Source organism: Aliivibrio thorii (assembly GCF_057368585.1).
Genome location: NZ_CM170654.1, coordinates 1,903,157 through 2,133,842 on the forward strand (window position 1 = coordinate 1,903,157; position 230,686 = coordinate 2,133,842).

General features: G+C 38.9%; 208 protein-coding genes, 2 tRNA genes, 1 other RNA gene and 1 riboswitch (2 of these 212 cut by a window edge). Of the genes, 83 read left to right on the forward strand and 128 right to left on the reverse strand.

What is annotated here, in order from left to right; genetic code table 11:
• Together AC2IP4_RS08540 and AC2IP4_RS08545 are read right to left on the reverse strand one after the other, a co-directional pair.
• On the reverse strand, nt 1–678 hold the 5' end (the start) of the coding sequence (locus AC2IP4_RS08540; protein WP_486310189.1) for a sensor domain-containing diguanylate cyclase. It extends 1,215 nt beyond the left edge of the window; the window shows 678 of its 1,893 coding nt (coding positions 1–678); it begins with the start codon at nt 676–678; the stop codon falls past the left edge of the window.
• Between the two features lie 215 nt (nt 679–893).
• Nucleotides 894–1,646, reverse strand: coding sequence for a DUF481 domain-containing protein (locus AC2IP4_RS08545; RefSeq protein ID WP_375322165.1), 753 nt, complete (start codon nt 1,644–1,646; stop codon nt 894–896).
• 241 nt (nt 1,647–1,887) lie between these two features.
• Between AC2IP4_RS08545 and ffs the strand changes: the two genes are divergently transcribed.
• From ffs to AC2IP4_RS08560, 3 genes are all read left to right on the forward strand, one after another.
• An RNA gene (ffs, locus tag AC2IP4_RS08550) (signal recognition particle sRNA small type) lies at nt 1,888–1,984 on the forward strand.
• Nucleotides 1,985–2,123: 139 nt separating this feature from the next.
• Nucleotides 2,124–2,477, forward strand: coding sequence for a hypothetical protein (locus tag AC2IP4_RS08555; RefSeq protein ID WP_375322164.1), 354 nt, complete (start codon nt 2,124–2,126; stop codon nt 2,475–2,477).
• Between the two features lie 193 nt (nt 2,478–2,670).
• Complete coding sequence (locus tag AC2IP4_RS08560) at nt 2,671–5,838, forward strand: chitinase C-terminal domain-containing protein (protein WP_486310190.1); 3,168 nt, start codon at nt 2,671–2,673, stop codon at nt 5,836–5,838.
• A gap of 76 nt (nt 5,839–5,914) precedes the next feature.
• Here the strand turns inward: AC2IP4_RS08560 and AC2IP4_RS08565 are convergent, their stop codons facing one another.
• The 3 genes from AC2IP4_RS08565 to AC2IP4_RS08575 all read right to left on the reverse strand — a co-directional run bounded on the left by AC2IP4_RS08565 (nt 5,915) and on the right by AC2IP4_RS08575 (nt 8,234).
• A complete protein-coding gene (locus AC2IP4_RS08565) occupies nt 5,915–6,433 on the reverse strand; it encodes an EAL domain-containing protein (RefSeq protein ID WP_486307155.1) in 519 nt (172 codons plus the stop codon).
• Nucleotides 6,434–6,482: 49 nt separating this feature from the next.
• Nucleotides 6,483–7,001: a cache domain-containing protein gene (locus tag AC2IP4_RS08570; protein ID WP_375322161.1), complete on the reverse strand. Its 519-nt coding sequence runs from the start codon at nt 6,999–7,001 to the stop codon at nt 6,483–6,485.
• 132 nt (nt 7,002–7,133) lie between these two features.
• The gene (locus AC2IP4_RS08575; protein WP_486310151.1) at nt 7,134–8,234 is read right to left on the reverse strand and encodes an ISAs1 family transposase; all 1,101 of its coding nucleotides are present in this window, start codon (nt 8,232–8,234) and stop codon (nt 7,134–7,136) included.
• Between the two features lie 250 nt (nt 8,235–8,484).
• Between AC2IP4_RS08575 and AC2IP4_RS08580 the strand changes: the two genes are divergently transcribed.
• From AC2IP4_RS08580 to AC2IP4_RS08605, 6 genes are all read left to right on the forward strand, one after another.
• Complete coding sequence (locus tag AC2IP4_RS08580; protein WP_375322160.1) at nt 8,485–8,877, forward strand: cystatin domain-containing protein; 393 nt, start codon at nt 8,485–8,487, stop codon at nt 8,875–8,877.
• A 31-nt stretch (nt 8,878–8,908) separates the two neighbouring features.
• Nucleotides 8,909–9,271, forward strand: coding sequence for a DUF333 domain-containing protein (locus tag AC2IP4_RS08585; protein WP_375322159.1), 363 nt, complete (start codon nt 8,909–8,911; stop codon nt 9,269–9,271).
• 126 nt (nt 9,272–9,397) lie between these two features.
• Complete coding sequence (locus AC2IP4_RS08590) at nt 9,398–10,270, forward strand: carboxylate/amino acid/amine transporter (RefSeq protein ID WP_486310191.1); 873 nt, start codon at nt 9,398–9,400, stop codon at nt 10,268–10,270.
• Between the two features lie 285 nt (nt 10,271–10,555).
• Entirely contained in the window at nt 10,556–11,716 is a 1,161-nt protein-coding gene (locus AC2IP4_RS08595) for an MFS transporter (RefSeq protein WP_486310192.1), read from the forward strand.
• An 81-nt stretch (nt 11,717–11,797) separates the two neighbouring features.
• Complete coding sequence (locus AC2IP4_RS08600; protein WP_375322157.1) at nt 11,798–12,115, forward strand: hypothetical protein; 318 nt, start codon at nt 11,798–11,800, stop codon at nt 12,113–12,115.
• A gap of 157 nt (nt 12,116–12,272) precedes the next feature.
• Nucleotides 12,273–13,253: a zinc-dependent alcohol dehydrogenase family protein gene (locus AC2IP4_RS08605; RefSeq protein ID WP_375322156.1), complete on the forward strand. Its 981-nt coding sequence runs from the start codon at nt 12,273–12,275 to the stop codon at nt 13,251–13,253.
• 53 nt (nt 13,254–13,306) lie between these two features.
• Here the strand turns inward: AC2IP4_RS08605 and AC2IP4_RS08610 are convergent, their stop codons facing one another.
• From AC2IP4_RS08610 to AC2IP4_RS08640, 7 genes are all read right to left on the reverse strand, one after another.
• Nucleotides 13,307–13,732 (reverse strand): GNAT family N-acetyltransferase, encoded by a 426-nt coding sequence (locus AC2IP4_RS08610; RefSeq protein ID WP_375322155.1) that lies wholly within the window; start codon nt 13,730–13,732, stop codon nt 13,307–13,309.
• 4 nt (nt 13,733–13,736) lie between these two features.
• The gene (gene hflX / locus AC2IP4_RS08615; RefSeq protein WP_375322154.1) at nt 13,737–15,095 is read right to left on the reverse strand and encodes a GTPase HflX; all 1,359 of its coding nucleotides are present in this window, start codon (nt 15,093–15,095) and stop codon (nt 13,737–13,739) included.
• 205 nt (nt 15,096–15,300) lie between these two features.
• On the reverse strand, nt 15,301–16,008 hold the full coding sequence (locus tag AC2IP4_RS08620; protein WP_375322153.1) for an SDR family oxidoreductase: 708 nt from the start codon (nt 16,006–16,008) through the stop codon (nt 15,301–15,303).
• 37 nt (nt 16,009–16,045) lie between these two features.
• Nucleotides 16,046–16,432 (reverse strand): thiol-disulfide oxidoreductase DCC family protein, encoded by a 387-nt coding sequence (locus AC2IP4_RS08625; RefSeq protein ID WP_375322152.1) that lies wholly within the window; start codon nt 16,430–16,432, stop codon nt 16,046–16,048.
• Between the two features lie 259 nt (nt 16,433–16,691).
• Nucleotides 16,692–16,779: transfer RNA gene (locus AC2IP4_RS08630), tRNA-Ser, on the reverse strand.
• A gap of 213 nt (nt 16,780–16,992) precedes the next feature.
• A complete protein-coding gene (locus AC2IP4_RS08635) occupies nt 16,993–17,118 on the reverse strand; it encodes a hypothetical protein (RefSeq protein WP_375322151.1) in 126 nt (41 codons plus the stop codon).
• 125 nt (nt 17,119–17,243) lie between these two features.
• On the reverse strand, nt 17,244–17,696 hold the full coding sequence (locus tag AC2IP4_RS08640) for an L-alanine exporter AlaE (protein WP_375322150.1): 453 nt from the start codon (nt 17,694–17,696) through the stop codon (nt 17,244–17,246).
• 327 nt (nt 17,697–18,023) lie between these two features.
• Here AC2IP4_RS08640 and AC2IP4_RS08645 point away from each other — a divergent pair, with 327 nt between their 5' ends.
• The gene (locus AC2IP4_RS08645) at nt 18,024–18,614 is read left to right on the forward strand and encodes a UPF0149 family protein (RefSeq protein ID WP_486307152.1); all 591 of its coding nucleotides are present in this window, start codon (nt 18,024–18,026) and stop codon (nt 18,612–18,614) included.
• Nucleotides 18,615–18,872: 258 nt separating this feature from the next.
• On the opposite strand, the gene AC2IP4_RS08650 is transcribed toward AC2IP4_RS08645, so the two are convergent.
• Genes AC2IP4_RS08650 through AC2IP4_RS08665 form a run of 4 tightly spaced genes read right to left on the reverse strand, consistent with a single transcriptional unit; the run spans nt 18,873 to nt 22,752 of the window.
• Nucleotides 18,873–19,526 (reverse strand): potassium channel family protein, encoded by a 654-nt coding sequence (locus tag AC2IP4_RS08650; protein WP_130043261.1) that lies wholly within the window; start codon nt 19,524–19,526, stop codon nt 18,873–18,875.
• Between the two features lie 2 nt (nt 19,527–19,528).
• Complete coding sequence (locus tag AC2IP4_RS08655) at nt 19,529–20,590, reverse strand: AI-2E family transporter (RefSeq protein ID WP_486307151.1); 1,062 nt, start codon at nt 20,588–20,590, stop codon at nt 19,529–19,531.
• 25 nt (nt 20,591–20,615) lie between these two features.
• On the reverse strand, nt 20,616–21,635 hold the full coding sequence (locus tag AC2IP4_RS08660; protein WP_486307150.1) for a DUF2955 domain-containing protein: 1,020 nt from the start codon (nt 21,633–21,635) through the stop codon (nt 20,616–20,618).
• Nucleotides 21,625–22,752 carry an HlyD family secretion protein gene (locus tag AC2IP4_RS08665; protein WP_486307149.1) on the reverse strand — a complete coding sequence of 376 codons (1,128 nt, stop codon included), beginning with the start codon at nt 22,750–22,752 and terminating at the stop codon, nt 21,625–21,627. Before AC2IP4_RS08665 ends, AC2IP4_RS08660 begins: the two co-directional genes overlap by 11 nt.
• Nucleotides 22,753–23,024: 272 nt before the next feature.
• Here AC2IP4_RS08665 and AC2IP4_RS08670 point away from each other — a divergent pair, with 272 nt between their 5' ends.
• Complete coding sequence (locus AC2IP4_RS08670; RefSeq protein ID WP_486310193.1) at nt 23,025–24,032, forward strand: helix-turn-helix domain-containing protein; 1,008 nt, start codon at nt 23,025–23,027, stop codon at nt 24,030–24,032.
• Nucleotides 24,033–24,219: 187 nt separating this feature from the next.
• A complete protein-coding gene (locus AC2IP4_RS08675; RefSeq protein ID WP_486307146.1) occupies nt 24,220–24,441 on the forward strand; it encodes a putative ATP-dependent zinc protease in 222 nt (73 codons plus the stop codon).
• A gap of 36 nt (nt 24,442–24,477) precedes the next feature.
• Here AC2IP4_RS08675 and AC2IP4_RS08680 read toward each other — a convergent pair whose 3' ends face one another.
• Nucleotides 24,478–25,257 carry a hypothetical protein gene (locus AC2IP4_RS08680; protein ID WP_375322143.1) on the reverse strand — a complete coding sequence of 260 codons (780 nt, stop codon included), beginning with the start codon at nt 25,255–25,257 and terminating at the stop codon, nt 24,478–24,480.
• Between the two features lie 218 nt (nt 25,258–25,475).
• Here AC2IP4_RS08680 and AC2IP4_RS08685 point away from each other — a divergent pair, with 218 nt between their 5' ends.
• The gene (locus tag AC2IP4_RS08685) at nt 25,476–25,928 is read left to right on the forward strand and encodes a hypothetical protein (protein ID WP_375322142.1); all 453 of its coding nucleotides are present in this window, start codon (nt 25,476–25,478) and stop codon (nt 25,926–25,928) included.
• Between the two features lie 49 nt (nt 25,929–25,977).
• Here AC2IP4_RS08685 and nadA read toward each other — a convergent pair whose 3' ends face one another.
• The 16 genes from nadA to aspS all read right to left on the reverse strand — a co-directional run bounded on the left by nadA (nt 25,978) and on the right by aspS (nt 40,398).
• Nucleotides 25,978–27,027, reverse strand: coding sequence for a quinolinate synthase NadA (gene nadA, locus AC2IP4_RS08690; protein WP_130086687.1), 1,050 nt, complete (start codon nt 27,025–27,027; stop codon nt 25,978–25,980).
• Nucleotides 27,028–27,138: 111 nt separating this feature from the next.
• Nucleotides 27,139–27,909, reverse strand: coding sequence for a tol-pal system protein YbgF (gene ybgF / locus AC2IP4_RS08695; RefSeq protein WP_375322141.1), 771 nt, complete (start codon nt 27,907–27,909; stop codon nt 27,139–27,141).
• Nucleotides 27,910–27,934: 25 nt separating this feature from the next.
• Nucleotides 27,935–28,498: a peptidoglycan-associated lipoprotein Pal gene (gene pal / locus AC2IP4_RS08700; protein WP_122035416.1), complete on the reverse strand. Its 564-nt coding sequence runs from the start codon at nt 28,496–28,498 to the stop codon at nt 27,935–27,937.
• 32 nt (nt 28,499–28,530) lie between these two features.
• Entirely contained in the window at nt 28,531–29,883 is a 1,353-nt protein-coding gene (gene tolB, locus AC2IP4_RS08705) for a Tol-Pal system beta propeller repeat protein TolB (RefSeq protein ID WP_375322140.1), read from the reverse strand.
• 10 nt (nt 29,884–29,893) lie between these two features.
• The gene (tolA, locus tag AC2IP4_RS08710; protein ID WP_375322780.1) at nt 29,894–30,880 is read right to left on the reverse strand and encodes a cell envelope integrity protein TolA; all 987 of its coding nucleotides are present in this window, start codon (nt 30,878–30,880) and stop codon (nt 29,894–29,896) included.
• 15 nt (nt 30,881–30,895) lie between these two features.
• Nucleotides 30,896–31,342, reverse strand: coding sequence for a protein TolR (gene tolR / locus AC2IP4_RS08715; protein ID WP_060990580.1), 447 nt, complete (start codon nt 31,340–31,342; stop codon nt 30,896–30,898).
• On the reverse strand, nt 31,342–32,028 hold the full coding sequence (tolQ, locus tag AC2IP4_RS08720) for a protein TolQ (RefSeq protein ID WP_105054409.1): 687 nt from the start codon (nt 32,026–32,028) through the stop codon (nt 31,342–31,344). Before tolQ ends, tolR begins: the two co-directional genes overlap by 1 nt.
• Nucleotides 32,018–32,428: a tol-pal system-associated acyl-CoA thioesterase gene (gene ybgC / locus AC2IP4_RS08725; protein WP_105054408.1), complete on the reverse strand. Its 411-nt coding sequence runs from the start codon at nt 32,426–32,428 to the stop codon at nt 32,018–32,020. Before ybgC ends, tolQ begins: the two co-directional genes overlap by 11 nt.
• A gap of 179 nt (nt 32,429–32,607) precedes the next feature.
• Entirely contained in the window at nt 32,608–32,910 is a 303-nt protein-coding gene (locus AC2IP4_RS08730) for a cyd operon YbgE family protein (RefSeq protein WP_105054407.1), read from the reverse strand.
• Nucleotides 32,903–33,010 (reverse strand): cytochrome bd-I oxidase subunit CydX, encoded by a 108-nt coding sequence (gene cydX, locus AC2IP4_RS08735; protein ID WP_012550467.1) that lies wholly within the window; start codon nt 33,008–33,010, stop codon nt 32,903–32,905. The genes AC2IP4_RS08730 and cydX overlap by 8 nt, the downstream gene beginning before the upstream one ends.
• Nucleotides 33,011–33,022: 12 nt before the next feature.
• On the reverse strand, nt 33,023–34,159 hold the full coding sequence (gene cydB, locus AC2IP4_RS08740; protein WP_375322139.1) for a cytochrome d ubiquinol oxidase subunit II: 1,137 nt from the start codon (nt 34,157–34,159) through the stop codon (nt 33,023–33,025).
• Nucleotides 34,160–34,176: 17 nt separating this feature from the next.
• Nucleotides 34,177–35,763, reverse strand: a complete 1,587-nt coding sequence (cydA, locus tag AC2IP4_RS08745; protein ID WP_181044610.1) for a cytochrome ubiquinol oxidase subunit I — start codon at nt 35,761–35,763, stop codon at nt 34,177–34,179.
• Nucleotides 35,764–36,139: 376 nt separating this feature from the next.
• Nucleotides 36,140–37,153, reverse strand: coding sequence for a Holliday junction branch migration DNA helicase RuvB (gene ruvB, locus AC2IP4_RS08750; RefSeq protein WP_375322138.1), 1,014 nt, complete (start codon nt 37,151–37,153; stop codon nt 36,140–36,142).
• Nucleotides 37,154–37,225: 72 nt separating this feature from the next.
• On the reverse strand, nt 37,226–37,849 hold the full coding sequence (ruvA, locus tag AC2IP4_RS08755; protein WP_375322137.1) for a Holliday junction branch migration protein RuvA: 624 nt from the start codon (nt 37,847–37,849) through the stop codon (nt 37,226–37,228).
• 100 nt (nt 37,850–37,949) lie between these two features.
• Entirely contained in the window at nt 37,950–38,471 is a 522-nt protein-coding gene (gene ruvC / locus AC2IP4_RS08760) for a crossover junction endodeoxyribonuclease RuvC (RefSeq protein ID WP_105054402.1), read from the reverse strand.
• A gap of 151 nt (nt 38,472–38,622) precedes the next feature.
• On the reverse strand, nt 38,623–40,398 hold the full coding sequence (gene aspS, locus AC2IP4_RS08765; RefSeq protein ID WP_105054401.1) for an aspartate--tRNA ligase: 1,776 nt from the start codon (nt 40,396–40,398) through the stop codon (nt 38,623–38,625).
• Between the two features lie 370 nt (nt 40,399–40,768).
• Here aspS and cmoA point away from each other — a divergent pair, with 370 nt between their 5' ends.
• The 5 genes from cmoA (at nt 40,769) to AC2IP4_RS08790 (ending at nt 45,958) form a co-directional block, all read left to right on the forward strand.
• A complete protein-coding gene (cmoA, locus tag AC2IP4_RS08770; RefSeq protein WP_105054400.1) occupies nt 40,769–41,497 on the forward strand; it encodes a carboxy-S-adenosyl-L-methionine synthase CmoA in 729 nt (242 codons plus the stop codon).
• Nucleotides 41,498–41,553: 56 nt separating this feature from the next.
• On the forward strand, nt 41,554–42,528 hold the full coding sequence (cmoB, locus tag AC2IP4_RS08775) for a tRNA 5-methoxyuridine(34)/uridine 5-oxyacetic acid(34) synthase CmoB (RefSeq protein WP_375322136.1): 975 nt from the start codon (nt 41,554–41,556) through the stop codon (nt 42,526–42,528).
• Nucleotides 42,529–42,607: 79 nt separating this feature from the next.
• Nucleotides 42,608–43,378, forward strand: a complete 771-nt coding sequence (locus AC2IP4_RS08780; protein WP_486307144.1) for an ATP-dependent zinc protease family protein — start codon at nt 42,608–42,610, stop codon at nt 43,376–43,378.
• 102 nt (nt 43,379–43,480) lie between these two features.
• A complete protein-coding gene (locus tag AC2IP4_RS08785; RefSeq protein ID WP_105054397.1) occupies nt 43,481–44,989 on the forward strand; it encodes an inactive transglutaminase family protein in 1,509 nt (502 codons plus the stop codon).
• A 3-nt stretch (nt 44,990–44,992) separates the two neighbouring features.
• Entirely contained in the window at nt 44,993–45,958 is a 966-nt protein-coding gene (locus AC2IP4_RS08790) for an alpha-L-glutamate ligase-like protein (RefSeq protein WP_375322134.1), read from the forward strand.
• 126 nt (nt 45,959–46,084) lie between these two features.
• Here the strand turns inward: AC2IP4_RS08790 and moaE are convergent, their stop codons facing one another.
• The 4 genes from moaE to moaA all read right to left on the reverse strand — a co-directional run bounded on the left by moaE (nt 46,085) and on the right by moaA (nt 48,256).
• Nucleotides 46,085–46,531 carry a molybdopterin synthase catalytic subunit MoaE gene (gene moaE / locus AC2IP4_RS08795; RefSeq protein WP_375322133.1) on the reverse strand — a complete coding sequence of 149 codons (447 nt, stop codon included), beginning with the start codon at nt 46,529–46,531 and terminating at the stop codon, nt 46,085–46,087.
• A gap of 1 nt (nt 46,532) precedes the next feature.
• Nucleotides 46,533–46,778, reverse strand: coding sequence for a molybdopterin synthase sulfur carrier subunit (moaD, locus tag AC2IP4_RS08800; protein ID WP_486307143.1), 246 nt, complete (start codon nt 46,776–46,778; stop codon nt 46,533–46,535).
• Nucleotides 46,775–47,254 (reverse strand): cyclic pyranopterin monophosphate synthase MoaC, encoded by a 480-nt coding sequence (moaC, locus tag AC2IP4_RS08805; protein ID WP_375322131.1) that lies wholly within the window; start codon nt 47,252–47,254, stop codon nt 46,775–46,777. Before moaC ends, moaD begins: the two co-directional genes overlap by 4 nt.
• A gap of 12 nt (nt 47,255–47,266) precedes the next feature.
• Nucleotides 47,267–48,256, reverse strand: a complete 990-nt coding sequence (gene moaA, locus AC2IP4_RS08810; protein WP_375322130.1) for a GTP 3',8-cyclase MoaA — start codon at nt 48,254–48,256, stop codon at nt 47,267–47,269.
• A riboswitch (molybdenum cofactor riboswitch) is annotated at nt 48,245–48,392 on the reverse strand. Its footprint overlaps the gene before it by 12 nt.
• A gap of 240 nt (nt 48,393–48,632) precedes the next feature.
• Here moaA and yvcK point away from each other — a divergent pair.
• Nucleotides 48,633–49,511 carry a uridine diphosphate-N-acetylglucosamine-binding protein YvcK gene (gene yvcK / locus AC2IP4_RS08815; RefSeq protein ID WP_375322129.1) on the forward strand — a complete coding sequence of 293 codons (879 nt, stop codon included), beginning with the start codon at nt 48,633–48,635 and terminating at the stop codon, nt 49,509–49,511.
• Here yvcK and AC2IP4_RS08820 read toward each other — a convergent pair.
• From AC2IP4_RS08820 to uvrB, 3 genes are all read right to left on the reverse strand, one after another.
• A complete protein-coding gene (locus tag AC2IP4_RS08820) occupies nt 49,500–49,835 on the reverse strand; it encodes an Hpt domain-containing protein (protein WP_375322128.1) in 336 nt (111 codons plus the stop codon). The genes yvcK and AC2IP4_RS08820 overlap by 12 nt on opposite strands.
• 14 nt (nt 49,836–49,849) lie before the next feature.
• Nucleotides 49,850–51,256, reverse strand: coding sequence for a quorum-sensing sigma-54 dependent transcriptional regulator LuxO (gene luxO / locus AC2IP4_RS08825; RefSeq protein WP_375322127.1), 1,407 nt, complete (start codon nt 51,254–51,256; stop codon nt 49,850–49,852).
• A gap of 305 nt (nt 51,257–51,561) precedes the next feature.
• The gene (gene uvrB, locus AC2IP4_RS08830; protein ID WP_486310194.1) at nt 51,562–53,592 is read right to left on the reverse strand and encodes an excinuclease ABC subunit UvrB; all 2,031 of its coding nucleotides are present in this window, start codon (nt 53,590–53,592) and stop codon (nt 51,562–51,564) included.
• A 477-nt stretch (nt 53,593–54,069) separates the two neighbouring features.
• On the opposite strand from uvrB, the gene AC2IP4_RS08835 reads away from it, so the two are divergent.
• From AC2IP4_RS08835 to AC2IP4_RS08880, 10 genes are all read left to right on the forward strand, one after another.
• Nucleotides 54,070–54,145: transfer RNA gene (locus tag AC2IP4_RS08835), tRNA-Asn, on the forward strand.
• Between the two features lie 132 nt (nt 54,146–54,277).
• The gene (rsxA, locus tag AC2IP4_RS08840; protein ID WP_065591551.1) at nt 54,278–54,859 is read left to right on the forward strand and encodes an electron transport complex subunit RsxA; all 582 of its coding nucleotides are present in this window, start codon (nt 54,278–54,280) and stop codon (nt 54,857–54,859) included.
• A 2-nt stretch (nt 54,860–54,861) separates the two neighbouring features.
• Nucleotides 54,862–55,443, forward strand: coding sequence for an electron transport complex subunit RsxB (gene rsxB / locus AC2IP4_RS08845; RefSeq protein ID WP_375322125.1), 582 nt, complete (start codon nt 54,862–54,864; stop codon nt 55,441–55,443).
• A gap of 3 nt (nt 55,444–55,446) precedes the next feature.
• On the forward strand, nt 55,447–57,855 hold the full coding sequence (rsxC, locus tag AC2IP4_RS08850; protein WP_486307140.1) for an electron transport complex subunit RsxC: 2,409 nt from the start codon (nt 55,447–55,449) through the stop codon (nt 57,853–57,855).
• 2 nt (nt 57,856–57,857) lie between these two features.
• A complete protein-coding gene (gene rsxD / locus AC2IP4_RS08855) occupies nt 57,858–58,913 on the forward strand; it encodes an electron transport complex subunit RsxD (protein ID WP_375322123.1) in 1,056 nt (351 codons plus the stop codon).
• Between the two features lie 4 nt (nt 58,914–58,917).
• Nucleotides 58,918–59,550, forward strand: coding sequence for an electron transport complex subunit RsxG (rsxG, locus tag AC2IP4_RS08860; RefSeq protein WP_375322122.1), 633 nt, complete (start codon nt 58,918–58,920; stop codon nt 59,548–59,550).
• A complete protein-coding gene (locus AC2IP4_RS08865; protein WP_375322121.1) occupies nt 59,550–60,236 on the forward strand; it encodes an electron transport complex subunit E in 687 nt (228 codons plus the stop codon). Before rsxG ends, AC2IP4_RS08865 begins: the two co-directional genes overlap by 1 nt.
• Before the next feature lie 20 nt (nt 60,237–60,256).
• A complete protein-coding gene (nth, locus tag AC2IP4_RS08870) occupies nt 60,257–60,892 on the forward strand; it encodes an endonuclease III (RefSeq protein ID WP_375322120.1) in 636 nt (211 codons plus the stop codon).
• Between the two features lie 40 nt (nt 60,893–60,932).
• Nucleotides 60,933–61,349, forward strand: a complete 417-nt coding sequence (gene gloA / locus AC2IP4_RS08875) for a lactoylglutathione lyase (RefSeq protein WP_375322119.1) — start codon at nt 60,933–60,935, stop codon at nt 61,347–61,349.
• 140 nt (nt 61,350–61,489) lie between these two features.
• Nucleotides 61,490–61,924: a DUF2753 domain-containing protein gene (locus AC2IP4_RS08880; RefSeq protein WP_105055553.1), complete on the forward strand. Its 435-nt coding sequence runs from the start codon at nt 61,490–61,492 to the stop codon at nt 61,922–61,924.
• 35 nt (nt 61,925–61,959) lie between these two features.
• Here AC2IP4_RS08880 and motY read toward each other — a convergent pair whose 3' ends face one another.
• The gene (gene motY / locus AC2IP4_RS08885; protein WP_375322118.1) at nt 61,960–62,838 is read right to left on the reverse strand and encodes a flagellar protein MotY; all 879 of its coding nucleotides are present in this window, start codon (nt 62,836–62,838) and stop codon (nt 61,960–61,962) included.
• Between the two features lie 200 nt (nt 62,839–63,038).
• Between motY and rnt the strand changes: the two genes are divergently transcribed.
• The 3 genes from rnt (at nt 63,039) to AC2IP4_RS08900 (ending at nt 66,593) form a co-directional block, all read left to right on the forward strand.
• Entirely contained in the window at nt 63,039–63,707 is a 669-nt protein-coding gene (rnt, locus tag AC2IP4_RS08890; RefSeq protein ID WP_060990548.1) for a ribonuclease T, read from the forward strand.
• A 47-nt stretch (nt 63,708–63,754) separates the two neighbouring features.
• Nucleotides 63,755–65,083: a Na+/H+ antiporter family protein gene (locus AC2IP4_RS08895; protein ID WP_375322117.1), complete on the forward strand. Its 1,329-nt coding sequence runs from the start codon at nt 63,755–63,757 to the stop codon at nt 65,081–65,083.
• Between the two features lie 196 nt (nt 65,084–65,279).
• Complete coding sequence (locus AC2IP4_RS08900) at nt 65,280–66,593, forward strand: response regulator (RefSeq protein WP_375322116.1); 1,314 nt, start codon at nt 65,280–65,282, stop codon at nt 66,591–66,593.
• 122 nt (nt 66,594–66,715) lie between these two features.
• Here the strand turns inward: AC2IP4_RS08900 and grxD are convergent, their stop codons facing one another.
• Nucleotides 66,716–67,051: a Grx4 family monothiol glutaredoxin gene (gene grxD / locus AC2IP4_RS08905; protein WP_375322115.1), complete on the reverse strand. Its 336-nt coding sequence runs from the start codon at nt 67,049–67,051 to the stop codon at nt 66,716–66,718.
• A 236-nt stretch (nt 67,052–67,287) separates the two neighbouring features.
• Between grxD and sodB the strand changes: the two genes are divergently transcribed.
• From sodB to AC2IP4_RS08920, 3 genes are all read left to right on the forward strand, one after another.
• Entirely contained in the window at nt 67,288–67,872 is a 585-nt protein-coding gene (sodB, locus tag AC2IP4_RS08910; protein ID WP_375322114.1) for a superoxide dismutase [Fe], read from the forward strand.
• A gap of 207 nt (nt 67,873–68,079) precedes the next feature.
• Nucleotides 68,080–68,586: a VC2046/SO_2500 family protein gene (locus AC2IP4_RS08915; protein WP_375322113.1), complete on the forward strand. Its 507-nt coding sequence runs from the start codon at nt 68,080–68,082 to the stop codon at nt 68,584–68,586.
• A gap of 218 nt (nt 68,587–68,804) precedes the next feature.
• A complete protein-coding gene (locus AC2IP4_RS08920) occupies nt 68,805–69,476 on the forward strand; it encodes an SDR family oxidoreductase (protein WP_375322112.1) in 672 nt (223 codons plus the stop codon).
• Between the two features lie 150 nt (nt 69,477–69,626).
• Here AC2IP4_RS08920 and adhE read toward each other — a convergent pair whose 3' ends face one another.
• The gene (gene adhE / locus AC2IP4_RS08925; protein WP_375322111.1) at nt 69,627–72,278 is read right to left on the reverse strand and encodes a bifunctional acetaldehyde-CoA/alcohol dehydrogenase; all 2,652 of its coding nucleotides are present in this window, start codon (nt 72,276–72,278) and stop codon (nt 69,627–69,629) included.
• Between the two features lie 583 nt (nt 72,279–72,861).
• Between adhE and AC2IP4_RS08930 the strand changes: the two genes are divergently transcribed.
• Nucleotides 72,862–73,707: an ion transporter gene (locus AC2IP4_RS08930; protein WP_375322110.1), complete on the forward strand. Its 846-nt coding sequence runs from the start codon at nt 72,862–72,864 to the stop codon at nt 73,705–73,707.
• Nucleotides 73,708–73,730: 23 nt separating this feature from the next.
• Here AC2IP4_RS08930 and AC2IP4_RS08935 read toward each other — a convergent pair whose 3' ends face one another.
• The gene (locus AC2IP4_RS08935; RefSeq protein WP_181044556.1) at nt 73,731–73,880 is read right to left on the reverse strand and encodes a hypothetical protein; all 150 of its coding nucleotides are present in this window, start codon (nt 73,878–73,880) and stop codon (nt 73,731–73,733) included.
• A gap of 137 nt (nt 73,881–74,017) precedes the next feature.
• Nucleotides 74,018–74,302 carry a YeaC family protein gene (locus AC2IP4_RS08940; protein ID WP_375322109.1) on the reverse strand — a complete coding sequence of 95 codons (285 nt, stop codon included), beginning with the start codon at nt 74,300–74,302 and terminating at the stop codon, nt 74,018–74,020.
• A 118-nt stretch (nt 74,303–74,420) separates the two neighbouring features.
• On the opposite strand from AC2IP4_RS08940, the gene AC2IP4_RS08945 reads away from it, so the two are divergent.
• Nucleotides 74,421–75,263 (forward strand): DUF2989 domain-containing protein, encoded by an 843-nt coding sequence (locus tag AC2IP4_RS08945; protein ID WP_375322108.1) that lies wholly within the window; start codon nt 74,421–74,423, stop codon nt 75,261–75,263.
• Nucleotides 75,264–75,319: 56 nt separating this feature from the next.
• On the opposite strand, the gene msrB is transcribed toward AC2IP4_RS08945, so the two are convergent.
• Nucleotides 75,320–75,730, reverse strand: a complete 411-nt coding sequence (msrB, locus tag AC2IP4_RS08950) for a peptide-methionine (R)-S-oxide reductase MsrB (RefSeq protein WP_486310195.1) — start codon at nt 75,728–75,730, stop codon at nt 75,320–75,322.
• A gap of 335 nt (nt 75,731–76,065) precedes the next feature.
• On the opposite strand from msrB, the gene gap reads away from it, so the two are divergent.
• Nucleotides 76,066–77,058, forward strand: coding sequence for a type I glyceraldehyde-3-phosphate dehydrogenase (gap, locus tag AC2IP4_RS08955; RefSeq protein WP_105054370.1), 993 nt, complete (start codon nt 76,066–76,068; stop codon nt 77,056–77,058).
• A 196-nt stretch (nt 77,059–77,254) separates the two neighbouring features.
• Nucleotides 77,255–78,130: a D-hexose-6-phosphate mutarotase gene (locus AC2IP4_RS08960; protein ID WP_486307137.1), complete on the forward strand. Its 876-nt coding sequence runs from the start codon at nt 77,255–77,257 to the stop codon at nt 78,128–78,130.
• Between the two features lie 83 nt (nt 78,131–78,213).
• Here the strand turns inward: AC2IP4_RS08960 and AC2IP4_RS08965 are convergent, their stop codons facing one another.
• Nucleotides 78,214–79,518 (reverse strand): inosine/guanosine kinase, encoded by a 1,305-nt coding sequence (locus AC2IP4_RS08965; protein ID WP_375322105.1) that lies wholly within the window; start codon nt 79,516–79,518, stop codon nt 78,214–78,216.
• A 183-nt stretch (nt 79,519–79,701) separates the two neighbouring features.
• Here AC2IP4_RS08965 and AC2IP4_RS08970 point away from each other — a divergent pair, with 183 nt between their 5' ends.
• Both AC2IP4_RS08970 and trxC read left to right on the forward strand, forming a co-directional pair.
• Nucleotides 79,702–80,025, forward strand: coding sequence for an HI1450 family dsDNA-mimic protein (locus tag AC2IP4_RS08970; RefSeq protein WP_486307136.1), 324 nt, complete (start codon nt 79,702–79,704; stop codon nt 80,023–80,025).
• 144 nt (nt 80,026–80,169) lie between these two features.
• A complete protein-coding gene (gene trxC / locus AC2IP4_RS08975; protein ID WP_486307135.1) occupies nt 80,170–80,604 on the forward strand; it encodes a thioredoxin TrxC in 435 nt (144 codons plus the stop codon).
• Between the two features lie 266 nt (nt 80,605–80,870).
• Here trxC and serS read toward each other — a convergent pair whose 3' ends face one another.
• The 5 genes from serS to lrp form a co-directional block, all read right to left on the reverse strand.
• Nucleotides 80,871–82,178 carry a serine--tRNA ligase gene (gene serS, locus AC2IP4_RS08980; RefSeq protein WP_486310196.1) on the reverse strand — a complete coding sequence of 436 codons (1,308 nt, stop codon included), beginning with the start codon at nt 82,176–82,178 and terminating at the stop codon, nt 80,871–80,873.
• 121 nt (nt 82,179–82,299) lie between these two features.
• Complete coding sequence (locus AC2IP4_RS08985; RefSeq protein ID WP_130048402.1) at nt 82,300–83,646, reverse strand: replication-associated recombination protein A; 1,347 nt, start codon at nt 83,644–83,646, stop codon at nt 82,300–82,302.
• 19 nt (nt 83,647–83,665) lie between these two features.
• A complete protein-coding gene (gene lolA / locus AC2IP4_RS08990; RefSeq protein WP_130043201.1) occupies nt 83,666–84,277 on the reverse strand; it encodes an outer membrane lipoprotein periplasmic chaperone LolA in 612 nt (203 codons plus the stop codon).
• Nucleotides 84,278–84,318: 41 nt separating this feature from the next.
• Nucleotides 84,319–87,588: a DNA translocase FtsK 4TM domain-containing protein gene (locus AC2IP4_RS08995; RefSeq protein WP_445819222.1), complete on the reverse strand. Its 3,270-nt coding sequence runs from the start codon at nt 87,586–87,588 to the stop codon at nt 84,319–84,321.
• A gap of 277 nt (nt 87,589–87,865) precedes the next feature.
• Complete coding sequence (gene lrp / locus AC2IP4_RS09000; protein WP_045101653.1) at nt 87,866–88,357, reverse strand: leucine-responsive transcriptional regulator Lrp; 492 nt, start codon at nt 88,355–88,357, stop codon at nt 87,866–87,868.
• 156 nt (nt 88,358–88,513) lie between these two features.
• Here lrp and ald point away from each other — a divergent pair, with 156 nt between their 5' ends.
• The 4 genes from ald (at nt 88,514) to cydC (ending at nt 94,399) form a co-directional block, all read left to right on the forward strand.
• Nucleotides 88,514–89,632 carry an alanine dehydrogenase gene (ald, locus tag AC2IP4_RS09005; RefSeq protein ID WP_375322101.1) on the forward strand — a complete coding sequence of 373 codons (1,119 nt, stop codon included), beginning with the start codon at nt 88,514–88,516 and terminating at the stop codon, nt 89,630–89,632.
• Between the two features lie 153 nt (nt 89,633–89,785).
• A complete protein-coding gene (gene trxB / locus AC2IP4_RS09010; RefSeq protein WP_375322100.1) occupies nt 89,786–90,751 on the forward strand; it encodes a thioredoxin-disulfide reductase in 966 nt (321 codons plus the stop codon).
• Nucleotides 90,752–90,903: 152 nt separating this feature from the next.
• Nucleotides 90,904–92,685 carry a heme ABC transporter permease/ATP-binding protein CydD gene (cydD, locus tag AC2IP4_RS09015; protein WP_486307133.1) on the forward strand — a complete coding sequence of 594 codons (1,782 nt, stop codon included), beginning with the start codon at nt 90,904–90,906 and terminating at the stop codon, nt 92,683–92,685.
• Complete coding sequence (gene cydC / locus AC2IP4_RS09020) at nt 92,678–94,399, forward strand: heme ABC transporter ATP-binding protein/permease CydC (RefSeq protein WP_486307132.1); 1,722 nt, start codon at nt 92,678–92,680, stop codon at nt 94,397–94,399. The genes cydD and cydC overlap by 8 nt, the downstream gene beginning before the upstream one ends.
• 166 nt (nt 94,400–94,565) lie before the next feature.
• On the opposite strand, the gene serC is transcribed toward cydC, so the two are convergent.
• Together serC and AC2IP4_RS09030 are read right to left on the reverse strand one after the other, a co-directional pair.
• On the reverse strand, nt 94,566–95,648 hold the full coding sequence (serC, locus tag AC2IP4_RS09025; RefSeq protein WP_486307131.1) for a 3-phosphoserine/phosphohydroxythreonine transaminase: 1,083 nt from the start codon (nt 95,646–95,648) through the stop codon (nt 94,566–94,568).
• 209 nt (nt 95,649–95,857) lie between these two features.
• Nucleotides 95,858–97,159 carry a DUF945 family protein gene (locus AC2IP4_RS09030; RefSeq protein ID WP_486307130.1) on the reverse strand — a complete coding sequence of 434 codons (1,302 nt, stop codon included), beginning with the start codon at nt 97,157–97,159 and terminating at the stop codon, nt 95,858–95,860.
• A 275-nt stretch (nt 97,160–97,434) separates the two neighbouring features.
• Between AC2IP4_RS09030 and AC2IP4_RS09035 the strand changes: the two genes are divergently transcribed.
• A complete protein-coding gene (locus AC2IP4_RS09035) occupies nt 97,435–97,986 on the forward strand; it encodes a hypothetical protein (RefSeq protein ID WP_105054357.1) in 552 nt (183 codons plus the stop codon).
• Between the two features lie 76 nt (nt 97,987–98,062).
• Here AC2IP4_RS09035 and AC2IP4_RS09040 read toward each other — a convergent pair whose 3' ends face one another.
• A complete protein-coding gene (locus AC2IP4_RS09040) occupies nt 98,063–98,647 on the reverse strand; it encodes a TfoX/Sxy family DNA transformation protein (RefSeq protein ID WP_375322095.1) in 585 nt (194 codons plus the stop codon).
• A 427-nt stretch (nt 98,648–99,074) separates the two neighbouring features.
• Here AC2IP4_RS09040 and AC2IP4_RS09045 point away from each other — a divergent pair, with 427 nt between their 5' ends.
• The 7 genes from AC2IP4_RS09045 (at nt 99,075) to AC2IP4_RS09075 (ending at nt 106,933) form a co-directional block, all read left to right on the forward strand.
• The gene (locus AC2IP4_RS09045; protein WP_375322094.1) at nt 99,075–100,001 is read left to right on the forward strand and encodes an HDOD domain-containing protein; all 927 of its coding nucleotides are present in this window, start codon (nt 99,075–99,077) and stop codon (nt 99,999–100,001) included.
• A 90-nt stretch (nt 100,002–100,091) separates the two neighbouring features.
• Nucleotides 100,092–100,991, forward strand: a complete 900-nt coding sequence (locus AC2IP4_RS09050; RefSeq protein WP_375322093.1) for a LysO family transporter — start codon at nt 100,092–100,094, stop codon at nt 100,989–100,991.
• A gap of 104 nt (nt 100,992–101,095) precedes the next feature.
• Complete coding sequence (locus AC2IP4_RS09055) at nt 101,096–101,608, forward strand: hypothetical protein (RefSeq protein WP_105054353.1); 513 nt, start codon at nt 101,096–101,098, stop codon at nt 101,606–101,608.
• 176 nt (nt 101,609–101,784) lie between these two features.
• A complete protein-coding gene (gene panP / locus AC2IP4_RS09060; RefSeq protein ID WP_105054352.1) occupies nt 101,785–103,428 on the forward strand; it encodes a pyridoxal-dependent aspartate 1-decarboxylase PanP in 1,644 nt (547 codons plus the stop codon).
• Nucleotides 103,429–103,756: 328 nt separating this feature from the next.
• Nucleotides 103,757–104,611, forward strand: coding sequence for a MurR/RpiR family transcriptional regulator (locus AC2IP4_RS09065; protein ID WP_105054351.1), 855 nt, complete (start codon nt 103,757–103,759; stop codon nt 104,609–104,611).
• Between the two features lie 230 nt (nt 104,612–104,841).
• The gene (locus tag AC2IP4_RS09070; RefSeq protein WP_060990515.1) at nt 104,842–105,105 is read left to right on the forward strand and encodes a GrxA family glutaredoxin; all 264 of its coding nucleotides are present in this window, start codon (nt 104,842–104,844) and stop codon (nt 105,103–105,105) included.
• A 145-nt stretch (nt 105,106–105,250) separates the two neighbouring features.
• Nucleotides 105,251–106,933: an aspartate:alanine antiporter gene (locus AC2IP4_RS09075; protein ID WP_375322092.1), complete on the forward strand. Its 1,683-nt coding sequence runs from the start codon at nt 105,251–105,253 to the stop codon at nt 106,931–106,933.
• Between the two features lie 123 nt (nt 106,934–107,056).
• Here the strand turns inward: AC2IP4_RS09075 and fabV are convergent, their stop codons facing one another.
• From fabV to AC2IP4_RS09105, 6 genes are all read right to left on the reverse strand, one after another.
• Nucleotides 107,057–108,259 carry an enoyl-ACP reductase FabV gene (gene fabV / locus AC2IP4_RS09080; RefSeq protein WP_375322091.1) on the reverse strand — a complete coding sequence of 401 codons (1,203 nt, stop codon included), beginning with the start codon at nt 108,257–108,259 and terminating at the stop codon, nt 107,057–107,059.
• 538 nt (nt 108,260–108,797) lie between these two features.
• Nucleotides 108,798–109,943 (reverse strand): Na+/H+ antiporter NhaA, encoded by a 1,146-nt coding sequence (gene nhaA / locus AC2IP4_RS09085; protein ID WP_375322089.1) that lies wholly within the window; start codon nt 109,941–109,943, stop codon nt 108,798–108,800.
• Between the two features lie 165 nt (nt 109,944–110,108).
• Nucleotides 110,109–111,230 carry a lipocalin-like domain-containing protein gene (locus AC2IP4_RS09090; RefSeq protein WP_105054346.1) on the reverse strand — a complete coding sequence of 374 codons (1,122 nt, stop codon included), beginning with the start codon at nt 111,228–111,230 and terminating at the stop codon, nt 110,109–110,111.
• Complete coding sequence (locus AC2IP4_RS09095) at nt 111,230–113,683, reverse strand: ABC transporter permease (RefSeq protein WP_375322088.1); 2,454 nt, start codon at nt 113,681–113,683, stop codon at nt 111,230–111,232. The genes AC2IP4_RS09090 and AC2IP4_RS09095 overlap by 1 nt, the downstream gene beginning before the upstream one ends.
• Nucleotides 113,664–114,335: an ABC transporter ATP-binding protein gene (locus AC2IP4_RS09100; RefSeq protein WP_105054344.1), complete on the reverse strand. Its 672-nt coding sequence runs from the start codon at nt 114,333–114,335 to the stop codon at nt 113,664–113,666. The genes AC2IP4_RS09095 and AC2IP4_RS09100 overlap by 20 nt, the downstream gene beginning before the upstream one ends.
• Before the next feature lie 125 nt (nt 114,336–114,460).
• On the reverse strand, nt 114,461–115,840 hold the full coding sequence (locus AC2IP4_RS09105) for an MATE family efflux transporter (protein ID WP_486310197.1): 1,380 nt from the start codon (nt 115,838–115,840) through the stop codon (nt 114,461–114,463).
• 126 nt (nt 115,841–115,966) lie between these two features.
• Here AC2IP4_RS09105 and AC2IP4_RS09110 point away from each other — a divergent pair, with 126 nt between their 5' ends.
• A complete protein-coding gene (locus tag AC2IP4_RS09110; protein WP_486310198.1) occupies nt 115,967–117,409 on the forward strand; it encodes a DUF2867 domain-containing protein in 1,443 nt (480 codons plus the stop codon).
• Nucleotides 117,410–117,497: 88 nt separating this feature from the next.
• Here the strand turns inward: AC2IP4_RS09110 and AC2IP4_RS09115 are convergent, their stop codons facing one another.
• From AC2IP4_RS09115 to AC2IP4_RS09135, 5 genes are all read right to left on the reverse strand, one after another.
• The gene (locus tag AC2IP4_RS09115; protein ID WP_375322084.1) at nt 117,498–118,187 is read right to left on the reverse strand and encodes a DUF2913 family protein; all 690 of its coding nucleotides are present in this window, start codon (nt 118,185–118,187) and stop codon (nt 117,498–117,500) included.
• On the reverse strand, nt 118,188–119,393 hold the full coding sequence (locus tag AC2IP4_RS09120; protein WP_375322083.1) for a Bcr/CflA family multidrug efflux MFS transporter: 1,206 nt from the start codon (nt 119,391–119,393) through the stop codon (nt 118,188–118,190).
• Between the two features lie 210 nt (nt 119,394–119,603).
• Nucleotides 119,604–120,308 carry a 16S rRNA pseudouridine(516) synthase RsuA gene (rsuA, locus tag AC2IP4_RS09125; RefSeq protein WP_486307125.1) on the reverse strand — a complete coding sequence of 235 codons (705 nt, stop codon included), beginning with the start codon at nt 120,306–120,308 and terminating at the stop codon, nt 119,604–119,606.
• Between the two features lie 69 nt (nt 120,309–120,377).
• On the reverse strand, nt 120,378–121,982 hold the full coding sequence (locus tag AC2IP4_RS09130; protein WP_375322081.1) for a DHA2 family efflux MFS transporter permease subunit: 1,605 nt from the start codon (nt 121,980–121,982) through the stop codon (nt 120,378–120,380).
• Between the two features lie 2 nt (nt 121,983–121,984).
• Entirely contained in the window at nt 121,985–123,025 is a 1,041-nt protein-coding gene (locus AC2IP4_RS09135; protein ID WP_375322080.1) for an HlyD family secretion protein, read from the reverse strand.
• Between the two features lie 159 nt (nt 123,026–123,184).
• Between AC2IP4_RS09135 and AC2IP4_RS09140 the strand changes: the two genes are divergently transcribed.
• The 4 genes from AC2IP4_RS09140 (at nt 123,185) to secF (ending at nt 127,558) form a co-directional block, all read left to right on the forward strand.
• Entirely contained in the window at nt 123,185–124,099 is a 915-nt protein-coding gene (locus AC2IP4_RS09140; RefSeq protein WP_375322079.1) for a LysR family transcriptional regulator, read from the forward strand.
• 105 nt (nt 124,100–124,204) lie between these two features.
• Entirely contained in the window at nt 124,205–124,711 is a 507-nt protein-coding gene (locus tag AC2IP4_RS09145) for a hypothetical protein (protein WP_375322078.1), read from the forward strand.
• Nucleotides 124,712–124,831: 120 nt separating this feature from the next.
• Nucleotides 124,832–126,655 carry a protein translocase subunit SecD gene (secD, locus tag AC2IP4_RS09150; RefSeq protein ID WP_375322077.1) on the forward strand — a complete coding sequence of 608 codons (1,824 nt, stop codon included), beginning with the start codon at nt 124,832–124,834 and terminating at the stop codon, nt 126,653–126,655.
• Nucleotides 126,656–126,658: 3 nt separating this feature from the next.
• Nucleotides 126,659–127,558, forward strand: coding sequence for a protein translocase subunit SecF (secF, locus tag AC2IP4_RS09155; RefSeq protein WP_061001895.1), 900 nt, complete (start codon nt 126,659–126,661; stop codon nt 127,556–127,558).
• Nucleotides 127,559–127,681: 123 nt separating this feature from the next.
• On the opposite strand, the gene AC2IP4_RS09160 is transcribed toward secF, so the two are convergent.
• The 4 genes from AC2IP4_RS09160 to AC2IP4_RS09175 form a co-directional block, all read right to left on the reverse strand.
• Nucleotides 127,682–128,461, reverse strand: a complete 780-nt coding sequence (locus AC2IP4_RS09160) for a hypothetical protein (RefSeq protein ID WP_375322076.1) — start codon at nt 128,459–128,461, stop codon at nt 127,682–127,684.
• Nucleotides 128,454–129,566: an AAA family ATPase gene (locus AC2IP4_RS09165; protein WP_486310199.1), complete on the reverse strand. Its 1,113-nt coding sequence runs from the start codon at nt 129,564–129,566 to the stop codon at nt 128,454–128,456. The genes AC2IP4_RS09160 and AC2IP4_RS09165 overlap by 8 nt, the downstream gene beginning before the upstream one ends.
• A gap of 143 nt (nt 129,567–129,709) precedes the next feature.
• Complete coding sequence (locus tag AC2IP4_RS09170) at nt 129,710–132,532, reverse strand: helicase-related protein (RefSeq protein ID WP_155661754.1); 2,823 nt, start codon at nt 132,530–132,532, stop codon at nt 129,710–129,712.
• A gap of 32 nt (nt 132,533–132,564) precedes the next feature.
• On the reverse strand, nt 132,565–134,121 hold the full coding sequence (locus AC2IP4_RS09175) for a hypothetical protein (protein WP_130086640.1): 1,557 nt from the start codon (nt 134,119–134,121) through the stop codon (nt 132,565–132,567).
• A gap of 646 nt (nt 134,122–134,767) precedes the next feature.
• Between AC2IP4_RS09175 and AC2IP4_RS09180 the strand changes: the two genes are divergently transcribed.
• Entirely contained in the window at nt 134,768–135,856 is a 1,089-nt protein-coding gene (locus tag AC2IP4_RS09180) for a methyl-accepting chemotaxis protein (protein WP_486310200.1), read from the forward strand.
• Between the two features lie 120 nt (nt 135,857–135,976).
• On the opposite strand, the gene AC2IP4_RS09185 is transcribed toward AC2IP4_RS09180, so the two are convergent.
• Nucleotides 135,977–136,480 (reverse strand): YcxB family protein, encoded by a 504-nt coding sequence (locus AC2IP4_RS09185; protein ID WP_375322073.1) that lies wholly within the window; start codon nt 136,478–136,480, stop codon nt 135,977–135,979.
• A gap of 168 nt (nt 136,481–136,648) precedes the next feature.
• Between AC2IP4_RS09185 and AC2IP4_RS09190 the strand changes: the two genes are divergently transcribed.
• Nucleotides 136,649–137,302 carry a CatA-like O-acetyltransferase gene (locus AC2IP4_RS09190; RefSeq protein ID WP_375322072.1) on the forward strand — a complete coding sequence of 218 codons (654 nt, stop codon included), beginning with the start codon at nt 136,649–136,651 and terminating at the stop codon, nt 137,300–137,302.
• A 70-nt stretch (nt 137,303–137,372) separates the two neighbouring features.
• On the opposite strand, the gene AC2IP4_RS09195 is transcribed toward AC2IP4_RS09190, so the two are convergent.
• On the reverse strand, nt 137,373–137,879 hold the full coding sequence (locus tag AC2IP4_RS09195) for a GNAT family N-acetyltransferase (RefSeq protein WP_375322071.1): 507 nt from the start codon (nt 137,877–137,879) through the stop codon (nt 137,373–137,375).
• A 380-nt stretch (nt 137,880–138,259) separates the two neighbouring features.
• Between AC2IP4_RS09195 and AC2IP4_RS09200 the strand changes: the two genes are divergently transcribed.
• Both AC2IP4_RS09200 and AC2IP4_RS09205 read left to right on the forward strand, forming a co-directional pair.
• Nucleotides 138,260–138,883: a hypothetical protein gene (locus AC2IP4_RS09200; protein WP_375322070.1), complete on the forward strand. Its 624-nt coding sequence runs from the start codon at nt 138,260–138,262 to the stop codon at nt 138,881–138,883.
• Nucleotides 138,884–138,964: 81 nt separating this feature from the next.
• On the forward strand, nt 138,965–139,609 hold the full coding sequence (locus AC2IP4_RS09205) for a hypothetical protein (RefSeq protein WP_375322069.1): 645 nt from the start codon (nt 138,965–138,967) through the stop codon (nt 139,607–139,609).
• 176 nt (nt 139,610–139,785) lie between these two features.
• Here the strand turns inward: AC2IP4_RS09205 and AC2IP4_RS09210 are convergent, their stop codons facing one another.
• Complete coding sequence (locus AC2IP4_RS09210) at nt 139,786–141,318, reverse strand: phospholipase D family protein (RefSeq protein ID WP_375322068.1); 1,533 nt, start codon at nt 141,316–141,318, stop codon at nt 139,786–139,788.
• A 131-nt stretch (nt 141,319–141,449) separates the two neighbouring features.
• Here AC2IP4_RS09210 and radD point away from each other — a divergent pair, with 131 nt between their 5' ends.
• A complete protein-coding gene (gene radD / locus AC2IP4_RS09215) occupies nt 141,450–143,174 on the forward strand; it encodes a DNA repair helicase RadD (protein ID WP_375322067.1) in 1,725 nt (574 codons plus the stop codon).
• A gap of 30 nt (nt 143,175–143,204) precedes the next feature.
• On the opposite strand, the gene AC2IP4_RS09220 is transcribed toward radD, so the two are convergent.
• A complete protein-coding gene (locus AC2IP4_RS09220) occupies nt 143,205–143,630 on the reverse strand; it encodes a cytochrome c (RefSeq protein WP_486310201.1) in 426 nt (141 codons plus the stop codon).
• A 241-nt stretch (nt 143,631–143,871) separates the two neighbouring features.
• Here AC2IP4_RS09220 and rplY point away from each other — a divergent pair, with 241 nt between their 5' ends.
• Nucleotides 143,872–144,150 (forward strand): 50S ribosomal protein L25, encoded by a 279-nt coding sequence (rplY, locus tag AC2IP4_RS09225; protein ID WP_130048037.1) that lies wholly within the window; start codon nt 143,872–143,874, stop codon nt 144,148–144,150.
• Nucleotides 144,151–144,453: 303 nt separating this feature from the next.
• On the forward strand, nt 144,454–144,900 hold the full coding sequence (locus tag AC2IP4_RS09230; RefSeq protein WP_375322065.1) for an META domain-containing protein: 447 nt from the start codon (nt 144,454–144,456) through the stop codon (nt 144,898–144,900).
• Between the two features lie 140 nt (nt 144,901–145,040).
• Here the strand turns inward: AC2IP4_RS09230 and AC2IP4_RS09235 are convergent, their stop codons facing one another.
• Genes AC2IP4_RS09235 through AC2IP4_RS09315 form a run of 17 tightly spaced genes read right to left on the reverse strand, consistent with a single transcriptional unit; the run spans nt 145,041 to nt 160,279 of the window.
• Nucleotides 145,041–146,276 carry a beta-ketoacyl-ACP synthase gene (locus tag AC2IP4_RS09235; protein ID WP_486310202.1) on the reverse strand — a complete coding sequence of 412 codons (1,236 nt, stop codon included), beginning with the start codon at nt 146,274–146,276 and terminating at the stop codon, nt 145,041–145,043.
• A complete protein-coding gene (locus tag AC2IP4_RS09240) occupies nt 146,273–146,998 on the reverse strand; it encodes a 3-ketoacyl-ACP reductase FabG2 (RefSeq protein WP_105054319.1) in 726 nt (241 codons plus the stop codon). The genes AC2IP4_RS09235 and AC2IP4_RS09240 overlap by 4 nt, the downstream gene beginning before the upstream one ends.
• An 8-nt stretch (nt 146,999–147,006) precedes the next feature.
• Nucleotides 147,007–147,477 (reverse strand): hotdog family protein, encoded by a 471-nt coding sequence (locus tag AC2IP4_RS09245; RefSeq protein ID WP_375322063.1) that lies wholly within the window; start codon nt 147,475–147,477, stop codon nt 147,007–147,009.
• Nucleotides 147,474–148,664, reverse strand: a complete 1,191-nt coding sequence (locus AC2IP4_RS09250) for a beta-ketoacyl-[acyl-carrier-protein] synthase family protein (protein WP_375322062.1) — start codon at nt 148,662–148,664, stop codon at nt 147,474–147,476. Before AC2IP4_RS09250 ends, AC2IP4_RS09245 begins: the two co-directional genes overlap by 4 nt.
• A 33-nt stretch (nt 148,665–148,697) precedes the next feature.
• Nucleotides 148,698–149,297, reverse strand: a complete 600-nt coding sequence (locus tag AC2IP4_RS09255; RefSeq protein WP_375322061.1) for a DUF3261 domain-containing protein — start codon at nt 149,295–149,297, stop codon at nt 148,698–148,700.
• Nucleotides 149,297–151,648: an MMPL family transporter gene (locus tag AC2IP4_RS09260; protein ID WP_375322060.1), complete on the reverse strand. Its 2,352-nt coding sequence runs from the start codon at nt 151,646–151,648 to the stop codon at nt 149,297–149,299. The genes AC2IP4_RS09255 and AC2IP4_RS09260 overlap by 1 nt, the downstream gene beginning before the upstream one ends.
• Nucleotides 151,632–152,252: an outer membrane lipoprotein carrier protein LolA gene (locus tag AC2IP4_RS09265; RefSeq protein WP_375322059.1), complete on the reverse strand. Its 621-nt coding sequence runs from the start codon at nt 152,250–152,252 to the stop codon at nt 151,632–151,634. The genes AC2IP4_RS09260 and AC2IP4_RS09265 overlap by 17 nt, the downstream gene beginning before the upstream one ends.
• Nucleotides 152,245–152,703: an acyl-CoA thioesterase gene (locus tag AC2IP4_RS09270; protein WP_105054314.1), complete on the reverse strand. Its 459-nt coding sequence runs from the start codon at nt 152,701–152,703 to the stop codon at nt 152,245–152,247. The genes AC2IP4_RS09265 and AC2IP4_RS09270 overlap by 8 nt, the downstream gene beginning before the upstream one ends.
• On the reverse strand, nt 152,703–154,238 hold the full coding sequence (locus AC2IP4_RS09275) for an HAL/PAL/TAL family ammonia-lyase (protein ID WP_375322058.1): 1,536 nt from the start codon (nt 154,236–154,238) through the stop codon (nt 152,703–152,705). Before AC2IP4_RS09275 ends, AC2IP4_RS09270 begins: the two co-directional genes overlap by 1 nt.
• Entirely contained in the window at nt 154,228–155,919 is a 1,692-nt protein-coding gene (locus tag AC2IP4_RS09280) for a glycosyltransferase family 2 protein (protein ID WP_375322057.1), read from the reverse strand. The genes AC2IP4_RS09275 and AC2IP4_RS09280 overlap by 11 nt, the downstream gene beginning before the upstream one ends.
• A gap of 1 nt (nt 155,920) precedes the next feature.
• A complete protein-coding gene (locus AC2IP4_RS09285) occupies nt 155,921–156,295 on the reverse strand; it encodes a 3-hydroxyacyl-ACP dehydratase FabZ family protein (protein WP_375322056.1) in 375 nt (124 codons plus the stop codon).
• Nucleotides 156,296–156,306: 11 nt separating this feature from the next.
• On the reverse strand, nt 156,307–157,695 hold the full coding sequence (locus AC2IP4_RS09290) for an AMP-binding protein (protein WP_375322055.1): 1,389 nt from the start codon (nt 157,693–157,695) through the stop codon (nt 156,307–156,309).
• Nucleotides 157,671–158,231, reverse strand: a complete 561-nt coding sequence (locus tag AC2IP4_RS09295) for a COG4648 family protein (RefSeq protein ID WP_375322054.1) — start codon at nt 158,229–158,231, stop codon at nt 157,671–157,673. Before AC2IP4_RS09295 ends, AC2IP4_RS09290 begins: the two co-directional genes overlap by 25 nt.
• Complete coding sequence (locus tag AC2IP4_RS09300; protein ID WP_060990464.1) at nt 158,231–158,482, reverse strand: acyl carrier protein; 252 nt, start codon at nt 158,480–158,482, stop codon at nt 158,231–158,233. The genes AC2IP4_RS09295 and AC2IP4_RS09300 overlap by 1 nt, the downstream gene beginning before the upstream one ends.
• An 11-nt stretch (nt 158,483–158,493) precedes the next feature.
• Entirely contained in the window at nt 158,494–158,751 is a 258-nt protein-coding gene (locus AC2IP4_RS09305) for a phosphopantetheine-binding protein (protein ID WP_060990463.1), read from the reverse strand.
• 7 nt (nt 158,752–158,758) lie between these two features.
• Nucleotides 158,759–159,556 carry a lysophospholipid acyltransferase family protein gene (locus AC2IP4_RS09310; protein ID WP_375322053.1) on the reverse strand — a complete coding sequence of 266 codons (798 nt, stop codon included), beginning with the start codon at nt 159,554–159,556 and terminating at the stop codon, nt 158,759–158,761.
• Entirely contained in the window at nt 159,557–160,279 is a 723-nt protein-coding gene (locus AC2IP4_RS09315) for a beta-ketoacyl synthase chain length factor (protein ID WP_375322052.1), read from the reverse strand.
• Between the two features lie 140 nt (nt 160,280–160,419).
• On the opposite strand from AC2IP4_RS09315, the gene AC2IP4_RS09320 reads away from it, so the two are divergent.
• From AC2IP4_RS09320 to AC2IP4_RS09330, 3 genes are all read left to right on the forward strand, one after another.
• Entirely contained in the window at nt 160,420–160,995 is a 576-nt protein-coding gene (locus tag AC2IP4_RS09320) for a hypothetical protein (RefSeq protein WP_486310203.1), read from the forward strand.
• A gap of 104 nt (nt 160,996–161,099) precedes the next feature.
• Nucleotides 161,100–162,167: a methyltransferase gene (locus AC2IP4_RS09325; protein ID WP_375322050.1), complete on the forward strand. Its 1,068-nt coding sequence runs from the start codon at nt 161,100–161,102 to the stop codon at nt 162,165–162,167.
• Nucleotides 162,168–162,275: 108 nt separating this feature from the next.
• Complete coding sequence (locus AC2IP4_RS09330; protein ID WP_375322049.1) at nt 162,276–163,517, forward strand: NAD(P)/FAD-dependent oxidoreductase; 1,242 nt, start codon at nt 162,276–162,278, stop codon at nt 163,515–163,517.
• A 77-nt stretch (nt 163,518–163,594) separates the two neighbouring features.
• Here the strand turns inward: AC2IP4_RS09330 and AC2IP4_RS09335 are convergent, their stop codons facing one another.
• Nucleotides 163,595–164,191, reverse strand: coding sequence for a VOC family protein (locus AC2IP4_RS09335; protein WP_486307110.1), 597 nt, complete (start codon nt 164,189–164,191; stop codon nt 163,595–163,597).
• 183 nt (nt 164,192–164,374) lie between these two features.
• Here AC2IP4_RS09335 and argS point away from each other — a divergent pair, with 183 nt between their 5' ends.
• The gene (gene argS, locus AC2IP4_RS09340) at nt 164,375–166,108 is read left to right on the forward strand and encodes an arginine--tRNA ligase (protein ID WP_486310204.1); all 1,734 of its coding nucleotides are present in this window, start codon (nt 164,375–164,377) and stop codon (nt 166,106–166,108) included.
• Nucleotides 166,109–166,212: 104 nt separating this feature from the next.
• On the opposite strand, the gene AC2IP4_RS09345 is transcribed toward argS, so the two are convergent.
• Together AC2IP4_RS09345 and yfbV are read right to left on the reverse strand one after the other, a co-directional pair.
• On the reverse strand, nt 166,213–168,081 hold the full coding sequence (locus AC2IP4_RS09345; protein ID WP_486310205.1) for a methyl-accepting chemotaxis protein: 1,869 nt from the start codon (nt 168,079–168,081) through the stop codon (nt 166,213–166,215).
• Between the two features lie 253 nt (nt 168,082–168,334).
• On the reverse strand, nt 168,335–168,784 hold the full coding sequence (gene yfbV / locus AC2IP4_RS09350; protein WP_130043138.1) for a terminus macrodomain insulation protein YfbV: 450 nt from the start codon (nt 168,782–168,784) through the stop codon (nt 168,335–168,337).
• A gap of 320 nt (nt 168,785–169,104) precedes the next feature.
• Between yfbV and AC2IP4_RS09355 the strand changes: the two genes are divergently transcribed.
• Both AC2IP4_RS09355 and pta read left to right on the forward strand, forming a co-directional pair.
• Entirely contained in the window at nt 169,105–170,301 is a 1,197-nt protein-coding gene (locus AC2IP4_RS09355) for an acetate kinase (RefSeq protein ID WP_486310206.1), read from the forward strand.
• A 101-nt stretch (nt 170,302–170,402) separates the two neighbouring features.
• Nucleotides 170,403–172,568, forward strand: coding sequence for a phosphate acetyltransferase (pta, locus tag AC2IP4_RS09360; RefSeq protein WP_486310207.1), 2,166 nt, complete (start codon nt 170,403–170,405; stop codon nt 172,566–172,568).
• Nucleotides 172,569–172,856: 288 nt separating this feature from the next.
• Here the strand turns inward: pta and AC2IP4_RS09365 are convergent, their stop codons facing one another.
• The 6 genes from AC2IP4_RS09365 to znuA all read right to left on the reverse strand — a co-directional run bounded on the left by AC2IP4_RS09365 (nt 172,857) and on the right by znuA (nt 181,901).
• On the reverse strand, nt 172,857–173,099 hold the full coding sequence (locus AC2IP4_RS09365) for a FeoC-like transcriptional regulator (RefSeq protein WP_045101571.1): 243 nt from the start codon (nt 173,097–173,099) through the stop codon (nt 172,857–172,859).
• Nucleotides 173,096–175,372 (reverse strand): Fe(2+) transporter permease subunit FeoB, encoded by a 2,277-nt coding sequence (gene feoB / locus AC2IP4_RS09370; protein ID WP_486310208.1) that lies wholly within the window; start codon nt 175,370–175,372, stop codon nt 173,096–173,098. The genes AC2IP4_RS09365 and feoB overlap by 4 nt, the downstream gene beginning before the upstream one ends.
• Before the next feature lie 2 nt (nt 175,373–175,374).
• The gene (locus AC2IP4_RS09375; RefSeq protein ID WP_105054297.1) at nt 175,375–175,602 is read right to left on the reverse strand and encodes a FeoA family protein; all 228 of its coding nucleotides are present in this window, start codon (nt 175,600–175,602) and stop codon (nt 175,375–175,377) included.
• Between the two features lie 515 nt (nt 175,603–176,117).
• Nucleotides 176,118–179,540: a helix-turn-helix domain-containing protein gene (locus AC2IP4_RS09380; RefSeq protein WP_486310209.1), complete on the reverse strand. Its 3,423-nt coding sequence runs from the start codon at nt 179,538–179,540 to the stop codon at nt 176,118–176,120.
• Between the two features lie 130 nt (nt 179,541–179,670).
• A complete protein-coding gene (gene mepM / locus AC2IP4_RS09385; RefSeq protein ID WP_375322777.1) occupies nt 179,671–181,011 on the reverse strand; it encodes a murein DD-endopeptidase MepM in 1,341 nt (446 codons plus the stop codon).
• Complete coding sequence (znuA, locus tag AC2IP4_RS09390) at nt 181,008–181,901, reverse strand: zinc ABC transporter substrate-binding protein ZnuA (RefSeq protein WP_375322039.1); 894 nt, start codon at nt 181,899–181,901, stop codon at nt 181,008–181,010. The genes mepM and znuA overlap by 4 nt, the downstream gene beginning before the upstream one ends.
• Before the next feature lie 88 nt (nt 181,902–181,989).
• Here znuA and znuC point away from each other — a divergent pair, with 88 nt between their 5' ends.
• Both znuC and znuB read left to right on the forward strand, forming a co-directional pair.
• The gene (znuC, locus tag AC2IP4_RS09395) at nt 181,990–182,760 is read left to right on the forward strand and encodes a zinc ABC transporter ATP-binding protein ZnuC (RefSeq protein WP_486310210.1); all 771 of its coding nucleotides are present in this window, start codon (nt 181,990–181,992) and stop codon (nt 182,758–182,760) included.
• Nucleotides 182,757–183,542 (forward strand): zinc ABC transporter permease subunit ZnuB, encoded by a 786-nt coding sequence (gene znuB / locus AC2IP4_RS09400; RefSeq protein ID WP_105054293.1) that lies wholly within the window; start codon nt 182,757–182,759, stop codon nt 183,540–183,542. Before znuC ends, znuB begins: the two co-directional genes overlap by 4 nt.
• A gap of 54 nt (nt 183,543–183,596) precedes the next feature.
• On the opposite strand, the gene AC2IP4_RS09405 is transcribed toward znuB, so the two are convergent.
• From AC2IP4_RS09405 to sdhC, 9 genes are all read right to left on the reverse strand, one after another.
• The gene (locus tag AC2IP4_RS09405) at nt 183,597–185,207 is read right to left on the reverse strand and encodes a methyl-accepting chemotaxis protein (protein WP_105054292.1); all 1,611 of its coding nucleotides are present in this window, start codon (nt 185,205–185,207) and stop codon (nt 183,597–183,599) included.
• A gap of 231 nt (nt 185,208–185,438) precedes the next feature.
• Complete coding sequence (gene sucD / locus AC2IP4_RS09410) at nt 185,439–186,311, reverse strand: succinate--CoA ligase subunit alpha (RefSeq protein WP_065591447.1); 873 nt, start codon at nt 186,309–186,311, stop codon at nt 185,439–185,441.
• A complete protein-coding gene (gene sucC, locus AC2IP4_RS09415) occupies nt 186,311–187,477 on the reverse strand; it encodes an ADP-forming succinate--CoA ligase subunit beta (RefSeq protein WP_060990446.1) in 1,167 nt (388 codons plus the stop codon). The genes sucD and sucC overlap by 1 nt, the downstream gene beginning before the upstream one ends.
• A gap of 152 nt (nt 187,478–187,629) precedes the next feature.
• Nucleotides 187,630–188,841: a 2-oxoglutarate dehydrogenase complex dihydrolipoyllysine-residue succinyltransferase gene (gene odhB / locus AC2IP4_RS09420; RefSeq protein ID WP_375322036.1), complete on the reverse strand. Its 1,212-nt coding sequence runs from the start codon at nt 188,839–188,841 to the stop codon at nt 187,630–187,632.
• A 19-nt stretch (nt 188,842–188,860) separates the two neighbouring features.
• Nucleotides 188,861–191,677 carry a 2-oxoglutarate dehydrogenase E1 component gene (gene sucA, locus AC2IP4_RS09425; protein WP_375322035.1) on the reverse strand — a complete coding sequence of 939 codons (2,817 nt, stop codon included), beginning with the start codon at nt 191,675–191,677 and terminating at the stop codon, nt 188,861–188,863.
• 107 nt (nt 191,678–191,784) lie between these two features.
• A complete protein-coding gene (locus AC2IP4_RS09430) occupies nt 191,785–192,498 on the reverse strand; it encodes a succinate dehydrogenase iron-sulfur subunit (RefSeq protein WP_105054289.1) in 714 nt (237 codons plus the stop codon).
• 14 nt (nt 192,499–192,512) lie between these two features.
• Complete coding sequence (sdhA, locus tag AC2IP4_RS09435) at nt 192,513–194,279, reverse strand: succinate dehydrogenase flavoprotein subunit (RefSeq protein WP_375322034.1); 1,767 nt, start codon at nt 194,277–194,279, stop codon at nt 192,513–192,515.
• Nucleotides 194,279–194,626: a succinate dehydrogenase, hydrophobic membrane anchor protein gene (gene sdhD, locus AC2IP4_RS09440; RefSeq protein WP_375322033.1), complete on the reverse strand. Its 348-nt coding sequence runs from the start codon at nt 194,624–194,626 to the stop codon at nt 194,279–194,281. The genes sdhA and sdhD overlap by 1 nt, the downstream gene beginning before the upstream one ends.
• The gene (gene sdhC / locus AC2IP4_RS09445; protein WP_300177447.1) at nt 194,620–195,015 is read right to left on the reverse strand and encodes a succinate dehydrogenase cytochrome b556 subunit; all 396 of its coding nucleotides are present in this window, start codon (nt 195,013–195,015) and stop codon (nt 194,620–194,622) included. Before sdhC ends, sdhD begins: the two co-directional genes overlap by 7 nt.
• 392 nt (nt 195,016–195,407) lie before the next feature.
• Between sdhC and AC2IP4_RS09450 the strand changes: the two genes are divergently transcribed.
• Nucleotides 195,408–196,697, forward strand: coding sequence for a citrate synthase (locus AC2IP4_RS09450; protein ID WP_105054285.1), 1,290 nt, complete (start codon nt 195,408–195,410; stop codon nt 196,695–196,697).
• A gap of 99 nt (nt 196,698–196,796) precedes the next feature.
• Here the strand turns inward: AC2IP4_RS09450 and AC2IP4_RS09455 are convergent, their stop codons facing one another.
• The 3 genes from AC2IP4_RS09455 to seqA all read right to left on the reverse strand — a co-directional run bounded on the left by AC2IP4_RS09455 (nt 196,797) and on the right by seqA (nt 199,866).
• On the reverse strand, nt 196,797–197,552 hold the full coding sequence (locus tag AC2IP4_RS09455) for a Nif3-like dinuclear metal center hexameric protein (RefSeq protein WP_375322776.1): 756 nt from the start codon (nt 197,550–197,552) through the stop codon (nt 196,797–196,799).
• 70 nt (nt 197,553–197,622) lie between these two features.
• The gene (pgm, locus tag AC2IP4_RS09460; protein ID WP_375322032.1) at nt 197,623–199,269 is read right to left on the reverse strand and encodes a phosphoglucomutase (alpha-D-glucose-1,6-bisphosphate-dependent); all 1,647 of its coding nucleotides are present in this window, start codon (nt 199,267–199,269) and stop codon (nt 197,623–197,625) included.
• 48 nt (nt 199,270–199,317) lie between these two features.
• A complete protein-coding gene (seqA, locus tag AC2IP4_RS09465) occupies nt 199,318–199,866 on the reverse strand; it encodes a replication initiation negative regulator SeqA (protein ID WP_375322031.1) in 549 nt (182 codons plus the stop codon).
• A gap of 94 nt (nt 199,867–199,960) precedes the next feature.
• On the opposite strand from seqA, the gene AC2IP4_RS09470 reads away from it, so the two are divergent.
• The 3 genes from AC2IP4_RS09470 (at nt 199,961) to fldA (ending at nt 201,632) form a co-directional block, all read left to right on the forward strand.
• A complete protein-coding gene (locus tag AC2IP4_RS09470; protein WP_375322030.1) occupies nt 199,961–200,737 on the forward strand; it encodes an alpha/beta fold hydrolase in 777 nt (258 codons plus the stop codon).
• An 87-nt stretch (nt 200,738–200,824) separates the two neighbouring features.
• Nucleotides 200,825–201,046: a DUF2788 domain-containing protein gene (locus AC2IP4_RS09475; RefSeq protein ID WP_060990435.1), complete on the forward strand. Its 222-nt coding sequence runs from the start codon at nt 200,825–200,827 to the stop codon at nt 201,044–201,046.
• 58 nt (nt 201,047–201,104) lie between these two features.
• Nucleotides 201,105–201,632, forward strand: a complete 528-nt coding sequence (gene fldA / locus AC2IP4_RS09480) for a flavodoxin FldA (RefSeq protein ID WP_486307100.1) — start codon at nt 201,105–201,107, stop codon at nt 201,630–201,632.
• 53 nt (nt 201,633–201,685) lie between these two features.
• Here the strand turns inward: fldA and AC2IP4_RS09485 are convergent, their stop codons facing one another.
• The gene (locus tag AC2IP4_RS09485; RefSeq protein ID WP_105054282.1) at nt 201,686–202,150 is read right to left on the reverse strand and encodes a hotdog fold domain-containing protein; all 465 of its coding nucleotides are present in this window, start codon (nt 202,148–202,150) and stop codon (nt 201,686–201,688) included.
• Between the two features lie 180 nt (nt 202,151–202,330).
• Here AC2IP4_RS09485 and fcrX point away from each other — a divergent pair, with 180 nt between their 5' ends.
• On the forward strand, nt 202,331–202,774 hold the full coding sequence (gene fcrX / locus AC2IP4_RS09490) for a ferric iron uptake transcriptional regulator FcrX (RefSeq protein ID WP_060990432.1): 444 nt from the start codon (nt 202,331–202,333) through the stop codon (nt 202,772–202,774).
• Between the two features lie 85 nt (nt 202,775–202,859).
• Here the strand turns inward: fcrX and glnS are convergent, their stop codons facing one another.
• From glnS to nagE, 3 genes are all read right to left on the reverse strand, one after another.
• A complete protein-coding gene (gene glnS, locus AC2IP4_RS09495; protein WP_486310211.1) occupies nt 202,860–204,518 on the reverse strand; it encodes a glutamine--tRNA ligase in 1,659 nt (552 codons plus the stop codon).
• 149 nt (nt 204,519–204,667) lie between these two features.
• A complete protein-coding gene (locus tag AC2IP4_RS09500; RefSeq protein WP_130088442.1) occupies nt 204,668–205,990 on the reverse strand; it encodes an IS4 family transposase in 1,323 nt (440 codons plus the stop codon).
• Between the two features lie 125 nt (nt 205,991–206,115).
• Nucleotides 206,116–207,606 carry an N-acetylglucosamine-specific PTS transporter subunit IIBC gene (nagE, locus tag AC2IP4_RS09505; RefSeq protein ID WP_375322027.1) on the reverse strand — a complete coding sequence of 497 codons (1,491 nt, stop codon included), beginning with the start codon at nt 207,604–207,606 and terminating at the stop codon, nt 206,116–206,118.
• Nucleotides 207,607–208,005: 399 nt separating this feature from the next.
• On the opposite strand from nagE, the gene nagA reads away from it, so the two are divergent.
• The 4 genes from nagA (at nt 208,006) to asnB (ending at nt 213,997) form a co-directional block, all read left to right on the forward strand.
• On the forward strand, nt 208,006–209,142 hold the full coding sequence (gene nagA, locus AC2IP4_RS09510) for an N-acetylglucosamine-6-phosphate deacetylase (RefSeq protein ID WP_375322026.1): 1,137 nt from the start codon (nt 208,006–208,008) through the stop codon (nt 209,140–209,142).
• Between the two features lies 1 nt (nt 209,143).
• Nucleotides 209,144–210,358 (forward strand): DNA-binding transcriptional regulator NagC, encoded by a 1,215-nt coding sequence (gene nagC / locus AC2IP4_RS09515; protein WP_375322025.1) that lies wholly within the window; start codon nt 209,144–209,146, stop codon nt 210,356–210,358.
• Nucleotides 210,359–210,439: 81 nt separating this feature from the next.
• Complete coding sequence (locus AC2IP4_RS09520) at nt 210,440–212,044, forward strand: cation:proton antiporter domain-containing protein (protein ID WP_486310212.1); 1,605 nt, start codon at nt 210,440–210,442, stop codon at nt 212,042–212,044.
• Between the two features lie 285 nt (nt 212,045–212,329).
• On the forward strand, nt 212,330–213,997 hold the full coding sequence (gene asnB, locus AC2IP4_RS09525) for an asparagine synthase B (RefSeq protein WP_375322023.1): 1,668 nt from the start codon (nt 212,330–212,332) through the stop codon (nt 213,995–213,997).
• A 102-nt stretch (nt 213,998–214,099) separates the two neighbouring features.
• On the opposite strand, the gene ltrA is transcribed toward asnB, so the two are convergent.
• Both ltrA and rfaH read right to left on the reverse strand, forming a co-directional pair.
• On the reverse strand, nt 214,100–215,335 hold the full coding sequence (ltrA, locus tag AC2IP4_RS09530; protein ID WP_375322022.1) for a group II intron reverse transcriptase/maturase: 1,236 nt from the start codon (nt 215,333–215,335) through the stop codon (nt 214,100–214,102).
• An 823-nt stretch (nt 215,336–216,158) separates the two neighbouring features.
• Complete coding sequence (gene rfaH, locus AC2IP4_RS09535) at nt 216,159–216,665, reverse strand: transcription/translation regulatory transformer protein RfaH (protein WP_105054275.1); 507 nt, start codon at nt 216,663–216,665, stop codon at nt 216,159–216,161.
• 380 nt (nt 216,666–217,045) lie between these two features.
• Between rfaH and AC2IP4_RS09540 the strand changes: the two genes are divergently transcribed.
• Nucleotides 217,046–218,395: a peptide MFS transporter gene (locus tag AC2IP4_RS09540; protein ID WP_105054274.1), complete on the forward strand. Its 1,350-nt coding sequence runs from the start codon at nt 217,046–217,048 to the stop codon at nt 218,393–218,395.
• Between the two features lie 65 nt (nt 218,396–218,460).
• Here AC2IP4_RS09540 and AC2IP4_RS09545 read toward each other — a convergent pair whose 3' ends face one another.
• The 10 genes from AC2IP4_RS09545 to htpG all read right to left on the reverse strand — a co-directional run.
• Entirely contained in the window at nt 218,461–218,766 is a 306-nt protein-coding gene (locus tag AC2IP4_RS09545; protein ID WP_105054273.1) for a ComEA family DNA-binding protein, read from the reverse strand.
• Nucleotides 218,767–218,956: 190 nt separating this feature from the next.
• Complete coding sequence (gene ppiD, locus AC2IP4_RS09550) at nt 218,957–220,813, reverse strand: peptidylprolyl isomerase (protein ID WP_105054272.1); 1,857 nt, start codon at nt 220,811–220,813, stop codon at nt 218,957–218,959.
• Nucleotides 220,814–221,017: 204 nt separating this feature from the next.
• Complete coding sequence (locus AC2IP4_RS09555; protein WP_065591422.1) at nt 221,018–221,290, reverse strand: HU family DNA-binding protein; 273 nt, start codon at nt 221,288–221,290, stop codon at nt 221,018–221,020.
• Nucleotides 221,291–221,460: 170 nt separating this feature from the next.
• Entirely contained in the window at nt 221,461–223,815 is a 2,355-nt protein-coding gene (gene lon / locus AC2IP4_RS09560; RefSeq protein ID WP_375322021.1) for an endopeptidase La, read from the reverse strand.
• Nucleotides 223,816–223,948: 133 nt separating this feature from the next.
• Nucleotides 223,949–225,235, reverse strand: coding sequence for an ATP-dependent protease ATP-binding subunit ClpX (gene clpX, locus AC2IP4_RS09565; RefSeq protein ID WP_060990419.1), 1,287 nt, complete (start codon nt 225,233–225,235; stop codon nt 223,949–223,951).
• An 86-nt stretch (nt 225,236–225,321) separates the two neighbouring features.
• The gene (gene clpP / locus AC2IP4_RS09570) at nt 225,322–225,945 is read right to left on the reverse strand and encodes an ATP-dependent Clp endopeptidase proteolytic subunit ClpP (protein ID WP_012549607.1); all 624 of its coding nucleotides are present in this window, start codon (nt 225,943–225,945) and stop codon (nt 225,322–225,324) included.
• 105 nt (nt 225,946–226,050) lie between these two features.
• A complete protein-coding gene (gene tig, locus AC2IP4_RS09575; protein WP_375322020.1) occupies nt 226,051–227,349 on the reverse strand; it encodes a trigger factor in 1,299 nt (432 codons plus the stop codon).
• Nucleotides 227,350–227,701: 352 nt separating this feature from the next.
• A complete protein-coding gene (hemH, locus tag AC2IP4_RS09580; protein ID WP_486310213.1) occupies nt 227,702–228,667 on the reverse strand; it encodes a ferrochelatase in 966 nt (321 codons plus the stop codon).
• A gap of 82 nt (nt 228,668–228,749) precedes the next feature.
• The gene (adk, locus tag AC2IP4_RS09585; RefSeq protein WP_130043098.1) at nt 228,750–229,394 is read right to left on the reverse strand and encodes an adenylate kinase; all 645 of its coding nucleotides are present in this window, start codon (nt 229,392–229,394) and stop codon (nt 228,750–228,752) included.
• 264 nt (nt 229,395–229,658) lie between these two features.
• A protein-coding gene (gene htpG / locus AC2IP4_RS09590; protein WP_486310214.1) for a molecular chaperone HtpG crosses the window boundary here: on the reverse strand, nt 229,659–230,686 show its 3' portion. Its footprint extends 880 nt past the window's final position; the window shows 1,028 of its 1,908 coding nt (coding positions 881–1,908); its start codon lies beyond the right edge, outside the window; the stop codon is at nt 229,659–229,661.

The window sequence follows — 230,686 nt, forward strand, 5'->3', positions numbered from 1 at the left end:
TGCAAGGTAATAGCCCTTCTCATTAACAAATTCAACAAAATCTTTTCCCTCTAAAGAATCCTCTAACTTTGAGATAATCTCATAAAGATCTAAATTGAAAAATAAGTATCCTTTTCGCTCTTCACCGATTTCAACGGGAGTAAAAATCCGTAATGAAGGCCTCGGTGGCATAATAACTTGCCCATGATCGACTTCTAGATCAATACCGAAAAAACCTAACTCATCAGCTTTGAGAGTTTGTGCGTAGAGAAAATAGTCTCGTTGAGACTTATCTTGAAGTTGATGTATCGAAGTTATATTAATTTGAGAATTTTGCTCATCAAGACGGGAGAGCTCTTTTCCATTAATACCAATAAAACGGATCTGAGAAATGTACGCATAATTTGTCGCAGTTAATGACCAAAGAGACTCTAACAGTGCTCTATTTTTTGTAGAGGGATCCTGTATAAATTGCAATAGCATTCTGTTATCGGACAGTAATTTTAAAGAAGTCCCTAACTCAGAAGCAATTGAATAAATCTCTTTTTGGCTAACATTTAATTGATGCTTAGCTGTATTTTGTCTCTGATATTGGATGGCATTTAATTCCGTATGGTACAAGCCCCAAAAATAGAAAACCGGTGTGATGCCAATCAATAAGATAGTAACAAGAAAATATTTTATTTGTTTATAAATCATACAACCATTCAAAATGCCAATTTTTACCCGTCGCATTCTACCAAATTAATATAATTAATTAGTGATCTCGCTCTAATTGTTTATGTGAATATGTTGTTTAATTACGATGTAACATTGACACCGACTATATGAAGAAAAGTCATCAATGGTAATGTATATATATTTAATACTAAACATCATTAATTCTATAAATAAATTTGGTTTTTCTCTGAAATTTAAAAATCGTAATTTAAGCTAATAGTACTGTAAATTTCATCATGAGATTTACCAGTAGCAACAACGCTATTATAAATATATTCAGCATCAAGCATTAAAGATAAGCTTTCCATTAATTTGTTTTTTAAATACCCATGCGTTGTCGTTGTACTATTTGAATCACCATAATCCATACGTATTCCGCCACCTATTTCTAAGCCATCTGCAATTTTACTCTCTCCTTCAATAAAAAGGTTTGCGATCACCTCATCTTCTGAATGATTTGGGAGATCACTATCAAATCGTTGACGTTTCGAATAGCGATAACCAGGACCCGCTCCAATATCTAATGATGTCTTTTCTGAATCAACAAGATTGGCACCAAAGCCACTTACAAGCAAAACTTGCTCTCGATAAGTAGCAAACTGGTCATGTTCATATTTTGCATTACCAAAGATAAAGAAGGTTTCTGACATATCATGTTTCAGATCATAAGTGGTTTTATTTTTATTTGTACCGTCATCACTGTCATTTCCTTTTGTATAATAAGTAGAGAATGCTGCGGTATGGTGCCATAGTTCTTCTTCATATTTTAAAATCATACCCGAGTTAACCGACATGGAAGTTTCGTCTGTTTTTGTATAAATAAAACCGACCTTCGCATCACCGCTAAACTCACCTGAAGCTGTAATATCTTCAGTTTTAGCAATGGTTGAAAAACTCAATAAAATCAATGTAAACAATAAAGACGCTACGGCGGGTAATTTGAACATATGCTTCCTTAACAGAGTAAATAAAATAAGCGGTATTATAACGGAGTATCATAAACAGAATGATAAACCCACTCTAACGTATTACATTTAAGACACGTGAAAATTACGTAATGTTACCTAAATTGAACGTAGCCGTTTGTTTATTAATCACTTAGCATGTTTTTTATTATTTTCCCTTGCAATCTAAATGAGCATGTTCAATAATCCCTCTTGTTCTACGGAACTACAGAATCTATGGAGGCCTTGGTCCTCCCGCAACACTAACTCGTGAACTCGGTCAGGCCTGGAAGGGAGCAGCCGCAGCGGGTGACGTGTGTGCCGGGATGTGGCTGGGGCTTCCACCCTTTTAAAAAACCGCTTTTATTAGCGGTTTTTTATTGCCTGAAATTCCGCTTTGAATTTAACGCTTCCTCTTGTCACATATAGTAATACCAATCGCAGTAAATAACTGATCATCCTAGCTGGTTAAAAGGAGAGATGGTTGGATCTACAAATCAACTTCGCCCTAAAACAATTCTAACCGGAATTGATACTCAAGCCAGTGGCGCTATTGAAGGCGATAGTATCAATACTGTGTGTGACTACCCAAAAGCGGACGCCGCCAAAGCATGGAATCACTTAATGAACCAAACTTTTGTTGATTTTCAATTCCATCCAGAAACCCCATCAGATTGGTATTTTCATAATAACAATAATAGTACGGACTTATCTTATATTCGTTTCATACACAAAAATAAAAAGAAGAGCTCAGATAATTGCTATGTAAAATATATCGAAGCTAAAGACGAAAATACTCTTCCTATTTTTGAATTTGTTAATACAGGGTGTTAATCGCATAGCTACATAATAAACAGACAACCTTGATACAAAAATAAATGTAATTGCGTATATTTAAATTATATTTATTGGGATCTGCCCTGTAATTTATAAATACTTCCTAGCACATATTTATTTCTATTCTAATCTTAATTCACATCAATTAAAAAGTTAGTTGATGTTTTTGAATTACCTTTAAGGATATGAAATGGAACATTCAAAGTTAAAAAGAAAACATAATTATAAATTTGCCCTCTCTACACTCACTCTTTCTTGTTTAATGGCATTTAATGCTCAAGCGGCTGTAGATTGTACCCCTCTTGAAACATGGGATGCTGGCAAAGTTTATAACGGTGGAGAAGAAGTAAAACAAGGCAGTAATGCCTATAAAGCAAAGTATTGGACCCAGAATAATGATCCCGCGACCGCTGGTGAATGGGGCGCATGGCAGGACTTAGGTGTTTGTTCTGGTGAAGCAGTTAATATCGCACCAACCGTTGATTTAACCTCTCCTAGTGCTACGGATAAAATAACAACAGGTGAGGTTGTTACATTAACCGCATCCGCATCTGACAGTGATGGCTCAGTATCTCGCGTTGATTTTTCTGTTGATGGTTCAGTGATAGTATCATCAACGACCTCCCCTTATAGTGCCGCTTGGACTGCAGTTGAAGGCTCTCATACCTTCAGTGCTCAATCTTATGATGATAAAGGCGCTGTCAGCACGACAAGTTCTGTTGTCATTGCGGTAACAAGCACTCCAACTGATAATATTGCACCAACAGCAAGTTTAAGTTTATCTGCATCAAGTGTAGAACTTGGAACAACAGTCACATTAACCGCTAACGCGACAGACTCTGATGGCACTATAGATAAAGTTGATTTCTATATTAACAACGCTCTTGTCGGAACAGCCGCTACCGCGCCTTACACTCTACAATATAAAACAACTGCCGCAGGTTCACTGTCTGTTTATGCAAAAGCAACGGATAACCTAGGTGCATCAACAAATTCAACAGCATCGACATTGACTGTCACTAGCTCACTTCCTGTTGCTGATAACTGTCGTCCTGATGGTTTATATCAAACCGAAGGTGTTACTGTTCCCTACTGTACTACTTACGATAAAGAGGGCCGTGAGTTAATGGGAACTGATCACCCTCGTCGTGTTATTGGTTACTTTACAAGCTGGAGAGATGGTGGCGATGAACAAAATAGCTATCTAGTAAAAGATATCCCTTGGGAGCAATTAACACACATTAACTACGCTTTTGTGAGCATTGGTTCTGATGGTAAAGTCAATGTTGGTGATGTTACCGATCCAAATAATGCGGCAACAGGTAAAGAATGGGCAGGGGTTGAAATTGACCCAACGCTAGGCTTTAAAGGTCATTTTGGTGCTCTCGCTACTGCAAAAGAAAAACATGGAGTTAAAACCTTAATCTCTATTGGCGGTTGGGCTGAAACTGGCGGTCACTTTGGTGCAGATGGTAATCGTGTTGCTGATGGTGGTTTCTATACTATGACAACCAATGCCGATGGCAGCATCAACCATGCAGGTATTGAAAAGTTTGCCGCATCTGCTGTTGAAATGATGCGTAAATACAAATTTGATGGTTTAGATATTGATTACGAATACCCTACTTCTATGGCCGGTGCTGGTAACCCTGACGATAAAGCATTCATGGAACCTCGTCGTCAATATTTATGGGCATCATATCAAGTATTAATGAAAACACTTCGTGAAAAACTGGATGTTATCTCTGCACAAGATGGCCAGCATTATATGCTAACTATCGCAGCGCCATCTTCAGGTTATTTACTACGTGGTATGGAAACGTTTGATGTTACTCAATACTTAGATTATGTAAACATCATGTCTTATGACTTACACGGTGCATGGAATGATCACGTAGGTCACAATGCGGCATTATATGATACAGGTAAAGATTCTGAATTAGCTCAGTGGAACGTTTATGATACTGAAGCTTATGGTGGTATTGGTTATCTAAATACTGACTGGGCTTATCACTACTTCCGCGGCTCAATGCCTGCTGGTCGTATCAATATCGGTGTTCCTTATTATACTCGTGGTTGGCAAGGTGTTACTGGTGGTGAGAATGGTCTATGGGGTCGCGCTCCATTACCAGATCAAGCTCAATGTGATGCAGGAACAGGCGAAGGTGAGAAAAACAATTGTGGTTACGGTGCATTAGGTATCGATAACATGTGGCACGATAAGAACTCATACGGCCAAGAAATGGGGGCTGGTTCTAACCCTATGTGGCATGCTAAAAACCTTCAAGAAGGCATCTTTGGTTCTTACGCAAATATCTACGGTTTAGATCCTGCGAATGACCCTGCCGATCAGTTAGTCGGTACTTATACTCGTCATTACGATAGCGTCGCTGTAGCACCATGGCTATGGAATGCTGAGAAAAAAGTCTTCTTATCTACCGAAGATAAAGATTCTATTAATGTCAAAGCTGACTATGTTATTGACCAAGAAATTGGTGGCATCATGTTCTGGGAACTGGCAGGTGATTACAACTGTTATGTTCTAGATGCGAATGGTAACCGAACGTCTGTAGATGTGACGGAAGCCGCTTGTCAGACGGGTAATGGTGAGTACCACATGGGTAATACCATGACTAAAGCAATTTATGAGAAATTTAAATCTGCAACCCCATATGGTAATACCGTCGCGACTGGAGCAATTCCATCTGAAACTGTTGATATTGCGGTAAGCGTAGGTGGATTTAAAGTGGGTGACCAAAACTACCCAATTAATCCAAAAATCAACTTTACCAATAATACAGGACAAGATATTCCAGGAGGAACAGAGTTCCAATTCGATATCCCAGTATCCGCACCTGATAATGCAAAAGATCAATCAGGTGGTGGTTTACAAGTAGTCGCATCTGGTCATACTCGTGCTAATAACATCGGCGGTTTTGATGGAACTATGCACCGAGTCGCCTTTACCCTTCCTGCATGGAAAGCACTTCCTGCTGGCGGTGTATATGAATTAGATATGGTTTATTATCTACCTATTTCAGGCCCTGCAAACTACACAGTGACAATCAATAATGTTGATTATGCCTTTAAGTTTGAACAACCTGATTTACCTTTAGCTGACCTATCTTCTGGTGGAGATACCGGAGGTGGTGATAATGGCGGAACACCTGACGCTGGTTGTGATGCTACGGGTCTAGTCACTTACCCAGATCTTCCACAAAAAGATTGGGCTGGTAATCCAAGTCATGCAAACACAGGTGATAAAGTGATCAGCAACAATGTAATCTACCAAGCGAATTGGTGGACAGCTGCTGCACCAGGAAGTGATGGAAGTTGGACAAAGGTATGTAACCTTTAACTTTGTTTAATCATTGAAATCAAAAGAGCAGCATAATCGCTGCTCTTTTTTATGCTCACTTATAAATCACGAAGCATTAGCTTTTAAAATATTTAATACAAAGTTCATCAATAGAAAGCGGCTTATCAAAGAAATACCCTTGCGCTAAATCACACTTATATTCTACCAGTGTATCTAGCTGTTCTTTTGTTTCGATACCCTCAGCAACGACCTTCATTTGGCACGAAGCACCTATTGCTATAATCGCTTTAACTAAAGTTTCACTCTGTTCGTTTATAAATAAGCTATTAATGAAGCTACGATCTATCTTAATCTCTGTGATCGGCAAAATATTTAAATAGCTTAATGATGAATATCCTGTACCAAAATCATCCAAAGAAATACCAAAACCTAATTCTTGTAATTGCTTAAGGATAGGAGAAACATCTTCTAAATCACTAATAAGAATATTTTCTGTGATCTCTAGTGTAACCCTAGATACATCAATGCCAGTCAAATTAACAATGGCTTTTATCCTTTGAATAAAATCGTCTTTAATAAGTTGTCTAGGAGAAAGGTTGACCGAGATTGTCGCAGCATTAATACCATTAGGCATAAATTTCAGCATATCTTCACAAGCCCGTTGTAATACAAAATCTAACGTTTTATTGATTGATATAATTTTTTACTGGATATGCCCCACGAACGTCTTGCATATGTAATAAATTCTTCCCTTCTAAATCAGGGAAAATAGGATGCATTAAATTACGTCCATCCATTCCATAAATGAAAAAGTAACCACGACCATCATTAAAACGTGATTGCCTTAACGCATCTGAAATGATCTTCATAATTTCATTTTTTAGCTTATCTTTATTTTTCTGATAAATAAAACTTAGCGTTTTAAATGCATCGTCAACCCGTAATTTAATCGAACGTTTTAATGTTGCTTCTGTTAAATTACGTTGATAACTTATCTGCTGATAAATAGTTTCTACCTGATGCTTAATGCGGTTCTTTTCTTTTTCTACAGACTCACTATGTAAAGAATCGATTAACGTCTCAACCTTCGCTCTATTCTCATGAATAATGATTGCATTTAAAACAAAAGTAAAAATACCAATCAATACAACAGGCATTAATGAAATCAACGTTAATAGCTTTTTATCAGATTGGCGTTGCATACTCTCTCATTCATAAATATAAAATAAGCGGCCAATAATAAATTTACAGTGAAATAACATCTTTATTACTGTTAATATTGTAAATAACAACTATAGGCGTGAACCCCAGGGCGCGAGCATACTTTGATTAATTTATAACCCAAAGAAGATTCGAGCCCGATAATCATCATTCCAACTAGCTTTCTTCAACTTCACTTTTTGGCTTGGTGCCCCACAATCGCATTGCTTCAGCATGTTCATAACAAAGCGTCTAAATAACGCTATATTCTCCACTGCACCATCTAACGTTATTCGCGAGCTATCTTCTTTAAAAACAACATCTAAAACATAATGTTGGCTGTTTTCAATACGCCAATGCTGACGGATATAGTGGCCTAATAATTTGTGATTTGGAGACATAGAGCTTATGTAGTATGAGGTGTCTACGCTGCCTTTACCATTGATCACTCTGTGCCGTTCCACCGCTATGATGCTTCGTACCGTCGGCCATTTATTAGCAAGCTCTTCGGGTAACTTGGCCTTTAACTGGAATACGTATCGTTCTTCGCTGCGACCATGGCGCTTCTCTTTGATTTCGGTAACTATTTTCTCTTTACCTGCATCAAAGACAGCTTGAAATTGGTCAACAACAGCCGCTCTTAATTTGGGCTGATTGTTCTTTACTTGAACAACAACGTGAGCCTTTTTTTCTGCAATTTTCTCCAGTGTATCGCGCTGACAATGCAGAGCGTCAATGGTGATGACACTGTCTTTTACGTTAATAACATCAAGCATTTGGCGTACAACGTTGATCTCGCCATTCTTGCTCTTTGTCGGCTTTTGGCTCAATACAAGACCACGTTCAGTATCGTAGGCTGTGACCAATTGTAACGCGTTTTTTTTGTCATTTCGGTATGAACCACGCAACACTTTTCCATCGAATGCTATAATCGGCTTGTTTTGACTCGTGCGTTGTTCATTAATCCAAAGGGCTAACGCTTCTAGCAAAGATTCAGCAACAATTGAACGTAAAATACGAGCTATTGTATGTCGGCGTGGAATGCCATGTTCGAATGCTCTGTATTGTCTCAACCAATCTAATTTATCTTTTCCAAATAATTCAATATCTTGCCAGCCTTCACACCCCGATGTGATAGCGCTAATTACAAGGAACATAACGTCAATAAGGTCATGCTTCTGATTAATGTCTGATCGGGTATCTTGGACGACTGATAGGTGTTCGATTAAGTTCAAAGTGGCTGCGTGATTATGGATTTGGCACTATTAGATCATATTTTTTAACAAAGTGCGATCCCGCCCTGGCGTGAACCCTGCCAAGGTATGCGGCTTAATGATTAAAAATCAGGAGGAAAAACAAAAAATTCGTATGAGATACCTGCTTTGAATCTGAGAAGAAAAACAAAAAACAATATTTTGATTGGTATCTTTCTTTTTTTCGTACTAAATTAATTACTCATTAGTTGTGATTATTCTGAGGTATTAAATGAAACGATCGACATTATTAGCACTTTCTGCAATTGTACTGTTTACAGCAGGATGCTCTCAGCAAACAGAACAAACTTCAACTCTCTCCTCTGATAACACGAATCCGCTGTGTAACGTAGATAGCGGAATGGCTGGAGGTTGGGTGACATCAACAGTGACTCCAGACGTTGAAAGTGCCTTAGATCATGTATTAGGAATGATGAATACATCAGCTAAATTAAAACAAATCCTAGATGTAAAAACTCAAGTGGTTAATGGCATAAATTATGCAATAGATTTTGAACTAGATGATGGACAAGTCTGGAATACTAAAGTATTCAGAAGTTTAAATGGTGAATTCAAAATGACTCAGCCAGCCCAACAAGGCAGTTTCACTCAAGATTGTCAGTAATTAATAGTATATATTCTAACGAGGATTTTTTATGTTTAAGAAAACAGCAATTACATTTGGCTTACTTATCTCTCTTGCTGCTTGTAGTTCTACCGCACCTAAAGAACCAGAAAAAGCAAATATGGCAAATCCTGCCGCTAAATTTTGTGCTGAGCGCGGAACGTACGATTTAGATTCAGGTAACTGTGCATTAAACAATGGCGATGTGATTAACGCTTGGGAATATTACCGCAGTCAAAAACATACAATGACAAAACCAGTAGGTAAACCAAATCCAGCAGCCGCTTATTGTATTGAGCAAGAAGGCGCTTACAATTTAGACAACAACGATTGTACATTGAAGACCGGTGAAGTGGTTAATGCGTGGGATTTTTATCGTAGCAGCCAAAAATAATATTAATTAATTACTAATCGTTTTATCTGTATACTAAGGCTGTTTTCAGCCTTTTTTCTACCTTTTCTTTTATTGATAGCTAATCTCATTTAGAATGCACCCATTGCTTATATTAATGGATGAATCATGTCATATTTACTTTCTATTACCCTACTCTGGGCCTTTTCTTTTAGCTTGATCGGCGTGTATTTAGCTGGTCAGGTAGATGCTTGGTTCTCTGTTTTAATGCGTATTAGCTTAGCAACTCTTGTTTTTCTTCCTTTCCTGCGCCCAAAACAAGTTCCATTACCTATTGCACTTAAACTCATGCTAATTGGTTCAATACAGCTTGGTTTAATGTATGTATTTTACTACCAATCTTTTCTTTACCTCACGGTACCAGAAGTCTTATTATTTACTGTGATGACCCCTATTTATATCACTTTATTAAATGATGCTTTTGAAGGTAAATTTCATCCAAACTTTATGATAAGCGCCATTATCGCCACGCTTGGAGCCATCGCCATTCGCTATAATGGGATTGATTCTGGATTCCTATTAGGGTTTGCTACTGTTCAGGGAGCCAACCTCTGCTTTGCTATCGGACAAGTGTGTTATAAACGATTAATGAAAGATCAAGACATTGAACAAAAAACTGTCTTTGGTTTCTTTTTCATTGGCGCTCTTATCATTGCCTCAGTTTGCTACGCGCTCTTTGGTAACAGTGAAAAATTACCAACAACAATGACTCAATGGGGAGTATTAGTTTATTTAGGTACCGTCGCTTCTGGTATTGGTTATTTCATGTGGAATAAAGGGGCAACACAAGTAAATGTCGGCGTATTGGCGGTAATGAATAACCTACTTATCCCTGCTGGTATTGTAGTTAACTTATTAATTTGGAATCGAGATGCTGATATCTTACGTTTAAGTTTGGGTGGCGGATTAATTCTTATCGCTTTAATTGTAAACCAGAAATTAGAAAAAAAACGCTCAAACAGTACCCCTTCTAAGCTCTAATGCATTAACGTCATTTATTGTTTTACCTCAAGAATAAATGACGTTAATACTGCTCTTGAATTTCATATTCATACTACCGAAATAACTCTCTACAACGTGACTTATTTTTGCATATTAATTATACAACTATTCGTTACTTTTCATCTAATTCCTTGTGTTTAATTCATCCCCCTATTGATTAGTAAATTTTATCCTTACAAGAAAAATTGCTCGTTTTACTTGCTTTCTTTTTAGCCTCATAGTCGCGGAAAATCTACTTCCTATTCATTATTTTGAGGCACTGCGGTGAACACAACTACATCAACTCAATCACAAGCTGGTCTACTGATCCCTGTGGTTGCTCTTTCTTTATTTGCTATAGCATCTGGATACTTAATGAGTCTTATCCCGTTGATGTTAAGTCAATATGGAATGGAGGCGAAATACGCAAGTTGGTTAGCCAGTGCTTTCTATGCCGGTCTGCTTGTTGGGGCAGGGCTGATCGAACCTTTTGTTGCTCGCCTTGGCCATAAAAATGCATTTGTACTTTTTCTAGGTTTACTTGCTGCAACAATTGTAATTCTTCCTGCTGCTCCTATTGAATGGATATGGATGACAGCACGTTTTATTGCAGGAATTGCTGTAGCTGGTGTTTTTGTTGTTGTTGAATCTTGGCTATTAATTGGTGATGCAGAAAGCCGTCCAAAACGTCTTGGCTTATATATGGGGGCACTCTACGGTGGCTCATCCCTAGGACAATTAGGTATTGGTTTTATTGGTATCGAAGGCTTACTTCCTTACTACATGATCATTGGTTTAATCATGATGGCAATCGCTTGTCTAATATTTGGAAAAGGCGCTCAGCCACAAATTCAACATCACAATGTGCTAAACCTAAAACAAATCTTAAAATTAAACAAAGCCTCTATCATGGGCTGTGTGGTTTCAGGGTTATTACTTGGTGCAGTTTATGGTCTAATGCCTTTAGAACTAAAACACAGAAACATCAATATCACTCAAATTGGCAGCTTAATGGCTCTGATTGTTCTTGGTGGTATGGCGGTACAACCTATTGTGTCTTATTTATCTAAGCACTTAGGCAAAACATTATTAATGGCATTATTTTGTGTGTTGGGTGTATTTGCTATTGGTTTAACCACTCTAAGCGACAGCACTGCGATTCTTGCTACCTCATTAGTACTTCTTGGAATGGCGGCATTTGCCCTTTATCCTATTGCTATCTCTTTAGGCTGCGATACGTTAGATGAGTCATACATTGTGTCTGCAACTCAAGTGATGTTGTTTAGCTACAGTATTGGCTCTGTATGTGGCCCTGTGCTAGCAAATACCTTAATGCATACTGCTGAAGGCTTAATGAGTTATTTATTTGCCATCTTACTAGCAACAGCAATTTACATGCTGCTAGCAAGCTTACGTCAACACCGCCCAATGGTTGCTGGAGAGTAATTATCTCTCTTTGATTAACACTAGGTTCTTAGGGTGCATAACGATACAATACGCCCTAAGAATTCTTTATGAGTAATTACAATGGAAGATGCACAATACGTTGTTGAATGGGACGAAACTATCACCCTTAATTTTGAAGGTGCCCAACTGGTTTCGGCTTACCATACTTGTCCTGAAGAAGGTGATGAAACGGACCTTGAGTTTGGTGAAGGTTGGTTCCAAGGCCCAGATGATGAAGAATACCGTATCGAATTACAAATGGCGCCTTTCCATCCTTACGATGAAGATCCTGTTCGCCTAGCAAACATCACGATTAATGGTGAAATTGTTAAAATATTAGAAATTGCTGAAACGGTTGATGGCGAGTTTTTTATCGAACCAAGCGACAGCGATTACTAAATTACCGTCCATTTAATAAAAAGCGCATTCAACATAATGCGCTTTTTTATTATTATGCCTCCCTCTCATCTATGATAACTTTTGCTTCTAGCCTTTAATTATTCATATTGATATGTTACATAACACCTTTATTCTTTATAATACATGGCAGTAATCAATGAGAGCCATCATTCAACAATTTGGTCCCGCATTAGAATCTATAGCATTAGAACATTACACCCCAGCCTCTCTTTCCTCTTCACAGATTCAATTAAAAATGCGTTTCAGTACTATAAATCCATCGGATCTCATTACTATTTCTGGTGCTTATCGCTCTCGAATTTCTTTGCCTTTTATTCCTGGATTTGAAGGGGTTGGAATTGTCCATCAATGCAATGAGCAAGATTCGGCCTTCTCAATTGGGGATAGGGTTTTACCTATTGGAAGCGCCGGAGCTTGGCAGAGCTATCGAAACATCGATGAACAATGGTGTTTTACAGTTCCTAATCAACTCAGCGATGAGCAAGCCGCTACGTCTTATATAAATCCAATGACAGCTTGGCTGATGCTATCAGAACGCTTACAGATACAACAAAATATGACAGTACTTATTAACGCAGCAAATTCTGCAATAGGACTAATGCTTGTACGTATGTTGAACCATATTGGAATAAAACCGATCGCTATCGTTCGCCGAGATAATACCTTACAAGAGTTCGAAGGTTGTAAACTCCAACGTATTATCAATATTAATAATAGAGATGATTATCACTCATTAATAGAAATGAAACATCACATCAAAGTAGATGCCATCTTAGATTGTATAGGAGGGGGAGAGTCCTTAATGCTTTCTTCTTTGCTTAAAGAGCATGGGCAGTTCATTAACTATGGTTTATTATCCGCACAGCCTATTCCACCTCAATTTTGGCTTGAGCGTCCAGACATCAATTTTTCTTACTTCCATTTAAGACAATGGATCCACTCTGCTGAAAAAATCGATATTCAAAATAAGCTCAATGAAGTAATGCAGTTGGTTTATAAAGGGATTGCCGATACAAAAATTAGTGCTCGCTTCTCTTTAAACGACATCCACAGCGCACTTAATTATATTCAAACGAATGAAGAAACAAAGAAAGGGAAAATCTTACTCACTTTTTAATATTAAGAGTAGATATAATACAACTTGCACATTGTATCTACTCGTAATTTTAATTATTTATTTAATCGCTTTTCCATCGATAAATGTGGAATATCCGCTTCAATAAACTCTTCACCGTATGGTTGAAAACCCAATTTAGTGTAAAAATCAATTGCATGCTTTTGAGAGCCTAAATACACTCGCTCGTACCCTTTCTCTATCGCTTCATCTATTAAAGACAATACAATTTTAGAACCTAAACCTTTTGAGCGAAACGCTTTAACAATAGCAATACGACCAATATGCCCATCATCTAAAATTCGCCCAGTCCCTACAGGTTTACCTTCAAAAGTAACAAGAGCATGAACAGCAACGTCATCTAGGCCATCAAATTCTATTTCAGGGTCAATCTGCTGTTCTTTAATGAAAACCGTATCACGGACCTCACGAATAAAATCTTTACTCTCACCAGAGTATTCCACATTTTTCACTTCAAACATGTTATCACTCACTATCATCGTTCATGGATAAATTCGACATTAATTTCTTTAATCTTGCTAAATCAATCGCACTTGAACGTACAGTTAATTTAATATGATCGTACTCATACTCTTCAGTAACAACACTCATGCTTGAGCGGATCTCTCCCATAATGCCTTTTGCAGTATAAGGTACGATGATCTCTTCTTCGATCATTCCTTGCTCAGAAGCATTTACAATGTACTTATGTAGCTTAGCTACATCAAGGGGATTACGAGTAGACGTCATCATTGCATCTGGAAACTCTTCCATCAATGCATCTTGTTGCTCAGGAGTCAGTTGATCTGATTTATTTAAAACGAGTAGCTTATCAATCCCATCAACACCGACTTCACCAAGAACCTCATGTACCACCTCAAGCTGCGTTCTAAATGTAGGGTCTGAAGCATCGACCACATACAATAATAGTGATGCATCATGAGCTTCAGCTAAAGTAGAATGAAATGAAGCGACTAAATCGTGTGGTAATTTTTTAATAAACCCAACCGTATCAGACACAAGGATACGAGGTTGAGTTACGGGGTATAAGGCACGAACGGTAGTATCTAATGTCGCAAACAGCTTATCTTCAACTAATACTTCACTGCCCGTAAGCGCTCGCATCATTGATGATTTACCCGCATTCGTATAACCAACTAAAGCCACACAGAATAGTTCAGATCGCTGTTTACGGCGACCTTTCAACTCAGCTTGGACACTTTCTAACTCACGTCTTAATTCTGCCAGTTGATCTCGGACTTTACGACGATCTAACTCTAGGTTTGTTTCTCCGGCGCCTTTACCCATTTGGCGTTCATTATCACCAACAGTAGACTCTCTAAGGCGTGGAGCAACATAATTAAGGCGAGCCATTTCAACTTGTAATCGCGCAGTTCTGGTACGAGCATGACGACTGAATATCTCAATGATAATGCCAGTACGGTCATACACCTGAACACCAAGCTGGTTCTCAACATTACGCAGTTGTGATGGGCTTAAATCGCAGTCAAAAACCACCACATCAGCACAACCAAAAGGTAGATTTTCTGAAGGGATATCGTCAAAATCCATCTCATCAAAGAAATCTTCAGTATCGGCATCATCAACCTCACCTTGATTCCCCGTGATATGTGCGATTTCGGCTAGCTTACCGACTCCCAATACATTCACTTTTTGAGTTGATGTTTGCTTTTGAGATTGCGTACCAACAACTTGAAAACCTAGAGTTGTCACTAAGCGGCCAAGCTCTGCAAGAGATGCTTTGGCTTCGTCACCTTTAAACTGTGGTGTACAAATAGAAATAAGTAACGCGTGGTTAAGTGATGGTTTCTCTGTTAATTTCATGATTTTATCTTAGTGAGCCGAAACCCAAACCTAATTTTTATCTAAAGTTGGTCTGATCCTACGCTGTTATAGGTTAGCTTTATAGGAAAATAGAACACTAAATACATATATTATGTTAATTAGTGATAAATCGATGATATTCAATAGCAATTATCATCTATTGACGTGATTTTTATGCGTCGTTTTTTTTATTCATGATTTTCGATTACCAAGATAGATGCTCGCCGCTATAAGTCAAAAATGAGCCGCTTTCTTGTGGTGTACTTGAAGCCACCAAGCCAATAAGATCATAAGCAACTTTTTCTGGCGTAAATAATTTACCTTGGGGGACATTAGCCTGAAATGGTTCAGATAACGCTGTGTCCGTTGTCCCAGGATGAAGTGCTAATACTACGCCATGTTTTAGTACTCTTTGCCACTCAATTGACATCGTTTTTATGAACATATTTAAAGCCGCTTTTGATGCTCTATAGCTATACCACCCACCTGATCTATTGTCTGAAATACTACCTACTTTGGCAGAAATAACAGCAAACTTAGGCTTATCTGTCTTTTTGAGTTTTGGCGTAAAATATTTAGCGAGGAGTAATGTTGGCACTGTATTAGTAGCCATCATTTGTTGAAAAAACACATAATCTAAGGCAGCTAAGTTTTTCTCTGGCCCTTTATCTGAAGTATGTAACAGACCAACACAATTAATTACCCAATCAATATCATCAAACAATTCACTTAATGATTTTACATCTTCATTATTGCTCGCATCTACTTGATGCCAAACAATCCTCTCATGATGCCACTGTGGTTTTTCTCGCCGATAAGTCGCATGAAGTTGAGCGTCTGGATATCGCGTTAAACTCTCCTTTAGCATCGCAAAGCCTATTCCTCCATTACCCCCAACAATAAGTATCTTCATCACACCTCCTTAATATGAGCCAAGTCATCTTAAAAAATCACTTTGAGCAACTATTTTCATTACAGCGTGAGGTACCCGTTAACCAATAGGAAACACGGTAACGATTTTTCGCAAAGCGGAGATAACACCAATCAGCAAGTACTTTAACTCCCGGCCAGCGCAACGGAGCATAAAGCCAACCTTTACCAACTAATTTCCATGCAAAATACATTACATCCAACCCAAGAATAAGATCGCCATTTTGATTTAATGCATGTAAAACTGTATTTGCTGCTTTAGCATCGATATGAGGATATTCTGAAAACGCTTGACTATAAATATCAACGGTCTTGATTACTTGATTTTTATCTTGTTGACTAAGTGCACTCATCTCTTTTTCACATAATGGGCAAGTACCATCATAAAATATCGTTAACTTATGCATATAGCCCCCCTATTTTAACTATTATAGAGTATACGTTACACGCTATTTTTTAGATCAAAATAAAAAATTAGTATGTTTATTTTTGAAATTATATCAACGTAACTATTGAGAGATTTAACCAGTAATAATGATCAGATAGTTAATGTAATTGGTATTAAATCTGAGGGAGGATGAAAAATATGGTAATGGAATAAGGATCTGAGGTTTCCACATGCCTAGATACGAAAAAACCCCAGCATTTCTGCTAGGGTTTCGAATGTGGTGGTGAGTGAGAGATTCGAACTCTCGGTACGTTGCCATACACACACTTTCCAGGCGTGCTCCTTCAGCCACTCGGACAACTCACCAAATCATTGCTCTTTTCGAGACAACGAGCGCTAATTTAATGATTTAGCAGGGTATGGTCAAGGCCTTTCTTCATAATCTTTACTGTTTGCTTTATTTTTACGCGCCTTGGTGAGGATGTAAGCACGTATTTCGAATAATAACGAACGTACAGCAGTCCTCCTTCTCAATAACAATTGATACTTAAATTTATTAATAAAAAAAACAACTTAAGGTTATTGTCCTACTACTTTCACTGGGTTATGTGGTAGTTCTGATTTAACTGTATTTGCAGATACTGCCGACATGCCGATTAAACCAATTAAACTCAGTATCAGCATTGCTAAAAAATGTTTTTTCATTAGTCCATTAATCTTCATAAGTTCATAATGCTAAAAGTAGCATTTTCTCATCCAAAAGTTGAAAGCTTCAACATTAAAAAGCCAGCAATGAATTACCGGCTTTAAAAAGTTCGACAGATAGCTAATTAATGTGCTCGTCGGCTATATCCTGGAACTTTAAATGCTTTACGACACGCATCCAAAAAGTAACCATAAAAAATTCCCATCACACATGACACAGCAGCATTACTTGAAACAGCAGTAATAATTTGCTCTGTACTCGCCCCTACAGCAAATAAAATTGCAGCATAGACTGGTGATTGGAATAATACATAAGCGGTTAAATCTGCGATATTTTTCATGAATGACGCTGGCGACAAGCGTGAACCTTGGCGCAGCATAAAGTCACGGAAAATTCCGTAAGGCCATGCAATGGCAATATTAACCGGAATAGATAACGTTCGAGAAGCCAACGACTGCTCAAATGTCATCCCTGAAACTAAAATTTCAATAAACATGCCCGTAATAAAACAAAAAATCACCATTGCAAATGTATCAGCCGCAGCATTGCGAATACTAAATGGCCCTTTTCTAGACATTTCTTTCCATCTCCAAACAACATAAGGTCAATAACACTAGTTGAAGCATCACTTACAGTCATACAAACTGGAATAGGTTAGCATAGCAGTAATTATCGCTATTAAACCACAACTTAATCAGAATTAGATATCGAAGTTAAAACAATGTAGTAAATTTACAACTACTTTTTGATTTGAAATCAGTTTAATTCGCTATTCGTTACATTTTGTAAGTTATTTTCACAAAATAGCAACTTATTAATACAAGAAGTTAAACGCAAATTTCTATTCAGACAATATTGAAAGTTCTTGATACAATAATGAAAACTTGAATGAAATGAGAACACTATGTCTTTATCACTTACGGCAATTCTTTCAAACCCTGAATTGGAAAATAAACTGCTTACAGAAGCCCAAACACAAGGCTTTGTTGCTGCAATGGCAGCGGCACCAAACCTTATCAGTCCTAATGAATGGTTGGCTTTTTTATGGGGTGGTGAAGAAATATCTCCTTTCACTACAGCAGAAGAATTAGAAGCGTATGCAAATGCGATTGTTAATTTATGGAATGAATATCGTGAAGGTTTCCTTGCTGGCAAATGGCTGTGGCCAGAAACGTGTCAGCTTGATGACGAAGAAATTGTAACAACTCAAACTCGTCAATTTTCTGAAGGCCTATTACAAGGTTGGCAGTTAACTCGTGATGATTGGGAAACTCTGATGCCAGAAGAGAGTGAAAATAATGCTCTTCTCGGCGGTGTACTGTTATCAATCAGCATGCTTTTTGACCCAGAAACGGCACTGAACACATTAAAAGAGCAAGGCATTGAAGGCTTGGATGAATTTGTAGAGATCTACAATGCAGTTCCTATGATGCTTTGTGGTTTAACTATGCGTGGTTATGAGCTTGCTGAAGCGGAAGCAAGCCGCGACGAATAAAAGAAAACCCAATAACAAAAATGGCGACCAACTTGGTCGCCATTTTTATATCAGTCATAAAATTATCGCGTTTTTATTACTTAACTATTTCTCTATTAAACCTCACCGTGGCGCAAAATGGTAAGTATAATTTCTATATTGATGACGAGCTGATATCACAGACTACCATAACTCAATTAGAAGCACTGCAAGAAGAAAGTGTTTAATTAATAACTAATCCCCGTATTTATATTATTAAATACGGGGATTTTTTTCAATTTAACGTGATTGGTTTAGATGACTACTCACCAAACTCGCTACCATTATCGCTAAATAAAAACCACCTAATATAGATTCAATAAAAACAAAAAATCGTGGTATTGGCAATATCGGAGAAATATCCCCATAACCCACCGTTGTTAATGTGATAAAGCTGAAATATATCGCATCAAACAGATTATCAATCCAAGGTTTCGCTTCTATTCCAGTAAATGAATGCGGAAAAAGCTCTATTTGAATAAGATAAATAATGGCCCAAGAAACACCCAACAATAAATACACACAGACAGAACCAACAATTTGGTTTCGACTCACATTATCAGGCAACATTACTTGCTTTAAAGCAGTATAAGTATGAGATAACAAAAAGAACAACAGTGATCCTAATGTAATTAAAGAAAGATCGTACCCTTCTAGAAAAGAGAGTCCTCCAGATATCGAAGCAATGCTCAACAAAAAACCATACCAAGTTCTATACAGCGCCTGCTTTCGATTCACGCCGACAATAGAGATAGCTAAACAAATAATGATCAATGCTAATACCATTTTTTGCCCGCCACTAAAGAGCTGCTGCATGACAGCACTCATAAAGAGCAAGCCTAGTAGTGCAAAAAGCAGAAAGTAAAAATTATCATCACCTGACACTTTTTTCATTGCTATTTACCTGATGATTCATGATCTAACCAAACAACAAACAATTGATAAGTTAAACTTAAAATCACTGCACCAACAAATAAACCAACAATGCCAGACATTGCCATGCCCCCTAATGCACCCAGTAAAATAACCAACATCGGGGTGTCAGAGCCACGACTAAGCAACATAGGTTTTAATACCGCATCACTACCACTCACAACAATACACCATATTAGAAAAAGAACAGCGGTTGTCGTGGTATCAACACTAAAGACATAAAGAATGACAGGTAATAACGCAAGAATAGGAGGAAGTTGGATTATCGCAATAAGCATAACAAGCAACATCCATAAACCAATGGCAGGGACACCAACAAATGCCATCCCTACCCCAGCCATCACCGATTGAATAACAGCGACACCAATAACCCCTTGAACAACACTTCTTACTGTTGTTTTAGATAAGGTTGTTAACGCTTCGCCATGATCTCCCGTTAAACGATTGGCAACTAATACAAAAGCGCGCTCACACTTATCTGCATTCGCCATAAAAGCACCAGCAATGATGGTAGAAATAATAAACTGAATGAATCCACCACCAAGAGAGCCGACAAGAGAGGCTAATTTACTCACTATAGCTTTAACTTCATCGCCATATTTGAATAGAACACTTTCTAAATTTGAAGAAGCTTGAATACCAAAAGCATATGCTTTATCACCAACTAAAGGCCAATCTTTAACGGCTAAATTCGGTTTAGGTATAGAAATGGTGCCATTTTGATAACCCACCACTAATTCAGAGCCACTTGTGTATAGACCCGTTGAAAGCGCGATTAAGGGAATAACTAACAACACTACCCCTATAAAAGCCAAACCAGCACTGACCTTCCCTTTCCCAATACCAAATTTATCATGTCCCCAGGTAACAATTGGGTACAACGCCGTTGCGATTATCCCTCCCCACACCACAAGTAACATAAATGGCTTGAGGATAGAAAAACACCAAAAGACAAGAATAGCGAGCGCTGCAATCTTAATAAATGCATCTATCGCCTTATTCGAAAAATCACTTTCTAATTTCATAAACAGTCCTTGTTCGTAGTAATAATTATGGCTGCATTTTTAAAAACGCCCATTGCCGAGTTTCTAAGAAAAAAGAAACAACAATCATATAAACGCCAATCATAAATAATTGAAATATACGTATCATCATATTGCTATCAATATCTCCAGAACTCATTAACGTACTTCCAAGCAGTACAAGTACCGTACTAAATGCTGTTGCATAAATAGGTGCTTTTGCCGGTTTTGTATAAATCTGAGTTGCCATGATTAGAGCAATGAATGAGATAAATAGCGTATAAAATAGGATATTAGGTGCAAGACTTAATACTGAGAAAACACCAATAGCTAAAGCGCCACCAATACTGTTAGTAATAATTAAAAATGCACTTAGTTTTACTGATTTCTCTCCGGTTATCATTAAAGACAATAACGCTATAAACATCATTGTCAGCAATGCTTCTGATATTTGAAAAATAAAGAAAAAGCACACAACAGGAAATGAGACGATCATCGCTCTAAAAGCGGCATACCATCTTTGTTGCTTAGATAAAGGCGAAGGTTGATACCCTGAAAATGACGATTCAGCTTCAGGGAAATAAATATGAACCAAAGCAAAAATAATCACCGCAACAACACCTGAACTTGCTAGCCCAGTAGCAAGGAATACCGACATACCAGGGTTTGATATCGCCATAAAAGGAAGCATTAATATTGCAATAATCAATATCGTAGCAAACAGATTCCATTTAGGATCGGTAAATAAGTAATACCCCCATAGCATCATTAACCCAACTAAAATAAGTAGTGGTATTGGGTATTGAGTTATACCATTTGATAGCAATAAGCCAAGCCCCATAGTCGCTACCATTGCAACGGTTAGTTCATATAGTGTTTCTTTGTTTAATTCCGGTTTATCAATCAAAAACTTCGCAACAAAAACAGGCGCGACGAACGCTAATGGCCAACTAATCAATGCGGCTAAGAATACGGCAAGACCAACGCCTACCGTATATCTAAGTATCTTCGTTTGAATTTGAGGATCATCGATTAAGTTATCTGACATAAGACATCAAACTCACAAAGCGAATCCACAACTTACCTATCGAGTTAAAAATAACGTTATCACCACTATATACAATCACATCCGCTTGCCCGCCGATACGTAATTGTCCTGTCGTTTGTGAGTGATCAAACTCGATCGCTATTGGCAGCATCTGTGTTTGTCGTAACCACCCAGTTTGATTATTAGCTTGAGCTAACTTACCCGCCTGATTGTTTTGCCCCCAATCAACACCCCAGTCAACACTTGTTACCGTGCCTTGGATCACTTTACCTGGTGCAAAATCGAGTGCCATTTCAACCTTATCGCCAACGTCCACATTGCCTAAGCTGTTTTCACGAAAATAGGCTTCAATCCAAATACTTTCGGTTGATACGAACGTCATTATAGGTTGACCAGCAGAGGCATAGAAACCTTCAGATAGACTAAAATTAGAGACTCCTCCTGCTGTAGGTGCCTTTATCTCTGTTCTTGCTAAGTTAATTTGAGCTTGCTCTAAAGCTAATAATGCAGCTTTTATTTGACTATTATCTTCACCATCTGCGCCTAACTGACTTTTCGATTTTTCAAGATCAGCCTGAGCATTCGTCACACTAGCTCTTGCTGTTGCTATTGTTGCGCGAGCCTGATCGGCATCTGATTGAGACACGACACCTCGTTCAGCCATTTCGAGAATTCGAGCTGATTGTAGTTTTACATTTTCTAACTCAACGTTTGCACTCGTTAACCTTGCTTGTGAAGACGCAATCGCTGCTGTTTGAGCGCCAACATTCTGCCCTGCAATCTCTAAACTTTGTTCCGCCTGTTTTACCGCAATTTGATAATCAGCTGGGTTTAATTTAACTAGTACATCCCCCTGCTTAACCAACTGATTCGGCTGTACTAAGATATCAAAGACCTGACCAGATACTTCAGGTTTAATTGGAACTACATAACCTTTTACTCTCGCATTATCCGTTAATGGAATCACCCGATCTGAAATAATGCTAAACAATAATAAAACAGAGACTGTAATTAATAGATAATTCGTAATTTTCCGAACTTTATTTATCTTTTTAGGCGCTTCGCTAACATATTCTGCTTCATTTTCTTTTTTCGTTGCTTCTTTTTTTTCCGTCATAATTTATGCCTACTACTAATTGATTCCATTCATACATATGTATAGTTGTTTTCTGAGATAAATCGAGTGATGCTTGTCAAAATTCACTTATTATTTAATAGTTTATTTATATAAAAAATAATAATAAGGGGAATACTCTTACACATTGAATTTGAGGCCTCAGTCGCAAAGAGAATAAAAAATAAAATATATCAGACTATATAAGATGAAAACTTACCATTTTACGCCAATAATTAATCTTACAAATAAAGGAGCTAAAGAAAAGGACTCTTATGCGGGAAATAGTATCAAAGCCATTGCCCATGATCCGTACAGGATATACAAAAATTCTTTTAGACGTTTTTTCTAAACATGGAATTCATATACAAGATCTATTGCGAGATTCGGGCTTACCTCCAGATCTTTTTCATACAGACAAAGAATTTTTACCTACTGAGCCCGTTAAACGCTTAATCTATTTACTGTCATCTCAAGTTGGCGTTAATAATTTTAGTGACCTATTAAGACTCGCCTTTCGACAACGAATTATTCCTCAGGTATTAACACAGTTTGATAGTGCTATCACCATTAAAGACGCGCTTGGAAAAGCCACTGAAATATTCAATAGTGATTCTCCTGGCAGTTCAATTTCATTTGAACAAGAGTATGGTAAATATTGGTTTTGTCGCTCTGCACCTTATGAGGACAGTGTTTACTTTTTGTGGGGAGAGGTTTTTGCTGTCTTATACATCATCGAGCTCATTCAGGCCTTAACTAAGACCGATTGGTTCCCTGAACAAGTACGAATTCAGCATAATGATGCCGATGCTTTACTGTCTTCGTTAAACAATAAAACACAGTTGTTTATAGGTCAAAATACAACAGCAGTATTAATTGACGATGACATACTTAATAAAGAAATTCACATATCAAGTTCTGACACAGAAAAGAAACAACCACTCATTGAATGGCATTCTAGCTTTAGTGACAGTGTTTTTACGGCTTTACTTCCTTATGTGAGAGATCATTCATTAACGGTTGATCAAGCAGCAAAGCTTCTTAATATGACCTCAAGGACATTCCAACGACGCTTAAAGGAAGAGCGAACCTCATTTAGACAGATAAAAGAGAGCCTTATGCTATCTGTCTCATGTGAATTAATGGAAGAGGGTTACTCGCTGACCCATATATCAAACCAACTTGGTTACAATAATATCTCGCACTTTTCTCGAGCATTTAAACGGATTAGCGGGTTAACCCCTAAGTTATATAAGAAAACGATTCTTGGTTTACGAACCTAGTCGCTTTCCATATTTAATCATTTTATGAGGTTATAAAGCGTTCTTATACACAACACCGTCTTTCATAATTAATTTTTGCGTTTTAGGGTTTGTTACACATTCAACACCATTTAAAGGATTTCCTTCAATAATAAGTAAAAATGTACTAGCCATCTTAAAGTTAACCGATACTTTAAGAGGTTATAAAATGAAAAAGAAGGTTGTACGAATAGCCAAAATCCGTCAAGCAAGCAGCAATAGTATCAAGACTCGTCCGGTTGTTAATCTAAATGTAGTAATCCAAGGCGAACCTATCTTTGCTGAATTTACATTAAAAGACAGAAGTCACATGACATACCCAGTTCTTATTGGGCGAAATATTCTAGAAAATAGAGCTATTGTTGATGTCTCTATTAATCAACCGTTGTAATCTTAATTACTATCGGTGATTTGAGATGAAAACGAACTAGAATCGATAGGCGTATCCCAGTTGGGGCCCTTTTTCTACTAAGTCGATTTCTATATTCACACCTTCTGCTTTCATCTCATTGGCAATATTCAGATAACGATAGCCAAACCATAGATTATGAGCTTCTGTAAACTGATAAATTCCCATAATATTGAAGCCATGATTAACGTCGTTATCGCCTATAACATTAAAATCAGCGCTTACTGATATACCCCAGCGATCATCAAAATATTTGTTGTATTTAATACCAACAAGCCAATCAAATAGATGCTCTTTCGCTAACAAAGCCGAACCATTTACATGAATAAAACCATCATTTGATAATGCGTTAATATCCAGTTCAACTTGACTGTATGTATGGCGAACACCAGTGAGTATTTCTAGGTTAGGATAGACTTCATACCCAAAAAATAAATCATTAACCGATAAATGCATTCTTGTTGTTATATCGTGTCCAGGAGAGATAACGGTACCCGTTATAGGACCATCTAAGCCTTCTGTTTGCACCGAGTCTTTCATATATAGGTAATTTGCACGAGCCCCAACTAACCACCTCCCTTTTTTAGCATAAAAATCCCCCATTAAACCAAAAGCGAGTCCGTCCCATATATTTTCAAATGGAACATCAACACGAACAATATCCTCACCAGAAGATACACTGCCTTCGATACTAGGTGCCCACATCATTGGGAAAACAAGCAGGAAGTCCCACTCCTCCTGCTCTTTTGCAAAAACTGATGTACTAAAAATCACAAAAAGAAACAATCCATATTTCATACATAATTCCATTAATTACAATCACATAAATAATATAGAGCATTTATTTTGTTTAATGAACCAATTATCACTATATTTAGACTTGAGTCTGTAATTTAATATATATTTTTACCATTTCGCGCCAATTAATTTTAGTGCACTTTTCATATGATAAATAAATAGGCACTATAATAACCAGAAAATGAATAATATATTTAAATAATAATTAGGAATACAATATGAGCTCAACAACTAAAGAATATGGTTTTAACACTCCTCAACGTTTATTTGTCGGCTATACACTAGCAGTTCTTGTTGATTTAACAGTATTAAATTTTTTTGATGAATATTGGGATTTTGTAAACATTGAATCATTTACCATATCATTCGCTGCTGCGATTTTATTGCAGTTATTATTGAAGTTATCGATCAATGCAGAACACCGAATTGCTGATTACTTTAAATCTAAACCAGGAACAGCACCAAAAATATATCGTGGATTAAGTAGCTATACGATTTTGGTTGGTAGTAAATTTATTATGCTAGAAGCCATTAATATTTTATTTGGTGACAAAGTATCATTTGATGGGCCATTAAACGGTGTCGTCGCTTTCTTTGCTGTAGTTTTCACTATATTAATATCTGAAATTATTGTCTCTAAGATTTACTTTGCTTTAAGCGATAAAGAATAAAAAAATGGCGACCAACTTGGTCGCCATTTTTATTTAACTACTTAAAGCATTACTTATTTGCGTTTAATTGCTCGGCAAAATCTAACATACGATTTAGTGGGATAAGTGATTTTAGACGTGTTTCTTCATCAACAAAGATCTCATGCTCGGCACCACCTTCATTAAGAGCCTTCTCAATCGCTACAAGACCGTTCATCGCCATCCACGGGCAGTGAGCACAGCTACGGCATGTTGCACCAGCACCGGCTGTTGGTGCTTCTAATAGCTCTTTTTCTGGCACCATTTGCTGCATCTTGAAAAAGATACCTTTATCAGTTGCCACAATCATTTTCTGCTGTGGTAACTCTTTCGCAGCTTTAATTAACTGACTTGTAGAGCCTACCGCATCTGCCAATTCAACCACACTTGCAGGTGATTCAGGGTGAACCAAAACGGCAGCATCTGGGTGAAGTGCTTTTGCATCTTTTAGTGCTTTTGCTGAGAACTCATCATGAACAATACATTCACCCTGCCATAACAGCATGTCTGCACCTGTTTTGTTCGCAATGTATGAACCTAAATGACGATCTGGCCCCCAGATGATTTTCTTATCTTCATCATCAAGGTGCTCAACAATTTCTAGTGCGATACTTGATGTTACGACCCAATCAGCACGTGCTTTTACTGCTGCTGAGGTATTCGCATAAACAACAACGGTGTGATCAGGATGAGCATCACAGAACTCTGTAAATTTATCAGCAGGACAACCAAGATCAAGCGAACATTCAGCTTCTAGCGTTGGCATTAAGATTGTTTTTTCAGGCGTTAAGATCTTTGCAGATTCACCCATAAAACGAACACCAGCAATGACTAATGTCTTCGCATCATGACGATTACCAAATTTAGCCATTTCAAGTGAATCACCAACAAAGCCGCCTGTCTCTTCTGCTAATGCTTGGATCTCAGGGTCTGTATAATAATGAGCAATTAATACCGCATTTTTATCGCTAAGCAACTGCTTAATTTTCGCGATGTACTGCGTTTTCTCATCGGCGCTTAATTTGATAGGTTTTGGAGGAAAAGGATATACCGTATCGACGTGGTCTAAAATGTGGCCCATTGCTCAGCTCATTAATATCTTAAAATAATCTCGATATTATACGCCTTATGCTATTGGCAGCAAGTTAGAGGCAATAAAAAAGGAGCACTTCAGCTCCTTTTTAGTTTCTATTTATAACGATTTTAACTGATTATCAGCTGTTTTCGCTGTTGTGCTATCTGGATATTCAGAAATCACTTTTTGATAATATTTTTGAGCCGCAGCTTTATTGTTATTTCGTTTAGCAAGTTCACCTAATTTTAATAAAGCATCTGCGCGTTTATTTGAATCAGCATAACTTACTACTTTTGCAAAACTTTTTGTAGCTTCTATGTCATTTTTCTGAGCAAAATAAAGCTGTCCTAACCAATAATGTGCATTTGAGCTATATACCGAATCAGGATAAGCAACGACAAATTCTTGGAATGCCTTTGTTGCTCCAGCGTAGTCTTTTTTCTTTAAAATAAGATCTACCGCATTTTGGTAAGCTTCATTTTCGTTAGTATCAGCCGCATAAGAACCTGAAGTATCAGTATCACCCGCGCCTTCTGTTGGTGTAACGACTGGAACTGGCTTTGCTGTTCTCAGTGTATCGATTTCAATGTATAGCTGGCGCTGACGTTCTAGCATTTGATCAAGCTCGTAGGTATTACGTTCAACCGTACCACGCATTTCAGACAATTCTTCCGATAAGCCATCAAGTTGTTGTTGTAACTGCAGTTGAATTTGATTACGGCTTTTAATTAAGCGTTCTAGACGCTCAATACTTGTAGAAGATGCTGGAGCAGAAGAGGTGGCTGTTGCATTTAAATCGGTGACTGGAGCAGGAGCGGCGACCACAAGGGTCGCCGCACTCGCCAGCAACGTAAGCGGAATAATTCGCTTAAGGTTACTGTATTTCATATAAGTCTGCCTTATAAACTGTCGATTAGTATACTAATACAGCGCGACGGTTTTTAGCATAATCTTCAGCAGTTTGGCCTAGTACTAGTGGCTTCTCTTCACCGTAGCTTACGATAGAGATTTGGTCAGCAGAAACACCTAGAGCTTGTAGGTATTTAGAAACTGCTTTAGCACGACGCTCGCCTAGTGCGATGTTGTACTCAGGAGTACCACGCTCATCCGCGTGACCTTCAACTGTTACTTTGATTGCTGGATCAGCGCTTAAGAAAGCAGCGTGTGCAGCAAGCATGTCTTGGTACTCAGAAGAGATTGTTGAGTTATCAAATGCGAAGTAAACAGTCTGAACTTTACGAAGCTCTTGCTCAGCTTGAGCACGTACTTCAGCTTCAGTCATTACTTCATCAACTTCAACAGAAGTTACAACAGTAGTATCTGTTTGACCTTCAGCGCCAGTTGTTTGAGTTTCTACGCCGTTTGTTGATTCTTGACCAGCAGTACTGTCAGTTGCGCTGTCGCTAGAACTACAAGCAGAAAGAGCAACCACTGGCAGTGCGATTAAAAGACTCTTAAGAAGTTTATTTAGTTGCATTATATTTTCCTTATTTCCTAAATATTTAGTAGCTATAAAAATGGCGACCACGCTGGTGCCCTTACACGTCCGTTTGTCGCTGGTAAGCGAGCTTTAAAACGGCCATCTATAGAAACCATAGAAAGTACATTCTGTTTTCTATACATGGAACTGTAAATCACCATGCCGCCATTTGGCGCAATACTAGGTGACTCATCCAGTAGTGTCTTGGTTAAGACCTGGACGGCACCAGTTTCTAAATCTTGTTTCGCTAGATTGAATCCAGTCTCTGAGCGATTAACCATAACGATAAATTTACCGTCTGGAGTAATCTGCCCACCAAGATTTTGACTGCCTTGCCAGGTTAAACGTTTTGTTGAACCGTCTTGTAAATTTACTCTATAAATCTGAGGTTTACCACCCCGATCTGAAGTAAATATTAAAGACTTGTTATCAGGAGCCCAAAAAGGTTCCGTATTATTTGATCTTCCGCGCGTAATTTGACGCATTTTTTTCGTTTGCAAGTTTACAACGTACACTTGCAAGCTCCCTGTTTTTGACAACACAATAGCTAATTCTTTGCCATCATGTGAAAAACGAGGGGCCCCATTATGACGGGGGTAAGAAGCAATTAATTCTCTCTTACCGGTGTAAATATTCATAATAAAAACTTGTGATTTTCTATTTTCGAAACTTACATAAGCTAATTTCTTACCATCAGGTGACCATGCTGGTGACATGATTGGTTGTTTCGATTTTAAGACTAAACGTTCATTATAGCCATCATAGTCAGCGATACGTAGTTGATACTGATATTGCGCTTTATCATTAACCACAACATAAGCGATTCGAGTAAGAAAAGCCCCTCTTTCACCTGTCAGTTTTTCATAAACCACATCTGAAATACGGTGTGCATACTTACGAAGTTGCTTTGTCGATAAAGTCGCAACTTTGTTAACCAATATATGATCTTTTGTTGAAACTAATTCACCACTGGAATTAAGCGCTTTTGAATTGCCTTTTGTTAATTGACCACGAACGACATCAATTAATTTATAAGTAACTTCATATTTACCTTGAGCATTAAGCTTTACTTCACCAGTAACAATCGCATCAACCCCCATCTTAGTCCAAGATTCGTAATTGATATCCGAATCTTTATATGGAGTTTGTGGCATTTTATTAGTCGCGACTGGACTGAATTTACCACTACGCTGCAAATCAGATGAAATGATAGCAGAAATATCTTGTGGTAACTTGCCTTCTCCGTGCCATTTAAAAGGCACAATGCCTATTGGTCTTGCAGAGTCGACCCCTTCTGTAATAACCAGCTCTAATTCTGCTCTTGCAATCTGACTAAAACTTAAACAGGCAACAAAAAGAGTTAATATCCATCGTTTAAACACTTGCTCTTCCTTATTCTGGCTCTACCGTAAGGTTGATGTTTGTTAATTTAGTCACAACATCACCGTCAGTTGGCATTGGGAATACATTTACTTTTGTTACTGCCGTTTTCGCTGCACGACATACCTGTGCATCACCATTTAATGTGGTCACAGATAAAAGTAACCCTGATGACGCTAATTTAATTTTTACACGACAGCTTTTACCGACATAAGCCTCATCAACCAATAAATTCTGCTGGATCATCTGAGTATAAATAGCACCATATCGATTCACTTCATCATCAATATATTGTTGTTTCGCTGAACTATTTTGAACGGTTTCATCCTCTAAACCAGCAAAAATATCATTCAATGCCGCTTCTTTCTGTTTACGCTCAGCTTCTGCTTTCGCTTTTGCAACTCGCTCGGCTTCCGCTTTTGCTTTCTTATCTTCTTCTGCTTTCACGGCTTTTTCTTTCGCTAATTTTTCTTTAGCCAAACGTTCTTTTTCTGCCTTAGCTGCTCGTTCTTTGTCTATTCTGGCTTTCTCTGCTGACGCTCTCGCCGCTTTTTCTTTATCTGCTTTTACCTTGGCAACTCTGGCCGCTTCAGCCTTTGCTGCCGTCTCAGCTTTACGTTTTCGTTCATTCTCAGCGGCGACCGCTTTTTTTCGATCGTCTTCTGCTTTACGAGCAGCTTTTTTCTCTTTGACTTGCTGCTCTTTAAGCTTACGAATTCGATCTTCTTCTACTTTACGGTTTTTTTCCAATTGAGCAGCTTGCTGTTTTAATCGTTTTAAACGTTCTTTTTCTGCTCGTTCAGCTCTTTCTCTTTCTTGACGAATTTGAGATGCTTGTTTTGCAATAGTATTAGGATCAATAACAACCGCTTGGATCGTATTAGGCTTCGCCTTTTCATCCAAAGAAAAATTACTTCCAAAAAGCAGTGCTGCAACGAGTAGCAAATGCAACACGACAGAAACAATGATGGCGAAGGTGTAATTATTATCCGATTTCATCAATGATTATTCACTCTATTCCTTGAGATCGGTAAGTAATCCAACTTTACTTACCCCTGCACGGCTTAATTCATCAAGAACTAAAACTATCTCTGAATATGGCGTGCTAGCATCACCACCAACCGCAACGGGTGAATTAGGTTTAATACTCAGCTCAGCTTTAACGTTAGTGATCATCTCTTGCATTGACATTGGTCGACGAACCTCTTGGTTATCAACACTTAAACCAAGATTACCGTCTTTATCAACTTCAACAATGATAAACGTAGCATTTGGGTCTTCCCCTGCCATCGCTTGCGCTGATTTAGTATTCGTCATCTCTGGAAGTTCAACATCAACACCCTGAGTAACAAACGGAGCGGTTACCATAAAGATAATTAATAGTACTAACATGACATCAATGTAGGGAACAACATTAATCTCAGCTGTTAATTTTCTCTTCTTAGGTTGATAGCCAGACATTACTTCTCCTGACTTGTCATTGCTTGGCGGTGCAAGATACTTGAGAACTCATCCATAAATGCAGCGTAGTTATGTTCTAGCTTACCTACTTTTACACTTAAACGGTTATATGCGATTACTGCTGGAATTGCCGCAAATAAACCCATAGCCGTAGCCACAAGTGCTTCTGCAATACCAGGAGCTACCATCGCTAACGTTGCTTGCTTTACAGCGCCTAATGCGATAAATGCATGCATAATGCCCCATACCGTACCGAACAAACCAATATATGGAGTAATAGAGCCAACCGTTGCTAAAAACGGTAAATTAGTTTCAAGGCTATCAACTTCACGCGATACTGTTACGCGCATAGCTCGAATTGTGCCATCCATAACCGCATCTGATGACGAACCATTAACACGAGATAAACGTGCGAATTCATTAAAACCAGAATAGAAGATTTTTTCTGTTCCGCTAATTCTTTCTTTACGAACTTTTACTTCATTAAATAATTGCGCAAGATCCATGCCTGACCAAAATTTATCTTCAAAACGTTCGGCATCGGTACGCGCAACAGCTAACACTTTTGAGCGTTTAAAAATCATCGCCCATGACATTACAGATAAGCTCAATAAAATAAGCATCACGATCTTAACTAATAAACTAGCTTGTAAAAATAGATCGAGAATTGATAATTCACCTGTCACAAGATATCTCCGATAATATAAATAGTGGTATCGCTGTTGGTTTCATTTTAGCGTTATCAATACAGGCTACCTTAACTGTAGCTTTGCACAATACTTTCCCTTCAAAATTAACCAATAACTGACAAAAGGTCAGTGATACCCTTTTAATTTCTGTTATGAATGTTTCAACAATAAGCTGCTCATCTAATCGAGCACCTTGAATAAAGTCCATCGTTACGTTTTTAACGACAAATCCGACTGATTTTTCTAAAAGCACTTGTTGGGAGACACCGTGTTGGCGTAATAATTCCGTTCGTGCCCGTTCAAAAAACTTAAGATAATTTGAATGGTAAACAACCCCACCGGCATCGGTATCTTCATAATAAATGGTTATAGGCCATTTAAATGCATTTTTATCCACGACACATTTCTCTTTTTATTGAAAAATCAGATGCTAACTATAACTGATAATTGACTATTTTCACTATATCAAATCTGGATTTTGGAGTTAAATCGTCAAAAAAAAGCGGTTCATTACCCTAAAAAGTAACAAACCGCTTAGTATGATGTTCCAATATACAAATTTATTGGATGCTAAAACTACATAAAATAAAGGTAGCTAAAGTATCCCAAAATTAATATTGAAAAATATGGACTAAATAATAATTTCCAAATCCATTTCTGTGGAACGAATCCAACAGCAAAAATGAATGCCGTACATACCGAATAAATTAAGCTAGGAGCTAATAGCCCATCAAAGCCACCAATTTGTTCTGAATATACCGTTGGCTCCCACATAAGCATTGCCATGTGAAAAATAGCCACCCCAACTAATAATAATCTTACGATAATATTATTAATTGGACGTTGAACATTATCTATTTTGTCAGCGAGATTACTCACTGTCTTTGTCCATCATTTCTGAATGCTCTAACCAAAGTGCATTAATGATTGCAAATGAACATGCTAGCAGCACGCCTAGAATCCATGCGAAATACCACATAATAAATATTCCTTAGTATAGAGACGTCTTGTTCTCTTCGATGAATTTAGCATCAAGACGACCAAACATTTTGTAGTACGTCCAAATAGTATAAGTAAGAATAATTGGAACCATTACAACAGCAACGCCTGTCATAATTTTCAATGTCAGCTCACTTGAAGTTGCATCCCACATAGTTAGACCATGATCTGGATTAAAGCTTGATGGCATTACGAATGGGAATAAAGCAAAACCAGACGTTAAGATAACACCAGCGTTCGTTAAGCTTGAACTTAAGAAAGCTAAACCAGCAATATTTGCACGAGAAGCAATGATTGTAATGATTGGCATTACTACTGCTAGGATTGGAGCAATCCAAAGTAATGGGTATTCATTATAATTATTAAATAATGCGCCTACTTCACGAACAACTTCTTTATTCAATGGATCTGACGGTGCGTTATGATCAAGTACACTTGTAATAACATAACCTTCGATGCTTTGAGCCCAGAAGCCAGCAATAACAAATAGTACGATTACTGCTAAGCTACAGATCATCGCTACATTACGAGAGCGAGAATGAAGTTCATCCGTCGTTTTCATCTGTAGCCATGTTGCACCTTGCGTGATGAACATTGCAGAGCTAACTAAACCACACAATAATGCGAATGGGTTAAGCAATTCAAAGAAACCACCATGATAGCTAAGCATCATTAGGTTGTTAAGCTCAAATGGTACACCTTGAAGTAGGTTACCAAATGCCACACCAAAAATGACAGGAGGAACAAAGCTACCGATAAAGATTGCTGTATCCCACGCTGAACGCCAGCGTTTGTCTTCAATTTTAGAACGGTAATCAAAACCTACAGGGCGGAACCACAATGACGCTAATGTTACGATCATCGCTAGGTAAAAACCTGAGAATGATGCAGCGTAAACGAGTGGCCATGCAGCAAATAGTGCACCACCAGCAGTGATTAACCATACTTGGTTACCATCCCAATGAGGCGCGATTGAGTTAATCATAACTCGACGTTCTGAATCAGTTTTACCGATAACGGGTACTAGTGCACCAACACCCATATCGAAACCATCTGTTACAGCGAAGCCAATCAGTAATACACCGATCAATGCCCACCAAACAAATCGCAATACTTCGTAATCAAACATTGCTCAAATCTCCGTTTTTATGCTTCTACTTGACGAGTTAATTTCGCTTCTGAATCTTGACCATCTTGCTCAAAGTGGTAGCGACCCGTTTTCAGGCTACTTGGACCTTTGCGCGCGAACTTCACCATTAGGTAAACTTCAGCAATCAAGAATATCGTGTATAAGCCAATGATTGCAGCCATTGAGATTAGAATCTCTGTTGCTGTCAATGCTGATGCTGCAACGTTAACTGGTAGAATTTCACCAACAGCCCATGGTTGACGGCCATACTCTGCAACAAACCAACCTGCTTCAATCGCAATCCATGGTAGCGGCATACCAAATAAGGCAGCTTTAAGTAACCACGATTTTTGACCAATTTTCTGACGGCATGTCTGAACAAAAGCAAAACCAAAGATAAGTAGCATTGCTACACCACAAGCAACCATAATACGGAACGAGAAGAACAGAGGCCATACTGTAGGGATTGAGTCATCCGCAGCGGCTTTAATTTGCTCTTCTGTTGCATCAACAACTTTATCGGTATAACGCTTAAGTAATAAGCCATACCCTAAGTCATGCTTAACATCATCAAACGCAGCGATGTTTTCCGGTGTTTTATCACCATTACGTAATTTTTCTAGCAATTCGTAAGCAATCATACCGTTACGGATACGTACTTCGTGCTGTTCTTTTAAATCACGTAAACCTGTTACTTGTTTATCAAATGAACGGGTTGCAATAATACCCATTACATATGGGATCTTAATTGCATAATCAGTTTCCATCGATTCTTGGTTTGGTAAACCAAAAACAGTAAAGGCTGCAGGTGCTTCTTCTGTATGCCACTCAGCTTCAATTGCTGCTAGCTTAACTTGTTGAACTTCACCTAGTTCATAACCAGATTCATCACCAAGTACCATTACAGATAAGATTGATGCCATACCAAAAGAAGCAGCGATAGCAAATGAACGACGAGCAAACGCAACATCACGGCCTTTAAGTAGGTAGTAAGAACTTACACCAAGAACAAACATTGCACCACAAGTGTAACCAGAAGCAACGGTATGAACGAATTTAACTTGAGCAACTGGGTTTAACACCACTTCTGCAAAGCTAACCATTTCCATACGCATTGTTTCAAAGTTAAATTCAGCGCCCACAGGGTTCTGCATCCAACCATTCGCAACTAGAATCCAAAGTGCTGAGAAGTTAGAACCTAAAGCAACTAACCACGTTACCGTAAGGTGCTGACGTTTTGATAAACGATCCCAACCAAAGAAGAATAAACCTACAAAAGTAGATTCAAGGAAGAAAGCCATTAGTGCTTCGATAGCAAGAGGTGCCCCGAAGATATCACCAACATAGTGAGAATAATAAGCCCAGTTAGTACCAAACTGGAACTCCATCGTTAGGCCCGTAGCAACACCTAATGCGAAGTTAATACCAAACAATTTACCCCAGAACTTTGTCATGTCCTTGTAGATTTGTTTGTCTGTCATTACATATAAAGACTCCATGATAGCCAATAAAAAGGCCATACCTAAAGTCAGAGGAACGAATAGGAAGTGATACATCGCTGTCATTGCAAACTGCAATCGCGATAACTCCACTACATCAGTGATCATGAGAACTCCTTTGTGTCAGGCTGAATGACACAGTGCTTTCACTCTATTTGGGTGAATGTGACACTATTTTATGGCTCTAATAGTTATAACGTATTGGTAACCATAAAGTGTTACATAATTATGTAAAAAACGTTAGCTTAATGTTAAGCGTAACCTAATATAGAACTCGCTAATATTAATAGGAAACACGATATCTTTCAAAAGATTTGTCCCTTTTTTTGAAAGTTAATTACAGTTTTTTTTACATAAACACATGTTTTTCACACTTTACACATTTCTCATACGAAAAAACGGATGATTTTGATCACCCGCTTTCACTAAACTTATTATTTTATTAATGTACTATGACAAATTATGAATAGGTAACTTTTTACTATTTCTCTGGTCTATCAATGCCAAAATGCAAATAAGCTCGATCAGAAACTATTCGCCCTCTTGGTGTTCGCTGTAAGTAACCTTGTTGAATTAAGTAAGGTTCGATGACATCTTCAATCGTATCTCTTTCTTCACCAATCGCTGCAGCAATATTATCAAGGCCAACCGGACCACCATCAAATTTTTCCATAATGGCCAATAAAAGCTTTCTATCCATGTAATCAAAACCACGGACATCAACATCAAGCATGTTCAACGCTTTGTCTGCAATCTCAGAAGATATATGACTATCGCTCATTACATCTGCATAATCTCGTACTCGACGTAATAATCGGTTGGCAATACGTGGTGTACCACGAGCGCGACGGGCAACTTCCAATGCGCCTTCAGATTCCATCGATAAATTCAGGCAATCAGCACTACGCTGAACAATATATTGAAGATCATCGACTTTGTAATACTCTAATCGCTGCACAATACCAAAACGATCACGCAATGGAGACGTTAGTGAACCAGCCCTTGTCGTTGCACCGATAAGAGTAAAAGGTGGTAAGTCAATTTTAATAGAACGAGCTGCAGGGCCCTCACCAATCATAATATCTAACTGATAATCTTCCATTGCAGGGTACAGTATTTCTTCAACAACAGGGCTTAATCGATGGATCTCATCAATAAATAAAATGTCGTTTTCTTCTAAGTTAGTCAGAAGCGCCGCCAAATCTCCTGCTTTTTCAAGAACAGGACCAGAAGTCGTACGAATATTTACTTCCATCTCGTTGGCAACGATATTCGCTAATGTCGTTTTACCCAAGCCTGGAGGACCAAAAATCAATAGATGATCGAGGGGTTCATTACGCATTTGCGCTGCTTTAATGAAAATTTCCATCTGGCTGCGAACATGGTCTTGACCTCGATAGTCTTCTAATTTCTTCGGACGTATCGCTCGGTCGATGACTTCTTCTTCACGAAAAACAGGGTTATCAGCAGCAATAAGGCGATCAGCTTCAATCATAAAATGGCACTCAGCGATTCAATAAATAAATAGTAGTAAGTAAAAACAATTAATAGAAAACATTAAATGATATTAGATCATCGATTTTAATGATTCACGGATTAGCGCTTCACTTGTCATATCAGGTTTTGCTACTTGAGAAACAATTTTAGACGCTTGTACTGGCTTATAACCAAGGGATATCAGTGCACTTACAGCTTCATCTTGTGCACTTTGAGGAGAGGAAATTAAATCAGAACTATCATCCATCGGCGCAGCATCAGCTGCCGGTGTAAATAAATCACCAGCTCCCCAGCCTTTAAGACGATCTTTCATTTCAACCACTAAACGCTCTGCTGTCTTCTTTCCAACACCAGGCAATTTTACTAAAGTCGAAATATCTTCACGCTCTACGCTTTGTACAAATTGAGATGCTGTCATGCCAGATAAAATAGCAAGACCAAGTTTAGGACCCACACCATTTGCTTTAATTACTTCACGAAACAAAGCTCGTTCATTTTTAGTATTAAAGCCATATAAAAGCTGAGCATCTTCACGCACAACGTAATGAGTATAAATAATCGCTTCTGAACCCACTTCAGGTAATTCATAAAAACAGCTCATTGGCATTTGAACTTCATAACCAATACCACTGACTTCAATCAATAATTCTGGTGGTTGCTTTTCTAATAAATTTCCGCGAAGACGTCCAATCACAATAGATACTCTTTAAATTAAATAACAGTTCAGATAGTAATAAAGAACTGGATAGATATCCAGTTAAAGAAGTGAGAATTTACTTTAAGGAAGTAAAACCTTAACGATAGCGCCCTCGCCTTGCGCCTGTCGCTTTGCCTGCTAATGCAATTAAGGTTTTATTAGTATTTGCATGACAAATCGCAACCCCTAACCCATCGGCAGCATCGGCTTGTGGTTTTGCCGGAAGTTTCAACATTGTCATAACCATGTGCTGGACTTGTGCTTTATCTGCCCCACCCGTTCCTGTTACTGCTTGTTTAATTAAACGAGCTGCATATTCGTATACTGGCAAATCTGCATTTACTGCAGCAACAATTGCGCTTCCTCTTGCTTGTCCTAACTTTAAGGCTGAATCCGCATTTTTAGACATGAAAACTTGTTCAATGGCGAATACATCCGGTTGGAATTGAGTAATGATTTCAGAAACACCTGCGTATATTTGTTTTAAACGTCCAGGAAGTTCTTTCTCTGACATACGAATACAGCCACTACCCAAATATTGAAGGTGACGGCCATTTTGACGGATAACGCCATACCCTGTGATCCGAGAGCCTGGATCAATTCCTAAAATGATAGACATAGTAAAACCACTGATTATTTATACATGTATATTAGCTAGATACCACTATAAACTCAAGGCATTCGTAATGTACGACTTTCTCATTTTAAATATAACAGATACAAAAATGCCCGCATTACACGGGCATTTTTAAGAATAAAGATAACTTAAATTAAGCGTCTTTTTTCTCAGCAATTTTTACTGCAATCGCTAATTCCTCAAGAGACTCAGGATTAGCAAGACTTGGCGCATTCGTTAGTAGACACGCTGCTGCTGTTGTTTTCGGGAAGGCGATAACATCACGGATGTTTTCAGTGCCACAAAGAAGCATTGCTAAACGGTCAAGACCGAATGCAAGACCTGCGTGTGGCGGCGTACCGTACTTAAGAGCTTCAAGTAAGAAACCAAATTTCTCATGTTGCTCTTTTTCTTCGATACCTAGGATACCAAATACCGCTGTTTGCATTTCTGCATTGTGAATACGAACAGAACCACCACCCACTTCATAGCCATTAATAACCATGTCGTACGCATCAGAGTTTGCTGCTGCTGGGTTTGCTTTAAGCTCTTCAGCGGTAACACCTAAAGGAGATGTGAATGGGTGATGCATCGCGTGCAAGTTACCTTCGCCATCTTCTTCAAACATTGGGAAATCAATAACCCAAAGTGGAGCCCAAGCTTTCTTATCTGTAAGCTCAAGATCATCACCTAATTTAATACGTAAAGCGCCCATTGCTTCTGCAACGATGCCTGCTTTATCTGCACCAAATAAAATGATATCGCCAGTTTCAGCTTCAGTACGCTCTAAAATGCTGTTTACGATATCTTCGCTTAGGAACTTAGCAACAGGAGATTGAACACCTTCGAATCCTGCAGCACGATCGTTCACTTTCATCCAAGCTAGACCTTTCGCGCCGTAGATACCTACGAACTTACCGTATTCATCAATTTGCTTACGAGACAGTGATGCGCCACCAGGAACACGAATAACCGCTACACGGCCTTTTTCATCGTTAGCAGGACCAGCGAATACTTGGAATTCAACTTCTTTAAGAAGATCAGCAACGTCAACTAACTCTAATGGGTTACGTAGATCTGGCTTATCAGAACCAAAACGACGGATCGCTTCTGAGAATGGCATGATTGGGAATTGACCAAGTTCAACATCTAATAGCTCTTTCCACATATCATGAACTAGACGCTCTGTGATTTCACGAACTTGAGTCGATGATAAGAAAGACGTTTCGATATCGATTTGGGTAAATTCAGGTTGACGGTCAGCACGTAAATCTTCATCACGGAAACATTTAACGATTTGATAATAACGGTCAAAACCAGACATCATCAAAAGTTGCTTAAACAACTGTGGTGATTGTGGAAGTGCGTAGAAACTGCCTTTATGAACACGGCTCGGTACTAGGTAATCACGAGCGCCTTCTGGCGTTGCTTTTGTTAGTACTGGAGTTTCAATATCTAAGAATAGATTTTCATCTAAGAAACGACGAACAAAGCTAGATGCGCGAGCACGTAACTTGATGCGATCACTCATTTCTGGACGACGTAAATCAATGTAACGGTACTTGAGGCGTTGCTCTTCTGAATTTGTTTGATTGAAATCCAACGGAAGCGCTTCTGAACGGTTGATGATCTCAAGACCTGTCGCGTAAAGTTCAACTTCACCCGTAGCCATGTCTTTATTTACCTGGCTGTCAGGACGAACACGTACTTCACCAGTAAATTTGATACAGAACTCATTACGCAGTTGGTTAGCGATTGAAAAGATATCTTTCATATCTGGATCAACAACTACCTGAACGATACCTTCACGATCTCGCATATCAATAAAGATAAGACCGCCTAAATCACGGCGGCGGTTTACCCAGCCGCAAAGTTCTACAGTTTGCCCTGCAAGGGACTTGTTCAGGTTACCACAGTAATGGGTGCGCATGATGATTTTCCCAATCTAATATACATATCAATAGTAAATGCAATAAAAAGCCTACTGCACTTCTCATAAACCGATTTACGTTTGCTAAAATGACTAATAAAACAGCTACTTTGCTGTATTAATATACAAAACGTAAAAATATAGCGCCATTATAAAGGAAAAACATTCTAACGACATAGCAAGGAGTAAAAAAAGTTCACTTTCAATTCTCATTGGCCTAAAGACTTTAAGATAAGAATTAACTACAATAGTGTCATCATGTGCAGGAGAGCACTGATGTATGCAATTCTAGGTAAGTAGAACACACCAATATTTACCTAGAATGGATATAAATAAGTACGGATAAACAACGTGCCTTTGTGAGAATACCATGGCTAACCCTGATACTATTTTTTCAACACCTATTGATAAAATCGGCGACTTTACTTTTGATGAACGAGTCGCAGAAGTCTTCCCTGATATGATACAGCGCTCTATTCCGGGTTACAGTAATATAATCTCAGCAATCGGAATGCTAGCAGAACGTTACGCTAAGCCCCATTCAACAGTCTATGATTTAGGCTGTTCTTTAGGTGCAGCAACATTATCTATGCGTCGTCATATCAATCAAGAAGGGTGTCAAATCATTGGTGTCGATAATTCATCAGCAATGGTTGAGCGTTGTCGTCTACTGATTAATGCTTACCGTTCAGATACACCAGTATCAATTATAGAAGCGGACATTCGTGATGTAGATATACAAGATGCCTCGGTGGTGGTGTTAAATTTCACATTACAATTTCTAGCTCCTGTCGATCGACGAGCATTATTAGAAAAAATCTATGCAGGTTTACGCCCTGGCGGTATTCTCATTTTATCTGAAAAATACATTTTTGAAGATGACACTGCAAATGAATTGCTTATTGATTTACACCATGATTTCAAACGTGCTAATGGCTACAGTGAGCTAGAAATAAGCCAAAAACGCAGCGCGATTGAACATGTAATGCTGCCAGATCCAATTGATACCCATAAAGAACGTTTTAAAGACATTGGTTTTAAAAGTGCAGAAGTATGGTTCCAATGCTTCAACTTTGGATCGATGTTTGCGATAAAATAAAAATAACTGTTCTTGTTTTTCTATTTTTTACCTAATTTATTAACTAAAGATATCTCATGTTAAATTTTGCTAATTTTTATACGCTCGTTTCTCAGGATACCATTCTCCAGCCTTGGTTAAACACTTTACCTCAGCAATTAACTGATTGGCAAAATGCTGAACATGGTGACATCGAGCGTTGGACAAAAGCGTTAAAGAAAATTCCTGAAGGCTGTGCGGATAATATCAATTTAAAATCATCAGTGACCCTGTCAAACAACACCCCTTTAATTGATGGGGAGCGTAAAAAGTTAGAAAACTTATTACAAACCTTCCACCCTTGGCGTAAAGGGCCATTTACTGTTCATGATATTCACATTGACACAGAGTGGCGCTCAGACTGGAAATGGGATCGATTACTGCCTCACATTACCCCACTTAAAAACCGCTCAATTTTAGATGTAGGTTGCGGTAATGGCTACCACATGTGGCGTATGCTAGGCGAAGAAGCTCGCTTATGTGTTGGTATTGACCCATCACATTTATTTTTAATTCAATTCGAAGCCATTCGTAAATTAATGGGCAATGACCAACGCGCGCATTTATTACCATTAGGTATTGAACAGCTTCCTGAACTAAATGCATTTGATACTGTATTTAGCATGGGGGTTCTTTATCACCGCCGTTCTCCACTCGACCATTTGATTCAATTGAAAAACCAATTAGTCTCTGGCGGTGAATTAGTGCTAGAAACGCTGGTTATTGATGGTGATGAAAACGCAGTATTAATGCCTGTTGAACGTTATGCTCAAATGCGTAATGTTTTCTTCTTCCCATCTGCGCGAGCATTAAAAGTATGGTTAGAAAGCGTTGGTTTTGTAGATGTTAAAATTGTGGATGAATGCGTTACTACAACAGGAGAACAACGCTCAACGGAATGGATGAAACACAATTCTCTACCAGAATACTTAGACCCAAATGATCCAACAAAAACAATTGAAGGCCACCCTGCTCCTAAGCGTGCGATCTTAATTGCTAAAAAACCTGACTAAACGCTAACATTGTGGGGCTATCCGCCCCTATTTATTATCGTTACTATGCACATGTTAATTTAACTCAACGGAACATAAAATGATCCAACGAATTCTACCACTGGTTGCTATTTTAAGCCTTTCAGGATGCGCACTGACTCAACAAGCAACACCAGTCGCTTCAGATAATACAGAAACAATTGCAGCCATTAAGTCTATGGAAACCAATCTAAATACTCGTTTAGATGGTATGGAAACAAAAATTGAGACTCAAAATGACTATATTTCCACATTAGAAAAAGAGTTATCGAATGTATCAGAAGAGCTATCGATGGTTCGAACTGAACAAACCAAAATTCAAACAAGTATAAAGCAAGCGACCTCTAAAAAGGCTCGCTTAGCACCAGTTCCTGTTTCTATGCAAACGCAATCACTAAAAGACACGCTTATTTTAGGTGCCATTGAAAACGTAGAAATTGCTGATATACAACAAAAATTCAGTGCTCGTATAGACACAGGAGCAACGACTTCTTCTCTTAATGCTGTCGATCTTCAAGAGTTTGAACGCAATGGTACTCAGTGGGTTCGATTCCACTTAGTTAATCAAAACGCAAAAACAGAAGATGGCAAATTAGAGTGGATCACAGCTCCTGTAATCCGTAATGTTAAAATTCGTCAATCAACAACTGAAGAAGCTCAACGTCGCCCTGTTGTTGAATTATGGATCAAACTTGGAGCAATCAATGAAAAAGTGCAGTTTACTCTTGCAGATCGCTCTCACATGACCCATTCTGTTTTATTGGGTAGAGAGTTTATACAAGATATTGCTGTTATCGATGTCAGTAAAGAGTTTGTTCAAAGCAAAAAATAGCTCCTACCTCAAATAAGCGGTAATTTATTCAATATGTTAGTAGCATAAATTACCGCTTGAATTATAATTATCTTCCACTTATGCCATCACAATGAGGACGTTATGCCATCAAGAGTGCCTTTTTATTTTCTTATCTCACTATTAATCGTCGCAGGACTTACATTGAGCTGGTTACGCCATGACTCATACGGAGTACCTTGGACACCAGGAGAAAGAAGTCAAGTTTGGGACGTAGAGGCCCGAATTCAATTTGATGCAGTAAATAAGCCTGTAAAGGTATCTATGGCTGCACCGCAAACTCAAGCCGGTTTTACTATTGTTGATGAAAGTGCATCTTCACCTGGTTACGGTATTGCCTATTTAACGACAGAGCATGGACGTCGCGCTGAATGGACAATCCGTCAAGCTGATGGTCCACAGACTTTATATTACAAAACTCAGATCTTAGTTGACCCACAAGCGCATGCCACAATTGAACCGCCAAAAACTGACAAACCAGAAGCGGTAACATTTGAAGGACCACATGAGGCTGCTGCAATTTCATTACTAGAACAAGCAAGAGCCCGTTCTTCTGATGACATCACCTTAACTCGTGAATTAATTAAACAATTCAACGATCCTGATAATCAAAATGCGTCTTTACTTCTAAATGACTTAACTAAAGTTCAAGCCGTTTCTAAATTACTAAGCTATGAAGCGATTCATAACAAAGTTGTTGGCACGCTTTGGCTAGAAGATGGTCGTCGTCGTCAATCAGTTCAACACATGATTGAAGTATGGAGTGGCGAAAAATGGCAACTATTCAACCCAGAAAGTGGCGAACAAGGCCAACCAGCTAATTTGCTACTTTGGGATGAAACCAATGTCTCTTTACTCGATGTCGTTGGTGGTAAAAATAGCCAAATTAACTTCTCGATGATTGCTCAGGAGATTTCTCCAACAGCCGCAACCGAGAAGAAAGTAGAAGCAGATAATCTATTAAACTTCTCTATTCACAGCCTACCGCTTGAAGAGCAGTCGATGTTTAAAACCATCATGCTTATTCCTATCGGTGCGCTAATGGTTGTTTTCTTACGAGTCATTGTCGGTTTAAAAACGTCTGGTACTTTCATGCCTGTACTTATTGCCGTTGCCTTTGTTCAGACTCAGCTAGTCACAGGGATTGTCGGCTTCTTACTGATTGTAGGTACTGGTTTAGTTATTCGTAGTTATTTATCCAAACTCAACCTACTTCTGGTCGCCAGGATCTCCGCGGTGATCATCACCGTCATCATGATAATTTCAATCTTTACGATTGTTGCCTTTAAGATTGGTTTAACCGCTGGATTAAGTATTACTTTCTTCCCAATGATTATCCTTTCTTGGACCGTAGAACGTATGTCTATCCTATGGGAAGAAGAAGGTTGGAAAGAAGTTGCGACTCAAGGTGGTGGTTCACTGCTAACCGCTGTCCTTATCTACATCGCAATGACAAATCCATTTGTACAACACTTAACCTTTAACTTTATTGGCATTCAGTTAATTATCTTAGCGGTAATTCTAATGCTTGGTAATTATACTGGTTACCGTTTAAGTGAGCTTCGTCGCTTTAAGCCTTTAGCGGAGGACTAACCTATGTTTAGTAGATTTACATCTCCTGCAAAACTAAACGCGAAAGGGATCATGGGAATGAATCAACGTAACGGTGGCTATATTGGCCGTTACAATGACCGAAGTAAGTACCCATTGGTTGATGATAAATTAAAAACAAAGATCATTGCTGAAAAAGCGGGAGCAACTGTTCCTAAGCTTATCGGGGTGATTGATAGCCAAGCTGAAGTAAAAAACATTCATGATATCGTTAAAGATTGGCCTGGTTTTGTAATCAAACCAGCTCAAGGTAGTGGTGGTAAAGGCATTTTAGTTGTCACATCTCATAAAGATGGGGTTTACTACAAACCATCTGGTGCAGAAGCAAACAAACAAGATGTTGAACGCCATATTACTAATACATTAGCTGGTCTTTTCTCCCTTGGTGGGAAAAATGACGTTGCTATGATTGAAAACTTAATCGAATTTGATGATGTGTTTGACGGCTTCAGTTACGAAGGCGTGCCTGATGTTCGTATTATTGTATTTAAGGGCTACCCTGTAATGGCAATGATGCGTTTATCAACCACAGATTCAGATGGTAAGGCTAACTTACACCAAGGTGCTGTTGGGGTTGGTATTGATATCGGTACAGGCAGAGCAGTACGCGCAGTACAATTTGACTTACCTGTTGAAAAACACCCAGATACAGGAAAACTATTAAGTACCTTAGAAGTACCACATTGGCATAAACTGTTAACGCTTGCATCAAGTGCTTGGGAAATGACAGGTCTAGGCTACATGGGCACTGATATGGTTCTAGATAAAAAATATGGCCCTATGGTTCTAGAGCTTAATGCTCGCCCTGGTTTAGCGATTCAAATTGCTAATGGAACAGGCTTGTTACCTCGATTAAAGCATATCGAAAGCTTAGAGGAGACGGTTCCATACCCAACTCCTGAAGCTCGTGTTGCTTATGCGATGGAACAGTTTGGTATTTATAATAAATAACAGACCACCACGAGCACAATCCAAATAAAAAAAGGGAAGAAAGCCTATGCTCTCTTCCCTTTTTATTTATCTTCTATTGCTACTTTCCAAATCGAATACCGATTCTAATAGCCACTATTTAGATAATTACTTTTCCCAGCGTTGCGCCGCTGATTTATCCGTATCTCTTGATTCAACCCAGCGCACTTCTTTGGTTGTTCGTTCTTTTTTCCAAAACGGTGCATTGGTTTTTAAGTAATCCATAATGAATTCGCATGAATCAAATGCAGCACCACGATGCGCACTTGATACACCAACAAACACAATTTGATCACCAAGTTCTAAGTCTCCCACTCGGTGGATTACTTTCACTTTAAGCAGTGGCCAACGCGCTTTTGCTTGTGCAACGATATCATTCAGAGACTTTTCAGTCATCCCAGGGTAATGCTCTAGAGAAAGCCCTGTGACATCATCACCAAGGTTCATGTCTCGAACTTTACCAATAAAAGTTACAATCGCTCCTGCGGAAGTACCTTCTGCTAATAATTGATATTCATCACCGACATTAAAATCATGCTCTTGAACAGAAATCATATTAACCACCCGTTACCGGTGGGAAAAATGCCACTTCGTCACCATCAGAAACCGCTGAATCTAAGCTTGAGATCGTTTGATTAATCGCAACCAGTAATTTGCCCTTCTCTAGCGCTAAATCCCACTTGCCTTCTTTTTGGCTTAACTCTTCACGAATCGCTTCAGCTGTTGCGTAATCACCAATAAGTTCCAGTTTGTCAGTGCCTACTAACTCTTTTGTTTGAGCGAAAAATAATACTGTGATCATGCGTCTACCTTAAAGTGTCCAGATTTACCGCCCGTCTTTTCTAGTAAACGAACTTGCCCAATAACCATGTCTTTTTGAACCGCTTTACACATGTCATAGATGGTTAATGCTGCAACCGATGCCGCTGTCAATGCTTCCATTTCAACGCCAGTTTTGCCCGCTAATTTACATACAGATTCAATACGAACCATGTTTTCAGCTTCAATGGCTTCAAGTTGAACTTCAACTTTGGTTAGCAGTAATGGATGACATAATGGAATAAGATCCCATGTTTTTTTCGCTGCTTGAATGCCCGCAATACGAGCTGTCGCAAACACATCACCTTTGTGGTGAGAACCAGAAACAATCAGATTCAGCGTTTCTGGCGCCATATGAACAAACGCTTCTGCACGCGCTTCACGCACTGTTTCTTGTTTAGCTGATACATCAACCATGTTCGCCTCACCAGAGGCATTAATATGAGTAAAATTTGACATAATTCTTCTTTATTATCCACCAATTGAGGCTAAATGAGGGGTCATTCCAGCATGGCCATCATGTAAAAAATGACCTTCTGCTTTATTATCTAACTGAGTTTGAATGCATTGAATCAACTCATCTTGCTGCGAATCTTCTTGTAACAACTCTCGTAAATCAACACCGTAATCACCAAATAAACACATATGTAATTTGCCTTTTGCTGATACTCGAAGTCGGTTGCAACTCTGACAAAAGTCTTTTTCATAAGGCATAATTAACCCTATTTCACCTATGTAATCTGGGTGGGTAAAGACTTGAGCTGGACCATCGCTTTCACCGCGTTGTTTCAATATCCAATTGTTAGCAATTAAATGATTACGGATCGACACACCAGACTGATGATGATTTTTAAACAAATCGTTCATTTCACCCGTTTGCATCAATTCAATAAAACGAAGTTGAATAGGACGAGTTTGAATCCATTTTAAAAATAAAGGTAATTCGGTACTATTAAGATCTTTAAGTAAAACGGTATTTACTTTTACCTGTTTAAATCCAATTTCAAGTGCTTTATCAATACCAGCCATAACTTCGGCAAATTTATTTTCACCGGTGATCTGATAAAACATATTGGGATTTAAGCTATCAACACTCACATTGATATCAGTAAGGCCAGCTTCTCGCCATTCAGCGACATGCTTCTCCATACGATAACCATTAGTCGTAGTGGCTACTTTAGTGATGCCAGGTTGAGAGGCTACGGTACGAATGATCTCAGTAAAATCTTTGCGCAGGCTTGGTTCTCCGCCTGTAATACGTACTTTTGACGTACCACAACGGGCAAACGCACTCACCGTACGTTTGATTTCATCAAGCTCAAGGAAGGACTCTCGCTTGCCATTTTCTGGTCGATAACCATCAGGTAAGCAATAAGTACATTTAAAATTACAGACGTCTGTAATCGACAACCGTAAGTAATAAAACTTACGATTAAAATTATCTTCGAATTGTTTCGCCACGGAACACCTTTCCAAACACGGGAGGCTTGTTCATTTCCAAACAAACCCTTGTGACCGAATTGTCACTGGCTTACGCTACATATTGAGTGCTTCTTAAAAACAACTTAGTAGCTTAAGCTCGGAGTTATGGCAACCACACTAGACCATTATTAGTTTAGTTGGCGCTCTTATTAAAATACTCAATATTTCTAAGGTTTTCCAATTTTTTTGCCATTTCAGCAGAATTTCTCCATTTTGTTTGATAGATGTTATTTTTATGCTGTTATTCAGTCTATAAACTGTGATTAATTCAACATTTCACTAATCACTGCTTGTCGTCACTTTCGAGATAAACCACACTGCTACTAATTATGTGTGATAAGTAAGTATAAATATTATGAATAAACATCAAATTGTCGCTATTGGTGGTGGACACGGCTTAGGGCGCGTTCTTGCAGCATTAAGTGGTTTTGGTAGTAATGCAACAGGAATTGTCGCTACCACTGATAATGGAGGCTCTACAGGCCGAATTAGAGAATGCCAAGGCGGTATTGCTTGGGGAGACACTCGTAACTGCATAAATCAGCTAATTACAGACCCATCGATCAGCTCAATGATGTTTGAGTATCGATTTAAAGGCCAAGGTGAACTTCATGGACATAATCTTGGGAACTTAATGCTTACCGCGTTAGATAATCTTAGCGTTCGTCCATTAGACGCCATAAATTTAATTCGTAATATGTTAAAAGTTGAAACTCAGATAATTCCAATGTCTGAGCATCCTTCTGACTTAGGGGCATTAACCAAAGACTTACGCAAAATTTCAGGTGAAACCAATGTCGATGATATGGATGAATTGCCTTTACGTTTATTTTTAGATCCGGAAGTACCTGCAACTCTAGAGGCAATTCAAGCTGTTAGGAGTGCGGATTTAATTTTACTCGGCCCAGGAAGCTTTTTAACAAGTATTATGCCTCCTTTACTCCTCCCTGGTTTAGGTAAAGCTATTGGAGCGAATAAAAAAGCCAAAGTAGTTTTTATCGATAACTTATCAAAAGAGTTTGGCCCAGCAGGAAAAATGGACCATAAAATGATGCTGGAATGGTGTGAGCGAGCCTGCTCAGGGAGAAAAGTGGACGTAATTTTAACAGATAAAGAGCTGGTGGAATTACAATCAGAGTATAATTGTAAAACCACAGATCTTGCTTCATTGAATCACGATTGGCGCCATGATAGAGATAAATTGAAGCAAGCAATAATTAATTTACTTAATTAAAAGCTTACGATAAGCAATTTCAGTTCCACGCGCAATATTTACAAACTCGGAGATATTGCGCTCAACCCACTCATCTTGGTGCAGCTTTGCTTTTTCTTCAATATCAACCGCCATACTGGCCAGTTTATCAGCGCCAAAACTACCGGCACTGCTTTTAAGGCAATGACTTATTTCTCTAACCTTTTCAATCTCAGGTTGAGTACTAAGCGTACCAATAAAGTCATCTAGCTCATCACAAAAAATACCAAAAAGAAAAGGGACATTCTCGTCTCCAACTTCTTGAACTAACTGATTCACCGCTTTCTGGTTTATATACTGACTCACAGTAATACCCTCTGCTATTTACCGTCCCACGATTGTAATTTTCTATATAGTGTAGATGGACTTACCTCTAATCGCTTAGCGGCTTGTGGAATATTCCCATCACATAGAGCAATTGCAGTTTCAATAATCTTCTTTTCTGATTCCCAGAGTGGAATAATCGTCTCTTTTGGGAGGTTAACGATATTATTTTTCGATATATGAGAAATACTTACTTCATCTTCTGATGCAATATATGAACCAGAATTTAATTCTAGTGATAATGGTGGAGGTAGCATAGACAGAGTGACTTCTTTACCTCTATTTAATACCACCACATTTCTAATTACATTTTGTAATTGTCGGACATTACCCGGCCAATCATAATCCGCGAATCTTTCAGTCACTTCAGAACTAAATGTTATAAACTCACGTCCTTCTTCATGAGAAAAGTGCCCTAAGATTGAATGCGCAATTTCAATAACATCGTTACCACGATCACGTAATGGCGGAAGGACAAGCGGAATAACATGCAATCGATAATACAAATCTTCACGGAAACGACTCGCTTGAACTTCAAGCCATGGATCACGGTTTGTTGCACATACAAATCTAACATCTACACGACTCATTTTTGAAGAACCGACTTTTTGAAAGGTTCCTGTTTGAATAAATCGTAATAGCTTAGTTTGTAAGTCCAAATCCATTTCACATAATTCATCGAGAAATAAAGTTCCACCATCGGCTTGTTCTGCCGCCCCCTTCCTATCAACAGAAGCGCCAGTAAAAGCCCCTTTCACATGACCAAACAATTCACTTTCTATTAAGTCTTTAGGTATCGCAGCACAGTTAATAGCAATGAACGGCGCGTCACCACGTTTGCTCGCGGCATGAATCGCTTCAGCACATACTTCTTTACCTGTGCCCGACTCCCCTGTAATAAATACAGTTGCTTTACTTGGTGCGGCGGAATCAATAGTGCGATAAACCTTATTCATTTGAGAGCTACTGCCAATGAAACCTTGATACTGTTTATTCGATTTATCTGGGTTTTCTTTTATTTCATCTTGATCTTTTTGAGCTCGGCGAAGCGCATTGTTAACCGTAACTCTTAGCCTATCGGCTTCACAGGGTTTGATTAAGAAATCTTGAGCTCCAAGTTGCATAGCTTCTACCGCTGCATCAATTGAGCCATGCGCGGTCATCAAAACAACAGGAACATCTTTATTCTGTTTTCTAATTTCAGCTAATACATCAAATCCCGTCATATCTGGGAGACGTAAATCAAGCAATACTAAATCTGGTACCCGTAAAGCAACGGCCTCTATTGCTTCACTTCCCTTCGCAACCACGTTAATCTCAACGCCAAGTGGATTAAGATAAGAACGATACAATGCAGCAACCGACGCTGTATCTTCAACCATTAATAAGTATTTCTTCTGCATAATGAAAACGAACTACCTGTAATAAATATAAGAATTCGCATTATGCAACTGCAAAACGCAAAGAACAATTGCAAATTGCAAGCAAACTGTGACTCTACGCATTTTTTAGACGGAATTATCTGAAAATCTTCAATGAAAAAGTTGGCACACTACCTGCTATATGTATATTGACCCTTTAAGCCAAAGGGTCACCTAGCCAACTGACGTTGTTAGTGAAATTTACTTTCACATGAACAATAAAGCCAACCGGGATATTTCGGTTGGCTTCTTTTTTTTCCTAAATTCCATATTTTATAAAATCATCATTAACTATTCGTAATAAATTGACGTCTTAAGTTATCGATTTCATCCCTTACCTGAGCAGCCAATTCAAATTCCAGATCCTTAGCATGTTGATACATTTTAGTTTCTAGTTTATGAACTTCTTTATCTAATTGCTGTGGCGTCATAGATTGATAGCTTGCACCTTCTTCTGCCACTTCTGATAACTTGACCTTTGGAGCCACGACTTTACGTTTATTTTTCGTCATATCACCCAACTCAAGAATATCAGCAACATCTTTTTTCAATGCTGTAGGTACAATACCTAATGCTTTATTATGCAAAATCTGCTTTTCACGGCGTCTTTCTGTTTCACCGATTGCTTTTTCCATTGAGCCTGTGATTCGGTCTGCATATAAAATAGCTTTGCCTTCTAAGTTACGAGCTGCACGACCTATCGTTTGAATTAATGAGCGCTCTGAACGTAAGAAACCCTCTTTATCTGCATCCAGAATCGCAACCAGAGACACCTCTGGCATATCCAAGCCTTCACGCAATAAGTTGATACCGACTAAGACGTCAAACTTACCTAAACGCAAATCACGAATAATCTCGACACGTTCAACCGTATCAATATCCGAATGTAAGTATCGAACCTTAACCTCGTGCTCATCGAGGTATTCAGTTAAATCCTCAGCCATTCGCTTAGTTAACGTGGTTACTAATACACGCTCACCCACTTTAGTTCTTATGCGAATTTCTGATAATAGGTCATCAACTTGAGTTCCAACCGGGCGTACCTCAATAAGAGGGTCAAGCAATCCCGTCGGTCGCACAACTTGCTCTGCTATATCCCCACCCGATTTTTCAATTTCATATTTTCCAGGAGTCGCAGAAACATAAATTGTTTGTGGTGCTAACGCTTCAAACTCATCAAAACGCATTGGTCTATTATCTAACGCTGACGGAAGTCTAAAGCCATACTCAACCAGATTCTCTTTACGAGAACGATCACCTTTATACATTGCACCAATCTGAGAGACCGTTATATGTGATTCATCGATAATCAATAAGCCATCTTTTGGCAAATAATCAAATAAGGTTGGCGGCGCATCACCTTCTGGGCGACCACTCAAATAGCGAGAGTAGTTTTCAATACCTGAACAAAACCCCAACTCATTCATCATTTCTATATCAAACTGAGTACGTTGTGTGATCCGTTGCTCTTCAACTAATTTGTTATTGGCTAATAATTCTTTTTGTCGTAGCGCCAAGTCTATTTTGATTTGCTCAATTGCCTCAAGCACTTTTTCTCTTGGTGTGACGTAATGTGTTTTAGGGTAGATAGTACAACGCGGCATATCTTTCGTAATGATAGAACCAGTAAGAGGATCAAACTTACTGATACACTCCACCTCTTCATCAAACAGTTCAATTCTAATTGCTTCATGTTCTGACTCAGCGGGGAAAACGTCGAGAACTTCCCCACGGACACGAAAAGTACCGCGTTCAAATGCCATGTCATTACGTTTATATTGAAGCTCTGCTAAACGGCGTAAAATATCTCTTTGATTAACAATATCTCCACGGCGTAGATGAAGCATCATACTTAAATAAGCTTGTGGTTCACCAAGACCATAAATGGCTGATACTGAAGCAATAATAATGGCATCTTTACGCTCTAATAATGCTTTTGTTGCCGATAAACGCATTTGTTCAATGTGTTCATTCACAGAGGAATCTTTTTCTATGAAGGTATCTGTTGTTGGTACATACGCTTCTGGCTGGTAATAATCAAAATAAGAGACAAAATACTCCACAGCATTGTTGGGGAAAAATGCTTTCATTTCACCATACAATTGAGCAGCTAATGTTTTGTTATGAGCCATGATCACGGTTGGTCGCCCTGAATGTGCAATTACATTTGCTAATGTAAATGTTTTGCCCGATCCAGTAACCCCAAGAAGCGTTTGGTGAGCAAGACCATTCTCCAAACCTTCATTCAACATTTTAATTGCTTGAGGTTGATCACCTGCTGGCAGATAGTTCGAAATTAATTCATACACATTGGCCATTTATAACACTCCACATGGACTCATATTATTTAGGATATATACACTAACAAATCCACTCTTCTTTTTATAGAAACTCTTAATTATAAAAGTTTTCCCCAACAATGGTTAAAATACACTCTAATTTAGTATTTACTCTAAAGTTTGAATAAAAAATATACATACCGCGCATTCAAACAGCAGTGATGCTATAACACTTTGATTTTATGTATACAAAACCCTCATAGCAATAGTAGCCATACTCTATAGGCCACGTCACAGCTAGCTTTAAGAGAGTTAATATAGTTTCATTAACATACTTATCCACAGTTTTAGTGGATAACTACCCACAAGCATTGATAAATATAGCCTAGCGATGATGTCAATAATTTTTTGCAGAAAATAGTTCCAATTAGTGACTAAATAATCAGGTCACTTTTCTTTATTTTTACGCTTGACAGTTTATTTTAGACTCGTTATTATCGTCGGCCTAAAATCGATTCCCTTTTAGTTCAGTTGGTAGAACGCCGGACTGTTAATCCGTATGTCGCTGGTTCAAGTCCAGCAAAGGGAGCCAAATTTTAAAGCCTTGTCTAACGACGAGGCTTTTTTTTGCCTAAAATATAAAAACCTATTCTTTCTAAGGTTGTTATCAGGCTCTTAAAGTCCGATAATAACCAGATCATCTATTATCATAAAAATCATTGGCATGACTGAGTATCTATTACTACTTGTTGGTACTGTTTTAGTGAACAACTTTGTACTGGTTAAGTTTTTAGGTCTTTGCCCATTCATGGGCGTATCTAAAAAACTAGAAAGTGCAATCGGAATGGGCCTTGCGACAACATTTGTCCTAACGCTAGCTTCGGTATGTTCATATCTTGTTGAAACCTATATTTTAGCCCCTCTTGGCATTGAGTATTTACGAACCATGAGTTTCATTCTTGTGATCGCGGTTGTTGTTCAATTCACAGAGATGGTCGTACATAAAACAAGTCCTACTTTGTATCGTGTGCTTGGTATCTTTTTACCTTTAATCACGACAAACTGTGCTGTTCTCGGGGTTGCATTACTTAATGTTACTGAGAATCATAATTTCATCGAATCCATCATCTATGGCTTTGGTGCTGCCGTTGGTTTTTCATTAGTTCTCATTCTCTTCTCTGCTATGCGTGAACGTATTGCTGCTGCTGATGTTCCTTTACCATTTAAAGGTGCATCTATTGCAATGATTACTGCAGGTTTAATGTCTTTAGCCTTCATGGGCTTTACTGGTTTAGTGAAATTATAAACATGAGTTCAATTCTAATCGCTGTTATTGCTATTGCTGCACTCGCCTTAATCTTTGGATTAATTCTCGGCTTCGCATCAATTAAATTTAAAGTTGAATCAGATCCTATCGTTGAACAGATAGATGCTATCTTGCCGCAAACACAATGCGGCCAATGTGGCTATCCCGGTTGTAAACCTTATGCAGAAGCTATTGCCAATGGCGATGTAATAAACAAGTGTCCTCCTGGTGGCCAAGCAACGATTGAAAAATTAGCCGACCTTATGGGGGTTGATGTACCAACTGCAGATGATGAAGTGATAAACGTAAAGAAAATCGCGTTTATACATGAAGATATGTGTATTGGTTGTACTAAATGTATTCAAGCATGCCCTGTTGATGCCATCGTTGGTGGCACAAAAGCCTTACACACGGTAATTGAGGCCGAATGTACTGGTTGTGATTTATGTGTTGCTCCTTGCCCTACAGATTGTATTGAAATGATACCTGTCAGCACAACGCCTGATAACTGGAAATGGGATTTAAATACGATCCCTGTTATTAATATTCCGGCAGATAAACCCTCTCAAACATCGGAGCTGTAACCCATGTTGTCCATTATCGAACAAATTAAACAAGGTCAACTGTGGGATTTTCACGGCGGTATTCACCCTGCTGAAAATAAGACAATTTCAACTCAAAATACGATTCAATCAGCCGATGTTCCAAATGAACTTATTTTGCCACTAAAACAACATATTGGTGGTAAAGGAGACATTCTAGTTGCTGTCGGTGAGGATATACGAAAAGGTCAACCACTCACACAAGGTAATATTGCCATGTGTGTACCTATTCACGCGCCGACTTCAGGAAAAATAACAGCAATAGAGCCAAGAACCGTTGCTCATCCTTCAGGATTAACCGACCTTTGTATTGTGATTGAGTCTGATCATAAAGATCTCTGGATTGACGATCGAGAGCCTATAGCTGATTTTATAAGCCAAGATCCAATAGATCTGATTGAACGTATTCGTCAATCTGGTATTTCAGGCATGGGTGGTGCTGGTTTTCCAACAAGTAGAAAACTGCAAAGTGGTATAGGCAAAGCTGACATATTGATTATCAATGCTGCAGAGTGTGAACCTTATATCACTGCCGATGATCGTTTAATGCGTGATTATGCAGAAGAAATTGTTACTGGTATTAAGATCCTTCAACATATTCTAACGCCTAAATTGGCAATTATCGGCATTGAAGATAATAAGCCGGAAGCAATAAAGGCATTAAACACTGTTATCTCTGAGCACGATAATATCGTAATCCGAGTGATCCCGACAAAATACCCATCAGGCGGCTCTCGCCAGTTAGTTAAAATTTTAACAGGTAAAGAAGTTCCTGCTAGCGGCCGCTCTACAGATATAGGGGTTATCGTACAAAACGTAGGGACTATTTTTGCGGTTAAGCGTGCAATTTGTAACGCTGAACCATTAATTGAACGGGTAGTGACATTAACCGGAAACAGCCTTGATATTCCGGGTAATTTTTGGGTTCGTTTGGGAACAACTGTTGAACACTTAATGACATTGGCTGGCTATCAAGCCGATAAAAAGCACCCTAGAATTATTATGGGTGGTTCGCTAATGGGATTTACTCTCCCACATAAACAGATCCCTATAACGAAAATTACTAACTGTATTATTACACCAGATAGAAAAGAGCTGCCTCTTTATAATCATGAAATGGCTTGTATTCGTTGTAGTAGCTGTGCTGACGCCTGCCCTGCTGCTTTATTACCTCAACAATTATATTGGTACGCAAAATCAGAAGAGTTCGATAAATGTGAAGAATACCATTTATCTGATTGTATTGAGTGTGGTGCTTGTGCTTATGTTTGCCCAAGTGAGATCCCTCTGGTTCAATATTACCGCCAAGCAAAATCAGAAATTTACGCTCGCAAACAAGATGCGCAAGCTGCTGATCGTGCCAAAGTTCGCTTTGAAGAAAAAAATGCTCGAATGGAGCGTGACAAAGCAGAACGTGAAAACAAATTCAAATTGGCTGCAGAAAATCGACGTAAAGAAATGAAAACAGAAGCGGCTTCTGGTTCAGGCAATGACGCTATTGCCGCTGCAATTGCGAGAGTCAAAGCCCAAAAAGCGGCTGAAGAATCTGGTGTCGCCAATCCTAAACCTGCTGTCGCAGCTGCAATTGCTCGTGCTAAAGCAAAGCAAGCAGAAGCGGCCAAAGCAAACACTGCTGAACCTGATAATTCTGAAATGGCAAAATTACGTGAAGAGCGTAAACAACAAGCTCGCGAACGAAAAGCAAATCTTGCAGAAGCAAATAGTACAGAGTCTGAAAAAAGTACTGATAGCGCTAACAAGAAAGACGCTGTAGCTGCTGCCATCGCTCGTGCAAAAGCACGCAAAGCTGCTCAAGTCGAAAAAGAAACTGAATCAGATCAACCTGCCACTAAAACGACCGTTGAAAATGATGATACCTCTGAAACTGCAGATCCTAAAAAAGCAGCAGTAGCCGCAGCCATCGCTCGTGCAAAAGCACGCAAAGCTGCTCAAATCGAAAAAGAAACTGAATCAGATCAACCTGTCACTAAAACGACCGTTAAAAATGATGATACCTCTAAAACTGCAGATCCTAAAAAAGCAGCGGTAGCCGCAGCCATCGCTCGTGCAAAAGCACGCAAAGCTGCTCAAATCGAAAAAGAAGCAGAATCAGATCAACCTGTCACTAAAACGACCGTTGAAAATGATGATACCTCTGAAACTGCAGATCCTAAAAAAGCAGCGGTAGCCACAGCCATCGCTCGTGCAAAAGCACGCAAAGCTGCTCAAGCTGAAAAAGAAACTAAATCAGATCAACCTGTCACTAAAACGACCGTTGAAAATGATGAAACTTCTGAACCAACAGACCCTAAAAAAGCAGCGGTAGCCGCAGCAATAGCGCGAGCAAAAGCACGCAAAGCTGCTCAACAAATTGAAAAGAATAAGGAAGAGTAACAGTGGCCTTTTTTATCACTAGCTCACCACACGCTCACAGCAAAAAGAGCACACGAACCATAATGAAACTGGTTGCTTTGGCAACAATTCCCGGTTTACTCACTCAAACTTACTTCTTTGGTTGGGGGACATTTCTACAAGTTCTAATTGCGATAGTGACGGCAATATCAGCAGAAGCACTTGTATTAAAGTGTCGAAAAAGACCACTTAAACCTTATCTCAGTGACAATAGTGCCTTACTAACAGGGGTATTACTTGCTCTTGCCATTCCACCACTGTCTCCTTGGTGGATAACGGTAATTGGTGTGATATTTGCCATCGTTATTGCTAAACATTTGTATGGAGGATTAGGACAAAACCTCTTTAATCCAGCAATGGCTGCTTATGTAGTACTATTAATCTCTTTCCCTGTGCAAATGACAACTTGGTTACCAGTAAAAGAACTGCTAACTGAAAGTATCAGCTTTTCTGATTCGATCTGGTTAATACTTAATGGATTAAGCCAAGACGGTTTTTCTGTCCATCAACTCACTATGAATGTTGATGGCATGACAATGGCAACGCCATTAGACACAATAAAGACAGGCCTTAAAGCAGGACTAACAACAAATGAAATTTTAACCGCGCCTATTTTTAATAGTGTTGCTGGTTTAGGATGGTTATGGGTAAATATTGGCTTCTTACTAGGTGGTCTTTTCTTACTGCAACAGCGCCTTATTCATTGGCATATTCCGGTTAGTTTTTTAGCCAGTCTATTTACAATAAGTAGCTTATTTGCTCTTTTCTCACCAGATACAGCGACATCACCGCTGTTTAATCTATTCTCTGGTGCCACTATGCTCGGTGCTTTCTTTATTGCAACCGATCCGGTTTCTGCGGCAACAACACCCAAAGGCCGCTTATACTATGGCGCTCTTATTGGTGCTCTCGTTTATATTATTCGTACTTGGGGAGGCTTCCCAGACGGGGTTGCTTTTGCGGTTCTCTTAACCAATATGTGTGTACCCTTAATTGACTACTACACAAAACCAAGAACCTACGGCCATAAAAAAGGGTAATCCTATGCTACAGACAATGAAAAAAAGCAGCCTTGTTTTGGTCTTATTTGCTATTGCTTCAACCGCATTAGTTACCATTACTTATGCATTAACTAAAGATAAAATTACGTATCAGCAACAACAACAATTATTGTCAGTCTTAAATCAAGTAGTACCAACGAAACAACATGACAATGAATTATTTAAAGCTTGCACCCTAATATCAAATGTAGACGCATTAGGCACAGAAGAAGCTATGCCTGTCTATTTAGCTTCATTAAATGGCAAGCATTCTGGTGCTGCAATTGAAGCTATCGCTCCTGATGGATATAGCGGTGCGATTAAAGTTATTGTCGGCGTTGATGCCAATTCAATGGTAACAGGCGTTCGTGTATTGTCACATCAAGAAACACCAGGATTAGGTGATAAAATAGATACTCGAATTACTCGCTGGGTTGATGAATTTCTAGGAAAAAGCGTAGACTCTGCTGATGATAGTAGCTGGGCGGTTCAAAAAGACGGTGGGCAATTTGATCAATTCACTGGCGCAACAATTACACCTAGAGCCGTAGTTAAAGCCGTAAAAAAAGCAGTTTGGTTTTATAAAACGCACCAAGATGAACTGCAAACTCTTCCACTTAATTGTAAGGCCAACTAATGACAATACATCAAGAATTAATAAAAAATGGCTTATGGGATAACAACCCTGCTCTCGTACAATTATTAGGGTTATGTCCTCTACTTGCTGTTTCAGCGACAGTAACCAATGCATTAGGCCTAGGAATCGCAACCACTTTGGTTCTTATTGGATCTAACTTAATCGTTTCGCTTGTTCGTCAATGGATCCCGCAAGAAGTTCGTATTCCTGTTTTTGTAATGATCATTGCTTCACTAGTAACCTGTGTTCAATTATTAATGAATGCTTATGCTTATGGTTTATATCTGTCTCTTGGTATTTTTATCCCATTGATTGTTACGAACTGCATCATCATTGGTCGTGCTGAAGCCTTTGCCTCAAAAAATGATCCTATCCCTGCACTATTAGATGGTTTGTGGATGGGTTTAGGTATGACTGCAGTTTTAGTTTTACTTGGTGCTATGCGCGAAGCTTTAGGCAATGGCACTCTATTTGATGGTGCAGACTTACTACTTGGAGATTGGGCAACCGTATTACGAATTGAATTATTCCAAGTAGATAGCCACTTTCTACTAGCAATGCTTCCTCCAGGTGCTTTTTTAGGCGTTGGTTTTCTCATTGCATTAAAGAATATCATTGATAAGAAAATAAGTGACCGACAACCTAAGCAGCAAAAAGCAGAAATTGAGCGCGCACGAGTTTCATAGATAAGGACATAGAAAGCAGTATGAATAACATAAAACGACGAGAAATATTAGAACGCTTACGAGCTGATAATCCGCACCCACAAACGGAACTTGAGTGGTCAACACCATTTGAGTTATTAATTGCTGTTTTATTATCTGCGCAAGCCACTGATGTCAGTGTTAACAAAGCGACACGTAAACTTTACCCTGTCGCTAATACACCTCAATCTATTTTAGATTTAGGCGTTGATGGATTAAAAACGTATATCAAAACCATTGGTTTATTTAATACCAAAGCTGAAAATGTGATTAAAACCTGCCGCATGTTAATTGATCTTCATGGCAGCGAGATCCCAGAAGATCAAGATGCATTAGAAGCGCTTCCTGGGGTTGGGCATAAAACCGCAAATGTCGTACTTAATACGGCCTTTGGCTGGCCAACTATTGCGGTTGATACTCATATTTATCGTGTTTCTAATCGAACCAAACTAGCAATAGGTAAAACCGTTAACGATGTTGAAAAGAAGTTAGTTAAAGTGGTGCCAAAAGAATTCAAATTAGATGTTCACCACTGGCTTATCCTTCATGGTCGTTATACTTGTATCGCTCGTAAACCACGCTGTGGCAGCTGTATGATTGAAGACCTATGCGAATTTAAAGAAAAAACAGAAGTTTAATACCGATCTGAATAATTAAATTAAAAACTGGAGCAAAACAATGGCTAATGGACACATTTTACACACGATGATCCGTGTAGGTAACTTAGATAAATCAATTGAATTTTACACAAAAGTAATGGGAATGGATCTTCTTCGTCAAAACACAAATGAAGAATACAAATACACCTTAGCTTTCCTTGGTTATGGCGATGAATCTCAAGGCGCTGTTATTGAACTGACTTACAACTGGGGCACAGAAGAATACGATATGGGCAATGCTTTTGGTCACATTGCTATTGGTGTTGATGACGTTTATGCAACTTGCGATGCAATCAAAGCCGTTGGTGGAAATGTCACTCGTGAAGCGGGACCAGTAAAAGGCGGATCTACACATATTGCTTTTGTTAAAGATCCAGATGGCTACATGATTGAACTCATTCAAAATAGCAGTGCTTCTGCAGGCTTAGAAGGTTAATCGCAGAAATCCTAAATTAAAAAACGATATCTATTTCATAAAACCTGCGATCTGTGCAGGTTTTTTTATATTAAATACTTTTAATGATAATGATTCTCAATTAATCTTTAAGCTCACTAATCCTTAATAGAAGAAATATGATGATAGAACTTTGGGAAAAACACACAATATTGGCAGGGCGATCCTTTAAGAATGATGATTCTTGGCGCACAATCTTACACTACCAACAGGCGTTTGCGATAGCTGAGGAAATCACTAAAAAAAATGAAATCAGTCTCATTGATCAAACAACAATATCTGTTATTTCATGCCACAACTTAGCCCAATTTTGGCGAAGTCAAAATGACAGCCGCTTTGAGTTAAAATACCTGCAGTTAGCTTCTGAAAAGATTCTAACCCTTGTACCTCAATGCCCACGTAGTGATTGTGAATCTTTTATCTCTAATTTAGGTTGCTGCAAAAGTGCGTTATTGGATTTTATGAAGCGTCACCCGAATCCAGAGATCGCACGACACATCCAACATATTGACACAACCGTTCAATGTGAGCTTATCGCAAGTTTTAAGCTTCAATAAAAAAGCACCCTAATTAGAGTGCTTGATATAAATAATTAAATAATAGTTCGACCTAAGGATATGACCACTCGTCTGTTTTTATTCTTACCTAGTGGCGTCGCATTATCTGCAATTGGACGGCGTTCACCATAAGACTGAACTCGAATACGATCGGAAGATAATCCAATTGATTCAAAATAATTTTGTAATTTAACGGCTCGTCTTTCTGATACTTGTTGGTTAACATTTTTAGCACCACTAGAATCGGTATAGGTTGCAACCACCACTAAATCAACGTCTTTAGTGTATCGAATAAAATCAGCAATTTGAGATAAACGTTTTTTAGATGCCTTATTTAACTCATCACTGTTTGTATCAAAATGTAAGATCGTAAATGAAATATCTTCAAAGCTGTAAGGTAATAAATTAGCAACACACATACTGAACACATTATATTGCTCTTGGAACACTACTGGAGATAAAGCAACTTCAATTAGCTGTTTAGGACTTTGCCAATCAGCATAGGTAAAAGTTGGGAAACGGCCACTTTCTAACTCAGCGAGCATTGACCATGCCGTAGAGCCACCAACATAACCATCAAATTGTTTGAAGAACTTTAAATTCATCATTGAATCAGCACTGTCACCCGGCATCCAACGAGCTGGCATTGATACTAAATTTACCGAGCGAGTTTCTCCCATTGGACGGTTCATCTTCAATTCAAAATCTAAATTCATCTTTTTATTCGCATACGAAGAAAACTCCCCGGTGCCATAATTTGGAATATTATGAGATAAACGACACTCCAACGGTGAGTTTTGTAACATCACCCATTTCGATTGTTCAGGCTTAGCAACGTAATTTTTATTTGCTAATGCAGGAGCTGCAATCAATGAACTTACTAGCAAAGCTGAAGTAAAAAGTGTTTTTTTCATAATACCTAAATCTATTGGTCATGCCGTTGACGATTGTTTAAGTAAAGCAAAATTTAGACCAACAATATTAATTTCTTCGTTCTATTTCATTTATGCTTTGTGGAACTCTCATAAATATATCCCCATCACACCTTATTTACAGTTTTTATGCTAACGATAATCTGTAATAATAGCGGCAACATTTTCTTACGTACCGAATGATGACTGAAGTAGAGCAACATAATTTATTAAAAAACCGTTTTCGTGGTTATTTCCCTGTCGTTATTGATGTTGAAACCGCTGGTTTTAATTCAAAAACTGATGCTTTACTTGAAATTTGTGCAGTCACTTTGGCAATGGATGAAGAAGGCTATTTAAAGCCTGCAACAACTATCCACTATCATGTTGCTCCTTTTGAGGGCGCTAACCTTGAAAAAGAAGCGTTAGAGTTCAATGGTATTCGTGACCCGTTCAGTCCTTTACGTGGTGCAGTAACTGAAGATATCGCATTAAAAGAGATCTACAAACAGATCCGTAAAGAACAAAAGCAGCACGATTGCCGACGTGCCATCATGGTCGCTCATAATGCAAACTTCGATCATAGTTTTGTTATGGAAGCGTCTGAACGAGCAAAATTAAAGCGCATCCCTTTTCATCCTTTCTGTACCTTTGATACCGCAGCAATTAGTGGTTTAGCTCTAGGGCAAACGGTATTAGCAAAAGCATGTAAAACAGCCGGAATGGATTTCGACGGAAAAGAAGCCCATTCAGCACTTTATGATACGGTTAAAACAGCAGAACTTTTCTGCCATATCGTAAATAAGTGGAAAGATCTTGGTGGCTGGCCTCTACTCCCAGAACCAGAAGAAGATAATACTAATAATACTTAATTGGCTACTTTGCCAAACACACAATATTTACAGGGAAACTAAACAAAATGAATCCAATCATTCTTTCTGTTTCGGTAATGCTTATCCTCGCTTTGCTTAGAGTTAACGTTGTTGTTGCTTTGACATTCAGTGCACTAATCGGCGGATTAGTCGGTGGTTTATCATTATCTGATACTATCTCAGCCTTTGAAGGTGGCTTAGGGGGCGGTGCGACTATTGCATTAAGCTACGCTATGCTTGGTGCTTTTGCCGTTGCCATCTCCAAATCAGGTGTTACTGACTTACTCGCTCATAGTGTAATTAAACGCATTAACGGTAAAGACAACCTACATGCTGCTACAGGGGTTAAATACCTGCTACTTTGCTTAATTTTGTTAATCACAATTTCATCTCAAAACGTCGTTCCTGTGCATATCGCGTTTATCCCAATTTTGATCCCACCACTAATCCAAGTGTTTAATAAATTAAAGTTAGACCGTCGCTTAGTTGCCTGTCTGCTTACTTTTGGTTTAGTGACTCCATATATGATTCTTCCTGTTGGTTTTGGTGGTATTTTTCTAAACAATATTTTGTTGAAAAACCTTCATGATAACAACTTAGATGTTGTTGCAAGCCAAGTACCTCTAGCAATGGCTTTACCTGCTCTTGGCATGGTTACAGGCCTACTGATTGCTATTTTCATCTCTTATCGTAAGCCTAGAACTTACGCTGATATTGATAATGCGGAGATGCAAGCAACAAACGCAACACCTACATTTAATAAGCGACACATTCAAATATCTATTGTGGCGATTATTGCTGCTCTCTCTGTTCAATTAGCAACAGGTTCAATGATTGTTGGTGCATTAGCTGGCTTTATGGTCTTCACTTTTGGTGGTGTAATCGCGTGGAAAGAGACTCAAGATGTCTTTACTCGTGGTGTCCATATGATGGCGATGATTGGCTTCATTATGATTTCTGCAGCGGGTTTCGCGGCAGTAATGAAAGCCACAGGTGGTGTTGAAACCCTAGTTCAAGCATTATCAACTTCTATTGGTGATAATAAGCCTCTTGCCGCTCTATTAATGCTTATTGTCGGTTTATTAGTAACAATGGGTATAGGTTCATCTTTCTCAACAATCCCAATTATCGCGACTATTTATGTCCCTCTTGCTATTGCCTTTGGTTTCTCTCCAATGGCTACAATTGCCTTAGTCGGGACTGCTGCTGCATTGGGTGACGCAGGTTCACCTGCTTCTGATTCAACATTAGGCCCAACCTCTGGTCTTAATGCCGATGGCCAGCATGAGCACGTATGGGAAACCGTTGTTCCTACATTCCTACATTACAATTTACCATTAATTGCTTTTGGTTGGATTGCAGCGATGGTTCTATAGATCCCCTGCAACCTAGATATTAATGATATTAATGATATTAATGATTTAGATAACACTTATAAAAGCGACGGGGATTCCTGTCGCTTTTTTGTACTAAGATCAAATATATTTCACCTTCAATTGTGAGTTTTATCTATATTTAATAGAGACACTTGTTATACTCTGACACTTGTTTCGTTACCTCCCTACTATTCACATGAAATTAATTAAGCTTTCCTCTTTTCTCATCATTGATGACAGTACTGTTATTCAAAATGCTATTAGAGCGTTGCTCAGCCGTATTGGGGTTCCTACAAACAACATAGCTTGCTGCCCAACGGCAGGAGCAGCAGTAGGTAATTGCAAACAACAAAAATTTGATGTGCTTTTTGTTGACCATAATTTAGGTCATGGAAGTACAGGTCTTCAAATGCTAGAGCAATTACGTTTACTTAAGCTTGTTAATGACAATACGCTTATCTATATCATTACAGGTAATGAAGACCCTCAAATCGAATTGGCGTACAGTGATTACAGCCCTGCTAAATACATACAAAAACCAATCCGTCCAGAAGAAATTATTACTATTATTAATCATGATTTAATTAAACGTAAATTCTCTATGGGAATGATTGCTGCCTACACTAAAGATGGGCTAGCGGGTGTAAAACCTCTTATTTTTAAATCTCCAAATAAAACAATTCTTAAGGATTCAATGCTCAAACTTGCAGCTCGCTTAATAAGAGTGAACCGCTTAGCAGAAGCCTTGAGTGTCAATAAAGCATTGCTATCTATCATAAAAAAATCTATTGAAGCTGAATTGCAGCAAATTAAAATCTATATCGCCCAAGAAGATTTTGATACTGCAAATCAACTTACTGATTTATTATTGCCAAAACATGAAACCAGTAACCTTCATCTTCTCGATCTAAAAGCTGATATTGCTTTTCGTCGAAATAATTTACCTATTGCTACTCGTTATTGGAAAAAAGGCTTTGAACTTGCCCCTTATTCCTACTTACGATTTAGTTACTATACTTGGTCATTGATAGCCAAAGGCGATCGTTATGATGCATTTGATTTATTGACAAAATATGCGTATTTGCTACCAAATTCAGCGTTTGATTCTGCTGGAAAACGAGCAATGGCAGCTTGGGGAGACCTCTTTCTTGCGCCAGAAGAAGTGCTGCAAGAATGGTCACCAGAAAGTGCATGGCAACGAGTCAGTGCGAAATTAAAAGGACGACTGCGCGGTATTCCATGTATCTCTGCTCAACGAGCATTATCCGCTTTATTTCAGCTAAGAATGAACCGTTATGGCGAAGCAAATCGATTAATATCAGATATTCAACATGCTGATATTACTGATTATGAAACGGCTTATATCGTTTATTTAGTGTATTGCGAGATGAAACTTGATGATGAGAAAGAGTATATTGAAACAAAATGGCTCGCGAGATTACAGCAAGGAAAATCGACCTTAGCAAAACTGCAAACGCTTGCTTTTGAAAAAGCGAAAGCATCCGGATAGATAACCTATTTTATTATTGGGTAATGATTAAATCTATAACGATTAAAAAAGCCACGTATTATCAATAATACGTGGCTTTTTAATTAAACAAATCATAAATAAATTATGACGGTTTTAAACTATTACTCAGCTTCAGGAGTATTACGTTGTGCGGCTTCTTGAACTAAAGGTTTTAATTCACCCTTTTGGAACATTTCAAGAATAATATCACAACCGCCAATTAACTCACCTTCAACCCAAAGTTGTGGGAAGGTAGGCCATTGTGCGTATGCTGGAAGTTCAGCACGGATATCTGGATTCTGTAGGATATCTACATAAGCAAATTTCTCACCGCAGTTCATTAGCGCTTGAGATGCTTGAGATGAAAAGCCACAGCTTGGAAGCTTAGGAGAGCCTTTCATATATAGAATGATGTGGTTTTCAGCAATTTGTTGCTTGATCTTATCGATAGTTTCCATTGTATCCTCTAATGGGTCGACACTAAGTTGTATCCATTCTACTTGTTATGCTCTCAGAAAAAAATACCTAATATTTGTAGTGGTATTATTTATTGAAAATTCACCACTTTTTCTTTTAATAAAATCAAAACTTGCTAGAATCAATTCGAAGTCAGATAAAGCTCTACGTTTAATAGAGCGCATATTTTTTGGAATTTAGTGAGGCGTAGACCTCTTATTAGATGGAGACATGAGCAATGTCATTTGAATTACCAGCTCTACCGTTCGCAAAAGACGCATTAGAACCACACATCTCAGCAGAGACTCTGGATTACCACCACGGTAAACACCACAACACTTATGTTGTTAAACTAAACGGCCTTATTCCAGGTACTGAGTTTGAAGGCAAAACACTAGAAGAGATCGTTAAGACATCTACTGGTGGCGTTTTCAATAACGCAGCACAAATTTGGAACCATACGTTCTACTGGAACTGTCTAGCGCCAAACGCTGGCGGTCAACCAACTGGCGCAATAGCTGCTGCTATCGATGCTGCATTTGGTTCTTTCGAAGAATTCAAAGCTAAATTCACAGATTCAGCAATCAACAACTTCGGTTCTTCTTGGACTTGGCTTGTTAAAAACGCTGACGGTTCTCTAGCTATCGTTAATACCTCTAACGCTGCTACTCCTCTAACAGATGAAGGGGTTACTCCGCTTCTAACTGTTGACCTATGGGAACACGCTTACTACATCGATTTCCGTAACGTTCGTCCTGATTACATGGGCGCGTTCTGGGCATTAGTAAACTGGTCTTTCGTAGAAGAAAACCTAGCAAAATAATCCCATACTTTGACTAACTGTTCTTATAACAGTCATGCTCAAAATAAGAAGGCCAGTATTTATACTGGCCTTCTTATTTTCCTTATTTTGCGGTAACACTTTGCCCTACATCTAAAAAATTTTAAAAAACGGCAATTAATTTCCTAAAAAAGCTAAAGGTTTTCAATTCTTTTCCGATAAGTATTTATCATCAAGAGGAATTGATTCATGAAAGTACATACTTTAGATAAAGCAGAGTTAATCTGTGAAATTCAATACGGTTCAAACCTAAACCATGCTATGGAAGCAGGTCGCCGTGCCGATTTCGCCCTAATGATGTCTTTACTGTCTAATGATTTACGTGAAAATACACCTATTGAAAAGATAGACGAGAAAAAAATAACCGAAGATCTGCTTCGTCAACGCTTTCACCTGGCTGACGCTCAAATCCTGCGTAGCAATGAAGAAAGCTACTCTCGCGCCGCTTCACAAGCAAATCAATTTCATAATGGCGGTTTAGCTAGTGCTAAATTGCAATATGGCCTAGCACCTGATGCAATGGCTTATATGCCACAAGATACTTGTGATTTACCAGAAGAGATTTACCATAACCTATCAGGTCACCAACGACGTCAATTAGAATCTGGCAGTGAAATTTTTAATGCCATTCCACAAGACCTTTATAATGAATTAGTTACAGCTAAACGTCATTCAGAAATGAACCTATACGTTTAAGACTGCTATTACTCTTTCAACTCTAATTAAAGTTATCAATATACCTACTCCTCCTCTCACTCATTCAGAATTATTATGTGAGTTAGTGCATAAATCCTACAATTGAATACAAATTAATCCGCATTTCTCGTCAAGCTCACAGCAGATGTCATATTTCTATCCCATTATTAAAGCACCTTATCCATGATAATAACGAACTGCTTTAAGGAAGGAATGCTATGCAAATTGAACATTCAATCATTCTAATCACATCGGCTGGCAACTTTATGGGCCGAGACGTTGCATATCATTTTGCCTCTCTTGGCGCATGTCTTATTATTGTAGATTCAAATCATGACGGACTTAATGAAACTCTTCGACTGTGTCGACAAATCAACTCCAATGTTATTAGTTTCCAACTGAAAGACCAATCTTTAGACAGCATTCACCGTTTATTTCACTCTATTGATAAAGAGTTCAGTTGTGGAATTGATGCTCTAATAAACAATTATACTGACGTAGCCCTGCCGAGTTTACTCGCTCCATACGAAGACGAATGTCCATTTCAATTAACCGAATTAGCTGCAACCCTATTTACCTACGGTCAATATGCTGCTCAAAACATGAGAGATCACTGCAAAGAAGGTGTGATCATAAATTTAGGCCATCATAAGCACTCTTCACAAAAACAATATTTAGATAATTCAACAGCATTATTAGCAGGTTTAACCAAAAGCTGGGCTAAAGAATTAAATCCATTTAATATTCGAGTTGGAGGAGTTGCACCGCGCCTTTCTAATGAGTTTTCAGAACCGAATACAAACCTTATCAATCAAGAGCTCATAAAAAATACGGAATATATTCTTCAGAATGAATATTTTAATGGTCGTATTATTGAAGCTACAGCCTAATTACCAATAATTATCTGCACACTCTTCTTTCTCAGCTTTTATTCTATAAAGCTTTAGGCATAAAAAAACCACCTTACGAAATAAGGTGGTTTTTATCATTTCAATATTTTCAGATTAGGAGTGAAAATATCTTAGCTTATTAGCATTGAATTATTTCTTTGCTTTTTTCGCTTTTACTTCTGCTTTCACTTCTGGTGCGTCCATTACGTCAGCGTAAGCCGTACCATAGTAAGAAGCGATTAATACTTCTTTAAGCTCTTTGATCAATGGGTAACGTGGGTTAGCACCTGTACATTGGTCATCAAACGCATCTTCAGCAATTGAATCCACTTTTGCCATGAATTCAGCTTCGTTAACGCCAGCTGCTTGAATTGACATTGGGATATCCAGTGCAATTTTAAGCTCTTCTAACCAACCAAGTAATGCATTAACTTTCGTTTCAGTATTACCTTCACGGTAACCTAAATGCTCTGCAATTTCAGCGTAACGAGCACGTGCTTTAGGACGGTCGTACTGAGAGAAAGCAGCTTGTTTAGTTGGGTTATTAGTTGCATTAAAACGTACTGTGTTAGCAATTAATAACGCGTTAGCAAGGCCATGTGGAATGTGGAATTCCGCACCTAATTTATGCGCCATTGAGTGACACACACCTAGGAAAGACTGCGCAAAAGACATACCAGCGATTGTTGCTGCATTGTGTACTTTCTCACGAGCGATTGGATCTTTCTTACCGTTAGCGTAAGAGCTTGGTAAGTACTCTTTAAGCATCTTAAGTGATTGCAGAGCGTGACCGTCTGAGTATTCGTTTGCAAGAACAGAAACGTAAGCTTCTAATGCGTGAGTTACTGCATCGTAACCACCGAATGCACATAAAGACTTAGGCATATCCATTACAAGGTTAGCATCAACAACAGCCATGTTTGGCGTTAGTTCGTAATCTGCTAATGGGTATTTTTGACCCGTTTTTTCATCAGTTACAACAGCAAATGGTGTAACTTCAGAACCTGTACCAGAAGTCGTTGTTATACATACTAGTTCAGCTTTTTGACCCATTTTAGGGAACTTGTAAATACGTTTACGGATATCCATAAATCGCATAGATAGGTCTTCGAAATCAGTTTCTGGGTGCTCGTACATTACCCACATGATTTTCGCAGCATCCATTGGTGAACCACCACCAACCGCTAAGATAACATCAGGTTGGTAGCTTGCACATGCTTCAGCACCGGCTTTAACTACTGCTAATGTTGGATCTGCTTCTACTTCATGGAACACTTCAACTTCCATGCCTTTCTCTTTTAAGATTGAGCGTAGGTCATCGATGTAACCGTTGTTGAATAAGAAACGGTCAGTAACGATTAATGCACGTTTTTTACCTTCAAGGTCAGTCATTGCAATTGGTAAACAACCGCGACGGAAGTAGATAGATTTTGGTAGTTTATGCCACAACATATTTTCTGCTCGCTTAGCTACAATTTTCTTGTTGATAAGGTGCTTAGGACCTACGTTTTCAGAGATAGCGTTACCACCCCAAGAACCACAACCTAACGTTAGTGAAGGTGCTAATTCAAAGTTGTAAAGGTCACCGATACCACCTTGAGATGCTGGTGTATTCACAAGAATACGAGCAGTTTTCATTTTGTCACCGAAGTACGCGATACGCTCTTCGTTGTTATCTTGGTCAGTGTAAAGTACTGAAGTATGACCAACACCACCTATGTCTAATACGATGCCCGCTTGACGTACTGCATCTTCAAAGTCTTTCGCTTTAAATAGACCTAGCGTTGGAGATAGTTTTTCATGAGCAAATTCATCATCCCATGAAGCTTCTAGGCCTTCACCGATAAGAATTTTAGTAGAAGTAGGTACTTTAACATTTGCTAACTCAGCGATTTTATATGCTGGTTGGCCAACGATGTTAGCGTTAAGTGCGCCATCAATAAGCAGAACTTTACGTACCTTGTTTGCGTCTTCTTTGCTTAGAACAACCGCGCCGTATTTAGCGAAACGAGCTTTAACTTCGTCGTAGATAGACTCAACAACGATTGCCGCTTGCTCAGAAGCACAAATAACACCGTTATCGAATGTTTTAGACATTAAGATAGAAGAAACAGCACGTTTGATATCAGCAGTTTCGTCGATAACTACAGGTGTATTACCCGCGCCAACACCAATTGCTGGTTTACCTGAAGAGTAAGCCGCTTTAACCATACCAGGACCGCCAGTGGCAAGGATCATGTTGATGTCGTCATGTTTCATTAATGTATTTGACAATTCAACAGATGGTTGGTCAATCCAACCAATGATGTCTTTTGGTGCGCCCGCTTTAATTGCTGCATCTAATACAACTTTAGCTGCATAGTTAGTTGCATTTTTAGCACGTGGATGTGGCGAGAAGATACAACCGTTACGTGTTTTAAGACAAATTAACGCTTTAAAGATTGCCGTTGAAGTAGGGTTTGTCGTTGGAACGATTGCACAAACAATACCTAGAGGTTCAGCAATTGTGATCGTGCCGCCTTCATCGTTACGGTCGATGATGCCACACGTAAGCTCGTCTTTGTATTTATTGTAAATAAACTCAGAAGCAAAATGGTTTTTGATTACTTTGTCTTCCATGATACCCATGCCAGACTCAGTTGCCGCCATTTTTGCTAGTTCAATACGAGCTGTTGAAGCTGCTAGAGACGCTGCACGGAAGATTTCATCAACTTTCTCTTGTGGAAAGTTCGCAAATTCTTTTTGCGCCGCTTTAACGCGTGCTACTAGAGCATCAAGTTCAGCTAAATTAGTTACAGGCATATTGTTTCTCCTAAAAATAAAAACTATAAAATTCATTAAAAACTATTTAGTAAGGACTCTGCTTTTCATCCTTGTTCGCAGTTAAGCTTAACCATTTTCTTGGTTATCTTGCTTTACTTTCTTAGTAAATTGCTTTCAAAACTGATTATATTCTTTCACAATTTGAAAAGTATTGATTCAGATCAGTTATGAGAATTTATTTACCACTTTCGACTTACTCCTAACGGGTAGCACAATATAATTATGATTTAGATCACATAGTTACATCTAACTATGATCCAATTCAAAGTAATTACTATTAACAATTCGATTATTAACAAAATCACGAGTTGTAATAAAGTTACACAATTACGGTCGTAAATGACAGATTATGGCGAAATACTCGTGCCACTAAAGAGTAGTATAACTAGAATAAAATTCACATCTTTTATCTTTCAAATAACTTGCTCTAGATCACTTTATTATTATTCTTTTATGCATAAATAAGAGCCAATCTAGATTGAAAAACAAATATATAGTGGAGAGACGCTCTTTTTTTCATTATTCTTGTTTGAGAGCAATAGGTTGGAATGCAGTGATAACTATGAAAACAAAACGTATAAAACATTATTTATATACCACTATCTTTGGTACACACACTAAAGGAGGGAAAAGATTCGATATCACATTGATAATCTTAATCCTTGCCTCTCAAGCCACGTTGGTTTTAGATTCGATCAGCTCAGTAAAAGCGGTTTACGGGGATGTATTGTGGAGTTTAGAGTATATTTTTACCGCTATATTTACTTTGGAATATCTTCTAAGACTCTATTGCTCTCCAAGACCAAGTTCTTACGCTAAAAGTTTTTATGGTGTAATTGATTTACTAGCGATTTTGCCTACCTACTTAGCTCTATTTTTCCCGAGCGCAAGTTACATTGCTATTATTCGATTACTTCGTGTGATGAGGATTTTTAGAATTCTAAAACTAGTACGCTATCTGCAAGATTCTAATATTCTTTTACGATCATTATTGATGGCGAAAAGAAAAATACTGATTTTCTTTAGTACCGTTGCAATTTTAGTGACTGTTTTTGGTTCTTTGATGTTTGTAATCGAAGGGCCTGACAATGGCTTTAGCAGCATTCCGCAAAGTATCTATTGGGCAATAGTGACAATAACAACTGTAGGCTATGGGGATCTTGTTCCCCATACCGCATTAGGAAAAGCAGTCGCATCACTCACGATGTTACTAGGTTATTCAATTTTAGCGGTACCAACAGGTATTATTACTGCAGAGTTAAATCAAGAAATGAATGCGCACAGAGATTTAGTGCGCTGTCCGAACTGTGTCAAAGGTGGGCATGAATCTGATGCTATGCACTGTAAGCATTGTGGTAGTGAACTTCCTGAACCACATAAAAGAATAGTGAATACAAGATCACATTAATCAAACTTAGGTGGTTGGCGCTGTTATTCTGAATACAGCGTTAATGACCCTTGCGATATGTTATTTTCAGACCCATTATCAAGAAATTTTGGTGCTGCAATAACAGCAAGTAATACAAATACAACAGCAAATGCTGCAAATTTAGTCAGGACTTGTCCCTTAGTCTTTTTCATTATTGTTTTTCTTAAATTTATTAAACTGCCGATAATCTACTTGAGTAAGCCCTTATCGACAATTTTATAAATTCTTTTTGGGATCAATGTAGCATTAAAATTCTTATTGTTGAGATATTAAGCAAAAAAAGATAAAATCAGTCAGATGACACCTTTACACGAACAATATCTTCTTGCCCTTTAGTAAACTGTTTTTTTAATTCAGATTTTGATTTAAAACTAATTTCACCACCTTCAGCAACGGTCATATGTTGTGCCTCTTTATTATGCTTTGATTGATACAACATCATCGCTTGCATACAAGTACTTCTTTGCTCAGCAGACAGTAAAGTTCCGTTATGCCATTTCCCTGTTTCGACTGCATATTGCAAATTTTCAAAGACTTCAGGTGTCATTGATTCTAATAATTTATTAATATCCATTATTCCCTCTCTATATTAACTGCCCACAAACGATAGCTTTTCATTAATGTTAGTCAACAAGGTGCCGATAAATAGGTGTAATGGATCACGTTTCCTTTTTTCTATCTATAGGATCATCATGTTTTTAACTATTCAACGACTTTCTTTTCTTACTCTGAGTACCCTCTTACTATCTGCATGTTTTGGAGTAAAACCAACAACCGAACAGTTGTGTGAAGATCATGAAGCTTTACAGTGTAGTCAATTAAATATGCGTGATGGTCAATGTCGCTATCAGCGTGATTCTCTCATCCTTAGTCGATTTGATGTATTAAAAAGCAATAGCGATTTAGATAAATTAAAAACAATTAAGGCGACCCATGAATATCAAATCTGTTTAACCTCTGCTGCACAAATTGAGCCTATTACAGCAAAAGAAATTAAATCTAAGCGCAGCGAAGCATTACTTCATTCTTACGATGCTATTGATGCATTATCGTTAGAGCTGCAACATTCTAAAGAGCCTAAAGTTCTTTTCTATCTTTGGACGACAGGTGATAAAAATGCATTACGCGAGTTTTTACAATTAGAAGGAAGCAAAGCTCTTGAATCGACCGAGATGCAATATGCACTTGCAACTTTCTATACTCAAAGAGACGGTAAGAAGACCATCTCAATCTTAAATCATTCATTAGAATTGTTAACAGAGCAAGACTACAAGGATGGCCGACATGCGATCATCATTAAATCATTAGCTAGCATTAATCATAAAGAAAATAATAAAAAACTTGCTTATGTATGGGCGTTAGTCGGTAAAGAATTTAAACTAAAAGTCGCTTCAGAAAAACAACTTAACTTATTATACCAATTCTCTGATGCCGAAAAGACACAATTAAAGCTTACAAGTGACGTAATAAAAGAGAACATTGATAATCAAACATTCAGATCTTCATTATTGCCAAATTTAGATAAGACGATTTAGATCAGACTATATTATGATTTACAAAAGGAGCGTGTTTCGCTCCTTTTTTTAAGTGATTATTCCGCTTCACCATCAAAACGTAAAGAGACCGAATTAACACAAAAACGCTCACCTGTTGTTTTAGGTCCATCATTAAATACATGGCCTAAATGACTATCACAATGACGGCATCGGATTTCAATTCTTTCCATTCCATGACTTGTATCTTTAATATAACGAATAACTTGATCATTAATTGGTGCATCAAAACTTGGCCAACCACACCCTGAATCATATTTGTTATCAGACTCAAATAAAATCGTCTGACAACACGTACAAGCATAAGAACCGGTTGATTTATTGTGTAATAATTTACCAGAGAAAGGTGCTTCAGTTCCTTGTTTGCGACAAATATTGAACTCTTCTTGCGTCAATCGTTCCTGCCAATCGACTTCTGTAAGTTCTAAAAATGGTTTTGATTTATTCATCTAAAATACTACCCCTTAAGACTTATTTAAATTAAACCTTGCTAACTATCACCTTTGTAGCACATAATTTGCTAAAGTAATTTTACAGCAGCCTAGCAAAATGACATTAATAGTTATGTAACTTTTTTTCATAACATGTCATTAAGGTCACTAAATAACCGACTTTTCTATAAATTACGTAAGATTTTTTCTTTATGTTAACAGAATAAGGTGTTTTTTTTGATTTTAAACAAGATAAATGGCATTTTCGCTTGCAGGTTGGCTCAGGATTTTGTAATTTTACTACCAGTTAATTTAAACCTGAAAATCAAATTTAAGTTGTGGAGCAACATATAATGACTATCAAAGTAGGTATTAACGGTTTTGGCCGTATTGGACGTTTTGTTTTCCGTGCATCTGTAGAGCGCAACGACATCGAAGTTGTTGGTATCAACGATCTTATCGACGTTGAATACATGGCTTACATGCTTAAGTACGACTCAACTCACGGTCGTTTCAACGGTACAGTTGAAGTAGTTGACGGTAACCTAGTAGTAAATGGTAACACAGTACGTGTAACTGCTGAACGTAACCCAGAAGATCTTAAGTGGGATGCTATCAACGTTGACGTTGTTGCTGAAGCAACTGGTCTTTTCCTTACTGACGAAACTGCTCGTAAACACATCACAGCTGGCGCTAAGAAAGTAGTTCTTACTGGTCCTTCTGGTGACGTTCCAATGTTCGTTATGGGCGTTAACGCTGCAGATTACGCTGGTCAAGATATCGTTTCTAACGCTTCTTGTACTACTAACTGTCTTGCGCCAATGGCTAAAGTACTTAACGACAAGTGGGGCATTGAATCTGGTCTTATGACTACAGTTCACGCAACTACAGCGACTCAAAAAACTGTAGATGGTCCTTCTGCGAAAGACTGGCGTGGTGGCCGTGGTGCTTCTCAAAACATCATCCCATCTTCAACTGGTGCAGCTAAAGCAGTAGGTAAAGTAATTCCTGAGCTTAACGGCCTTCTAACTGGTATGGCTTTCCGCGTACCAACTGCAAACGTTTCTGTTGTTGACCTTACTGTTAACCTAAAAACTGCTGCAACTTACGAAGAAATCTGTGCTGAAATGAAGCGTGCTTCTGAAAACGAATACGCTGGCGTTCTAGGCTACACAGACGAAGCTGTTGTTTCTCAAGACTTCATCGGCGAAACACAAACTTCAGTATTTGATGCTGCAGCTGGTGTTGCTCTAACTGACAAATTCGTTAAGCTTGTATCTTGGTACGACAACGAAATCGGTTACTCAAACAAAGTTCTTGACCTAATCGCTCACGTTTCTAAGTAAGCATTAGTTTAGACTTTCTTTGAAAGCTAACTTAAAAGATTTTAGTATCTTTTAAGGATGAAAGGCGACTTTATTGTCGCCTTTTTTGTATCTGTTATTTTAGCCCCCCCTAATAAATATCTATTCTTTTTCTAGGCCATTATTCCGCTCTTCTGTCTGAAAAAAGAATATGTATTTATCATTTTAGGAGTTACCTATGAACATTACTCACCTTCCAACAATCAGTGTGTTATCTGATAGTGTTACTATTGCTCAACTTGATGACATTAAGATTGTACGCATCATCCATGAAAAAGCAGAGGCAGCGATCTCTTTGCATGGTGGTCATGTTTTATCTTTCACTCCAAAAGGCCAAGAAAACCTTATTTGGATGAGTAAAGAGGCTATTTTTAACCCAGAGAAAGCAATTCGTGGCGGTGTTCCTGTTTGCTGGCCTTGGTTTGGTCGCATTGCAGATCCTGCTCATGGCTTTGCTCGCAATAGCACTTGGTCACTAATTGAGCATCGTGAAAATGATAACGGCGTTATTGTGGTTCTTGGTTTAAAAGCATCAGAAGAAACCAAAGCTATTTGGCCTTTTGAGTTTGAAGCTCGCTTGACTGTCGAAATTGGCGATGAGTTACTTATTACTCTAGATGCGAAAAATACAGATGATAAAGCGTGGAACTGCTCAGGTGCATTGCACACATACCTAAATATTTCAGATATTAACACCACAACAATTACTGGTATGGGTTCAAGCTATATTGATGGCTTACAGGAAGCTAAAGTATGCTCTGGCGGCGATACGCTATCTATTGATGCCGCTATTGACCGTGTTTACACCCAACCAGAAAATACAGTTCTAATCTCAGATACACAACGTACGCTATCTATCACTAATGCTGGACACAATTCAGCGGTAATTTGGAATCCTTGGATTGAAGGGGCTGAATCTATGGGTGATATGAATAATAATGGCTACCAAACGATGGTGTGTGTTGAATCAACCTATCATGCTGCAAGTCTAGAAACAGCTAAAGTAATTCAACCTAATGAATCATTTGTATTAAGTACAATAATTAGCGCTTAATCTTAAAGACAGAAACAAAAACGGAAGCACTTAGGCTTCCGTTTTTATAACATCTATTTTTTTATAATAAACTCATACTGAGCTTACCTTTCCCAGTAAGACTCTTCTAACGAATCTTCACGCTCTGGTAAACCACGAGATAAACGTGGTGAATGTTGTGCTAATACTTCAAAGCTTACACGGTTTGAATACTTACATACTTGAGAGAACGAAGAGTACGTTAAGTAAGAGTGCTGATGCTTGCTTGAGTTAGGTACATTATTACGGTGATAATGGTTTGCTGCCATATCGTGTAATAAAGCCGATAAAGCGCCATCACCCGCTCCATTGGTATTCTTGATTTTTTCAGGGCCGCCCATGTATGGTGAGATATGGGAATACACCTTCATTGGATTTTCACAGCTGTCTTTAATTGCAGGACGGCTAAACTCAAATTGGTTGAATTCTGGAATAGTACCTGGAAGTAATGGCAAAGAAGTTTCACGCTTTGCTTCGTCTTCAGTATAACCCGCCATATAAAGCCCTACAGGGCCCGCGGTACATAAGACAAGATCAACCCATTCAAGAGCCTTATCTGCTGCTTGTAGGGGATCTGAAGCACCAGTAAGCGCCTCACCTTCCTCTTCGTTCATAGCAACCACTGATACATGATCGTTTAGGAAGTCACGCCAGTATTGTGGGTCATCTTGAACAACAAACTTAGTACCCATAGTCAATACTACTGGTACGTCATGCTTTTTCGCGTACTCAATAGCTTGCATCGTAGCAGCTGGCATTGGGTCGCCATCTTTACAACGAACTAAATAAGCAGTCAGTACTAATGCAGATGCATTTTTAAAGATTTTCTCTGGAATGCTTTCTGCACGAAGTTGGTTCATGTCACCTTCGCTGATCGCAAACGTACGCTCACCGTCTTGGCTAATAAGCGCAAAACAACGACCAATTGCACCAGGAACCGGTTGAAGGTAGTTCAAATCCATTCGGCTAGACGTATTACATAAGTAGCGGTATGAGTAGCTACCAATATGAATGTCTTCACTCATCACACCTAGCAATGTAGATTTATCATCAGCCAATACTGAATAGTTGTGAAGTGTATTACCAATCGTACCACCAGCGAACTCGTTGGTGATCATATTGTTATCTTTAAGCTCGTTATAAAGCATTTCCGCTTTATCATTATCGATAACCAGAGAGTGTCCTTTACTCAAGCCATACTTTTCAATAAAAGCATCATCAATTCGAGCTTCAATATCCACTAACGTTTGATCAATACCGATAATGTGCGTACGCGACATTTTTTTGGTTTCTTGAGCTTGGCTAACTAATGGATCACGAGCGTGAACTGGGAAATAATGCTTGGATTTACGCTGACCTGGAAATTTCATAAAATAATCATTCAACTGGCTAATGGAAGAAGTGCGAAGTTTAGCCGCTCAATAACTCTGCCGCAACTACTGATATTAGCCTCAACGAAAGGCAAACGTTTGCTCTTTCTATTTGTTGATAGCTCTAGCCTTATAGAGGACATTCGTGATAATTTATGAGCGTATTTTCTAAAGGTAATCACCATGACAACTGAACTAATTAGCTATGATGACGTAATCGAAGTCGCTTACGATATTTTCCTTGAAATGGCTCAAGACAATCTTGAACCGGCTGATGTAGCACTATTCACTCTTCAATTTGATGACCGCGGTGCGGCTGAAGTCGTAGATACTCGTGATGATTGGGCTGAGCACGTTGGCTTTGATGTTGACGCAGAAATCTATGCTGAAGTACTAATTGGCTTAGTGAATGAAGAGTCTGATGTTTTAGATGATGTCTTTGCTCGTATGCTAGTAAGCCGTGATCCTGAACACAAGTTCTGCCACATGTTATGGAAGCGTGATTAATTTCACCAAGCTTAGCATTTCGTACTAAGGAGCATTTATTTGCTCCTTTTTTATTGCTCTTTGTAATTGAATATCTCACATAACATCCCCATTATTTCTTTATGCTCACAAGCAATTTTCGCTATAAAATTATAAAGGAATACCATGTCTCAATTTCAATCTCGATGCCCATTGTGTAATGGACTCAACCGCCTTCCTATTGAACGCATTAATGACACTGCAACCTGTGGACGCTGTAAAGAATCACTATTGGATGGAAAACCACTAGAAGGGACATCTGATAATCTTGCAGCTTTGATGAATAGTGATAAACCTATTGTCATCGATTTTTGGGCCCCGTGGTGTAATCCATGCATCGGATTCTCTCCGGTATTTGAAGACGTTGCTGCTGAACGTAATGGCCAAATTCGCTGTGTAAAAGTAAATACGGAAGCCCAACAACAAATTGCCGCACAATATCAGATCCGCTCTATCCCTACGATCATGGTCTTTAAGAACGGTCAACGTGTAGATATGATTAATGGGGCATTACCAAAAGGTCAATTTGATCAGTGGCTAAATCAAGCACTGCTTAAATAATACCATTCTGGATAAGCAGTTGTTCAGATAGTTGCGTAGGAAAAATCGATTAGAGCAAGGCATAAATTACAGTAACTAGTGGTTCTAATTACACCTAATTTTTGCAATAGAAAGGTATAACACAGATATAATCGATTTTAACAAGCAAGAATGATCAAATACTTATGTAGATTGGTATAATGTAAATAGCAGACAAAAAAAAGCCGCTGTATGACTTAACATACAGCGACTTTTTAATGTTTATCTAGTCTATGTTATAGAACAGATTAACCGATGAATTCTACACCGTTCATGTACTTACGTAGTACTTCAGGGATAGCAATCTTACCATCAGCTTGTTGGAAGTTCTCTAGGATAGCAACCATTGTACGACCTACTGCAAGACCTGAACCGTTCAGTGTGTGAACTAGTTCTGGCTTCTTCTCACCTTGACGACGGAAACGAGCTTGCATACGACGAGCTTGGAAATCCCACATGTTTGAACAAGAAGAGATCTCACGGTACGTTTCTTGTGCTGGAACCCACACTTCTAAATCGTAAGTTTTACGAGAACCGAAGCCCATATCGCCAGTACAAAGAACTACTTTTCGGTATGGAAGCTCTAGAAGTTGAAGTACTTTCTCAGCATGACCTGTTAGCTCTTCAAGCGCTGCCATTGAATCTTCTGGTTTCGTAATTTGAACTAATTCAACTTTGTCGAATTGGTGCATACGAATAAGACCACGAGTATCACGACCGTAAGAACCCGCTTCAGAACGGAAACATGGTGTGTGAGCCGTCATTTTCAGAGGTAAATCAGCTTCTTCAGTAATTGTGTCACGAACCATGTTTGTTACTGGAACTTCAGCTGTTGGGATAAGTGATAGCATCTTAAGAGGAACATCACTCACTTGCTCTGTTAATGGGCTTGTGTGGAATAAGTCTTCACCAAACTTAGGTAATTGACCCGTACCATATAGGCTATCGTGGTTTACTAAGTAAGGTACGTACATTTCCATGTAACCGTGTTCCTCTGTATGAAGATCAAGCATGAATTGTGAAAGCGCACGGTGAAGACGCGCAAATTGACCTTTCATTACGATAAAGCGAGAACCAGAGATTTTAACTGCGCTCGCAAAATCAAGACCGTCAGCGATTTCACCTAGCTCAACGTGATCTTTTACTTCAAAGTCGTACGCTAGAGGATTACCCCAACGTAATACTTCTACATTCTCTTCTTCATCTTTACCAAACGGTACTGAATCATCAGGAATGTTTGGAACAGACAAAGCGATAGTTTCGATTTGTTGTTGAAGATCTGCAAGTGCTACTTTTGCTTCATCTAATTCAGAGCCTAGGTGTGCAACGTCAGCCATAATGCGATCTGCTTCTTCGTGATCGCCCTTCGCTTTTGCTTGACCAATGGACTTCGAACGGGAATTACGCTGCGCTTGAAGCTCTTCAGTTTTAACTTGAAGGGACTTACGTTGTTCTTCAAGATTGCGAAGTGTCTCTACGTCTAGCTTAAAGCCACGACGTGCCAGTTTCTCTGCTGTTTCATCCAGCTCTGTACGAAGTAATTTTGAATCAAGCATTTGTAATCCTATGCCTTATGGTCATTGTGTATTCAAATAATACAGAACACACTGAGTAATAAAATTTTGTGCAATTTTCAGTTCCAAATTGCGATTCGAATAAGATACCGAAAATGATCTTTTATTGGTAGCGTTTTAAGGTGCTGTTTTGATCTAATTGGGCTAAATATTCTAGCTTTTCGCTAATTTTGGTTTCTAAGCCACGTTTTGTTGGAAAGTAGTACTTACGATCCTGCATTTCTGGTGGAAAATAATTCTCACCTGATGCATACGCATTTGGCTCATCATGAGCATAACGATAGTCTGCGCCATAGCCCATGTCTTTCATTAATGATGTCGGGGCATTACGTAAATGGTTTGGCACATCATAATCTGGTGAATTAATGGCGTCCATTTGCGCTTGTTTCCATGCAGTATAAACGGCATTACTTTTAGGAGCACATGCCAAATAAACCACCGCTTGAGCAATCGCCCTTTCGCCTTCAGCAGGGCCAATGCGAGTAAAGCAATCCCACGCATTCATCGCAACTTCCATCGCTCGTGGGTCAGCATTGCCTATATCTTCAGAAGCTATTGCTAACAAACGACGCGCAACATAAAGTGGATCACCACCCGCAGCTATAATTCGCGCAGTCCAATAGAGTGCTGCATCCGGATTTGAACCACGAATGGATTTATGAACGGCTGAGATTAAGTCGTACCACATGTCCCCTTTATTATCGAAACGCGCCAGTTTTTCACCTGCCACTTCCGCTAATAAAGGTAAGTCCACCACTTTCTTACCGTCGTGATCTTCTTCTGCCATGTCATGCAGAAGCTCAAGATAATTGAGTGACATACGAGCATCACCCGACACCAAATTTGCCAGTTGTAATTTTACATCATCAGGAAGTACAAAATTATCATCATTTAAGCCGCGGTCTTTATCTAAAAGCGCTTGGTCTATTACCTGAACAATATCTTGTTTTTCTAATGATTTTAATTTGTAGACTCGCGCTCGCGATAACAATGCGTTATTGAGCTCAAAAGAAGGGTTTTCAGTCGTCGCGCCAATAAAGGTGATCGTGCCATCTTCGATATGTGGCAAAAAAGCATCTTGCTGACTTTTATTAAAGCGATGGACCTCATCCACAAACATAATGGTTCTTCTGCCTGTGATTTGGTTTTCTTTTGCTTTTTCAATTGCAGCTCGAATGTCTTTTACACCAGATGTGACTGCCGATACTCGCTCGACTTCAGCATTAGTATAATTAGCTGCTACTTCCGCTAATGTTGTTTTACCGGTACCAGGAGGCCCCCATAAAATCATTGAGTGGATCTGTCCGGCTTCTAACGCGCGACGCAATGGCTTACCAACGCCTAATAGATGTTGCTGACCAATGTATTGCTCAATATTTTGAGGGCGCATTCTAGCAGCAAGGGGACGAAAATCGTCCCCTGCTGAAAAATCTAAACTGAAGTTACTCACGTTTATCCTTTATCTTTCATTAGCGCTGATCATCGATATCAACACCTTCTGGCACAGTAAAAGTGAAATTACTTTGTGCTGGTTTTTTCGCTTCAAATTTCGTAAAGCTAAAGTCACTACGTTGTCCATCTTGCTCTACAACAGAGAATCCAGTGACATTACCTGATGGCTGTATATTAACAATAAAGTCGCTTTTTACTGCTGAATCAGATTTTGGAGACACGGTGAACGCATCACCATTTTGTGTCACAGAATAGTTATCCCAATCAGAAGACTTATTACGTGTTAATAATACAAATGGGGTCTGTGTTGTGGCTTTTTCAAGTCCCATTAAGGTTACTTGCTCAACAAATGGATTGTAATACCACAATGTTTCGCCATCAGTGACTAATAAATTCTCATCAGGCGTTTGAGTATGCCAGCGAAATAAATTAGGACGTAAGATCTTCACATCCCCTTCGCCTTGCATTAAAACATCCCCTTCTGGGCTCACTACTTTTTGAGTAAATACCGCTTCAAAGCCAGCATTTTGATTTAAACGCTCAGTCAATTCACTTTGAGGAGACGCCAAAACTGCTGCACTAAATACACTAGAACTTAATAAACACAGAGAAACTAAAAACTTTTTCATCAATAATTTTCACTTATCTAATAAAAATAATACCAATTCGATTAATCGCCACTACCTACTGGAGGTGGCGCTATCACTTCACGGTTACCATTATGGCCCGGAGTACTAACAATGCCATGCGCTTCTAATTGTTCAACGATACGAGCGGCACGGTTATAACCAATTCTGAATTGACGTTGCACACCAGAAACAGAGCCACGACGTGAAGTGGTTACAAACTCAACCACTTGATCAAACAATTGGTCTAGCTCTTCTTCGCCTTCTGGTTTCTCACCAGGAAGTAACGCTTCAGCACCTTGTTCGCTCTTAGTAATCGCATCAATGTAATTTGGACGACCACGCGCTTTCCAATCATTAACCACTGCATGTACATCATCATCAGATGCAAAAGCACCGTGAACACGAACGGTATGGTTAGATCCTGGTGCTAAATACAACATATCACCCATACCAAGTAGTGATTCCGCACCACCTTGGTCAAGAATGGTTCTTGAGTCAGTTTTCGTTGATACCGTAAACGCGACACGTGTTGGAATGTTTGCTTTAATCAAACCCGTAATAACATCCACCGATGGACGCTGTGTTGCTAATATTAAGTGAATACCTGCCGCACGAGCTTTTTGAGCCAATCGTGCAATCAGTTCTTCTACTTTCTTACCAACAACCATCATCAAATCAGCAAACTCATCAACGATAACGATGATAGATGGTAATTTTTCTAACAATGGTGGCATCTCATCCATGCTGTCACCCGGTTTCCATAATGGATCATGAATTGGGTGCCCTGCTGCTGCTGCCATTTTCAATTTATCATTAAAGCCTTGTAGGTTACGAACCCCTAACGCTGACATTAATTTATAACGACGTTCCATTTCACCAACACACCAACGCAATGCATTACCCGCGTCTTTCATGTCAGTGACAACTTCAGTCAATAGATGTGGGATTCCTTCATAGATAGAAAGTTCCAACATTTTTGGATCGATCATGATAAAACGTACATCTTCTGGGGTTGCTTTATATAACACACTCAAAATCATGACGTTTACACCAACCGACTTACCAGAGCCGGTAGTACCAGCAACCAGTACGTGAGGCATTTTAGCTAAATCAGCAATAACCGCTTCACCGGCAATATCAAGCCCCATAACGACGGTTGTTGGCGATTTTGCATTTTTAAATGTATCACTGCCAACCACATCAGAGAAAAATACCGTTTGACGATTAAAGTTAGGTAACTCTAGGCCTACATAAGGCTTACCCGGAATCACTTCAACAACACGTACCGCCATCGCAGATAAAGAACGCGCTAAATCGGTTGCAAGGCCTGAGATACGGCTTACCTTAACACCAGGTGCTAAATCTAATTCAAAACGAGTAATCACAGGGCCAGGGAAAATATCCACCACTCGCGCTTTAATTTTGTAATCAGCCAGTTTTGCTTCAACCAAACGAGCGGTATGCTCTAGTGATTCTCGAGATTCCATTTCTGCACGGGTATCTGGAGCAAATAACAAATCTAGCGTTGGCATCGGCGCAGTTGGTTTTGGTAGATTAGGCTCAGAGTTAACTAAGAACGGATTCTGCAGTGCCGCTTGCGTTGCCTTTTCTTTGGCGACTAAAGCTTGGAACGCAGCAATATCCGCATCTGAATTCGTAGGCTCATCTTCAGCAAGAACCTCTTCAATCACAACATCATTGACGACAGGGACTTCTTTTATTTCTTGAGTTTCTTCTTCATCAAAAGAAGGGTCAACCGCACTAATATGCAATTCATCAACATTTTCAAGTTCAACCTCTTCCTCGATGGCATTAAACGTCGGTACCGGTACTTCTTCTACAGGACTAATCGTTTCTTGCTCTGAACTGTTAACCAGTGACTCCAGTTCAGGAGATAAATAGGTTTTCTCTTCATCGCCAATTGAAGGCATTGTTACCGTAGTTTCTTCAGCAAACGGTTCAATCACAACATCAGAACGTTGCTCTTCATATTGATTACTCTGTTGTTCATTGTATTGCGAGCTTAATGATTCAAGGTTCTCTGCCGCTAATGTATCCTCAGAAGAGTCAACAAGCTCAGGCATATCAATAACACTGATGTCTTCAGCGCCCACAGCCATTGCACTTGAGCTTACTGCCGCTACAGTCGATGTATGTACAAAAGCGTGCTCTGCATCAACCTGACTTAACAAAGGGTCTTGATCTAAAGCTTCAGTATCAAGTTCTGCAATTGTCGCATTACTTCGCATTGCCAAGTCAATGCCATCTTCTAGCTGTTCAGGTTCTGCCATTTCTTTTAAGACAATTGAAGCCGTTGGTTGACTGCTTAACTCTTGAGGATTTTCTATCGATGGCGACTCTTCTACTGCCAAAGGCGTATCATTAAATTCTGGTTCTGGCGTTTGTACAAAATCCATATTCGTACTAGGCGCTGAAAATAGAGGATCATCTGTATAATGGTCATTCGTTTCAAACGAACGTGTATAGTTATCTTGTTCTGCATCTGGTGTATTGGCAAACATTGATAACTCACGAGAAGAAATTTTTGGTGTTTCAAATGGATCAGCATTAATCTCTGACTGCTCATTTTCCGCAGTTTCAAAAGCCGAAGCAGCATTAGTAGGTGCTTTCTTATGCTCTACCTCATCTTCAACTTGATAGGTTTCATCTTCAGTTTTTCTTAATTTATTAACACATTTCCTAGTTATTTCTAAAGCAAACCCACCTAAATTATCAACAATCGTTAGCCAAGAAACCCCGGTAAATAGTGTTAATCCTGCTCCCCATAAAAACATGAAGATAAGAGTCGAGCCTAATAAATTAAGAACAGGCGTGGTAATACTAGTAAGTACATCACCCACAACTCCACCAGAAGAGAAGTACCAAAGATCATCAAAGTTGATATCAGCAAGTGCACAACTGGTTAGGAATAAGATCAACAAACCAAGAATACGTGTTCCAATCATCATCAGATCGAGGTCAGTCTCTTGGTCTTCGTCTTTTTTACGAAAAGCAATCCATGTACTGCCTAAAAGAATAATAGGCAATAAGTAAGCTAGAGAGCCAAAAGAAAAGAAAAGAGTGTCAGCTATCCATGCCCCAAAAGAACCACCTGCATTCTGCACCGTTCCGGCCCACGCAGTTTGTGTCCAAGATGGGTCTGCAGGGTCAAAACTAAATAAGGAAATGGCAATAAAAATAGTGGCAAGTAAGCCAACAATAAACAACGCCTCTTGTAAACGTTGATTACCATTAAGTCTTGCTTTTTCAGGCTCGGCAACCGACTCTACTTTTAACGTTGTTAGCTGCATCTTTCTTTCAGCGATTTTTTCTTTAATCTTTGTAAACAAAATACTATCCAATGTTACTGTGCTTAGATTTAGTCATCCCTCTTTAATGATAAATGCATTCGAAGAGAAAAAAGTAAGGATCACTAAATCTGTAGAAATTAAAAACAAGTCGAGCGGCATAACGCCGCTCGTCATTACTTAAAGGCGTAATAGATAGAATATACCTAATAGCCTTTAAGCACTTCAAGATTTTGTAAATTAAAGAAAGAAAATTCTCTAATTTACAACCTTGATTCAATTAGCGAGTTTTAATCACTAAGTGATTGGTTTGTTTTACTTCTTCCATAACGACATACGTACGAGTGTCGTTTACCCCAGGAAGACGTAATAGTGTATCACCAAGCAATCGACGATAAGCACTCATATCTGATACACGAGTCTTTAAAAGATAATCAAAATCACCCGAAACAAGGTGACACTCTTGAATATCATCTAATAGTTGTACCGCCGTATTAAATTGCTCAAATACATCCGGAGCACCACGATTAAGAGTAATCTCAACGAAAACGAGGAGTGATGCATCAAGATATTGCGGGTTCAACAAGGCTGTATAACCATTGATGTACCCTTGACGTTCTAAACGACGAACACGTTCTAAACATGGAGTTGGCGACAAACCGACTCTTTTAGATAATTCAACATTCGAAATTCGTCCGTCTTTTTGGAGCTCATTCAAAATATTGCGATCGATACGATCCAGTTCCTTGGATGGTTTCTTATTATCTACCATTTTTTATTCCACCTTATTACTTCCTTGCAAAAAAATATACTACAACTTTTTAATATTTAGCATCAAATTTTGCCAATTACAATCTATACTAGATAAAAATTCGAAACAAAAACCCTACAAGCAGTCAAAATAACTATAACATAGAAGGAAATCAGGATGATCATTGGAGTACCTAAAGAAATAAAAAATCACGAATACCGCGTTGGTATGATCCCAGCAAGTGTTCGAGAATTAATATCTCATGGCCATAACGTTTTTGTCGAAACAAAAGCGGGTTTAGGCATTGGTTTTACCGACGATGATTATATCGCGGTAGGCGCATCCATTCTTCCTACAGCTGAAGACGTTTTTTCTCAAGCTGATATGATAGTCAAAGTTAAAGAACCGCAAGCAGTTGAGCGTGCAATGCTCCGCGAAGGGCAAATTTTATTCACGTATTTACATCTTGCACCAGATTTTCCACAAACAGAAGACCTAATCAAGAGTAAAGCAGTCTGCATCGCATATGAGACTGTAACAGATTATATGGGTCGTCTGCCACTATTAGCACCAATGTCTGAAGTTGCAGGCCGTATGTCTATTCAAGCAGGCGCTCAAACTCTTGAGAAATCAAACGGTGGCCGAGGCTTACTTCTTGGTGGTGTACCCGGTGTTGAACCAGCAAAAGTGGTGGTTGTCGGTGGTGGTGTTGTGGGTGCTAATGCTGCACGTATGGCAGTAGGCATGCGTGCTGATGTAACGATTTTAGATCGTAACATCGATACACTACGCGCACTTGATGAAGAATTCCAAGGTCGTGCAAAAGTCGTTTATTCAACGGTAGACGCAATAGAGAAACATGTATTAGAAGCTGACCTTGTTATTGGTGCTGTTCTTATCCCGGGAGCTGCAGCTCCTAAACTGGTTACCGCTGACCACATTAAACGCATGAAACCAGGTGCTGCTGTTGTTGATGTTGCCATCGACCAAGGTGGTTGTTTTGAGACCTCTCATGCAACAACACATGCAAATCCTACTTATATTGTTGATGACGTTGTTCATTACTGCGTAGCAAATATGCCAGGCGCAGTTGCTCGCACCTCAACATTTGCTCTCAATAATGCGACACTTCCGTATATTATTAAATTAGCAGACAAAGGTTACAAAGTTGCTCTTCTTGAAGACAAAGGTTTCCTTGATGGCTTAAATGTGATTCACGGAAAAGTAACCTGCAAAGAAGTCGCTGAGAGTTTTGATTTAGAATATGTCACTCCAGAAACCGCACTAACTGCTTAAAATACATATCCTATAACAAAATCATTTTAGGGCCCCCATCGCGGGCCCTTTCTTTACGTTAATAAATTCCCTACAATCATCCCATACTAAGGATGATGAACGCTTCTTGTTCCCACCCTACTTTCTGTTTTTTGATTTAAGCTCGGAGATCCTATGAGCAACGTTAAGCATTCTAAATTATTGATCCTTGGCTCTGGCCCTGCAGGCTATACTGCTGCTGTGTATGCTGCACGAGCAAATTTAAACCCAGTGATGATCACGGGTATGCAACAAGGTGGACAATTAACGACAACAACAGAAGTTGAAAACTGGCCTGGTGGCGCTGCAGATATGACTGGCCCAGGTTTAATGGACGAAATGAAAGCACACGCTGAACGTTTCAATACTGAAATGATTTTCGACCATATCAATGAAACTGATTTTAGTCAGCGTCCTTTTCGCTTAAAAGGCGATTCAGCTGAATACACTTGCGATGCGTTAATCATTTCAACAGGTGCTTCTGCAAAATACCTAGGTTTAGAATCTGAAGAAGCATTTAAAGGTCGTGGCGTTTCTGCTTGTGCTACCTGTGATGGTTTCTTTTACCGCAATCAAAAAGTTGCCGTTATCGGCGGTGGTAATACCGCTGTTGAAGAAGCTCTCTATTTATCAAACATCGCCGCTGAAGTTCACCTAATTCACCGTCGTGATACCTTCCGATCTGAAAAGATCCTCATTGACCGTTTAATGGATAAAGTTAAAAACGGCAATATCATCCTACATACCGACCGTACGATAGATGAAGTGCTAGGTGATGAAATGGGTGTTACCGGTGTTCGATTAAAAGACACAAAATCTGATGCCACTGAAAATTTAGAAGTGATGGGCGCATTCATTGCTATTGGTCATCAACCAAATACCGCTATTTTCAACGGTCAACTTGATATGGAGAATGGCTACATTAAGGTGAAATCAGGCCTTGAAGGCAATGCGACTCAAACTAGTATTGAAGGTATCTTCGCTGCGGGAGACGTTATGGACCATAATTATCGTCAAGCAATTACCTCTGCAGGTACAGGCTGTATGGCTGCATTAGATGCAGAGCGCTTTTTAGATGCGTTAGAAGCAAAAGAAAGTTAAACTATCTACCGTTAACGTTAAACCCGAAGCGAATACTTCGGGTTTCTTTTGCTCATCTTATTTTACTGATGTACATATGGTTTCTTATATTCTAATTATTAAAATAGATACTGTACGTATGTAAAATAATACAAAACGTAAGCCTTCATATTATGGATAAAAATCAACAGCGCGAGTTAGGACAATGGCTCAAGGGCCAAAGTAAGCTTGCAAAAAAATGGCTAACCCTCTCTATCGGGCTTGGCTTCCTTTCTAGTATTTTCCTTATTATACAAGCTGCATTGCTTGCTGATATCTTGCATCAATTAATTATTGAGCAAGTTGATAAATACGACCTTCTCTCACATTTCGTAGCCATTCTTGTCATTGTCGGGATCCGAGCGGCTTGCAGTTGGGGACGTGAGATTGCAGGTTACCGTTGCGGCGAACATATTCGTATTCATATCCGCCAATTAATATTAAATAAACTCCAAGAATTAGGCCCCGCATACATTAAAGGCAAGCCTGCTGGTACTTGGGCAACCTTATTATTAGAGCAAGTCGAAGATATGCAAGATTTCTTTTCTCGCTATCTGCCTCAAATGTCGTTATCCGTGTTAATTCCATTTGTCATCCTTATTGTCGTTTTCCCTCAAAACTGGGCAGCAGGCCTAGTCTTTTTACTTACCGCACCATTGGTTCCATTATTCATGGCACTCGTAGGGATGGGAGCTGCTGATGCTAACCGTCGTAATTTTAAAGCATTACAACGTTTATCAGGCCACTTCTACGACCGTTTACAATCAATGACAACCATTCGTTTATTTAATAAAACGGCGCAAGAAACGGAACACCTTCACGGTGCCTCTGAAATTTTCCGTAAACGAACAATGGAAGTATTACGATTAGCTTTCTTATCCTCAGCGGTATTAGAGTTTTTCACTTCTATCTCAATTGCTATTGTGGCTGTGTATTTTGGTTTTACTTTTATCGGTGAACTTGATTTTGGTCATTACGGAACCACAGTTACGCTATTTACAGGGTTATTTATCCTCATTTTAGCACCAGAGTTTTATCAACCATTACGTGACTTAGGCACTTTTTATCACGCAAAAGCTCAAGCCGTTGGTGCTGCTGAATCTATTGTTGAGTTCTTAGCTATTGATAGCAACATTCAAAACAGTGATGAAGCTAAAAACCAAAAAGTATCCCAATCCACCACACTTGATATTGAAGTTACAGACCTCATCGTAACAAGTCATGATGGAAAAACATTACTTGGCCCAATTAGCTTTCATCTTCACGAAGGATCTCAAACCGCATTAGTTGGACCTAGCGGGGCTGGTAAAACAAGCTTAATTAATGCGATTCTTGGGTTTCTACCTTATCAAGGGAGTATTAAAATCAATGGTTCTGAACTCTCTGAATTAGATAAAAAGCTTTGGTACCAAGACATCAATTGGGTTGGACAGAACCCAACATTGGTTCATGGAACCATTGAAGAAAACATCACTCTTGGTAAACAAGGTATTTCTAAAGAACAGTTAAATTTAGTTAGCCAACAAGCGTTTGCTAATGAATTTATTGATGATCTTGGCTATCAACACCAAGTATCTGATCGTTCTGGTGGATTATCAGTTGGCCAAGCACAACGACTAGCATTAGCAAGAGCCCTATTACAGCAAGGCCGCTTATGGATATTAGATGAGCCAACAGCAAGCCTTGACGCCAAAAGTGAACGCCTAGTAATGAAAAGCCTTAATGAAGCAACTCAAGGCCTAACGACATTAATGATCAGCCATCGCTTAGATCAACTTCATAAGATGGATACGATTCTTGTCATGGATAAAGGCCAAGTCGTTCAGTCCGGTTCATTTGAAGAAATTAAAGGCTCTGGCTTATTTGCAACCATGCTAACTGCAAAGCAACCAAAGCAAGGTGATCTTGATGCGTGATTTATTACCCTATATTAAATTATATAAGAAACATTGGTTTGGCTTAACATTAGGCATGATCTTAAGCTTTGCTACCTTGTTTGCTTCTATTGGATTACTGACTATTTCTGGTTGGTTTATTTCAGCGTCTGCCATTGCTGGGTTAACGATTGCTCGAGAAACCTTTAACTACATGCTTCCTGCGGGTGCAGTACGAGGTTTTTCTATTGGTCGAACGGCTGGCCGATGGGGAGAGCGTGTTGTTAGCCATAATGCGACATTTAAGCTACTCACTGAGTTGCGTATTTTCTTCTTTAAAAAGTTAATTCCGCTAATCCCGGGGCGATTTTCAAAACTACGTGATGCCGATTTACTAAACCGTCTTGTTGCCGATGTTGATGCAATGGACCACGTCTATTTGCGCCTTATCAGTCCAATTATCGTTGGAACATTGGGCATTGTAGGATTAACCGCTTTTCTTGCTTGGTTTGACGTCACTATTGGCTTAACACTTGGGGCAATTTTATTTTCTCTATTATTAATTTGGCCTACACTTTTCTATAAACTTGGTAAAAAGAATGGTGCCGAATTAACTCAAAATAAAGCCACTTTACGTATAAAAACATTAGATTGGCTACAAGGTAATGCAGAGTTACGTATCTTTGGTGCTGAAGACCAATATCAACAACGTATTCTTGATGCTCAAGTTGCACTGCTATCAAATCAACGCCACATGGCGACATTAACGGGCTTAGCTAATGGTTTACTATTGCTAGCTAACGGTTGGACATTACTGCTAATGCTATGGATCTCTGCCGATGGTATTGCTGGTATGACGCCTGATCCAATGGTCGCTATGGTTGCTTTTGCGACAATGGCAAGCTTTGAGTTATTAATGCCAATTGCAGGAGCTTTCCAATATTTAGGCCAAACACTAAGCTCTGCTCGTCGCTTAAATGAAATAATCACAGCCACTCCTGATACTGTATTTGATGAAAATGGGGTAACTCAGACAGTCAAAGGTAATTTAACGATTTCGGATGTTAGCTACCAATACCTAGATGCAGAAACAGACGTTATTAAACATGTCTCATTAGATTTACTATCAGGTCAAAAAATGGCGATAGTAGGTCAAACTGGTTCAGGTAAATCCACCTTATTACAATTGCTAACTCGTCAATGGGACCCTAAATCAGGCTCTATTGCAATTGATGGTGTTCAATTACCTAAATGGAAAGAATCAAGTCTACGTAGTGCTATGTCAGTCGTAAGCCAAAGAGTTGATATTCTTAATGGTTCTTTACGAGATAACTTAAGGCTCGCAAATGATTCCGCCACCGATGAACTACTAGCTCAAACACTTGAGAAAGTAGGCTTGTACGACCTAGCTGTTGATGAAGGCTTAAATGCGTGGCTTGGAGATGGTGGTCGTCAACTTTCTGGTGGTGAACGTCGTCGAATTGGTATTGCTAGAGCTCTACTACATGATGCCCCTATTGTTTTATTAGATGAACCAACCGAAGGGTTGGATCAGAAAACGGAACAGCACATCATGACTGTATTAAATGAACACATTAAACATAAAACCGTAGTATTTATTACTCATCGCCTAGTAAATTTAGAAGCGATGGACCAAATATGTTTAATGGATCATGGTGAGATTGTCGAGCAAGGTACGCACGAAGAATTGCTTGTTCTGAATGGTGCTTACCATCAATTATGGCAGCGTTTTTAACCAAAAAATCAAACTAAGTACATATAATACCAATCGTAGTAAATGATTGATCACTTACTTACTCTGATTGGTATTATTTAGATTGAAATAAAAATTAAAAACAAAAAAAAGCCGAGACTGTTTACCAGTGTCGGCTTTTTAATATTATTTTATCGAAATATAAAGCTTACGCGTATTGCGCTTCAAATGCTTTCATGAAATCAACCAACGCTTGAACACCTTCTAATGGCATTGCATTATAAATAGATGCTCGCATTCCACCGACAACCCGATGTCCTTTCAATGCTTTCAACCCAGCTTCATCTGCTAATGTAAGAAACTGAGCATCTAGCTCTGAATTCGCTAGTTGAAATGGAACATTCATTAAAGAACGGTTGTTCGTATGAACCTCGTTACGATAAAAATCAGACTGATCGATGTAATCATATAATGCAGCCGCTTTCTTACGGTTATGTGCTTCCATCGCTTCAATACCACCATTCGCTTTTAGCCATTTAAAAACTAAGCCAGCAAGGTACCAAGCATATGTTGGCGGTGTATTGAACATAGACTCTTGTTTTGCCAGTACACCGTAATTTAATACACTAGGAAGCGCTTTTGCGGCAAGCTCAAGTAAGTCATCACGGACAATAACAATCGTTAAGCCAGCAGGACCAATGTTCTTTTGAGCTCCTGCGTAAATAACACCATATTTAGACACATCAATTTGACGAGATAAAATCGTCGAAGACATGTCAGCAACAATTGGTTTATCTGTTATTGGTAAATCATTAATTTCAATGCCATCAATCGTTTCATTTGGGCAAAAATGCACATAAGCAGCATCATCACTTAATGCCCATTCAGCGGCAGGTTGAACCGCTTTTTTACCATCAACATTAATAATGGCTTCGATTACATTAGGTGAACAATATTTTTTTGCTTCAGTTACCGCACTTTGCGCCCAATAACCCGCATCGACGTAATCTGCTTTTGTATTACCATCAAGTAAGTTTAATGGAATAGCTGCAAATTGTGCTCGCGCACCACCTTGGCAAAATAACACTTTATAATTATCTGGAATCGATAATAAATCACGTAAATCTTGTTCAGACTCTTCCGCAACTTTAATAAATTCTTTACTACGGTGGCTAATCTCCATCACTGAAGTGCCTAAACCGTTCCAATTCACCAATTCCTTTTGAGCTTGGGCTAGAACGTCTGCTGGCAGCATTGCTGGACCAGCACAAAAGTTAAATACTTTTTCCATGTTTCTCAAAGGCTCCTGCTATTTATAAAAATCAATCATATCAACTTAGATAAATCACTGATTAAATATTTATCTAAGTTGCTATTAGTTAATATTGTGTAGAAATTAATACCACCTTTTCCCTTACAAAGAAATCAGAAAGTGATCTAATTCACTAAATAAAAAAATAGCCCACCTTAGTGAGCTACTTTAACTTAATATATCCGCTATTAACGTAGGTAACTTAAAAAACCTAACAGCATAAATAACGGCATTTTTTGCCCATTAAGCAATTCAATTTGACCGTCAGCGATTTTAGCTGACAAACGGTAATTATCTCCGTCTTCTACTGCAAATTCATTAATTAACAACTCATCCATTTGTATGCGAAGCTCGGGAGTTTCATCCACTAATTTCTTCGCAATAACGAGCTCGGCATTACCCTGTAAGGTTTGAACCAGTTTATCCGCATTTTGTGATGCTCTTGCAGTGCCCGCTGGTAATGTCATTAATACTTTACTATCAACTTTGCTGCCTAACACATTTGCACTGAACTCATTAATATTTAATGAAAAACCTTTTGCTGCTAATAAATCAAATGACAACATCAATTGTTCAATATTTTCATTTGTTAACTCTTGCTCTTGAAGCAAAGGAACCAGTTTAAGAATTGCATCATAATTTAGATTTTCAAAACTAATATCAAATACACCCTCTTTTAATACACCAGCACTTGTTGTGGCCTCTGCCAGTGTTAACGTATTTTTAGATGTAAATGTATTTTCTTCCGCTTTATCTTTTACTTCATTAATTTGGTTAACGCTCTTGTATTTAAATCCTTTAACTTCATTGTTAAGTTTAGTTTCAATGTCATTTAATACTAATTTATCAAATCCAACACTCGCTTCACCAATGAAAATGTCATCCACATAATGACCAATACTTTGACCAGCAACATTATCAATTGTCATTTCAGATTGATTGTCTAATCTTAATTCTGTTTTAGGCAATTGGTAAGAGACACTAAACTGCCCATCCTTTGCAACCGTCGCAGAGACTTGGCTCGCCGCTAAAAAGAGTTTTTCAACACCTTGGGCTTTTAAGTCATCTGTTGCAAAATCAGTATCTTCACTTGTTAGTAATAAGTTCGTGGTTCCAGTTAATTGACTTTCAGTCGTTAGTGTTAAACCTTGAATAAACTCTGATGTATCTTCTTTACTTACAAACGTTGACGTCGAAGATATTGAGAATAAGCCATGAGATATATCATGTTCAACCAGAATTTCAGTTGGGTATCCCGCTTCTTTTAGCTCTTCACTTAAGCCTTTATCAACAACATGAATTCGACTTTGAGCGGTCGAACTTAAGTAACCACGATCATATGAGATTGACTCAACCTCAATGATAGAGTTGCTGTATGACGCAATCCCATCTTTAAAAATCGCTTCACCTATCTTCCCTGTAGCAAACGGCCAACACGCAACCAGTGCAACTGCGCCACCAATGGCTGCATATTTTCTTAATTCTTTCATTTCATTATCCACTTTTAACGATTTAAATTAGTTTACCTAAGACAATAAGATCAATACACCTCTATTTAATAAGATAAACAAACTTTAAGAGCTCTAGGTTACTTAACTTGGCTTATATTTTGCTTAATTAAAGTATATAAATAGCACGTTAATTTTTTGACTAATTGCTGTTGTTCCAAATTTTGTAGACTCGCTTCTAGCAAAAATACCTATTTCTGTTAGTATTTGACGTATATTTTTGGTTACAGCACTCACTTTGATAGGTTTCAAATATCATGATCCGTAAGACACTTTTAGCTTCAAGCCTAATGTTTATTTCAGCAACATCAATGGCTGCAGATAATGATCCAAACAATGCCATCATGAGCAACTTTAGTTATGACTATGCTGAAGCTCGCATTGGATTTAGCCCTTCAACATTTGGTGCTGGTTTTAGCAAATCAATCCACCCTAACGCACACGCTATTGCTTCTATCGACTCAGAACTAGATGGCGATTACGATTTAGCTGCTGGTCTAGGCTTTCACGCTCCAGTAAATAACTGGGCTGACATTACAGGTGAAATGCTACTTCGTGTTGTTGATGATAACAAACACTACAAAAATGACACAGGTATGGAGCTTAACTTAGGCGTTCGTCAATGGTTAGGTCCTCAACTAGAAGTTGGTGGTAAAGTAGGTTACCTATCTATTGAAGATAATGACGATACTATTTTCTCTGTTTACGGCCGATTCCACTCAACAGAATTGTTCTCTATCGGTGCTGAAGGTCGTTTTAATGGTATCTATGGCGATCAACTGTTACTGACAGCTCGCTTTAAGTACTAATTAAATTTAGCTAAAAAAAAACCTCGTTATACCTTAGACAACAAAAGGAATAACGAGGTTTTTTTATTTATTCAAATTAAACTTGTTGAAGCAACGCTCTTTTCATTGGTTCTTGTAATAATGTCCAATGAACGCCTGATTCTGCTCCTGCAAATTTCCACAAAAGTTTTACATCCACATCACCGCCATAAGTCGTATTTACTTTTCTAAATACATCAACAGCACCGATTTCTAAAAAGGCATCAACATCAGGAACTCCTGATTTTTTTACCATTCTTTCTAGTGTTAATTGCATATTTGGCAAATCACGCAAACGGCGATTCTCTTTTGATTTTTTAAACTCACGCTCTAAACGTGAATTTTCCATCACCTCTTTGATGATACTAAGCAATAAGGCTGGCTTCTTTTCAAAAAGCTCACTGATGTCAAAATAGTTAACTGTCGCGATTGTCGTTTTTTTCACGTGTTTAAAGCGTTCGCATCCTAATTTTTCAAACTGTTCATCGACTGATCCACCACCTCGAACATATAAGCGTCCTTCAGTGACTAATGAAAACATCGCATCTTCGGTAAACAAACCAACGCCACCAAACATCGAGCGTTTATTAAATTTTCCCAGTTTTTTTACAAAATTAAAAAAGCGTTCCTCTAAATGGTTCATCTCGATCTCCTTGATCTTAAACTTACGACCCCCGTCCCTGTCAGAAAATTGACATCAAGCAATTGAATATTAAACATACAATAAATAAGTTTCTAGCCTTTTTACATTAACTGCGGAATCTACAGCATATTCCTTAAGTCCGATCACACCTTTAAGTATTATTTTATGTAACGAACTAAGTTTTTCTTCAGGCTTCTATCACATTATAGTCTCACAACTTAACCTATCGATTCATTGATGAGGCTCACAAGATTAATTTACAACACCAATAATTTGACTCTTATTTATCTATTAATAATAACTTTTCTCCTTTCTGAAAGTAAAAAACCTTAATTTTTTCGTAAACGGTCTCATTTTTTTGACTTTTTTCTTAGAAATCAGAAAAACGCTGTATGATTAACTCATTATTTTAAAATATGAATTAAGAATGACTCATTTATCGTTTTTCTGGCTGTCCCACGATAAAGACAAAGTACTGACTGCATTAAGAACTGAATTTAGTCGATTAGCGTCGAAAAGTATCTCATCAGGCAAAATAAAATTGCCTCCTATCCCTGATGTTGTACTTAAAATTCAAAAGTTATGTACTCTTGAAGGCACAGTAATTAAAGATGTCTCAGATACTTTATTAGAAGATCCAAGCCTAACAGCTATTGTTATACGCATGGCTAACTCCGTTGTATTTAATCGCAGAAATATTACCTGTACTGATGTTCTAACCGCCGTATCTCGATTAGGGATATTCCGTGTACGCGACATCGTTACAGCGCAAGCAATAGAACAGCTAAAGCATTCAAGTGATTTGAATAAAGAATGCAATGCACTGCTTCGTAAAAGTGCAGCACGCTCACGTGAATTCGCCGCAGTTATGACGATGATTTGCGAAGAGATGATAAATGAGAGTGAGGATACATCTCTTGATTATCTTGAACCCGAAAAAGCATTACTCACGGGTTTACTTGCCGATATAGGGCTTTTTTGCCTAGTAAACGAATATTATGACTACCTTGAGCAAGGGAATTATCTTGATCTTGAGTTAGCTATTTATATTTTTGACAATGAATGCAATGCAACTAGCTACCACGTGTTAAACCATTGGCAATTTGATGTCGATTTTTTAGCAGTAGCCACTAACGAAAACAAGGAAAAAGGTACTGAGCATCCGATTAATTATTTAGATATCGCACGTATTGCTAGCCACCTTTTAATGTTTAGAAATAAAGACGATGCCATTGATGAACACGAAATAGAAATTACACTTGAAGGCGCTGAAGCACTTTATACATTAAGTAATTTAACTAATAGTCAATTCAACAACCGCATTAAAGAAACACTAAGAAGCAGTGGCTTGTAATTAAATTACAATAAATCGAATAACTTATATTGATGTCATTTAGAAGCCTTGATATTCTCAAGGCCTTCTTCATGGACGAGATCGATAATCATGCTTTCTGGAATGCTATTTGTTTTTTTACCACTCGTATTTGGCTACTTAATTCCACTTCATTCTCAGAAGCCTCTTCAACGAATTAATGCCGCAACAAGCCATTTAGTAACTATCATTCTTGCATTAATGGGACTCAGCCTTGCTGCTTTGGATAACCTCGCCCAAAATTTAAATCAAATAATAACCATTACTGCTGTTTTCTTTATTTCTATTAGTGCTTGTAATTTAGCCGTTCTTCCTATTATGGACAAACTCTTCCCGCTTAATTCTGAAGGAAATAAAAATACGCTGCCTCTTTTTAAGATGATTTTAGAGTCAGCAAAACTACTACTCGCGGTTGCTGCAGGCTTAGTTTTTGGTTTACTCAGCGGAATTGACCTTACTTGGGTTGAAAATGCAAGCGAGCTAATTTTATTAGTTCTTCTTTTTCTTATTGGCATCCAGTTACGAAATAGTGGGTTATCACTTCGCCAAATACTTCTAAATAAACACGGAATAATTATTGCAGCCGTGATTTTATCAACCTCACTCATTGGTGGACTAATTGCTGCTCTCTTTTTAGATATTCCACTGAATCATGGATTGGCTATGGCATCAGGATTTGGCTGGTACTCTCTGGCTGGGATCTTAATGGGGGACGCGCTTGGCCCCGTCTATGGTGGCGCTTCTTTTTTAAATGAACTAATGCGTGAATTAGTCGCTCTTTTATTAATCCCGACGCTTATTCATCGTTATCCCGTCACTTCTATTGGTTATGCAGGCGCAACAGCGATGGATTTTACACTGCCGGTTATTCAAAACTGTGGTGGTATTCGCTGTGTTCCTATCGCTATTGTTAGTGGCTTTATTTTAAGTCTGTTAGTTCCTTTTTTAATGCTCTTTTTTGTGTCCTTATAATAAGTTCGTAGGGAGGCATCACATTGTGAGTTGTTTCAATTGCATTTAGTTATCTGATGCCTACAATCACATTCAATAATAATGATTCATTCTAAGGATTTGTAATGAAACTAGCTGCCCTTCTTCTACCATTCGCTTTGTTAACAACGTCTGCTCAAGCAGCTAATACGGAATGCCTAAGCAATCAATACAGTCAATATGTTGATGCCTCTTTAACTTGGTATAAAGAATTAATTTCAATTACGGTCAAAAAAGATCCTAATTTAGAAAGTGTCGGTAATTGGTTTTTAGAAGGACGCCAACATCACTTTGAGTTAAATCGTGCTGCAGTAGATTTTTATCTAAAGAATGATGCATCTAAAGTCAAAACAAACCAGTCTATTGAGTCTTGGTTACAGCTAGATCAAAAAGAGATAAAAACACTCGCTTCAAATAATGACGAGTTAGGAAAAATAGCAAAAGTGACTTTTGATGATCGCCAAGCTCAACCTCACAAACAAAACTATGAATTACGCTCAGCGTTTGCAGATATCCTAAGCCACCCTAAAGAAATTGAGGCTCCACTAAACGCATACAACCAAAAAATGAGCGAAATTAGTGAAATAAACTGCAAATAAATTGGTATTTATTTCACCAACAACACTAATTTGATACTAATTACCTCTATCAAAAATCGATGTGGCGCATTTTAAACAAGACATTTACGTGATTTTGTTCTAAATTGTGCCCTTATTCGTAGGTAAAGAGATCGCCCACTTTGCTTTTCAATCATCAACAGAATAGAACAGATACCATGGTAACAGACAACAAAACAGCGGATGCCAACCTAGAGAGCATGTTGCGAATTTTTACTGTTCCGGAAGCTCCCGATTCGACGCTTGGAAAAATTGAACAAGAACTCTCTCAAAATCTGAATAAATTCTTAAGAGAACATATCGTCGCTGAAGAAAAACCACTGACAGAAATCGAAAAAGATTTTACTGATTCTTCAATGCCAGAGTCTCCGACCTATGTATCAGAGCACACTGAGCACCTATTAGATACGGTAGTCTCTCAGTCTGTTCATACCTCAGCACCAAGCTTTATTGGCCACATGACATCTGCATTGCCTTATTTTTTAATGCCGCTATCAAAGATCATGATTGCCTTAAACCAAAACTTGGTAAAAATTGAAACCTCTAAAGCTTTTACGCCGTTAGAGCGCCAAGTACTAGGTATGCTACATCGCCTAATTTATGGTCAAAAAGACAGCTTCTATAATCACTGGATGCACAGTGCAGACCATTCTCTTGGTGCTTTTTGTTCTGGCGGGACTATTGCCAACATCACCGCATTATGGGTAGCAAGAAATCGCTTATTACAACCTGATGGAGAGTTTGAAGGCATTGCAAAACAAGGCCTTTTTGCAGCTCTTACTCATTATAAATGTAATGGGCTTGCTATTTTTGTTTCCGAGCGTGGTCACTATTCCGTTAAAAAAGCCGCGGATGTATTAGGCATTGGTCAAGATGGTGTTATTGCAGTAAAAACTGACAACAATAATCGTATCTGTCTGGCTGACTTAAACAAAAAAATTGCCGCCGTCAAAGAAAAGAACATTAAACCATTAGCTATTATTGGCGTTGCTGGCACAACAGAAACCGGCACTATTGATCCATTACGCCAATTAGCACAAATAGCCCAACAAGAAGGATGTCACTTTCATGTTGATGCCGCTTGGGGTGGTGCTACATTAATGTCGAATACTTATCGACACTTACTTGATGGTATTGATTTAGCCGATTCAGTTACTATTGATGCACATAAACAGCTCTATGTCCCTATGGGGGCTGGAATGGTTATCTTCAAAGATCCTGAATTAATGTCATCTATCCAGCATCACGCTGAGTATATCCTCCGTAAAGGCTCTAAAGATCTAGGTCGTCACACACTGGAAGGTTCACGCAGTGGCATGGCAATGCTGCTCTACTCTTGCTTTAACGTAATTAGCCGTCCAGGCTATGAGCTACTGATTAATCAAAGCATTGAGAAAGCAAAATATTTTTCAGAATTGATCAAACAACAAGATGATTTTGAATTAATCTCTGAGCCTGAGCTATGCTTGCTGACTTACCGATACGTTCCTAGTAATGTAAAGGCCGCTTTGTTACTAGCAACTGCTGAGCAACGAGCAGAATTATATGAGCATCTCGATAACCTGACTAAATACATTCAAAAAACACAACGTGAAACGGGTAAATCTTTCGTTTCTCGTACTCGTTTAACACCTGATGCTTATCAGTCTCAACCTACGATTGTATTTAGAGTAGTATTAGCCAACCCGCTAACGACTAAAGAAATTTTACAGAATGTACTTATCGAACAAAGAGAGATCGCTAGTAGCAGTGAGATTTCACTACCGCAGCTTATAAAACTCACCAATTCAATCCTCAAATAATTCATATATTTTCTAAAGCAGGTTGTTTTATCACAAGAAACAATCTGCTTTTTTGTAATTATGTTCCTTCAAGTCTGAAATTTAATCACACAAATCCTAGAAAAATAACGATAATCTCGTATTTATAAAAAAAACACTTTCAATTTGGAAAGTATTTTTAGAGTTCTGTCATACTATTGTTATAAAAATACAATCAAGAAGGGCATTTGTTAGAGACAAGCAACACAAACGTATATACTTAGATTAACTCGAATATTTATAGCTTTAACCAGAGTAAATCATGATTACTCTGGCTAAGGCTATAGCAAACAAATGTAGAAGAGCGCATATGAATACCATTGAGAAGATACAAAACAATTTAGACAACTTCAGTAAGTCAGAGCGCAAAGTAGCTGAAGTTATCATGGCTTCACCACAAACAGCCATCCACTCTAGTATTGCTACCTTAGCTAAAATGGCAGATGTCAGTGAGCCTACTGTTAACCGCTTCTGTCGTCGACTAGATACAAAAGGCTTCCCTGACTTCAAACTTCATTTAGCACAAAGCTTGGCAAATGGTACACCTTATGTGAACCGTAATGTTGAAGAAAATGACGGTCCAGATGCCTATACTCATAAAATTTTCGAATCAACAATGGCTTGTTTAGATGTCGCTAAAAATAGCTTAGATCCTATGCAAGTAAATCGTGCCGTTGATCTATTAACTCAAGCAAAAAAGATTTCATTTTTTGGTCTTGGAGCGTCCGCTTCTGTTGCTCATGATGCAATGAATAAGTTCTTCCGCTTCAATATTCCAATCACTTGTTTTGATGACATTGTAATGCAACGAATGAGTTGTATTAACAGTACAGAAAACGATGTTGTTGTACTAATTTCTCATACTGGGCGCACAAAAAGCTTAGTTGAAGTAGCAGAACTTGCGAAATCAAACGGCGCAACAGTTATCGCAATTACAGCGAAAGACTCCCCCCTTGAAAAAATGGCGTCACTTGCGATTTGTTTAGATGTTCCAGAAGATACTGATGTTTATATGCCAATGGCAAGTCGTGTCGTACAAATGACAGTGATTGATGTATTAGCTACGGGCTTTACATTACGTCGTGGGGCTGGCTTTAGAGATAATTTGAAACGTGTTAAAGATGCACTTAAAGACTCTCGCTACGAAAAAGATAATTCACACTGATTTCTTTTTAGTATCCTACTGTACCTTAAGAACTGGCCAATTTGCTGGTTCTTTTTTTATAAAGCTTATTGATTTCATTCATTTTCCTTCCTTATAATCAAACAGACTAACCGATAGGTTTTAACTATTAATCAAAGAGGCAAAACCATCTTTACTTTGTTTACATCAACAGGCATAGTGTACCTATTGATTGCGAGTAATACGCATCCCTTACTATTTGGAGTAAAGCTATGTTTGTTGTAATTTTTGGTCGTCCTGGTTGTCCATTCTGTGTTCGTGCAAAAGAGCATGCTGAGACACTAAAAGAAAAACGTGAAGATTTTAACTACCGCTATGTAGATATTCATGCAGAAGGGATTTCAAAAGCAGATTTAGAAAAAACAGTAGGTAAGCCTGTTGATACTGTTCCTCAAATTTTCATCGACCAAGACCATATTGGTGGCTGTACAGAATTTGAAGCGTATGCAAAAGAAAACCTAGGCCTTTTTGATTAATCTATAGCCTATACCAATGTATTTTAAATCACCGCTCTTTAGCGGTGATTTTTTTTCATTTTATTTATAAATATGGTTATACATTCGCCATTTTTAAGTTAGACTTGCATCACATTTTCTTCTTCCATATTTCAGGCAAAATACAGTGAACATTGATGTTGCGACCTTGTTATCGCAAAACGATATATTACTTTTATTCGTTGTTCTCGCTCTTGGCTTATTTATCGCTAAAGTTAAAATCGGTAGCTTTCAATTAGGCAGCTCTATTGGTGTTCTTATCACCGCCCTATTTATGGGAAGTCTCGGCTATACCTTTACTGCTGATTCACTCAATATTGGTTTCATGCTGTTTATTTTTTGTGTTGGCATTGAAGCTGGTCCAAACTTCTTTGGTATATTCCTTCGTGACGGTAAGCATTATTTATTGCTTGTATTAGTTGTCTTAATCTCTGCAATTTCTCTTAGTTTCTTAATCGATCATTACTTAAAATTAGACTACGGTCTTTCTACTGGAATGATGGCAGGCGCTCTGACTGCAACGCCAGTGTTAGTGGGTGCAAAAGATGCCTTAAATTCAGGTTTAGCCGTTTTGCCTGAAGGTGTCGATTTCAGTAAAGTAATTGATAACCTCAGTGTCGGTTATGCTTTCTCTTATCTTATTGGTTTAACAAGCTTAATTTTATTAGCTCGATTACTTCCACAGTTACAAAAACAAAACCTACAAGACAGTGCAATGCAAATTGCTCAGGAACGTGGTATAGGCAGCGCAGGTCAACGAAAAGTCTATTTACCAATCATTCGAGCTTATCGTGTTGGGCAAGAACTAATCGATTGGACTGATGGAAAAAATCTCCGCGAGCTCGGTATTCACCGTCAAACTGGTTGTCACATTGAGCGTATTCGTCGCAATGGTATTCTTGCTAACCCAGATGGCGACTATATCCTTCAACAAAGTGATGAAATTGCTTTAGTAGGTTACCCAGATAGTCATGCTCGTTTGGATCCAAGCTTTAGAAACGGTAAAGAAGTATTTGACCGCAACCTATTAGATCTACGTATCGCGGAAGAAGAAATTGTTGTAAAAAATGACAATATTGCAGGTAAACGTCTTTCGGAATTAAACCTTTCAGAATACGGCTGCTTCTTAAACCGTGTTGTTCGTGCTCAAATTGAAATGCCAATTGAACATGATATCGTGTTAGCTAAAGGGGACATTCTTCAAGTCAGCGGTGAAAAAAGCAAAGTTCATCATATTGCCGATAAGATTGGTTTCATCTCTATACACAGCCAGGTTTCAGATTTATTAGCTTTCTGTAGTTTCTTTATTCTTGGCATTATGTTCGGCATGATCACCATGAGCTTTGGGCAAGTTACTTTTGGTTTAGGTAATGCAGTTGGCTTATTGATATCTGGTATCACCTTAGGCTTTTTAAGAGCAAATCACCCTACTTTTGGTTATGTACCTCAAGGAGCTCTTAATATGACCAAAAACCTTGGTTTACTGGTTTTCATGGTTGGTATTGGTCTTAGCGCTGGTGGTAACATTGTTGAATACTTCTCTGAAGATGGTTTAAAAGTATTAGCGGCTGCTCTCATTGTCAGTGTCGTTCCTGTAATACTTGCCTATCTTGTTGGTGCTTATATTTTAAATATGAACCGCGCATTGCTGATAGGTGCCATCATTGGTGCTCGTACGTGTGGCCCAGCAATGGATGTTGTAAATGAACACGCACGCAGTACAATCCCTGCGCTTGGTTATGCTGGTACTTATGCCATCGCTAATATCTTGATGACCGTTGCTGGTACTATAATGATCTTACTGGCTTAACTAATTTATACTGATGCCATTAATGAAATTGGTATAATAATCCATAGCCAATAAAAAACCCCAGAATGATAATTCACTCTGGGGCTTTATTTTATCTGTAATTAATTACCTCAAGGGCATTAATTAGATATCAGCAACATCAAACTCAACCATTGGGTTTACGTCTGCGTCGTAATCAACACCATCAACGCCAAAACCAAATAGTTTTAAGAACTCTTCTTTATACTCAACATAATCTGTTAAGTCTTTTAGGTTCTCAGTTGTTACTTGAGGCCATAACTCACGGCAATGTTTTTGGATATCTTCACGTAATTCCCAATCATCTAAACGTAGACGGTTTTGGTCATCAACTTCAGGAGCTGAACCATCTTCTTTATATAAACGTTGGCTAAACATACGTAGGATTTGCTCTTGGCAACCTTCATGTACGCCTTCTTCACGCATTTTCTTAAATACCATTGCGATATAAAGAGGCATAACAGGGATAGCTGAACTTGCTTGAGTTACAACTGATTTAAGAACAGCAACATTTGCAGTGCCACCTGTCGCAGACAGTTTCTCGTTTAGCGCTGTCGCTGCGCGATCTAAATCCATCTTCGCTTTACCTAGCGCGCCATCCCAGTAGATAGGCCATGTAAGCTCAGTACCGATGTAGCTATAAGCAACAGTTTTACAACCATCAGCCAGAACGCCTGCATCAGATAATGCATTCATCCATAATTCCCAATCTTCACCGCCCATTACCGTTACAGTATCTTGGATTTCTTGCTCTGTTGCTGGCTCAACCGATGCTTCAATAATCGCATCTTTATTTGTATCAACAGCAGTTGCAGTATACGTTTCACAAATTGGTTTTAGTGAAGAACGAATAACTTCGCCCGTTTCAGGCATTTTACGTACTGGAGAAGCCAGAGAGTAAACCACCATATCAATCTGACCTAAGTCTTCTTTGATTAAGTCGATCGTTTTCTGTTTTGCTTCATTAGAGAAAGCATCGCCATTCAAACTTTTTGAGTAAAGGCCTTCTTCTTTAGCAAGCTTGTCAAAAGCAGCCGAATTATACCAACCTGCAGTACCTGGTTTTTTCTCTGTCGCCGCTTTCTCAAAGAAAACACCGATAGTTGATGCACCGCCACCAAACGCAGCAGTAATGCGAGAAGAAAGACCATAGCCACTTGAAGAACCCACAACTAATACACGCTTTGGTGCATTAACAATTGGGCCTTGCGCTTTAGTTAGGGCGATTTGCTCTTTCACGTTGTTCTCACAACCAACTGGGTGAGTGGTTGTACAAATGAATCCACGAATTCTAGGTTTGATGATCATGTTCAACTTTCCTTTTAATAATTACCTCTAGGATAAAAGGTTCTTATCCAGTTCGCATCCCATTTATGACAATTTTTGTCAAAATAGTGAGTGGTTGGAGGTGTCAGAATATATTTTAATAAAAAATAGCATTATCTTCGTATTTTTTTGAACTATCTAAATAAAGTGAAGTCTGATGTTATGTTCATAATTCCACTGCTTTTTCTTGATTGATTCAAGTAACCCGTTATCCCGCTTTTAGCGCTTATAGATAACGGGTTTTTCTTTTTTAGTCATTATAAAAAAGAAACATAAAAAAGTTGAACTAACTTAAATATCGTAAGTCTGAATAAGTACCCGTTGATAATTAATGATTGAAATTTAGCAGGCCGCCAAATTTTTTTTATTATCAACTGCATAGCTTTTTCATAATTCCTATATTCCTTTTGCCCATTCATTTGTTTGGGCTTTTTTTTGTCTAGCGTTTAGCCGCACAATATTAACTTAGACAAAAAAATACCCCGCCTAAGCGAGGTACCTATTTTAACTTAACGATTCATTATGCTTTTTTAGGTAGGCTAATGTGCAATAGAACATAACCAACCACTGCTGCTAGAGTAGACCCCATCAAGATGCCCAGTCGAGCGAGCTTATCAAACTCAGGATTCACACCACCAAACGCCAGTGATGAGATAAAGATCGACATTGTAAAACCAATACCACAAAGAACTGAAACCGCGAAGATATGCTTCATGTTTACGCCTTTAGGTAGCTTAGCAACCCCTGATTTCACAGCAACATAACTAAAGCTAAAGATACCTAATGGTTTACCAAGGAACAGACCTAACGCAACACCTAATGGTAACGTTGTTGTTAAACTGTCTAATGATACGCCTTCTAATGAAATACCCGCATTAGCAAATGCAAACAACGGTAAAATAGCAAATGCAACATATGGATGTAATGCATGTTCCATGTGTTTCAATGGAGAACATTCGCCTTTGTTACCTTTGAGTGGAATAGCAAAACCAAGAACAACACCAGCTAAGGTAGCGTGAACACCAGATTGAAGTACACTTACCCACAAGATAAAGCCAACCAATAAATACCAACGGATCTTCGATACGTGCTTCGCGTTTAGTAAGAATAGAATCCCTGTCATAATAAAGCCAATCACAAGCGCTAAGATAGATAGATCACTCGTATAGAAGAAGGCAATAATTACCACAACACCAAGGTCATCAATAATTGCTAGAGCAAGTAAGAATACTTTTAAGCTCACAGGAACACGATTACCAAGTAATGCCATAATACCTAAAGCAAACGCAATGTCCGTTGCTGCAGGAATAGCCCAACCAGAAAGCGCTTCTGGATCACTCATATTAAATACGACATAAACCAGTGCTGGTGCAAGCATACCGCCCACTGCAGCAATTGCAGGGAAGATAGCCGTTTCTTTAGATTTTAAAGCACCTTCAAGTAGCTCTCTTTTTACTTCTAAACCAATAAGGAAGAAGAAGATAGCCATCAAACCATCATTAATCCAATGCGAAACAGACATACCACCAATATAGGTATGTAAAAAAGTATCGTACATTGGAGCAAAAGAAGAGTTTGCAATCATCATTGCGATCGCCGCTGCAATCACTAATAGAATCCCACCGGCGGATTCTAGTTTAAAAAAATTCTTAATAACATCACTCATAAGATGTCCTTCACTTATAATTATAGTTTACGGAAAAACGAAAAAGAAAGTCTACCCGTTGTTTAAGATCAAGAATAATCGCTTGTTCAGAGTGAATAGTTCGGAAATACCGAAGTATTCACCACTATACTCTTATTTATTCGCATCGATAATACCGTCCTTGTATCAATACCCTGTTAATTGCATAAACCCCGTAGCTTCATTAGAACCAGTCGTAGTTATCGGCCCTTGCCAATAAGGAATATGCGTATCGAGCCACTGCTCGTTTCTTACTACTTGTGTTGTTAAATTAATATTATATTTTGGAACATTGATTATCCATTCTAATGGCAATTTGCGCCCATTACTTAACTCCCGAGCAGGTAACGTTTGTAGTGTAAAATCAGAATCATCTAACGCTACAGAATTACCATTTTTATATAATAAAGCACCATATTTATATGGCATTTGACCCGTATGTCTATACTGCGTAACTAATAACTTACGATTCTGGTCTAAATTAATAATAAACCAATCCCATCCTTGCTGGTACTCGTCTAAAAATCCGCTTGCCCATTCATGCTCTAAGATCGCCCTGCCAGAAATCGTATAGACCTCATTACCTAACATAATATTTCCACGCACAGTAAGAAAGGGAACAATGTATTCATAAGAAGCAATTGGAAGCAAATCGTGCTTTTTAGAGTAACCTTTTTCACCTAATGGAATGGGATCACTGTTTGAATTAATCGATAATTTTAATGAAAAATCATTTGATACAGCCGACAGTAAACCAGGAAAAGGACTCTTCCCTAAACTTCGCCATTGCCAATCATCAATCCACACTCGATATGGGCGCTTGTTAATACCCGCTTGCCCAATACCACCTCTAGCCAAGCGTTCACCCACCCACTTTTTATTCTTGGTTGTAATCACAACTTTAGCGATATATAAACGAGGGTCTAGCCACCCTTTCGTTTCTCTATCATCGCTTGAAACTCTAAACATCGTCCATTGAATACCAACACTGTCACCACGTTGATTAATGGCATTAACCGTCATTGCCCATTTTTCATGCTGAAAGCCTGCGTGCTCATAATAATCTTTTGGAAAGCTTAACCCTGAATTAGGGAGAACAGGATTAAAATAGAAATTATTCGACTGCGCAAAAATTGAGTTAATCTCATTATTCCCTTCCGTATCGACACCTTTCCAATTCACATAATAGGCAATCGCAGAGCCTAAAATAAGAACGACAATAAAAAGCGATATCCTTATACTACTTTTATTCATATGATTTGGCTGCATTATAAGGATTCCCTTAATGAAACAATAGCTTGCCGTTTCGTCACTCTCCAGATCGTAGCCGCACCAGCTAATGTTAGAGCGAGCAATGTCCAAGAAAATGTCGTGAGGTATTCTAGCGGAAAATAATTAATTTCCATCGTCCAACCAAACGCATATTTCATTACGATATCAATTAATAATTGAGAAAGCACAATTCCCAATGGCAAAGCAATTAACATGGTAAACAGTCCAATCATTAATAATTGTAAACCGCCTAATAATACTAATTCTTTCCCTGATAAGCCTAAACATCTTAATAATGCAGTTTGCCTTTGTCGTGATACCTCACCAACTAAAGTGGCAAAAAACAACCCAAATACAGCGATAACGAGAGTTAAATTACCCAAGGTGCCAGTCACAATAAAGGTACGGTCAAACACTCTCATCGCTTGAGTTTGAATATTATTATTATCACTGACTTGCTCAATCGGTAGTCTGTATTTTTTCAAAATCCGGCCGATCAACTCCGTCCGTTTTTCCTTATCAGTTAAAACAACCCCTATTCCTGTCTTACCTTGCCCACCAAAAACTTTTAGCCAAGCATGGTGAGAAAGTAATAATTGGTTATAAGGGTTACCGTAATCATAATACACACCGGAAATCTTCCAATTATCCCCCATAGGCGTAGGTAAATCTAAATGATCCCCCGGCTTTAAATTCCATTTCAGCGCCATCGACTCGCTGATCAACACGCTTCGCTCATGATGAAGTGAATACCAAAATTCAGGGATAGCCACCTTCATTGTCAACGCACTTTTTTCACCTAAGGTTGATCCTGTACTTAAAATTTCTAATTTCCCATACTCTGTCTGATAATCAATGGTCCATTGCCTCCAAACCGATTCAACTTCAGGTTGTTTCTCTAACCAATAACTGATCCTACTCGCAGAAGCTTTACTTGGTTGAATATAAACATCAGCAGCAAGACGCTGATCTAACCAGTTATTCGTCGTTGCTCTAAAACTTCCGACCATGGTTTCCACGCCAATATTAGAAGCCAGAGCCAACATAAAGGCCATAGCTGCAACACCACGATAACTTAAACTTGCCGCAGAATCTGAGAAAAACCAACGAGCTTTTGCTGATGGCAATCGATAAGACAACCAATCAAAAAGCTTCCAAAGTATAAAAGGCGTTAACAAGCCCACACTGATCATTAAGAAACCAATTAACATAAATCCATTTTCATGGCTATGAGGTAATAAATTCATTAAATAAGCAGCAATACAAAAGACACAAGCCACAATAGCTTGAACTTGAAACTCTTTACCTGCAAAACGTGCTAAAGATAGACGTGCAGTTAAACGGATTGGTTCTGTACTGAGTAAGCGATAAAGCGGCCAACCACAGGCTAAAACACAGCCTAAAACTGCCATCCATAGACTTTGGTAACTCCAACTCCAACTCCACGTGACCAATAAATCCACATCAGCGTTATATAAAGAGTACAAACTGTTTGATACCGCAGGGATTAATTGATTCGCGAGTAATAATCCAAAAAAGTTACCGCTTATCCAGCCAATGATCGCCCATAAACCAACTTCAAAGCTCATCGCTACAATGAGTTCTTTTGTCGAAACACCGATTTGTCTAAGCGTACCAACCAATGGCTGTCTTTGAACAAAAGAAAGCGACATTGCTTGATAAAAGATAAATAAACCAACCACAAAAGAGAGCATTCCCATCGCTAATAGATTGGTATGAAACGCTTTAGTTAATGCTGTTAATCCTGATTCTTTATGTGTTTCTAGTTGCAACCCTCTAGGTAACATTCTCTCTAAACGGTCAGTCTGACTTTCAGACATTTCACCACAAAGAATGATATCAAACCCCGATTTGTGCCCTAGCATTTTAGTTAACGCAATATCAGAGAACATTCGAGAGCCAGATAAACGTTGAGCCTTATCAATAATAACAGGGCCAACCTTAGATTTATTTTGCAGCGTAATAGAGTCGCCATCGTCCAAGCCAAAATAAGAAGCAAGAGGTTGACTCACTAAAATAGGAAACGGAGGATGCATGAGTGCAAGCATATCGACCGTACTAGCAAGATTATTCGTCGATATTTGCATTAAAGCGACAGGATCGATACCAATTAACGAGATATCAATATCATCATCAGTCTCCAAATGTAAGGTTTGGATAGGCATACAAGAGGTATAACCGGCACGACGTAAATTAATATAAAACGCTTGAGGAATAGAGATATTTTCTTGAATAGCGCGAATACGATTAGGAAAAGGATTCGAAAATAATTTTTCGCCCGCACTGTAACTATTTTTAGCGTGATGGTTTATCGCAAGAACACCAACAAGCAGTGCCACACCAAGTGTTAAGCCAAGCCATACTAAAAATATTTGTAGCGGATGTCGACGGTAGTGTCCAAGAAGTGCTTTAGCTACCGGAAATAACATTTAACTGTCCTCCTTGAAGCCTCACGAGTCCATCCATATGATTGGCTACTTTTTCACTATGCGTAACCAACAATAACGTACAATGAAGATCACGAGATAATCGAGTTAACAGTCGCATTACCGCTTCAGCATTTTTTTCATCCAAGCTGCCTGTAGGCTCATCAGCCAACAATAATTTTGGTTCCATATACAAGGCGCGAGCAATTGCAGCTCGTTGCTGCTGGCCACCAGAAATTTCTTCAGGGTAACGACCCAATAAAGGCATAAGATCCAATGCTGAAATAATTTGACGCCATAATGCATCATCATCCCTCAACCCTTTGAGTTGACGGCAAAAACGAATATTATCAGCAACGGTTAACGTAGGGAGTAAATTAAACTGTTGAAAAACAAGTCCAATATTATTTCGACGATAGGACGTTCGAGAACTTTGCTTTGGCGAGTGCATAGAAAATCCAGCAAGATCGATCTCGCCGCTGTCTACACTGTCTAAGCCAGCAATAAGGTTTAAAAGAGTACTTTTGCCCGAGCCACTTTCGCCCATTAATGCAATTTGAGCACCCTGCTCAATTGTTAATTCTGCCCCTTGAAGTATTGGATGAAACTCTCCGCCATCCAAATACCCTTTATTCAGGTTTGTCAGTGTTAACATGAACCCTCTCAAAAGATGTTTTGTGATATCGGTAACAGAATTTACACTATAACCCCTCTTTCAGAAAGCTTTTTATGCCCTTAAAACCCCCTGCTTACCGATACCAACCAAAAAAACATCTTTTGTTACGCATCTACCAGATTTTTAATCCATTTTTTAGATTTCATTCGATAAATTGAACCAAACCATTTCACTACTTCTTCCACCACAAACAGTGCATAAACGTACTCAGGAGGAAATCCTAAAAGTAATGCACCAATCGCAGCAATAGGTATCCCTATAAACCATTGCGAGACAATATCCTGATATAAGCAATATTTAACATCACCACCAGCACGTAATACGCCAACAATAGCCGTAAGAGGTACACTGCGGATCACAATAATAATCGCCAAAATAGCCATAAATTTCTCAGCAATTGCACGAGTATCTTCAGTTAACGCTGGGAACATATCTAAGATTTGATGCTGGAAAATCATAACAAACAAAGCAATAACCATGCTGGTCGCCACGCTTAATGCAAGTACTCCCCAGCTTTGGTAATAAACCGCTTCATATTTTTTTGCACCCAACTGATTACCGATCAATACCGATGCCGCACCCGCTGCGCCAATAAGAAAACTAAGAGCAATAGATTCTATCGGTGAAATAACAGATAAGGCAGCTAATCCTTGTACGCCCGATTGCCCCATAATGGCATGGTAAGTAAAGATACCCGCAGCCCATACTAAAAAGTTAAATGTTGTTGGCAAAGAAAGGGAAAGAAACTTAGAAATTTTAGGCCAATTCAACACCGCTTTTACTTCTTCTAAACCAAAGCTTAATAAATGCGAGCGACTATAGAGATAGCCATAAAGGAACACAATTTCAATAACACCACTGATCAACGTCGCTAATGCCGCCCCTTTAATCCCCATAGCTGGCGCGCCTAAGTTACCAAAGATTAAGACCCAGTTAAAAAAGATGTTTGCAACAATACCAATGCCACTAAAAAACGTGCTGACCCCAGGCTGATGAATAGAACGCAGGCCAACTGCCATGCTACTGCCACAAGACACAACATACATGGTTAACGCGGTGATAAATAAATAATCAGCACCTAAATCGATAACTTCTTGAGAGTCTGTCGCCAGTGACATAATTTGATGAGGGATAAGTAAAAACAACACAACAGGGACTGTTGCCATTGCCATGCTTACCATCCAAGTCAATGCAGTACTTTGACGAACCCCTTCTTTATTTTGAGCTCCCCAATATTGAGCCGTTAATAGAGCACCACCAGTCGTTACCCCTACCAACATGATAGTCGTAACAAACGTCGCTCGGCTGGCAACACCAACCGCCGCAATCTCAGCTTCACCTAATTGACCAAGCATGAGAACATCAACTAATCCTCTGCTTGAAAACATAATATTTTGTAGAGCAATCGGGATTGCGATCATAATTAATCGCTTAAGAAAGTCACCCCGAGTATGGCCAATGACATTAGCAAGAAAAACAGACATGAAGAACCTCAAATAAACAACAAATTAACCATTTGCACTACACAAGATCCATTAGGTATATGCCTACAAATTGTACTAGAATCAAAACGTAATTAATATTTATATTCACAAGGTAAAGGAGCAATCTTGAATAAAAAAAGCACAATCCTAATCGTTGGTGCCTCTGGGTATGTAGGCCCACAATTAATCCCACAATTATTACAACAAGGGCATAACGTTATTGCATGCGCTCGTAATATTGATTACCTACTTGATAGGGTTGTTGACCATCCAAATTTGCACTGTAATTACCTTGATTTAGAAGATGCCAGTACTATTCTTCCTATGATGGAAAACTGTGATATTGCCTATTTCTTAGTTCACGGAATGTCCCACGGTCATGATTTTATTGACTATGAAGTCTCTCTTGCTGAGAATTTCAAAACTGCCGCAAAACAATCATCTCTAACTAAAATCATTTATTTAAGCGCATTACAGCCAGAAGGCTATCAATCACAACATTTGCTTGCACGTAAAAAAACAGGAGAATTACTGCGTTCAACAGGTATACCAACGATTGAAATCAACTCAGGAATAATCATAGGTACAGGCTCTGCCGCTTTTGAGATCATGACCGATTTTGTTAATCATTTTCCATTATTAATCTGCCCTATTTGGATTAACTCACAAGCCAACCCTATTGCGATAGAAAACCTTAACTATTATTTACTTCAATGTATTGATTACCCACTGACTGAATCAATGACCTTTGAAGTTGGCGGCCCTGAAACGGTTAGCTATCAATCTTTATTTCAACTCATTGCCCAACGTAACCACCGTTCAATTAAAATCATTCCAACCCGTTTGATTAGCCCTAGTTTTGCGGGCTTATGGCTTGGTGTTGTCACCTCTGTTCCTTCCGATTTAGGAAGAGCATTATTGGCCGGTATCGATCATGATCTTATCGCCAACAATACCGACATCCAACGCGAATTCCCTCAACCATTACTCTCGTTATCTGATGCCATAAATAGAGCGCAAGAAACCAATGATGAAACCATCAAGAGTGAAATATGGGGCTTTGACCCAAGTGCTTTAAAACGCTGGAAATCCGACTATGGTTTTTACCCAAAACAAGCAGGCGCAAGCTTTACTACCACAGCATCAGCCGAGCAACTTTGGACGGTCATTGAACGTTTAGGAAGTAAAGAAGGGTATTTCTTTGCCAATGCATTATGGCGCACCAGAGAGTGGTTAGATCCTTTACTCGGTGGTTCATTTCCAATCAGAAGACGACCAGAGTCAGGAAAGGTAAAACTCGGTGACTACATTGATTCATGGAAAGTGATCCGTTGTGAAGAAAATAAATTCTTATCACTTCTCTTTGGTATGACCGCTCCGGGGCTAGGACGACTAGAGTTTTCAATTAAAGACATTGATGAACACCATAGACAGCTAGATGTTAGTGCTTGGTGGCATCCAAAAGGATTCTGGGGATTGATGTATTGGTTTGCTATGTTTCCTGCACACCTATTTATTTTTAAAGGCATGGTTAAAGCCATTTGTAAAAAAGCAGAAGCTGAAAAATAAATGTAATTAAGGGACGCTAACTATCAAACATAAAAAAGCGCAGAAGATCTGCGCTTTTCTCTTTTATAAATAAACAGAAAAATAAATTCTATTTCTTCACATTAAATGAAAACGGCGTTTCACCTAACTGTAAACCATGATTATTCGGGAAAATCAGGTACTCACCGTGATATTTCACTTTTGATTTATAATCCGAACGCTTATGTACCATTAAACCGTGCTCAAAAGCCGATTCAACAAACTCATGGTGATTACCGCGAACATAACACGTTAATGGTTTAACTAAAGATTGAGTTTCTTCATCATCACCTTCAAAACATGAAGCCAGCTGAGTCGCGCAAATAATTAAAGAATGATCACCATCTGAGAATAAAGACGCTTTTGCTAGTACTTCATAATCAGTTGTTACACACCAATCTTGCTCTTCCAGAGATTCACACCACGCCATCAATCCTGATTTTGTAATTGGTGTTACCATATCAGCAGGCGCTAATGTCGCATACAAACGAGAGTAATGCTCAAAACGGACAGGTAATTGTGTTCCTGTACCTTTTGTTCGGCCTTCTTTCTGCCACGTCATCAAATCTTTTGCTACGCAACGTGAAAAACGTTGAGACTTAATCGCAGTTGTCACCCAGCGAATTAAAAAGTGATTTGCGCTCACCGGATTCTTAGGTAAACGTCCGCTATCCTTACTTTCTTGTAAGTCTTTTAGCGCTTCGTTAACGACTTTTTGAATTTCTTGATAATAATTCACTGTGTTTGTTTCTTTACTCATTTACGCTTTACGTCCAAAAACAAAATAAAAACCAAAAGATAAGATTGAGCATGCTGCCATGGAACTCACCATAGGCCAAGCAGAATCAGCAGGAAACATTGCAATACACGCCCCAGCAAGCGAGCCAGTACCAAATCTTAATGTTCCTGCAAGCGATGAGGCCGTTCCTGCCATTTTAGGGTAGTGGCTTAACAACAAGCCCATGGTATTACTACCAATGGTTGAAATACAACCAACAAATAGAACTACTGGAACCACCGTTCCCCATAATCCCCAATTCAATAATTGCCCTACGACCATCAGTACGCCTGCAAATAATTGAATAGAAATACCAAATTTAATCATATTATGCGAACCCATTCTCTTAACCATACGACCATTAATCGTGGTCATTACAATTAAGAAAACAACATTCAAACCAAACAGGTAGCCAAAGTTAGAAACACTGACACCATAAATATCGATATAAACAAACGATCCTGCGGTTAAAAATGAAAACATCCCAGCAAAAGAAAAAGCACCAGAAAAGATCAAACCAAGAGACACTGGGTTCTTAAACAATGAACGGTAATTTCTTAATGACGTTATTAGATTAAACGGAGAACGGTTTTCTTCTGCTAACGTTTCAGGAATACGCCACAGAATGGCAAAAATAATCAGAACCGCAAAAACGGCCAATAACCAAAAGATTGAACGCCAGCCAAACCAGACTGCCATGTGTCCGCCAATCATAGGCGCAACCAATGGAGCCACCGTCATAACAAGCGTAATAAACGCCATCATGCGGGCAAAATCTTCTTTATTGAACATGTCACGAACAATGGCTTGAACCACTACCGCTGATGCCGCGCCTGCAACACCTTGCAATACACGGATATACATCAATGATTCAATCCCACCAACCAATGCGCCTATCACTGCACAAAGCGCAAATAAGACAGTACCTATAATTAATACAGGTCGTCGCCCGTAACTATCCGCTAACGGGCCATGAATTAACTGCGCTATTGCAAACCCTGCCGTATACGCCGTTAATGTCATTTGCACCGAGCCTGCTGACACACCAAGATCTGCCGCAATACTTGGCATTGCAGGAACATACATATCAATAGCAAGTGGCGTTAACGCTGAAATAGCACCTAAAATAATGATCAATAAGATACTTAATGAAGGTGATTCAGGACGATCAGTGGTGTTAGATGGCATAGGTAAGAAACCAAGTAATAATTAGGAACAGGATAGGATTGAGAATATTATCACGCCCTATTACAACATGCTTTTTATATTCTGTATCTTTGCACGATTTTACATAAAAAAACGGTGTCGCATTTCTGCCACACCGTTTTTTATAATGACTAATAAACTGGCTGAATAATACCAATGTAACTAATTAGATGATCATTAATATAATTGATATTATTTGCGAAGAACCGCTTCTGCTTCTTCCGCAGTTAAGTAGCGATATTCACCAGGTTCTAGTGAGTAATCTAAACCTAAACCACCAATTTGAGAGCGGTGTAAACCTTCTACTTTATTGCCTAAAGCCGCAAACATACGCTTAACTTGGTGATATTTGCCTTCTTGAATCGTTAACAGAAGCTCATTTTCATCTTCATCAACAATTTCCATTACCGCAGGCATAGTTAGGCCAGTTTCACTCTTAAGTTGAATGCCTTCAGCCAATTGCTCAGCATAATCAGCACCAATAGGTTCTGCTAACCATACACGGTAAGTCTTAGAGCACTTACGCTTTGGTGATGTGATCTTATGTGACCATTGACCATCGTCTGTAATTAATACTAAACCAGTAGTATCAACATCAAGGCGACCAGCGAAATGTAACTTTTCTACATTCACTTCATCTAATAGCGTCAATGCAGATGGATGTGTACTGTCTTCATGAGAACATACATAACCATCTGGCTTAAATAGCATAATATAACGAGGACCATGGAATTTAAGCTCGCGGCCATCCAACTCTACAGTTGAATCATCGGTTACTTTTACTGAAGTCACTTTTGTTTTTACGCCATCAACAGTGATAGTACCACTTTTAATAATTCGAGTAGCTTCGCTACGGGTAGCACCTAATGTTTCGCACAAAAATTTATCTAAACGCATGAGAACCTCATTTCAATATTCTGCCGCATTATACCCAAACCACCTAAAGAAGCGAGCGCACATAAAAAATTAATGCGCCCCACCTTCCATTGAACTTGGATTCGAATTAGATTTAACAAAAAACATCATAAATGCAGCAAAAACTAAAAAACACGTCATCATTAAAAACACATCATTGTAAGCCATAATTGCCGCATCTCTCTGCATTGTCATGGTCAATGACGCTTTGGCTTGTAACATCGCCGTAGCAGGATCACTGCCTTTTGACACAAACATTGCCGCACTTTGTTGAAGTTGATACCAACCATCAGTGCTAACCGTTGTTAATGTCTCTTTAATATGGCCCAAATGCTCACGCGTTTTATTATCTAATAACGTCGCAATAATCGCGATACTGAATGCTCCACCCAAGTTACGCAGAACATTGGTAATGGTTGATGCATCAGACACTTGATGCTTTTGAATTTCTTCCATCGCCACCAATGACAACGGCACCATAATAAATGGGCTGCCAATAGCACGCAGTAGCATAGAGAAAATCAGTTGGTCACCACCAAAATCATAACTCATGTGTGTATTTACAAAGCAACTAATACCAAACATTGAAAAGCCAAAAAACACCAAGTACTTGGCTTTAATAATCTGCGTTAGCTTAGGGACTAATGGAAAAATCAATAACTGCGGAAAACCCATCCACATTAATACTTCACCAATCTCCAAAGCGTTATACCCTTGAATTTGGATCATATACATTGGTAATACATAAATAGAACCGAGAAGTGCCATCCCTAAAATCAAATACGCCACACATGACATCGCAAACTGGCTCTGTTTCAATAGCCGCAAATTCACCAGTGGATTCTTGTGCTGCAATTCATTAATCACAAAATAAATTAGACTAATGGCAGAGATAATAGATAAAGTCACAATAAAGCTAGAGCTAAACCACTCTTCACGGTTACCTTCTTCAAGTACCACTTCCAAGCATCCTAACCCTATCGCCATGGTTGTAATGCCAAACCAATCGGCTTTTAACAAGCTATCTAGTTTTAGAGGTTCATCATCAAGACCATAGTTAACCATACAAATCAGTGCGATAGCTGGTGGAATATTGATATAGAAAATATAGTGCCACGAAAAGTTTTCCGTTAACCAGCCGCCTAATGTTGGACCAATTGACGGAGCAAACGTTGCCGTTACCCCAAATAATGCCATCCCTACCGCACGTTTATTTAACGGCAATAGCTGCACAACAAGTGAGAAAGCCAATGGAATTAATGCACCACCGCTAAATCCTTGAATCGCACGAAAGACAATCATTGACCCCATGTTCCAAGAGATAGAACACAGCACTGATGCCATTGCAAAAATGATGGTTGTCCACGTTAAATAGCGACGTTTGCCAATCGCAACTGACAGCCAGCCACTTAGTGGAATTGCAATCATTTCAGCAACAAGATAAGACGTAGAGATCCAAGAACTCTCATCCATGGTGGCCGATAACGCACCTTGAATGTCTTTTAGAGACGAGTTGGTAATTTGAATATCCAAAATCGCCATAAAGGCACCCAGTAGACCACCAAATAAGGCGATCCAATTACGTCTTGGGATTTCTGGCTCTACTGGCACCTCAGTAACTTTGGGTTGTTCCAGCGTAGTTAATTCTTGAGTCATGATTAGCCTCGAGTATCAACCGTAGCAACAACAGAAAGACCAGGGATCAACTTACCATCTAATAAATCGGCATTCAGAATACTGATTTTAACCGGTACACGCTGTACGATCTTAGTAAAGTTACCCGTTGCATTCTCTGGAGGTAATAACGCGAATTTAGCGCCTGTTGCAGGAGAGAAGCTATCAACAATGCCTTTTAGGTGTAAGTCTGGGTACGCATCAAGATCAACAAATACTTTTTGCCCTTTATGAATATCACCAAGTTGGGTTTCTTTGAAGTTTGCTTCTATCCATACTTCAGTGGTTGGCACTAAACTCAGTAAAGGCATACCGGCTTGAACCAGCAAACCACTGCGTAAACTACGTTTACCAACCACACCATCAATCGGCGCGTAAATATTAGTATAAGACAAATTAAGCTCTGTTTGTTTTAACGCTGCGTTCGCTTGGTTAAGTGCCGCTTCAGCCTGAGCAATCTCACTTTCGATGACATTAATTTGCTCTTCTGACGCTTGATAATTCGCTTTTGCTGCATCGAAATTTGCTAATGCAACTTTAAGGTGAGACACATTGTTATCTAACTCATCTTGTGATGAATAATTCTTTTTAATTAACGCTTTAGTACGTTTAACTTGTTGTTGAGTACGTTCATATTCCGCCTTAGTCGATTCAATTTCACTGGCCGCTTGCCGAATACGAATGTCTTGTAATTTACGCTCAGCCGCTAAATTTTTAATCGAGGCTGCGCTAACTAGCACATTTGCTTCTGCTTTCTCTTTTTCAGCCACAAAATCACGGCTATCTATCGTTGCCAACAAATCGCCCGCTTTAACCACTTGGTTATCTTCAACGAACGTTTTTGCAATATAACCGCCAACTTTTGGACTGATGGTCGTGATATCACCTTGTAGATACGCATTGTCTGTTGATTCAAAATACTGACCATAACCATACCAATATCCACCACCAGCAAGACCACATAGAATAATAACGATTGTCGCAATCAAAGGTGCTTTATTTTTTTTCTTTTGCTGTTCTGCCACTGTGCGTACCCACTTGAAAATGAAGCCACCCACATTTGTCATAAACATGAATGTAATAAATAAGAGAGAAACAGTATAAAACGAAAATGATTTATTGATTAGATAAGAAAAAAAGGAAACACTGTTGCATAAATCTTACCAATCAATGGAGTTCACTCTATGATGGATTTAAATAACATCACAATCTTAAACCAAGTCATTGATTCTGGTAGTTTTACTCAAGCTGCTACCAATCTTGGAATGACAAAATCAACAGTAAGTAGAAAACTGGCAGAACTTGAAGAACACCTAGGTGTGAAGCTTATCACTCGTTCAACCAGAAAATTAGGTCTTACCCAGGAAGGAGAGATTTTTTACCAAGCCAGTATCAAAGTGCTTGATATTATGCAGCAAACCGAACTCGAACTAACAGCAAATCAAAATCTGATCCGTGGTCACCTTAACTTAGCAATGCCAGTAGAGATTGGGCACAGTGTCATGTCTGATTACATTAATAGTTTTCTTATCCGCTACCCAGAAGTCTCAATAAATGTAGAAATGACCAACCGAGAAGTGGATATTATTGGTGACAGTATTGATCTCTATGTTCAAATCGGTGAAATTAATGACTCATCTTTAGTTGCCAGAACCATCGATTTTTCAGAGCGCGTCATAGTGGCAAGCCCTAATTATTTAAAAACGTATGGCAATATAATCTCTCCTGAGGATCTGCAAGCCCCTCACCATCAAATTAAAGTTGTGAACGCAGTGAAAGTTCCTAACTTGTATTTTAATCAGGTAGATAAAGCCATTCGCGTTAATTTACCCTACCGATTAAAAGTAAATACGATTACCGCCTGTAAATCGGCTTGCTTAAGTGGGTTAGGCATCGCTTCTTTACCTGAATTTTTATGCCGTGAGCACATTAAAAACGGCGAACTGATACAAATTCTCCCTGATTGGGATTTACCTAAAGCTGCCATCAGCTTGGTCTTTCCGCAAAATAAATTGCTTCCAAAACGATTAAGAGCATTTATCGACCACGTATTAGAACTCTTTGAACTAAAGAAACACTTAGATAAAGCGAACGAGTAAAATTCTAAAATTGAATCAATTTTTATTAATCGTAAGTTATATCTTGTCAGAAGCCGCTCTCCATTATAGGATGCGATCTTCTGTATATTGAACGGTGAGTCGGTAGTGATACGATTGTTTCGTATAATAATGATGGTTTGTTGCTTTGGGATGGCCTCGCTAGCTCATGCTTCTGCACATCATGATATTATCAATACGATGCAAGCCCCACTGACTATTGAGCAGCACTCAGCAACTCAACCCAGTGCGAAATTCACAACCCCAGTACCTGAATCTACTGATTTTTCAACCTGTCAGGTAATGCAATCACCAGAAAACAATGTCACTAAAAATACACAAAGTTCATCGCTTGGACACAATGTAAACTTAGGCATTGGCTACTCTTCTCGTATGGCGAATTTAGCTCGACATGAGCCAGAAGAAGTCACTCCACATTATGAGCTAGCCTCAGAAATTCCTGCTATTCCTGTTGAACAATTGGTTATTGGTTATCAAGAAAAACCAAAACCTACTGTAAATTGGGCACTTAATAGCTACTCTTCAAGCTCTCGTGTGTCAGCTTGGAAAGAAAGTAACCTCCTCTATAGCCAGCGACTGTATCCCCACTCTTAATTTCACAACCAACCGTAATTTATCTACATCGTTTTATCATTCATTAAATAAAAAGTAATGATTTGAGCGACTGTCTATGACTTTTTCGCATGCGATTTTCGTGTGTGAGGTGAAATTAATATGCAAAGAAAACAACCAATACAGCGATTGAACCATTACTCTAAATGGAAATACATCGTACTTATCACGACTCTTGTGATTCTATTATTAAGTGCCATTCCAACTTGGTATGGTGAAAACGCAGCGGTTCAAATTACCGATAAAGACGGTCAAATTCCGTCGATTGTTCAGTTACAAAACACGTTAACCGACCAAGGTATTAACGTAAAACGCATTGAACAAAAAGGCGATAAGACCATCGTTATTTTGCAAGATGAAGCGCAACAAGCCGCAGCAAAAAATGTACTGGCATCTGTTATTGATGACAGTAAAAAAGGCACAACGTTAGCTTTATCTCTTGCGCCAGCAGCCCCTGCTTGGTTACAAAATTTAGGCTTTGAACCAATCAAACTTGGCCTTGATTTGCGTGGCGGTGTGCAATTCTTACTCGATGTTGATGTAAACCAAGTTTTCCAAGCACAACGTAATGAGCTTTCAGATTCTTTAAAACAAGAGTTACGTGAAGAACGCATTCGCTCAGTTCGCTTCCAAAAAGAAGGCAGCGATAGCTTAGTAGTTCGTTTGCCATCAGAAGAGGCAAGTCATGCCGCTCGTGAGTTTATCCATAAAAATTACCCAACATGGCAAATCTCAAACGGTGACGATTTCAATCTTAAGCTAACACTAAAAGAAACCGAAAAAGTGGCGGTTCGTAACCTTACTGTTCAACAAAACTTACAAACCATGCGTAGCCGTATTGAAGAGTTAGGTATCACTGAAGCCTTAGTTCAGCGTCAAGGTGAAAACCGAATTCGTATCGAGCTTCCGGGTGTTCAAGATCCTGCTGCTGCAAAAAATGTTATTGGTGCTACCGCGAGTCTTGCTTTCTATGCGGTAAAAGAACAAGGCACTGGCAGCACAATGGAAGTACCTGATGAAAACGGCCAACCAGTTCGTGTGGGTAGAAAGCCTGTACTAAGTGGTGACCATATTGTTGATGCTCGTGCAAGCTTAGGCGAAATGGGCATGGCGGAAGTAAACATTGTTCTTGATAGCTCAGGCGGCAAAATCATGTCTGAGTTCTCTCGTCACAATGTTGGTAAACCAATGGCAACGTCGTACAACGAGTACGGTCGTAACAGCAAAGGCGAAACCACGCAAAGTAACAAAATCATCAGTGTTGCAACTATCCAAAGTCAACTTGGTAGCCGCTTTAGAATCACAGGTTCTGGTTCACTTCAAGAATCTCAAGAGCTTGCTCTACTTCTTCGTGCTGGCTCACTAACGGCGCCAGTCACTATCGTTGAAGAGCGTACAATTGGCCCGACACTGGGGGCTGAGAATATTCAAAATGGCTTTGCTGCTTTAGGTCTTGGTCTTGGTCTAACTCTATTATTCATGGCGGTGTGGTATCGTCGTTTAGGTTGGGTAGCAAACATTGCGCTTGTCGGCAACATGGTGATGCTGTTTGGTTTACTTGCACTTATTCCGGGTGCGGTTCTTACCCTTCCGGGTATTGCAGGTTTAGTACTGACGGTAGGTATGGCGGTAGATACCAACGTTTTAATATTTGAACGGATTAAAGATAAACAAAAAGAAGGTCGAACATTAGCACAAGCAATTGATAGAGGCTTTAGTAGTGCATTTGGTACGATTTTCGATGCCAACTTCACCACAATGATCACCGCGGTGGTTCTATACACTATCGGTAATGGTCCTATCCAAGGCTTCGCATTAACTCTGGGCTTAGGTCTATTAACCAGTATGTTCACAGGCATCTTCGCGTCACGTGCCATTATCAATTTAGTTTGGGGTCGTGATTCTCGTCATGATGTTAGGATTTAAGTTATGTTTATAAATATGAAAAATGCAACAAAATGGCGTCACATGACGAGTGTGGTTTCTATCGGTTTGATGATTTTTGCATTGTCGATGATAGCAATGAAAGGCCTTAACTGGGGCTTAGATTTCACTGGCGGTATCGTGAGTGAAGTTCAAATTGATAGCAAAATCACAAGCAGTGAAATTGCGCCGTTATTGGATGCAAGCTTTAAGCAAGATGTGGCGGTTATTGCCTCTGGTGAGCCGGGTCGTTGGGTATTGCGTTATGCGATTCCACCAAAAGGCGTTGAGCTTCCACCACTGACTGAGGTACTTGCTCCGCTTCATTCAGATGTTCAAGTATTAAACACCAGTATCGTTGGTCCACAAGTAGGCCAAGAGCTAACTGAGCAAGGTGGCATGGCGTTGTTAGTGTCAGTTTTGGTTATCTTAGCGTACTTGAGTTACCGCTTTGAATGGCGTTTGGCTTCTGGCTCTCTGTTTGCCCTAACCCACGATATCGTGTTTGTACTTGGTTTCTTTGCTGCGACTCAAATGGAGTTTAACTTAACCACCCTAGCCGCTATTTTGGCGATTTTAGGTTACTCGTTGAATGACTCGATCATCATTGCAGATAGAATACGTGAGCTATTAATTGCCAAACCTGAGTTATCTATCCAAGAGGTCAATAACGAGGCGGTTGCAGCAACCTTCTCTCGTACTATGGTGACATCAGGTACAACTCTAATCACTGTTGGTTCTTTATGGTTATTAGGTGGCGGCCCACTAGAGGGCTTTGCGATTGCGATGTTCATCGGTATCGTGACGGGTACTTGGTCTTCTATCTCGGTGGGTACAAGTTTACCTGAGTACTTTGGTTTGAATTCGGATCACTACAAGCCAAAACCTATTTCTGAAGAGCCGTAAGAATTGGTTTAGATAGATAGTAAAAAGCCGCAGGGAATGCGGCTTGATGTTGGGGGATCTGGTTTAGACTGGATCCCTTTTTTTGTGAGGTTAAAAATATCACTTCAACTAATAAATCTGATTCTACACAAATCGTAATTTCGACATTAACGCTTGGCCATAATAATCAAAGAGCATTAATGGAAATGATGAAATTACCGCAATATTGCCATTAGGGATGTGCTTATCAAGCTGTTGAGTAAAAATCTCTTGTTGTTCGATTTGAGTCTTAGGAAGTGATAGCTCATTTGTGACTAAATGATTAGCGCGAGCAAGGTGTTGAGCGACGATTTCTCTCCAAGTATCAAAATCATACGCACCCCAATTATGGTATTTTTTATCTAGATCGGCATCCTTGTTCGTCCAATTTTTATATTTACCAAACTCACTCAATGCGTATAGTTCTTCTCTATATTCAACACTTTTTTGATGCCTTATTGCTTCAACCATCGGGTAACTGACAATTAACAATCCTTCTTCTTGCGGATTGTTAAACTTATCTAGCATTTCAACTAATTTCTTATCATTAGCATTACTGCAATGGGCGTCATAATCAAATATAAGATAAATATCACTAATTAGGCTTGAATCATCAATATTTAAAACAGCAAGTTCTTCTTCACGTAAATCTCGACCTAAACGCTGTTCTTCTTTTTGCCGCTTTATTAATTCTTCTACCAGTAGTTCGTAGGTATCTAAATACGGATCTTTTTCAATCTCTGCATATAATTTATAGATATTACAACCATAGGATGCCCTAAGAATAACCTTGTCCTCATCTTGCAGAAGGTTCAAACAAAGATTATTAGTAATATTTGGCTCTGCACGCTTCCCTTCAAATATGCAAAGAACGTAACTACTCATCAAAAGCTCCAGAGCGATACATTTTCTCTAAATTATGTGCTTTTCTGATTTCTCTATCAGTTAAGTTATAAAGAGGGTTTAGCTTCTGCTTGGCTAGAACAAAATAGCAATCTGGTCTTAAGATATTGTTAGACATCAACGTACTGTTATGAGTTGTCATAAGGGATTGGCAACTCGTCTTTGCTATGCGCTCAACAATATGTTGTGATAAGTTAAAATGATAATACGCATCGAACTCATCAATGTACGCAAATGAGATTTCGCCAGAGGTAAGCTTTAAATACCAATAATAAAAATTACCAAGAGAAATCGTTCCAGTTGAAGCCGCTTGAGAAAATTCAATACTGCGTTCACCGAAATCAAACTCAATAATTTCTTCATTCTCAGCACCCGATTGTTTCAGTTTACAAGCCACTCCAGAGTCATTAAGAAATTGTTCAAAATCTTCTAGTTTTCCTTGCTCGATAATAGCTTGAGAAACACGCTGCTTACCTGTTGGCTGGCCATAAAACTCCTGAAGCTTAGAAAGCGTTCTAAAAAACACCATTCCATCGACAAACTTCATAAACGTATCGAAGGCATTATTAATAACATGATCATCAAGTAAGGCGTTTGACTTTATATACTTAACCGGTGAAATATCCTTGCCTTCAAAATCGTTCTTTAACGTCTCTGAACCTGGTAGGTTAAAATCAGCGATGGATGAGACTCTGCGATCAAAATTAACGATCTCAACACCATCAATGATCAGTTTTTCATAAACGGTTGTCGTACATTTTTCTTTGCCATAACTATAAAGCACTTCAATGCCATCAAAATCAAACTGATATTTGAATTCAGCCAGTTTATCTTTCGAGTTTGCATTTAAGTAGTTAGTGCTCAATCCTGCCTGAAGATTGTTATCTGTTAGATGGCTCGTTACATCAATAATGGCAAGCCCAAGGTTTGACTTACCCTCACCATTAATACCGTAAATAACACCATGTTTAACGATTTCATTTTGCACTGCATGCTTGCTGAATTCATACGAGCGATCACTTTTGAGATCGATCTCAAACCAGTTTTCAAAGTTACGAAAATTTTTGACGACAAGTTTAGCAAGCATCTTGATTATCCAGTATTAAAGAAATTAACAGCGTTAACTATAGCACACCACCAACAGTGCCGTAATTTTTTTACGGCAAAATTGGATCGAGGTACAAATCCAAGACTTATTGAGTCGGTGTTTTAGCAACCAACTAAAACTCATTATGGCTTATCCGAAGTCAACCAAGCTGCTGAAACAACCTCATAGTTTTCAGGCTGCATCCACTTACTAGAAAGTGCAGCGAGTTTGTCATCAATAGAAATATCTAAGCACTTAAAATGAAACTTGTTTTGTTCTAACTCATTGGTATAAATAGACGATGAAAATTCACTCTTAAACATGTCCAGTACACGTGGGTCGTTTACTTGTAAATCCCCATGAGAATCGACATACCAAGTCATGTATTCTTGTCGCTGCCTTACTCCTTGATTATTTTGCCATCTCAGGAAACCACAGAATAGAGAGCCTGTGACTAATTCAACTGATTGGATAGAAGCGGTCTGCCCTTGAAAACTGTAGGACTTAGCCACTTCTAACATATGCTTCATCAATAAGTGGTCCAGATCAAGGACATCAATATGTTCACGGTTTGATGCAATAACTCTATCCAGAGTCAAATCCCAACGAGATTTCCGCATCCCCAAGGAATCTTGTAACTCCTCAGACACACGAATTTGCCATACCTTTCCACTATGTGTTTTATCTATAACTTGTATTCCAAGATAATTAAACATTGATTCTACGAAACTAGTTAGATGCTCCACACTTGGTATAAAGCCTCCTCTCAGGTCATTGGGATCGAAACTTGAAGCATGATCAAATAATTCTTGCTGAACATTTGCTGCACTTTTTGCTTTTTCCAATGCTTCATCAATCTTCTGCTGAGTTCTATAAATACCTTCTAAAGTCGCTTCTTGCAAAATAGATTCAACATCGACTAAGTCCACAATCTCTCCCAAAATGTCATCGCTCAAGCGTTCATGAAATTCATCACCGACAGTAGAAAGATCGTTAACAACTTCACCAATTCTCTCGTACATTAATTGGATAATCTGTTCATCGGCTGTTCCAGGTGAATGAATATTAAAAACAATGACTCGCTTTTTTTGTCCATAACGATATAAGCGACCTATCCGCTGTACCAAGCGCATAGGGTTCCACGGGAGGTCATAGTTCACCATAATATGACAGTTTTTCTGAAGGTTAATACCTTCCCCACCAGCTTCAGTAGATATCAAAAATTGACCATTTCCCTCAAAACGTTTAATAGCTTCTCTTCTATCCTGATGCTTCATTGAACCATTAATCAGTTCAACTTTGCTATGACTAAATCTCTTCGATAACGCTTCAAACAAATAGTTTTGCGTAGAACGATACTCGGTGAAAATAAGAATTTTTTCTTCTAAATTATTATTAAGTACCTGATTAACAATACCGTTTAAGAATTCGTTAATTTTTTTGTCATTAAGAAGCAATATTTCACTTTTAGCGATTAGTTCATCTAGAAGAGCAATCTCACCATCAAAAAACTCCTTAGCTGAGTAGTCGAAGTTCTCTTCAAGTTCACCTATATATCGTTGATCTAATTCAGAAAGTCCTTCAATACTAAATAACTGCCCTAGCTCTCCTTCTAGACGTACTTTGCGACGTATAAGTGCCGAGTTTATGGCTTTTGCACTTGAAGCTGCTAACTTCCGATAAACAGTCATAACAAAACCTATTGCATTACCTGCGCTACCTAAAGATTTTGCCTGCGCATAACCTTTACGAAGATAACTCTGTAAATCACTATCAAAAGCTGAAAATGCTTGATCGACCTCTACAGTAATAGCTTTAGTCACCTTACCTTTGAAAATAAAATTCCCCTCGGCATCAGTCACATCAGATTTATTATTTCGATAAAGCATTTCCTTTAAAAGTTCTGGGTTAAGTTTTAAAGTACCAATTTCCTTTTTTAAATCTGGTCGCAGTAATTCAAGCAAACTAACAAATTTATCGTGTTTTCCTTGATGAGGTGTAGCACTAAGTAAAATGAGAGCATCTGTTTTTTTACGCAAAGATTTAGCAAGTTTAAATCGCATAGAACTGTCAAAACTCATACCATTCTGACGACGGCTTAAACGATGAGCCTCATCAAAGATAATAATATCCCAAGGTTCTGCATGCATTAACTTCATTAGATGTTCAGGATCTTTAAATCTGTCAATCGAACCAATTACGTGATTATACATACCCCACTCACGAGGTTCATCAATAGTGAAGTTTTCACCATAAATTCGAAAATCACCAAAACCAAATTTATTTTGTAACTCCTCTTTCCATTGCTGGGTTAGACCAGCCGGAGTCACAAGTAAAATTCGCCGAGCCATCCCTCTTTGACTAAGAGCTTTAAGTAACATACCTGTTTCAATGGTTTTCCCTAAACCAACATCATCAGCTATCATCCAGTTTAAATTACCATGGGCAAGTATATGATGAACCAAATGAATTTGATGCGGCAGAGGGTCAATATCTAATTTCGACAAAGCTCCTGAATTTTCATTCCATGTATCTATCGCATGTGCCAAAGACTTAAGTCTAAATCTCTCAGCAGCATCCTCAGCTCCCTTATCTCTTCTGAAAAATCGAAGTTTAGGCCCTTTAATAAATTTAAGTGATTCATATGGTAGCCATATCTGTTGTCCCTTATCAGGAAAATCGACGAGTACCTGTTCACGGTTACCAATAATTCGAACACTCACGACATTCCCACAGCCAAGAGACTTTTGAGAATATGACAAGGGTTTATGGCGTACTTCCATATTACGCTGAAATCCACATGTAAGGTCCTGTAAGTTAACCTTTGAACCATCGCCATTAAACCATTTAACAGAAGCTAATATTTTTCCTGAACTTTCCGAGATAGACTGAATGATTCCAAGTTTTTCACCATACTTCACAGCAGTACCTTCAATAGGCATTAGTCTGTTAGACATATTTGTCATAGCATTATTTTCCTTTAGTTACTGACTATGGGTCAGTGAATGTGTACTTTGATTGCATCAAGCCCAACTTCGCTCAGACGCTGTCGATTTTCAGAGTTACAGTTAATGAAATCACCATTATCCATCGGATCATCTGTAAATTCTGACTGATACGGCCCCAATTCAAAGTCCATATATGGGTTATTTTTAGCTCGGTAATAACAAAGGTATTTCATAAAAACTGGGAAAATTCTACGCATCAATGTATGTTGATACCAATACTCAAATTCATCTTCCAAAAATACTTCTAGCTCTTCAATACTTGGTAACCAATTAAAACAGCGGATTATTCTCAGAGCTTGAACCCAACTCATTTGTCTGTGGGTAGCTTCTGTTACATGAGCGAAAGGGCCAAGCTTACTTAGTGTGATCCAATAACGATCACAATTCTTCCAAATTTCTTTGAAATCCCGTGCAAGAACTAGCTCATCAATAGTGGTTCCATTAAGGATCTCTTTTTCCATGGTAATTCTTACTGCCCCCCATCCGCTTTCGAAAAAAACATCAGTTAGAAACGGGAGATGCTTGCCTGACCAATTTGTTGAATAGATAACTTCAACTGCCACTTGTTGTGCTCGTTCCCATCGAGTTAACTTCGATCTGTATTCATCATTTACATCATCAATATTTTCTTGTATTTCCTCGAAGTCTTCATCACAATCAAATACAGAAATAAACACATCATCAGTTACATCAAACTGTTCACAATCTCCTTCATCGAAGTAGAGCAAGTCCTCATCGTACTGATAAAACTCTAAGTCCGTTGGCTCTTGAGCCAACTCCGACCCATCTTCTAATAGGGAAATATCTTGGAACGACAAACCTTGCTCAGCATCCAAACTTTTTAAGATATCATTCTGAATTATTTCTTTTTCTATATTAAACTCTTCACAAAAAGCAGCATGCTCTGATTCCTTCTGGACTTCAAAGTCTTCCTTATGTTCTAAAACAACTTGATGCTCATCAATAATTGGTAAATATGAAGGGTTACAGACTTCTTTCGGAACGATATTACTTTTATCTTCCGTTTTAATTTCGGTTTCAGAATGATCTAACTCTTTACTTAAGCAAATTTTTTTCGTTTTTAAATGCTTTACAACAACTTTCTTTTGCCCAGAACTACTTAAATGTACTCTATCCGTTTCTCTCCCTATAACTTTTGAAGATATAACTTCTTTTTTAAGAGTAAGTATTTTTTTTGTGGATGTTGGCGATTCAAAATTTTGAGATGGAAAAACAAAGGGAAGATCTTCAGTGTGATTAAACTGTGTTTGAATAAAAAAAAGATCATCTTGAGTAACACAATCGTGATCATACCCATCGATAGAGTCATGAGAAGTATCTTCAATATGTTCAACATCAAGAAAATGTATAGCTTTTTGCTTCATCCCCCATTGCAGATAAATTTTTGCAGCGAAACGTTGAAGCTCTCTACTATTAGGAAACTCATCCAATGCAATCTCAAGCCATACTCGGGCTGTAGTGTCACGCTTTTTTCTTAATTGCAATTTACATTTTTGAAGTAAGTACTCGAGACGTTCGGTTGTCATGCTTTACCATAAGGGACGACTTAATCCCTGAAAAATAAATTTAGTTAAAACTGATAATCAGCAATAAATATAAATGCTGAAATAGTATTTTACTTCAATTTAAAGAAAAGCAGATACCTGGATTTATGAAAATTGCAGATTTTAATCAAACTAATTCATCCATATGAAAAATAAATGTTAATAGCCTGGTTAATGATGTATATCTATCGTTTCGAGTTTGATTTAAACCCTAACACTTTTAGTTATACGACTTTTACTTCTCATTTTTTAAATAACATAATTAATACTATCTTCCTCACCATTTGCTGATTTTTAGATGAATATGAATCAAATCAACGTAACTAATGCCGAAATGCAGTTGCCTTACTCCACTTTAATTTATCTAATTTACTTTATTCAAATCAAAACATGATGTGATTAAGCCTATTATTCACATCAATAATATAGAGAACTTAAAACGACGGCTTTAATTGCATGTGTCATATAGTACACAAATGACTCATTACTTAACCAAAGGTCACACTTATACTTATGGATAGCCACCTCAAATATTTTACTTAAATAACCAATATCTACTATCTTTGGTATGACAAAAATCAACCATTCTAGGTAGACTAGGGAAATCATTTAATTAATTTCTTAACTTATGTTTAGATTAAATCGAGTCAAAGCAGAAAATGAAGCTCTAAAAAAAGAGTTATCTGATCTTAAAAATACATACCAAACAGATATTCAGAAATTAGAAGAACAGCTCCAAGAAGCTAAACAGCAAGTCATCTCAGTACAACAAGATTATCAAAGTAGCGACGGTTTGATTTCGAGCAGTTTAAAAGGTGGTAATATGCTTCAAACCATTCGAACTGCAATGGTAGAAAGCGCTCAATCGATGGCGCAAGAGAATGAAAACCTAGAACAACTTAGTGAAGTATTTAAACAAACCCATCAAGCCCTCACTCGACTTGACAATAGAGCCGTAGAAATAAGCTCTCAAACAACCCAAAGCATTAAATCTGTTCAAATATTAGATAAAACCGCTAACTCCATCTCTCATCTTGTTTCTACAATTCAAGAAATTTCTGACCAAACAAACTTACTTGCTCTCAATGCAGCGATTGAAGCGGCTCGTGCAGGTAATGCAGGACGAGGATTTGCTGTTGTTGCTGATGAAGTAAGAACCCTAGCAAGCAAAGCCAGTGACGCTAGCGAGCAGATTGATTCCCTAGTGAACCAAGTTTTAACTCAAGTGGATACCATTAAAATATCTATCGATGAAAACCAAAAGTGTGCCGAAGAAGTATCGGCCTCTTCAGCACAAATTGGAACCATCGTAAATGAAGTCGTTGATAAATCAGAGCACATGAAAGAGATCATTTATGTGGCTTCAACGAGAGCGTTCCTTGATACGGTAAAACTTGATCATGCGATTTGGAAAAACAATATTTATCGCTTACTGCAAAAACACTCATTCGACGAAACCGTTAATACTCATTCAGAATGTCGATTGGGTCAGTGGTACTACAAAGGAAGTGGCAAAGCTTATAATCATCTAAAAAGCTATGCTCTACTGGAAGCACCTCACAAGGCAGTTCACGACAATGGACGTAAAGCCATGAGTAAAGCTCAAACTGGTAATATGGCTGATATGATTACATCAATTAATACAATGGAAGATTCAAGCGAACAAGTCGTAATTCAGATTGATCGTTTAATGGATAAAATCGTTGCAGACAAATAAAGTAATTCATCTCAATTCGATTGTGGGCTTGAGTGGATTATCAAGCCTCCACAACTAAAGAGTATTCACATCATTTTATGATGCGATTAACCCACCTATTCACATCAAAATGTGATTCGATTACTCGGCTTTTGATGTTTCATTCTGCTCTACAATGAAGGCGATCTCTTTCTCATTTAAGCACGATTTACTGACATATTGGCGCTGTTTACCGATATGAAAAATAAGCCCTAAATCACTTTGTTCAACTTGGTCGATGTCACTCCAAGCAATGGTGCGGGAGTTTTTGGTGTTTTTAAGGCTTTTATAACTCACACCATTTTCGTCAACGTTAAACTCCACTTTACTACCAGAGAGCGAGCTGATGGATTGTCGCCATACCCACCACGTCCTCTTAAAATAAATACTGAACGCTTCGATAATACTTAACGCAATAAAGAACCAACCAATATAACCATTAGGTAATAGATCAAGTTTTAATAGCGCCACACCAAAAAGAAAAAAGAGAATTCCTTTTAAATAGGCTTTTGGAAAGGTAATCGGCTGGCTAGTTTGATCATAACACTCGGCAAAGAAAGTCTTGTCGAGAATGTATTCTGTGGTGACACTAAAATCTTTAGACATATAGGGCTACTTTACGGTTTTATGTGAATGAGTCTTTTATGCTGCTATCTTGCAACTTGGGTATTGTATCGTTTCTTGAGGTTTTTCTACATTCAAATATATCTTAAAGTCGATTTGGTATATAGAATCAGCCCAACCAAAATCAGTGAACTCTATAGGGAAATCACAATGGCGTATGAAGTGCTAGATATCAGCCAATGGGTGCGAGCTCAACATTTAAAATTTTATCAAGGTTTTAGCCATCCTTGGTATAACATCTGCTCTAATATCGATGTAACGGCACTGCGCCAATATTGTAAGCAGCATAATCATCGCTTCTTTCATGCTTATCTTTACCTAACTCAGCAAGCGCTAAATAAATGTGAACCGATGAGCTATCGCCTTATGGGTGAAGAAGTTCGCATTTACTCACCTATGTGTGTCAGTGTGGCGCTACTCGCCGATGATAATACGGTACGTTTTTGCGATTTAGACCATGAGCCTACGTTTGCTGACTTTACCACCAGTGCCACCAACGCTGAAGCTCGGATTAAAAATACGCCTTTTATTGTAGAGCAGTTCATTGGCCAAGAAATGAAGCAGAACACGATTCATTTAACCGTATTGCCATGGGTAGATTTCACTAGTATGACTCATGCTAGAGACGTTAATTTCCCTGACAGTGTGCCAAAAATGGCATTTGGCAAATTGGTTCAACAAAATGAAAAATGGCGTATGCCACTGTCTGTTGAAGTGCATCATGGTTTAATGGATGGTTTACACGTGGGGCAATTTATACAAACATTACAAGCGATGTTTGATAATCCATCACTGCTTGATTAAAGAGACGCTTTATTTATGCAGAAAGGTATTTAGATGGAGAGATAATTGGAACGCTCAGCGCCCCAATTCATCATACTTGCTCGCTAGGATGTCCCCACATTAGTGGATTTGCATACGCTCCTTTAACACTGGATGTTGATTCACCAACACCATCTAATGCTCCAACGGTCAATTCTCTAGCAAACCAACACTCTAACGGCGCTAGTGTTTTTACAGGAGGAAGGACATTGTGAGGCGTATTGTAACGGTTGCCATAATGGAACGGTTCGCCCATAACAAAAATGACATCTGCGTCCAATTGTTTCTCAGCTTCTTCCATTAATTTAGAAGCGTATCGCTGCCCTTGGTATTCAGGTAATACCGCCAAAGGGGCTAATACATAACATTTTAGATGTGGTGCTGTATCTATTGTAATTGGGGTGTAACAAGCATGCGCTACGCCTTCATAAACAATAGAAAAACTACCGTCTGCAATTAGGTTATCTGCAAATTCAGCATACAGTTTTGCGTGTCTTTCATCATAAAGACCTCCTGCTACTGCGAAAGTGTCGTATTGAATTTGATAAGGTGTTTTCATTTTAGTTTTTCCTAATTGGTGCTTTGTAAAGCTATTACAAAAAAAAGATCGCAATACTTTGAAGATTGATTCACCGACTTAAATAAAACAACACCTATAAAAAGTTATCAATTAGATTAAATTTAAAAAAATAATAAGTATTACTTATAATCAAAAGAAGTAATCGTCATTAGTCCTATTCACCTCAAATTACCATAATGACCCCAACAAATAGCTAGCATGGATTTGCAAATAGCCGTGATTTTGATTTTTGTTCTGGGTATTAGGTTGTTAACGTGCCCACAAAGTCTTTGTCACTGTACCAATGGAAAGGTGATTATTTTCCCCACTGACTAATGCTTATAGCCAGTGAATTTTGATAAGACTTTAGGTAATGCATTATGAATAAATCTATTTTAACAATTATGGTCTCAGCTTCTTTATTGTTATCTGGCTGCTCTTCTTCTAGTGACTCAGGTAATTCAGGACAAACGAATCCGGGTAATCCTGTCATCCCAGATATAGATAACTCTCCAGAGTGGGGGCTAGATTTGGGTGATACGCCTGATTGGGGAGTTGCTGACCCTGATTTTGGTCTTCCAACACCGTCTATCCCAGACATTGATAACACGCCTAGTTGGGGATTAGATACAGGGAATACACCTGATCGTTTACCTCCTGTATGGGGTGGCCCTGAAATGCCGCCAATCGATAATGGCCCTGAAGCTGGCTATACCATTTCAGGAAGTACTATTACAGATACAAATGGCAATATATTCGTTATTAAGAACGTAAACTGGCACGGACAAACAATGTTAGTCCAAGACCAAGATGGTAAGGAATACAGTGTTGAGATTGTTCGACAAGGAAAATATGAAGGTGATTTTTCCGTCTTTTTTGACGGTCAATCCATCGTGATTAGTGGTGACTCGGTTCAAGGTGGATTAAGACCTTTAATGGAAAATACTAGCCCAAATATAGACCGTAACTCTATCCGTGATTCAATTCGCTCTCGCTTAAACTAATCCTGTATTGCTCCTAGCACTTTGCTAGGGGCCCCTTTTCTAGGCTAAAAAATGAAAACCATTTCAATTATTTGCAGCACAATGATGTTCTGCACTTCAGCACTTGCTGGAATTGATTTATCAATTGAAAAGGATGTCGTAGAAGTTGGAGTTACTGCAGCGGTAACTCAAAATACCTATTTATATATTGGTGGCGATAACGAGAACTGGGTTGGCGTCGGCATTGGCTACCATGCGTTTGTTAACTCAAACTGGAAGTTAGCGTCTTACTATGAATACGGTCTAAAAGATGACTGGATACTAGAGGAACTGGCTGGTATAGATGGAGTTAAAACTAAAACACACTTTGTTGAGTTATCAGCCACTCGATTCTTCGATGGGTATTCTACTAAATTTGGAGTAACAAGCGAATTTGTACGCAATGGTTTTACCTGGATTACTGTTGATGATGCGAATAAGTACTCAACCTATATCTCAGGTGCTAAGTACTTTCAGCATGCTTATATTAGTAGTAGATTTGAATACCATTATGCTGATGACAAATCCGACATGCTTGATTTTAACAAAGGACAAGCAAGTGAACTGGAACTGTCGATTGGTACTATGCGCCCTATTTGGCATGTCTATCCATATGCAAAAGTATCCTCCTTTAACCCTAACAAGTCTTACTATGGAATGACTGATACAAATTATAACTGGACGGTCGGTGGGCGAGTCTCGTTCTAAAGTACGAACTCATAATTCAAATATATTTAGGTTCGGTTGTATCGCAAAGTTAGCCTCGGAAACATCGTTCTTTAAATAAGAACAATAAATGATCCCCAACAAACGATAATAAGTTCATTATCCTTTACTGGGGATACTCAAATCAAAATGTGATTAGATTAAGGCGTCGATTCCTATCATAGATATTTTTCTATTGGTAGCAACTGCAAAAACTGAGATTCAAAACGCTCCCATCGACCAGTTTCTGGTTCTTTTTCCCAGCTTTTATCGCCTGAATACCAACGAACCTCGCCTTCTTGCAATTTCAAATGCCAGCTGTTTTCATCATCCATTGCATGTTCTATATCGCTAGCAAGGCTCTCTGCTATTTGTTGATCTTCAATGATAAGAATGGATTCTGTATTCAGGTAAGTTGAGCGTAAATTGAAGTTAAAAGAGCCAATACTCGCGATACGATCATCAAAAACAGCAGACTTGGCATGAAGTCCATAAGGTAATATTGGCGCACATTTGGTAATGTCACGGGTCGATTCTTCACATAACCCAGCTTCTGGTTTTAATTCATATAGCTGAATACCATGTTCAAGCATATCTTTACGGCGGCCTGCATAACCTGAATGATTGGTGGTTAAATCGTTCGATGCCATTGAGTTAGTTAGCGCTTTTATCTCAACGCCCTTACTAACCAATTCTTGCCATCCTTCTAATTGGGCATCATCAAAAATTAAATACGCCGATTCTAATAAGATTTCTTTATCTGATTTACTGGCTAATTTTGCGAGCGCTTTCGCCGTTGCTTTTGGCTCACTGGTGTTATCTTTATCTAAAGGAACAGGTCGGTCAGACACAAAATGCGCATTCACCCAAGTCATCTTTGCTGTTAGCTCTTCTAAGAACTGATAGGCGGTTTTATTGCCCTCAGGTAACGCTGGATAATTTGTGTAAATTGGCGCTGCTATCTCATCCAATACGGGTTGTTCTGGTGATGTTGCCTTACCCAATAAATCAACAGGGTAAGACCAAGTACTGTCCCAATATTCTGCAAAACTGGTTTGAATATCACCGACCACTGAGCCCATCACCAATACATCGCGATCACGAAAATTAATCTCTTCAGACAAATCAAAATATTCATCACCAATATTACGCCCACCCACCACAGAGAAAGCCCCATCAACGGTAAACGATTTATTGTGCATACGACGATTTAGACGAGAGAAATCCCCTAAGAAGTTCACCCACTTGGTAACACCACGACGAGTTGGAATAGGGTTGAATATACGGATATCGACTTGAGGATGTGAGTTAAGCGCAATCAATAGATCTTCACGCTCGTTTAAGTTGATGTCATCAAGCATAACGCGAACTTTTACGCCCCGATCAGCCGCCGCTAATAAACGACTCGCCAGATAATGGCCTGATGTGTCTGAATTCCAGATGTAATATTGAATATCAATGGTGTGTTCTGCGGTTTCAATCAATGCTAACCGTTGAGCAAGGGCATCCCACCCTGCATCTTGTATTAAAACGGCACTGGTTTCTTGTGTCGTTTTTTTAGGTATCGATGTATCTCTTAATTCAGATAAAGAACTTATTATCGGTGCTACTGCTTGCTCGCTAGCGTGCTCAATCCCATCAGGAAGTGAACCACACCCCGAAAGAATAGCGACGAAAAATAGGGTGATATTAATGCGTTGAAGCACTGACATTTATTAAACTTCCTTTTAATTTTTAGTAATCAATCCTGATTATCTCTGCCGTAATCTTAGCAAGAAAACAAAGAGTAATCTTATATATTCTGATATGATGCTTTTTTTCCTTAACCACTGTTTATATATCCATGTATACATTACGACCTTACCAACAAGATTCTGTTAAAGCCGTTATCCATTATTTCCGAAAACACACAACGCCTGCGGTGTTAGTGCTGCCTACGGGTGCCGGAAAAAGTTTGGTGATAGCTGAATTAGCACGAATAGCAAAAGGTCGTGTGTTGGTACTTGCTCACGTTAAAGAGCTTGTTGAGCAAAACCATGAGAAATATGAAGGCTATGGTGAAGAAGCCTCTATATTTTCAGCAGGGCTAGGTCGTAAAGAAAACGATAAGAAAGTGGTGTTTGCCTCGGTGCAATCTGTGGTGCGTAATCTTGATTCGTTTAAGGATCAATTTTCCTTATTAGTAATAGATGAGTGCCACCGCGTGCCTGATAACAAAGACACCAGTTACCGTAAAGTGATTGAGCACTTACAAACCCAAAACTCAGGTATTAAGGTGCTCGGTTTAACCGCTACCCCTTATCGTTTAGGGATTGGTTGGATTTACCAATATCACACCCGTGGACAAGTCAAAACTGATACGCCTCGTTTTTTCCGTGATTGCATTTTTGAATTGCCTATTCAGTACTTATTGGATGAAGGCTTTTTAACGCCAGCAAAACTCTTAGATGCCCCAGTATTAAGTTATGACTTCTCGCAATTAAAGCCAGCCTCTACCGGTAAATACAAAGAATCAGAATTGGATTTGGTGATTGAAGAATCCAAACGCGCCACCCCACAAATTGTTCAGCAAATAGTGGAGTACGCCAAAGACAGAAAAGGCGTGATGATCTTTGCTGCCACAGTTCGCCATGCTCAAGAAATTCTTTCTTTATTACCACCAGAGCAATCTGAATTGGTGATCGGTGATACTAAAATCATTGAACGTGATGCGATCATTCAGCGCTTTAAGAAACAACAAACCAAATTTTTAGTTAATGTCTCAGTGTTAACTACTGGTTTTGATGCGCCTCATGTCGATCTAATTGCTATTTTACGTCCAACCGAATCCGTCAGTTTGTATCAACAGATCATTGGTCGAGGGTTGCGTTTAGCGGAAGGAAAAACAGAGTGTACGATTTTAGATTACGCAGGGAATTGTTACGATCTCTACCAACCAGAAGTTGGTGACCCTAAACCTGATAGCAACAGTGAAATCATTACTATTCCCTGTCCTGCCTGTGGTTTTAATAATAACTTTTGGGGGAAGTTAGACAGTAATGGCTTTTTACTTGAGCATTTTGGTCGTCGCTGCCAAGGTTATTTCGAAGATGATGAAGGCACGCGTGAAGAGTGTGGCTATCGCTTTAGAGCCAAATACTGTAACGAGTGTGGTGCAGATAATGATATTGCAGCACGTATCTGCCATGAATGTGATGCGATCTTAGTTGATCCAGATAAAAAGCTAAAAGAAGCGCTCAAATTAAAAGACGCTCGAATTCTCAACTGTATTGATTTGACGCTTACCGCAGGAAAAAACCAATTCGATAAACCACAAATTAAAGTAACTTATTTAGGTGATGATGATTCTGAACTGCATGAAGTGTGGCAAATGGCGACTAAAAAACAGAAGCAATTATTTTTGAATAACTTTGTGCGCCCTCATTTGGTCGATAGACACCGTCCATTTGAAGAAACAACGGCAATAAAAATCGCGAATAACCAACACCGTTTTCGTCCACCGAGTTTTGTGATTGCTCGTAAACAAGGGAAGTTTTGGTCTATTCGCGATAAAATCTTTGAAGAGTAATTTGAATTATGATTGGTATTATCTAGAAAATTACCACAGCGAACGATAATTCATGTGACAAGAGCGGCACTGAGAGAACGCCTTATCAAGCGCGGCTCGTGCTGCAACGTCATCTTGCTCTACTGCGGCTTCACTGATTAACATAAATTGCTGCGATAGCGTATTAAATTTAGCTTCAAATTCTGCTTTTTGGACCCAAATTTTAGTCCGTGCTCGGCTGTTATCTGCACTGCCTTCTGGAAACAACGTCTTTTGCTCTTCAACCGTTAAGTGAGCACTTTGGGCAAGTGGCATGATTTCATTCCAATCTAGCACCTCTTTATCAAACACATCATCTAATAAATCAATCGTTGCATCGAGGTGCTGAAAATTATCTTGTCGAGTCTCTATCTCTTTAGTGTAATCCGCTGCTATTACGGAAAAAGAAAATAACGTAATTATCCCTATTTTTTTCATATTTGCCTCCATTCGTTTTTCTTTATCAATCCACCATCCACTAATATTACATGCCGCGACGCTCTATTTAACAGCAATTTCTTTACATTACCAAAATACTATTTAAAACACACGAAAATAGGTTGTTAGATAAATAATGGGGTGGTACTATTCGCGCTCGTTTTTCGAAACGAAAGTCTGTTAAGTTAGGTCGCTAAGCTTAATGGCATTTTTTTATTTTACTATTTTGAGAGTAAAGACTATGAAATTTGAAGCAGTAGTACGTACTGAACAAGGTAAGGGTGCGAGCCGCCGCCTTCGTCACGCTGGTAAATTCCCTGCAATCGTTTACGGTGGCACAGAAGCTCCAGTATCAATCGAACTAATCCACAGTGATATCATCAACCAAATGGATAAGCCTGAGTTTTACGAAGCAATTGAGCTAGTAATCAATGGCGCTACTGTTAAGGTTAAGCCGCAAGACGTTCAACGTCACGCGTTTAAGCCTAAAGTTGAGCACATGGACTTCATCCGCATCTAATTCGAGTCTGTTTTATTCTTTTGCATTATGTTATTTCTTTCTTACCAATTGAAATAACAGCCCCTTTAAGGCCCTGATATTACCAGTATCAGGGCTTTAATCTATCTGACGCACACGATTATAGAATCTCCCAATTCTCTTCTGCTTAAAAACTAAGATCCCCTTCTCATTTTGTATTCTAAATTATAAGACAACAGTAATTGAACAGTGTTTTTTACGTTTTACTGACAATATTGGGGTATTCTCTTCTATACTTCGGTGTATTAAAAAAAGTTAAACTTCATAAACCAGTTAGGAGTTAAAATGAAAAAATTATTAATGGCTGTATCTCTACCTGTATTAATGGCTGCATGTGCAAGCAATGGCGATAATCTAATGGCTGACGCTCAAGTTTCTGCTGACATGCTTCAACACCACAACTGGCAGTTAACGCAAGTTGATGGTAAAGACATCGCTACTCCTGAAAGAATGGAAGCTCCACGTCTTGAAATTGGTGAGAAAATGACAGCTAATGGTAACGCTGGCTGTAACAACTTCTTTGGTCAAGGTGAGTTAAACGCTGAAGGTCAATTCCGCATTGAGAAAATGGGAATGACAATGAAGATGTGTATGGGCGATGTAATGACAACTGAACAAGTTATGTCTAGTACTCTATCTACATGGAGCGACATTACACTGACTAAAGAAAACTTGATCCTTAAAGGTCAAGAGCATGAGCTAACTTTCACACTGCGTGATTGGGTAAACTAATCAAGTTGTGTTAATACCAATTCCACTAATTATCTGATCTAATTAGTTACATTGGTATAAATCTATCTTCGATCTAACCAATCTGAAGATACAAAAAAACCGGTGAATTCCCCTCACCGGTTTTTTATTGTTTGTTATTTCTAATCTTCAGTCCAACGCTTAAAGATAAGCGATGTATTGATACCACCAAACGCAAAGTTATTACTCATAATATAATTACAATCAATCTCACGCCCTGTTCCTGTAATGTAATCTAGTTTACCACAGCGCTCATCGACGTTATTTAAGTTCAGTGTTGGGCTAAACCAATTGTTACGCATCATCTCGATCGATAACCACGCCTCAATCGCTCCACAAGCACCAAGTGTATGACCAAAGTAGGATTTCAATGAACTAACTGGCATTGATGAGCCAAATACGTTTTCTGTTGCTGTACTCTCTGCAATATCACCACGCTCAGTTGCTGTACCGTGCGCTGACACATAACCAATTTGTTCTGGAGATAAGTTCGCATCTTTTAGTGACATTTCCATACATAATTGCATGGTTTCCATTTGAGGTTGTGTCACATGAGCTGCATCGCAGTTACTTGCAAAACCGATCAATTCAGCATAAATCGTCGCACCACGTGCTTTTGCGTGCTCGTATTCTTCAAGTACTAGTGCACCTGCGCCTTCACCAATAACTAGACCATCTCGATCTTTATCATATGGACTTGGCGATGTTTTAGGCTCATCATTTTTTAAGCTAGTTGCAAATAATGTATCAAATACGGCTGATTCTGTTGGGCATAACTCTTCTGCACCACCTGCAACCATTACAGTTTGGTAACCGTGTTTAATGGCTTCATACGCATAACCAATCGCTTGGCTACCCGAAGTACACGCACTGCTTGTTGGGATAACACGACCACGTAAGCCAAAGAATAAACCTACGTTTACCGCAGCGGTGTGAGGCATCATTTTCACATAAGTTGTTGCTGTAATCGCTTTAGTACTCTTCTCGCTTAGCATGACCCCAAAAGCGCCTACGGCATCAGTTGAGCCCGTTGATGAGCCAAAAGCAATACCTGTTTGACCATTGGTTAGAACGTCATTACCAATCAAACCGCTTTGCTCTAACGCCTGCTCAGAAGCAACAGTAGATAATAATGACACTCGCCCCATTGAGCGGATCTTTTTACGAGTGTAATGCTTTGGTAAAATAAAGTTATCAATCGGTGCTGCAAGCTTAGTGTTAAGGCCATCATAAACCTCAAAGCTTGGCATATATTGAGTGGCATTTTCACACTTACGCAAGTTTTCGCCTACGGTGTTCCAATCGCTGCCTAGCGCTGTTACGCCCGACATGCCAGTTACCACAACACGACGACTCATACTAAACCACCATTAATAGAGATAACTTGGCGAGTCACATAACCCGCAACATCTGACATTAGGTAACTAACAAGCCCTGCAACCTCTTCAGGATCACCCATTCGACGTAATGGCACTTGCGGTAATGCATGCTCTTTTACATGTTCATCAACCATACCGGTATCAATCAAACCTGGAGCGACACAGTTTACTGTAATTTTTCGTTTTGCTAATTCTAATGCAAGGGACTTAGTTGCACCTATCACGCCTGCTTTAGCGGCGCTATAGTTGGTTTGACCACGGTTGCCAACAATACCAGACACTGATGCCAACGTGACAATACGGCCACCTTTACGTTTTTGAACCATAGGCATCACGCAAGGGTGAAGAACATTGTAGAAACTGTCTAGGTTAGTATGAATAACGCTGTCCCACTCTCCTTCTGTCATTGCAGGAAAAGCGGTATCACGAGTAATTCCCGCATTACTCACAACGCCGTAATACGCACCATTCACTTCGATGTCATGTTCAAGCATAAGTCGACATTGAACACGATCACTAATGTCAAACTGAATTAAGCGACCTGCGCCGCCGTTCTCTTCAATTGTCGCTAATGTTTGTTCAGCTCCGGCTTTATCACTCATATAGTGAACAACCACAAAGAAACCATCTTTTGCTAACTGTTCTGAAATTGCGCGACCAATCCCCTTACTGGCTCCGGTCACTAATACCTGTCTCATCATGATTCCCTCTACTGCTTGTCTTGCTTAGGAGCTAAAAGCTCTTCTAATTTTTCTTCTGTTGGCACGAATACGTTTAATTGGCTTGATGCTATTTGCTGGCTATTACATTCAATATAACAACTGAATACCGCCATGCCATTATTCTCTAAGATTTGCTCTGCAAAAATGTCGAGTGTGTCGCCTTGCTGAAATTCACTGCACTCTGCTTTATATTTTCGACTACCAAGCAAAAAGCCTATTGGGGACTTATTGCCTTTTTTCCACGCATGATAACCAGACCATCCAGCGACACTTTGTGCCATAAATTCAATGCCTACCAATGCAGGAATCGTGTTGGTTTCATGATTAAAAAAGACGTTCTTATCACTAATAATGACTTGGCAGTGAATAGACAGCTCTTGAACATCAATCAACTTATCAACTAACGCTAATGGCGTATCATGAGGCAAAAGGTCGATTAAATCAGGAATATGGCTCATGAATGATACCCAAAAATTAAACTAATATTATTGCCACCAAAAGCAAATGAGTTACTGATGATCGCTTTCTTTTCTAAACTCTGGCTTTGAACTAAGTTAATCTCGGCTAATTCAGGATCAATCTTACCATCGTTGATTTGCACAGGTAATGCTAAATTGAATTTGAGTATATGCCAACAAATTGAAGCCTCAATAATACCAGCCGCCCCTAGCGTGTGCCCGGTTAATGGCTTAGTGGAACTGATTGGTGTTTGAGAACCAAAGACCGCATTAGCCGCTTTAGATTCCATTGCATCATTCAATGGTGTCGCTGTACCGTGAGCATTAATGTAGCCAATGTCCGTAGCATGAAGTCCTGCATCTTTTAAAGCTTTCTCCATCGCTTCTATTGCGCCTTTTCCTTCTGGATGAGGTGCTGATATATGATGCGCATCTGAACTGTCACCTGCACCTAATAGAGCAATGGGATCATCGGAGTCTTTTTGCTCTGCGCTTAGTAGCATATACGCACTTGCTTCACCGATATTAATCCCTTTTCTATTCGGACTAAATGGCAAACAAGGCGTATTTGATAACGCTTCAAGGCTATTAAAACCGTTTAGCGTTAACTTACATAACGTATCTGTACCACCAACGATAACCGCATCCACAAAGCCTGATTTTAATAATCGCTTTGCCGATAAAAAGACACGACCGCTAGAAGAACACGCCGTTGAGATTGCATACGTAGGGCCAGAAAGATCCAAATATCGAGCAACAAACTCAGCAGGGTTTCCTAATTCTTGTTTACGACAGTGGTAACCAGCAGAGAAAGCTCCTAATTGCAATTTCTCACTCAGTGCAATTTCTCCGTCAGAGATCCCCGACGTACTTGTCCCGACAACAACAGCAATACGATCCGCGCCGTACTTTGCCTTAGCTTCTTGGATTTGAGGTTCTATTTGCTGCAATGCTGAAAGCACTAATTGGTTATTTCGGGTATTAAATCCAGATAGACTCGACGGTACTTCTGGCAACTCACCTTCTGCTTTGCCAACAACAGTCGATTTACCATCATTTAACCACCCACCTTCTGCTCTCATTGATGGGGCTTTATTTCCACTAAGAGACTGATGAATATCACTTGTCTCTTTACCTAATGCTGAATGCGAACCACAGGCATGAATATATACAGGGAAATCACTCATTTTATTTATCCATTATTCTTTGAGTTTGCGCTTCTATGAATGTGAAAACGTTTTAATTTTAATGACGTAACCTAAATGAGGACTGGTTAACAAAATGTCACCATCAAACTTATTTTTAATTGAATCATAACGAATATCTAATACCGTTTTACCTGTTTCATCAACCAAAATTCGATGATTATCACCCTCACTTAATTTCCACCCAATGCTATCTAATGATGCCTGCCAAGACTCGATTGGCCACAAGGTAATCATAACATTGAATAAAACTTGCTCTGGTGGAGGTAATGTCTCAGAAAGCCCAGCCATAACATAAGTATCTAATGTTAAGCCATCATAATCTAAGCTAAGTAATCGTGAGCCCCATGAAGCAAAACCCGCGAGAACAAGGTCATTACCTGTCAGTTGCAATTGAACAGGAAGTTGTTGTTTCTTACCTTGAAATTCTACTGAGATTAACTGACTTAATGATAAATCACTGCCATATTGAGCTGGTTGAGGAAGCGTAATAAATTTACGTTGAGCAACCTCTACTTGATTAGCTTGTTTAATCGGTTTTGATGTACATCCCATCACGATAAACGACAAAATAAAGACGCTAAAATAACGAAGTACTGCACGTTGGTTCATCATTATTTCTCTCTTCTATTAGGTAAATGATACAGAGGTAACTGACTTAATGGTGCGAGTAACCAAGCCACAATGATACCTGTTAATACTGTGATACCAAAACTGTGTATTGCTTGGGTTTCGCTTAATGCTAATAGCCCAAAAGAAAGGATGGTGGTTAGCGCTGATAATGAAATCGCTAATAACGTGCTTTCTCTGTGCGAGTGATCTCCTTGCTTATTCTGCTCAGCAAAGAAAAGGGTGTAATCAATCCCTATTCCCAATATCAACATTAAGGCCAGTAAGTTAAATAAGTTTAATGGCACTCCCGTTAATACCGTAACCGCCAATCCTGCACACCCAGCAATAAAAGGTGGTAAGACAATTAAGAAAGCTTGCTTTAGTTTATAACGAGGTAGAAGCAGTAAGAATATCGCAAGGTAGGCCATCAATAACAGTTCAGTGATTCGTTGTCGGTATTGAGCAAACAAAGTAGAAATCTCTTCTGCTTTATTAAGGTAAGTGACGCCATTATCTTGGGCAAAATCACTTAATGCTGCGCTATCAACTTCTTGATTAAAGGTAATAACAGATGCGAATACATTATCAATTTTCCCAAGCCACAAGAAACCTACGCTCTTTGAAATTGGAGATGCTAAAAACCCTTTAATCGTAAGCGCGTTATATGGTTGTAATTGGGGCAATGCTTTCTTTTGTTGTATTACTTCCTGATAAGTACTCGCTTGAGTTCGGTATAAATCATTAACCAGTTGGTAATTTGCTTGCTGTGTTTTTTGCGAAGGTACATAACGGCTGATAGATTGAAACCCACCAAACCCCTGTTCTTGATCCAACTCATGTGAGATTGTCTCTAATTTCTGTAACAGCCCTTCTTCTGAGTTATCTCGAACCAATAATAATTGTTGAGATCCCCCAACACCGGTAATGCTTTTGATCTCTCTTTCTTGTTGCTGCAGCGCTTGTGGTAAAGCTTGAAGTTGACGAATATCATCATCGTACTTTGCTTGTGTAACCCCAAAAACAGCAGCGACTAATAAGCTTAATGGCAACACTAATCGCAGCAAAGGTTGCTGCCACACAAGTAACCATTGACTTAATGCTCGTTGAGCAGGGATAACATGATAGTTACTTGGCTTACTTGCAAGTAACGGATACCAACACACAACGGTAAAATAAGCAGCAGTTAACCCGATGGCTGAGAATAGCGATAATTGTTGTAAGCCTGGAAATGGCGCAATTAGCATACCTAGATAACCAATCAAACTTGTGATTAGCCCTAAGGTAATTGCTGGAAAAAGTTGTTTTATACCCTCAGCTGAATTCCACTTTTCACCCGCATTCAGGCGATCAGTTAAAAAATGAAAGGCATAATCAATAGAGACACCTATCAAGCTAGCACCAAATACCAAGCTAAATAAATGGATTGAACCAAAGAAGGCAATCGTTAATACATAAGCGCAGAATAAGCCTGTCGTAATAGACAATAGAGCAAGCGCTAATGGCATGGCACTTCTGTATACGACCAGAACTAAAACAAGAATACCGATCAAAGATCCAAGCCCAATAGTACTTATCTCACCTTTTGCACTTTCTGTACCATGAGCAGCATAGAAGATAACGCCAGTATGCTGCACATCAACCGAGAATTGCTTCTGTATGCTCTGCTCTAATGCCATTAAATCAGGCAATTGCCGCTGTAAAGAAAGTTGATAAGATGATCCAGCAAGATCGGCGGTGATCACAATGTATTTATGATCATCAACCGTTACTGTGAGATAACCATTTTTTATTTTAATGTTGCCAGAGCTTGTTGTTAAACCCGACAAGTAGTCTCTGAATAATAGAAATGGATCATTTTCTAATTCAAGCCCTGTCACACCCGAAAAAGGGTTATACAGCGCTTGTAATACCTGTTGAACTTGTTGCTCTGGTGCTGAGGTTAATTGCTGCTGTTGTTTTTCAGTTAATAACTGAGCGCGAGCAGGAAAATAATATTGACCCCACGCTTGCTGCTGGTCTTTACTTACTGTTTCTGTAACAGAATCAAATAAAGGCAGCTCTTTTAAGGCAGCACTAAATTGCTCAACAGCATTGATGAGTTTTTTATTGTCATTCTGCTTTTGACGAACAACAAACACCACTTTATCACTCATGGTATTTGCTATGGTATCAAACGCGTGTTGAGCAACCGTATCTTGTTGATTATCAGGCAGTAGCGCTAATATATTGGTCTCGACAGGAAGAACGCCCTTTGTGTTGGCTTGATAAACAAATAGACCAACAAGTCCTAAAATTATCAATAACCAACTTAAAGCAAACTGTCGAGGCTTGAACCAGTTAGAAGGTAAATGCACGTAACTCTTCTTCTGTTAATGTAATTGGTTTGGTTGATTGCTTAGTAAACAGCATTTCTGTTACGTCCCCACGAACTTCACTTAACACAACGCGATTCAAGTAAGTACCGCCTTCGATTTTGATCGATTTAAACACACTATCAATCGGTGATGTGGTTGGTGTTAATAACAACGTCCATGCTTCTTTTTCGCCCGATAACGTTAAGGTGAAATTTTCCTTAATCGCATCAGTATCCCCCTTAAATAACGAAAGGAATAATCGCGTAAAGTAGAATGCCATTGGGTTTTGAGTGTCATTCATCACTTGGGCTTCACCATTTATTAACTGACGAAGTTTATTCTGCGTTAACGTCAATGTAATAGGGAATGGTTTAGTTTGTTGCCATAACAACCCTTTCTCATGATCCAATAAAAAAGATCCTGATGTTAATAGTGGCTGACTGAACATTTGCATCGTTCTAACTTGCTGAAAGTCACCACGTACTAACGCTGACTGAGCGAGTTGCTGCTGTAAATCATTTACATCAAAAGCAAAACTATTTGCACTGAATAAAACGCTTAACGACAATAACAAGGTTGAGATGTATCGTTTAATGCTATGCATTCTGGTAAGCCTCTACTTTATCGGTAAATGCTTTAGGTGATACAAAGCACATTTCGTCGTTTTTCATCTCAACAGCAACCTGCATCGTATGCCCTCTTGTCATTCTGACTCCAGATTCCGCATCATAGATAACATAATCTACACGCATACGATTCTCCCATTCAGTCAGTGTTGCCACCACTCGAATGGTGTGGTCGTAACGTATGGATTTAGTGTATCGGACACCAACATCAATGATTGGCCAGAGATAACCAGATTCAACCATATCGTTATAACTGTATCCGATTTTTTTCAGCATCTCATGACGAGCAGTTTCAAAAAATCGGAAATAGTTTCCGTGGTAAATGATGCCCATTGGGTCCGCATCTTGAAAAGCAGTTGTGATCAACACTTCTGAACTTAATACGTTCAACGTTGATGATCCATCAGCATTAATCACAGTGTTTGACATTAATATAGCGTCCAATGTTGTTGTTGAATTTTAGTAATAAAATTACGTAGGTCTTGTTCTAACGGGCGATCTTCATCTACAAAAGCAAATTCAGATAAGACCGCATCACGCATTGTTTTCAGCTCAACACTTAACTCATCATTATTTAGTTCGCCTTGTCTCTCACGTAACACTAACGCTTGAGTTGCCGCTAATAGAGAAGCTGAAGTTACTTGCTCAGTTAACTGAAGAACACGTAAGCAATCACGAGAAGCAATGGTCCCCATACTCACTTTATCTTGGTTGTGACATTCTGTTGAACGAGAGAATACACTTGCTGGCATCGTGCCTTTAAGTGCTTCTGCTGTCCACGCTGAGATACCAATTTGTACCGCTTTAAAGCCATGGTTAATTGGTTTACGAGCGCCAGTTGCGCCAGTTAGGTTGAATGGTAGGCCGTTGTTGAACTTATAATCCATTAACTGTGCCATTTGGCGATCAAGTAGATCAGCAATGTTAGCAACCGCTGTTTTCAGCATGTCCATCGCCATGGCAATGTGACCACCGTAGAAATGACCGCCATGAAGAACACGCTCATTATCACCATCAATAATTGGGTTATCGTTAGCACTGTTCAATTCGTTCTCAATCATTTGACGTAAGAACGGTAGGCTATCTTGAAGAACCCCAATAACGTGAGGCGCACAGCGTAAAGAATAACGGTCTTGCAGGCGATCACTGTTTCTTGGTGGTGTTTCGTTGTGTAAATCAGAACGTAACCACGAAGCGATTTGTTGTTGACCCGGATGCGGTTTTACGGCAAATAATGCTTCGTCAAAGTGAAAGTCATTACCTTGCATGCCAACAGAAACCATTGCGGTGATCTTGGTTGCCATTTGCGCTAGGTACTCAGCACGTTTATAGGCTAAACATGCCAACGCCGTCATTACTGACGTACCATTCATTAACGCTAAACCTTCTTTTGGCTTCAACTTAATTGGTGTGATATTTAATTCTTTAAAGACATCAGCCGTTGCGCGAATTTCACCTTTATAGATCACTTCACGCTCACCAATCAGAGCTGCTGCAAGGTAAGAAAGCGGCGTTAAATCACCACTTGCGCCCACTGAACCTTCTTGAGGAATTCGTGGTGAAATACCATGATTAATAAGCGTTACAATTTGATTTAATAAATCATGAGTTACGCCCGACACTCCTTGAGATAACGAACATAAACGAGTCGCTAATACCGCACGTGCTTGTTGTTCATCTAGGTTCTCACCTAAACCACAACCATGAAAGCGAGTTAAATGTAATGGCAACTCATCCACTAAGTCCATTGGGATAGCAACCGTACAAGAATCTCCGTACCCGGTTGTCACACCATAAATCACCCCTTCTTCTTTTAAAAGGCGCTCTAGGAACTCAACACCACGGTCAATTTTAGCAGTAAATGCATCAGAGTTATTAAGTTGTGCATCAGCACCATTTGCAATTTCAACAACGTCTTCAATCGTCAGACGTCCCTTACCAAATGTAATTGAATTAGTTGTCATCTTTCTTTCCAGTTAACTGCCAAAAATTAAAAAAGTTATACCACTGCGATGGTGCTTTCAGTGTGAAATGCTCCAATCGTTGGGCATAATTTTGTACGACTTCTTGCAAAGCTTCTTCTCGCTTACCGCGAGGTAATGTAATTTGTTCTGAGAACGGTTCAAAATACACATCAAAACGTGGCTCTTTTTGTGAATCATCACGCAAGCCAAACATAAGGTAAACCGGTTGTTTTAAGATAGAAGCCAGCATAAATGGCCCCTGCGGGAACGGCGCTGGTTTACCTAGGAAGTCCGCCCAAATAACACGATCTTCTTTAGTCACTGAAGTACGATCACCAACAATAACAATCCACTCACCTGCATCTATCTTTTGCTGTAATAAAATAGCGGTATCAGGCCCCATTTTACTGACTTGAATCACATTAACCTCAGATTGAGGATTAACCGTTTTCATTACTGCATTAAAACGCTCTGCATGTTCAGTAAACACCAGTGCGTTAATTTTAAGATCTTTGTGTCGACGACTCAGAGCACGACATAACTCTAGGTTACCCAAATGTGAACCTAACATTACGATGCCTTTTTCACGTTGAGATAACGCTTCATAATGCTCAGTACCATGCACAATTAAATTCTTTTCAGAAAAATCACCACGCCATGCCGCCAGTTTATCTAACATAGTTTCACCAAATGAAACTAAATGACGATAAGGAGTGAGTTTGTCAGGCAGTGCAATGCCTTTAACCCGAGCGTAGGCATTTACTTGTTGAATAAAATCATCAGACGCTTGTTTTACAGAGCCACCACGTAAGTAGTAATACGCCATCACTGGCTTAAGTAATAACGAGAAAACACGACGACCAAAAGTAGAATACACCCACAACAACAACTGCATTCCGATGATAGTGCCACGCTCAGCATGAGACGACCAATGATCGTCTTGTATGGCTTTTCGTTTTAATAATGACGGGATTCGTGGCAGCATGCCAAAAAACAACTTAGTGTGCATCCAACTGATTTTAACGTTATCCCATAAAGCATCAAAATGAGAGATGCCATCTTCAGGGTAAATTACACGTGTATTGATAAAACGGATATCTGTATCATTCCAATACATACGGACCATTATTTCGGTATCAAAATCCATTCTTTGCCCAAAAACAGCACGCTCAAGAACGCTAATAGTTGGCCCTATTGGATAAGAACGAAAACCACACATACTGTCTTTAATCGCAAAAGAGAGCGTCTCTATCCATACCCAAACATGTGTGACATAGCGCCCATACAAGCGAGATTTAGGCACGCTTTCATCATAGATTGGTTGGCCAGAGATCAACGCTGTGGGATGAGCTTGTGATTCTTGAATCAGCTTAGGTAATGCTTCTAAATCATGTTGACCGTCAGCATCAATTTGAATCGCATGGCTGAAGCTTTGCTGATACGCAGCTTCTATCCCTGCAATTACAGCTCCGCCTTTGCCTTGATTCTCAGCTAATGTAATTAAGGTTACTCCTTTATTACTTGCCGCTACATCCATTAATATCTGTTTTGTTTCTCTATTGCTGCCATCATCAACAATCAACATTGGATAACCAAAACTGAGTAATGATTTCACCACTGCTGGAACTGTTTTGCCGTGGTTATAACAAGGAATAAGAAAACAAGGACGGAAGGTTGTCATGTTATTGTCCTAATAAAATTCGGCCAGAGGAATGTTTACTCACACTCTCGCCTTGTTTAGAACTAAAAGCAAAATACAGTTTTTCTTTATCTTTAATCCACTTTAACTCTAGTTCAACATGAGTATTCGGCAGGATTGGTTCTTGAAACTTCAGAACTTCCATCCCTTTAAAGACAGAATTTGCCTGCAAATATTTTTGACCATAATAAATAGCCCAATCCACCTGGGTCACACCGGGTAATAATGGGTGATTAGGAAAATGCCCCGTAAAATCTAAAAGATCATCATCCACTCGCATAGAAATAACTATGCTAGATTGATTGTCATCTTGAACTGACAGATCAGTCGAAATAATTGTCGGTTTACGTTTTGTCATGAGTGCTTCTTTTAATCATTAACATCATTAAATAGCTGCTGTAAGTCGTGCATTTGACGCTTACCTTGGCTATTCAATGGAATTTCTTTAACCGCCCTAAAGCGACGTGGAATACCAACAGGTTCTAACCACTCTCTTAATTCAGAGCGTAACTTTAACCAAAACTTACCTTTAGAGCCTTGTTGTATTGATTTGTTCCCTGCATCTGAAAGAACGATAACCGCACCCAACACGGTACGTTTCGCTTCTTCCATTGGGATCACAGCCGCTTCATTAATCCATTCAAGCTGCATTAAACGTTTTTCAACTTCAGTCAGTGAAAGCCGTTTCTCTTCAATTTTAATGACTCTATCGACTCGCCCTTTTAGCATGAACTGTCCATTATCTAACAAATCACAGTAATCACTGGTCGGATACCAAAGCTCATCATCAATAAACGGAGATAACAGCTCTAAGCAATGTTCGATATTCAATCGTGCTTTATGAGAAGGGAAAAAAGTCCATAATGATGTCGGCTCAACCTGTTGTCGATAACCTACCCCACCCGTTTCGGTACTCCCATAAACTTCAAACGGACGCAAAGATAATTTCTGCTCGCTTTGGTCTGCCCCTTCAATGGCTAACGGGCCACCAGAAGAAAATACCATTTGATAACGATTGTAACCTTCATGATCAGCAAGGCGCTTTAATAATGCAGGGCTGCAAATTAGCGTCTTCTGATGTTCTGGGCGATGAGATAAAATTTGCTCAGGATAAGCAAAATTATTACAACTGAATGCACGCCCTGCACATAATGGCCATAGTACTCTGAATAATAAGCCGTAAATATGTTGGTGAGAGACAGTGCTGTAAATCTCTGATGAACCGAGTTGATTACCCCAAAGTGACTCAAGTTGTTGAATTTCGTTATCCAACAATTGCAGCGTTTTTTTAATTGGCTTTGGAGTATCAGTAGAGCCTGATGTAAATAAAGTAAGGCAAACTTGATTCAATACTAATGGAGATAACGGAACAGAGGCATCAGTAGTAATATTTGAATACTCTACATGCCTTTCACATGGCATGATTTGAATAATGTCATCATGCAATAGTGCATCAAAATGTTCAGACAATTCAGTGAGTGCCGCGGGTTGATGGTTGCCCGGTAAAATGATGTGCTTATTAGCATGAGCTAGCGCAAGAAAAGAAACAGCAAATTGATAACTGTCACCAAAACACAGCGCCCACTTAGTCTCTGGTTGATGCGAAAGAAAGCCACATACTCGTTGAACGTCCGCTTGAAATCTCTGATAGCTAATATGATTATGCTGTTCATCAAAGCAGACGACATGAGTAAGAGTGTTTTGTAAAACTACATCAGAGAGAGATTGATAACTCATGCTTCTTTTCTCTTTATCCATTGACGAACTAACCATTCACTAACAAACAAGGTGCCAATCAATAAATAGCTAATAAAACCGTTATACAACATCCATACTTTCATATCTAAAAAGCAGGTAGAAAGTGAAATAGAACCATTAATAACAAAAAATACACACCACACTTTTGTGACTGTTCGAGTGTACGCAACACCACTAGGTGGAAGATCTGGTTCTTGAAGGCGAGCAAATCGCTCTATCATGCTTTGTGGCTGAAATAGACTCCAACAAAAGACGATAAACATAACCACGTTGACAATAACAGGGTAGAAAGTAAACCACCCTTCAGAGCGAAATACCCAACCAAGACCAGCAAGAATAATCCCTGCCGCTCCACTAATCATCGCGATGTATTTAAGCTCTTTAATTGGAACCTGTTTGCCACCGACCATTCGCACTACAAACAACACCGCCAGCACGCCTGCTACTGTCGTAATTCCACCAAAATGGAGACCGTAGTAAACCGCTAGCGGATAAGCAAGCAGTGCAATGGCTGACAATACCGTCAGCCAACGCATTATTTTAGAAGTGCAGCGACAGAGTTAACGACATCTTCAACAGTACGAACCTCTTTAAATTCTTCTGGTTTGATTTTTTTGCCTGTTACTTTTTGTAAGTGAACAACCAAATCAACCGCATCGATACTGTCCAAATCAAGATCGGTATACAGTTGAGCATCAAGGGTAATATCTGCTTCATCGATTTCAAATAACTCAACTAATGCTGTCGTTACTTGTTCTAATACTTGTTCCTTATTTACATCTGTCATGACTTACTCTCTTACGCTTTATTTTCAGTAATGTAAGCAGCCAAGTTTGCTACTGACGCAAAATGTTCACGAGTTTGAGTATCGTCAGCATCTAATACTAGGTTGTACTGCTTTTTTATCGCTAAACCTAATTCTAAGGCATCAATAGAATCTAAACCTAAACCGTCACCAAATAATGGGGCTTCTGTTTCAATATCATCTACAGAGATATCTTCTAGGTTAAGCGCTTCAATAATTAATTGTTTAATTTCGTTATGTAATACTTCCATCAATAACCTACTTATTTTCTTTTGATGTTTTAAATTTATTTTGTGGATACAAGGCTGTATCTAAAAATCGATTTACGTTTCGAGCCGCTGACGACGAAGAATCAGCGTCTTCAATGTATGGAGCAATGGCTACCTTATCTTTCACTTGCACATGAAAGAATGGGCGCACATCTGGAACTTGATACCATTTTGCTTCTTTAGTTAAGAAACTTGGCGTTACCGTGACATGAATAATGCGTAAATCACTTTCACTACGAACGGCTATTTGTGCCGCGCCACGCTGCAGTTTAGATTTAAGACCAGGTGTTGTCCGTGTTCCTTCAGGGAAAACTAACAATACATTTCCTGAATTTAACTTACCTGAACACTCTTCTAAAAATGCTTCTGGTTCACGATTTGGAATATACCCCGCCGCTCTCACTATCCCGCGAATAAAAGGATTATGCCATAGCGCCGCTTTTACAATGCAGTCACATTGCGGTAATTGTGAAGCAATTAAAACATAATCAATCAAGCTAGGATGATTAGCGATAATTAAACAGCTTTTATCATTTTTTAAGAGCTCAGCACCGTCAAACTGATAACGAATAGCACGACTGTAATGCATGGTTTTACAAAACAATAAAAAGCTACGTTGAATAATCAATTGCACACGCATCTCTCGTTGTTGCGCATTCTTTGCGGTAAACGTAAGCGTAGGAAAAATGATAAATGTTAAACACAGGGCGCCAATACCAAAAAGAGAGAAGCAAAGCCCTGTTGCCACTATTCGCCAATATTTATCTATCCGTGAAAATACCGTCATTTATTTATTACGAGTCCATATCCATTGAGTTGATTGACTATTAACCTTCCATTGATCATTTGATCCTACTAAGTTAGCAATACATTGCAACCCATGAGGTAAAACTTCGAGGCTAACTGATGGTTTATTGCTCCACTCAACCCGAATATCTTCTCCAACGCTTAAAATCAGCCCTAATGCATAACCCTGATACGCTTCTTTCTCGAATATTTCATAATGAGAAGGAAGCGGCTCATCAAAATCAACAACGAGAACGCGATGATTAGGATTGTCATATAAATATGCGGATGCTTCGATTAATGCAGAGTGGAACGTGTTCTCTCCAGCAGCAATAGATGTCACAGGAATGGATTGTTTTGCAGTAATAGTAAATAAGCCAGCCGCCGTATTATGCACTGACTGAGAAAATGCCATTGGAGAGGCATCATTTCCATTTAAAATATCTTCTAATAATGCACTGGTTCTTGTCAGTTCACCGTGACGACTGGCAAATACCAAATAATCCACATTTTGATTTTCAATTAATCGTAAAGCAGTTTGAACGGCTAATTTACTTAATGAACTCATTCTACGTCGTGCCATTGCAGGAATTTTATCAACTGACGCTTTTTCACCTTTCGGCCAAGTGAAGTTAGTTTCTTGCCATTGTTGCCACGCAGTTTTGCTTTCTATGCCTGCCGAAATTGCGTGCCAATCGATAATATTAAAATTTGCGTATGCCATGATGCCCACTAATAGTAAAAACATTACATTTTGTAACTCTACTCGTATAGGATATATGAATTCAGTGACTTGGCGCAAATACAAAAACGGCAAGCCATTCTGTAAAAAACATAAAAATAGATAATTAAAGGATATTAACGATGAAAATTTCAGCACCATTATTGCTAACGAGTGGCTTATTATTTTTATCCGGATGTACCAATGTTATGACATTAAATGATGCTAAAACTGGTGACAATTTATTACAAACCAACAAGCAAGTTTATACTTTGGTAAACTTGCACCCAGGCGCTAGCCGACTTAAGCTTTATTCAGTTAATTATCAACAAGATGGTTTAATACCATTATGCACAAAAATAGATATAGTTAATGTTCAAAACAAGCGCCTTACCTTTAAAATAGACGGGACTGATGGACAATACGTTCTTGATAAACACAGCTCATCTCCTGACTTTTCAACGTATTTAAGTCACTATTTTGGTACGGAATGCAACACCTCAAAAATACAAAAACTCAGTATATTAGACCAACAAGGGATCAAAGAAGGTATTGCTAAAGAAGGCATGACAAAAGAAGGGGTGAAATATGCGATCGGCTTCCCACCAGAACATAAAACTCCAGATTTAAATAGTGATGAATGGCTATATTGGAAAAACCGATTTAATACATTCAGAGTCGAATTCAAAGATAATCTCGTTTCTAATATCGTTGATTAATCGACTGTTCTTTATTTCATATCGGTGGTTTCTTGCTTTTGAACAAAGTTTCACTTTAAACCCCTGATATGATCCATTCATCTTCTAATAATATGGTTAATTTCGTGACTCAATATAAAAATGACCCTTTCAACGCACTAGAAGCCAAGACTGAAGCTCAAAAACTGTCTTTTGCCCCTATCGTTTTCCATACCGCTCGTACACTTAGAGATCTTGGTATCCTCGCAGCACTTGATAAAGCAGCAAGCCAAGGTCTAAACGCAAAACAACTAGTAGAAGATACTGGCGTGTCTGAATACGGTGTTAAAGTTCTTCTTGATATGGCACTTAGCGCACATATCGTGACATGGAATGAGCCTAATTATATCCTTGCCAACTTAGGTCACTTTTTATTACACGACGGCATGACTAATGCTAATTTAGATTTCACCGCGGATGTTTGTTACGCTGCAATGATGCACCTAACCGAAGCAATTCAAGAAGGCACTCCTGCGGGCTTAAAAGAGCTTGGGGACTGGCCAACGATTTACGAAGGCTTATCTCGATTACCTGAGAAAGCAAAAGAAAGTTGGTTTAAGTTTGATCATTTCTATTCTGACCGTTCATTCCCTATTTTATTAGAAAAAGTATTAAGTCAAAAACCAAAACGTCTTTTTGATATCGGCGGTAACACGGGTAAATGGGCCTTACAGTGCTGTAATTACGATAAAGATGTTGAAGTAACGATTATTGACCTTCCACAGCAAATTGAAATGGCATTAAAAAATGCAAAGCAACAAGGTTTTGCTGATCGTATTAACGGACACCCTACCAATATGCTTGATAAAACCCTGCCATTACCTCAAGGGGCTGATGTATGGTGGATGAGTCAGTTTTTAGATTGCTTCTCTCCTATGGAAATTTTAAGTATCCTAAAACGCGTACGTGCGGCAATGTCTGCTGATGCAAAAGTTTATATTCTTGAACTATTTTGGGATGAGCAAAAATACGATGCCGCGTCATACAGCTTAAATGCAACATCACTGTACTTCACGTGTTTAGCTAACGGTAACAGCCGTTTCTATCGTTGCAGCGATTTCTTAGAAATTATTGAAGAAGCTGGCTTTACGGTTGCTGAGCAAACTAATAATATTGGTTTAGGTCATACATTACTGGAACTTCGTGCTAAATAATCCTATTTTTAATTAATACGTCCATAACTATTATAAATATTTATCATCATCACTTTAGTCTCTTTTCGCAACTTAAAGTGATGATTTTTGTCTTGATTAGGAGCGCTTGTGCTATCACCACAATCAACCCAAGTTGCCATCATTGGTGCTGGGCCATCAGGGGCTATTGCTGCTGCACTATTAAAAAAACATAATATTGATTGTGTTATTTTAGAAAAATCCACATTTCCTCGCTTTTCAATCGGGGAAAGTTTACTTCCTGCCTGCATGGAGTCGATAAAAAAGGCAGGAATGCTTGAAGCAGTAAAAAAAGCTAATTTCCAATATAAAGATGGTGCTGCTTTCCATTTTGATGGTACGTTCACTTCATTTGATTTTACTAATAAGTTTTCAGAGGGTGCAGGGACAACTTACCAAGTTCAGCGTGGCAACTTTGATAAAGTACTTGCTGACAGTGCTCAAGAGCAAGGGGTAGAAATTCGTTACCAACATGAAATTACTGATGTTGATATTTCTCAACCTAAAGCGCTCCTTTCTGTGTTAGATACTCAAGGTAACCCTTATCAAGTTGAAGCAGACTTTATCTTGGACGCGAGTGGATTCGGTCGTGTATTACCAAGATTGTTAAACCTAGAAGAACCTTCTTGTTTACCACCACGAAAAGCCATTTTCACTCACCTTACTGATAATATTATTAGCGAAGGTTATGACAGAGATAAAATCCTTATTTCTGTACATCCAATCAACACGCAAGTGTGGTACTGGTTAATCCCATTCAGTAATGGAACCTGTTCTTTTGGTGTGGTTGGTGAGCCTGAGTTTTTTGCAGATTACCCTAGCGATAATCTCCAGGCATTAAAGCAGTTGGCAACTGAAGATAACAACCTCAAGCAATTACTTGCCAATGCCGAGTACCCAAATCCATGTGGTGAGATCATGGGTTATTCAGCCAATGTCACCAAGCTGTTTGATCGTAACTTTGCACTTTTAGGTAATGCGGGAGAATTTCTTGACCCTGTATTTTCTTCTGGTGTAACCATTGCGATGAAATCGGCAGAGTTGGCTGCTGAGGCATTGATTAAACAATTTAACCAAGAAGAGGTTGATTGGCAGGTTGATTACTCAGACAAGCTAATGAAGGGCGTAAATACGTTCCGTTGCTATGTGGAAGGCTGGTACGAAGGAACATTTCAAGATGTTATCTTCCATGAGGATTCAAACCCTAAAATTAAACAAATGATCTGTGCTATTTTGGCAGGTTATGCGTGGGATGAAGAGAATCCATTTGTGGCGGAGCCTGAACGACGTTTAAAAGTGATCGCTGAATTATGTAAGCCATTAATTAAATAATTCAATACTCACTCCATGATAACAAAAGGCATCCAACCTCTAGATTGGGTGCCTTTTATATTTTTGAGATATCAGTCTTATGCCTGCTCACTCTCGATAACCGCTTTTAAGCTATGTGGATGCAATTTAATACACACACCTTGATATTTAAAAGCAACGGTATAATTTGCAATTCGCTCTGCATCACCCGATGGACAACTCTGTTTTACTTTAACGCCTAAAGACGCCAAGCTCTCCCACTTCTCTTCTAACATTGGAAACGTTTTAAATACATATTCCAGAAACGCTTCTTGAGAATTAACATCGCATGGGATGACCCACTCTACATGCTCCCAACCTTGCTGCGGATAACTTTTTCCACCAGGATATGGCAACTCTAAACATTCAATAGGCCAACCACTAACCTCTAAAGATTGATTAAAACCTAGAGCGATAATTGGACGACCATTGATCTCGTTATTCGACCATTCTTCAGCTTGTTGTAACCACGCTTTATGCGCTGACTCTGCAACACTACGATCATTAATTCGTAAAGCGATATGATCCGCTTGATAACCGGTAAGGTCTAATCCCAATACATCAAGTAAGATTTGGATTCTATCCATAAAAGCAGGTAAAGAATTAATTAACTGTTGAGGTTCTAATTGTTGTTCTTTTAATAATAACGATGACATAAAGGTAACTTAACCATTAAAAGTAAGAAACGAATTGTAGCAACCTCTTTACTTGATGTTTAGCGTCTTAAGAAAAAATAGCAGAAACTATTAAATATCCCCTGTTTTATTGCTATTATTAGCGACTATTTTGCTTTCCATGCAACAGCATTCCTGTTTAACAGCGATATGAAGGATAACTCTTTGAATATTCAATCACTTATTAACGACAAAGTTTCTCAAGCCTTAGAAGCAGCCGGCGCGCCAGCAGGCAGCCCTGCCGCAGTTCGTCAATCTGCAAAAGCTCAATTTGGTGACTACCAAGCTAACGGCGTAATGGGCGTAGCTAAACGACTAGGTACAAACCCACGAGAATTTGCTCAGAAAGTACTGGATGTTTTAGATCTTGATGGCATCGCTAGCAAAACTGAAATTGCAGGCCCTGGCTTTATCAATATTTTCTTGTCAGAAGAATTTCTAGCACAACAAGCAGAAGCCGCATTGGCTGATGAACGCCTAGGTGTTACTAAAGAAGAACAACAAAACATCGTTGCAGATTACTCTGCGCCAAACGTTGCAAAAGAAATGCACGTGGGTCACTTACGTTCAACTATCATCGGTGATGCTGTTGTTCGTACTCTTGAGTTTTTAGGTCATAACGTTACGCGTGCTAACCACATCGGTGATTGGGGTACTCAATTTGGTATGCTTATCGCAAACCTTGAGCGCATCCAAAAAGAGAAAGGCGAAGTTTCTATGGAACTGTCTGATCTTGAAGGTTTCTACCGTGAATCTAAAAAACTGTATGACGAAGACGAAGAGTTTGCCGTAACTGCTCGTGGTTATGTAGTTAAACTTCAAAGCGGCGATGAGTTCTGTGCAGAAATGTGGAAGAAACTTGTTGACGTAACTATGGTTCAAAACCAACGTAACTACGATCGTCTAAACGTATCACTTACTCGTGATAATGTAATGGGCGAAAGTATGTACAACAGCATGCTTGCTCCAATCGTTGCTGATCTTCAAAAGCAAGGTCTAGCAGTTGAGAGTGATGGTGCTCAAGTGGTTTACCTTGACGAATATAAGAACAAAGATGGCGAGCCTATGGGCGTTATCGTTCAAAAACGTGATGGTGGCTTCCTTTACACAACTACAGACATCGCTTGTGCTAAATACCGTTTCGAAGAGCTAAATGCTGATCGTGTTCTTTACTTCATCGATTCACGTCAACACCAACACCTAATGCAAGCGTGGACTATTGTTCGTAAAGCGGGCTATGTTCCTGAAAATGTATCTCTAGAGCACCATGCGTTTGGTATGATGCTAGGCAAAGATGGTCGTCCATTTAAAACTCGTGCTGGTGGTACTGTTCGTCTGGCTGACCTTCTTGATGAAGCTGAGCAACGTGCAGCTGCGTTAATCGAAGAGAAAAACAAAGACCTATCTACTGAAGAAAAAGCGAAAATTGCCACAACAGTTGCAATGGCAGCAGTTAAGTACTCTGACCTTTCTAAGCACCGTACTACAGATTACATCTTTGATTGGGACAACATGCTTGCATTTGAGGGCAACACAGCGCCTTACATGCAATATGCTTACACTCGTGTTGCTTCTATCTTCAGCAAAGCTGGCTTATCTATGGATGAGTTAACAGGCGAAGTTAAAATCACTGACGAAAAAGAAAAAGCACTTGTTTCTAAATTAATGCAATTTGAAGAAGCGGTTCAAGCAGTAGCAAGCGAAGGTCAACCTCACCTAATGTGTGCTTACCTATTTGAACTTGCGGGTCAATTCTCTAGCTTCTACGAAGCATGCCCTATTCTTAACAACGAAAATGAAGCTGTTAAGCAAAGCCGCTTGAAACTAGCTGCATTAACCGCGAAAACAATCAAACAAGGTCTAGACCTATTGGGTATTGAAACGCTAGAGCGTATGTAATATCAATAATATAGCCGAATAAAAAATGCCGCTAACGTGAGTTAGCGGCATTTTTTTATTAATATAAACAGCAAGAGTACGTAAACTCTTGCTGGGTCTTATCGTTAAATCTTAAATTGAGATACTTGCTCATTCAATGAATCAGCATGCATTTTTAGCTCTTGAGCTTGGCCTAGGCTGCTCTGAGCCGATAACATGATATCTTCACTGGTCTCTTTTATCGTCATCGTATTATCATTCATTTCAAGAATCACTTGGCTTTGCTCTTCTGCAGCTGTCGCAATTTGAGTAGCCATATCTGAAATTAATGCAATAGCTTGGTTACTTTCATTCAAACTGTCAGCGAGATGATCAATATCACTCACTGTTCCTTCCACCGTTTGTTTATTTGACTCCATTGCCTCAACTACTTTACTTGTCGATTTTTGCAATGTTTCAATCATTGAATAAATCTCTTGCGTTGAATCTTGTGTTCGTTTCGATAATACACGAACCTCATCAGCAACAACGGCAAAACCTCGACCTTGCTCACCAGCACGAGCCGCTTCAATCGCCGCATTCAATGCCAATAGATTCGTTTGTTCTGCAATAGCTTGAATCGTTACCAAAATCCCAGAAATAGAATTTACATGGCTATTTAACTCACTAATAACGTCTGTCGTATTTGATACTTCAAGCGCCAATTGTTGAACAGAGTGACGGGTCGAACTAGCTAACGTTAATCCATCTTCAGAATTTTTCGTTGATTGCTGAGCGGCAGTTGCCGTTTGAGCAGCATTCATCGCGATATCACTCGCTGCTCCGGACATTTGATTCATCGCTGTTGCTACAGAAATCAGATTTTCTTGCTGACTTTCTAAACTCTTCATTGTTAATTGGCTGTTTTCCACACCATGTGATGCGTCTTTTTCTAAATCCACACTTTGTTGATTGATATGACGGATCAGAGCGTGTTGACTATCTGTAAATACATTAAAGCTGTTTGCCAATTCACCAATTTCATCATGAGATTCGATTTTTAAGCGCTGTGTTAAATCACCATTACCATTAGCAATAGCACCTAATGCATGCGTAATTCGTAATAATGGAGCAAACATCAAATTCATCACATAAACCATGATAAGAATACTAAGTAATAAAACAATACCTGCACTCAATAACTGACTGGTTAATTGTGCTTTTAATGGCGCGTCTAATGTTTCTTTATCAATCGCAAGTAATAACGTCCAATTAAGATCTGGGATCGTCATTGCCCAGACCAGTTTTTCTTTGTTTTGTGAATCGAAGATCACTTGAGTAAGTTGTTTATTTTTAGATGCTTGCTCTACCTGCTGGATATTTAGTTGAGCACTCACTTTTGATATTGACTGTTGAACTAACTCTTTATCTTTGTAAGCAATGATCTTACCGCCTTTATCAATAAGTAATGCTTCCCCATTATCAGGCAAAGCCATTTCTGATACTTGCTTAATGAGAGTAGCAATTGATAAATCCGAAGCCACTACTGCATCATCAGTAGCTTTTGCTATTGTCACTACTGTATCTTTTAAGATTAGCTCTAGATAAGGCGAAGTGACTAAAGTTGAGCTTTGCTTTTGAGCATCCATATACCAATCGGCATCACGTAGATCTAAACCTGTTACGTCAAGAGTTGGATCTGACGTAAGTAAGCGGCCATCATAATAAGTATAATAACTGATTAAAAATCCACCTGAACTTTGTGCCAAATACAGCAAATCTTCGCTATCATTTTTGTGATTAGCTAAACCATTTACAATGCTTATTCTAAAGTTCATCCACTCGTCAATTTTTGTTGAGTGCAAATCAGAAAGGCGATTTAGTTGCTGTAATGCTGTTTCATACACATGTTTTTTTTGCTCGGAGTAACTCTGCCAAGAAAGAAGGAAAACAACAGAAACTAGCGACAAAAGGGTAATAAAAAGAATTTTTTTCTTTAATGAATAATTTTTCATATATACAACTATAAATATGTTTTGTTAAAAAAAACAAAATACACTTTATGCTTATTGTGAAAACACCATCGATGAAATCAAACTTATCCTTAATAAACTTCATTATTGAGTATCATTTAAGCGTTAAAAATGACTGACAACTTGTCAATCATCACGGACAAGAAAGCCGAACGTCTAAGGCTACTCTTAAACGTTCGGCTCTCATTTTTATCTTTTAAAGGGATTGCGGCGAGCAATTTATACTAATATTACATTAAAACCAACGTTCAAATTCACTTCGATCTAACTGTTTAAACGCTTTATTTAAAATATTAGCTAATTCTTTATAACGTGGCTGGCTCTTCATTGGCTCTAATGCAGCCCCTGATTCTATAATCTTTTGATATAACTCTCGGTACCAACTCGCGAGCGCTGGTGGTAATTTTGTATTCGCTCGATTACCTAACCACCAAAAGCCTTGTAATGGCATACTCAATGCAAATAACGCAATGATAATCGCTTGTGCCAACCCAGCTGTATTATTGAAAGCCATCTGGGTTAGTACGCTAATTACTGCAACTGCTGGCATTACCTTTACGGCAAACTTAGTTGCTTTAATTACACGATGTTCTGGGAACATTGGAGCTAACTCTTTTCGCTCAGGCCAAGTGTCCATGTAGGTTTGGCCGTCTCGAAATCGGAATAGAAAACCGTTTTCACTCATATTGCCCCCTTATATTCTAAACAAAAGTTTAATTATTCAAAAATATACAGAATAAACTTGATTAGAATTAATATTATCTTAAAATATTTTTGTTATCTTAGCGCACAATCGTTATCCTATGCGCTGATTTATTTTTTTGCTGTAGTTCTACTATAAGCTAAAATAGGATAAATCGGCAAGGACTGCTGTAATGCTCTTTCTAAGGATAGCCAACTTTTTTATGCAAATGCGGTAATAATCTTCTGAATTAACTGTATTTGTCATTGTTATGTCATTTACGACATAACTTTAATTACTGATGAATAAATAGGTATTTATACATGTCTAAGCTGGTTTTAGTTTTAAACTGCGGTAGTTCTTCTCTTAAATTTGCGGTTGTTGACGCAGAATCTGGTGCAGAGCACTTAACTGGTCTTGCTGAGTGTCTTGGTCTTCCTGAAGCTCGTATGAAGTGGAAACTTGATGGCAAGCACGAAGCTCAACTAGGTGAAGGTGCAGCTCACGAAGAAGCACTAGCGTTTATGGTAGAAACTATTCTTGCTTCTAAGCCAGAGCTTAAAGCTAACCTAGGCGCTATCGGTCACCGTATCGTACACGGTGGTGAGCAATTCACTAAGTCAGCACTAATCACTGACGAAGTACTTAAAGGTATTCAAGACGCTGCAACTTTTGCACCTCTTCATAACCCTGCTCACATCATCGGTATCGAAGCTGCGAAGCACAACTTCCCAGAACTTCAAAACGTTGCTGTATTTGATACTGCGTTCCACCAAACTATGCCTGAAGAGTCTTTCCTATACGCTCTTCCATACAACCTATACACTGACCACGGCATCCGTCGTTACGGTATGCACGGTACTTCTCACCTGTTCATCACTCGTGAAGTAGCTGGTTTACTAAACAAGCCAGTTGAAGAAGTTAACATCATCAACTGTCACCTAGGTAACGGCGCATCTGTATGTGCAATCAAGAACGGTGAATCTGTAGATACTTCTATGGGTCTTACTCCTCTTGAAGGTCTAGTAATGGGTACTCGTTGTGGTGATATCGATCCTGCGATCGTTTTCCACCTACATGACGCACTAGGTTACTCTGTTGAGCAAATCAACAACATGCTAACTAAAGAGTCTGGCCTACAAGGTCTAACTCAAGTGACTTCTGACTGTCGTTTCGTTGAAGACAACTACGGCGAGAAAGAAGAAGCAACTCGTGCGATGGATGTATTCTGTCACCGTCTAGCTAAATACGTTGCAGGTTACACAGCAACTCTAGAAGGTCGTTTAGACGCAATCACTTTCACAGGCGGCATCGGTGAAAACTCTGCTCCAATCCGTGAAATGGTTCTTAACCGTCTAGGTATCTTCGGTATCGAAGTTGATGGCGAAGCTAACCTTAAAGCGCGTTTCGGTGGTGAAGGTACTATCACTACAGCAAACAGCCGCATCCCTGCAATGGTTATCTCTACTAACGAAGAGCTAGTAATCGCAGAAGACACAGCTAAATTAACTGGTCTATAATATATCTCCTAAAAGGCTAGCCATTAGGTTAGCCTTTTTTCTTTCTATGGCTTTATTTTTTCAATAAGGTCTCTTGCCCCAATAGTGTAGAGGAATCTTCCATGTCTCGTACTATTATGCTTGTTCCAATCAGTGCTGGTGTTGGTCTAACTAGCGCAAGTTTGGGTGTTTTACGTTCTATGGAACGTAAAGGCGTAAGCGTTTCTTTTTACAAACCTATCTCTCAACCTCGTCACGGTGGTGATCAACCTGATCTAACTACTTCAATTGTGACTAGCAGTAGTGATATTAAAGCAGCAGAACCTACAACAGTTTCTCGTGCAGAAGAACTTCTACGTAACGATCAAACTGATGTTCTTTTAGAAGAAATCGTTGCTCGTTATAAGTCAATCAGTGAAGACACTGATGTGACGCTTATCGAAGGTCTTGTTCCTACTCGTAAGCACCCATTTGCTAACCAATTAAATGGTGAAATCGCAAAAACACTGGGCGCTGAGATTGTGTTTGTAGCTACTCCTGGTACAGATAATCCTTCTCAACTTAAAGAGCGTATCGAAGTAGCATGTTCTAACTTCGGCGGCACTAAGAACAAACAAATCGCTGGCGTTATCATCAACAAGCTAAATGCACCTGTTGATGAAGCGGGCCGTACTCGCCCTGACCTATCTGAAATCTTTGATGATGCAGATGCTACGACTAAAACTAACCTTGAAGTAATGCAAATCTTCAATTCTAGTCCTATTCGTGTTCTTGGTTGTGTGCCTTGGAAAATCGATCTAATCGCTACGCGTGCTATCGATATGGCTAAACACCTTAATGCTGAAATCATCAACGAAGGTGACATCGCGACTCGTCGTATTAAGAGCATCACTTTCTGTGCACGTTCTCTACCGCACATGATTGAGCACTTCAAACCAGGTTCTCTACTAGTAACTTCTGCTGACCGTCCTGACGTTATCGTTGCTGCATGTCTTGCTGCAATGAACGGCGTAGAAATCGGTGCGATCTTACTGACTGGCGGTTACGAGATCCCTCAATCAATTGCTGAACTTTGTAAGCCTGCTCTAGAGTCTGGTCTTCCAATCTTCACAGCGCAAGGTAACACTTGGCAGACTTCTCTAAATCTACAAAGCTTCAGTCTTGAAGTTCCTGCAGATGATAAAGAGCGTATTGAGTTTGTTAACGAGCATGTTGCTAGCCACATTGATGGCCCTTGGATTGACTCTCTATCTGAAGGTACTGAAGGCATTCGTCGTCTAAGCCCACCAGCATTCCGTTACCAGTTAACTGAATTTGCTCGTAAAGCAGCTAAACGTATCGTTCTTCCTGAAGGTGATGAGCCTCGTACAGTTAAAGCTGCGGCTATCTGTGCTGAGCGTGGTATCGCGACTTGTGTTCTTTTAGGTAATCCTGAAGAAATCCGTCGTGTTGCTGCGCAACAAGGTGTTGAACTTGGTGCTGGCGTTGAGATCATCGATTCTGAAGCTGTACGTGAAAACTACGTTGCTCGTTTAGTTGAGTTACGTGGCGCGAAAGGCATGACTGAAGTTGTGGCTCGTGAGAAACTACAAGATTCAGTATTCCTTGGTACTATGATGCTTGAAGCGGGTGAAGTTGACGGTCTTGTGTCTGGTGCGGTTCATACCACAGCAAACACTATCGTTCCTCCGTTCCAGATCATCAAAACAGCACCAGATGCTTCTATCGTATCTTCAATCTTCTTCATGCTTCTGCCTGATCAAGTTCTTGTATACGGTGACTGTGCGATCAACCCTGATCCAACAGCTGAGCAACTTGCTGAAATCGCTATCCAATCTGCTGACTCTGCAGCGGCATTTGGTATCGACCCTCGCGTTGCAATGATCTCTTACTCTACTGGTGAATCTGGTAAGGGTGCAGACGTTGATAAAGTACGTGAAGCAACAAAACTTGCTCAAGAAAAACGTCCTGATCTAATGATCGATGGTCCTCTGCAGTACGATGCTGCAATCATGGAAAACGTAGCTGCTTCTAAAGCACCTAACTCTCCTGTTGCAGGTAAAGCGACTGTATTTGTATTCCCAGACCTAAACACTGGTAACACAACATACAAAGCCGTTCAACGTTCTGCTGACCTAGTATCTATCGGTCCAATGCTTCAAGGTATGCGCAAGCCAGTAAATGACTTGTCTCGTGGCGCTCTAGTAGACGATATCGTTTACACAGTAGCTCTAACGGCTATCCAAGCATCTCAAGCTGAGCAAGCTGAAGAAAAAGTAATTAACTAATTTTATGCTCTAGCAATAGAGTTTAGTTAACGAAAATAGAAAGACACGCGATGCAAATTGCGTGTCTTTTTTTGTGCTTAAAGCAGGGACTAGGGACGAGTAATTAGGGTCTAGGTGGCGAACAGAACTAGGAACTTAGAATAACCCTCGGATATTGTAAGTGAAGCATAACCTCTCTTTTGATCTTCTCTCGTCCCTAATAACTAATCCCTTGCCCCTTTGACCCATAAAAAAACGAGAACCAATTGGCTCTCGCTTTTATTTATCACTTTAATCTAAGTTAAGCGACTATCGTATGTAAGTTGTCATTAACTCATCTTTGTATACAGGGCGATACCAGACACGCTCTGCCTCTTGGCAACACTGAGTCTTGTCACACCCAATAAGCTCACGAGTTAACTTCCCTTTCTTCACCCAGAGCTCAAGCATTGCATCGACACCATCTTCACTCATACTGAACTTCTTAGCTAAAGTAATGCGTTCAACTCGACCTTGTTCATCAATGTACTGTTTAAGCTCTGTTAATATCATACTAAGGCTGCCTCTTGTTGCTCTACTTCTTTACTCTTGTGTTTCAAGGCAAGATAAGTAACAGCCATTGCGATTAGCGAAATTGCAATCCACATGCTGCTTGTCATTGGTGCATTAGAGAAATTCGCAATTTGGTAATACAGCGTTGCTGATACGTAAGCTAATAGCATTGTCCAGCCCGCAATAAAGTAAGAGTACTGACGACCAAACTCACGCATATACGCACCCATTGCAGCCACGCATGGAGTGTAAAGAAGAATAAAGATTAAGTAAGCCATCGCACTTGCGCTTGTCACAAAGTGAGCTTGTAAATTACCAAAGATTGAATCAGCAACACCTTGGTCTTCTGCAACAGCACTAGAGTCTGTTAAGTCACCCACTTCAACACCTAATGGATCTGAATAGCTTAAACCTGATAGGTTGTCAGGAATAGACATCACCGCCTCTTCAAGACTTGCCATTAAATCAAACTCAGCACCTTCATCAGCTGGATCTGAATATAAGCTGTTTAATGTACCGACTACGGCTTCTTTTGCAAAAATACCGGTAATAATACCCACGGTTGCTGGCCAGTTATCTTCTTGAATACCAATTGGCGCTAATACTGGAGTTACGATTTGAGCGGCTTTTGATAATACAGAGTTTTCACTGTCTTCGTTACCAAATGAACCGTCCATACCCAATGAGTTAAAGAAGCTTAAAATAGTTACAACAACAACAATCGTTTTACCTGCACCAAGAACAAAGCGCTTCAGTTTCTGCCATGTTTTAATCATGATGTTACGTATTGTTGGAAATTCATAATCTGGAATTTCCATGATGAACGTATCACTACGGCCTGGATAGATTGTGTGCTTCAATAGTAAGCCTGTGAAAACAGCCGCTAAAATACCTAAGAAATACAAACCAAATACTACATTCTGACCATTTTCTGGGAAGAAAGCTGCAGCAAACAAAGCATAAACAGGAAGACGTGCACCACATGACATAAATGGAGCCATTGATGCTGCCAGTTTACGTTCACGCTCTTGCTCTAACGTACGAGTCGCCATAATAGCAGGAACGTTACAACCAAAGCCTAAAACCAAAGGAACAAACGCTTTACCTGGCAAACCAATCTTCTGCATTACTTTATCAAGCACAAAAGCTGCACGAGCCATGTAGCCAGAGCTTTCAAGTAAAGATAGAAATAAGTATAAACAACCGATCACAGGAATAAATGTCGCAACGGTTTGAATACCACCACCAACACCATCAGCGATAAGTGTAACTAACCAAACAGGCAAATGACCATCTAATAAATAATGGCTACCATCAACGAGTAATGCACCAACACCAATATCAAAGAAATCAATAAATGCACTACCAATGTTAATAGAAAACATAAACATCAGGTACATGACAAAGAAAAAGAAAGGAATACCGATCCATTTATTCAAAATTACACGGTCAATTTTCTCACTAACACTGTGGCTTAAACCACCCTCCTGGCGACGTAATTGCTGACATAATTGATGTAAAAATGTGTATCGACAATCCGCAATATGAAAATCAGCTTCGACTTGCGTGGTTAATACATTAGCGATATTAGCCACTGCATTTCTTTTTTCTGCTTCTAATCCATTCAATACTAATGCATCATTTTCTAATGCTCGAATTGCCAGAGAACGACTTGATGCGTAATCACTTGTAAATAATGATGAAGCTTCTTCTATTGCTGTCTCAACTTGCTCGCCATACGTCAACTCAAGCGAAGTCATTTTTATGCCTTGAGCAATAGATTTATGTAATTTTTCTTTAAACTTATGAACTTGACCATTGTTGTTTGCAGAAAGTGCAAGTACAGGGCAACCTAGTTTCTTTTCTAGCCCTTTAATATCCAATACCTGACGCTGACGTTTTAATACATCCATCTTATTAAGCACAACGATCATTGGGCGACCCAACTCACGTAATTGCAATGTCATATATAAGCTACGCTCTAAACAAGACGCATCTACGACATTAATAATGACATCGGCATCATGTGTTAGCACTGCACGAGAAGCGATTGTTTCATCAAGGCTGTTAACATCATTACCGCTATCCAATGCATAGATGCCAGGTAAGTCCGTCAATAAGAATTCATCACCAGAACAGGTATAACGGCCTGTTTTTTTCTCAACGGTTACACCCGCCCAATTACCTACTTGCTGCTTTGCACCAGTAAGGCCATTAAACAAGGTTGTTTTACCGCTGTTTGGATTACCTACAGTTAGTACTTGATACTGCATTTTTATAATTCCTTAACTGTAATTTGTTCTGCTAAATTTTTACGAATGGCAAGAGATGTGCCTCTTACGCTAATTTGTAATGGGTCACCCATTGGTGCTTTACGCAATATAGATATTTCAGTATGTGGAAGCATTCCCATTACCATTAACTTCTTTCTTGTATCTGTTGGTAATAAAGACATATCTGTTACAACGGCTCTTTTTCCGCTTTCTAATTGCGCTAAGTTCATCTAAAGCTCCACGATAGTGAGAATCATTATTATTTCGCTTCATTCTATCGCTAACAGCCAGTTTTATCTTGCGCTAAATCAATTTTTGTCAGTAAATTGACAAAACTCTCATAAAATAGAGGGTTTTTATGAAAAATATCTTTATGTGACACCGCTTCCATTACTACGTCAATTACGTTAATTACAGAACAGTTAAAATTGACGTCAAAAATAAACCAAAACAGGACAAAAGCGGCAATAAAATAAAATCAATTAAAAATCAAAAACTTAATCCAAAATTAATCAAATGTCGCTTTTGTACTAACACATTGTCGTTATTTTGATATGTAAAATAAGAATGGTGGAGGTATAGTTATTTCATCGAGAGGGAGACCTCTTAATCTTTTATTCTAATAGAGGTAATGAGAGAAATCTTCTTACCTCGGCAGCAAGCGAAGGTGTCATTGACACCCGTGGCGTAGTCCCCCCGGCTACGTCACGATCTTTTTTTTCTTTCGTTAATCTCTTCTTAATTATTACAATTCATCACTTTCTTTATCTTCATTTTCACTCACAAATTGAGTTGGAGATAACCCATAATGACGCTTAAATCGCTTACTAAAATAAGAGGGGTCATTAAACCCTGATTCAAAGGCCGAATCTGCAACCTTATAACCTGAAATCAGTAACTCACACGCCTTTTCTAACTTAACTTCTATCAGATACTCCATAAATGAGCGTTGAGTTAACTGCTTAAATTTTCGTTGGAAATTTCGCTCTGAAATAAACAATTCTTTTGCCGCAGCGCTTGTACCGAAAGCAGGATTACGATAATTATCTTCAACAATTTTATACACACCAATTAACCAACGTTGATGTAAATAAGCATCGTCATTTATTTGCTCTCCAAACTTCGCTAACGGTACTTTATCTATGAAGGTATCCAATGCGATAGGCCATGATAGAACAAGCTCATTATTTCCTAATTCATTCTGTTTAACCTCAAAATGTCCACCATTTTGTACCGTAAGCTGTTTAACAGAAGACAGACCTAAGGCTTGGTGTATTACTTCTATAGTTTGAGTTAAATCCACACCTTTTAGCGCTTCAAGTTCACTATCTATAATGCACTTACCATCACTGATAAAGTGAGTTGTCACTATTTTATCGTCACAATGAATTTGGATAACCACCTGCTCGCCAAACTGACTTCTTTTTAATAAATGAAATAATACATTATTAAAAATTGCATCAATTAATAAAGGCTGAACAAAAATAGAACAGTTTTTAGAGTAATCTTCTAAATAGAGATTCACTCCCTTTAAGTGGTATTCCTCTTTCCACCCCTTAACCGCTGCTCTTAGTAAGGTTGATAATACTTGGTTAATTCTATTATTCTTCTGTTGCATCACTAATGGTTCAATATGAGCCAACTGCTTTAATAAAGACAAACTGTATTCACATTGATTGGCTAGCGCTAAGTTTGTTAGCGACCCTTTCTTTTGTAAATCATGTTGGATATCTCTTATTGGCTGTTGTGCTTGCTCTGCCATTTCAGAAATTACATGTTGTCTTACCGTCAATAATTTTTGTAATTGACGATTACTTGAAACCAACACCTTACCTTGGTTACTCAATTGCTTAGTTTTTATTTCAACACTTTTCTTTAATTTCTCATTACTTTTTTTAATTTCTTTTGAACGCCATGAGTAAATACCTAAAACAGTAAAAATAGCGACACCAAAAAGCAAAAATATAAACCATGGAGCTAAAAACCAAGGAACCTCAACATAAAACAAGAACTCTGTAATATTACTTCTTCTTTGACCATTATTATCAGGCTTTATCCGTAAGACATACCTTCCCGGCTTTAAAGAATCAAAAATTAATGAACTTCCTTCGAAGTGCTGCCATGACTCGTCACTTGAACCAATAAGCTGATATGAGAACAATTTGTTTTGAAACTCAGGAAGAATACCAAATAAAAAAGAAATACTGGCTTCATAAGGTATTGGCGTTTTAAGTTTTTTCTCAGAGCCATAACTGACAGCCTTATGGTCAACTTTAACTTGCCCGATAACGACATATGGCTTAGTAATTTGATATTCTAGCAATTCCTGTTCATCCGCAAAAAACAAACCATCTTTACTAACAAACATCATGGTTCCATTATCAGAGATTGAACACAAATCTGTTAATAATTCATTATTGATTAAGCCTCTCTGGCTTCCAAAATGTTTAGTCAAACGCCCTTGGTGGGTATATAAAGAAAGCCCTTTGCTTGATGTTAACCACACGCCATTACTGCTTGATAATACACAATGTGGTGTGGTGTATTCCGCAGATAATTCGACGTCATTTCGACCACCTTTAGCATCACTGATCTGTAAGCCATAATTACTGACAATCCAAGAATCTCCATACTCTGTATCCACCATATCAAGAATACTACCGGCCCTGATATACGCATAATCAAAGGTTAACGCTCCATTTTCATATCTATAGAGCCCCATATTGGTTCCAATCAATATTTGGCCGTTTTTATTTTCATACATATGAGTTATTTGAGTTGAGTATTTTTGTTCTAATGCCCAATAAAAACCTAAATACGTTAATTTCTTTGTCGCAGAATCATACTTATATAACCCTTTAGAGTTCGCAAACCATAATATTCCAGAAGTATCGATTAAGAGGTGTTCCACATTCTCATTATCTAGTAACTCTAACCCACTCTCCCTGCTAACCTTGTTTGAGTTTATTCCTAACTTATAAATACCAGAGGTTGTTGCTGCCCATATAACATCATTACCACGAGATAAATCATTAATGTAATAAGGCATTACTTCTATAAGACCAGAGGTTATGTCTGCATTATTTAATTGAAATAAACCAACAGAAGTACCGAGCCAAGAATATTGGCCTGATGTCTGTTGTATTGCGGTTATTTCATGAATATCAAGATGTCCATTCGCTTCCTTATACCTTGCTCTAGTAAACAAGCGACTTCCATCAGAGTAGTAACTCACACCATTATCAGTGGCCACCCATACGCCATTATTATTATCAGATAATAGTGCATAAATTTTATTTCCTTCGAGAGAATAATCATCCCTTACGACAGATTCAAAATACTCTAAATTTTTCGTTTCTAAACTCCACTTATACAAACCTTGCTCGGTACCAAACCAAAAAGAACATTTGGTCTCAGCAAAAGACAGTAAAGTAAGATCATTCGAAAATTTATGATGGATATTTAACTCATTACCGTTTAACTCGGCTATCCAAATACTGTCATGTGTCCCTAAAATTATTTGTCCAGTTTCTTTTGAATAAAAAATAGCATCAATATACTGCCCTAAATGTAAGGGAGTAAAACTTTCAGTTACCGTGTCAAATTCAAAAAGTCCCTCAGAGGTAGAGACAACCCAACGTTTATCAATATAGATAGCACTTGTTATTGCTATCTCATCATGTATGGCACTGGTATTAGCTTCATTAATATTTGCAGTATAAAAAGCATCGTTTTCGGGATCATAAACAAAAAATTGTTCACTATTATTCCCCCAAAACACCCCTGAACTTTGATTAATATTCAGTAAGTTACTTTCTTTGGGAAGAGTGTACTCGACATTTAAACCTTGATCATTGGACCAAGATTGAATCTTGCTGTCTTTAATGAACCAAAATTTATTATCGTAAAATGAAATTTGCTTTGGCAATTCAGTATCTGTTCGTTTACCCAAAGTAAATATATTTGCGCCATCAAATAAATGCATTTGTCCATAAACGTCATACATCCACAGAGCACCATCATCACGCAAGAAAAGTTGTTGAGCCGTAATATATTGTCCATCTGCATGAATTGGCATTGGATAAAAGATGGTATTGTCAGACGAGGAATAAGTGTAAGTAGAAAATGAAAGGAGGATACTTAAAATAAGCACTCTAAAGTGAGACATCTACTTGCCTTAATATAAAAAGAGAAAAAGTATCAACATGATAGAAAAACTCTGTCCATATAGCAACGAAGTAAAAAAGCCCTTTCTATTATTTAAAATAAAAAGGGCCAAGAAAGGTTAAAAATTAAATTTAAACTTGGTCACGCAAAGCATCAATCGTCAATTTAGCCTGTTGCTTAAAGTGCGCTCGTTCAGATTCTTTTACCGGTGACGCTTGTGGTAAAGGTACTTTCATTGAGTTTACTGCTCGACCATTTTTAATCAATTCATAATGTAAATGTGGACCTGTTGAACGACCGGTATTTCCACTTAACGCAATTTTATCTCCCATTGATACCTTCTGGCCTTTTTTAACCAAAATCTTGCTCAAGTGTAGATAACGAGTCATGTATTCACGGCCATGCTTGATAATGACATAATTACCAGCAAGGGGATGATGTAATGCTCGAACAACCACACCATCACCAGTTGCATAAACAGAGGTGCCAACAGGTGCCGCAAAATCAGTTCCATTATGTGGCGAAATTCGTCCAGTGATTGGATGCTTTCGATAAGGATCAAATGGAGAACTAATTCTAAAACGTTGATGTGTTGGATAGCGCTCTAATGCTCGATTTAAGCTGCGACCTTGAACATCATAATAATGGTCATCTGTATGCTTAACTAACGTGATCTCTCTACCAGAGTTTTCATACAATACTGCTTTAACCTCACCAGATGATACTGCTTTACCGTCAATAAATTCTTTATCAATTTCAACGGCAAACTTATCACCTTTGCGAGCTTCTTTACCAAAATCAAATTTCCACTGTAATTGCTTTGCCAATGTTTGAATTTGACCAGGGGTTAGCCCTGCTGAACGCGCTGAATTATAGAAGTTACTAGTTACCCTTCCTGAAAGAAAAACAGGTTTAATTTCTCCCTTTTCTTCTTGCTGAGTAAAACTATATTTTTCACCCGTCCAAGAATAAATATCCGTATCTTTAATGTTTCGATGAATTTTAAGCTCTGTTAACTTTCCATCTTCATCCTGTTGCCACTCTAAATCAACGCCAACACGCATATTAGCTGCCGATTTATTCACTTCTAATAATGAATACATATCAGACATTGGCAATGCATATTGATTAAAAATAGCACCTAGCGTCTCACCTGAGGTGACAGTATGAGAATGTAAGATATCTTTAGCGGCTAATTGCTCATCTAGTTCATCTTTAGGCGCATTAAACTCAGGATCATTGGGATCAAAAATTGTACCTACTGGCTCACTGTTTTGATCTGCTAATGTTTGAAGGTTTTCACTTGATAGAGAAACTTCACTTCTATTGGAAACAGAAGAAGTACTCTGTAAGCTATGTGTTGGTTTCCAGATGAAAATAGCGCAAGTAAATAGGAACAAAGACAATAGAACAAACTTATGCCTTTTAGATAGCGTATCAAATCTAGCTGTTATAGCTTCTTTATATTTTATTGACTTAGACAACGTGATAACTCATTACTGATGGTTGACAAAAATATAAAATAAGCACCCTTTTCATCAGCTTGATGTATCGCTAAAGGATCAAGTTCACCTTTATGTACCTCTGTGCCTCTCGTAATTGTTGTTACAATTGCTGGCTCAAACTGAGGCTCTGAAAAGACACATACTGCTTGCTGATTTAAAAGTGATTTTTTTATATTAATCAAAGTTTTTGCACCCGGTTTTCTATCCGGACTCACCGTAAAGTGCCCCAAGTTATTCATTTCAAAATAACGTTCAAAATAGCCATATGCGTCATGAAATACAAAGTACCCCTTATCTTGCACTGGTTTCAATTGGTCTGAAATTGTCTTCACTGCCTGTGTTAACTTATTTTCAAACACGGCAAGATTAGACTGATATTGTTTTTTATTCAATGGATCCTTTTTAATCAGCTGTACGGTTACCTCTTTTGCGACAGCTAGGGTTTCCTTTGGACCTAACCAAAAATGAGGATCAGTATTGTGATGATGACCCACTTCTTCGGCGTGATCACTATGATCATGTTGATCAAAATGGAAGAAATCAACAGAGCTAAACTGGCTAATCGTTACTACATTTTTTTGATCTTCTAATATTTTACTTAAAAAAGGTTCCAAATCATTCCCATACCAAATGATCATGTCTGCTTTTTTCACTTTCTTTATATCTGAAGGGCGTAATGCATAATCATGAGGAGAGGCACTTTGTGGAACTAAATAGGTAGATTCGGAGACACCACCGGTAAGTTCTTGTACGATTAAATGAATCGGTTTTACTGAAGATAATACAGTCATAGCTTGGGCTTGAGTCCCAACTAGAGTGCATAAACACAGTACGATAAATTGAATTTTTTTATTCATTTGCTTCTCTTAAAAAATGTGATGGCGATTGGATTTCTAAAATGTTACATTATAACACTTACTAATTGCAAACGACTCTTATTTAAAAATGACTACTTTACTCACTTTACAAGATGTCTGCGTTGTCTTTGACGGCCGCCATGTTCTCGATAATATTTCATTATCGATTGAACCAAATAAGATCATCACACTGATTGGCCCTAATGGTGCTGGCAAATCAACATTAGTGAAAGCGATTCTTGGATTGCAAAAACCAACCAGCGGTCTAATTACAAGAAAAAAAAAATTACGCATTGGTTATGTACCGCAAAAATTACATCTAAATGATTCTCTTCCTCTTACTGTGCAAGGCTTTTTAAAGTTAGCTGGAAAGTACAGCCAACAAGAACACCTTGACGCTTTGAAACTCGTTGAAGCAGAACATTTACTTCATTCTAATATGCATAAACTATCTGGCGGAGAATCACAACGCGTATTGCTTGCCAGAGCCTTGTTGCAACGCCCTGACTTACTCGTTCTTGATGAACCAGCTCAAGGCGTCGATATTCAAGGACAAATCAGCTTATATGCGTTAATTGAATCCATTCGTCATCGTTTTAACTGTGCTGTATTTATGGTTTCACATGACCTACACCTTGTAATGGCAAAAACAGATGAAGTAATTTGTCTTCAACATCATATTTGCTGCTCTGGAGCTCCTGCATCTATCTCAAAGCACCCTAAATATATTGCATTATTTGGTCAACAACGAGATCAACAATTAGCTTTCTATCATCATGACCATCGCCATGACCATGATTTATCTGGTGAACCAAGTGACGGTTCATGCTGCAGTAAAAATAAAAAGGCGTCATCATGATTGAGTTTTTACTTCCTGCCCTTTTAGCTGGATTAGGCATTGCACTACTTGCAGGACCGTTAGGCTCTTTTGTTGTATGGCGTAAAATGGCGTATTTTGGTGATACGTTGGCTCATGCCTCATTATTAGGTCTATCTCTTGGCTTTTTATTCGACATAAACTTAAATCTGGCTTTAATCGTTTGTTGTGTTGCGATTGCTTTACTCTTAGTTACTTTACAAAAGCAGCGCTTAGTCGCCACGGATACACTGTTAGGTATTTTAGCTCACAGCTCACTATCATTAGGTTTAGTTGCTGTTAGCTTTTTAGATAATGTGCGCGTTGATTTAATGTCTTATTTGTTTGGCGATTTACTTGCCGTTACTTATGATGACTTAATTTATATTTATACTGGCGTCATCATTGTTTTAGGTTTGATATATATCGTATGGAAACCACTACTTTCATCAACAATTAGTGAAGAGTTGGCCCAAGTTGAAGGGGTAAATGTAGATTTAATGCGTTTAGTTTTGATGCTAATGGTTGGGTTAGTCATTGCAATTTCAATGAAGTTTGTGGGAGCGTTGATCATTACTTCATTACTGATCATTCCAGCAGCAACAGCGAGACGCTTTTCTCGATCGCCAGAGCAAATGGTCTTGTTAGCTTCAATTTTTGGTTGTATTGCTGTTATTGCAGGTTTAGCACTATCATGGCACTACGATACTCCTGCGGGTCCTTCCGTCGTTGTTTCTGGTGCTGCTATATTTATGCTATCTCAACTAAAAAAAGCACATACTTAACTCTATAAAATTAAGCAATACTGCCTACAACAGTATTGCTTTATCTATAATATCTTAAAGCTTAAATCGACTCACTATCGCTGTTAAGTTATCAGCCATCAAACCTAATCTTTCCGACTGCTTTTCAGTTGCATCCACATCTGATGCGTTCTCTTTCGCAAAAGTATTAATTTCTGCAATAAGTTGGTTAACACTAGATATCGCGACTAACTGCTCTTCTGTTGACGCCGAAATTTGACTATTCATTGTTTGTATAATTGCAACAGATTCAAAAATAGAACTCACTGTATTTTGAGTCGTCACCGTTTTCTCTGCAATTTGATGAGCATCGTCAGAATTACTTTGCATTAAAGTCACTGATTTTATCGCTTCATCTTGCAATTCGGCAATCATATTAGATATTTGAGCCGTACTGTCTTGAGTTCTACTTGCAAGTAATCTCACCTCATCAGCAACAACAGCAAAGCCTCTTCCACTTTCACCTGCTCTTGCTGCTTCAATCGCGGCATTTAACGCTAATAAATTTGTTTGATCAGCAATACTACGGATAACATCTAAAATACTGCCTATATTTTCTGTTTTTACCTGTAAATTTCCAATAACCTGTGCAACATCTTTTATGTTAACCGCTAAGGTTTGCATATCATTATTCATGCTTCCAATGGTATTAATACAATACGTTGACGTATTATTTACTTCTAAAGCTGAATTGGTTGCTTGAATAGCACTTTTAGTCACTTCATCAATACTAACAACAACTTGATCTGTTGCTACAGCTGCTTGTCCCAACTGTTCAGTTTGAGCTTTCATACTGATATTCATAGTATGAGCAGAAGAAGACAAGTGGTGAGACGATTCACTTAACTCAAACGTTAATTTATTAATATCTGTCACTAATTCTTTAATATTTTTTGCCATATCAAGAATTCGACCATAGATACCGATATGCATAGAATCTGTATCATTAATATGAGTTAAATCTCCACGAGAGATTCGGTCAATAACATTTAAAATGACATCTGGTTCATTACCTAACGTTTTATTATATTTGCGCACTGCAAAAAACATAACAAAGCCAATAAATAAATTGACAATAAAACCAATAGTTAAACCTTCAATAAGAAATGAATAAAAAGTATCGTTCACTTTTTTCTCTTGAACGCCACTACCTAAATACCAGTTCCAAGACCTAGTTTTAACCGCTATAGATTTTACTTCTGTCGTTATACTGTCTCTAGTAGTAAACCAAGAATACGTAATTACTTGGTCAGCGATAGTAAGGTTACGAAGGATATGGCTTTTTGCTTCAGCACTGACAATATTCTCAAACGATTGACCAATAATTTGTGGATCTAAAGGCGCAGCTAAAAATACCAAGTTTTCATCTGTCATCCAGATATATTCATTATCTGAATAAGCATAGCTTTGCATTAATTCACTAGCTAATTTCTTTGCTTTAATTTCATCTAATTCACCAGAAACTACTTTTTGCTCTAAGGTTGCAATCGTATTTTTAGCATTAGTTAATAAATTTTCTAGCCTTGTTACGTTATTTGTTTCCAATGTATACCTAACATTGTATGCGCCCATAATAATAGACCCAAACATTGCAGCAGAAAAAATTAAATAAATAATGACGTACTTAGATTTAGTATTAAATTGCATGTGTATTCTCAAATTAAATAACCATTAATAGTAGTGCTAGTCATTCTTTGAGTTCTTTTAAATATGTCCTTAGAAAGAAAAGCGCCGAATCTTATCAAAGGATTGGTTATTGTCTATACTTCTTTTTACCCACTCAAACGTAACAAAATATTTCAAAGAGTTACAAATACAAAAAAGCCATTCATATTTCTATAAATGGCTTTTGCTTTATTCATGTATTGGTTTAAATGATTACCAACCAGTCACTTCACGTAGGCCTTTGCCTATGTCGGCAAGACTCTTAACCGTTTTAACTCCTGCTGCTTCTAATGCAGCAAACTTATCTTCAGCAGTTCCTTTACCACCAGAGATAATCGCACCAGCATGACCCATACGCTTACCTGGAGGAGCAGTAACACCTGCAATATAAGACACTACAGGCTTCGTCACATTGTGCTTAATGAATTCAGCAGCTTCTTCTTCCGCTGTTCCGCCGATCTCACCAATCATTACAATGGCTTCTGTTTCTGGATCTTCTTGGAACAGTTTTAAAATATCGATAAAGTTTGAACCAGGAATTGGGTCCCCACCAATACCAACACACGTTGATTGGCCAAAGCCTTCATCCGTTGTTTGCTTAACTGCTTCATACGTTAACGTACCAGAGCGAGACACAATACCAACTTTACCTTTCTTATGAATATGACCCGGCATGATACCAATCTTACATTCATCAGGCGTAATAACACCTGGGCAGTTAGGACCGATCATTACTACGCCTTCTGCATCTAGACGAACTTTAACGTCAAGAAGATCAAGTGTTGGAATGCCTTCTGTTATCGTTACGATAAGCTTAATGCCAGCATCGATTGCTTCAAGGATTGCGTCTTTACAGAAAGGAGCCGGTACATAAATAACAGAAGCTGTTGCTCCAGTTGCTTCAACAGCATCACGAACGGTGTTAAACACAGGAAGTCCAAGATGAACTTGACCACCTTTACCTGGTGATACGCCACCAACCATTTTGGTTCCGTAATCAATCGCTTGCTCAGAGTGGAACGTACCTTGACCACCAGTGAAACCTTGGCAGATAACTTTTGTATCTTTATTAATTAGTACAGACATTATTTGCCCTCCGCAGCAGCAACAACTTTTTCAGCCGCTTCAGTTAATGAAGTAGCCGCAATGATATTTAGGCCACTTTCAGCCAGTTTTTGTGAACCTAGTGGTGCGTTGTTACCTTCAAGGCGAACAACAACAGGAACTTCTACACCCACCTCTTCAACAGCACCAATGATGCCATCTGCGATTAGGTCACAACGTACAATACCACCAAAGATGTTTACTAGAACGGCTTTAACATTGCTGTCTGATAAAATGATTTTGAACGCTTCAGTTACACGCTCTTTTGTCGCACCGCCGCCAACATCAAGGAAGTTAGCTGGTTGGCCGCCGTGTAAGTTTACGATGTCCATCGTGCCCATAGCAAGACCAGCACCGTTAACCATACAACCAATACTTCCATCAAGTGCTACGTAGTTTAATTCCCACTGAGCAGCATGCGCTTCACGCTCATCTTCTTGAGATGGATCGTGCATTTCGCGAAGTTTTGGTTGACGATACATTGCATTTGAATCGATGTTGATTTTACCATCTAAACAAAGGAGAGAACCTTCAGCTGTAATAACTAAAGGGTTAATCTCTAGCAAAGCAAGGTCATACTGAGCAAACATGTCGCCTAGACCCATAAAGATCTTAACGAATTGCTTAATTTGATCGCCTTCTAAGCCAAGTTTGAATGCTAATTCACGGCCTTGGTAAGCTTGAGGACCTACTAGTGGGTCAATCGCAGCTTGGTGAATAAGCTCTGGTGTTTCTTCTGCAATTTTTTCAATATCCACACCACCTTCAGTTGATGCCATGAACACGATACGTTGTGTCGCACGATCAACTACCGCGCCAAGATATAGTTCATTGGCAATGTTGGATGCTTCTTCAACTAAGATTTTAGATACTGGCTGACCATTAGCATCTGTTTGGTAAGTCACTAGGTTTTTACCTAACCACTTTTGAGCGAACTCTTTAACGCCCTCTTTTGTATCATGCAGTTCAACACCACCCGCTTTACCACGGCCACCGGCGTGAACTTGACATTTAACCACTTTCTTAGCAGTGCTGATTCGTCCTGCTGCTTCAAAAGCTTCTTGAGGGGTATCACAAGCGTAACCTTCAGGTACAGGAAGGCCATATTCTGCAAAGAGTTGCTTTGCTTGATATTCATGTAGGTTCATTATGTTCTATCCATTTTATGTTATTCCCTTTAATGGGAATTTTTAATGTCCTAAGACGCTCTAAGGCATCTTTCTATTTTTATCCAATAATGAAGTTGAATAATAGGCTGCCGTGAGCATGACAGCCTTTGTCTGTTAAAAGGCGTTTATTATTAAACGTCTAGTAATAGACGAGCAGGATCTTCAAGTAACTCTTTAATTGTTACTAGGAAGCCTACAGATTCACGACCATCAATTAAACGATGATCATAAGACAGTGCTAAGTACATCATTGGTAAAATCTCTACCTTTCCATTCACTGCCATTGGGCGATCTTGGATTTTATGCATACCTAAAATTGCAGCTTGAGGTGGATTAATAATCGGCGTTGACATTAGTGAGCCAAATACACCGCCGTTAGTAATAGTAAAATTACCACCCATTAAATCTTCAACCGCTAATTTTCCATCTCGGCCTTTAATAGCTAATTCTTTGATGCCTTTTTCAATATCAGCAAAACCAAGTGCATCACAGTCTTTTAGTACTGGAGTAACTAGACCTCGCGGTGTAGATACCGCCATGCTAATGTCAAAATAATTATGATAAACAATATCATCACCATCAATTGACGCATTTACTTCAGGGTAACGTTTAAGCGCTTCAGTTACCGCTTTCACATAGAAAGACATGAAACCTAAACGTGTACCATGGCGTTTTTCAAATTGCTCTTGATATTGTTTACGAAGCTCCATGATTGGTTTCATGTTTACTTCATTAAATGTCGTTAACATCGCTGTGTTATTTTTCGCTTCTAACAGACGTCTCGCGACTGTTTTACGCAGCCGAGTCATCGGTACTCGCTTTTCACTACGATGTGCAAGTGATTCTGCTGGTTTATCCGCTGCTTTTTCAGTTTGTGGTGCTGCTTTTAACGCGGCAACATGAGCGTCAACGTCTTCACGAGTAATTCGCCCCCCCACACCAGTGCCTTTTACATCAGAAGGTGCGATATCATGCTCACCTAGAAGGCGACGAACCGCGGGACTCAAAGCGTCGTTGCTTTCTTCAGATAAAGACGCCGTATGACGCTTATCTGGAGAAGATTCAGTCTCATTTGTCACATCTTTTGTCGGCTCACCAACAACAGCACCCGGCTTAATTTTAGCAAGTAATTGCTTAGAAAGTACGGTTGCACCCTCTTCTTCTATAATAGCTTCTAGTACTCCCGCTTCTGGAGCCGGTACTTCAAGAACTACTTTATCAGTTTCAATGTCTACAAGTATTTCGTCACGCTCAACTGTATCACCTGGTTGTTTATGCCATGTTGCTACAGTAGCGTCTGCTACAGATTCAGGTAAATCTGGAACCAGAATTTCGATTGTCATATCCGTTTTCCTATACTTTCTAGTTCTTATCTAGGGTAAGAGCGTCTTCAACTAACGCTTTCTGTTGTTTCACGTGCACTGACATATAGCCAACTGCCGGAGAGGCAGACGCTGGACGTCCTGCATAATGTAAGATTGCATTCGCAGGCAATGCCGAACGGAAGTTATGCTGACTAGAATACCAAGCACCCTGGTTTTGAGGCTCTTCTTGACACCAAACATAATCCTCTACATTCGTATATTGCGCGATAGCGGCTTCTACTTCTTCTTTAGGGAATGGGTAAAGCTGTTCAATTCGAACAATCGCAACATCATTCTGTTCATTCACCCGACGCTGCTCTAATAAGTCAAAGTAAACCTTACCAGAGCAGAACACCACTCGCTTCACTTGCGCAGGATCTAGTGCATCAATCTCTGGAATTGCAGGTTGGAAATTACCTTCCGAAAGCTCCTCTAGGGATGATGTACATAATGGATGACGAAGCAGCGATTTTGGTGACATCACTATCAATGGACGACGCATAGGACGAACCACTTGACGACGAAGCATGTGATAAACCTGTGCAGGTGTTGATGGAACAACAACTTGCATATTTTGCTCAGCACACATTTGTAAGAAACGCTCAAGTCGTGCAGATGAATGCTCAGGACCTTGGCCTTCATAACCATGAGGTAATAGCATAGTTAAACCACACATGCGGCCCCACTTTTGCTCGCCAGACGAAATGAACTGATCAATAACTACTTGTGCACAGTTGGCAAAATCACCAAATTGCGCTTCCCAAATAGTCAAACCACCAGGTTCAGCCGTTGCATAACCGTATTCAAACGCAAGTACTGCCGCTTCTGATAGTACTGAATCATGCACTTCAAATGGGCCCTGCTTATCATGGATATTAGCTAAAGGTACGTAAGTACTCGCATCTGATTGGTTGTGAAGCACTGCATGACGGTGGAAGAAAGTACCTCGGCCAGAATCTTGACCTGTAATACGAATTCGTTTACCTTCGTCAACTAACGTTGCATAAGCGAGAGTTTCAGCCATGCCCCAATCAATTGCTTTTTCACCTGCGACCATTGAAATACGGTCATTACACATTTTATTTACACGACTGTGTAATTTATGACTTTCTGGATACTGGCAAATTCGTTGACCCAGTTCGACTAAGCGATCTTTATCAAACTGATTTGCCCATTCCATATTCCATTCATGACCTATAAATGGAGTCCAATCAACATTATGTAATTGCATTGGTCGCCATTCTTTCACCACAACTTCACCATGATCTAACGCATCACGGTATTCATTAATAAGTTGTGTTGTTGTTTCTAGCTCAATATCTTGACGCTCAATCAATGTATCAGCATAAATCTTACGAGGCGTTGGATGCTTCTTGATTTTTTGATACATCAATGGCTGTGTTGCGTTTGGCTCATCGGCTTCATTATGACCATGACGACGATAACAAACCAAATCAATCACGACATCACGTTTAAATTCATTACGATAATCTAACGCGATGCGAGTAACGAAAGCGACGGCTTCTGGGTCATCTGCATTAACATGGAAAATCGGAGCCTGAACCATTTTCGCAATATCAGTACAATATTGAGTAGAGCGAGTATCTTTAGGGTTCGACGTTGTAAAGCCAACTTGGTTATTAATAACAATACGAACCGTACCACCCACTTGGAATGCACGCGCTTGAGACATGTTAAATGTTTCAGCCACCACGCCTTGACCTGCAATAGCAGAATCACCATGGATAGTAATAGGAATAACCTTATCACCAGTTGTATCATTTAAGCGATCTTGACGAGCACGAACCGAACCAATGACTACTGGGTTAACTATCTCAAGATGAGATGGGTTAAACGCTAAAGCTAAATGAACATTGCCACCTGCCGTTGCAAAATCTGAAGAGAAGCCCTGGTGATATTTAACATCCCCAGTTCCCCATGATTCGCCATGCTTACCAGCAAACTCATCAAATAAATCTTGCGGTTTTTTACCTAGAACATTGATAAGCATGTTCAATCGGCCACGGTGAGCCATACCAATGACGACCTCACGACCACCATTTTCACCAGCACGACGAATAATTTCTTTCACCATAGGAACCATGGCATCGCCACCTTCCAGTGAGAATCGCTTCGCTCCTGGGAATTTAGCGCCGAGGTATCGTTCTAGCCCTTCGGCAGCGGTTAACTCTTCAAGAAAAGTCAGCTTTTCTTGAGCAGTAAAAGTTGGCTTGCCTGCAACAGACTCTAAGCGTTGCTGAATCCAACGTTTTTCTTCTGTATTGGTGATATGCATATATTCAGCACCGACAGAGCCACAATAAGTGCCACGTAGTGCTTCATATAGATCAGAAAGTTTCATTGTCTCTTGCCCTGAAGCAAAAGAACCTACATTAAATGTTTCTGAAAAATCATCAGTAGTTAAATTATGAAAAGAAGGCTCTAACTCTGCAACATATTCGTGTTGCTGTAATGCTAATGGGTCTAAATTGGCATTTTGATGACCACGGAAACGGTATGCATTAATTAATTGCAATACTCTTACTTGCTTAGCATCTACATCTGGATCATTAACTTGAGCACTAACTTGCTTTGTTTCTTTCGCAAGACGACGGAAATAACCTCGTACAGGGGAATGGGCTTGCTCTGATACACCAGTTTTATCAACTGGAAGCGAATCAAAAACGTTTCTCCATTCATCGCTAACGATTTCCGGGTCACTGAGATAGAGTTCGTAGAGATCTTCTACGTACGTTGCATTAGCGCCAGCTAAATGTGAAGACTCAAACCATGCCTTCATCACGCTATTCTGCATTATTTTCCCTTAATCCAGTAGTTTCACGTATATCCCGGTCTTTTGCGCCGGGCTTATAAGTCTCAATTAATATGCCTTATTCAACATATTAATTGAGGAGATATCGGTTACACCGCTTTTTTCAATAGCATCGTCTTAATATGACCAATTGCTTTTGTTGGGTTTAACCCTTTAGGACATACACTTACACAATTCATTATGCCATGGCAACGAAAAACACTGAAAGCATCGTCTAAATTAGACAAACGTTCATTTGTCGCTGTATCACGGCTATCAATTAGCCAACGGTACGCGGCAAGCAGACCTGCAGGTCCGATGAACTTATCAGGATTCCACCAGAATGACGGGCACGATGTCGTACAGCATGCGCACATGATACATTCATATAATCCATCTAAATGCTCACGTTCTTCAGGAGATTGTAGGTTTTCTCTTGAAGGCGGTGTTGCACCATCACTGATTAGGAAGGGTTTTACTTTCTCATAATTTTCATAGAACTGTGCCATATCGACAATCAGATCTCGAACGACAGGCAAACCTGGTAGTGGGCGAATAACAAGATCGCCTTTACCAATAAGTTCGGACAATGGCGTAATACATGCCAGTCCATTTTTACCGTTCATATTCAAACCATCAGAACCACACACTCCTTCACGGCATGAGCGTCGAAACGATAGCGTAGGATCTTGTTCTTTCAATAAAATAAGTGCATCTAGCACCATCATATCAGAACCTTCTTCTACTTCTAACGTATACGCCTTCATGTGAGGAGCATTATCTACATCAGGGTTGTAACGGTAGATTGAAAAATTTAATTTCATCTTTCTGCCCTCTCTTAGTACGTACGTGCTTTAGGTGGGAATGCTTCACGATGGATTGGCTCCATGTTCACACCACGCTTAGTCATCGATTCTGTCTCAGGGTTATACACTGAATGACATAACCAATTCGCATCATCACGCTCAGGGAAGTCAAAACGAGCATGCGCTCCACGACTTTCTGTACGGTAGTTTGCTGCAACTGCCGTCGCAAATGCCGTTTCCATCAAGTTTTCTAACTCTAAACACTCAATACGCTGTGTGTTAAATTCTGTTGATTTATCAGCAAGATAAGCATTTTTAAGGCGTTCACGAATCACTTTAAGCTCTTCAAGACCTTTTGCCATTGCATCACCTTCGCGGAATACCGAGAAGTTGTTTTGCATACATTGTTGTAAATCTTTACGGATTTGAACTGGATCTTCACCACCCGTACTGTTTTCCCAACGATTGTAACGCTCAAGAGAGGCTTCAATATCGGCATCAGTTGCAGGTTTAGCTTCGGCTTGCTTCTTCAGAGTTTCACCTAAATGTAGCCCTGTTGCACGACCAAATACCACTAAATCAAGCAGAGAGTTACCACCTAAGCGGTTAGCACCATGTACTGACACTGAGGCAATCTCACCACACGCAAATAGACCTTGAATTTCAACATCTGCACCTGCGTCATTTTGTTTAATCGCCTGACCTGAAACTTGTGTTGGTACACCCCCCATCATGTAATGACAAGTAGGAATAACTGGAATTGGTTCTTTTACTGGATCTACGTGAGCAAAGGTACGAGACAACTCACACACACCAGGTAAACGAGATTCAAGCGTTTCTTTACCTAGGTGATCCAATTTAAGCTTAATATGAGGACCCCAAGGACCATCACAACCACGGCCTTCACGGATTTCGACCATCATTGAACGAGCAACAACATCACGGCCTGCTAGGTCTTTCGCGTTTGGAGCATAGCGCTCCATGAAGCGTTCACCATCTTTATTCAGTAGGTAACCACCTTCACCACGACAACCTTCCGTTACAAGAACACCCGCTCCTGCGATACCCGTTGGGTGGAATTGCCACATTTCAATATCTTGCATTGGAACGCCAGCACGAATGGCCATACCAACGCCATCACCAGTATTAATGTGTGCATTAGTTGTTGATGCATAAATACGACCAGCTCCGCCGGTAGCAAGAATAGTTGCTTTAGATTTAAAGTAACAAACTTCACCTGTTTCCATACAAAGAGCAGTACAACCTAAAATTGCACCGTCTTCGTTTTTAACAAGATCAAGCGCATACCATTCAGAAAAAATCGTCGTTTTATGCTTAATGTTTTGTTGGTATAAAGTATGAAGTAAAGCATGACCAGTACGGTCCGCTGCAGCAGCTGTTCGTGCCGCTTGTTCACCACCAAAATTCTTAGACTGACCGCCAAATGGACGTTGATAGATAGTACCGTTATCAAAACGAGAAAACGGTAAACCCATTTTTTCTAATTCGATAACAGATTCAGGTCCATTCTTACACATGTACTCGATAGCATCTTGGTCTCCAATATAATCAGAGCCTTTTACCGTATCGTACATATGTTGTTCCCAGTGATCCTCGTGTGCATTACCAAGAGCAACGGTAATACCACCTTGAGCTGATACTGTATGAGAACGAGTTGGAAATACTTTTGATAACAAGGCACATGATAAACCTTGTTCTGAAATTTGTAGCGCAGCTCGCATACCTGCACCACCCGCACCGATTACTACGGCGTCAAATTCTCTAACAGCAATACTCACTACACACCCCACACAATAACTAAACCAGAGAAGAAATATCCTAAAAGAACAGACACTAAACCTAATTGAAGCAGAGCACGCAACAGCATAGGTTTAATGTAATCAGTGAGTACTTGCCATAAGCCAACCCATGCATGAATTAATATGGAAAGCAGTGCTAGCATCGTAAACACTTTTGTAAACAAACCGCCAAAGAAGTTTGTCCATGATAGGTAAGTCAGTTCTGGACCAAATGCACAGAAACCAACAATATATAGTGTGTAGAGGGTAAGAATGATCGCGCTGGCACGAATTAAAATAAAATCGTGTACGCCATTACGACCAAATGAAGATACGTTAGCTACCATACCAATACTCCTGCTAAAAGAGATAATACCGCTGTAATTGCAAACGCAACTTTAGCACTTTGAGTACCTGACTCAAGCTCTTCAAAGTAGCCCATATCCATCAATAAATGACGAATACCAACAACTATATGATAAGCAAGCGCAGTCAGAATTCCCCACATAATGAACGTCACAAAAAAACCATCGATATAATCAGCGGCTTGTGCGAATCCAATAGGCGAAGAAAGCGATAGGTTGAGCAACCAAAGCAGTATTCCAACAGAAACAAAAGTAATTACACCACTTACGCGATGTAAAATTGAGGCGATAGCCGTTAAGGGAAAACGGATCGTTTGTAGATCTAGGTTGACAGGTCTTGACTTTTTAACTTTCACAAGGGGCTCACTCAGCTCCATTGAGCATTTTATTGTTATAGATACCTCTGTTCTATCAAAAGTTATTCAAATTTAACATTTTCATAACTTTCATTGTGAGCAACATCTCTTTATGTGAGTTATTTAACAAATCTAACTCTATTTTTAAGTAGATGAAAATCTCGTTAACCCTATATAATATAAGGGACAGAACAGAAACTCAGCCGCAGTATACGATGTGAAACATCTGATTACAAACGGTTAAATAATACCTACATCACACCACAGAAAATTAACTTTATTTTCATTAAAAATATAAACAAGTGCACACATAAGCGCACAAAAATTGACATTAGCCCGTGTAATGGGTACAAAGTTGTCACTCTCATATCCGGGATAATATAAAAATATAACAAAAGGAGAATGTTATGGCTGATAAAAAGGCAACTCTTCACATCGAAGGTCAGGCCCCAGTAAACATGCCGATCATGGACGGTACCATCGGTCCTGAAGTGATCGATGTGCGAAAATTAGGAGCAAGTGGTTACTTCACATTTGACCCAGGTTTTCTTGCCACTGCATCTTGTGAGTCTCAAATAACTTATATCGACGGTGACAAAGGTGTTCTATTACACCGTGGTTTTCCTATTGATCAATTAGCCAATAATGCAGATTACTTAGAAGTTTGTTACATACTACTTAATGGCCAAGCACCCAGTCGTGAGGAATACGAAGCGTTTAAAGATATCGTGACTCGCCATACTATGGTCCATGAGCAAATTTCAAGCTTCTTCCATGGTTTCCGCCGTGATGCTCACCCAATGGCTGTTATGTGTGGTGTTGTTGGAGCTTTAGCTGCTTTTTATCACGACTCATTAGATGTTAGTAATGATGAACACCGTGAAATCGCAGCATTCCGACTGTTATCTAAAATGCCAACGCTTTCTGCCATGTGTTACAAGTATTCTATTGGCCAGCCGTTTATCTACCCGCGTAATGACTTAACGTACGCTGAAAACTTCCTACACATGATGTTTGCAAACCCATGTGAAGAATACGAAGTAAATCCTGTAGTCGCTCGTGCTATGGATAAAATATTTACGTTACATGCAGACCACGAACAAAATGCTTCAACATCGACTGTACGTTTAGCTGGCTCTTCTGGTGCTAACCCATTTGCATGTATCGCTGCAGGTATTGCTTCACTATGGGGCCCTGCTCATGGTGGTGCAAACGAAGCATGTCTACGTATGCTTGAAGAGATTGGTTCTCTTGATAACATTGATGAATACGTTGAAAAAGCAAAAGATAAAGATGACCCATTCCGTCTAATGGGCTTTGGTCACCGTGTTTATAAAAACTATGACCCACGTGCAACCGTAATGCGTGAAGCGTGTCATGAAGTACTGAAAGAACTTAATATTAAAGATCCACTGTTAGATGTTGCAATGGAGCTTGAACGTATTGCGCTTTCTGATGAATATTTTGTTTCTAAGAAGCTGTATCCAAACGTAGATTTCTACTCAGGTATTATCTTGAAAGCTATTGGTATTCCTGTATCTATGTTTACTGTAATCTTCGCACTTTCTCGTACTGTTGGTTGGATTGCACACTGGAGTGAAATGCACAGTGACCCAAATAACCGCATCGGTCGTCCTCGTCAGCTTTACACTGGTGAAGAGCTTCGTGAGTTTAAACCACTTCATGAACGTGAATAGTCCTGAGCTTAAATTCAGAATCGGATTTAAATCGTTAGACTTATAAACAAAAAAGGTTGATGTATTAACATCAACCTTTTTTATTATTCCAAATAGGTACTATACTGGATTATCAATATCAATAAATTCCACATCAAAACCCTGCTCTTTCGCTAACCATTCACCCAGAGCCTTAACACCATAACGCTCGGTCGCATGATGACCTGCGGCAAAATAGTGAATACCTAACTCACGCGCGATATACGTCGTTCTTTCAGATACCTCACCAGAAATAAATGCATCAATACCCTGTTGAGCAGCTAATTCAATGTAATCTTGCCCACCACCAGAGCACCACGCTACTGTTTTAATGTCTTTATGTATATCTGGTGTAATGTGCAAAGGTTTTCGACTCAATACTTGATCAATCCTTAAAGCCAGATCTTCACCAGATAGTGCAACGTCAAATACCCCTTTCATTGCGATAGATTGAGGTGTTGCCTCTAGGCCTTCTACATTTAGAATCGAAAATAAACGTGCTAATTCAGCATTATTACCAAGTGTCGGATGAATATCTAAAGGAAGATGATAAGCCAATAGATTAATGTCATTTTTAATTAAAGACCGAATACGATTACCTTTCATCCCTTTAATTGACTCACTTTCACCCTTCCAGAAATAGCCATGATGGACTAACAAAGCATCTGCATTTTTTTCGATTGCAGCATCAATAAGTGCTTGAGAAGCAGTTACACCTGTAATAATTTTTAAGACTTCCTTCTTCCCTTCAACTTGCAGTCCATTAGGGCAATAATCTTTAATAAATTGAGGTTTTAATTCTTTATTTAATAGTTGTTCTAACTGAAAGTTATTCATCATTACTACCCACTTTAATAATAAAAAAGCAGCGACATGCGCTGCTTTTTATCCATTCTAACTGGTTTAATTATAAGCCAGCGTCTTTAAACACATTGCTTACAATCTCTTGAGCTTCTTGCTCAATCAATGCTAAGTGCTCTGCACCTTTAAAGCTTTCACAGTAAATCTTGTAGATTTCTTCTGTTCCTGATGGACGAGCAGCAAACCAACCATTAGCTGTTGTTACTTTAAGACCACCAATTGCAGCGCCATTACCTGGAGCATGCGTTAAACGAGCAGTGATTTCATCACCAGCAAGCGTTGTTGCTGATACCATTTCTGGAGATAGCTTACTTAATACTGCTTTCTGAGCTTTATTTGCTACTGCTTGAATGCGGTTATAGCTTGATTCACCATGTTGAGCAGCTAATTTATTGTAGTACTCTTGAGGATTCATACCTGTAATTGCTGTGATTTCAGCCGCAAGTAAACATAAAAGAATACCATCTTTATCAGTTGACCAAGGTGTACCATCAAAGCGTAAGAAAGATGCACCAGCACTCTCTTCACCACCAAAACCAAGAGAACCAGCGTATAAACCATCAACAAACCACTTAAAGCCAACTGGGACTTCGCATAGGTCACGGCCTAAATCTGCAACTACTTTATCAATAATAGCTGAAGATACTAGAGTTTTACCTACAGCGACCTCTGCTTTCCAAGCTGGACGATTACGATATAAATAATCAATACATACAGCCAGGTAGTGATTTGGATTCATTAAGCCTGATGGCGTAACAATACCATGGCGATCATAATCAGGATCATTACCAAAGGCTAAATCGTAGTCGTCTTTTAATGATAACAAGCCAGCCATTGCATAAGGTGAAGAACAATCCATGCGTACTACACCGTCTTTATCTAACGACATAAATTGGAATGATGGATCAATCGCTTCACTTACTAGAGTTAAATCCAGATCAAATGCTTGACCAATTTGACGCCAGTATTCAATACCAGAACCACCTAATGGATCTACGCCTAATTTTAAATTTGCTTTTTGAATCGCTTCAATATTAACGACATTTTTTAAATCATCAATATATGGCTTCACTAAATCCACTTGTTTAACTAGATCGGATGTCATCGCTTCATTGATTGGAATACGTTTTACCCCATTCAATTCATTTGCGATAAGTAGATTGGCTTGATTTTCAATTGCCGTCGTTAACTCACCTTCTGCAGGTCCCCCATGAGTCGGATTATATTTAATGCCGCCATCTTGAGGTGGGTTATGAGAAGGAGTAATAACAATACCATCAGCTTTATCATCAAATTTAATGTTATGCGTTAAGATTGCATGAGAAATACCTGGAGTTGGTGTGTAGCCATTATTCTCTTGAATAATAACTTCCACGCCATTAGCAACTAATACTTCAATAGTCGAAATGAAAGCCGGTTCAGACAAAGCATGCGTATCTTTACCTAAGAAAAGCGGCCCTGCTACCCCATTTTCCTTACGTACATCAGCAACAGCTTGAGCAATAGCCCAAATATGATGTTGATTAAACGTTGCTTTATCTGCCGTCCCACGATGACCCGAAGTACCAAATTGTACTTTTTGATCTGGATTTGATGCATCAGGCTCTAATAAGAAATAATTAGAGACTAATGCTGGGATATTGTGTAAATCTTCTTGCTGAGCTTTCTGCCCAGCACGAGGATGTATAGCCATTTGACGATTCCTTGTGACAAATTATATTTTGAGCTGTAACTCAAAAAATTAAATCGCCGCGCACACTTTTTCTGTCAAATCATGATGGAAACCCATACGCTCCATCAACAACTCAACCATGTGGCGCTTGCGATTAGTATTTGTATTAGTGATAACCCAAAATGGAGTGCCGTTAATTTCACGGGGCTTGGTTGTTTTACCACTTGCAATCAACGTTTCTTGATTGTCTGCAAAATAAACTCGAGTTCTTCCTTTTACTTCAGTCGCTTCAGAGAACGCCTTTGAGTCAATTTTATATAATTCTGATAGCACAGTTAAAAAACGATCAATCGCTTTATCTAATGCGGAAAATTCATCAGAGATTAATAAGGTACGTACCGCTTTAACGCGATCTACAGATGCCTCTTTACCAGCATCTTTACTGACTACTATGCCCTTTTTCTGAACTTCAACAGGTGTTGAAACAGAAATAACAGAGTCTAAAGATGATGACTGCATTAAGAGACGACGTAAAATATCAGAGGCACTTTCACCGATGTGTTGAGTTTGGCTCGCAATAAAGCGGTATAGTTCTTCGTCTACTTCAATTGTCTTCATTATATGGTTCGTATTCTATAATCTATTTATGAAGGCACGATTATACATTGTATAATCGTGATACTCTACGACAAACCTAACACAACGCAGAAAAATGAAGCTACTTAACTATAAAGAACAAGGAAATGGGGATCCTTTGATCCTAATTCATGGCTTATTTGGGAATTTAGATAATCTAGGTCTTCTAGCACGCCAATTAGAATCATCTTATCGAGTGATCAGTATTGATCTTCGAAATCATGGCCATTCTTTTCATTCAGAAGATCATAATTATCAAACGCTCGCATTTGATATTATAACGCTTCTTGAACACTTATCGATTTCATCTGCGCATCTCATTGGCCACTCAATGGGAGGTAAAGTTGTCATGGCAATATCTGGTCAAAAACCAGAAATCGTCTCTTCATTAGTTATTTTAGACATGGCTCCAGTTGCTTATCCAGAACATAGACACGATGCTGTTTTTTCAGGTCTTCAACGCATTATAGATACTCCGCCAACAACTCGAAAAGAAGCAGACCAATTACTTGCGACGTCAATCGTAGACCCTGGTGTACGACAATTTCTAAGCAAGTCATTATATAAAGAAAACGAACACTTAAATTTACGCTTTAATGTCCCAGCATTATTAAACAATTATCATCATATTATAGGTTGGGAGCCAATCTCACCATTTACGGGAGATGTTCTGTTTATAAAAGGGGAAAACTCCGATTACATCCAAGCTTCACATCAAAAAGAAATTATGCTGCAATTTCCAAAAGCTAAAGCACATATTGTAAATGGCACAGGTCATTGGCTCCATGCAGAAAAGCCTGAAGTCATTTATCGGGTCATAAGTCGATTTTTAGCCAAAGTTGGTAATAGATAATCCATACCAACAATGTCAAAGCTATGATATAGTTTTGCCAAATTATTCGTTCAGATTTAGGTCACTTACCTAAGATAAGGCTAACTCATGCTATATGAACATTTTGATCTCATTGAATCTATTGGTTTAGATTTATTGTTTGCCTCGATATTCTTTTTTATCGGTATGGCTATTAAAGATGTCTTAAAGCAAGCAAACGTACCTGCTTTTGGCCGAAAAATTGTTTGGCTAGTACTCTTTTTAGGATGTACAGGTTTCATTGCTAAAGGGATTATTCAGCTAAGCTGGGAAGGTGCAGGTCTAGGCTAATCACTGATCTAATAACATCTATTTTTAATTAATACAGACAAATACAGGTATTCATCATATGGCAAGTGTAGGACTCTTCTTTGGTAGCGACACAGGTAATACTGAAGCTATTGGCAAGATGATTCAAAAACAGCTTGGTAAAAAGCTCGTTCATGTTCAAGACATTGCAAAAAGCAGCAAAGAAGATATTGATAACTTCGATCTTCTTCTTTTAGGTATCCCTACATGGTACTACGGTGAAGCTCAATGTGATTGGGATGATTTCTTCCCAGAATTAGAAGGCATTGATTTTTCGACTAAGCTTGTTGCCATCTTTGGCTGTGGTGATCAAGAAGATTACGCTGAATACTTCTGTGATGCGATGGGTAACATCCGTGATATCGTTGAAGCTAAAGGCGGCACAGTTATTGGCTACTGGCCAACTGAAGGCTATGAATTTGAAGCTTCTAAAGCACTCGTTGATGAAAATAACTTTGTAGGTCTTTGTATTGATGAAGATCGTCAACCAGAGCTTACAGAAGAGCGCGTAACTGCATGGGTTAAACAAATCCATGAAGAAATGTGCCTTGCAGAATTAGAAGGCTAATTTTGATTCATGATGCTCTTTACTTATCTCTTAAATTAAGAAAGTAAAGAGCATCATCTAAATTCTGGTTTCTTCCTCACATATAATGTTCTATTCACCCTCGCAACGACCTTCCCTTTTTTATCATAAATATACACTTCAAATTTTGGAAAACACTTATCCCCACCTTCAGTAAGCTGCTTAATTTCTTGAATTTTTTCGTTTGAGATAGAAAAATGTGCATTCAAATCACTAGTTCCAGGGGAAATAAAATCTATTTCAGACTGCTTATCCCAGACGAAATACTCTTCTCTCAAGATCCCCATTAACATTAGCGAAAATACGGGATCTGTCATAGAAAAGATACTGCCTCCATATTGGCTTCTATTCGCATTGCGATTCCAAAATCGATCTTTTAATATCACTCGCACTTCTTGAAAGTCTGGTGCAATTTTTTGGATAGAGATCCCAGCGCCCCAAAATGGAGGCCAAATATTCAATGCCCTTCTGACTATTTTTGGGGTAAAGTATTTATACATATTTATCATCCTTGATTCTGGTCTGACCTCATGATAATAGTTTTCTTAACAAAAGATCAACATCTATTTTTTTGTAAGAGATCGTGCAGATAAGGTATCAACTCGATTGAATGTTCCCTATAATTAACTTATTAAAACTGCACAAAAAATCGATGCAGAATGTCAATACAGGAAAAGTCGATGTCAGATAACAACCAAGCACTAAAAAAAGCCGGTTTAAAGGTTACTCTTCCACGCCTGAAAATTTTAGAGGTGTTGCAACAACCAGATTGCCAACACATCAGTGCAGAAGATTTATATAAAAAATTAATCGATATTGGTGAAGAAATTGGTCTTGCTACCGTATACCGTGTATTAAACCAATTTGATGATGCTGGCATTGTGACCCGTCACCATTTTGAAGGCGGTAAATCTGTTTTTGAACTAGCAACTCAGCACCACCATGATCACCTTGTTTGTTTAGATTGCGGCAAAGTAATTGAATTCTCTGATGAAATGATTGAAGAACGTCAAAAAGAGATCGCTAAAAAATACAATGTTCGATTAACAAACCACAGTTTATATCTATACGGCCACTGCATTACTGGTGACTGCATTGATAATGATGACGCTCATAACGGTTAATCGTCAATACCATAAATTTTAGTTATAAAAAAACCAGCATTTCTGCTGGTTTTTTATTATCGATTATTTGAACTCTTAGTCAGGATTAACCTTCCCAAGTATCACGTAATCCTACAGTACGGTTGAATACAAGAGCCCCTGGTGTAGAGTCTTTGTTATCAATACAGAAATAACCTGTACGCTCAAACTGGTAACCTGCTTCTGCTTCTGCTGTTGCTAAACTTGGTTCTACAAAACCATTTTTAACAATCAATGACTCAGGGTTAATACTCTCAGAGAAATCTTCTAAAGCTGCTGGATTTGGAACTGTAAATAGACGATCGTATAAACGGATCTCAGCAGGAACTGCTTTATCTGCAGATACCCAGTGAATAACACCTTTAACTTTACGACCATCTGCTGGATTTTTACCTAGTGTTTCTGCATCATAGCTACAGAAAATAGTGGTAATGTTACCCGCTTCGTCTTTTTCAATGCGGTCTGCTTGAATAACATAAGCACCACGTAGACGAACTTCTTTACCAAGAACCAAACGCTTGTACTTTTTGTTTGCTTCTTCACGGAAGTCATCTTGTTCAATGTATACTTCACGAGTAAATGGAACATCACGCTTACCCATTTCAGGTTTGTTAGGATGATTAGCAATACTAAGCGTCTCAACTTTACCTTCTTCGTAGTTTTCAATTACGATTTTAACAGGCTCAAGTACCGCCATTGCACGAGGTGCGTTCTCATTTAAATCATCACGAATACACGATTCTAATGAACCAAACTCGATCATATTCTCTTGCTTAGTTACACCAATTCGCTTACAGAACTCACGAATAGAGGCAGCAGTAAAGCCACGACGGCGTAAACCAGAAACCGTAGGCATACGAGGGTCATCCCAACCATTAACCAATTTCTCAGTTACCAGCTCGTTTAGCTTACGCTTAGACATGATCGTATATTCTAGGTTTAGGCGACTAAACTCATACTGACGAGGCTGACAGTCAATCGTAATATTTTCCAATACCCAATCGTATAAACGACGGTTATCTTGGAATTCTAACGTACAGATTGAATGGGTAATGCCTTCAAGCGCATCCGAAATACAATGTGTAAAATCGTACATTGGGTAGATACACCACTTATCACCAGTTTGGTGATGAGAAGCAAAACGAATACGATAAATTACTGGATCACGCATTACAATAAAAGAAGAAGCCATGTCGATTTTTGCACGTAGACAAATTGTCCCTTCTTTGAATTTACCATCACGCATTTGTTCAAATAGCGCAAGGTTATCTTCAATGCTACGATCACGGTAAGGGCTGTTTTTGCCTGGCTCTTTAAGCGAACCACGGTATTCGCGAATTTGATCCGACGTTAGCTCATCAACATAAGCTAAGCCTTTTTCAATCAGTTCAACTGCGTAACCGTACAGTTTATCGAAATAGTTTGAAGAATAATGAATATCACCACTCCAATCAAAACCCAACCATTTAACGTCATTTTTGATTGATTCAACGTATTCAATATCTTCTTTTTCAGGGTTAGTATCATCAAAACGTAGATTACACTGTCCCTGGTAATCTTGAGCAATACCAAAATTTAAACAGATAGATTTTGCGTGTCCGATATGCAGATAACCGTTTGGTTCTGGCGGGAAACGAGTATGGACACTGGAATGTTTACCTGACTTTAGGTCTTCATCAATAATTTGACGGATAAAGTTGGTAGGACGAGTTTCAGTTTCACTCATCTAAAGCACCTCATTGGTATTAGTAGAAAGAACAGATTGTTCATATCTCCCTATGATCCACAATTATGGACCAATACTCAATATATAGAATCAAATAGTTGCTTTATTTCCATAAAAAAAGCCGCTCTAATTAGAGTAATGCCACTCGCTTAAGGGCGAGTGGTATGTTTATTAGGATATTTGACTGCCTTTTTTAAAACTGCTCGGGGATATGGTTTCCTATTCCGTTTCTTGGGGAGAATAAGCCGTTTCCCACTTTCCCTGAGAGCCTTTAAGTTTTTTGGTATCGCTCCAGGGCTTCGTGTATCACTCGCCCAAATCATCTCGTCCATAATTAAAAATAGTGCATTGATAAAGCTGATCCGCAGGGGCTCAACTTCGTGCTGTTTAGCCATTTCAGCCATTTCCAGCCTTACTATGTTGTAGCTGGTTAATATTCCCCATAACTCCTGATATACGCCAACTTTTTTCTTGCTTCGTAATACTGGCTTGTTCTGCAACTGATACTGCTTGAGCTCTCCGTAACTGCGCTCGATTTCCCAACGCTCCCAATACACTTTAACCAATGTATCAAATGGGTAGCGTTCCGGACATAGGCAAGAAGTAATAAAGCCTTTGATTTCACCTGTAGGCGTTGGGATAAGAATAAGTCGAGCCTGCCACTTTTTATCAAGATAAGGAGCAAGCTTTTGAGCTTGTGGTGAAACGGGCATATCAATGAGATGATCATGTTCAGTATAACTCTCAACGATGTCATAACGCATCTTAGCCTTGATTGGTGTTAACCAATGAGTGTTACTGCTTGCGCCACGCCAGGTGGTAAATAGCTCTGCAGAAGTGAACCCTCTATCAAAGAGTGTTAATGAATCATCAGGTGCTGAGCCCACTAGTTGTTGAGCATAGGATATTTCACTATTTGTCACTGGCCCAAAAGCAGCATCAGAGACAAGATGGCTGCGTGTTGACATCAATGTTACCGCCAGTACACTCGGAAGCGATGCCCCTTTTTGAGCAAAGCCGAAATGTTGATTTTCTTCTGTATTATGAGTTTTGAAATGTGTGCCATCGACACTAAGAAGCTTCAAACCGCAAACTTCATCAAAGTCTGACTGTTGCTCCCACTGTTGTGCTGTAGTTTTAAATAAGTAGCGCATAGGTTTATCACCGAGACGTTCTTTTCCCTTGATAATACTGCTTGTTGCCATAGGCGTGAATTTGCCATCCACATCAGGGAATGCCAACTCCAACTTATCACAGACATCTTGAATGGAGCGATTACGCTGTAGCCCAATCCCTAGAACTAGCCAAACAGCTTGTTCAGCGGGTAGTCGGCGTTTTCGGAGCGATGTTCGTCCCGTTTGTTGAATCGCTTCTTCAACCCACTCTAAAGGAATATGTTTACTGAACACATCGATTGGACGTTCGTGGCAAAACTCTGCGGTAATTTGTAACTCTTTTGAAAATTCAGACATAAAAAATCGGCCGTAACTTACGTTACGACCGATTATGAGGCATCTGGAGGATCGTTCAAGTAGCTAAACGATCGGCATTACTCTAATTAGAGCGGCTTATTAATTTGAGTTAATTTACTCAATAATTATGGTAATGCAACTGCTGTTAGGTCTTCAGACGCTGGGATTTTTTTCATTTCACCAGCTACGATTTCAGCAAGAGGACCAAGGATAACTTGAACATTGTTAGAACCAAGTTTAACCACACCCATTGCACCTAATGCTTTAAGTTGTTTCTCGCTAATTACGCTAGTGTCTTTAAGAGTTAGACGTAAACGAGTGATACAAGCATCGATGTTTTCTAGATTTTCATGACCACCTAGAGCTTTAAGGTATTGCTTAGCTAGTTCACCAGTCTCTTTAGAACCACGAACTGAACTTTCTTCTTCGTCGTCGTCTTCACGGCCTGGAGTCTTAAGATTAAACTTAACGATTACAGCGCGGAATACGAAGTAGTAAACTGCGAAGAATACGATACCTTGGATAATTAGCATGTACCAGTTAACAGCTAGTGGGTTACGAGTAGAAAGAACCATATCTACTAGACCTGCTGAGAAGCCGAAACCTGCAATCCATTGCATAGATGCTGCGATGAATACTGAAATACCAGTTAATGCTGCGTGAACTACGTATAGCGCAGGAGCAAGGAACATGAATGAGAATTCTAGTGGCTCTGTAACACCAGTAAAGAATGATGCGAAACCAGCAGCAATCATAATAGATGCAACTTTTTCTTTGTTCTCAACTTTAGCAGTGTGGTAGATAGCTAGTGCTGCACCTGGTAGACCAAACATCATGATTGGGAAGAAACCAGCTTGGTACATACCTGTAACACCAACTGTTGCTGTACCGTTAGCGATAGATTGAGCACCACCTAAGAAATTAGGGATATCATTAATACCAGCAACGTCGAACCAGAATACTGAGTTAAGTGCATGGTGAAGACCTACAGGAATAAGTAGACGGTTGAAGAATGCATAGATACCAGCACCAACAGAACCCATACCTTGGATTGATTCACCGAAGTGTACAAGACCACCGTAGATTGCAGGCCAGATGTACATAAGTACGAATGCAATTAGGATACCGGCAAAAGAAGTTAAGATAGGTACAAGACGCTTACCTGAGAAGAATGCAAGTGCTTTATGCAATTCTACAGTAGAGAAACGGTTGTAGATCTCAGCAGATACGATACCAACTAGGATACCAACAAATTGGTTATTGATTTTACTAAATGCAGCAGGAACTGCAGCAGGATCAATACCTTGAATTTGAGCTACTGCTCCTGGTGAAAGAAGAGTAGTTACAACAAGGAAACCAACAAAACCAGAAAGTGCTGCTGCACCATCTTTATCTTTAGACATACCATAAGCAACACCGACTGCGAACAGAACTGACATGTTATCGATGATAGCCGCACCAGCTTTGATTAAAAACGCTGCTAGTGCACTGTTGCCACCCCAAGCTACTGGATCAATCCAGTAACCTATACCCATTAAAATTGCTGCTGCAGGTAGTGTAGCAACTGGTACCATCAGTGCTTTACCTACTTTTTGAAAATATCCTAAAATATTCACCTTTAGATTCCCCCTATAAGGATTTTAGATTTTTTTGAGTAACTTAATTTGTCCGTTATAAACTTATTTCGCTACTCGTTATTAACAGGGCCAGTGTAAGGGATTAATTTCGCCCCGCAAATTAAAAGCAAGCTAATTGTGATCATTATCACCTGTGGAGGGAATATTTAAGGTATTTTGCTAGCGAGATCATAAAACTTATTTTATCATTCAAAAGAATAAAACATCAGGAATAAAATTTGGTCTATAAAAGACCAAACTTTGTCATTACTGAACGTAACATTTAGGTAACTGAGTGTACCGCTCAGTAAGCAGTTCTATTTTCACTTGCTTAAAAATTTCAACGAAAAAAGTTTCTATTTTTTTCGTACCATAAATTATAACTTAAGGATTCAAGCTATGTATGCGCTAACTAACTGTAAGGTTTATACTGGTAACGATGTTCTTGTTAACCATTCTGTAATCATTAATGGAACAGAAATCGAGGCCATTTGCCTAACATCAGAACTACCAGAAGGTATTGAGCTAAAGGATTTAGATGGCGCAATTCTAAGCCCAGGTTTTATTGATCTTCAACTAAACGGCTGTGGTGGCGTAATGTTGAATGATGAAATTACTGCAGAAACAATGCAAACAATGCATGAAGCAAACCTAAAATCAGGTTGTACTAGCTTCTTGCCTACATTAATTACTTCTTCTGATGAAGACATGCGCGCCTCTATTGAAGCAGCTCGTGAATACCACAATAAATATCAAAACCAATCTTTAGGTTTGCACCTTGAAGGTCCATACTTAAATGTAATGAAAAAAGGCATTCATAGTGTTGATCATATTCGTCATTCTGACTCAGATATGATTCAACTGATGTGTGATAACGCTGATTTAATAGCAAAAGTAACTCTGGCTCCTGAACAAAATGATTCAGAGCACATTGAGCGTTTACATAAAGCGGGTATTGTCGTATCAATTGGTCATACAAACGCAACTTATGCAGAAGCTCGCCAAGGTTTTGAATCTGGTATAACTTTCGCAACTCATTTATTTAATGCAATGACACCTATGGCTGGTCGTGAACCAGGCGTTGTAGGTGCTATCTACGATACACCAGATGTTTATGCTGGTATCATTGCTGATGGCTTCCATGTTGACTATGCAAACATCCGTATCGCACACAAAATAAAGAAAGAAAAGCTAGTATTAGTGACCGATGCCACAGCTCCTGCAGGTGCTGACATGGAATACTTTATTTTTGTTGGTAAGAAAGTATATTACAAGGATGGTAAATGTGTTGATGAGAATGGCACATTAGGCGGCTCAGCTCTGACTATGATTGAAGCAGTTCAGAATACAGTTGAGCACGTTGGAATCGCTTTAGATGAAGCATTACGTATGGCTACGTTATATCCAGCTCAAGCAATTGGTGTAGATAATAAACTTGGCCGAATCAAAAAGAACATGGTTGCTAACCTTGCAATTTTTGATCGTGACTTCAATGTAAAAGCGACTGTTGTTAACGGACAATACGAGCAAAGTTAATATGACTGACGGACAAATTGGTAATGTAGACCTAGTAAAACAATTAAACAGTGCGGCTGTTTATCGTTTAATCGACCAAAAAGGCCCGATTTCTCGAATTCAAATCGCAGACGTTAGTCAGCTTGCTCCTGCAAGTGTTACCAAGATTACCCGTCAACTATTAGAGCGCGGCTTAATTAAAGAAGTCGCGCAACAAGCATCAACAGGCGGTCGAAGAGCTATTTCTTTGACCACTGAAACCGCCCCCTTCCACTCTATTGCAGTGCGTTTAGGTCGAGACTATATCCAATTAAGTCTTTTTGACCTTTCAACAAAAGAATTAGCTTCTGAATATCATGAGTTTAATTACTCACATCAACAAGAGCTACTGGATGGATTAAGTCAATTAGTTCAAATGTTCATCACTCGCAACCAAGATACAATTAAACAATTAATTGCTATCGGTATCACCCTCCCTGGTTTAGTTAATCCAGAGACGGGCGTTGTAGAGTACATGCCGAATACCGACATAGATAAATTAGCCTTAGCTGATTTTATTAAAGATACTTTCAATACCCAGTGTTTCGTAGGTAACGATGTACGTGGTTTAGCTCTAGCCGAACACTACTTTGGTGCATCTAAAGATTGCTATGACTCTATACTCGTCAGTGTTCACCGCGGTACCGGTGCCGGCATCATTGTTAACGGAAAGGTTTTCTTAGGTCATAATCGAAATGTAGGTGAGATCGGCCACATTCAAATCGATCCAATTGGTGATAAATGTCAATGTGGCAATTTTGGTTGTTTAGAAACCGTAGCCGCAAACCCTGCAATTATTTCACGAATTAAAACACTGCTTGCACAAGGCTACCCTTCAAGTCTTTCGCAATTAGATAACATAACAATGGCTGATATTTGTCATGCTGCAAATCATGGTGATGAGCTTGCAACGCAAACATTATTACGCGTTGGTAATCAATTGGGTAAAGCGATAGCAATGACGATTAATCTATTTAATCCACAAAAAATTGTTATTTCAGGTGCAATTACTCAATCTGATAAAATTCTTTTTGCTGCTATCCGCAACTGTATTAAAAATCAATCATTAACCGCGTTCCACAAAGATCTACCAATTGTTGCATCCGAGCTTCATGAACAACCGACTATTGGTGCTTTTTCAATGGTCAAACGCGCAATGCTTAATGGTGTATTGTTACAAAAATTATTAGATGAATAATCATAAATAATTTTTAACATGTTACTCTAGGGCTGCTTTTTTGCGGCCCTTTTTTTTGAACATTTTCAGGAACAATAGTATATGGAGTTACTTTTTATCATTGCAGCATTTGTAATGGGTTTTATTGCATTGAAAATCAACTTACCGCCATTAGTTGGTTTTTTATTAGCAGGGTTTGGATTGCATGCTCTTGGCTTTCAATCTAACGATACGCTTTCTACCTTTGCTGACCTTGGTGTTACTCTTCTCCTTTTTTCTATTGGTTTAAAATTAGATATAAAAACCCTACTTGCAAAAGAAATTTGGCTCGGTGCAACACTCCATAATATATTCTCAACATTATTCTTCACCTTTGCTCTTCTTGGTCTCAAGCTTCTTGGGATCACGATGCTTGCGGATATAGGAACAGCACAACTTGTCTTATTTGGCTTTGCTCTCTCTTTCTCTAGTACCGTATTTGCAATAAAAGCGCTACAAGAAAAAGGCGAAATGAATGCGACTTACGGTACTTTAGCGATTGGGATTCTTGTTATGCAAGATATCTTTGCCGTTGTATTTTTAACGGCATCAACTGGAAAAATCCCTGAAATTACCGCGTTAGCTTTATTTACACTTCCACTCTTTAGACCTTTATTCTTTAAATTATTAGATTGGGCTGGTCACGGAGAAATGCTGGTTCTTTATGGCATATTTTTAGCATTAGTTGCAGGTGCAGGTACCTTTGAGTTAGTAGGAATGAAACCAGATTTAGGTGCACTTATCTTAGGGATGCTTCTTGCTGGACACTCCAAAGCCTCTGAATTATCAAAATCCTTATTTAATTTGAAAGAAATTTTATTGATTTGTTTTTTCTTAAACATAGGATTATCTGCCGCACCGACATTTGCAGGATTAACGCTTGCTCTACTTTTAATTCTACTTCTCCCTGTAAAAGGGCTCTTATACTTCATTATCATTAACAAGTTTAAGTTCCGAGTTCGCACCTCCCTACTCACCTCTCTCACCTTATTTAACTACAGCGAATTTGGATTAATAGTTGGTGGATTAGCATTTAAAATGGGCTGGCTACCGGGTGATACTCTTGTTGCCATAGCTATTGCTGTATCGATTTCCTTTATTATTTCAGCTCCTTTAAATAATTTTGGCCACTCTATTTACCAGCGCTCACGCCATTGGTTAAAAGAACACACCGCAGAACGTTTAAATCCAATGGATAAATTAATTAATCCAGGCAGAGCCCAAATTTTAATTCTTGGCATGGGTCGTATTGGCAGTGGTGCTTATGATGAATTAAAAGATAGATATGGAGATATTATTTTAGGCGTTGAACTACGAGAAGAATCAGCTAAGCGTCACCAAGATCTTGGACGAAATGTTATTTCTGGCGATGCTACTGATCCAGATTTTTGGGAACGGATCTTATCAACCTCACACGTAAAGCTAGTACTATTAGCAATGCCTAATCATCAAGGTAATCAATTTGCACTAGAGCAATTACAATCACGAAATTATCAAGGTCAAACCGCCGCAATTGCAGCCTATAATGACCAAATTGATGGATTACTTGAACAGGGTGTCGATGCTGCATTTAATATTTATCATGAGGCTGGCAGTGGTTTTGCTCGGCATGTAAGTGAACAATTAAGCCCTCAATTTAATCAACAAAAAGAATATATGAAACATTGATTCTTTTATTAACAACTTAGTCACTTTAAAAATCAGATTAGAGATTATTTAAATTCTAATCTGATTTTTTATTTATATTCCCTAACTCTCCATTCTTTTTGTTCAAAAAACCACCTCCAATTAACGATTCAAAACCAAAATTGGTTAAATATTAAATATTATCTAATTAGGTTGCCTATTTGTAATTTTATTTGTATTTCTTGGTTGCTTTTTTTATCGATCGTGGCAAATTGTAGTTAAGAGAATAATTTATGATAAAAATTAAGAAGAGATTAGAGGAAACTTATGTGCTCAATTTTTGGAATACTGGACATTAAAACCGATTCAACGCCACTACGTAAAGCTGCACTTGAAATGTCAAAAAAACTTCGCCATCGTGGACCTGATTGGTCAGGCATTTATTCATCAGACAAAGCAATTTTAGCGCATGAGCGTCTTGCGATTGTTGGTGTAAATAGTGGTGCACAACCCCTTTATAGCGAAGATAAAAAGCATATTTTAGCAGTGAATGGGGAGATCTATAACCATAAAGAATTACGAGAAAAATACGCTGACGATTACGCATTCCAAACAGATTCTGATTGTGAAGTTATTTTAGCGCTATACCGCGAAAAAGGCGCAGATCTGCTAGAAGATTTGAACGGTATTTTCGCATTTATTCTTTATGATGAAGAAAAAGATGAATATTTAATCGGTCGTGACCATATTGGCATTATCCCTATGTACCACGGTTATGATGAACATGGTAACTATTACGTTGCTTCTGAAATGAAAGCTTTGGTTCCAGTGTGTAAATCAATCAGTGAATTTCCTCCTGGCCACTTCTACTCATCAAAAGATGTTGAGCCAACTCGTTACTATTTACGTGATTGGATGGAATATGACGCAGTTAAAGATAATCCAACAAGTAAAGATGACCTTAAGCAAGCATTGGAAGATGCGGTTAAACGTCAATTAATGACAGATGTTCCTTATGGTGTCCTTCTTTCTGGTGGTCTTGATTCATCAATTACATCAGCGGTTGCGAAAAAATTTGCAGCAATGCGTATTGAAGATGACCAACAATCTCAAGCATGGTGGCCACAATTACACTCGTTTGCAGTTGGCTTAGAAGGCGCTCCCGATTTAAAAGCAGCTCGTGAAGTAGCCGATCAAATCGGTACAGTGCATCATGAAATGACTTATACAATTCAAGAAGGTCTTGATGCTATCCGTGATGTTATTTATCACATTGAAACATATGACGTAACCACCATTCGCGCCTCTACACCAATGTATTTATTAGGCCGTAAGATCAAGGCAATGGGCATTAAAATGGTACTTTCAGGTGAAGGTGCTGATGAAATTTTTGGTGGCTACTTATACTTCCATAAAGCGCCAAACAAAAAAGAATTCCATGAAGAAACAGTTCGTAAACTACTTGCTCTAAACATGTTTGATTGTGCTCGTGCTAACAAATCACTTGCAGCTTGGGGTGTAGAAGGTCGAGTACCTTTCTTAGACAAAGAATTTATTGATGTTGCAATGCGACTAAACCCACAAGATAAAATGTGTGGTAACGGTAAAATGGAAAAACACATTCTTCGAGAATGTTTTGAAGACGATTTGCCTGCTGCGATTGCATGGCGACAAAAAGAGCAATTCTCTGATGGTGTAGGTTATAGCTGGATTGATACATTACGTGAAACAGCAGAAGCAAAAGTAACTGATCAGCAAATGGAGTCTGCAAAATTCCGTTTCCCTTACAATACCCCGGTAACCAAAGAAGGTTACGTGTATCGTGAAATCTTTGAAGAGTTATTTCCTCTTGAAGATGCTGCTAAATGTGTTCCTGGTGGTCCATCAGTTGCGTGCTCTTCAGCAAAAGCGATAGAGTGGGATGAATCATTCCAAAACTGTGTTGACCCTTCTGGTCGAGCTGTTCAAGCCGTTCACAATGAAGCTTATGATTAATTAAAGAGTTAATCACATCGAGTAGGGTGAGGCTTTTGCCTCATCCCTCTCACAGAACCGTACGTACGGACCTCGTATACGGCTCCTGCAATTTACTATTTCTTAATAAAAAGAAGCGAGTACACCTGTTTTAACTTCGTCTATTGAATACAAGCCTAGATTTTTGAACCACTGATTAGGCATCGCATAGCTTGCTAACGGACTCGCACTGTTTCGCCATGAGTCCATTTTTATAGACTTAAATGGCGGTTTGTACTTTAGTTGCTTAAGACGACGATGCAATCTGCACGGCTTCTTCCACAAACTCATTTGTACCGCTCGCAATCTCCGCCTTATCCAAGCCGCAAGGCTTTTCAGTGTGCTCGTAATATTGGCTATTTTGAAGTAGTTTACAAACCCTCTGAGCACTGGATTCAGTTGCTTTAGCACTCTCGCTAAATTCAATCCTCCATTACGCTTGGTGAGTTGCCTTACTTTCGCTTTTAATGTTTTGAGCTTCTTTTCTTGAATTGCCGTGTAATTTGTAAAAATTTCCACTCCCAAGAATTTAATACCTGTATCGCTATGTGCTATATGGGTTTTCCGCTCATTCACTTTAAGTTTTAGCGTTACTTCTAAAATATGGCTAGCTACTTTTAATGCATTCTCTGCACCCTTTTTCGAGGTGCAGAATATCAAAATGTCATCCGCGTATCGCACTATTCGATGCTTACGCCTCATCATTTCTTGATCGAATTCATCTAAGTAGATATTAGCAAGTAGTGGACTAATCACCCCACCTTGTGGACTGCCTATTACACTATTCTGCCAGTTTTCACCAACCATGACTCCACTTTTTAGAAATTGACGGATCAAGCCTAAGATACTGCCATCCACGATGCGCTTTCGCACGAACTTGATTATCAGATCGTGGTCAAGCATGTCAAAGCATTTAGACAGAACCATATCAACAACATGCCGCTTATTATATTTACGTATAAAGAGTGTAGCTTTGCTGATGGCTTGATGACAGCTTCGCCCAACCCGATATCCATAACTGGATGGATGAAAGTTTGGGTCAAATATGGGAGTCATTATATTCGTTAAACATTGTTGAACAATTCGGTCTCGAACTGTGGGGATCCCCAATAACCTGATACCGCCATCGTCTTTGGCGATCTCAACTCGTTTTACGGGCCGCGCTTGATAGCGCTTTTCTTGTAGTTCAAGTAATAGTTTTCTGAGCTCTACTTCCAAATTTTGTGTGAAATCATCGATACGCTGCCCGTCAATACCAGCTGCGCCTCCATTCTTTCTCACTTGTTTGTATGCCACGCAAAGCGCTTGCAGTGATAGCATGCGCCCGTAAAGGCTATAGTGTACTCTCAAATTATTATCTCACATCACCTGCTGCTGACTTTATTTATGTTGGTTAGGTTTATTTCGTTGTCGCGTTAAGTTTTCTAGCAAGGCTACGCCCTTTTATTCGCAATATGCTTAACCGCCTCTATGCCTCTAGTAAAGAGAAACACTTACTCCCCGTGCCCAGTTCTATTCACAGCTTTAGTATCACCCTTAGCCATTAAAATAGAGACTTTACCTTATTTGGTAATTCGTGAACCCATCATAAATTACGTCACTTTAAGGTAATTTATAAATCACTTCCCCCCTTCGCAATCAATAAGTGCTTTTGGCTCAAATTGACTCTATCAGATATATTACTGATAGTCGGCTTGGTTTTGTCCTCCACACCATCACTGGCTTTCACAGGCCTAGCCTTACTCACTACTACGGGTTCATCTGCCACCTCACATCGGCATTAGATCTTGAGTTTCTTCTTGAATCTAAGCCACTTACTGACAATTAAGTTTAGATGCCAGGCTTCCCCAGTTATTGCACTGACTCCCTGTTAGATATGCCACCCTCAAGCACAGAATTGGTCTGACTAAGTATTGGGCTTCGCGCTATTTTGGACGCTTACCCACCAATCCCGCCGAAACAGGTTACGGTTAGTTGTGTACATCTAACTTCCTATGGCTTCCTTCAGACCTCACCGTTAGCCAGTGACGCCCTTGCCATTCAGATTGTCTTCCCCTTAGTCGGGGTGACTCTGCTATCTTGCAAGCAGACGGGTTTGCCAGCTTTGCTGGGCAAACAAAAAAAGCGCCTAATGGCGCTTTTTTTATTTCGAATAATCGATATCGCAATTCTCTACTTTAATTTCAACATTTTTATTAATAAGGGTAATTAATAAAATCGAACGTTTTTCTCCATCCGCTTCTTTATAAATAGCATCAACACCAACGAAGGGGCCTTCTTTTATCGAAACTTTTTGCCCCGCTTCAGGCAAAGTCTCAATTACCTCTTTATTTTGAATGTTATCGTGGTCTAGTAATTTTAATGAATAAATTAAATCACCTGACAATACTTTCGGTTGCCCACCAAAACGAATAAAGTCACTCACTCCACGAGTTGAACGAACGGTCGTAAACGTCGGGCCATCCTTAAAATCAAAACGAACAAACATATAACAAGGGAATAAAGGTTCTTTAACTGCCTTTTTTTTACCTCTCGTTATTTTCTCAACTTCAATCTCAGGGTAAAAGCACTCTACATTTTGATTCTCTAAATGTGCTTTTGCTCGCTGTTGTTCCCCACGTTTACAGTAGAGTAAATACCATTCTTTCATTATTTATATACCTAGCTAACCAACTAAAGATCATAGCACGCCATAAACAACAACTAAATAAATAGGTTCAATAACTCGACAACTATCTTGTTTCAGATGTTAAATGACAACAAACAGACAAAAGAAACAAATAATATTAAAAAAATACCAAACATAAAAATTAAAAACCATAAAATTGAAATTATTTAGAATTTAAAATTAAAAAATAGAAGCAAAACAGAGGGGTAATATGTAACAGTAAATACTTGTTTCTAAACATTTCAATCATTTAAAATGTTAAGCAAATCACATTAATATGTACAACATTGCAGTTGAATCATTCGAGGGGTATAAATTTGTCTTATATAAAGAGAATAAAATTCTATTAAACAGAGAGCATTATGCCAAATAACAACAAAACACTCATGGGACACCCTCAAGGATTGTTCTTACTTTTTGGAACAGAATTATGGGAACGCTTCTCTTATTACGCCATGAGGGCAATTTTAGTCTTATATTTAACAGACAGAACCATTAATGGTGGTTTAGGTTGGACAGTTAAAGACGCCCTTAGCTTATATGGCACTTATACCGCTTTGATGTACATCACCCCTCTTATTGGTGGATGGTTGGCAGATAACTACCTAGGACAACGAAAGTCACTGCTTATTGGTGGCTCTCTCATGGTTGTAGGCCAATTTACACTCGCACTTCCTCATGATTTATTGCCATTCTCTGTTGAGGCTCTTTTTTATGTCGGTTTAGGCTTCCTAATTGCTGGTAATGGTTTATTCAAACCAAACGTATCAACCATGGTTGGTGATTTATACCAAGATGGTGATAATCGCCGTGACGGTGCATTTACCATTTTTTATATGGGCATTAATTTAGGCTCCTTGCTTGCTGGCGTAGTTTCTGGTTCTGTAACAGGCATATGGGGTTGGAAAGCAGGATTTGCTGCGGCCGGTATCGGTATGGTTATTAGTTTAATCATTCAAACTTTATTTGCTCAACGCTTCTTAGGTGATATTGGTGTTCGCCCTGCTGCTCATATAGCAAAAGAAAATGCAAAAGGTAAGTCCCATAATGTATTAAGTAAAATTGAAATTGATCGCCTAAAAGTAATTATGGTTATGGGTCTATTCGTTATTGTATTTTGGGCAGGCTTTGAGCAAGCTGGCGGCTTAATGAATATCTATTCTCAACAATACACAGATAGAATGATTGGTTCCTTTGAAGTGCCTGCCGCTTGGTTTCAATCATTGAATCCTTTCTTCATTATTGTATGCGCGCCGTTAATCGCTATGTTATGGGTTAAATTAGGGCCAAAAGAACCAAGCTCACCAATTAAGTTCGCTTTGGCTCTCTTTTTCTTAGCCATTGGTTTTCTTTGTATGGTCGGAGCGGTCATGGAACAAGGTGGCGACTTAACAGTTAAAACATCTATGTACTGGCTTGTGGGGGCTTACTTCTTCCATACGTTAGGTGAGCTATGTTTATCTCCGATTGGGTTGTCATTAGTGACTAAACTCGCACCACTCCGTTTGGCTTCTCTTATGATGGGGACATGGTTTGGGTTCAATGCCATCTCTAATTATATTGCAGGTATCGTTGGTTCACATGTTGAAAGTCTTGGCGCATTAGATATTTTTGCAGGTATCGCTATTGCAGCAACCATCTCTGGAATTTTATTGCTAACAATTTCAGGAACTCTTATTCGCTGGATGCATGGTGCTGAAAAAGCACATTAAACTGAACATATCGAAATAAAAAGGGAGTCTTATATTCTAAGGCTCCCTTTTTTATAAAGAGTAAATTATAATATAATTCTACTGCGATTCTTCTCAACTAATTTAGCGCCAATCCCTTTCACATTAGATAAGTCATCTACCGCTGCAAACTTTCCATTCACTTTACGATAATCAACAATAGCTTGTGCTTTTGAGTTGCCAACACCAATCAGCAATGTTTTAAGCTCCTCAGCTCCAGCCTCGTTGATATTAACGACCACTTCAATACCATCGTGTTTATTTACGCTTTCTTCTTTAGCATGAGCGATACTGCTCGAAAATAAAATAAGAGCAAATAAAAAAGAACTGATTAAGTTTGTTATACGAGTCATTACTATTCCTTGTTCAAGATTTAAATAATAATGTCAGATACTTCAGAAATTCACTCTCTATCTGTCATCCCAAAAAATAGTAAATAAACCAAAGAAGAAATCCCACCGATAGATTTATACTTACCCTAAAAACACGACGGGCCCCAACTAGGGGCCCGTCTATCTTATTTATCAATTACAAATAAATTGATTATTGTTCTAATAATGGATAACTAATATCAGAGTTTGCTTTGAGCGTATCCAATGTTGCCGTTAGATCTTGTTGAGTTTGAGTTCTAAGTAAACGCGTTGACACTTGCTGAGCCATTGCATCATTGCTTAGTTCTAATACACCATCAAGTGCAACTATTACATTGTTTCCCTGACGATCCATCACTTGAGCGTAAGTTGATGCGCCCTTTTCTGGTTTTTGCAAACGATACACATCATTTGCCAACTCATCAGCTCTAGTAATCATTCGTGCTTCAGTAAAGCTTAAGCCATTATCTGCTAGGTAATTCGTCTGACCTTTATCCAGTGCATTAATAACACCTTGAGCTAGTTCGACTGCTTTTTGTTCACCTTTTGTTTGAGATAAGCGATCAGTCACTGCTGGTTTAACATCTTCTAAAGGTAATACGGTTTCATCTCGAACATCTTCAACACGAACAACAACAATATGCTCTGGTGCAATTTCAATAACGTCTGAATTTAAACCATCTTCTTTTACTTCAGGGCTATAGATAGCTTGTAAAACTGCAGGATTTGATAGCAGTTCAGGAGCATCTTCTTGAGAGAAGAAGTCAGATGTCATTACTTTAACATTAACGCTTTCAGCTGCATCATCTAAAGAATCAGGTGATTCAAATGCTTTTTCTGCTAGCTCTGTTTGTAGGCTATAAAATGCATCAGCGGCATGTTCATCGACTAAGAAAGATTTAATTTCTGTACTTACTTCAGCAAGAGGTTTTGTTTTTGGAGCTTCAACACCGTCAAGTTGAATAATATGATAACCAAACTCAGATTTAACTAAACCTGAATGATCACCGACATTAACCAATTGGAAAGCCGCATCTTCAAAAGCAGGATCAATAACACCACGCTCAATCCAACCTAAAGAACCACCTTCTTTTGCTGTTGGGATATCTTGTGAACTTTCTTTTGCTACCGTTGCAAAGTCATCACCAGCATCTAAACGAGCAAGAACAGCTTTAGCATCAGCTTCATCACCTTTAATCAGGATATGGCTTACTTCGCGTTTTTCTTGCGTAGAATACTTATCTTGATTTTCATTATAATACGTTTGAATCTCTTCATCCGTAATTGGTGCTTGTGCTTTTAAAGAGTCGCCAGATAATTCAACATAAGAAACTTTCACTTGTTCTGGACGAACAAATTGTTGTTTATTTGCATTGTAATATTCAGAAACTTCTTCATCTGTCACTGTTGCTTGTTTTGCAAATTCAGCAGTATTAAGAGTAATAGTACGAATTTCACGCTGTTGAGCTTCTAAAGCACCTTGTGCTTTTACTTCGTTATCCAACGTAAATTCTGTTGATTCAAGAGCAAGAACCAATTGATTTCGAACTAAATCTTGACGTAAATATTCTGCAAAGCTATCTGAACTGAAACCCGCACGACGAAGTGAAATATTGAAAATCTCTTCATCGAATTTACCGTCTTTTTGAAATTGAGGCATAGATAAAATAGCTTGACGAATTTGTTCGTCACCAACACGAAGACCTAAATCTTGAGCTTGATTATCTAATAGCGCATCATTAACCATACGGTCTAAAACAGATTTACGAAATTGTTCTACGTATGCTGGGTCACCAAGTAATGTTGAAAAATACTCACCAAGTTGAGATTGCATACGATTACGTTCATTTTGATACACTTGTTCAAAATCATTGCGCGTAATCTCACGTTCACCAACTTTTGCAGCTAGTGGTTGACCCCCACCGACTAAATAACTACCTACACCTGCAAATACAAATGAGAAAATAATTAGACCGAGAATGATCTTAACTACGAGGCCTGTTGAACCTTCGCGAATTCGATCCATCATAATATGTTTTAACTCCTAATCACCAAGTGGAATACACTATTTATACAAGTAGCGTGTCAATTTCTATTGATAGTGAAAATGTAAAATAGTTCAACAAAAGAAAATTTTAACAATAAAAAAGCGCATCATTGGATGCGCCTATGACTCATTACTCTAGTCTACTAGCCTTACGCTAGCTTGTGTAGAGTTTTATCTATATTTCGCTTAGTTACACGCATCTTTAAGTGCTTTACCAGCTTTAAATGCAGGTACTTTTGCAGCAGAAATCTCAATCGCTTCGCCTGTTTTAGGGTTACGACCTGTACGAGCAGCACGCTCACGAACAACAAATGAACCGAAACCAACAAGCGTTACTTGATCACCACTTTTTAGTGTCTCTGTTACTGTTTCAACTAATGCATCTAGAGCACGGCCAGCAGCTGCTTTTGAGATATCTGCATTTTCAGCAATTTGATCGACTAATTGAGATTTATTCACGGTATTCCCCTTTAAATTATTCGTTCAATGATTAATGAACGAGTCCATATTTTGATTATAAATGTGTGAAGTTATGATCACGCAATAAGGTTTAACTTAGCTGCATCAATATAAAGTGACAAGTCATTTCGACCTGTCAGCCCTGTTATATCAACGTTTTTTGCTACACGTCACTTTTTAGATTGCTCAAGACTAAAACCTTGAGGGTCATTTTGAAGTGCTAAGGTTAAGACTTCATCAATCCATTTAACTGGATGAACCGATAGATCAGCAATTACATTTGCTGGGATCTCTTCTAGGTCGCGTTCATTATCCTTTGGAATGATGACAGTTTTAATACCACCACGATGCGCTGCTAATAATTTTTCTTTTAGACCACCAATTGGTAAGACTTCACCACGCAAAGTAATCTCACCTGTCATAGCAACATCTGAACGAACAGGATTACCAGTTAGGCTTGATACCAAAGCGGTACACATACCAATACCAGCACTAGGGCCATCTTTTGGTGTTGCACCTTCTGGTACGTGAACGTGAATATCACGTTTTTCATAGAAATCAGGATTAATACCTAATTTATCTGCACGTGTACGCACAACGGTCATCGCAGCTTGAATTGACTCTTTCATTACATCACCAAGAGAACCGGTATAAGCTAACTTGCCTTTACCAATCATTGATTCAGCTTCAATCGTCAATAAGTCACCACCAACTTCAGTCCATGCTAAACCAACAACCTGACCTACACGGTTTTCGTCATCCGCTTTACCATAATCACAGCGTTGAACTCCTAAGAAATCTTTTAGGTTATCTTGATTAATGGTTACTTTCTTAATCGATTTATCTAATAAGATTTGTTTAACTGCCTTACGACATAATTTAGAAATTTCACGCTCTAAGCTACGTACACCCGCTTCACGAGTATAATAACGAATGATGCCCATAATAGCTGAGTCATCAATTTCAATTTCATGATCTTTAAGGCCATTGCGTTTTACTTGCTTCATCAACAAGTGATTCTTAGCAATATTCAGTTTTTCGTCTTCGGTATAACCAGATAAACGAATCACTTCCATACGGTCAAGCAATGGACCTGGGATATTCATTGAGTTAGACGTTGCAACGAACATGACATCAGAAAGATCGTAATCAACTTCTAAGTAATGATCGCTAAATTTATTATTCTGCTCTGGGTCTAATACTTCAAGAAGTGCCGATGCTGGGTCACCACGCATATCAGATGACATTTTATCAATTTCATCTAATAGGAAAAGTGGGTTCTTTACCTCAACTTTTGATAACTTTTGAATTAGTTTACCTGGTAATGAACCAATGTAAGTACGACGGTGACCACGAATTTCGGCTTCATCACGAACACCACCTAAAGCCATACGTGTATATTTACGACCCGTCGCTTTAGCAATAGATTGACCAAGTGACGTTTTACCAACACCAGGAGGACCAACTAAACATAAGATTGGACCTTTAAGTTTCGTTACTCGGCTTTGTACTGCTAAATATTCAAGAATTCGTTCTTTAACACGTTCTAAACCATAATGGTCTGCGTTTAAGATTTCTTCTGCTTTGGCTAAATCTTTTTTCACTTTTGAGCGTTTAAACCAAGGCACGCCAACCATACAATCGATGTAGCTACGAACCACGGTTGCTTCAGCAGACATTGGAGACATCATCTTCAACTTTTGAAGCTCTTGTTCTGCTTTTTCTTGAGCTTCTTTTGGCATTTTGGCATCTACAATTTTTTGTTGTAGAGCTTCAAATTCATCAGGAGCATCATCCAAATCACCAAGTTCTTTTTGAATTGCTTTCATTTGCTCATTCAAATAGTACTCGCGTTGGCTTTTTTCCATCTGCTTTTTAACACGACCACGGATACGTTTTTCGATTTGTAATAAATCGATTTCCGATTCCATCATGCTCATTAAAAACTCTAAACGTGCGATAACATCAGTAAGCTCTAACACTTCCTGCTTATCAACCAATTTTAGAGGCATATGAGCGGCAATCGTATCTGCAAGACGCGCTGCATCTTCAATCCCATTAAGTGACGTTAGCACTTCTGGTGGGATTTTTTTATTTAATTTAATAAAGCCTTCGAATTGATTAATTGCAGAACGCATAATCACTTCTTGTTCAGCATCATCAATAATCGGAGTCAGTAAAAATTCAGCGTCGGCTGTAAAGAAATCAGCTTCTAAAAATTGATGGATTTTTGCACGCTGCTGACCTTCAACTAATACTTTAACTGTGCCATCAGGCAGTTTTAATAATTGTAAAATTGTCGCAATTGTACCAACACCGTGTAAGTCATCTAATTGTGGTTCTTCTTTAGCAGCTTCTTTTTGTGCCACAAGTAGGACTTGTTTATTCTGCTCCATTGCTGCTTCTAAGCAACGAATCGATTTTTCACGGCCCACAAATAGTGGAATAACCATATGCGGATACACCACTACATCACGTAATGGCAGAACTGGTATCTCAATGCGCTCGGAACGCTCCAGGTTCATATTCTTCTCTCTTTCCGTCAGTATCTATAGAAATAATATGGGGACAAGTCGCTAAGATTCAACATTATTTTCAATTAAAAATAAAAAAGGAGGCCAATGCCTCCTTTTTGTACTGTTTATTAGCTGATATCGACTATTCTGCAGATATTGCTTTCGTTTCTGTGTTTTCAAACATTAACAGTGGTTCTGACTCACCGTTAATTACAGATTCGTCGATAACTACTTTAGAAACACCTTCTTTCGATGGTAATTCATACATAGTATCTAATAATATCGCTTCTAAAATTGAACGAAGACCACGGGCACCCGTTTTACGGTTCATTGCTTTTTTCGCAATCGCTCTCAACGCATCTTCACGGAATTCTAGTTCTGCGCCTTCTAAATCAAATAACGCAGCATATTGCTTAGTTAATGCATTTTTAGGCTTACTTAGAATTTGAATCAACGCTTCTTCATCTAATTCAGTTAATGTTGTTGTTACTGGTAAACGACCAATAAACTCAGGGATCAAACCAAATTTAACTAAATCTTCAGGTTCAATTTGCTTCAATAAGTCACCGACAGTTGCTTTATCATCTTGAGAACGAACATCAGCAGCAAAGCCGATACCAGTTCCTGTTGCAACACGTTGCTCGATTACTTTATCTAAGCCTGCAAACGCACCACCACAGATAAATAAGATCTTAGAAGTATCTACTTGTAAAAACTCTTGTTGTGGGTGTTTGCGACCACCTTGAGGTGGTACTGAGGCAATTGTACCTTCAATCAATTTCAGTAGTGCTTGCTGAACGCCTTCACCAGAGACATCACGTGTGATTGATGGGTTTTCAGACTTACGAGAAATCTTGTCAATTTCATCGATATATACAATGCCACGCTCCGCTTTCGCCGGATCGTAATCGCATTTTTGTAGTAGCTTTTGAATGATGTTTTCTACATCTTCACCTACATAGCCCGCTTCTGTCAAAGTGGTTGCATCCGCCATAGTAAACGGAACATCCAAGAAACGAGCTAGCGTTTCAGCAAGTAATGTTTTACCACTACCTGTTGGACCGATAAGTAGAATATTACTCTTACCTAATTCAACGCCATCTTTTGTAGTATCGCCATTACGTAAACGCTTGTAGTGATTATATACCGCTACTGCTAATACTTTTTTCGCGTGCTCTTGGCCGATAACATAGTCATCTAAGTGCTCACGAATATTTTGCGGTGTTGGTAATGCTTCACTACTCTCTTTTGGAGACAGAGTATTATCTTTTAGCTCTTCGCGAATAATGTCGTTACATAAATCAACGCACTCATCACAAACATAAACAGAAGGACCTGCAATTAGTTTACGAACTTCATGCTGGCTTTTTCCGCAAAAAGAGCAATATAGTAACTTTCCACTATTTTCGTCTTTACGCTTGTCTGTCATTTGCTAACCTCTTAAACGTTGCCTTTATGCTGTAAGTTTATACTAACTTACCTTCTTTGCTGTAAACGTTACTGCTTTTTTCTTAATTAGTCACGCTTATTTAACACAGCATCTACAAGACCGTATTTCACTGCATCATCTGCTGCCATGAAGTTATCACGATCTGTATCTTTTTCGATCACTTCTAAAGGCTGACCTGTATGTTCAGCAAGTAGCGTATTCAACTTCTTCTTAATCGTTAAGATTTCTTGAGCATGAATTTGAATATCTGATGCTTGACCTTGGAAGCCGCCAAGTGGTTGGTGAATCATCACACGAGAGTTAGGTAATACATAACGTTTACCTGGAGCACCACCTGCGAGTAAGAAAGCACCCATAGAGCATGCTTGACCCATACACACTGTACTTACATTTGGCTTGATAAACTGCATTGTGTCATAAATAGACATGCCAGCAGTAACAGAACCACCTGGAGAGTTAATGTATAGGAAGATATCCTTATCTGGGTTTTCAGACTCAAGGAAAAGCAACTGTGCCACAACTAGGTTGGCCATGTGATCTTCAACTTGACCTGTTAAAAAGATAACACGCTCTTTTAACAGACGGGAATAAATATCATACGAACGCTCACCACGTGAAGTTTGCTCAACAACCATAGGAACAAGTGCATCCATAATAGAAGGCATTGCATTGTTTTCTTGATAGCTCATAACCGTATCCCTTATAAAATAAATGGTCCGAATGACGTTTCATTCGGACCATTATTAGCAGATCTTGTGAAACTAAGTCAACTAACTACTTAATTAATTTAGAAATTAAGCAGGTTGTTGATTCATTAGTTCGTTAAAGCCAACTGCTTTTTCAGAAACTTGTGCTTTAGCAAGGATTGCTTCAACTGCTTGTTCTTCTAGAGCAACATTACGCATGTTGTTCATCATTTGCTCATTACCTTCGTAGTAAGCAACAACTTCAGTTGGATCTTCGTAAGCAGAAGCCATTTCATTGATAAGTGCTTTTACTTTTTCATCATCAGCTTTTAGTTCTTCAGTCTTGATTACTTCACCAAGAAGAAGACCAACAACTACGCGACGTTTAGCTTGCTCTTCGAACAATTCACGTGGAAGTTCTGGCGCAGTATCAGCGTTGCCGCCAAAACGTTGAACAGCTTGTTGACGTAAAACTTGAACTTCTTGATCGATAAGAGCAGAAGGTACGTCGATATCATTTTGCTCAACTAGACCGTTGATAGCTTGTTCTTTGATCTTGTTTTTAACAGCTTGAGCTAATTCACGCTCCATGTTCTTACGAACTTCAGCTTTAAGACCTTCAACACCACCTTCAGCGCCGAACTTAGTAACGAACTCGTCGTTTAATTCTGGAAGCTCACGAGCTTCAACTTTAACTACTGTGATAGCGAATTGTGCAGCTTTACCTTTTAGGTTTTCAGCATGGTAATCTTCAGGGAAGTTAACATCGATAGTTAGTTCGTCGCCTGCTTTTTTACCTTTGATACCGTCTTCGAAACCAGGGATCATACGACCTTGGCCCATTTCTAGAGGGAAGTTATCCGCTTTTCCACCTTCAAATAGCTCACCGTCGATAGAACCAACAAAGTTGATTGTAGCGCGAGTGCCGTCTTCAGCACCAACGTCTGCATCAGTCCAAGTAGATTGTTGCTTACGTAGCGTTTCTAGCATCTCTGTAACGTCTTCGTCTTTAACTTCAACTTGTGGTTTTTCAACAACAACTTTGTCTAAACCTTGAAGTGCTACTTCTGGGTAGATTTCAAATGTTGCTGTGAATACTAAATCTTGACCTTCAGCAAATTCTACTGGAGTAAATGTTGGTGCGCCTGCTGGGTTGATTTTGTCTTTAACGATCGCTTCAATGAAGTGACGTTGCATAACTTCACCCATTTTATCGTTACGAACTGCACTACCGTACATTTTAGCAACCATCTTCATTGGCACTTTACCTTTACGGAAGCCATCAAAGCGACGATTTTTAGCGATATTAAGAAGCTCAGCATTTACAGCGTCTTCAATGTTTGCCGCTGGTACAGTAATAGTTAGAACGCGCTCTAGGCCTTCTTTAGTTTCAACAGTAACTTGCATGTTTATATAAACCTCAAAATCGACTCAGGTTCTCTGAGTTTGCGACAAAAAATACGTGTCGCATCCTTGTGTTACAGGCCTAATTAAGATAGAAACCGTAACCCCTATGATTCGTGGTACCAAATGGGCACCTTCTTTTATCTACTCATTTGAAATCAACAAGCAGATCGCGTATTTCATTGAATAAAATACGACATTTAGCCAAGTGGCAAAATAAGACGCGATATTGTAGCGATCTGACCCATCTATGTCGAGGCTCACTACACACGTTGATAATCTTTAATAAGAAATTGGGCAATGAGTAGTACTTTTCAACCCTAATAAATACTTTTTTTCTAAAAAATACGTTTAATTAATGAGAAATCTTCTGACTCACAATATCTGCCATCATTTCAATATGTAGATCATCATCATTTAAACATGGAATAAAGGTGTATTTTTGACCACCTGCTTCCATAAATATTTCTTTGCACTCTTCTGATAACTCTTCTAGTGTTTCTAAACAATCAGAAGAAAATGCAGGGCTAATAATGTCTAATGACTTAATCCCTTTTGGTGTAAGTTCAGTTAACGTCTCAGAAGTATAAGGTTGTAGCCATGCCTCTCGCCCAAAACGAGATTGATAGCTCATGCCTATTTGTTCAGGAGTTAGTCCTAATTCTTGAGCAAGCAATTCCGTTGTTCGCTCACAATGCTGTGCATAAATATCACCATTATCAACAAAGCGTTGTGGTATCCCATGATATGAACACAAAACATAATCACCTTTCCCCTTCTTCTCCCATGAAAGACGGATAGACTCAGCAAGCGCTTTTATATAGAGAGGGTGATCATGATAATTATGAACAAACGAAAAATTTGGTAACACAGGAGTGCTTTTATATTGCTTTGCAATTTGATCAAACACGGCTGCTGAGGTAGTACGGGAATATTGAGGATACAGGGGTAAAATGACTATTTCATCACATCCTTGGGCCTCTAAACGCTCAATCCCTGATTTAATGCTTGGTTCTCCATAAGTCATACCTAGCTCAACTGGCACATTTAAAAATGAATGCAATGCTGCCGCTTGACGTTTTGAATAGACCATTAACGGTGAACCTTCGTCCATCCAGACACTTTGATATAATTTAGCCACTTTAGGTGCTCGAATAGGAAGAATTACACCATGAAGCAAGGGACACCAGATAAAACGATTTAGATCGACCACTCGCTTATCATGTAAAAATTCAGATAAAAATGTTTTTACTGCTGACGCTGTTGGAGCAGTCGGCGTCCCTAGGTTAACAAGTAGCACCCCTGCTTTTTTATTATTCACTATCATCGTCCATATTTTCTATAAAAAAAGGCGACCAATAAGGTCGCCTTCAATATAACAATAAATTACTAACTGCGTAAGATTACGCTAGTGCTTTTTCGATCTCAGCGCTAACTTCAGCAACCAACTTAGTACCATCAAATTTAAGGTACTGAGTTTTACCTGCTTCCGCTTCTTTATTGTAGTAAGCGATAAGTGGCGCAGTTTGCTCATGGTAGATACCTAGGCGAGCAAGTACTGTTTCAGGTTTATCATCTTCACGAATAACAAGAGGTTCACCAGTTACATCATCTTGGCCTTCAACTTGAGGCGGGTTAAATGTAACGTGATAAGTACGACCAGAAGGTAAGTGAGCACGACGGCCAGACATACGCTCAACGATTACTTCGTCAGCAACATCAAACTCAAGAACGTAATCGATAGATACACCGTTCTCTTTTAAACCATCCGCTTGAGGAATTGTACGAGGGAAACCATCTAGTAGAAAGCCTTTAGCGCAATCTTCTTGAGCAATACGCTCTTTAACAAGACCAAGGATGATCTCATCAGATACAAGTTGGCCAGCATCAATTACAGATTTAGCTTGTTTTCCTAGCTCTGTACCCGCTTTAATAGCAGCACGTAGCATGTCACCTGTAGAGATTTGTGGAATACCATATTTATCCATGATGAACTGAGCTTGAGTACCTTTACCCGCACCAGGTGCACCTAAAAGGATGATACGCATTGTTTTCCCCTTAAAAAATAATCTTGGAATTTATACCAAACCTTACAAGTAAAAATGACAACTACTTATAAACTTAGGTATAAGTTTTATTTATAAAAATAAGTCGTGAAAGATACACGGAACTGATAAAGCTATCAAGCTTGCGATGAAAAAAGCAAAAATAACCGCTAAATAGAGTCTATTTCGTAACAATAAAAAAACAATGAGACCTTAGTGTAAAATGCATAGGTCTCATTGCGTTTATCTAGATTACGATATTATCTATTATTTAGATAATAATTGATTCATTGCACTTAAAAATTGCGATGGATCATCTAAAGAACCACGTTCAGCTAACATAGCTTGGCCAAGCAGCATTTCAACCCAACGACCGAATGCTTCTTCATCCGCTTCATCTGCCATTTGCTTGATAAGAGCATGTTCTGGGTTTATTTCAAAAATGTACTTCACTTCAGGAGCGGCTTGACCAGCGGCTTCTAGAAGTTTTGCCATTTGTGTACCCATTTCAAAATCATCGGTTACAACAACAGCGGGTGTCGTTGCTAGTTTGAAGGTTGTACGAACCTCTTTCACTCGGTCACCCAAGTATGATTTAGTACGCTCAACAACCGATTTGAACTCTTCTTCTGTTTCTTTTTGCTTTTCTTTTTCCGCTTCATCTTCAAACTTGCTTAAATCTAAGCCTGCTTTTGTGATTGATTGGAATTGCTTACCATCGAATTCAGTTAAGTAGCTCATCAGCCACTCATCGATACGGTCATACATTAGAACGACTTCAATGCCTTTTGCTTTAAATTGCTCTAGGTGCGGACTGTTCTTCGCCGCAGCATAGCTGTCTGCCGTTAGATAGAAGATCTTATCTTGTTCTTCTTTCATACGTTCAATATACCCAGCTAAGCTCATCGATTGCTCTGAACTATCTTTATCCGTGGTAGCAAAACGCAATAAACCGGCAATTTTATCTTTATTCGCAAAATCTTCAGCCAAGCCTTCTTTTAGTACTTGTCCAAATTCTTTCCAGAAAGTTTGATATTTTTCATCATCTTTCTTCGCTGTTTTCTCAAGCATACCTAGTACACGTTTAGTACACGCGCTACGTAATGACTGAGTCACTTTATTATCTTGAAGAATTTCACGAGATACGTTTAGCGGAAGATCATTTGAGTCAATCAAACCCTTAACAAAACGTAGGTAACTCGGCATAAATTGTTCAGCGTCATCCATAATAAATACGCGTTGAACATACAGCTTCAAGCCACTTTTATGATCACGGTTCATCATATCAAACGGTG

What these genes read in the sequence shown, in the direction of transcription:
- AC2IP4_RS08545 (WP_375322165.1), bottom strand. Translation starts at nt 1,646, where the DNA reads ATGTTCAAATTACCCGCCGTAGCGTCTTTATTGTTTACATTGATTTTA.
- AC2IP4_RS08555 (WP_375322164.1), top strand. Translation starts at nt 2,124, where the DNA reads ATGGTTGGATCTACAAATCAACTTCGCCCTAAAACAATTCTAACCGGA.
- AC2IP4_RS08560 (WP_486310190.1), top strand. Translation starts at nt 2,671, where the DNA reads ATGGAACATTCAAAGTTAAAAAGAAAACATAATTATAAATTTGCCCTC.
- AC2IP4_RS08565 (WP_486307155.1), bottom strand. Translation starts at nt 6,433, where the DNA reads ATGCCTAATGGTATTAATGCTGCGACAATCTCGGTCAACCTTTCTCCT.
- AC2IP4_RS08570 (WP_375322161.1), bottom strand. Translation starts at nt 7,001, where the DNA reads ATGCAACGCCAATCTGATAAAAAGCTATTAACGTTGATTTCATTAATG.
- AC2IP4_RS08580 (WP_375322160.1), top strand. Translation starts at nt 8,485, where the DNA reads ATGAAACGATCGACATTATTAGCACTTTCTGCAATTGTACTGTTTACA.
- AC2IP4_RS08585 (WP_375322159.1), top strand. Translation starts at nt 8,909, where the DNA reads ATGTTTAAGAAAACAGCAATTACATTTGGCTTACTTATCTCTCTTGCT.
- AC2IP4_RS08590 (WP_486310191.1), top strand. Translation starts at nt 9,398, where the DNA reads ATGTCATATTTACTTTCTATTACCCTACTCTGGGCCTTTTCTTTTAGC.
- AC2IP4_RS08600 (WP_375322157.1), top strand. Translation starts at nt 11,798, where the DNA reads ATGGAAGATGCACAATACGTTGTTGAATGGGACGAAACTATCACCCTT.
- AC2IP4_RS08605 (WP_375322156.1), top strand. Translation starts at nt 12,273, where the DNA reads ATGAGAGCCATCATTCAACAATTTGGTCCCGCATTAGAATCTATAGCA.
- AC2IP4_RS08610 (WP_375322155.1), bottom strand. Translation starts at nt 13,732, where the DNA reads ATGTTTGAAGTGAAAAATGTGGAATACTCTGGTGAGAGTAAAGATTTT.
- hflX (WP_375322154.1), bottom strand. Translation starts at nt 15,095, where the DNA reads ATGAAATTAACAGAGAAACCATCACTTAACCACGCGTTACTTATTTCT.
- AC2IP4_RS08620 (WP_375322153.1), bottom strand. Translation starts at nt 16,008, where the DNA reads ATGAAGATACTTATTGTTGGGGGTAATGGAGGAATAGGCTTTGCGATG.
- AC2IP4_RS08625 (WP_375322152.1), bottom strand. Translation starts at nt 16,432, where the DNA reads ATGCATAAGTTAACGATATTTTATGATGGTACTTGCCCATTATGTGAA.
- AC2IP4_RS08635 (WP_375322151.1), bottom strand. Translation starts at nt 17,118, where the DNA reads ATGAAAAAACATTTTTTAGCAATGCTGATACTGAGTTTAATTGGTTTA.
- AC2IP4_RS08640 (WP_375322150.1), bottom strand. Translation starts at nt 17,696, where the DNA reads ATGTCTAGAAAAGGGCCATTTAGTATTCGCAATGCTGCGGCTGATACA.
- AC2IP4_RS08645 (WP_486307152.1), top strand. Translation starts at nt 18,024, where the DNA reads ATGTCTTTATCACTTACGGCAATTCTTTCAAACCCTGAATTGGAAAAT.
- AC2IP4_RS08650 (WP_130043261.1), bottom strand. Translation starts at nt 19,526, where the DNA reads ATGAAAAAAGTGTCAGGTGATGATAATTTTTACTTTCTGCTTTTTGCA.
- AC2IP4_RS08655 (WP_486307151.1), bottom strand. Translation starts at nt 20,590, where the DNA reads ATGAAATTAGAAAGTGATTTTTCGAATAAGGCGATAGATGCATTTATT.
- AC2IP4_RS08660 (WP_486307150.1), bottom strand. Translation starts at nt 21,635, where the DNA reads ATGTCAGATAACTTAATCGATGATCCTCAAATTCAAACGAAGATACTT.
- AC2IP4_RS08665 (WP_486307149.1), bottom strand. Translation starts at nt 22,752, where the DNA reads ATGACGGAAAAAAAAGAAGCAACGAAAAAAGAAAATGAAGCAGAATAT.
- AC2IP4_RS08670 (WP_486310193.1), top strand. Translation starts at nt 23,025, where the DNA reads ATGCGGGAAATAGTATCAAAGCCATTGCCCATGATCCGTACAGGATAT.
- AC2IP4_RS08675 (WP_486307146.1), top strand. Translation starts at nt 24,220, where the DNA reads ATGAAAAAGAAGGTTGTACGAATAGCCAAAATCCGTCAAGCAAGCAGC.
- AC2IP4_RS08680 (WP_375322143.1), bottom strand. Translation starts at nt 25,257, where the DNA reads ATGAAATATGGATTGTTTCTTTTTGTGATTTTTAGTACATCAGTTTTT.
- AC2IP4_RS08685 (WP_375322142.1), top strand. Translation starts at nt 25,476, where the DNA reads ATGAGCTCAACAACTAAAGAATATGGTTTTAACACTCCTCAACGTTTA.
- nadA (WP_130086687.1), bottom strand. Translation starts at nt 27,027, where the DNA reads ATGGGCCACATTTTAGACCACGTCGATACGGTATATCCTTTTCCTCCA.
- ybgF (WP_375322141.1), bottom strand. Translation starts at nt 27,909, where the DNA reads ATGAAATACAGTAACCTTAAGCGAATTATTCCGCTTACGTTGCTGGCG.
- pal (WP_122035416.1), bottom strand. Translation starts at nt 28,498, where the DNA reads ATGCAACTAAATAAACTTCTTAAGAGTCTTTTAATCGCACTGCCAGTG.
- tolA (WP_375322780.1), bottom strand. Translation starts at nt 30,880, where the DNA reads ATGAAATCGGATAATAATTACACCTTCGCCATCATTGTTTCTGTCGTG.
- tolR (WP_060990580.1), bottom strand. Translation starts at nt 31,342, where the DNA reads ATGTCTGGCTATCAACCTAAGAAGAGAAAATTAACAGCTGAGATTAAT.
- cydX (WP_012550467.1), bottom strand. Translation starts at nt 33,010, where the DNA reads ATGTGGTATTTCGCATGGATTCTAGGCGTGCTGCTAGCATGTTCATTT.
- cydB (WP_375322139.1), bottom strand. Translation starts at nt 34,159, where the DNA reads ATGTTTGATTACGAAGTATTGCGATTTGTTTGGTGGGCATTGATCGGT.
- ruvB (WP_375322138.1), bottom strand. Translation starts at nt 37,153, where the DNA reads ATGATTGAAGCTGATCGCCTTATTGCTGCTGATAACCCTGTTTTTCGT.
- ruvC (WP_105054402.1), bottom strand. Translation starts at nt 38,471, where the DNA reads ATGTCTATCATTTTAGGAATTGATCCAGGCTCTCGGATCACAGGGTAT.
- aspS (WP_105054401.1), bottom strand. Translation starts at nt 40,398, where the DNA reads ATGCGCACCCATTACTGTGGTAACCTGAACAAGTCCCTTGCAGGGCAA.
- cmoA (WP_105054400.1), top strand. Translation starts at nt 40,769, where the DNA reads ATGGCTAACCCTGATACTATTTTTTCAACACCTATTGATAAAATCGGC.
- cmoB (WP_375322136.1), top strand. Translation starts at nt 41,554, where the DNA reads ATGTTAAATTTTGCTAATTTTTATACGCTCGTTTCTCAGGATACCATT.
- AC2IP4_RS08780 (WP_486307144.1), top strand. Translation starts at nt 42,608, where the DNA reads ATGATCCAACGAATTCTACCACTGGTTGCTATTTTAAGCCTTTCAGGA.
- AC2IP4_RS08785 (WP_105054397.1), top strand. Translation starts at nt 43,481, where the DNA reads ATGCCATCAAGAGTGCCTTTTTATTTTCTTATCTCACTATTAATCGTC.
- AC2IP4_RS08790 (WP_375322134.1), top strand. Translation starts at nt 44,993, where the DNA reads ATGTTTAGTAGATTTACATCTCCTGCAAAACTAAACGCGAAAGGGATC.
- moaE (WP_375322133.1), bottom strand. Translation starts at nt 46,531, where the DNA reads ATGATTTCTGTTCAAGAGCATGATTTTAATGTCGGTGATGAATATCAA.
- moaD (WP_486307143.1), bottom strand. Translation starts at nt 46,778, where the DNA reads ATGATCACAGTATTATTTTTCGCTCAAACAAAAGAGTTAGTAGGCACT.
- moaC (WP_375322131.1), bottom strand. Translation starts at nt 47,254, where the DNA reads ATGTCAAATTTTACTCATATTAATGCCTCTGGTGAGGCGAACATGGTT.
- yvcK (WP_375322129.1), top strand. Translation starts at nt 48,633, where the DNA reads ATGAATAAACATCAAATTGTCGCTATTGGTGGTGGACACGGCTTAGGG.
- luxO (WP_375322127.1), bottom strand. Translation starts at nt 51,256, where the DNA reads ATGCAGAAGAAATACTTATTAATGGTTGAAGATACAGCGTCGGTTGCT.
- uvrB (WP_486310194.1), bottom strand. Translation starts at nt 53,592, where the DNA reads ATGGCCAATGTGTATGAATTAATTTCGAACTATCTGCCAGCAGGTGAT.
- rsxA (WP_065591551.1), top strand. Translation starts at nt 54,278, where the DNA reads ATGACTGAGTATCTATTACTACTTGTTGGTACTGTTTTAGTGAACAAC.
- rsxB (WP_375322125.1), top strand. Translation starts at nt 54,862, where the DNA reads ATGAGTTCAATTCTAATCGCTGTTATTGCTATTGCTGCACTCGCCTTA.
- rsxC (WP_486307140.1), top strand. Translation starts at nt 55,447, where the DNA reads ATGTTGTCCATTATCGAACAAATTAAACAAGGTCAACTGTGGGATTTT.
- rsxG (WP_375322122.1), top strand. Translation starts at nt 58,918, where the DNA reads ATGCTACAGACAATGAAAAAAAGCAGCCTTGTTTTGGTCTTATTTGCT.
- AC2IP4_RS08865 (WP_375322121.1), top strand. Translation starts at nt 59,550, where the DNA reads ATGACAATACATCAAGAATTAATAAAAAATGGCTTATGGGATAACAAC.
- nth (WP_375322120.1), top strand. Translation starts at nt 60,257, where the DNA reads ATGAATAACATAAAACGACGAGAAATATTAGAACGCTTACGAGCTGAT.
- gloA (WP_375322119.1), top strand. Translation starts at nt 60,933, where the DNA reads ATGGCTAATGGACACATTTTACACACGATGATCCGTGTAGGTAACTTA.
- AC2IP4_RS08880 (WP_105055553.1), top strand. Translation starts at nt 61,490, where the DNA reads ATGATAGAACTTTGGGAAAAACACACAATATTGGCAGGGCGATCCTTT.
- motY (WP_375322118.1), bottom strand. Translation starts at nt 62,838, where the DNA reads ATGAAAAAAACACTTTTTACTTCAGCTTTGCTAGTAAGTTCATTGATT.
- rnt (WP_060990548.1), top strand. Translation starts at nt 63,039, where the DNA reads ATGACTGAAGTAGAGCAACATAATTTATTAAAAAACCGTTTTCGTGGT.
- AC2IP4_RS08895 (WP_375322117.1), top strand. Translation starts at nt 63,755, where the DNA reads ATGAATCCAATCATTCTTTCTGTTTCGGTAATGCTTATCCTCGCTTTG.
- AC2IP4_RS08900 (WP_375322116.1), top strand. Translation starts at nt 65,280, where the DNA reads ATGAAATTAATTAAGCTTTCCTCTTTTCTCATCATTGATGACAGTACT.
- grxD (WP_375322115.1), bottom strand. Translation starts at nt 67,051, where the DNA reads ATGGAAACTATCGATAAGATCAAGCAACAAATTGCTGAAAACCACATC.
- sodB (WP_375322114.1), top strand. Translation starts at nt 67,288, where the DNA reads ATGTCATTTGAATTACCAGCTCTACCGTTCGCAAAAGACGCATTAGAA.
- AC2IP4_RS08915 (WP_375322113.1), top strand. Translation starts at nt 68,080, where the DNA reads ATGAAAGTACATACTTTAGATAAAGCAGAGTTAATCTGTGAAATTCAA.
- AC2IP4_RS08920 (WP_375322112.1), top strand. Translation starts at nt 68,805, where the DNA reads ATGCAAATTGAACATTCAATCATTCTAATCACATCGGCTGGCAACTTT.
- adhE (WP_375322111.1), bottom strand. Translation starts at nt 72,278, where the DNA reads ATGCCTGTAACTAATTTAGCTGAACTTGATGCTCTAGTAGCACGCGTT.
- AC2IP4_RS08930 (WP_375322110.1), top strand. Translation starts at nt 72,862, where the DNA reads ATGAAAACAAAACGTATAAAACATTATTTATATACCACTATCTTTGGT.
- AC2IP4_RS08935 (WP_181044556.1), bottom strand. Translation starts at nt 73,880, where the DNA reads ATGAAAAAGACTAAGGGACAAGTCCTGACTAAATTTGCAGCATTTGCT.
- AC2IP4_RS08940 (WP_375322109.1), bottom strand. Translation starts at nt 74,302, where the DNA reads ATGGATATTAATAAATTATTAGAATCAATGACACCTGAAGTCTTTGAA.
- AC2IP4_RS08945 (WP_375322108.1), top strand. Translation starts at nt 74,421, where the DNA reads ATGTTTTTAACTATTCAACGACTTTCTTTTCTTACTCTGAGTACCCTC.
- msrB (WP_486310195.1), bottom strand. Translation starts at nt 75,730, where the DNA reads ATGAATAAATCAAAACCATTTTTAGAACTTACAGAAGTCGATTGGCAG.
- gap (WP_105054370.1), top strand. Translation starts at nt 76,066, where the DNA reads ATGACTATCAAAGTAGGTATTAACGGTTTTGGCCGTATTGGACGTTTT.
- AC2IP4_RS08960 (WP_486307137.1), top strand. Translation starts at nt 77,255, where the DNA reads ATGAACATTACTCACCTTCCAACAATCAGTGTGTTATCTGATAGTGTT.
- AC2IP4_RS08965 (WP_375322105.1), bottom strand. Translation starts at nt 79,518, where the DNA reads ATGAAATTTCCAGGTCAGCGTAAATCCAAGCATTATTTCCCAGTTCAC.
- AC2IP4_RS08970 (WP_486307136.1), top strand. Translation starts at nt 79,702, where the DNA reads ATGACAACTGAACTAATTAGCTATGATGACGTAATCGAAGTCGCTTAC.
- trxC (WP_486307135.1), top strand. Translation starts at nt 80,170, where the DNA reads ATGTCTCAATTTCAATCTCGATGCCCATTGTGTAATGGACTCAACCGC.
- serS (WP_486310196.1), bottom strand. Translation starts at nt 82,178, where the DNA reads ATGCTTGATTCAAAATTACTTCGTACAGAGCTGGATGAAACAGCAGAG.
- lolA (WP_130043201.1), bottom strand. Translation starts at nt 84,277, where the DNA reads ATGAAAAAGTTTTTAGTTTCTCTGTGTTTATTAAGTTCTAGTGTATTT.
- AC2IP4_RS08995 (WP_445819222.1), bottom strand. Translation starts at nt 87,588, where the DNA reads ATGCAGCTAACAACGTTAAAAGTAGAGTCGGTTGCCGAGCCTGAAAAA.
- lrp (WP_045101653.1), bottom strand. Translation starts at nt 88,357, where the DNA reads ATGGTAGATAATAAGAAACCATCCAAGGAACTGGATCGTATCGATCGC.
- ald (WP_375322101.1), top strand. Translation starts at nt 88,514, where the DNA reads ATGATCATTGGAGTACCTAAAGAAATAAAAAATCACGAATACCGCGTT.
- trxB (WP_375322100.1), top strand. Translation starts at nt 89,786, where the DNA reads ATGAGCAACGTTAAGCATTCTAAATTATTGATCCTTGGCTCTGGCCCT.
- cydD (WP_486307133.1), top strand. Translation starts at nt 90,904, where the DNA reads ATGGATAAAAATCAACAGCGCGAGTTAGGACAATGGCTCAAGGGCCAA.
- cydC (WP_486307132.1), top strand. Translation starts at nt 92,678, where the DNA reads ATGCGTGATTTATTACCCTATATTAAATTATATAAGAAACATTGGTTT.
- serC (WP_486307131.1), bottom strand. Translation starts at nt 95,648, where the DNA reads ATGGAAAAAGTATTTAACTTTTGTGCTGGTCCAGCAATGCTGCCAGCA.
- AC2IP4_RS09030 (WP_486307130.1), bottom strand. Translation starts at nt 97,159, where the DNA reads ATGAAAGAATTAAGAAAATATGCAGCCATTGGTGGCGCAGTTGCACTG.
- AC2IP4_RS09035 (WP_105054357.1), top strand. Translation starts at nt 97,435, where the DNA reads ATGATCCGTAAGACACTTTTAGCTTCAAGCCTAATGTTTATTTCAGCA.
- AC2IP4_RS09040 (WP_375322095.1), bottom strand. Translation starts at nt 98,647, where the DNA reads ATGAACCATTTAGAGGAACGCTTTTTTAATTTTGTAAAAAAACTGGGA.
- AC2IP4_RS09045 (WP_375322094.1), top strand. Translation starts at nt 99,075, where the DNA reads ATGACTCATTTATCGTTTTTCTGGCTGTCCCACGATAAAGACAAAGTA.
- AC2IP4_RS09050 (WP_375322093.1), top strand. Translation starts at nt 100,092, where the DNA reads ATGCTTTCTGGAATGCTATTTGTTTTTTTACCACTCGTATTTGGCTAC.
- AC2IP4_RS09055 (WP_105054353.1), top strand. Translation starts at nt 101,096, where the DNA reads ATGAAACTAGCTGCCCTTCTTCTACCATTCGCTTTGTTAACAACGTCT.
- panP (WP_105054352.1), top strand. Translation starts at nt 101,785, where the DNA reads ATGGTAACAGACAACAAAACAGCGGATGCCAACCTAGAGAGCATGTTG.
- AC2IP4_RS09065 (WP_105054351.1), top strand. Translation starts at nt 103,757, where the DNA reads ATGAATACCATTGAGAAGATACAAAACAATTTAGACAACTTCAGTAAG.
- AC2IP4_RS09070 (WP_060990515.1), top strand. Translation starts at nt 104,842, where the DNA reads ATGTTTGTTGTAATTTTTGGTCGTCCTGGTTGTCCATTCTGTGTTCGT.
- fabV (WP_375322091.1), bottom strand. Translation starts at nt 108,259, where the DNA reads ATGATCATCAAACCTAGAATTCGTGGATTCATTTGTACAACCACTCAC.
- nhaA (WP_375322089.1), bottom strand. Translation starts at nt 109,943, where the DNA reads ATGAGTGATGTTATTAAGAATTTTTTTAAACTAGAATCCGCCGGTGGG.
- AC2IP4_RS09090 (WP_105054346.1), bottom strand. Translation starts at nt 111,230, where the DNA reads ATGCAGCCAAATCATATGAATAAAAGTAGTATAAGGATATCGCTTTTT.
- AC2IP4_RS09095 (WP_375322088.1), bottom strand. Translation starts at nt 113,683, where the DNA reads ATGTTATTTCCGGTAGCTAAAGCACTTCTTGGACACTACCGTCGACAT.
- AC2IP4_RS09100 (WP_105054344.1), bottom strand. Translation starts at nt 114,335, where the DNA reads ATGTTAACACTGACAAACCTGAATAAAGGGTATTTGGATGGCGGAGAG.
- AC2IP4_RS09105 (WP_486310197.1), bottom strand. Translation starts at nt 115,840, where the DNA reads ATGTCTGTTTTTCTTGCTAATGTCATTGGCCATACTCGGGGTGACTTT.
- AC2IP4_RS09115 (WP_375322084.1), bottom strand. Translation starts at nt 118,187, where the DNA reads ATGAGTAAAGAAACAAACACAGTGAATTATTATCAAGAAATTCAAAAA.
- AC2IP4_RS09120 (WP_375322083.1), bottom strand. Translation starts at nt 119,393, where the DNA reads ATGCCATCTAACACCACTGATCGTCCTGAATCACCTTCATTAAGTATC.
- rsuA (WP_486307125.1), bottom strand. Translation starts at nt 120,308, where the DNA reads ATGCGTTTAGATAAATTTTTGTGCGAAACATTAGGTGCTACCCGTAGC.
- AC2IP4_RS09130 (WP_375322081.1), bottom strand. Translation starts at nt 121,982, where the DNA reads ATGACTCAAGAATTAACTACGCTGGAACAACCCAAAGTTACTGAGGTG.
- AC2IP4_RS09140 (WP_375322079.1), top strand. Translation starts at nt 123,185, where the DNA reads ATGATGGATTTAAATAACATCACAATCTTAAACCAAGTCATTGATTCT.
- secD (WP_375322077.1), top strand. Translation starts at nt 124,832, where the DNA reads ATGCAAAGAAAACAACCAATACAGCGATTGAACCATTACTCTAAATGG.
- secF (WP_061001895.1), top strand. Translation starts at nt 126,659, where the DNA reads ATGTTTATAAATATGAAAAATGCAACAAAATGGCGTCACATGACGAGT.
- AC2IP4_RS09160 (WP_375322076.1), bottom strand. Translation starts at nt 128,461, where the DNA reads ATGAGTAGTTACGTTCTTTGCATATTTGAAGGGAAGCGTGCAGAGCCA.
- AC2IP4_RS09165 (WP_486310199.1), bottom strand. Translation starts at nt 129,566, where the DNA reads ATGCTTGCTAAACTTGTCGTCAAAAATTTTCGTAACTTTGAAAACTGG.
- AC2IP4_RS09170 (WP_155661754.1), bottom strand. Translation starts at nt 132,532, where the DNA reads ATGACAAATATGTCTAACAGACTAATGCCTATTGAAGGTACTGCTGTG.
- AC2IP4_RS09175 (WP_130086640.1), bottom strand. Translation starts at nt 134,121, where the DNA reads ATGACAACCGAACGTCTCGAGTACTTACTTCAAAAATGTAAATTGCAA.
- AC2IP4_RS09180 (WP_486310200.1), top strand. Translation starts at nt 134,768, where the DNA reads ATGTTTAGATTAAATCGAGTCAAAGCAGAAAATGAAGCTCTAAAAAAA.
- AC2IP4_RS09185 (WP_375322073.1), bottom strand. Translation starts at nt 136,480, where the DNA reads ATGTCTAAAGATTTTAGTGTCACCACAGAATACATTCTCGACAAGACT.
- AC2IP4_RS09190 (WP_375322072.1), top strand. Translation starts at nt 136,649, where the DNA reads ATGGCGTATGAAGTGCTAGATATCAGCCAATGGGTGCGAGCTCAACAT.
- AC2IP4_RS09195 (WP_375322071.1), bottom strand. Translation starts at nt 137,879, where the DNA reads ATGAAAACACCTTATCAAATTCAATACGACACTTTCGCAGTAGCAGGA.
- AC2IP4_RS09200 (WP_375322070.1), top strand. Translation starts at nt 138,260, where the DNA reads ATGAATAAATCTATTTTAACAATTATGGTCTCAGCTTCTTTATTGTTA.
- AC2IP4_RS09205 (WP_375322069.1), top strand. Translation starts at nt 138,965, where the DNA reads ATGATGTTCTGCACTTCAGCACTTGCTGGAATTGATTTATCAATTGAA.
- AC2IP4_RS09210 (WP_375322068.1), bottom strand. Translation starts at nt 141,318, where the DNA reads ATGTCAGTGCTTCAACGCATTAATATCACCCTATTTTTCGTCGCTATT.
- radD (WP_375322067.1), top strand. Translation starts at nt 141,450, where the DNA reads ATGTATACATTACGACCTTACCAACAAGATTCTGTTAAAGCCGTTATC.
- AC2IP4_RS09220 (WP_486310201.1), bottom strand. Translation starts at nt 143,630, where the DNA reads ATGAAAAAAATAGGGATAATTACGTTATTTTCTTTTTCCGTAATAGCA.
- rplY (WP_130048037.1), top strand. Translation starts at nt 143,872, where the DNA reads ATGAAATTTGAAGCAGTAGTACGTACTGAACAAGGTAAGGGTGCGAGC.
- AC2IP4_RS09230 (WP_375322065.1), top strand. Translation starts at nt 144,454, where the DNA reads ATGAAAAAATTATTAATGGCTGTATCTCTACCTGTATTAATGGCTGCA.
- AC2IP4_RS09235 (WP_486310202.1), bottom strand. Translation starts at nt 146,276, where the DNA reads ATGAGTCGTCGTGTTGTGGTAACTGGCATGTCGGGCGTAACAGCGCTA.
- AC2IP4_RS09240 (WP_105054319.1), bottom strand. Translation starts at nt 146,998, where the DNA reads ATGATGAGACAGGTATTAGTGACCGGAGCCAGTAAGGGGATTGGTCGC.
- AC2IP4_RS09245 (WP_375322063.1), bottom strand. Translation starts at nt 147,477, where the DNA reads ATGAGCCATATTCCTGATTTAATCGACCTTTTGCCTCATGATACGCCA.
- AC2IP4_RS09250 (WP_375322062.1), bottom strand. Translation starts at nt 148,664, where the DNA reads ATGAGTGATTTCCCTGTATATATTCATGCCTGTGGTTCGCATTCAGCA.
- AC2IP4_RS09255 (WP_375322061.1), bottom strand. Translation starts at nt 149,297, where the DNA reads ATGATGAACCAACGTGCAGTACTTCGTTATTTTAGCGTCTTTATTTTG.
- AC2IP4_RS09265 (WP_375322059.1), bottom strand. Translation starts at nt 152,252, where the DNA reads ATGCATAGCATTAAACGATACATCTCAACCTTGTTATTGTCGTTAAGC.
- AC2IP4_RS09270 (WP_105054314.1), bottom strand. Translation starts at nt 152,703, where the DNA reads ATGTCAAACACTGTGATTAATGCTGATGGATCATCAACGTTGAACGTA.
- AC2IP4_RS09275 (WP_375322058.1), bottom strand. Translation starts at nt 154,238, where the DNA reads ATGACAACTAATTCAATTACATTTGGTAAGGGACGTCTGACGATTGAA.
- AC2IP4_RS09280 (WP_375322057.1), bottom strand. Translation starts at nt 155,919, where the DNA reads ATGACAACCTTCCGTCCTTGTTTTCTTATTCCTTGTTATAACCACGGC.
- AC2IP4_RS09285 (WP_375322056.1), bottom strand. Translation starts at nt 156,295, where the DNA reads ATGACAAAACGTAAACCGACAATTATTTCGACTGATCTGTCAGTTCAA.
- AC2IP4_RS09290 (WP_375322055.1), bottom strand. Translation starts at nt 157,695, where the DNA reads ATGGATAAAGAGAAAAGAAGCATGAGTTATCAATCTCTCTCTGATGTA.
- AC2IP4_RS09295 (WP_375322054.1), bottom strand. Translation starts at nt 158,231, where the DNA reads ATGCGTTGGCTGACGGTATTGTCAGCCATTGCACTGCTTGCTTATCCG.
- AC2IP4_RS09300 (WP_060990464.1), bottom strand. Translation starts at nt 158,482, where the DNA reads ATGACAGATGTAAATAAGGAACAAGTATTAGAACAAGTAACGACAGCA.
- AC2IP4_RS09305 (WP_060990463.1), bottom strand. Translation starts at nt 158,751, where the DNA reads ATGGAAGTATTACATAACGAAATTAAACAATTAATTATTGAAGCGCTT.
- AC2IP4_RS09310 (WP_375322053.1), bottom strand. Translation starts at nt 159,556, where the DNA reads ATGACGGTATTTTCACGGATAGATAAATATTGGCGAATAGTGGCAACA.
- AC2IP4_RS09315 (WP_375322052.1), bottom strand. Translation starts at nt 160,279, where the DNA reads ATGGCATACGCAAATTTTAATATTATCGATTGGCACGCAATTTCGGCA.
- AC2IP4_RS09320 (WP_486310203.1), top strand. Translation starts at nt 160,420, where the DNA reads ATGAAAATTTCAGCACCATTATTGCTAACGAGTGGCTTATTATTTTTA.
- AC2IP4_RS09335 (WP_486307110.1), bottom strand. Translation starts at nt 164,191, where the DNA reads ATGTCATCGTTATTATTAAAAGAACAACAATTAGAACCTCAACAGTTA.
- AC2IP4_RS09345 (WP_486310205.1), bottom strand. Translation starts at nt 168,081, where the DNA reads ATGAAAAATTATTCATTAAAGAAAAAAATTCTTTTTATTACCCTTTTG.
- yfbV (WP_130043138.1), bottom strand. Translation starts at nt 168,784, where the DNA reads ATGAGTGAAAACGGTTTTCTATTCCGATTTCGAGACGGCCAAACCTAC.
- AC2IP4_RS09355 (WP_486310206.1), top strand. Translation starts at nt 169,105, where the DNA reads ATGTCTAAGCTGGTTTTAGTTTTAAACTGCGGTAGTTCTTCTCTTAAA.
- pta (WP_486310207.1), top strand. Translation starts at nt 170,403, where the DNA reads ATGTCTCGTACTATTATGCTTGTTCCAATCAGTGCTGGTGTTGGTCTA.
- AC2IP4_RS09365 (WP_045101571.1), bottom strand. Translation starts at nt 173,099, where the DNA reads ATGATATTAACAGAGCTTAAACAGTACATTGATGAACAAGGTCGAGTT.
- feoB (WP_486310208.1), bottom strand. Translation starts at nt 175,372, where the DNA reads ATGCAGTATCAAGTACTAACTGTAGGTAATCCAAACAGCGGTAAAACA.
- AC2IP4_RS09375 (WP_105054297.1), bottom strand. Translation starts at nt 175,602, where the DNA reads ATGAACTTAGCGCAATTAGAAAGCGGAAAAAGAGCCGTTGTAACAGAT.
- AC2IP4_RS09380 (WP_486310209.1), bottom strand. Translation starts at nt 179,540, where the DNA reads ATGTCTCACTTTAGAGTGCTTATTTTAAGTATCCTCCTTTCATTTTCT.
- znuA (WP_375322039.1), bottom strand. Translation starts at nt 181,901, where the DNA reads ATGAATAAAAAAATTCAATTTATCGTACTGTGTTTATGCACTCTAGTT.
- znuC (WP_486310210.1), top strand. Translation starts at nt 181,990, where the DNA reads ATGACTACTTTACTCACTTTACAAGATGTCTGCGTTGTCTTTGACGGC.
- znuB (WP_105054293.1), top strand. Translation starts at nt 182,757, where the DNA reads ATGATTGAGTTTTTACTTCCTGCCCTTTTAGCTGGATTAGGCATTGCA.
- AC2IP4_RS09405 (WP_105054292.1), bottom strand. Translation starts at nt 185,207, where the DNA reads ATGCAATTTAATACTAAATCTAAGTACGTCATTATTTATTTAATTTTT.
- sucD (WP_065591447.1), bottom strand. Translation starts at nt 186,311, where the DNA reads ATGTCTGTACTAATTAATAAAGATACAAAAGTTATCTGCCAAGGTTTC.
- sucC (WP_060990446.1), bottom strand. Translation starts at nt 187,477, where the DNA reads ATGAACCTACATGAATATCAAGCAAAGCAACTCTTTGCAGAATATGGC.
- odhB (WP_375322036.1), bottom strand. Translation starts at nt 188,841, where the DNA reads ATGACAATCGAAATTCTGGTTCCAGATTTACCTGAATCTGTAGCAGAC.
- sucA (WP_375322035.1), bottom strand. Translation starts at nt 191,677, where the DNA reads ATGCAGAATAGCGTGATGAAGGCATGGTTTGAGTCTTCACATTTAGCT.
- AC2IP4_RS09430 (WP_105054289.1), bottom strand. Translation starts at nt 192,498, where the DNA reads ATGAAATTAAATTTTTCAATCTACCGTTACAACCCTGATGTAGATAAT.
- sdhD (WP_375322033.1), bottom strand. Translation starts at nt 194,626, where the DNA reads ATGGTAGCTAACGTATCTTCATTTGGTCGTAATGGCGTACACGATTTT.
- AC2IP4_RS09450 (WP_105054285.1), top strand. Translation starts at nt 195,408, where the DNA reads ATGGCTGATAAAAAGGCAACTCTTCACATCGAAGGTCAGGCCCCAGTA.
- AC2IP4_RS09455 (WP_375322776.1), bottom strand. Translation starts at nt 197,552, where the DNA reads ATGAATAACTTTCAGTTAGAACAACTATTAAATAAAGAATTAAAACCT.
- pgm (WP_375322032.1), bottom strand. Translation starts at nt 199,269, where the DNA reads ATGGCTATACATCCTCGTGCTGGGCAGAAAGCTCAGCAAGAAGATTTA.
- seqA (WP_375322031.1), bottom strand. Translation starts at nt 199,866, where the DNA reads ATGAAGACAATTGAAGTAGACGAAGAACTATACCGCTTTATTGCGAGC.
- AC2IP4_RS09470 (WP_375322030.1), top strand. Translation starts at nt 199,961, where the DNA reads ATGAAGCTACTTAACTATAAAGAACAAGGAAATGGGGATCCTTTGATC.
- AC2IP4_RS09475 (WP_060990435.1), top strand. Translation starts at nt 200,825, where the DNA reads ATGCTATATGAACATTTTGATCTCATTGAATCTATTGGTTTAGATTTA.
- fldA (WP_486307100.1), top strand. Translation starts at nt 201,105, where the DNA reads ATGGCAAGTGTAGGACTCTTCTTTGGTAGCGACACAGGTAATACTGAA.
- AC2IP4_RS09485 (WP_105054282.1), bottom strand. Translation starts at nt 202,150, where the DNA reads ATGTATAAATACTTTACCCCAAAAATAGTCAGAAGGGCATTGAATATT.
- fcrX (WP_060990432.1), top strand. Translation starts at nt 202,331, where the DNA reads ATGTCAGATAACAACCAAGCACTAAAAAAAGCCGGTTTAAAGGTTACT.
- glnS (WP_486310211.1), bottom strand. Translation starts at nt 204,518, where the DNA reads ATGAGTGAAACTGAAACTCGTCCTACCAACTTTATCCGTCAAATTATT.
- AC2IP4_RS09500 (WP_130088442.1), bottom strand. Translation starts at nt 205,990, where the DNA reads ATGTCTGAATTTTCAAAAGAGTTACAAATTACCGCAGAGTTTTGCCAC.
- nagA (WP_375322026.1), top strand. Translation starts at nt 208,006, where the DNA reads ATGTATGCGCTAACTAACTGTAAGGTTTATACTGGTAACGATGTTCTT.
- nagC (WP_375322025.1), top strand. Translation starts at nt 209,144, where the DNA reads ATGACTGACGGACAAATTGGTAATGTAGACCTAGTAAAACAATTAAAC.
- AC2IP4_RS09520 (WP_486310212.1), top strand. Translation starts at nt 210,440, where the DNA reads ATGGAGTTACTTTTTATCATTGCAGCATTTGTAATGGGTTTTATTGCA.
- asnB (WP_375322023.1), top strand. Translation starts at nt 212,330, where the DNA reads ATGTGCTCAATTTTTGGAATACTGGACATTAAAACCGATTCAACGCCA.
- ltrA (WP_375322022.1), bottom strand. Translation starts at nt 215,335, where the DNA reads ATGCTATCACTGCAAGCGCTTTGCGTGGCATACAAACAAGTGAGAAAG.
- rfaH (WP_105054275.1), bottom strand. Translation starts at nt 216,665, where the DNA reads ATGAAAGAATGGTATTTACTCTACTGTAAACGTGGGGAACAACAGCGA.
- AC2IP4_RS09540 (WP_105054274.1), top strand. Translation starts at nt 217,046, where the DNA reads ATGCCAAATAACAACAAAACACTCATGGGACACCCTCAAGGATTGTTC.
- AC2IP4_RS09545 (WP_105054273.1), bottom strand. Translation starts at nt 218,766, where the DNA reads ATGACTCGTATAACAAACTTAATCAGTTCTTTTTTATTTGCTCTTATT.
- ppiD (WP_105054272.1), bottom strand. Translation starts at nt 220,813, where the DNA reads ATGATGGATCGAATTCGCGAAGGTTCAACAGGCCTCGTAGTTAAGATC.
- lon (WP_375322021.1), bottom strand. Translation starts at nt 223,815, where the DNA reads ATGAACCTGGAGCGTTCCGAGCGCATTGAGATACCAGTTCTGCCATTA.
- clpX (WP_060990419.1), bottom strand. Translation starts at nt 225,235, where the DNA reads ATGACAGACAAGCGTAAAGACGAAAATAGTGGAAAGTTACTATATTGC.
- clpP (WP_012549607.1), bottom strand. Translation starts at nt 225,945, where the DNA reads ATGAGCTATCAAGAAAACAATGCAATGCCTTCTATTATGGATGCACTT.
- tig (WP_375322020.1), bottom strand. Translation starts at nt 227,349, where the DNA reads ATGCAAGTTACTGTTGAAACTAAAGAAGGCCTAGAGCGCGTTCTAACT.
- adk (WP_130043098.1), bottom strand. Translation starts at nt 229,394, where the DNA reads ATGCGTATCATCCTTTTAGGTGCACCTGGTGCGGGTAAAGGTACTCAA.